This window comes from Rodentibacter caecimuris (assembly GCF_010587025.1).
Taxonomy (GTDB): Bacteria; Pseudomonadota; Gammaproteobacteria; order Enterobacterales; family Pasteurellaceae; genus Rodentibacter; species Rodentibacter caecimuris.
This window is the reverse complement of record NZ_CP040863.1, coordinates 2,012,312-2,242,997: the sequence shown is the minus strand read 5'-3', so window position 1 is coordinate 2,242,997 and position 230,686 is coordinate 2,012,312. Positions and strand designations below refer to the sequence as shown.

Annotated in this window: 216 protein-coding genes, 10 tRNA genes and 6 pseudogenes (2 of these 232 cut by a window edge); 80 read left to right on the top strand and 152 right to left on the bottom strand. The window is 40.4% G+C overall.

Annotated elements, in window-relative coordinates; translation table 11 throughout:
• The 6 genes from FEE42_RS10995 to argH all read right to left on the bottom strand — a co-directional run.
• Positions 1-390: the 5' end (the start) of an HlyD family type I secretion periplasmic adaptor subunit gene (locus tag FEE42_RS10995; RefSeq protein ID WP_059367466.1), read on the bottom strand. 834 nt of this gene lie to the left of the window's left edge; 390 of the gene's 1,224 nt are visible here — the first part of the coding sequence; its start codon is at positions 388-390; its stop codon lies off the left edge, out of view.
• Positions 383-2,608: a type I secretion system permease/ATPase gene (locus tag FEE42_RS10990; protein WP_164028571.1), complete on the bottom strand. Its 2,226-nt coding sequence runs from the start codon at positions 2,606-2,608 to the stop codon at positions 383-385. The genes FEE42_RS10995 and FEE42_RS10990 overlap by 8 nt, the downstream gene beginning before the upstream one ends.
• Before the next feature lie 191 nt (positions 2,609-2,799).
• Positions 2,800-4,062 carry a TolC family protein gene (locus FEE42_RS10985; protein WP_237184429.1) on the bottom strand — a complete coding sequence of 421 codons (1,263 nt, stop codon included), beginning with the start codon at positions 4,060-4,062 and terminating at the stop codon, positions 2,800-2,802.
• A gap of 126 nt (positions 4,063-4,188) precedes the next feature.
• Positions 4,189-11,682, bottom strand: a complete 7,494-nt coding sequence (locus FEE42_RS10980; protein ID WP_164028569.1) for a hypothetical protein — start codon at positions 11,680-11,682, stop codon at positions 4,189-4,191.
• A gap of 16 nt (positions 11,683-11,698) precedes the next feature.
• The gene (locus FEE42_RS10975) at positions 11,699-12,571 is read right to left on the bottom strand and encodes an OmpA family protein (protein WP_059367472.1); all 873 of its coding nucleotides are present in this window, start codon (positions 12,569-12,571) and stop codon (positions 11,699-11,701) included.
• A gap of 847 nt (positions 12,572-13,418) precedes the next feature.
• Positions 13,419-14,792: an argininosuccinate lyase gene (gene argH / locus FEE42_RS10970; protein ID WP_164028567.1), complete on the bottom strand. Its 1,374-nt coding sequence runs from the start codon at positions 14,790-14,792 to the stop codon at positions 13,419-13,421.
• A 236-nt stretch (positions 14,793-15,028) separates the two neighbouring features.
• On the opposite strand from argH, the gene FEE42_RS10965 reads away from it, so the two are divergent.
• The 3 genes from FEE42_RS10965 to rho all read left to right on the top strand — a co-directional run bounded on the left by FEE42_RS10965 (position 15,029) and on the right by rho (position 18,013).
• Complete coding sequence (locus FEE42_RS10965) at positions 15,029-15,661, top strand: DUF417 family protein (protein ID WP_077582293.1); 633 nt, start codon at positions 15,029-15,031, stop codon at positions 15,659-15,661.
• Positions 15,662-15,725: 64 nt separating this feature from the next.
• Positions 15,726-16,619: an AraC family transcriptional regulator gene (locus FEE42_RS10960; RefSeq protein ID WP_077582292.1), complete on the top strand. Its 894-nt coding sequence runs from the start codon at positions 15,726-15,728 to the stop codon at positions 16,617-16,619.
• A 131-nt stretch (positions 16,620-16,750) separates the two neighbouring features.
• Complete coding sequence (gene rho / locus FEE42_RS10955; RefSeq protein ID WP_018355393.1) at positions 16,751-18,013, top strand: transcription termination factor Rho; 1,263 nt, start codon at positions 16,751-16,753, stop codon at positions 18,011-18,013.
• A 106-nt stretch (positions 18,014-18,119) separates the two neighbouring features.
• Here rho and mreD read toward each other — a convergent pair whose 3' ends face one another.
• From mreD to FEE42_RS10935, 4 genes are all read right to left on the bottom strand, one after another.
• On the bottom strand, positions 18,120-18,605 hold the full coding sequence (gene mreD, locus FEE42_RS10950; protein WP_059367488.1) for a rod shape-determining protein MreD: 486 nt from the start codon (positions 18,603-18,605) through the stop codon (positions 18,120-18,122).
• Positions 18,605-19,657: a rod shape-determining protein MreC gene (mreC, locus tag FEE42_RS10945; protein WP_164028564.1), complete on the bottom strand. Its 1,053-nt coding sequence runs from the start codon at positions 19,655-19,657 to the stop codon at positions 18,605-18,607. Before mreC ends, mreD begins: the two co-directional genes overlap by 1 nt.
• 74 nt (positions 19,658-19,731) lie before the next feature.
• On the bottom strand, positions 19,732-20,787 hold the full coding sequence (locus FEE42_RS10940; protein WP_059367493.1) for a rod shape-determining protein: 1,056 nt from the start codon (positions 20,785-20,787) through the stop codon (positions 19,732-19,734).
• Positions 20,788-20,938: 151 nt separating this feature from the next.
• Positions 20,939-22,726 carry an ABC transporter ATP-binding protein/permease gene (locus FEE42_RS10935; RefSeq protein WP_135968760.1) on the bottom strand — a complete coding sequence of 596 codons (1,788 nt, stop codon included), beginning with the start codon at positions 22,724-22,726 and terminating at the stop codon, positions 20,939-20,941.
• A gap of 162 nt (positions 22,727-22,888) precedes the next feature.
• Here FEE42_RS10935 and FEE42_RS10930 point away from each other — a divergent pair, with 162 nt between their 5' ends.
• Positions 22,889-24,544: a putative transporter gene (locus FEE42_RS10930; protein ID WP_059367497.1), complete on the top strand. Its 1,656-nt coding sequence runs from the start codon at positions 22,889-22,891 to the stop codon at positions 24,542-24,544.
• A 77-nt stretch (positions 24,545-24,621) separates the two neighbouring features.
• Here FEE42_RS10930 and lipA read toward each other — a convergent pair whose 3' ends face one another.
• From lipA to FEE42_RS10880, 10 genes are all read right to left on the bottom strand, one after another.
• Positions 24,622-25,584, bottom strand: coding sequence for a lipoyl synthase (gene lipA, locus FEE42_RS10925; RefSeq protein WP_135968759.1), 963 nt, complete (start codon positions 25,582-25,584; stop codon positions 24,622-24,624).
• 45 nt (positions 25,585-25,629) lie between these two features.
• Complete coding sequence (gene lipB / locus FEE42_RS10920; RefSeq protein ID WP_059367501.1) at positions 25,630-26,271, bottom strand: lipoyl(octanoyl) transferase LipB; 642 nt, start codon at positions 26,269-26,271, stop codon at positions 25,630-25,632.
• A 1-nt stretch (position 26,272) separates the two neighbouring features.
• Positions 26,273-26,551: a DUF493 family protein YbeD gene (gene ybeD / locus FEE42_RS10915; RefSeq protein ID WP_059367510.1), complete on the bottom strand. Its 279-nt coding sequence runs from the start codon at positions 26,549-26,551 to the stop codon at positions 26,273-26,275.
• A 109-nt stretch (positions 26,552-26,660) separates the two neighbouring features.
• Positions 26,661-27,845: a serine hydrolase gene (locus FEE42_RS10910; RefSeq protein WP_059367514.1), complete on the bottom strand. Its 1,185-nt coding sequence runs from the start codon at positions 27,843-27,845 to the stop codon at positions 26,661-26,663.
• Between the two features lie 21 nt (positions 27,846-27,866).
• Positions 27,867-28,724 carry a septal ring lytic transglycosylase RlpA family protein gene (locus tag FEE42_RS10905; protein WP_059367520.1) on the bottom strand — a complete coding sequence of 286 codons (858 nt, stop codon included), beginning with the start codon at positions 28,722-28,724 and terminating at the stop codon, positions 27,867-27,869.
• A gap of 51 nt (positions 28,725-28,775) precedes the next feature.
• A complete protein-coding gene (gene rodA, locus FEE42_RS10900) occupies positions 28,776-29,891 on the bottom strand; it encodes a rod shape-determining protein RodA (RefSeq protein ID WP_059367525.1) in 1,116 nt (371 codons plus the stop codon).
• Positions 29,891-31,846 (bottom strand): penicillin-binding protein 2, encoded by a 1,956-nt coding sequence (mrdA, locus tag FEE42_RS10895; protein WP_164028563.1) that lies wholly within the window; start codon positions 31,844-31,846, stop codon positions 29,891-29,893. Before mrdA ends, rodA begins: the two co-directional genes overlap by 1 nt.
• Positions 31,847-31,864: 18 nt before the next feature.
• Positions 31,865-32,332 carry a 23S rRNA (pseudouridine(1915)-N(3))-methyltransferase RlmH gene (rlmH, locus tag FEE42_RS10890; RefSeq protein WP_077582284.1) on the bottom strand — a complete coding sequence of 156 codons (468 nt, stop codon included), beginning with the start codon at positions 32,330-32,332 and terminating at the stop codon, positions 31,865-31,867.
• A gap of 53 nt (positions 32,333-32,385) precedes the next feature.
• Positions 32,386-32,694: a ribosome silencing factor gene (rsfS, locus tag FEE42_RS10885; protein ID WP_018355407.1), complete on the bottom strand. Its 309-nt coding sequence runs from the start codon at positions 32,692-32,694 to the stop codon at positions 32,386-32,388.
• Between the two features lie 305 nt (positions 32,695-32,999).
• A complete protein-coding gene (locus tag FEE42_RS10880) occupies positions 33,000-34,316 on the bottom strand; it encodes an NCS2 family permease (RefSeq protein WP_077582283.1) in 1,317 nt (438 codons plus the stop codon).
• Between the two features lie 176 nt (positions 34,317-34,492).
• Between FEE42_RS10880 and FEE42_RS10875 the strand changes: the two genes are divergently transcribed.
• Positions 34,493-35,023, top strand: a complete 531-nt coding sequence (locus FEE42_RS10875) for an inorganic diphosphatase (protein ID WP_005695476.1) — start codon at positions 34,493-34,495, stop codon at positions 35,021-35,023.
• 105 nt (positions 35,024-35,128) lie between these two features.
• Here the strand turns inward: FEE42_RS10875 and FEE42_RS10870 are convergent, their stop codons facing one another.
• Together FEE42_RS10870 and dld are read right to left on the bottom strand one after the other, a co-directional pair.
• A complete protein-coding gene (locus tag FEE42_RS10870; RefSeq protein WP_164028560.1) occupies positions 35,129-36,607 on the bottom strand; it encodes an aldehyde dehydrogenase family protein in 1,479 nt (492 codons plus the stop codon).
• Positions 36,608-36,803: 196 nt separating this feature from the next.
• A complete protein-coding gene (gene dld, locus FEE42_RS10865; protein WP_164028840.1) occupies positions 36,804-38,498 on the bottom strand; it encodes a D-lactate dehydrogenase in 1,695 nt (564 codons plus the stop codon).
• Positions 38,499-38,680: 182 nt separating this feature from the next.
• On the opposite strand from dld, the gene galE reads away from it, so the two are divergent.
• Both galE and FEE42_RS10855 read left to right on the top strand, forming a co-directional pair.
• Positions 38,681-39,697 (top strand): UDP-glucose 4-epimerase GalE, encoded by a 1,017-nt coding sequence (galE, locus tag FEE42_RS10860; RefSeq protein ID WP_059367543.1) that lies wholly within the window; start codon positions 38,681-38,683, stop codon positions 39,695-39,697.
• An 85-nt stretch (positions 39,698-39,782) separates the two neighbouring features.
• On the top strand, positions 39,783-41,045 hold the full coding sequence (locus FEE42_RS10855) for an MFS transporter (protein ID WP_418067156.1): 1,263 nt from the start codon (positions 39,783-39,785) through the stop codon (positions 41,043-41,045).
• Between the two features lie 77 nt (positions 41,046-41,122).
• Here the strand turns inward: FEE42_RS10855 and FEE42_RS10850 are convergent, their stop codons facing one another.
• Both FEE42_RS10850 and FEE42_RS10845 read right to left on the bottom strand, forming a co-directional pair.
• On the bottom strand, positions 41,123-41,428 hold the full coding sequence (locus FEE42_RS10850; RefSeq protein WP_059367551.1) for a hypothetical protein: 306 nt from the start codon (positions 41,426-41,428) through the stop codon (positions 41,123-41,125).
• Complete coding sequence (locus tag FEE42_RS10845) at positions 41,412-41,846, bottom strand: hypothetical protein (protein ID WP_164028558.1); 435 nt, start codon at positions 41,844-41,846, stop codon at positions 41,412-41,414. Before FEE42_RS10845 ends, FEE42_RS10850 begins: the two co-directional genes overlap by 17 nt.
• A 203-nt stretch (positions 41,847-42,049) precedes the next feature.
• Here FEE42_RS10845 and adk point away from each other — a divergent pair, with 203 nt between their 5' ends.
• From adk to trhP, 3 genes are all read left to right on the top strand, one after another.
• Positions 42,050-42,694 (top strand): adenylate kinase, encoded by a 645-nt coding sequence (adk, locus tag FEE42_RS10840; protein WP_059367557.1) that lies wholly within the window; start codon positions 42,050-42,052, stop codon positions 42,692-42,694.
• 91 nt (positions 42,695-42,785) lie between these two features.
• A complete protein-coding gene (locus tag FEE42_RS10835; RefSeq protein ID WP_164028556.1) occupies positions 42,786-44,780 on the top strand; it encodes a hypothetical protein in 1,995 nt (664 codons plus the stop codon).
• Between the two features lie 175 nt (positions 44,781-44,955).
• On the top strand, positions 44,956-46,335 hold the full coding sequence (gene trhP / locus FEE42_RS10830) for a prephenate-dependent tRNA uridine(34) hydroxylase TrhP (RefSeq protein ID WP_164028554.1): 1,380 nt from the start codon (positions 44,956-44,958) through the stop codon (positions 46,333-46,335).
• A gap of 213 nt (positions 46,336-46,548) precedes the next feature.
• Here trhP and FEE42_RS10825 read toward each other — a convergent pair whose 3' ends face one another.
• The 12 genes from FEE42_RS10825 to dprA form a co-directional block, all read right to left on the bottom strand.
• Complete coding sequence (locus tag FEE42_RS10825; protein WP_164028552.1) at positions 46,549-48,219, bottom strand: anaerobic C4-dicarboxylate transporter; 1,671 nt, start codon at positions 48,217-48,219, stop codon at positions 46,549-46,551.
• 222 nt (positions 48,220-48,441) lie between these two features.
• Positions 48,442-48,672 (bottom strand): acyl carrier protein, encoded by a 231-nt coding sequence (gene acpP / locus FEE42_RS10820; protein ID WP_005544465.1) that lies wholly within the window; start codon positions 48,670-48,672, stop codon positions 48,442-48,444.
• Between the two features lie 259 nt (positions 48,673-48,931).
• Positions 48,932-49,660, bottom strand: a complete 729-nt coding sequence (fabG, locus tag FEE42_RS10815) for a 3-oxoacyl-ACP reductase FabG (RefSeq protein ID WP_059367564.1) — start codon at positions 49,658-49,660, stop codon at positions 48,932-48,934.
• A gap of 11 nt (positions 49,661-49,671) precedes the next feature.
• Positions 49,672-50,610 (bottom strand): ACP S-malonyltransferase, encoded by a 939-nt coding sequence (fabD, locus tag FEE42_RS10810; protein ID WP_059367569.1) that lies wholly within the window; start codon positions 50,608-50,610, stop codon positions 49,672-49,674.
• Positions 50,611-50,742: 132 nt separating this feature from the next.
• Positions 50,743-51,693: a beta-ketoacyl-ACP synthase III gene (locus FEE42_RS10805; RefSeq protein WP_059367572.1), complete on the bottom strand. Its 951-nt coding sequence runs from the start codon at positions 51,691-51,693 to the stop codon at positions 50,743-50,745.
• Positions 51,694-51,712: 19 nt separating this feature from the next.
• A complete protein-coding gene (plsX, locus tag FEE42_RS10800) occupies positions 51,713-52,732 on the bottom strand; it encodes a phosphate acyltransferase PlsX (RefSeq protein WP_164028550.1) in 1,020 nt (339 codons plus the stop codon).
• A 21-nt stretch (positions 52,733-52,753) separates the two neighbouring features.
• Positions 52,754-52,924, bottom strand: coding sequence for a 50S ribosomal protein L32 (rpmF, locus tag FEE42_RS10795; RefSeq protein WP_005544470.1), 171 nt, complete (start codon positions 52,922-52,924; stop codon positions 52,754-52,756).
• Between the two features lie 27 nt (positions 52,925-52,951).
• Positions 52,952-53,476: a 23S rRNA accumulation protein YceD gene (gene yceD, locus FEE42_RS10790; protein WP_164028548.1), complete on the bottom strand. Its 525-nt coding sequence runs from the start codon at positions 53,474-53,476 to the stop codon at positions 52,952-52,954.
• Positions 53,477-53,648: 172 nt separating this feature from the next.
• Entirely contained in the window at positions 53,649-54,614 is a 966-nt protein-coding gene (gene pfkA / locus FEE42_RS10785) for a 6-phosphofructokinase (protein ID WP_059367579.1), read from the bottom strand.
• Positions 54,615-54,739: 125 nt separating this feature from the next.
• Positions 54,740-55,321 carry a hypothetical protein gene (locus FEE42_RS10780; protein WP_164028546.1) on the bottom strand — a complete coding sequence of 194 codons (582 nt, stop codon included), beginning with the start codon at positions 55,319-55,321 and terminating at the stop codon, positions 54,740-54,742.
• Entirely contained in the window at positions 55,314-56,090 is a 777-nt protein-coding gene (yaaA, locus tag FEE42_RS10775) for a peroxide stress protein YaaA (RefSeq protein WP_164028544.1), read from the bottom strand. Before yaaA ends, FEE42_RS10780 begins: the two co-directional genes overlap by 8 nt.
• 42 nt (positions 56,091-56,132) lie before the next feature.
• Complete coding sequence (dprA, locus tag FEE42_RS10770; RefSeq protein ID WP_164028542.1) at positions 56,133-57,254, bottom strand: DNA-processing protein DprA; 1,122 nt, start codon at positions 57,252-57,254, stop codon at positions 56,133-56,135.
• Positions 57,255-57,783: 529 nt separating this feature from the next.
• Between dprA and leuA the strand changes: the two genes are divergently transcribed.
• From leuA to sodC, 6 genes are all read left to right on the top strand, one after another.
• Entirely contained in the window at positions 57,784-59,331 is a 1,548-nt protein-coding gene (gene leuA, locus FEE42_RS10765) for a 2-isopropylmalate synthase (RefSeq protein WP_164028540.1), read from the top strand.
• A 540-nt stretch (positions 59,332-59,871) separates the two neighbouring features.
• Positions 59,872-60,948 carry a 3-isopropylmalate dehydrogenase gene (gene leuB / locus FEE42_RS10760; protein ID WP_164028538.1) on the top strand — a complete coding sequence of 359 codons (1,077 nt, stop codon included), beginning with the start codon at positions 59,872-59,874 and terminating at the stop codon, positions 60,946-60,948.
• 72 nt (positions 60,949-61,020) lie between these two features.
• On the top strand, positions 61,021-62,430 hold the full coding sequence (leuC, locus tag FEE42_RS10755; RefSeq protein WP_164028536.1) for a 3-isopropylmalate dehydratase large subunit: 1,410 nt from the start codon (positions 61,021-61,023) through the stop codon (positions 62,428-62,430).
• A 12-nt stretch (positions 62,431-62,442) separates the two neighbouring features.
• A complete protein-coding gene (gene leuD, locus FEE42_RS10750; protein ID WP_059367596.1) occupies positions 62,443-63,045 on the top strand; it encodes a 3-isopropylmalate dehydratase small subunit in 603 nt (200 codons plus the stop codon).
• A 176-nt stretch (positions 63,046-63,221) separates the two neighbouring features.
• Positions 63,222-64,880: an LTA synthase family protein gene (locus tag FEE42_RS10745; protein WP_164028534.1), complete on the top strand. Its 1,659-nt coding sequence runs from the start codon at positions 63,222-63,224 to the stop codon at positions 64,878-64,880.
• 68 nt (positions 64,881-64,948) lie between these two features.
• Positions 64,949-65,497, top strand: a complete 549-nt coding sequence (sodC, locus tag FEE42_RS10740) for a superoxide dismutase family protein (protein ID WP_164028532.1) — start codon at positions 64,949-64,951, stop codon at positions 65,495-65,497.
• A gap of 152 nt (positions 65,498-65,649) precedes the next feature.
• Here sodC and plsB read toward each other — a convergent pair whose 3' ends face one another.
• Entirely contained in the window at positions 65,650-68,079 is a 2,430-nt protein-coding gene (gene plsB / locus FEE42_RS10735; RefSeq protein ID WP_164028530.1) for a glycerol-3-phosphate 1-O-acyltransferase PlsB, read from the bottom strand.
• A 161-nt stretch (positions 68,080-68,240) separates the two neighbouring features.
• On the opposite strand from plsB, the gene lexA reads away from it, so the two are divergent.
• Both lexA and dapF read left to right on the top strand, forming a co-directional pair.
• A complete protein-coding gene (lexA, locus tag FEE42_RS10730) occupies positions 68,241-68,864 on the top strand; it encodes a transcriptional repressor LexA (RefSeq protein ID WP_059367603.1) in 624 nt (207 codons plus the stop codon).
• Positions 68,865-68,994: 130 nt separating this feature from the next.
• Complete coding sequence (dapF, locus tag FEE42_RS10725) at positions 68,995-69,819, top strand: diaminopimelate epimerase (RefSeq protein ID WP_059367605.1); 825 nt, start codon at positions 68,995-68,997, stop codon at positions 69,817-69,819.
• Positions 69,820-69,862: 43 nt separating this feature from the next.
• Here dapF and FEE42_RS10720 read toward each other — a convergent pair whose 3' ends face one another.
• Positions 69,863-70,231 (bottom strand): helix-turn-helix domain-containing protein, encoded by a 369-nt coding sequence (locus FEE42_RS10720; protein WP_059367608.1) that lies wholly within the window; start codon positions 70,229-70,231, stop codon positions 69,863-69,865.
• Positions 70,232-70,355: 124 nt separating this feature from the next.
• Here FEE42_RS10720 and FEE42_RS10715 point away from each other — a divergent pair, with 124 nt between their 5' ends.
• Both FEE42_RS10715 and FEE42_RS10710 read left to right on the top strand, forming a co-directional pair.
• A complete protein-coding gene (locus FEE42_RS10715; protein ID WP_059367609.1) occupies positions 70,356-70,670 on the top strand; it encodes a hypothetical protein in 315 nt (104 codons plus the stop codon).
• Between the two features lie 91 nt (positions 70,671-70,761).
• Positions 70,762-71,175: a hypothetical protein gene (locus FEE42_RS10710; protein WP_059367615.1), complete on the top strand. Its 414-nt coding sequence runs from the start codon at positions 70,762-70,764 to the stop codon at positions 71,173-71,175.
• A gap of 79 nt (positions 71,176-71,254) precedes the next feature.
• On the opposite strand, the gene dusC is transcribed toward FEE42_RS10710, so the two are convergent.
• The 5 genes from dusC to dauA form a co-directional block, all read right to left on the bottom strand.
• Positions 71,255-72,187 carry a tRNA dihydrouridine(16) synthase DusC gene (gene dusC / locus FEE42_RS10705; protein WP_164028528.1) on the bottom strand — a complete coding sequence of 311 codons (933 nt, stop codon included), beginning with the start codon at positions 72,185-72,187 and terminating at the stop codon, positions 71,255-71,257.
• A gap of 3 nt (positions 72,188-72,190) precedes the next feature.
• Positions 72,191-73,057 (bottom strand): co-chaperone DjlA, encoded by an 867-nt coding sequence (gene djlA / locus FEE42_RS10700; RefSeq protein ID WP_059367619.1) that lies wholly within the window; start codon positions 73,055-73,057, stop codon positions 72,191-72,193.
• A gap of 74 nt (positions 73,058-73,131) precedes the next feature.
• On the bottom strand, positions 73,132-73,773 hold the full coding sequence (gene pyrE, locus FEE42_RS10695) for an orotate phosphoribosyltransferase (protein WP_164028526.1): 642 nt from the start codon (positions 73,771-73,773) through the stop codon (positions 73,132-73,134).
• A gap of 9 nt (positions 73,774-73,782) precedes the next feature.
• Positions 73,783-74,499 carry a ribonuclease PH gene (rph, locus tag FEE42_RS10690; protein ID WP_135968739.1) on the bottom strand — a complete coding sequence of 239 codons (717 nt, stop codon included), beginning with the start codon at positions 74,497-74,499 and terminating at the stop codon, positions 73,783-73,785.
• Between the two features lie 58 nt (positions 74,500-74,557).
• Positions 74,558-76,300: a C4-dicarboxylic acid transporter DauA gene (gene dauA, locus FEE42_RS10685; protein WP_059368858.1), complete on the bottom strand. Its 1,743-nt coding sequence runs from the start codon at positions 76,298-76,300 to the stop codon at positions 74,558-74,560.
• 125 nt (positions 76,301-76,425) lie between these two features.
• Here dauA and FEE42_RS10680 point away from each other — a divergent pair.
• A tRNA-Ser gene (locus FEE42_RS10680) sits at positions 76,426-76,515 on the top strand.
• 213 nt (positions 76,516-76,728) lie between these two features.
• On the opposite strand, the gene FEE42_RS10675 is transcribed toward FEE42_RS10680, so the two are convergent.
• Together FEE42_RS10675 and FEE42_RS10670 are read right to left on the bottom strand one after the other, a co-directional pair.
• Positions 76,729-76,805 (bottom strand) — tRNA-Arg (locus FEE42_RS10675).
• A gap of 52 nt (positions 76,806-76,857) precedes the next feature.
• A tRNA-Pro gene (locus FEE42_RS10670) sits at positions 76,858-76,934 on the bottom strand.
• A gap of 174 nt (positions 76,935-77,108) precedes the next feature.
• Between FEE42_RS10670 and folD the strand changes: the two genes are divergently transcribed.
• The gene (gene folD, locus FEE42_RS10665; protein WP_059367785.1) at positions 77,109-77,957 is read left to right on the top strand and encodes a bifunctional methylenetetrahydrofolate dehydrogenase/methenyltetrahydrofolate cyclohydrolase FolD; all 849 of its coding nucleotides are present in this window, start codon (positions 77,109-77,111) and stop codon (positions 77,955-77,957) included.
• A gap of 48 nt (positions 77,958-78,005) precedes the next feature.
• Here the strand turns inward: folD and FEE42_RS10660 are convergent, their stop codons facing one another.
• The 4 genes from FEE42_RS10660 to rsmA form a co-directional block, all read right to left on the bottom strand.
• Positions 78,006-79,340 carry an NAD(P)/FAD-dependent oxidoreductase gene (locus FEE42_RS10660; protein ID WP_059367789.1) on the bottom strand — a complete coding sequence of 445 codons (1,335 nt, stop codon included), beginning with the start codon at positions 79,338-79,340 and terminating at the stop codon, positions 78,006-78,008.
• Between the two features lie 100 nt (positions 79,341-79,440).
• Positions 79,441-80,064, bottom strand: coding sequence for an HI_0552 family protein (locus FEE42_RS10655; RefSeq protein WP_164028523.1), 624 nt, complete (start codon positions 80,062-80,064; stop codon positions 79,441-79,443).
• Between the two features lie 10 nt (positions 80,065-80,074).
• Positions 80,075-80,902, bottom strand: a complete 828-nt coding sequence (apaH, locus tag FEE42_RS10650) for a bis(5'-nucleosyl)-tetraphosphatase (symmetrical) ApaH (protein WP_059367797.1) — start codon at positions 80,900-80,902, stop codon at positions 80,075-80,077.
• Between the two features lie 17 nt (positions 80,903-80,919).
• Positions 80,920-81,783, bottom strand: a complete 864-nt coding sequence (gene rsmA, locus FEE42_RS10645; protein ID WP_164028521.1) for a 16S rRNA (adenine(1518)-N(6)/adenine(1519)-N(6))-dimethyltransferase RsmA — start codon at positions 81,781-81,783, stop codon at positions 80,920-80,922.
• A 217-nt stretch (positions 81,784-82,000) separates the two neighbouring features.
• On the opposite strand from rsmA, the gene infA reads away from it, so the two are divergent.
• The 5 genes from infA to rplI all read left to right on the top strand — a co-directional run bounded on the left by infA (position 82,001) and on the right by rplI (position 83,808).
• Complete coding sequence (gene infA / locus FEE42_RS10640; protein ID WP_013746899.1) at positions 82,001-82,219, top strand: translation initiation factor IF-1; 219 nt, start codon at positions 82,001-82,003, stop codon at positions 82,217-82,219.
• A gap of 191 nt (positions 82,220-82,410) precedes the next feature.
• Positions 82,411-82,788 (top strand): 30S ribosomal protein S6, encoded by a 378-nt coding sequence (gene rpsF / locus FEE42_RS10635; protein WP_059367800.1) that lies wholly within the window; start codon positions 82,411-82,413, stop codon positions 82,786-82,788.
• On the top strand, positions 82,775-83,101 hold the full coding sequence (gene priB, locus FEE42_RS10630; RefSeq protein ID WP_135968736.1) for a primosomal replication protein N: 327 nt from the start codon (positions 82,775-82,777) through the stop codon (positions 83,099-83,101). Before rpsF ends, priB begins: the two co-directional genes overlap by 14 nt.
• A gap of 11 nt (positions 83,102-83,112) precedes the next feature.
• A complete protein-coding gene (gene rpsR, locus FEE42_RS10625) occupies positions 83,113-83,343 on the top strand; it encodes a 30S ribosomal protein S18 (protein WP_018355466.1) in 231 nt (76 codons plus the stop codon).
• Between the two features lie 15 nt (positions 83,344-83,358).
• On the top strand, positions 83,359-83,808 hold the full coding sequence (rplI, locus tag FEE42_RS10620; RefSeq protein WP_077582250.1) for a 50S ribosomal protein L9: 450 nt from the start codon (positions 83,359-83,361) through the stop codon (positions 83,806-83,808).
• Positions 83,809-83,897: 89 nt separating this feature from the next.
• Here rplI and folB read toward each other — a convergent pair whose 3' ends face one another.
• Positions 83,898-84,266, bottom strand: coding sequence for a dihydroneopterin aldolase (folB, locus tag FEE42_RS10615; RefSeq protein ID WP_059367805.1), 369 nt, complete (start codon positions 84,264-84,266; stop codon positions 83,898-83,900).
• Between the two features lie 85 nt (positions 84,267-84,351).
• Between folB and plsY the strand changes: the two genes are divergently transcribed.
• Positions 84,352-84,972, top strand: coding sequence for a glycerol-3-phosphate 1-O-acyltransferase PlsY (gene plsY / locus FEE42_RS10610; RefSeq protein ID WP_164028519.1), 621 nt, complete (start codon positions 84,352-84,354; stop codon positions 84,970-84,972).
• Positions 84,973-85,019: 47 nt separating this feature from the next.
• Positions 85,020-85,273: pseudogene (locus tag FEE42_RS12915) on the top strand (IS1595 family transposase); the annotation flags it as partial.
• Positions 85,274-85,444: 171 nt separating this feature from the next.
• Here the strand turns inward: FEE42_RS12915 and FEE42_RS10605 are convergent.
• Positions 85,445-86,494, bottom strand: a complete 1,050-nt coding sequence (locus FEE42_RS10605) for an AI-2E family transporter (protein WP_077581955.1) — start codon at positions 86,492-86,494, stop codon at positions 85,445-85,447.
• Between the two features lie 78 nt (positions 86,495-86,572).
• Here FEE42_RS10605 and arsC point away from each other — a divergent pair, with 78 nt between their 5' ends.
• The 4 genes and pseudogenes from arsC to tnpA (FEE42_RS10585) form a co-directional block, all read left to right on the top strand.
• Positions 86,573-86,923: an arsenate reductase (glutaredoxin) gene (gene arsC, locus FEE42_RS10600; protein ID WP_164028517.1), complete on the top strand. Its 351-nt coding sequence runs from the start codon at positions 86,573-86,575 to the stop codon at positions 86,921-86,923.
• Positions 86,924-86,990: 67 nt separating this feature from the next.
• A complete protein-coding gene (locus tag FEE42_RS10595; protein ID WP_164028515.1) occupies positions 86,991-87,236 on the top strand; it encodes an alternative ribosome-rescue factor A in 246 nt (81 codons plus the stop codon).
• Between the two features lie 22 nt (positions 87,237-87,258).
• The gene (locus FEE42_RS10590; RefSeq protein ID WP_164028513.1) at positions 87,259-87,555 is read left to right on the top strand and encodes a DUF5377 family protein; all 297 of its coding nucleotides are present in this window, start codon (positions 87,259-87,261) and stop codon (positions 87,553-87,555) included.
• A gap of 239 nt (positions 87,556-87,794) precedes the next feature.
• Positions 87,795-87,982: pseudogene (tnpA, locus tag FEE42_RS10585) on the top strand (IS200/IS605 family transposase); the annotation flags it as partial.
• Between the two features lie 496 nt (positions 87,983-88,478).
• On the opposite strand, the pseudogene FEE42_RS10580 reads toward tnpA (FEE42_RS10585), so the two are convergent.
• Positions 88,479-90,313 (bottom strand): annotated as a pseudogene (locus tag FEE42_RS10580) (monovalent cation:proton antiporter-2 (CPA2) family protein).
• Positions 90,314-90,525: 212 nt separating this feature from the next.
• Positions 90,526-90,906 (bottom strand): pirin-like C-terminal cupin domain-containing protein, encoded by a 381-nt coding sequence (locus tag FEE42_RS10575; RefSeq protein WP_237184428.1) that lies wholly within the window; start codon positions 90,904-90,906, stop codon positions 90,526-90,528.
• A gap of 398 nt (positions 90,907-91,304) precedes the next feature.
• Here FEE42_RS10575 and yajC point away from each other — a divergent pair, with 398 nt between their 5' ends.
• From yajC to secF, 3 genes are read left to right on the top strand one after another with little or no spacing between them, the layout of a single operon-like run.
• The gene (yajC, locus tag FEE42_RS10570; RefSeq protein WP_059367816.1) at positions 91,305-91,598 is read left to right on the top strand and encodes a preprotein translocase subunit YajC; all 294 of its coding nucleotides are present in this window, start codon (positions 91,305-91,307) and stop codon (positions 91,596-91,598) included.
• Positions 91,599-91,622: 24 nt separating this feature from the next.
• On the top strand, positions 91,623-93,473 hold the full coding sequence (gene secD / locus FEE42_RS10565; RefSeq protein ID WP_164028511.1) for a protein translocase subunit SecD: 1,851 nt from the start codon (positions 91,623-91,625) through the stop codon (positions 93,471-93,473).
• Between the two features lie 11 nt (positions 93,474-93,484).
• Entirely contained in the window at positions 93,485-94,459 is a 975-nt protein-coding gene (gene secF / locus FEE42_RS10560; protein WP_059367818.1) for a protein translocase subunit SecF, read from the top strand.
• Between the two features lie 324 nt (positions 94,460-94,783).
• On the opposite strand, the gene glyA is transcribed toward secF, so the two are convergent.
• The 7 genes from glyA to FEE42_RS10525 all read right to left on the bottom strand — a co-directional run bounded on the left by glyA (position 94,784) and on the right by FEE42_RS10525 (position 103,406).
• Positions 94,784-96,049 carry a serine hydroxymethyltransferase gene (glyA, locus tag FEE42_RS10555; RefSeq protein WP_135968734.1) on the bottom strand — a complete coding sequence of 422 codons (1,266 nt, stop codon included), beginning with the start codon at positions 96,047-96,049 and terminating at the stop codon, positions 94,784-94,786.
• 145 nt (positions 96,050-96,194) lie between these two features.
• Positions 96,195-97,418, bottom strand: a complete 1,224-nt coding sequence (locus FEE42_RS10550) for a DUF711 family protein (RefSeq protein WP_164028510.1) — start codon at positions 97,416-97,418, stop codon at positions 96,195-96,197.
• A gap of 58 nt (positions 97,419-97,476) precedes the next feature.
• Positions 97,477-98,766, bottom strand: coding sequence for a phosphoribosylamine--glycine ligase (purD, locus tag FEE42_RS10545; RefSeq protein WP_164028509.1), 1,290 nt, complete (start codon positions 98,764-98,766; stop codon positions 97,477-97,479).
• Positions 98,767-98,841: 75 nt separating this feature from the next.
• On the bottom strand, positions 98,842-99,141 hold the full coding sequence (locus FEE42_RS10540; protein WP_157888089.1) for a hypothetical protein: 300 nt from the start codon (positions 99,139-99,141) through the stop codon (positions 98,842-98,844).
• Between the two features lie 225 nt (positions 99,142-99,366).
• Positions 99,367-100,965 (bottom strand): bifunctional phosphoribosylaminoimidazolecarboxamide formyltransferase/IMP cyclohydrolase, encoded by a 1,599-nt coding sequence (purH, locus tag FEE42_RS10535; RefSeq protein WP_164028508.1) that lies wholly within the window; start codon positions 100,963-100,965, stop codon positions 99,367-99,369.
• 185 nt (positions 100,966-101,150) lie between these two features.
• Complete coding sequence (locus FEE42_RS10530; protein WP_059367830.1) at positions 101,151-101,555, bottom strand: DoxX family protein; 405 nt, start codon at positions 101,553-101,555, stop codon at positions 101,151-101,153.
• A gap of 111 nt (positions 101,556-101,666) precedes the next feature.
• Positions 101,667-103,406: a protein-disulfide reductase DsbD gene (locus FEE42_RS10525; RefSeq protein ID WP_164028838.1), complete on the bottom strand. Its 1,740-nt coding sequence runs from the start codon at positions 103,404-103,406 to the stop codon at positions 101,667-101,669.
• A 184-nt stretch (positions 103,407-103,590) separates the two neighbouring features.
• On the opposite strand from FEE42_RS10525, the gene arcA reads away from it, so the two are divergent.
• Positions 103,591-104,304: a two-component system response regulator ArcA gene (arcA, locus tag FEE42_RS10520; RefSeq protein ID WP_077582883.1), complete on the top strand. Its 714-nt coding sequence runs from the start codon at positions 103,591-103,593 to the stop codon at positions 104,302-104,304.
• Between the two features lie 57 nt (positions 104,305-104,361).
• Here the strand turns inward: arcA and FEE42_RS10515 are convergent, their stop codons facing one another.
• Both FEE42_RS10515 and FEE42_RS10510 read right to left on the bottom strand, forming a co-directional pair.
• A complete protein-coding gene (locus FEE42_RS10515; protein WP_164028837.1) occupies positions 104,362-105,645 on the bottom strand; it encodes a surface lipoprotein assembly modifier in 1,284 nt (427 codons plus the stop codon).
• 54 nt (positions 105,646-105,699) lie between these two features.
• Positions 105,700-106,302 carry a factor H binding protein domain-containing protein gene (locus FEE42_RS10510; protein ID WP_164028507.1) on the bottom strand — a complete coding sequence of 201 codons (603 nt, stop codon included), beginning with the start codon at positions 106,300-106,302 and terminating at the stop codon, positions 105,700-105,702.
• 150 nt (positions 106,303-106,452) lie between these two features.
• Here FEE42_RS10510 and FEE42_RS10505 point away from each other — a divergent pair, with 150 nt between their 5' ends.
• Together FEE42_RS10505 and smpB are read left to right on the top strand one after the other, a co-directional pair.
• Entirely contained in the window at positions 106,453-106,734 is a 282-nt protein-coding gene (locus FEE42_RS10505; protein ID WP_164028506.1) for a helix-turn-helix domain-containing protein, read from the top strand.
• A 201-nt stretch (positions 106,735-106,935) separates the two neighbouring features.
• Complete coding sequence (smpB, locus tag FEE42_RS10500; RefSeq protein WP_059367850.1) at positions 106,936-107,418, top strand: SsrA-binding protein SmpB; 483 nt, start codon at positions 106,936-106,938, stop codon at positions 107,416-107,418.
• Positions 107,419-107,488: 70 nt separating this feature from the next.
• Here the strand turns inward: smpB and cgtA are convergent, their stop codons facing one another.
• The 4 genes from cgtA to rplU all read right to left on the bottom strand — a co-directional run bounded on the left by cgtA (position 107,489) and on the right by rplU (position 110,291).
• Complete coding sequence (gene cgtA / locus FEE42_RS10495; protein ID WP_059367853.1) at positions 107,489-108,661, bottom strand: Obg family GTPase CgtA; 1,173 nt, start codon at positions 108,659-108,661, stop codon at positions 107,489-107,491.
• A gap of 33 nt (positions 108,662-108,694) precedes the next feature.
• A complete protein-coding gene (locus tag FEE42_RS10490; RefSeq protein ID WP_059367856.1) occupies positions 108,695-109,618 on the bottom strand; it encodes a DMT family transporter in 924 nt (307 codons plus the stop codon).
• Between the two features lie 83 nt (positions 109,619-109,701).
• A complete protein-coding gene (rpmA, locus tag FEE42_RS10485; protein ID WP_005760959.1) occupies positions 109,702-109,959 on the bottom strand; it encodes a 50S ribosomal protein L27 in 258 nt (85 codons plus the stop codon).
• A 20-nt stretch (positions 109,960-109,979) separates the two neighbouring features.
• A complete protein-coding gene (gene rplU, locus FEE42_RS10480) occupies positions 109,980-110,291 on the bottom strand; it encodes a 50S ribosomal protein L21 (protein WP_005626416.1) in 312 nt (103 codons plus the stop codon).
• A gap of 214 nt (positions 110,292-110,505) precedes the next feature.
• Here rplU and ispB point away from each other — a divergent pair, with 214 nt between their 5' ends.
• The 3 genes from ispB to psiE all read left to right on the top strand — a co-directional run bounded on the left by ispB (position 110,506) and on the right by psiE (position 112,765).
• Complete coding sequence (gene ispB, locus FEE42_RS10475) at positions 110,506-111,495, top strand: octaprenyl diphosphate synthase (RefSeq protein WP_135968729.1); 990 nt, start codon at positions 110,506-110,508, stop codon at positions 111,493-111,495.
• Between the two features lie 46 nt (positions 111,496-111,541).
• The gene (locus FEE42_RS10470; RefSeq protein ID WP_164028505.1) at positions 111,542-112,264 is read left to right on the top strand and encodes an epoxyqueuosine reductase QueH; all 723 of its coding nucleotides are present in this window, start codon (positions 111,542-111,544) and stop codon (positions 112,262-112,264) included.
• Between the two features lie 84 nt (positions 112,265-112,348).
• A complete protein-coding gene (gene psiE, locus FEE42_RS10465) occupies positions 112,349-112,765 on the top strand; it encodes a phosphate-starvation-inducible protein PsiE (protein ID WP_059367866.1) in 417 nt (138 codons plus the stop codon).
• 198 nt (positions 112,766-112,963) lie between these two features.
• Here the strand turns inward: psiE and tnpA (FEE42_RS10460) are convergent.
• The 4 genes and pseudogenes from tnpA (FEE42_RS10460) to mutY all read right to left on the bottom strand — a co-directional run bounded on the left by tnpA (FEE42_RS10460) (position 112,964) and on the right by mutY (position 116,074).
• Positions 112,964-113,394: pseudogene (tnpA, locus tag FEE42_RS10460) on the bottom strand (IS200/IS605 family transposase).
• Between the two features lie 207 nt (positions 113,395-113,601).
• On the bottom strand, positions 113,602-114,681 hold the full coding sequence (mltC, locus tag FEE42_RS10455; RefSeq protein WP_164028504.1) for a membrane-bound lytic murein transglycosylase MltC: 1,080 nt from the start codon (positions 114,679-114,681) through the stop codon (positions 113,602-113,604).
• A 14-nt stretch (positions 114,682-114,695) separates the two neighbouring features.
• Positions 114,696-114,968 carry an oxidative damage protection protein gene (locus FEE42_RS10450; RefSeq protein ID WP_059367872.1) on the bottom strand — a complete coding sequence of 91 codons (273 nt, stop codon included), beginning with the start codon at positions 114,966-114,968 and terminating at the stop codon, positions 114,696-114,698.
• A pseudogene (gene mutY, locus FEE42_RS10445) lies at positions 114,946-116,074 on the bottom strand (A/G-specific adenine glycosylase). The gene FEE42_RS10450 and the pseudogene mutY overlap by 23 nt, the downstream one beginning before the upstream one ends.
• 225 nt (positions 116,075-116,299) lie before the next feature.
• Here mutY and rpmE point away from each other — a divergent pair.
• The 5 genes from rpmE to metJ all read left to right on the top strand — a co-directional run bounded on the left by rpmE (position 116,300) and on the right by metJ (position 119,659).
• On the top strand, positions 116,300-116,512 hold the full coding sequence (gene rpmE / locus FEE42_RS10440; RefSeq protein ID WP_005655540.1) for a 50S ribosomal protein L31: 213 nt from the start codon (positions 116,300-116,302) through the stop codon (positions 116,510-116,512).
• Between the two features lie 95 nt (positions 116,513-116,607).
• A complete protein-coding gene (locus FEE42_RS10435; protein WP_164028503.1) occupies positions 116,608-117,426 on the top strand; it encodes a glycosyltransferase family 25 protein in 819 nt (272 codons plus the stop codon).
• 4 nt (positions 117,427-117,430) lie between these two features.
• The gene (locus FEE42_RS10430) at positions 117,431-118,399 is read left to right on the top strand and encodes a glycosyltransferase family 8 protein (RefSeq protein WP_077545045.1); all 969 of its coding nucleotides are present in this window, start codon (positions 117,431-117,433) and stop codon (positions 118,397-118,399) included.
• Positions 118,396-119,136: a glycosyltransferase family 25 protein gene (locus FEE42_RS10425; RefSeq protein ID WP_164028502.1), complete on the top strand. Its 741-nt coding sequence runs from the start codon at positions 118,396-118,398 to the stop codon at positions 119,134-119,136. Before FEE42_RS10430 ends, FEE42_RS10425 begins: the two co-directional genes overlap by 4 nt.
• A gap of 205 nt (positions 119,137-119,341) precedes the next feature.
• Positions 119,342-119,659, top strand: coding sequence for a met regulon transcriptional regulator MetJ (gene metJ, locus FEE42_RS10420; protein WP_059367892.1), 318 nt, complete (start codon positions 119,342-119,344; stop codon positions 119,657-119,659).
• Here metJ and FEE42_RS10415 read toward each other — a convergent pair.
• A complete protein-coding gene (locus FEE42_RS10415; RefSeq protein ID WP_059367893.1) occupies positions 119,656-120,048 on the bottom strand; it encodes a Cu(I)-responsive transcriptional regulator in 393 nt (130 codons plus the stop codon). The genes metJ and FEE42_RS10415 overlap by 4 nt on opposite strands.
• A gap of 83 nt (positions 120,049-120,131) precedes the next feature.
• Between FEE42_RS10415 and FEE42_RS10410 the strand changes: the two genes are divergently transcribed.
• Both FEE42_RS10410 and FEE42_RS10405 read left to right on the top strand, forming a co-directional pair.
• The gene (locus FEE42_RS10410) at positions 120,132-120,338 is read left to right on the top strand and encodes a heavy-metal-associated domain-containing protein (protein ID WP_164028500.1); all 207 of its coding nucleotides are present in this window, start codon (positions 120,132-120,134) and stop codon (positions 120,336-120,338) included.
• The gene (locus FEE42_RS10405) at positions 120,322-122,496 is read left to right on the top strand and encodes a heavy metal translocating P-type ATPase (RefSeq protein ID WP_255204594.1); all 2,175 of its coding nucleotides are present in this window, start codon (positions 120,322-120,324) and stop codon (positions 122,494-122,496) included. Before FEE42_RS10410 ends, FEE42_RS10405 begins: the two co-directional genes overlap by 17 nt.
• A gap of 34 nt (positions 122,497-122,530) precedes the next feature.
• Here FEE42_RS10405 and cpxA read toward each other — a convergent pair whose 3' ends face one another.
• The 4 genes from cpxA to yejK all read right to left on the bottom strand — a co-directional run bounded on the left by cpxA (position 122,531) and on the right by yejK (position 126,175).
• Positions 122,531-123,925 carry an envelope stress sensor histidine kinase CpxA gene (cpxA, locus tag FEE42_RS10400; protein WP_059367898.1) on the bottom strand — a complete coding sequence of 465 codons (1,395 nt, stop codon included), beginning with the start codon at positions 123,923-123,925 and terminating at the stop codon, positions 122,531-122,533.
• 5 nt (positions 123,926-123,930) lie between these two features.
• A complete protein-coding gene (locus FEE42_RS10395) occupies positions 123,931-124,635 on the bottom strand; it encodes a response regulator (RefSeq protein ID WP_164028498.1) in 705 nt (234 codons plus the stop codon).
• 47 nt (positions 124,636-124,682) lie between these two features.
• Complete coding sequence (gene bamE / locus FEE42_RS10390; RefSeq protein ID WP_059367903.1) at positions 124,683-125,096, bottom strand: outer membrane protein assembly factor BamE; 414 nt, start codon at positions 125,094-125,096, stop codon at positions 124,683-124,685.
• A 62-nt stretch (positions 125,097-125,158) separates the two neighbouring features.
• Complete coding sequence (yejK, locus tag FEE42_RS10385; RefSeq protein ID WP_059367904.1) at positions 125,159-126,175, bottom strand: nucleoid-associated protein YejK; 1,017 nt, start codon at positions 126,173-126,175, stop codon at positions 125,159-125,161.
• A 136-nt stretch (positions 126,176-126,311) separates the two neighbouring features.
• On the opposite strand from yejK, the gene FEE42_RS10380 reads away from it, so the two are divergent.
• The 3 genes from FEE42_RS10380 (at position 126,312) to FEE42_RS10370 (ending at position 129,492) form a co-directional block, all read left to right on the top strand.
• Positions 126,312-126,530 (top strand): YejL family protein, encoded by a 219-nt coding sequence (locus tag FEE42_RS10380; protein ID WP_059367908.1) that lies wholly within the window; start codon positions 126,312-126,314, stop codon positions 126,528-126,530.
• A gap of 1 nt (position 126,531) precedes the next feature.
• Positions 126,532-128,280, top strand: a complete 1,749-nt coding sequence (locus FEE42_RS10375; RefSeq protein ID WP_059367914.1) for a DUF3413 domain-containing protein — start codon at positions 126,532-126,534, stop codon at positions 128,278-128,280.
• Between the two features lie 219 nt (positions 128,281-128,499).
• Complete coding sequence (locus FEE42_RS10370; RefSeq protein WP_059367915.1) at positions 128,500-129,492, top strand: amidohydrolase family protein; 993 nt, start codon at positions 128,500-128,502, stop codon at positions 129,490-129,492.
• Between the two features lie 101 nt (positions 129,493-129,593).
• On the opposite strand, the gene FEE42_RS10365 is transcribed toward FEE42_RS10370, so the two are convergent.
• From FEE42_RS10365 to FEE42_RS10345, 5 genes are all read right to left on the bottom strand, one after another.
• Positions 129,594-129,669, bottom strand: a tRNA-Val gene (locus tag FEE42_RS10365).
• Positions 129,670-129,723: 54 nt separating this feature from the next.
• Positions 129,724-129,799, bottom strand: a tRNA-Val gene (locus FEE42_RS10360).
• 64 nt (positions 129,800-129,863) lie between these two features.
• Positions 129,864-129,939 (bottom strand) — tRNA-Val (locus FEE42_RS10355).
• Positions 129,940-129,978: 39 nt separating this feature from the next.
• Positions 129,979-130,054: transfer RNA gene (locus tag FEE42_RS10350), tRNA-Val, on the bottom strand.
• A gap of 39 nt (positions 130,055-130,093) precedes the next feature.
• Positions 130,094-130,169 (bottom strand) — tRNA-Val (locus FEE42_RS10345).
• A 169-nt stretch (positions 130,170-130,338) separates the two neighbouring features.
• On the opposite strand from FEE42_RS10345, the gene gltX reads away from it, so the two are divergent.
• The 4 genes from gltX to FEE42_RS10325 all read left to right on the top strand — a co-directional run bounded on the left by gltX (position 130,339) and on the right by FEE42_RS10325 (position 136,032).
• Positions 130,339-131,781: a glutamate--tRNA ligase gene (gene gltX / locus FEE42_RS10340; RefSeq protein WP_059367919.1), complete on the top strand. Its 1,443-nt coding sequence runs from the start codon at positions 130,339-130,341 to the stop codon at positions 131,779-131,781.
• Positions 131,782-131,859: 78 nt separating this feature from the next.
• Positions 131,860-131,935: transfer RNA gene (locus tag FEE42_RS10335), tRNA-Ala, on the top strand.
• A gap of 907 nt (positions 131,936-132,842) precedes the next feature.
• Positions 132,843-134,420, top strand: coding sequence for a transferrin-binding protein-like solute binding protein (locus FEE42_RS10330; protein ID WP_059367923.1), 1,578 nt, complete (start codon positions 132,843-132,845; stop codon positions 134,418-134,420).
• 121 nt (positions 134,421-134,541) lie between these two features.
• Positions 134,542-136,032, top strand: a complete 1,491-nt coding sequence (locus FEE42_RS10325) for a surface lipoprotein assembly modifier (protein WP_059367925.1) — start codon at positions 134,542-134,544, stop codon at positions 136,030-136,032.
• 576 nt (positions 136,033-136,608) lie between these two features.
• Here FEE42_RS10325 and FEE42_RS10320 read toward each other — a convergent pair.
• The 20 genes and pseudogenes from FEE42_RS10320 to FEE42_RS10220 all read right to left on the bottom strand — a co-directional run bounded on the left by FEE42_RS10320 (position 136,609) and on the right by FEE42_RS10220 (position 147,987).
• Positions 136,609-137,103, bottom strand: a complete 495-nt coding sequence (locus tag FEE42_RS10320) for a tyrosine-type recombinase/integrase (RefSeq protein ID WP_077665787.1) — start codon at positions 137,101-137,103, stop codon at positions 136,609-136,611.
• Entirely contained in the window at positions 137,069-137,434 is a 366-nt protein-coding gene (locus tag FEE42_RS10315; protein WP_237184425.1) for an integrase arm-type DNA-binding domain-containing protein, read from the bottom strand. Before FEE42_RS10315 ends, FEE42_RS10320 begins: the two co-directional genes overlap by 35 nt.
• A gap of 812 nt (positions 137,435-138,246) precedes the next feature.
• Positions 138,247-140,445, bottom strand: coding sequence for a DUF927 domain-containing protein (locus FEE42_RS10310; protein ID WP_164028496.1), 2,199 nt, complete (start codon positions 140,443-140,445; stop codon positions 138,247-138,249).
• 8 nt (positions 140,446-140,453) lie between these two features.
• The gene (locus tag FEE42_RS10305) at positions 140,454-140,750 is read right to left on the bottom strand and encodes a hypothetical protein (protein ID WP_164028494.1); all 297 of its coding nucleotides are present in this window, start codon (positions 140,748-140,750) and stop codon (positions 140,454-140,456) included.
• Positions 140,751-140,767: 17 nt separating this feature from the next.
• On the bottom strand, positions 140,768-141,772 hold the full coding sequence (locus tag FEE42_RS10300; RefSeq protein ID WP_164028492.1) for a tyrosine-type recombinase/integrase: 1,005 nt from the start codon (positions 141,770-141,772) through the stop codon (positions 140,768-140,770).
• Positions 141,773-141,781: 9 nt separating this feature from the next.
• On the bottom strand, positions 141,782-141,979 hold the full coding sequence (locus FEE42_RS10295; protein ID WP_164027485.1) for a hypothetical protein: 198 nt from the start codon (positions 141,977-141,979) through the stop codon (positions 141,782-141,784).
• Positions 141,976-142,290, bottom strand: a complete 315-nt coding sequence (locus FEE42_RS10290; protein WP_164028490.1) for a hypothetical protein — start codon at positions 142,288-142,290, stop codon at positions 141,976-141,978. The genes FEE42_RS10295 and FEE42_RS10290 overlap by 4 nt, the downstream gene beginning before the upstream one ends.
• Positions 142,290-142,616 carry a hypothetical protein gene (locus tag FEE42_RS10285; protein ID WP_164028488.1) on the bottom strand — a complete coding sequence of 109 codons (327 nt, stop codon included), beginning with the start codon at positions 142,614-142,616 and terminating at the stop codon, positions 142,290-142,292. The genes FEE42_RS10290 and FEE42_RS10285 overlap by 1 nt, the downstream gene beginning before the upstream one ends.
• Positions 142,616-142,786 carry a hypothetical protein gene (locus tag FEE42_RS10280; RefSeq protein WP_164028487.1) on the bottom strand — a complete coding sequence of 57 codons (171 nt, stop codon included), beginning with the start codon at positions 142,784-142,786 and terminating at the stop codon, positions 142,616-142,618. Before FEE42_RS10280 ends, FEE42_RS10285 begins: the two co-directional genes overlap by 1 nt.
• The gene (locus FEE42_RS10275) at positions 142,779-143,327 is read right to left on the bottom strand and encodes an ash family protein (protein ID WP_164028485.1); all 549 of its coding nucleotides are present in this window, start codon (positions 143,325-143,327) and stop codon (positions 142,779-142,781) included. Before FEE42_RS10275 ends, FEE42_RS10280 begins: the two co-directional genes overlap by 8 nt.
• Before the next feature lie 94 nt (positions 143,328-143,421).
• The gene (locus FEE42_RS10270; RefSeq protein WP_164027396.1) at positions 143,422-143,847 is read right to left on the bottom strand and encodes an Ogr/Delta-like zinc finger protein; all 426 of its coding nucleotides are present in this window, start codon (positions 143,845-143,847) and stop codon (positions 143,422-143,424) included.
• An 11-nt stretch (positions 143,848-143,858) separates the two neighbouring features.
• Positions 143,859-144,074, bottom strand: coding sequence for a helix-turn-helix transcriptional regulator (locus tag FEE42_RS10265; RefSeq protein ID WP_164028483.1), 216 nt, complete (start codon positions 144,072-144,074; stop codon positions 143,859-143,861).
• A gap of 137 nt (positions 144,075-144,211) precedes the next feature.
• Entirely contained in the window at positions 144,212-144,481 is a 270-nt protein-coding gene (locus FEE42_RS10260; RefSeq protein WP_164028481.1) for a hypothetical protein, read from the bottom strand.
• Between the two features lie 117 nt (positions 144,482-144,598).
• Positions 144,599-145,078, bottom strand: coding sequence for a hypothetical protein (locus FEE42_RS12910; protein ID WP_237184424.1), 480 nt, complete (start codon positions 145,076-145,078; stop codon positions 144,599-144,601).
• A gap of 55 nt (positions 145,079-145,133) precedes the next feature.
• Positions 145,134-145,526 carry a helix-turn-helix domain-containing protein gene (locus FEE42_RS10250; RefSeq protein ID WP_164028479.1) on the bottom strand — a complete coding sequence of 131 codons (393 nt, stop codon included), beginning with the start codon at positions 145,524-145,526 and terminating at the stop codon, positions 145,134-145,136.
• An 11-nt stretch (positions 145,527-145,537) separates the two neighbouring features.
• The gene (locus FEE42_RS10245) at positions 145,538-145,801 is read right to left on the bottom strand and encodes a type II toxin-antitoxin system RelE family toxin (RefSeq protein ID WP_135969508.1); all 264 of its coding nucleotides are present in this window, start codon (positions 145,799-145,801) and stop codon (positions 145,538-145,540) included.
• A gap of 102 nt (positions 145,802-145,903) precedes the next feature.
• A complete protein-coding gene (locus tag FEE42_RS10240) occupies positions 145,904-146,125 on the bottom strand; it encodes a hypothetical protein (protein ID WP_164028477.1) in 222 nt (73 codons plus the stop codon).
• 5 nt (positions 146,126-146,130) lie between these two features.
• Positions 146,131-147,003 (bottom strand): annotated as a pseudogene (locus FEE42_RS12905) (P2 family phage major capsid protein).
• 70 nt (positions 147,004-147,073) lie between these two features.
• Positions 147,074-147,766, bottom strand: coding sequence for a hypothetical protein (locus FEE42_RS10225; RefSeq protein WP_164028474.1), 693 nt, complete (start codon positions 147,764-147,766; stop codon positions 147,074-147,076).
• A 2-nt stretch (positions 147,767-147,768) separates the two neighbouring features.
• Positions 147,769-147,987, bottom strand: a complete 219-nt coding sequence (locus tag FEE42_RS10220; RefSeq protein WP_164028472.1) for a helix-turn-helix transcriptional regulator — start codon at positions 147,985-147,987, stop codon at positions 147,769-147,771.
• A 584-nt stretch (positions 147,988-148,571) separates the two neighbouring features.
• Between FEE42_RS10220 and FEE42_RS10215 the strand changes: the two genes are divergently transcribed.
• Entirely contained in the window at positions 148,572-148,832 is a 261-nt protein-coding gene (locus FEE42_RS10215) for a hypothetical protein (protein ID WP_059367958.1), read from the top strand.
• 27 nt (positions 148,833-148,859) lie between these two features.
• Here the strand turns inward: FEE42_RS10215 and FEE42_RS10210 are convergent, their stop codons facing one another.
• The 25 genes from FEE42_RS10210 to glyQ all read right to left on the bottom strand — a co-directional run bounded on the left by FEE42_RS10210 (position 148,860) and on the right by glyQ (position 168,206).
• A complete protein-coding gene (locus FEE42_RS10210; RefSeq protein WP_164028470.1) occupies positions 148,860-150,083 on the bottom strand; it encodes a tyrosine-type recombinase/integrase in 1,224 nt (407 codons plus the stop codon).
• A 703-nt stretch (positions 150,084-150,786) separates the two neighbouring features.
• Positions 150,787-150,999, bottom strand: coding sequence for a BrnA antitoxin family protein (locus FEE42_RS10205; protein ID WP_077427175.1), 213 nt, complete (start codon positions 150,997-150,999; stop codon positions 150,787-150,789).
• Complete coding sequence (locus FEE42_RS10200) at positions 150,999-151,283, bottom strand: BrnT family toxin (RefSeq protein ID WP_164028468.1); 285 nt, start codon at positions 151,281-151,283, stop codon at positions 150,999-151,001. The genes FEE42_RS10205 and FEE42_RS10200 overlap by 1 nt, the downstream gene beginning before the upstream one ends.
• A gap of 537 nt (positions 151,284-151,820) precedes the next feature.
• On the bottom strand, positions 151,821-153,998 hold the full coding sequence (locus tag FEE42_RS10195; RefSeq protein ID WP_164028466.1) for a DUF927 domain-containing protein: 2,178 nt from the start codon (positions 153,996-153,998) through the stop codon (positions 151,821-151,823).
• Entirely contained in the window at positions 153,986-154,363 is a 378-nt protein-coding gene (locus FEE42_RS10190; RefSeq protein WP_164028464.1) for a hypothetical protein, read from the bottom strand. The genes FEE42_RS10195 and FEE42_RS10190 overlap by 13 nt, the downstream gene beginning before the upstream one ends.
• Positions 154,356-154,892, bottom strand: coding sequence for a hypothetical protein (locus FEE42_RS10185; RefSeq protein WP_164028462.1), 537 nt, complete (start codon positions 154,890-154,892; stop codon positions 154,356-154,358). Before FEE42_RS10185 ends, FEE42_RS10190 begins: the two co-directional genes overlap by 8 nt.
• Positions 154,879-155,238, bottom strand: a complete 360-nt coding sequence (locus FEE42_RS10180) for a hypothetical protein (RefSeq protein WP_164028460.1) — start codon at positions 155,236-155,238, stop codon at positions 154,879-154,881. Before FEE42_RS10180 ends, FEE42_RS10185 begins: the two co-directional genes overlap by 14 nt.
• Entirely contained in the window at positions 155,231-155,767 is a 537-nt protein-coding gene (locus FEE42_RS10175) for a host cell division inhibitor Icd-like protein (protein ID WP_237184423.1), read from the bottom strand. Before FEE42_RS10175 ends, FEE42_RS10180 begins: the two co-directional genes overlap by 8 nt.
• Complete coding sequence (locus FEE42_RS10170; protein WP_164028458.1) at positions 155,767-155,955, bottom strand: hypothetical protein; 189 nt, start codon at positions 155,953-155,955, stop codon at positions 155,767-155,769. The genes FEE42_RS10175 and FEE42_RS10170 overlap by 1 nt, the downstream gene beginning before the upstream one ends.
• Before the next feature lie 87 nt (positions 155,956-156,042).
• Positions 156,043-156,852 (bottom strand): antA/AntB antirepressor family protein, encoded by an 810-nt coding sequence (locus FEE42_RS10165; RefSeq protein ID WP_164028456.1) that lies wholly within the window; start codon positions 156,850-156,852, stop codon positions 156,043-156,045.
• Positions 156,853-156,863: 11 nt separating this feature from the next.
• Complete coding sequence (locus FEE42_RS10160) at positions 156,864-157,541, bottom strand: Rha family transcriptional regulator (protein WP_164028454.1); 678 nt, start codon at positions 157,539-157,541, stop codon at positions 156,864-156,866.
• On the bottom strand, positions 157,531-157,824 hold the full coding sequence (locus FEE42_RS10155; RefSeq protein ID WP_164028452.1) for a hypothetical protein: 294 nt from the start codon (positions 157,822-157,824) through the stop codon (positions 157,531-157,533). The genes FEE42_RS10160 and FEE42_RS10155 overlap by 11 nt, the downstream gene beginning before the upstream one ends.
• A gap of 120 nt (positions 157,825-157,944) precedes the next feature.
• Entirely contained in the window at positions 157,945-158,343 is a 399-nt protein-coding gene (locus FEE42_RS10150; protein WP_237184422.1) for a hypothetical protein, read from the bottom strand.
• 4 nt (positions 158,344-158,347) lie between these two features.
• The gene (locus FEE42_RS10145) at positions 158,348-158,578 is read right to left on the bottom strand and encodes a hypothetical protein (RefSeq protein WP_164028451.1); all 231 of its coding nucleotides are present in this window, start codon (positions 158,576-158,578) and stop codon (positions 158,348-158,350) included.
• Positions 158,575-158,895, bottom strand: coding sequence for a hypothetical protein (locus FEE42_RS10140; RefSeq protein ID WP_164028449.1), 321 nt, complete (start codon positions 158,893-158,895; stop codon positions 158,575-158,577). Before FEE42_RS10140 ends, FEE42_RS10145 begins: the two co-directional genes overlap by 4 nt.
• Positions 158,896-158,922: 27 nt before the next feature.
• Positions 158,923-159,174, bottom strand: a complete 252-nt coding sequence (locus tag FEE42_RS10135; protein WP_077664860.1) for a helix-turn-helix domain-containing protein — start codon at positions 159,172-159,174, stop codon at positions 158,923-158,925.
• A 9-nt stretch (positions 159,175-159,183) separates the two neighbouring features.
• Positions 159,184-159,396, bottom strand: a complete 213-nt coding sequence (locus tag FEE42_RS10130) for a helix-turn-helix transcriptional regulator (RefSeq protein ID WP_164028447.1) — start codon at positions 159,394-159,396, stop codon at positions 159,184-159,186.
• Positions 159,397-159,599: 203 nt separating this feature from the next.
• Positions 159,600-160,394, bottom strand: a complete 795-nt coding sequence (locus FEE42_RS10125; RefSeq protein WP_164028446.1) for a DUF6387 family protein — start codon at positions 160,392-160,394, stop codon at positions 159,600-159,602.
• A 198-nt stretch (positions 160,395-160,592) separates the two neighbouring features.
• On the bottom strand, positions 160,593-161,822 hold the full coding sequence (locus FEE42_RS10120; RefSeq protein WP_164028444.1) for a tyrosine-type recombinase/integrase: 1,230 nt from the start codon (positions 161,820-161,822) through the stop codon (positions 160,593-160,595).
• Between the two features lie 195 nt (positions 161,823-162,017).
• A tRNA-Ile gene (locus FEE42_RS10115) sits at positions 162,018-162,094 on the bottom strand.
• An 88-nt stretch (positions 162,095-162,182) separates the two neighbouring features.
• The gene (gene glyS, locus FEE42_RS10110) at positions 162,183-164,252 is read right to left on the bottom strand and encodes a glycine--tRNA ligase subunit beta (protein ID WP_164028442.1); all 2,070 of its coding nucleotides are present in this window, start codon (positions 164,250-164,252) and stop codon (positions 162,183-162,185) included.
• 12 nt (positions 164,253-164,264) lie between these two features.
• The gene (locus tag FEE42_RS10105; protein WP_164028440.1) at positions 164,265-165,179 is read right to left on the bottom strand and encodes a CfrBI family restriction endonuclease; all 915 of its coding nucleotides are present in this window, start codon (positions 165,177-165,179) and stop codon (positions 164,265-164,267) included.
• Entirely contained in the window at positions 165,166-166,557 is a 1,392-nt protein-coding gene (locus FEE42_RS10100; RefSeq protein WP_206023150.1) for a DNA methyltransferase, read from the bottom strand. The genes FEE42_RS10105 and FEE42_RS10100 overlap by 14 nt, the downstream gene beginning before the upstream one ends.
• Positions 166,558-166,604: 47 nt before the next feature.
• Positions 166,605-167,252, bottom strand: coding sequence for an FABP family protein (locus tag FEE42_RS10095; protein ID WP_164028438.1), 648 nt, complete (start codon positions 167,250-167,252; stop codon positions 166,605-166,607).
• Between the two features lie 45 nt (positions 167,253-167,297).
• A complete protein-coding gene (gene glyQ, locus FEE42_RS10090) occupies positions 167,298-168,206 on the bottom strand; it encodes a glycine--tRNA ligase subunit alpha (protein WP_077466004.1) in 909 nt (302 codons plus the stop codon).
• A gap of 192 nt (positions 168,207-168,398) precedes the next feature.
• Here glyQ and FEE42_RS10085 point away from each other — a divergent pair, with 192 nt between their 5' ends.
• Positions 168,399-170,324 carry a TonB-dependent receptor plug domain-containing protein gene (locus FEE42_RS10085; RefSeq protein WP_164028436.1) on the top strand — a complete coding sequence of 642 codons (1,926 nt, stop codon included), beginning with the start codon at positions 168,399-168,401 and terminating at the stop codon, positions 170,322-170,324.
• Positions 170,325-170,554: 230 nt separating this feature from the next.
• On the opposite strand, the gene FEE42_RS10080 is transcribed toward FEE42_RS10085, so the two are convergent.
• The 12 genes from FEE42_RS10080 to murJ form a co-directional block, all read right to left on the bottom strand.
• Positions 170,555-171,490, bottom strand: a complete 936-nt coding sequence (locus FEE42_RS10080; protein ID WP_059367974.1) for a phosphatidate cytidylyltransferase — start codon at positions 171,488-171,490, stop codon at positions 170,555-170,557.
• On the bottom strand, positions 171,490-172,143 hold the full coding sequence (locus tag FEE42_RS10075; RefSeq protein WP_164028434.1) for a lysophospholipid acyltransferase family protein: 654 nt from the start codon (positions 172,141-172,143) through the stop codon (positions 171,490-171,492). The genes FEE42_RS10080 and FEE42_RS10075 overlap by 1 nt, the downstream gene beginning before the upstream one ends.
• Before the next feature lie 8 nt (positions 172,144-172,151).
• Positions 172,152-172,511 (bottom strand): hypothetical protein, encoded by a 360-nt coding sequence (locus FEE42_RS10070; protein ID WP_164028433.1) that lies wholly within the window; start codon positions 172,509-172,511, stop codon positions 172,152-172,154.
• Positions 172,508-172,933, bottom strand: coding sequence for a dual specificity protein phosphatase family protein (locus FEE42_RS12900; RefSeq protein ID WP_237184421.1), 426 nt, complete (start codon positions 172,931-172,933; stop codon positions 172,508-172,510). Before FEE42_RS12900 ends, FEE42_RS10070 begins: the two co-directional genes overlap by 4 nt.
• Positions 172,934-173,800 (bottom strand): phosphatase PAP2 family protein, encoded by an 867-nt coding sequence (locus tag FEE42_RS10065; protein ID WP_237184420.1) that lies wholly within the window; start codon positions 173,798-173,800, stop codon positions 172,934-172,936.
• Complete coding sequence (locus FEE42_RS10060) at positions 173,797-175,542, bottom strand: bifunctional alpha/beta hydrolase/class I SAM-dependent methyltransferase (protein WP_164028432.1); 1,746 nt, start codon at positions 175,540-175,542, stop codon at positions 173,797-173,799. Before FEE42_RS10060 ends, FEE42_RS10065 begins: the two co-directional genes overlap by 4 nt.
• 84 nt (positions 175,543-175,626) lie before the next feature.
• Entirely contained in the window at positions 175,627-176,232 is a 606-nt protein-coding gene (locus FEE42_RS10055) for a CDP-alcohol phosphatidyltransferase family protein (RefSeq protein WP_164028430.1), read from the bottom strand.
• Positions 176,233-176,439: 207 nt separating this feature from the next.
• Positions 176,440-177,384: a 4-hydroxy-3-methylbut-2-enyl diphosphate reductase gene (gene ispH / locus FEE42_RS10050; protein ID WP_077586782.1), complete on the bottom strand. Its 945-nt coding sequence runs from the start codon at positions 177,382-177,384 to the stop codon at positions 176,440-176,442.
• On the bottom strand, positions 177,381-177,899 hold the full coding sequence (gene lspA, locus FEE42_RS10045) for a signal peptidase II (protein ID WP_077581977.1): 519 nt from the start codon (positions 177,897-177,899) through the stop codon (positions 177,381-177,383). The genes ispH and lspA overlap by 4 nt, the downstream gene beginning before the upstream one ends.
• Positions 177,900-177,964: 65 nt before the next feature.
• A complete protein-coding gene (gene ileS, locus FEE42_RS10040) occupies positions 177,965-180,790 on the bottom strand; it encodes an isoleucine--tRNA ligase (protein WP_164028429.1) in 2,826 nt (941 codons plus the stop codon).
• A gap of 15 nt (positions 180,791-180,805) precedes the next feature.
• The gene (gene ribF / locus FEE42_RS10035) at positions 180,806-181,744 is read right to left on the bottom strand and encodes a bifunctional riboflavin kinase/FAD synthetase (protein WP_135969493.1); all 939 of its coding nucleotides are present in this window, start codon (positions 181,742-181,744) and stop codon (positions 180,806-180,808) included.
• Between the two features lie 45 nt (positions 181,745-181,789).
• Complete coding sequence (murJ, locus tag FEE42_RS10030) at positions 181,790-183,364, bottom strand: murein biosynthesis integral membrane protein MurJ (RefSeq protein WP_135969492.1); 1,575 nt, start codon at positions 183,362-183,364, stop codon at positions 181,790-181,792.
• 266 nt (positions 183,365-183,630) lie between these two features.
• On the opposite strand from murJ, the gene rpsT reads away from it, so the two are divergent.
• Entirely contained in the window at positions 183,631-183,894 is a 264-nt protein-coding gene (gene rpsT, locus FEE42_RS10025; RefSeq protein ID WP_005548279.1) for a 30S ribosomal protein S20, read from the top strand.
• A 59-nt stretch (positions 183,895-183,953) separates the two neighbouring features.
• On the opposite strand, the gene FEE42_RS10020 is transcribed toward rpsT, so the two are convergent.
• Genes FEE42_RS10020 through srmB form a run of 3 tightly spaced genes read right to left on the bottom strand, consistent with a single transcriptional unit; the run spans position 183,954 to position 186,074 of the window.
• Entirely contained in the window at positions 183,954-184,319 is a 366-nt protein-coding gene (locus FEE42_RS10020) for a hypothetical protein (protein ID WP_077581981.1), read from the bottom strand.
• Positions 184,320-184,748 (bottom strand): hypothetical protein, encoded by a 429-nt coding sequence (locus FEE42_RS10015; protein WP_164028427.1) that lies wholly within the window; start codon positions 184,746-184,748, stop codon positions 184,320-184,322.
• A gap of 12 nt (positions 184,749-184,760) precedes the next feature.
• Entirely contained in the window at positions 184,761-186,074 is a 1,314-nt protein-coding gene (gene srmB, locus FEE42_RS10010) for an ATP-dependent RNA helicase SrmB (RefSeq protein ID WP_077583014.1), read from the bottom strand.
• Positions 186,075-186,174: 100 nt separating this feature from the next.
• Here srmB and FEE42_RS10005 point away from each other — a divergent pair, with 100 nt between their 5' ends.
• Complete coding sequence (locus tag FEE42_RS10005; protein ID WP_164028425.1) at positions 186,175-186,873, top strand: tRNA1(Val) (adenine(37)-N6)-methyltransferase; 699 nt, start codon at positions 186,175-186,177, stop codon at positions 186,871-186,873.
• A 44-nt stretch (positions 186,874-186,917) separates the two neighbouring features.
• On the opposite strand, the gene pnuC is transcribed toward FEE42_RS10005, so the two are convergent.
• On the bottom strand, positions 186,918-187,601 hold the full coding sequence (pnuC, locus tag FEE42_RS10000) for a nicotinamide riboside transporter PnuC (protein WP_077583011.1): 684 nt from the start codon (positions 187,599-187,601) through the stop codon (positions 186,918-186,920).
• Positions 187,602-187,780: 179 nt separating this feature from the next.
• Between pnuC and rapA the strand changes: the two genes are divergently transcribed.
• A complete protein-coding gene (gene rapA / locus FEE42_RS09995; protein WP_164028834.1) occupies positions 187,781-190,564 on the top strand; it encodes an RNA polymerase-associated protein RapA in 2,784 nt (927 codons plus the stop codon).
• 2 nt (positions 190,565-190,566) lie between these two features.
• The gene (rluA, locus tag FEE42_RS09990; RefSeq protein ID WP_164028423.1) at positions 190,567-191,226 is read left to right on the top strand and encodes a bifunctional tRNA pseudouridine(32) synthase/23S rRNA pseudouridine(746) synthase RluA; all 660 of its coding nucleotides are present in this window, start codon (positions 190,567-190,569) and stop codon (positions 191,224-191,226) included.
• A gap of 43 nt (positions 191,227-191,269) precedes the next feature.
• On the opposite strand, the gene FEE42_RS09985 is transcribed toward rluA, so the two are convergent.
• The 4 genes from FEE42_RS09985 to FEE42_RS09970 all read right to left on the bottom strand — a co-directional run bounded on the left by FEE42_RS09985 (position 191,270) and on the right by FEE42_RS09970 (position 198,999).
• Positions 191,270-192,763: a PTS transporter subunit EIIC gene (locus tag FEE42_RS09985; protein WP_164028421.1), complete on the bottom strand. Its 1,494-nt coding sequence runs from the start codon at positions 192,761-192,763 to the stop codon at positions 191,270-191,272.
• A gap of 486 nt (positions 192,764-193,249) precedes the next feature.
• Positions 193,250-194,416 (bottom strand): SEL1-like repeat protein, encoded by a 1,167-nt coding sequence (locus FEE42_RS09980; RefSeq protein ID WP_164028413.1) that lies wholly within the window; start codon positions 194,414-194,416, stop codon positions 193,250-193,252.
• Positions 194,416-196,572, bottom strand: coding sequence for a phospholipase D-like domain-containing protein (locus FEE42_RS09975; protein WP_164028411.1), 2,157 nt, complete (start codon positions 196,570-196,572; stop codon positions 194,416-194,418). Before FEE42_RS09975 ends, FEE42_RS09980 begins: the two co-directional genes overlap by 1 nt.
• 9 nt (positions 196,573-196,581) lie before the next feature.
• Complete coding sequence (locus FEE42_RS09970) at positions 196,582-198,999, bottom strand: type VI secretion system Vgr family protein (RefSeq protein WP_164028409.1); 2,418 nt, start codon at positions 198,997-198,999, stop codon at positions 196,582-196,584.
• 461 nt (positions 199,000-199,460) lie between these two features.
• Here FEE42_RS09970 and FEE42_RS09965 point away from each other — a divergent pair, with 461 nt between their 5' ends.
• The 3 genes from FEE42_RS09965 to FEE42_RS09955 all read left to right on the top strand — a co-directional run bounded on the left by FEE42_RS09965 (position 199,461) and on the right by FEE42_RS09955 (position 202,301).
• Positions 199,461-200,108, top strand: coding sequence for a PepSY domain-containing protein (locus FEE42_RS09965; RefSeq protein WP_164028407.1), 648 nt, complete (start codon positions 199,461-199,463; stop codon positions 200,106-200,108).
• A gap of 100 nt (positions 200,109-200,208) precedes the next feature.
• Positions 200,209-200,874 (top strand): response regulator, encoded by a 666-nt coding sequence (locus FEE42_RS09960; protein WP_164028405.1) that lies wholly within the window; start codon positions 200,209-200,211, stop codon positions 200,872-200,874.
• Positions 200,875-200,936: 62 nt separating this feature from the next.
• On the top strand, positions 200,937-202,301 hold the full coding sequence (locus tag FEE42_RS09955) for a sensor histidine kinase (RefSeq protein WP_164028404.1): 1,365 nt from the start codon (positions 200,937-200,939) through the stop codon (positions 202,299-202,301).
• A gap of 108 nt (positions 202,302-202,409) precedes the next feature.
• Here the strand turns inward: FEE42_RS09955 and iolG are convergent, their stop codons facing one another.
• Genes iolG through iolD form a run of 3 tightly spaced genes read right to left on the bottom strand, consistent with a single transcriptional unit; the run spans position 202,410 to position 206,300 of the window.
• Complete coding sequence (gene iolG, locus FEE42_RS09950; protein ID WP_164028402.1) at positions 202,410-203,420, bottom strand: inositol 2-dehydrogenase; 1,011 nt, start codon at positions 203,418-203,420, stop codon at positions 202,410-202,412.
• Positions 203,421-203,422: 2 nt separating this feature from the next.
• The gene (gene iolE, locus FEE42_RS09945; protein ID WP_059368038.1) at positions 203,423-204,319 is read right to left on the bottom strand and encodes a myo-inosose-2 dehydratase; all 897 of its coding nucleotides are present in this window, start codon (positions 204,317-204,319) and stop codon (positions 203,423-203,425) included.
• 43 nt (positions 204,320-204,362) lie between these two features.
• Positions 204,363-206,300: a 3D-(3,5/4)-trihydroxycyclohexane-1,2-dione acylhydrolase (decyclizing) gene (iolD, locus tag FEE42_RS09940; protein ID WP_164028401.1), complete on the bottom strand. Its 1,938-nt coding sequence runs from the start codon at positions 206,298-206,300 to the stop codon at positions 204,363-204,365.
• A gap of 308 nt (positions 206,301-206,608) precedes the next feature.
• Here iolD and FEE42_RS09935 point away from each other — a divergent pair, with 308 nt between their 5' ends.
• The gene (locus tag FEE42_RS09935; RefSeq protein WP_164028400.1) at positions 206,609-208,519 is read left to right on the top strand and encodes a bifunctional 5-dehydro-2-deoxygluconokinase/5-dehydro-2-deoxyphosphogluconate aldolase; all 1,911 of its coding nucleotides are present in this window, start codon (positions 206,609-206,611) and stop codon (positions 208,517-208,519) included.
• Positions 208,520-208,576: 57 nt separating this feature from the next.
• Here the strand turns inward: FEE42_RS09935 and FEE42_RS09930 are convergent, their stop codons facing one another.
• Positions 208,577-209,434, bottom strand: a complete 858-nt coding sequence (locus FEE42_RS09930) for a MurR/RpiR family transcriptional regulator (protein ID WP_135969533.1) — start codon at positions 209,432-209,434, stop codon at positions 208,577-208,579.
• 132 nt (positions 209,435-209,566) lie between these two features.
• Complete coding sequence (gene iolB, locus FEE42_RS09925; protein ID WP_164028399.1) at positions 209,567-210,394, bottom strand: 5-deoxy-glucuronate isomerase; 828 nt, start codon at positions 210,392-210,394, stop codon at positions 209,567-209,569.
• A 245-nt stretch (positions 210,395-210,639) separates the two neighbouring features.
• Between iolB and FEE42_RS09920 the strand changes: the two genes are divergently transcribed.
• The 7 genes from FEE42_RS09920 to rlmB all read left to right on the top strand — a co-directional run bounded on the left by FEE42_RS09920 (position 210,640) and on the right by rlmB (position 220,575).
• Positions 210,640-212,148, top strand: coding sequence for a CoA-acylating methylmalonate-semialdehyde dehydrogenase (locus tag FEE42_RS09920; RefSeq protein WP_164028398.1), 1,509 nt, complete (start codon positions 210,640-210,642; stop codon positions 212,146-212,148).
• An 84-nt stretch (positions 212,149-212,232) separates the two neighbouring features.
• Entirely contained in the window at positions 212,233-213,372 is a 1,140-nt protein-coding gene (locus FEE42_RS09915; RefSeq protein ID WP_164028396.1) for a Gfo/Idh/MocA family protein, read from the top strand.
• Between the two features lie 283 nt (positions 213,373-213,655).
• Positions 213,656-214,594, top strand: coding sequence for a substrate-binding domain-containing protein (locus FEE42_RS09910; RefSeq protein WP_164028395.1), 939 nt, complete (start codon positions 213,656-213,658; stop codon positions 214,592-214,594).
• 181 nt (positions 214,595-214,775) lie between these two features.
• Positions 214,776-216,281, top strand: coding sequence for a sugar ABC transporter ATP-binding protein (locus FEE42_RS09905; protein ID WP_164028394.1), 1,506 nt, complete (start codon positions 214,776-214,778; stop codon positions 216,279-216,281).
• Positions 216,282-216,329: 48 nt separating this feature from the next.
• Positions 216,330-217,283 (top strand): ABC transporter permease, encoded by a 954-nt coding sequence (locus FEE42_RS09900; protein ID WP_059368064.1) that lies wholly within the window; start codon positions 216,330-216,332, stop codon positions 217,281-217,283.
• Between the two features lie 142 nt (positions 217,284-217,425).
• Complete coding sequence (gene rnr / locus FEE42_RS09895; protein ID WP_164028392.1) at positions 217,426-219,780, top strand: ribonuclease R; 2,355 nt, start codon at positions 217,426-217,428, stop codon at positions 219,778-219,780.
• Between the two features lie 54 nt (positions 219,781-219,834).
• The gene (gene rlmB, locus FEE42_RS09890; RefSeq protein WP_077581606.1) at positions 219,835-220,575 is read left to right on the top strand and encodes a 23S rRNA (guanosine(2251)-2'-O)-methyltransferase RlmB; all 741 of its coding nucleotides are present in this window, start codon (positions 219,835-219,837) and stop codon (positions 220,573-220,575) included.
• A gap of 82 nt (positions 220,576-220,657) precedes the next feature.
• Here rlmB and brnQ read toward each other — a convergent pair whose 3' ends face one another.
• Entirely contained in the window at positions 220,658-221,953 is a 1,296-nt protein-coding gene (gene brnQ / locus FEE42_RS09885) for a branched-chain amino acid transport system II carrier protein (RefSeq protein ID WP_059368068.1), read from the bottom strand.
• A 227-nt stretch (positions 221,954-222,180) separates the two neighbouring features.
• Between brnQ and nhaA the strand changes: the two genes are divergently transcribed.
• Positions 222,181-223,344, top strand: coding sequence for a Na+/H+ antiporter NhaA (nhaA, locus tag FEE42_RS09880; protein WP_164028390.1), 1,164 nt, complete (start codon positions 222,181-222,183; stop codon positions 223,342-223,344).
• A 218-nt stretch (positions 223,345-223,562) separates the two neighbouring features.
• Here the strand turns inward: nhaA and FEE42_RS09875 are convergent, their stop codons facing one another.
• Positions 223,563-224,462, bottom strand: a complete 900-nt coding sequence (locus FEE42_RS09875; protein ID WP_059368071.1) for a LysR family transcriptional regulator — start codon at positions 224,460-224,462, stop codon at positions 223,563-223,565.
• Positions 224,463-224,775: 313 nt separating this feature from the next.
• On the opposite strand from FEE42_RS09875, the gene atoD reads away from it, so the two are divergent.
• The 6 genes from atoD to FEE42_RS09845 form a co-directional block, all read left to right on the top strand.
• A complete protein-coding gene (atoD, locus tag FEE42_RS09870; RefSeq protein ID WP_164028388.1) occupies positions 224,776-225,426 on the top strand; it encodes an acetate CoA-transferase subunit alpha in 651 nt (216 codons plus the stop codon).
• A gap of 11 nt (positions 225,427-225,437) precedes the next feature.
• Complete coding sequence (locus tag FEE42_RS09865; protein WP_059368075.1) at positions 225,438-226,109, top strand: 3-oxoacid CoA-transferase subunit B; 672 nt, start codon at positions 225,438-225,440, stop codon at positions 226,107-226,109.
• Complete coding sequence (locus FEE42_RS09860; protein WP_059368077.1) at positions 226,106-227,449, top strand: TIGR00366 family protein; 1,344 nt, start codon at positions 226,106-226,108, stop codon at positions 227,447-227,449. Before FEE42_RS09865 ends, FEE42_RS09860 begins: the two co-directional genes overlap by 4 nt.
• A 19-nt stretch (positions 227,450-227,468) precedes the next feature.
• The gene (locus FEE42_RS09855; RefSeq protein ID WP_164028386.1) at positions 227,469-228,650 is read left to right on the top strand and encodes an acetyl-CoA C-acetyltransferase; all 1,182 of its coding nucleotides are present in this window, start codon (positions 227,469-227,471) and stop codon (positions 228,648-228,650) included.
• 30 nt (positions 228,651-228,680) lie between these two features.
• Positions 228,681-229,442, top strand: a complete 762-nt coding sequence (locus FEE42_RS09850) for a 3-hydroxybutyrate dehydrogenase (RefSeq protein WP_164028384.1) — start codon at positions 228,681-228,683, stop codon at positions 229,440-229,442.
• A gap of 104 nt (positions 229,443-229,546) precedes the next feature.
• A protein-coding gene (locus FEE42_RS09845) for a GntP family permease (protein ID WP_164028382.1) crosses the window boundary here: on the top strand, positions 229,547-230,686 show its 5' portion. 186 nt of this gene lie beyond the right edge of the window; only the first 1,140 of its 1,326 coding nucleotides appear in the window; it begins with the start codon at positions 229,547-229,549; its stop codon lies beyond the right edge, outside the window.

Sequence of the window (230,686 nt, the reverse complement as noted above, 5' to 3'; positions counted from 1 at the left end):
ACTTTCGGCTTTCAAGCGGGCAACGATCCCCCTTAAACTCTGTACTTTGGCTTCGCTCTCACGCAAAATCGCCGAACTTCGGGTATCATCAAGTAGTAAAAGAACCTGCCCTTTTTCAACCACATCCCCTTCTTTCACTTTCATTTCCTGAATAATACCGGGATCTAAACTTTGTACGATCTGCTCACGGCTGCTTGGAATCACGCTACCTTGCCCACGTGTGACTTCCTCTAGCGGGCTAAAATATGCCCAAATAACAAATGTCACCAGAAATAAAGCAAACAAGATAATTACCGAGAAAATACCTCGATGTTTTTCCGTTTGTAATGCGGCATTTAAATCATTAATCAATGCTAAATCCGCTTTTTTTACTTCATCATTATTATGCATTTTCTGTTCCCTGTTCAGTCGCTTGCCCGTTTACTTTTTCCGAGGAACCGTTTTCCTGTTCGGTATGTTCAGTACTTTGGTTCCGATTTAGCGTTTTTGGCTGTTCATTTTTCTGTAAATGTGCCAAGACGGCATCCCGTGGGCCATCGATCACGACTTTTCCGTTTTCCATTACAATCACACGACTCACTAGTTTCAACACTTGCATGCGATGTGTTACAACAACCATTGTTCGATTACGCACCCAGTGCCCCAAAGCCTGCAATACCATTTCTTCCGATCCCTGATCCAAATCGCTGGTCGGTTCATCCAACAAAACAACTTGCGGATCTTTAATGGTTAAACGGGCTAATGCCACCAACTGTTTTTGCCCGCCTGACAAGCCCTGACCGTTTTCACCCAGAGGCATATCCAATCCGCGTGGATGGCTGTTAACCAAGGTTTCTAAACCGAAACGGCGTAATGCGTTGACCAGTTCCTGATCACTGGAGAAATTATCCGTACGGGCAATATCCAGATTCTCACGCAATGTTCCTAAAAATAAACGGGGAGCCTGCCCCAACAATGAAATCTGATTACGCACATAATTCGGATCAATTTGGCGAAGATCCACATTATCTAACGTAACTCCGCCGCTTTGCGGTTCATAAAGCCCCGATGCTAACTTTAACAAGGTACTCTTACCGCTACCGACCCGCCCTAAAATAGCTACTTTTTCACCGGGCTGAATCGTAATATTCACTTTGTTCAGCGCATTGGCACTTTCTTTATTGTATTGGAAATTGACATTGTTAAAATTCAGTTTGCCTTGTACCTGTTTTAAGGTGATATATTTCCGTTGTGCATCACGCTCAATCGGGCGATTGATAATATCATCAACACCTTTTAAGGCTAAACGCGCCTGCTGAAAGCGAGTAGCAAGACCGGCGATTTGTGATAATGGAGCCAAAGCCCGGCCGGATAAAATCACTGATGCGATTAATGCCCCCATAGTAATACGGCTGGCTTCGTCCTGACTATGAATTAAATATGTCCCTAAAATTACCAAAAACACCGTATTCAACTGCTGCAAAGCAACCGAGAAATTCACTACAAAGTTACTTAAATCTTTCACTTTTATCTGCGATGCCGAGGTTTTTGCCGTGTACATATCCCAGCGTTGTTGCGCCCAATTGGTCGCATTATTGGCTTTTAAGGTTTCGATTCCGTCCAATGCTTCAACAATCAGTCCTTGACGTTGTGATCCCTCCCGCATGGATTCATTAATTTTTGCCGCTAATTTCGGTTGTACGGCAATACCGACAATAATAACGGTCGGAATAATCACAAATGGCACAAGCGCCAATTTCCCACCGACCAAATAAATGACGAAAACAAATAACAGTAAGAACGGTAAATCGACCAATACTAACAAACTGGCGCTCGTCATAAACTCACGCACCGATTCAAAATCCCGTAGGTTATTCGCATAGGATCCCGAGGAAGCCGGTTTATCAATCAGACGTAATGCCATCACTCGTCTAAATAATGCCGCACTAATAATCAAATCGGCTTTTTTACCGGCAATATCGGTTAAATGTCCCCTAATCATTTTTGCCATAAATTCAAAACTAATGGCAAGCACAACCCCAATACTCAATGCCCATAAGGTCTCATAGGTTTTATTCGGAATAACCCGATCATACACATTCATCACGTATAACGAACTAACCAACGCCAGGAAATTAATAATAAAAGTCGCCAACACAACTTGACCGTAATAGGCTTTAAAACGCCAAATTACTTTCCAAAACCAGGCTTTCGGCATATGGTATTCCGGCAGTTCGGAACGAATATCAGACACGACTTTAGGCTTTACAAACCAACAATAGCCTAAATAAAGTCGGCTTAATTCCTCGTAGCTCAACACCTTTTCCACCGCATCGGATTGACGCACAGTAAACTCACGCATTCTGCCACTACCGGCAATTTTGGTAATCACCAATGCTTCTTCATTATGCAAAATAGCCATCACTGGTACGGCAAGGCTTGGTATATCTTCCAGTTTGCGTTCGGAAACTCGGTTATCAAACCCGTAAGTTCTTAACACTTCGCTTAATGAAGCGAAATTAATGTTTAAATCCCGATCCCGTACAACCTGTGCTGTTAAGGCTTCCTGCGCAACGGGATTACCATGCAATTGCGTGACCAATGCCAAATGTTCAATAATAGATTTCATAATATTAAATTTATTTTAAATACTTTCGATAAGATAGTTTTGGAGTAACTCCAACGATTCATAGCTTATTACTATCTTTAAACCGATTTCTGCGATGATATCACCACGGACAAATTAGGATGTTAAATTCAATGTGGAATGGAGATGCCTACACGATAGTTTTTTATCCCCAATGTTCAGGTCAAAACTTCTCAAAATTTGACCGCACTTTTATTGCCCGCCCACTGGCTGATACGTGCCTGTGAAGCGAGATATAGCAACGCCGCATCCCTGAAATCATTGCGTGCCGTCACTTCTGTGATTTGTACGCTGGTTAAATCTTGGTAAGAATCTAATAAATTAATCAGGCTCCGCGCCGCCACTTCAAACTGTAATTCATTATCTTTCACGACATTACGTTGCAGACCAATTTGCTTCCTCGTTACGGTCATCAACTGCTGGTTGCGCAACATATCCGCTTCGGAAGTTAATGCGCGTTCCTGTATGTTCAATTCAATTTCACGTAACTTGGCCTCTGCCGCTTTTTGGGAATAGTAACTTTGTTGTTCGCTGTATTTTGCCGCCGGATTATAAATATCCCATGACATATTAATATACACTTCATGATTATGACGGCTTGCCGTTCCCTCTAGATTTATTGCCGGTAATTGTCTGGCTTTCGCGGCTTTCACCGCTGCTCTGGCACTGGCTGATTCTTCCTGTTGAGCAAGATAGCTCGGGTTTTGTTCCATTTTCGGATTATGGAAACGATTAATAAACGCCGATACATTTATTTTCTCAAAGGGATCGACTAAATCCTTTTCGGTTAATTTCCCTTTGGTATAACGTCTTAACTGATTTAAGGCGGAATGCATGATACGTTGCTGAATTAAAATACTCGACTCAACTTGATTTTTACGCGACAGTGCCTCATTAACTTCAAAAGCACGTCCTTCATCATAACCGGCAATAACCGTTAAATCCTTCAGAATTTTATTATGCCGTTGCAGACTTTCCTGATAGACGGCAATCATATCTTTTGCACGCAATGCGGTTAAATATAACTGACCGATTTGTTGCCCCATCACTTCTCTGGTTTCGGTTAATTTATGCTGATAATAACCTTCTCTGTGTTTATCCCGTTCAATTTCGGCTTCAATACCGCCCCAGGCATATAAATTTAAACGGGCATTCACTCCCGGACCGGAACGGCGGTTACTGGTATCACGATGGTATTGGCTTGCCACCGAGGTATTCGTAACCGACACTATCGGCAAATGCCCCGCCTCGGAAACCTTAGTCTGACTTTTTGCCATTTCAATATTTGCTTTCGCCTCATCCAAAGTCGGATCCGCCACAAAAGCGTGTTGAAGAATTTCATTTAAGGTTGTCTTCGCCAATAATGCGGATGGAAAAAGCATGAGCGAACCGGCAAAAACAACCGATAACCGCTGCTTAAATAAAAAATTTTTCATAGTTTTCCCTTACATCTGTAGCTAAATCTTATCCATTTTGTATTTTACAAGAAAATCAAAAAGTTAGATAGATAAAATCCCCCGATAAGCATCAGGGGACTTATTTAGATTAAAGAATACAAATTATTAAATAATTTGGATACCTTGTTGGATGTAAATGGCTTCATCATTTACAGAACCATCTGCAGCACGGTAGGTATATTTATCATAAGTAACACCATCGTGAACCACATCGGATTCGGTTTTTTCCCAGAAATTCCAGTTAGCTTTGATTGCACCGCCACCATCTTTAAATTTGGTACCATTGATATATTTTCCGTTGTCACCAAAGTCAACGGTATCATTTGTACCACCCTTAATATAGATAGCTTTAGTCGTATCATTTGCCTGAGTAATATAGTCCTTACTGATACCGATAGTTTGGGCTGTTGGAACAGTTAAATCAATCACTTCAAAGTTCAATACATTCTGTAAGCTAACTTTACTATTGGACTTCGTTAAAACCAGCGTATCGTTTCCATCGCCACCGTCAAGTCTTCCATAATCAGCGCCTGTTTCGATACGATCACCCATAATAGCCACATCGTCACCGGCACCTAATTTAGCTTCTTGGCGTGCAAATAATCCGCTTACAGAGAAAGTATCATTGCCATCTCCCATGTCGATCACACCACTTGCAGGGGCTTTTGTGCCGACAGATTTAGCAATAAATACGTCATTGCCATTACCAAAGGTAATGGTATTGGCATCGTGCATTGCGCCAACTTCCATATAATTATCGCCGTTACCAAAACTAATTGTTTTACTTCCTGCGAAATCTTTATTGACATCAGCACGTAGTACGTCATTACCATCTCCGAAACTAATATCTGCTCCCAATGCTTGAACAGTTGTACCACTAAAGTTAATGACGTTATTACCTTCACCCATTCTGATATTATAGTTACCAATAATGAATGAACCACCAAAGGTTATCTTGTCATTTCCTTCACCCATATCAAAGTAACCATCTGCCGCGGCTCCCATTGACTGCATATTACCACGAACTTGAATGTGGTCGTCACCGGCTCCCATCTCAATTTTATTTGTCCAACCTACACCAATTGTACGAGATACAGAGCCATTGTAACTCCCCATTCCACCAAAATTATCTAAACCCACAATTAAGGTATCATTTCCATCTGTTGAAACAAACACGCCCTCATCCTTACTTCCTGTAGTTTGACCAGGAAGAGCATTATTCGCATCATCAAAGTTACGACCATTTGGATTCGGTCCTTTTTCTGCAGTGTAATCTGTAAACAGGTTTCTTACCGCATTAATTTTGGTCTCAGATACATTACCTGCAGCATCAATGACTTGAATTGTGATACTACCGGCAACTTTACGATTCCAGTTAGCCAAATTAAGGGTATAAGTACCATCACCATTATCTACGGCATCGCTCAATGCAGTTTCTCCCGTACCATTATGGTATTTATATTTAATAGTAGCACCGATTTCAGAGACACCATCAGCTTGAAGAATCATGGTATTGGTATCTGCATTTAACTCTTTGACATCCATTGCTTCAACAATAGTATCCAATCGATATGTAAATGCTTTCTCTGATAAATCCACTCCATTTTGGTCTTCAACCAACACTTTATAGCGATATAACGTATTTGTTGTTTCTGATTGTGGATTCGCCGGTGTAACGGTGTAATCAAGACCATTATTCGTCATTTGACCCGTTAAATCTTCAACCGTACTTTCACGACCATCAACAATGGTATAGCGTAGAACTTTAACCACCTGACCGGATTGAAGCGCTTTATCAAGGGTAAAGTGTAATGCCGCTTTTGGATCATTGGTTAAACCTGTTTGACGGCTAATCGCCTTCGTTGCATCAGTATCTGCCATTCCATCGATACGTCCGACATATCTATCTGTGTCCGTATAGAAGTCTGCTACATTCGGTGCATCGTCCGTTAACGTATCTTGAAGATAAATATCCGTAACAATTGGCGCACTTTCTGTTTTATCTTCATCAGTAACTTCAATACCGTTAGCATTTACGGTTGCAAGAACACGATATTCCGTATCAAATTTAGGATAGTGATAAACTGTTTGGGTTTCAGTTAATTCATCTTCACCTGAACCGGTAACAGTTGTTTTGGTCGTTTCCACAGGTACTTTAATTGACCAGGTACCGCCAGTAACCTCTACATGCGTGCTATAATAGCTAGCACCTTTACTATCAAGAATTGTTACAATAACAGGAGTTCCATCCGGAACATTCGTTGTTGTGCCACTAACAGTAAAGCCTTTAACAATAGTTGTTACGCCATTTTCTGTCGTGTTGCTGATTTCTTCAGTAGTTACATTCGAAGGTAAGAATTGTGCATAGCCGTCAGTACCTTCAGCAACTTGGGCTTGACCTGCGATATTGTTAATATCAATAGTTGGAGTAGCGTCTTGTTTAGAAGTGTCATTGACTGTTACTTCATTCCCTTCAACACCACCTACGCTAAACTTACCTTTTTCCGCACCTTCGGTTGTGTTATCCGCTTTCACCGGTGTTGTAATGGTAAACTCGGTTACTCCCGCCGGAACGTTTAATGTGCCGTCTGCGTTTTGTGTCACACCATTACTGAAAGTTGGTGCTTCAAAATCAGCCTCACCTAATTCACCCGGATTCGTGCCCTTCGGCAAGCTAAACGGTAAACTTTCGTTTCCGTTGTTATTAGTCAGTTTCACGGTAGTAACTACATTTTGACCTTCATCTGTCGGTGTTGTTGAGACTACGCCATCACCATTGGTGTTATCAACACCAGCGTCCTTCGGATCAGTGCCAGCATTTACCGAGTCCGCATCTGCTGAATTACCCGCGTCATTCGTACCTTTTGCATTTACCGGTTCGCCGTCTTTCACTTTATCTGCTGGAATAACAACCTTATCGCCAACAATGGTTGCACCTGTGCCATCATCATTGGTCACCGTCCAACCACCATCCGGTTGTTTTTCCGCAACCACAGTTTTCGGATTGCCGTCTTCGTCTTTAAACGTAACTTCAACTTTATTATTATCCGCACCCGGTTCAATCGTTACTTTACCATCATTATCCTGCGATGTGATGGTTGGTTTGTCTGCCGGATCTGCAGGTGTTTCCGATGTGTCGTTAACCGTAAATTCATTACCCTCAACACCGCCTACGGTAAATTTACCTTTCTCTGCACCTTCGGTTGTATTATCCGCTTTCACCGGTGTTGTAATGGTAAACTCGGTTACTCCCGCTGGAACATTTAATGTGCCATCCGGATTTTGTGTTACGCCATTACTGAAAGTTGGCGCTTCAAAATCCGCCTCACTTAATTCACCTGCATTCGAGCCCTTCGGCAAGCTAAACGGTAAACTTTCGTTTCCGTTGTTGTTAGTCAATTTCACTGTGGTAACCACATTTGAACCTTCATCTACCGGCGTGGTCGAGACTACACCTACGCTTGCACCGTTATCATCCGTACTTAGATCGACACCTGCATTCTTGCTATCCGTTCCTGCCGTGCCTTTACCTTCCGGACTTTCATTATTTGATGTATCCGTTGCTGTCGCTTTTACTTCCGAACCATCTTTTACGCCATCTTGAGGTATCGTCACCTCACCTGTTGCCGGATCGACTATTATACCCTTATCTTTCGCTGCTTGTGGGATGCCCCAAACTCCGTCATTACCTTTTGTGACGGTGACTGTTTGAGGTTGATCTCCTTCATCTGTATAAGTGATATCCACTTTTGATGTATCAGCATCAGTTGGCGGGGTCACTACTACCGAACCATCCGTTGTGCTTGCTGTAACAGTTGGGGCAGCCGGTGGCGTTGTGTCTGAAGGAGTTGCTGAAGTATCGTTAACCGTAAATTCATTACCCTCAACACCGCCTACGGTAAATTTACCTTTCTCTGCACCTTCGGTTGTATTATCCGCTTTCACCGGTGTTGTAATGGTAAACTCGGTTACTCCCGCCGGAACGTTTAATGTGCCGTCTGCGTTTTGTGTCACACCATTACTGAAAGTTGGTGCTTCAAAATCAGCCTCACCTAATTCACCCGGATTCGTGCCCTTCGGCAAGCTAAACGGTAAACTTTCGTTTCCGTTGTTATTAGTCAGTTTCACGGTAGTAACTACATTTTGACCTTCATCTGCCGATGTTGTTGAAACTACACCATCACCGTTGGTGTTATCAACGCCTGCATCTTTCGGATCTGTGCCTGCATTAACCGCCTCCGCATCCGCAGTATTACCTGAGGTATTTGTGCCTGTTGCATTCACCGGTTCACCATCTTTCACTTTATCTGATGGAATGACCACTTTACCATTTTCAACCGTCGCGCCTGTACCATCGTCATTAGTGACAGTCCAATTACCATCCTGACCTTTTTCCGCTACAACAGTTTTATCATTGCCATCTTCATCTTTGAATTTGATTTCAACTTTGTTGTTATCTGCACCTGGCTCAATTGTTACTTTACCATCATTATCTTGTGATGTGATGGTTGGTTTATCTGCCGGATCCACAGGTGTTTCCGAGGTATCGTTAACAGTAATTTCATTACCTTCAACACCCCCTACCGTAAATTTACCCTTTTCCGCTCCTTCAGTTGTATTATCCGCTTTCACCGGGGTCGTAATGGTAAACTCGGTTACTCCTGCCTGCACATTTAATGTACCATCTGCATTCATTGTTACCCCATTGCTGAAAGTGATCGCGTCTTTGTCAAAGTCTGCCTCGCTTAATTCACCTTGAGCCGCTCCGTTTGGTAAGCTAAACGCCAGTTTGTCGTTACCGTTGTTGTTAGTCAATTTTACGGTAGTAACTACATTTTGACCTTCATCTGCCGATGTTGTTGAAACTACACCATCACCGTTGGTGTTATCAACGCCTGCATCTTTCGGATCTGCACCTGCATTTACCGGATCTGCATCAGCCCGATTGTCGAGATCATCACGACCTATTGCATTAACTTCCCCACCGTCTTTTAATTTATCCGCAGGAATTGTAACGATGCCAGAATCCTTATCAACCGTCGCGTTATTGCCAGTAGTATCAAAGAATAAGATCCACTCACCATTTTCTTTCTTTATAGCAACAGTTTGGTCTTTATCATTTTCATCTTTGAACTTAACTCCCATTATGACATTATCATCACCCGCTTTTACTGTTACAGAACCGTCATTTTCAGCCGTGATAACAGGTTTATCCGCCGTTGTATCCGGATTATTGCCCGCCGTTGTTGCATCAGCAGCCGCCGCATTACCTTTATCATCCGTACCGATTGCCGTTACTTCAGAGCCGTCTTTCACTTTATCTGCCGGAATTGTAACGATGCCAGAATCCTTATCAACCGTCGCGTTATTGCCAGTAGTATCAAAGAATAAGATCCACTCACCATTTTCTTTCTTTATAGCAACAGTTTGGTCTTTATCATTTTCATCTTTGAACTTAACTCCCATTATGACATTATCATCACCCGCTTTTACTGTTACAGAACCGTCATTTTCAGCCGTGATAACAGGTTTATCCGCCGTTGTATCCGGATTATTGCCCGCCGTTGTTGCATCAGCAGCCGCCGTATTACCTTTATCATCCGTACCGATTGCCGTTACTTCAGAGCCGTCTTTCACTTTATCTGCCGGAATGGTAAATGTGCCATCATTTTTCGGCGTGACGTCCGGATTATCTGATGTCCAGTTACCGTCAGCGTCTTTAGTTAACGTTGCGGTTTTTTCCGTACCGTCTTCGTCGGTATATTTCACCACGACTTTAGTATTGTCTTCGCCCGGTTTCACGCTAACTGAACCGTCGGTTTCCGGGGTTAAGGTCGGTTTATCCGCCGTTGTATCCGGATTATTGCCCGCCGTTGTTGCATCAGCATCCGCCGTATTACCTTTATCATCCGTACCGATTGCCGTTACTTCAGAGCTGTCTTTCACTTTATCTGTCGGAATGGTAAATGTGCCATCATTTTTCGGCGTGACGTCCGGATTGTCTGATGTCCAGTTACCGTCAGCGTCTTTAGTTAACGTTGCGGTTTTTTCCGTACCGTCTTCGTCGGTATATTTCACCACGACTTTAGTATTGTCTTCGCCCGGTTTCACGCTAACTGAACCGTCGGTTTCCGGGGTTAAGGTCGGTTTATCCGCCGTTGTATCCGGATTATTGCCCGCCGTTGTTGCATCAGCATCCGCCGTATTACCTTTATCATCCGTACCGATTGCCGTTACTTCAGAGCTGTCTTTCACTTTATCTGTCGGAATGGTAAATGTGCCATCATTTTTCGGCGTGACGTCCGGATTGTCTGATGTCCAGTTACCGTCAGCGTCTTTAGTTAACGTTGCGGTTTTTTCCGTACCGTCTTCGTCGGTATATTTCACCACGACTTTAGTATTGTCTTCGCCCGGTTTCACGCTAACTGAACCGTCGGTTTCCGGGGTTAAGGTCGGTTTATCCGCCGTTGTATCCGGATTATTGCCCGCCGTTGTTGCATCAGCATCCGCCGTATTACCTTTATCATCCGTACCGATTGCCGTTACTTCAGAGCTGTCTTTCACTTTATCTGTCGGAATGGTAAATGTGCCATCATTTTTCGGCGTGACGTCCGGATTGTCTGATGTCCAGTTACCGTCAGCGTCTTTAGTTAACGTTGCGGTTTTTTCCGTACCGTCTTCGTCGGTATATTTCACCACGACTTTAGTATTGTCTTCGCCCGGTTTCACGCTAACTGAACCGTCGGTTTCCGGGGTTAAGGTCGGTTTATCCGCCGTTGTATCCGGATTATTGCCCGCCGTTGTTGCATCAGCATCCGCCGTATTACCTTTATCATCCGTACCGATTGCTGTTACTTTAGAACCGTCTTTTACTTTATCTGCTGGAATAGTGAATGAGCCGTCACCTTTTGGTGCTACGTCCGGATTGTCTGATGTCCAGTTGCCATTTGCATCTTTCGTCAAGGTTGCTGTTTTTTCATTGCCGTTTTCATCAGTATATTTCACCACAACTTTCGTGTTGTCTGCGCCAGGTTTTACGGTTACCGAACCATCAGTTTTAGCATCTAACGTTGGTTTATCTGCTGTATTGTCGGTATTCTCATTACCGCCGCCACTACTTCCGCCATTGCTTGCCGCAATCGCAATACCTGCTGCCAATGGAACTAACGCTAATAACCACCACGGGTTAAACGCCCAGAAGGCACTCGCTAGATCTTCACCTCCTAACGCTTGTGGTGCAGCCACTTCTTCTGCTAACATACTCACCGCATCCGATTTTAAGCCGGATTCCGGTACATAGGCATAAATGCCGCCATTTTCATGTTGACCAACAATTAAGTTGCTTACTTCTTCTGAATTTTCATCACCGTAGTAACCTTTAATCACTACATCTGCGCTCATATCGCCGTCTTCCAAAAAGAGTTTTAAATCCTTTCCTTCACGTTTAGCGATGATATTTTGTGGACCAAGACCGGTTTGGTTGTCAATTAATTGGTAATTTGATTTATCTCTTGCTTCAATAACCAACATTTCACCTTGAGTAATTTGGTGGCTGGCTATCACTTTTTTAGCACTTAATACTTTTAATGTGGTTGACATAAATACTCCTTAATCATTAGTTTCCATAAACTGCGATTTCTACACGGCGATTTGGTTGGTTGCACTGATTACGTTGTGCGCCTTTATAGGCATCGCAATTGCTTACCACCAGTTCCGCTTTACCGTAACCCACCGCATTAATCGGCGCGGTTACACCTGCTTTTTGTAATGCTAATTTCACGGTATTCGCCCGTTTTTGTGATAACGCTTGGTTATAGCTTGCCGAACCTATCGGGTCTGTATGACCGGAAACGGTTATTTTGCTAATTGATGGCATGGATTTGACTTTCTCGGCAAATTCTTCAATTTTTTCTTTGCCGTTCGGCAAAATGTCGTTGTAATTGGATTTGTTAAAATCGAATAATGCGCCCGCTTCCAATGACTCCACCGCTAATATGCCTGCACCGCAATTCCCTGCGGCAGGAACGCGTGAAAGGGTTTGATTTTCTTTAGCTAATTGAGAAACTTCCTGTTCTCCGACCGCACCTTCCACTTGGTTAAACACGAGTTTACCGTTTTGTTGACTTACTTTGATATACATTGTTTGGTTGACCGGTAGTGTATAGTTCACCCCCTGCGTACGATTGCCAAATTTGCCGTTACTGCTATAAGAGGCACTGAATAAATGTTTGTCCGCACAAACCACTACCGGTGTGTACGCATTTGGCAGTAATGAGGCTTGATAATTGCCGTCAACATACACATTGACCGCCGGGCCTTGTACATCATCCTGACGATAAAATACAGCCAAAGATTGGTTTTCCTCCAACTGCTGAGCATTAATTTTGCTTTGTTCAAAATTACTCCACGTTTCTAGTGGCTGATTCACATCTCGTGCGCAGCCAGTCAATGCAGCTACCACGCCGAGACAAAGCAATGTTTTGTTCATACTTAACCTCTTTAATAGTTAATAAAATTGTTGAGATTCAATAAATAAAATTACTTTTCCTTCACACTACACAACTCCATAGCAGATGGGGCATCCAATCCAAACAACCGAGGAAAAATAATATTGTCGAAAACGCTCGGGCGATGTTGAAAAATCACGCCTAACGCCATCAACACCTGAATTTTTTGAAGAGACTAAAATACAAAAAACTCAAGATTGAGGGTTCTTGATACAAGAACCCTCAATCTTGAGTTTTTTGTAAATAGAATTCCACCTAACCTTTTCCTGGCGGAAGGAGAAAGAAAAATTATGCTTTATGCTGTCTGCTGTCTGCTGTCTGCTGTCTGCTGTCTGCTGTCTGCTGTCTGCTGTCTGCTGTCTGCTGTCTGCTGTCTGCTGTTCATCAGTGTATGTCCTGAATTTGAAATTGGAAGAATCGTGCGCCTACTTTACATATATTTTATTGTAAATGCCAATTTTTTTTAAATGTTATGGTTTTATTACAGAAACTTGGGCTTTTTAATCTTAAAAGTGTTAATGATAACCTTACTTTAAGCTGTTAGAATGCTCCCTATTGGCTACTGCACCTATTGAAACCAAAAAAGCTAACCCATACTTATTAAATAACTTTCAACCGTACTTCCATAAAAAAATTCCCTTAGTTTTTTCGCTATAGAGGATTTTAATTCATACATTAGCGTATATTTTTATAAACCAAAGTGCGGTCATTTTTAGCCTGATTATGAATAGCGGTAGTAAACGTACAAAATAATCTTTTGCGCCTCTGCTGCATAATACCGAGAAATTCAACTATTTTTCCCACCGCACTTTCTATTTATTTTATTGCTTAGGCAAATCTTGCTTTCGCTTCTGCAATGGCTTCTGCTACTCGTAATGGAGAAACGCCGCCTTTTGCACAACGTTTATCCAAACAGGATTGCAGGGAAAGAATGTTGTACACATCATCTCCCACCACCTCGCTAAACTGACGAAATTCCGGAATAGTTAAATCTTCCAACCCTTTGCCTTTTTCAATCGCATACACCACTGTTTCCCCCACAATATGATGGGAATCACGGAAAGGTACACCTTTAGCAACAAGATAATCAGCCAATTCAGTCGCATTTGAATAGCCTTTTAAGGCGGCTTCACGGGTACGTTCAACGTTCACTTTTAACTCGTCCAATACGAAAGTGGCCATGTCCAAACAATCTTGCCAAGTATCCAAGGCATCGAAAATGCCCTCTTTATCTTCTTGCATATCTTTGTTGTAGGCGAGCGGTAACCCCTTTAAAGTCATCAACATTCCGGTTAACGCGCCCATTACGCGACCAGCTTTGCCACGAATTAATTCGCAGGCATCCGGATTTTTCTTTTGTGGCATTAAAGATGAACCTGAAGTTACACGATCCGATAATTCGACGAAATTTGCTTCTCCACTATTAAAAATAATCATATCTTCCGCAAAACGGGAAAGATGTGCCATACTCAGGGAGGCTGTAGAAAGTAATTCTACGATATGATCACGATCCGACACGCTGTCCAAACTATTACGGGTCGCAAAGTTAAACCCTAAATCTTGAGCAAGTGTGTCGCGATCCACCGCATAAGCCGTCCCCGCCAATGCACCACTACCAAGCGGGCAAGTATTCATGCGTTTATAAGCATCGCTCAAACGGGTGTAATCCCGATCAAACATTTCTACATAAGCCATACACCAATGGGCAAAAGTGATAGGTTGCGCACGTTGAAGATGGGTGTAGCCCGGCATCACGGCCTCTTGGGTATTTTCAGCGGTTTGCACTAAATGACGTTGTAAATTCCGAATTGAATCCTGTAATTCGATCACACGTTGTTTACACCACATTTTAATATCAAGTGCGACTTGATCGTTACGACTACGTCCGGTATGTAATTTTTTTCCAAGATTACCGACTTTATCAATCAGTTTACTTTCCACCCAACTGTGAATATCTTCTGCTTCATCTTGCAAAATTGCTTGTGGATTCGACCGCACTTCGATCAATAATTCATTTAATGCCTGCTCTAACCTTTGTTGTTCATCCGTCGTTAAGACATTCACTTTTACTAATGCTTTCGACCAACCGATTGATCCTTCGATATCCTGTTCGGCGAGACGATAATCAAAACGTAATGAATCATTAAAATCTTTAAAACGCTTATCTGCCGCTTGTGTAAAACGCCCACCCCAAAGTGCCATAATATCCTCTTTCTTATCATCAATGACCCCAAAGTGCGGTCAAAATATACGGAATTTTTGAAAGGGGCATTTTATCAATTCCCCCTAAATAAGTGAAATATTTTAAAGAAATCGCCAATATCTCCGATGATAAAATGAGACAATTTATGGATAAATTAAGACAAATCGTCTAATAACGCTGACTTAATTGTCTTAAAATTTAAAGCTGATTTATCATTAATAATTAGGAGTTATCTATGCAAGCTTTGATTGAATTTATTGCTAAAATTATTGCCCCTTGGCAACGTCAATTTATTAATTTTATTCGAATTGCCATTTTTATTGTTATGGCTTGGATTGGCGGCTTAAAAGCCTTCCAATACGAAGCAGACGGAATTGCACATTTCGTATCCAATAGCCCTTTTATGAGCTTTTTTTATAATAATAGCGATAAATACGCACCAAATGAAAAAGGCGAAATGGTTAAAGAATATGTGTTACACAAGAATCCTGAAGGAAAAATGGTACAAAAAAATATCGAATGGCATAAGCAAAACGGTACTTATACCTTCTCTTACGGATTAGGCGTGGTGATTGTGAGCATTGGTATTTTAACCCTGATGGGAATTTGGAATGCCAACCTCGGGTTGATTGGCGGACTCTTGACCTTCGGTATGTCAATTGTTACGCTTTCGTTCCTGATTACCACACCGGAAACCTGGGTACCAAATTTAGGCGGTGATTTACCTACACCAAATTATGGCTTCCCTTATTTATCTGCCGCCGGACGTTTGATCTTAAAAGACATTATTATGATGGCAGGCGGATTAACCGTAGCGGCAGAATGTGCAAATCGAGTTCTGCGCAAAAAAGCAGGTGGCTTGGCTTAATAAAATATATAATGCAAACGAAAATAGGGAGTCGGCTCCCTATTTTTATTTATAGAGGTAAATAATGGATATTCTCGATAAACTCATTAAATTTGCTCAAATATCCGGTAGCATTAACGTTCAATGTAAATTGCAGGACTCTTGGTATATCCGCCATGAGAGGCAAACCTGCCATGGAATTGTGCATATCGTTTCACAAGGAGAGGGATATTTACATATTGACGGGATGGTGAATGCAATAAAACTTAAGGCTAACGACGTGGTGTTTCTCCCTCATTCATTAGGTCACGCCTTAACACACCAGCCTAACTACAAGGGGCCGAGTAAAATAAATATTATTTCTAACGGTGCATTTACGTTGAAACAATGCGGCGGTGAATCGCCTGATTTCAGCTTATTTTGTGCCAATTTTACTTATGATAAACAATCGGAATTATTTAATAACCTACCTGAAGTTATTTTATTAAATTTACAAGATGCCACTTTAAACCCCTTACTTGACATACTGCAACGGGAAGCTGATGATTATCAAGCCGGCTCCGCAAATATTATTAATGCCTTACTCAGCGTATTGCTAACCTTACTAATTCGTGCCTATTTACAACAGGATAATGCCCAGCTTAACGGATTACTGAACGGATTACGCGATAAACGTCTTTACAATGTGATATCCAATATTATTGCAAAACCTGAGCAGGGGTGGAAAATTGAAACCCTTTGCCATATAGCAAATTTATCCAAAGCTCAACTTATACGATTATTTAATCGGCAACTCGGTGTCAGCCCATATAATTTTGTCAATCATATTAGATTACAAAAGGCGGCGGAATTACTTAAACACTCCCAACAATCCGTACTCAGCATTGCATTAAATTGCGGTTTTCAGTCGGAAAGTAATTTTGGGAAAGCATTTAAAAAATATTATCAATTAACTCCGGGGCAATATCGCAAAAAATAAAATAAATTTATAAAAGTTTGAGCTGACAACTAGACAGTATGCAGTTTTAGTGATACCTTACGCAAAAATTTTAGGATAGTACTCCACCATTCAATTAACTCAACTCTTAACAATCCCAACAATTATTCATTATGCATTTAACAGAACTTAAAAATACGCCTGTTTCGGATCTAGTGAAACTTGGCGAAGAGCAAATGGGCTTAGAAAATTTAGCTCGTTTGCGTAAACAAGATATTGTCTTTGCAATCTTAAAACAACATGCCAAAAGCGGTGAAGATATCTTTGGCGGCGGCGTGTTAGAAATTTTACCCGATGGTTTCGGTTTTTTACGTTCTGCCGACAGTTCTTATTTAGCGGGTCCTGACGATATTTATGTTTCACCAAGCCAAATTCGTCGTTTTAACTTACAAACCGGTGACAAGATTGAAGGTAAAATCCGACCGCCTAAAGAAGGTGAGCGCTATTTTGCTCTACTTAAAGTTGATCAAGTCAATGATGACAAGCCTGAAGTATCCCGTAGTAAAATTCTCTTTGAAAACTTAACACCGCTCCATGCCAACTCCCGTCTCAAAATGGAACGGGGTAACGGCTCAACCGAAGATTTAACCGCCCGTATTTTGGATTTAGCCTCACCGATTGGTAAAGGTCAACGGGGTTTAATTGTTGCGCCTCCAAAAGCCGGGAAAACCATGCTACTGCAAAATATTGCTCAAAGCATTACCCATAATTATCCGGAATGCGAGCTCATCGTTCTGTTAATTGATGAACGCCCGGAAGAGGTAACGGAAATGCAACGCTCGGTAAAAGGGGAAGTGATCGCTTCTACTTTTGATGAACCGGCTGCACGCCATGTTCAAGTGGCAGAAATGGTGATCGAAAAGGCTAAACGTTCCGTCGAACATAAAAAAGATGTGGTAATTTTACTTGATTCCATTACCCGTTTGGCCCGTGCTTATAATACGGTTACACCGGCTTCCGGTAAGATTTTATCAGGTGGTGTGGATGCCAACGCATTACACCGTCCTAAACGTTTCTTCGGTGCCGCCCGTAATGTAGAAGAAGGTGGTAGTTTAACGATTATTGCGACCGCACTTGTCGATACCGGCTCAAAAATGGATGAAGTAATTTTCGAAGAATTTAAAGGAACCGGTAATATGGAACTTCATCTTTCCCGTAAAATTGCCGAAAAACGCGTATTCCCAGCTATTGACTTCAATCGCTCGGGAACACGTAAAGAAGATTTACTCACCACACCTGACGAATTGCAAAAAATGTGGATTCTACGCAAAATCCTTAACCCAATGGGTGAAGTGGAAGCAATGGAATGGCTCATTGACAAACTCGGTGTTGCAAAAACCAATGAAGAGTTTTTTGAAATTATGAAACGTTCGTAATGGTCTGATAGAATCACAAAAATTAGATATAACAAAAGGGAAACAAATGTTTCCCTTTTATTTCTATCGTTATACAGTCTGCTGAATAAAAACTACTCTTCTGATTTCAACTTAGCCCGACTTTTCTGCGCATTTTTCGCATTAATAAAAATATCCATGGCCACAATATACCCGAGGCAATAGCGCCAAAAATTTCCTGCCAATTAAACACTGCACTGTGTAAAAATAATTCCACAAGAAAAATGGCAAAACGAATAAAAAACACAAAAATAATCACCAATAGGCTTTGAAACCACAAGGAAAGGTTACGAAGCACTAGATAATTTTTAGCAATAAAGTAAAAAGCGACTGAAAGCACTAGCGCATGAATACCGAGGGTTGAACCAAGTACAATATCCCAAATCACGCCAAGTAAAAAAGCAATGCCAATGCTGACTTTGTTAGGAATAGCTAATACCCAGTAGGTTAGCACCAAAATTAACCAAGCGGGTTTAAACGCTTGAAAGCCTATTGGCCAAGGTGCAAGTTCCATAACAAGGGCGACAATAAAGAAGGAGAGTATCGTTACCCATTGCAAAAAGCGCATTTGCATCAGCCTTCCTCCCGATATTCCCGTTGCTCCGGTGAAACAGGCTCGTCTTGCGGTGTTTCGGTCGGAATTTCAGGTTCAATTTCTTCTTTATTATTTTCGATTTTGGGTTCTTGTTCTTCGGTGATTTTCATTTTGCGCACTTTATTGTTCATCTCATTGGCTTGGCTTTCCAACCGCTTTTGAACCAGCTCGCGTACTTCTTCCGGCGACATTGATTTTACTTTTGATATATCTAGGGTGCTTGGCCAAAGTAAAAGTACGTAGCGTAAACGTTCTAAAGATGCTAACGGTTTGGCTTTTACCGTTGCGAAATAATTTGTTCCATCACGGGATACACTTTGCACCACTGCTACGGGATAGCCTTCAAGAAAGCGCCCCCCCAAACCTGATGTCACCAATAAATCGCCTTTTTCAATATCCACTGAACGTGGTACATTATCAAGCGTAAGTTCGTCGGTATGCCCGGTTCCACTCGCAATCACACGTACATCGTTACGCAGTACTTGAACAGGAATAGAATGGGTTACATCCGTCATCAACAATACACGACTGGTGTTAGCCCCTACTGAGATAATTTGCCCTATCACGCCTTTCTCATCAATGACCGGTTGCCCTACATAAGCCCCGTCTTTTTCGCCCTGATTAATAACAACCTGCTGGCGATATACATCCGTTTCAGCCGTCAACACTTCCGCAATTTTTTTATATTCATCGGTTCTTAACGGCGAATTGAGTAATAAACGTAAACGCTGATTTTCGACTTTAATTTGATCCAACAGCAACAAATCCGCATTTTTTTCACGAAGCTGTTCACGCAATACCTTATTTTCGATTTGTAATTTGTTAGTATCGACAAAATTATCCGATACGCCGTCTAATACGGTACGCGGGCTATTTGCCAAATAATACAAACCGCCGACAGCGGTTTCCATCATACTGCGAACCCTATTCATCGAATCCTGCCCATCCGCCAAAATAAGACCGGTAGAAGCAATCACCGCAAGAACCAAGCGGAATCCTAAAGGAGGAGATTTAGCAAAAATCGGTTTCATTAAACTACCTAATTCATTAATGGCTTAAAACAAAAGTGCGGTCAAAATCAACCGCACTTTTTATTGATAATACATTAGATTTCATCGCTAAAAATATCGCCACCATGCATATCGATCATTTCTAACGCTTCACCGCCTCCACGCGCCACACAAGTGAGCGGCTCTTCAGCAATAATCGTCGGAACACCGGATTCACGCGCAAGCAAAATATCAATATTGCGTAATAATGCACCGCCTCCGGTCAAAACCATACCACGCTCAAAAATATCCGCCGCATGTTCCGGCTGACATTCTTCAAGTGCCGTACGTACTGCCGCAACGATACCGTTTAGAGGCTGTTGAATGGCCTCCAATACGTCACGAGAGGTTAATTTAAAAGAACGAGGCGCACCTTCAGCGAGGTTATGACCATGCACTTCCATTTCTTTAATTTCATCACCCTCTTGAATGTAAGCCGTACCAATTTCTTGTTTAATACGCTCTGCCGTAGGTTCTCCAATGACTGAGCCAAAAGTACGACGCACATAAGAAATAATCGCTTCATCAAAGCGGTCACCGCCAATACGAACAGAAGAAGAATACACGATACCGTTTAAAGAAATCACGGCGACTTCGGTTGTTCCCCCACCAATATCAATGACCATTGATCCGACTGCGGTAGAAACCGGTAATTTTGCGCCGATTGCCGCCGCCATCGGTTCTTCAATTAAATACACTTCACGTGCCCCCGCACCAATCGCCGATTCTTTAATTGCACGGCGTTCAACCTGCGTAGCACCTGCCGGTACGCACACTAATACGCGAGGGCTTGGGCGCATAAAGTTGCCGCTGTGAACCTGTTTAATAAAATACTGCAACATTTTTTCGGTTACAAAAAAGTCTGCGATCACACCATCTTTCATCGGACGAATAGCCACAATGCTTTTTGGCGTACGCCCTAACATTTGTTTGGCTTCTTTACCTACCGCAGCAATACTTTTTAACGCCCCCATACGATCTTGGCGAATCGCCACGACAGAAGGCTCATCTAACACAATCCCCTGCCCTTTTACATAAATCAGCGTGTTTGCCGTACCTAAATCGATAGAGAGATCATTTGAAAATAAACCGCGTATTTTTTTAAATAACATAATAATTCCGTTAATTTGAATTGATTAAAAATTTGATCATATTTGAATACACAAAAATTGTGCTAAATGTACCAAAAAATCGCTATTGATAACAGTATTTTTATACTACGCAAGAAAAATGCGCTAAAAAAACGACCGCACTTTTACTGAGTTATCCATTGAGCTGACTTAACGACCATTCACCTTTAGACAAAAGATGAAGCTGCTGTTGATGGAAAGCCTTCAATGTAGAACGATGCCCCACGCTAATAATTGTCGTTGTCGGTAATTCATCTTTTAATAAACGATACATCTCATATTCCAATCCTTCATCCATACTCGCCGTTGCTTCATCTAAAAAGGCGACTTTCGGTTTATGCAGCAATAGTCGGGCAAAGGCTAGACGTTGTTGCTCGCCAGGGGAAAGAATACGAGTCCAATCTTGGTCTTGCTCAATACGTTCGAGTAAATGTCCAAGTTGAACTTTATGTAAGATTTGTTCCGCCAAAGTGCGGTCGATTTCTTCCACATTTTTTGGATATGCCAATGCTGTCAGTAGGCTACCCTGCGGCAAATAAGGTTTTTGTGAGAGAAAAAGTTTCGCTTTCGGACAATACACTTTTCCTAGAGAATAGGACCAAAGCCCCGCTGCGGTACGTAATAAAGTCGTTTTTCCTGCTCCGGAATCTCCTTGGATCAATAAACTTGCCCCCAGTGGTAAAACCAAGTTGAGATTCTCAATTAATGTCTGCCCAAAAGGGCTTTTAATGCTTAAATGTTCAAAAATCACATCCTTTTCACTGACTTGAATATCTGTTTTCGATTCGCGATTTGCCATATCAATGGCATAAGTAAAGCCGGTTAAACGGTCAAGTGTCGCTTTATAACCGGCAAAGTTATCATACGTGCTACGGAAGAAAGACAAATTAGAATGTAATTGACCAAACACTTGTAATGTTTGCATTAAATCTCCCAGCTTGATCTGTTTTTCAAAATAGCGACCTACTTGGATCAATAAGGGAAATACCACGGAAACTTGGGTCACTACTATATTGAAACCGGAAAATTTTAAGGTTCTAAATACAATATTCCACATATTTTTGATCACCGAACGAAATTGGTGATAAAGCTGATTTTGCTCGACCTTTTCTCCGGCATAAAACGCAATGCTCTCTGCGTATTCCTTAATACGGATTAGGGAATACCGATAGTTTGCATTGAGACGTTCATTAGCAAAATTTAGATCGATGAGCGGACGACCAAGTCTAAATGCGATCAGCGTAGTAAAAATCACATAAGCAAAGACCAAGAAAACCATCATATGCGGAATTTCTATACCGAAGAACATCATTGGTCCCGCCAATCCCCATAATAAAATAGTATAAGAAATCATGGAGGTAACCGCATCAATAACACCGGTGCTTAATGACAATGTAGTTTTGACATAAGATTGTATATCTTGTTGAATCCGTTGATCAGGGTTATCTAAATTAGCGGACAGATATTGGGTTTTATAGTAAGCGCGATTTGCCATCCATTTACTGGCTAGCTCATCATTGAGCCAAGTAATCCAATCAATCACAAAACGTTGTTCTACATAATAGCTTACTAGATAAGTGGAAACTGCACTGGTGGCAATGATACAAAACAGTACCATTTGTTGCCAAAAGGCAGGTTCATTAAATTCTTGTAGCGACGTGTACATACTATTGTTCCATTCGGAATACACTAAACTGACACGTACACTCACTAGAGTCAGTGCTACAATCAACAAGAAAAATAATAAGGGTTTAATGCTACGCTTTGGCGAAAGATAACCGCCGGCAAACATCCAAAATTGCTTTCCCCAATGCGTAAAACGCACTAGTAAAAAAATCCCTAAACTAAATACCACTGCTGTAATAGCAAGCGTTCTTAAAATCCAAAGGAGCGATGTGATCGCTTCTTGTCCGTAATCCATAAAAATATACCCGTAAAAAATAAAAGTGCGGTCATTTTAGGCAGAGTTTATGATTAAGCAAGAAAAATTGTGATGAAGTTATCATTTTTTGAGTTTAGTTACCGTTTTCAAAATTCAAATTGCTATAATCCATAATAGTTAGATTTAGTTAATGAGGTTAGCATGAGCGAGATTGCAATCACGATTAGTCTCCTAGCCCTTGCTGCAGTTATCGGGCTATGGATTGGACATTGGAAGATTAAAGGTGTCGGCTTAGGAATTGGCGGCGTATTATTTGGCGGAATTATTGTTTCGCATTTTACCAGCCAATATGGCTTACAACTGAATGTCGATATTCTGCATTTTGTGCAGGAATTCGGTTTAATTTTATTTGTTTATGCCATTGGGATTCAGGTGGGGCCAGGCTTTTTTTCCTCACTGAGGGAATCCGGTTTAAAACTCAATATACTCGCAATTTTAATCGTATTCATCGGTTCATTTTTTGTTTTCGTTTTACACAAAATCGCCAATGTGCCGTTGGATATTGTTTTAGGCATTTATTCCGGTGCAGTAACAAATACCCCTTCTCTAGGGGCGGGTCAGCTGGTTTTGAGCGAATTAGGTATGTCACAAGCTACCGCAACAATGGGTATGGCGTACGCCATGGCATATCCTTTCGGAATTTGTGGAATCTTGCTTGCTATGTGGTTGATTCGTCTATTCTTTAAAATAAAAATTGAAGACGAAGCAAATCGTTTTAACAAAGAAAATGGGCACGATAAAGAAAATTTACATACTATTTCGGTGAAAGTAAGCAATCAAAATTTACAGGGTATCACTTTAGTCGAGATTCCGGGATTTGATGATGAAGACGTCGTTTGTTCGCGATTAAAACGCGGAGACAGCGTGATCGTTCCCAAAGCCAATACTGAAATTCATCTTGACGATATATTACATTTAGTCGGTGAAGGAAAAGCACTGAAAAAAATGCGCTTAATTATTGGTGATGAAGTGGATATGCCTCCCCTTTCCAACAGTGGAGAAATTCGTGCCGAGCGTGTCGTTGTCACCAATGAAAAAGTATTGGGTAAGAAAATCCGCACGCTTCATGTGCACCAAAAATATGGTGTTGTCATTTCACGCTTAAACCGTGCAGGTGTGGAATTGGTGCCAAGTGGTAACAGCACACTGCAATTTGGCGATGTGCTACATATGGTCGGGCATGCCGATGTGCTAAATCAAGCCATTTCCGTTATCGGCAATGCACAACAAAAACTCCAACAAGTACAAATGCTACCCGTATTTATTGGGGTCGGCTTAGGGGTTTTACTCGGCTCTATCCCTTTTTATATCCCCGGTTTCCCTGTCGCTCTTAAACTCGGTTTGGCGGGAGGGCCGCTTGTTATCGCATTGATTCTTGCCCGAGTCGGTAGCATAGGGAAACTTTACTGGTTTATGCCGCCAAGTGCGAACCTTGCCTTACGTGAAATCGGTATTGTGCTTTTCCTTGCGGTTGTGGGTTTAAAATCCGGCAGTAATTTTGTCGATACGTTGGTCAATGGAGCTGGGCTTGAATGGATGGGATATGGCATGTTTATTACCTTCATCCCATTGATGATTGTTGGGATGATAGCTCGCATATATGCCAAACTTAATTATCTCAGTATTTGCGGGCTACTTGCCGGTTCGATGACGGATCCACCTGCTCTAGCCTTCGCCAATGAAATCAAAGAAGACAATGGTGCCGCTTCACTTTCTTACGCGACGGTTTATCCGTTAGTAATGTTCCTGAGGATTATTTCACCGCAGCTACTGGCGGTATTGCTTTGGGTGGCTTAGACCGATAAAAAAACGGGTTGCTTTTTAAAAGCAACCCGTTTTACTCAGTAAAAGTGCGGTCATTTTTGATGCCGTTTTTATTTTACTAAACCGCCACTGGCTTGGAGATCCGCATGATAAGAGGAACGAACAAAAGGGCCGCAAGCCGCGTGTTCAAAACCCATCTCATTAGCTTTGTCTCGGAACTCATCAAATTCTGCCGGCGGTACATAACGTGCAACCGGAAGATGATGACGGCTTGGCTGTAAATACTGCCCTAAAGTGAGCATTGTCACACCGTTATCACGTAGATCCTGCATAACCTCTAAAATTTCTTCGTTCGTTTCACCCAAACCAACCATCAAACCCGATTTTGTCGGGATATTCGGGAACATATCCTTAAATTCACGAAGTAGTTTTAGCGACCACTCATAATCCGCCCCCGGACGAATTTCTTTGTACAGACGCGGTACATTTTCTAAATTGTGATTAAATACATCCGGTGGATTCTCTTTCAGTTTTTCTAATGCTTGGGAGATACGACCACGAAAATCCGGTACTAAAATTTCAATTTTAATTCCCGGATTCAACGCTCTCACTTCTTTTACACAGTCTGCAAAATGCCCAGCACCGCGATCCGGCAAATCATCCCGATCCACGGATGTAATCACCACATATTTCAATTTCATATCTTGAATAGTTTCAGCGAGTTTACGCGGTTCTTCCGGATCAGGCGGTAAAGGTTTTCCGTGTGCAACATCACAAAACGGGCAACGACGGGTACAAATCGCCCCCAAAATCATAAAAGTAGCGGTACCATGATTAAAACACTCATGTAAATTCGGGCAAGAAGCCTCTTCACAAACCGAGTGCAATCCATGACGACGCATACCATTTTTAATATTTTCGATTTTCAGTGAACTTGCCGGTAATTTGATTTTCATCCATTCCGGTTTTTTCAGTAACTCTTGATTGGGATCAATATTTTTTACAGGAATAATGGAAGTTTTGGCTGCGTCACGATATTTGACACCCCGTTCCATTTTAAATGGCGTTGACATGATTCTTTCCTAAAGAAAAATGCCTAAATTAGGCATTTTTTATTGTTAAAAATTCGTTGCATTATAGCCCAAAAGTTCGGCAAAGTGTTTAATTAATTTGGGGGAGACGTTATCTAATGTCGCCTCTTCTTTCGCGATAAAATCGGCAAGTTGGCACATTTCTAAACCGGCATAGCCACAAGGGTTTATATAATTAAATGGCGTTAAATCCATATTGATATTAAATGCCAATCCGTGAAAAGAACAACCTTTACGAATACGCAATCCTAATGAACAAATTTTCTTACCGTCAATATAGACACCCGGTGCATCGGGTTTAGGGTATCCTTCAATACCGTAATCCGCTAAAGTTTTTACCACCGCCTGCTCAAGTGCGGTCACTAATTGACGAACATTTAGGTCTTGATGGCGACGAATATCAATCAACACATACATAATTTGCTGACCTGACCCATGATACGTAATTTGCCCGCCACGATCGGATTGCACAACGGGGATATTAGAACTTTGCAACAAATGTTCCGGTTTTCCCGCTTGCCCTTGGGTAAATACTGAAGGATGTTCTACCAACCAGATCTCATCTGTGGTTTCAGCATTGCGACTGTCCGTAAAACTTTGCATTTTATGCCAAGTCTCTTGATAATCCTGTAAACCAAGTTGGCGTACGATAAGTGGTAGTGTCGCCATACTAAATAACCATTTTCACGCCTTCAACTTTAGCGAGTTCTTTATAGAGAGTTTCGACTTGCTCAAAATTCTGTGCAATCACATCAATAGAAACAGAATTGTATGTTCCTTTACTACTGCGTTTTTCTTTAGGAATATAATCCCCCGGGATATATTTTTGTACGACAGAAATTAAATCCTGTGCTAAATCTTCACGGTTTATACCGGCGACTTTAAAAGTCATTGCAGCAGGAAATTCCATTAATTCTTTCAATTTTTCGTAATCTTGTTCCGTTGCCATAATTTTTCTCTATTTTGAGTGAGATAAAGGGCAGATCTTAAATCTGCCCGGTTTGAGGTAATAGGGTTCCCTTGTAAAATGGGGAAGTGCGGTTAAAATTCAAGAGATTTTAGAAAAGACTTTTTATCGTTAACACCAACCAATCCCAAGCATTGCCGAAAAATCCGCCTTCTTTAACGTCTTGCATTGCTTGTAAATTAACTACCGCAACATCTTTACCGTCAAGCTGATAAATCACTTTACCGACCACCTGACCTTTTGCCAAAGGAGCCTGTAAGTATTTATTATCCAACTCGTAACGGGCTTTTAATTCGGCTTGTTTGCCTTTTGGCACGGTAATAAAACTATCTTGCAACACGCCTAATTTCACGCTGCTTTCATCACCGTAATAAACCGGTTGCTCCGAAATTTCTTTATTCGCTTCAAGGGTTTTTAACGTTTCAAAATTTGCGAAACCCCATTGCAATAGCTTTCTACTCTCAACTTCACGTCCCTTATAAGTTGAAACGCCCATTACAACTGAGATCAAACGCATATTACTCGGATTCGTTGCTGAAGCCACGAGGTTATAACCGGCTTGGCTGGTATGGCCAGTTTTCATACCGTCCACCTTCATAGTTTTATCCCACAATAGACCGTTACGGTTAGGTTGTTTGATCTTATTAAAGGTGAATTCTTTTTCCGCGTAAATTTTATATTCTTCCGGCAGATCTCGAATAATATACGCGCCGATAAGCGCCATATCCCGCGCACTGGAGTATTGGTTTGGATCATCTAAACCGTGCGGTGTCGTGAAATTTGTATTTTTTAACCCGAATTGTTGGACATATTTATTCATGGTATCCACAAAATTTAATACCGTACCGGAAATATGTTCTGCCAATGCCACACAAGCATCGTTACCGGAAACAATAATCACGCCTTTATTTAGATCGGCAACGGAAACCTGCTGATTTAAGTTTAAAAACATTTTTGACGAATCAGGAAAATTACGTCCCCAGGCACTTTCACCAATGGTCACCATATCGGAATTATGGATTTTGCCCTGTTTTAACGCTTGCCCTACCACATAGCTCGTCATCATTTTCGTTAAGGAGGCGGGATATTGGCGTTGATCGGGATTTAACGACGCAAGTACCGCTCCCGAGTGATAATCCATCAAAATATAGGTTTGTGCATTCACTTCCGGTGGGCTAATACCGTATTGCATATCCTGAGCCGAAACAGCAGAAGATAGCGCTATAATCCCTGAAAAAAATACTGTCTTTGTTAATTTAGTACTTATCTTTAACATTGAATTTCCTTTAGTGACATCTTAATTTTTGTAAGTATAAACGATCAATGGATTTCCACTAGCCATTTTTTGTAATTTCATTTTTAATTGTGTAATCATTTGTTTGTCTTCTATCGGCCCAAAATGAATTTCGTACCGACCGTCTCGATGATTTACTTGTGAATTGATATTATCAAGTGCCAAACGATTAACAATAGCGGTGGCTTGATTTTCACTGTGGAAATCCAACATTTTTAGTTTATAGCGTTCTTTTGATAGATTTTGCCTATTTACGAGTTTTTTTTCAATATTAGCTATGGCAAGTCGCTCTGAAGCGGCTTGAGTCCTCGCATGTTTGGCAAGCGTTTTTGTTCCTGCACCAGAAATCTTGCCATTTGCCGCCACATGTAATGCCTCAACCTTCACCTGCCCGACACCACGGGCAATTAAACCGATTTCCTTCGCGGCAGTATAGGAAAGATCAATAATGCGCTCCCGACTAAAAGGGCCGCGATCGTTAATACGCACAATGGTTTTCCTATTATTGCGTAAATTAGTAACTAAGGCATAAGAATTGAGTGGCAAGGTTTTATGTGCTGCCGTGTAGAGATTGGCATTATAAGGCTCTCCACTAGAAGTACGGCGCCCATGAAATTTACTATGATAATAGCTTGCTATTCCATTTTTTGAATATTCTTTGGCACTATTAGCATTGTGCGTAGTATAAGTTTTCCCGTTCACCGTATAACTTTTTGGTGACTTAATCGATGTTGTACGAGTTAGATTTGCCCCTTTAATCCCATATTGTTTCAAGGGATCATTCTGCGCTTGAACCGGTAAAACGGTGAAAGCCGTAATAAGCATAAGTGCGGTCGCTTTTACAAGCATTTTGAATTTCATAACATGAAGTTTCCAATAAATAAGCTGTATGTAAGAAAACTAAAATGCCAATTAGTTCCCATTGATAAACCTTGTGCGGTGGGTGTGGATTGACATAATTAATCCAAAACTTGCCATAATCGCCACATAAGAAGTGCCGCCATAACTAAATAATGGCAATGGCACGCCCACCACCGGCAAAATACCGCTCACCATACCAATATTGACGAATAAATACACGAAAAAAATTAACGTCGTCGCTCCCGCTAAAATTCGCCCAAAAGAGGTTTGCGCATTAACGGCAATCATTAAACCACGAACGATGATAAACATATAAATCGCAATTAAAATGCCAAAACCCACCATGCCGTGTTCTTCACTCATCACGGCAAAAATAAAATCGGTATGAGGTTCTGGCAGAAATTCAAGTTGGGATTGGGTGCCTTGCATCCAACCTTTTCCCCAGATTCCCCCCGAACCGATGGCAATTTTCGATTGCAGAATATGATACCCTGCCCCGAGCGGGTCTTTTTCCGGATCGAGCAGGGTTAGAACCCGGGTGCGCTGATAATCGTGCATTAAGTAAAGCCACATAATCGGAATAAAGCCAGCCAATCCGACGACAGCGGCAAGAATCAACCACCAATTCATCCCCGCAAGAAAAACAACGAATAAGCCTGAGGCACTCACTAAAATTGAGGTGCCAAGATCAGGCTGGATTGCTACCAACAACGTCGGCACAATAATCATCGCTATTGCAATAAAGGTTTCGCTTAATTTTGGCGGAAGCGGGCGGTTGCCTAAATAAACCGCCACCATTAAAGGCACCGCCAGTTTCACAATCTCGGAAGGTTGGAAACGAATAAAACCAAGATCCAACCAGCGTTGTGCGCCTTTACTGGTTGTCCCAATCGCATCCACCAAAATTAGCAATATTAAACCGATTAAATAAAGATAAGGCGCTATCCGCTGATAAAATTTAGGCGGAAGTTGAGCCATCACTAACATCACCGTAAACCCAAGGAAGACCTGAATAATACGATTTCTAAACATGATTTCACTGCCGCCCGAGGCACTATAAAGCACCAACATACCGTAACCGCTAATAGCAATTAGCCCCAGTAATAACCAAAAATCCAAATGTAACGGCTTCCATAAACGAAGCCAAATTGGTGTTTTTTCTTCCATTATTCCGCTCCGTTTTCCATTAATGAGGTGTTATTAACCGCTTGAGGCTTATCCGCATTTTCTTTTCGTTCTATTTCCGGTAAACGTTTATTTAAGTAATAATCCATAATTTTACGCACAACCGGTGCGGCATTACTTGAACCGCCGCCGGCATTTTCTAAAATAATCGCTACTACCATTCTAGGGTTTTCATAAGGGGCATAAGCGGTAAACCAAGCGTGATCATGAAGCTCTTTTTTTAAATCCGCCGCATTATATTTTTGGTTTTCTTTTAAACTGAATACTTGCGCCGTACCGGATTTTCCGGCAACGTGATAGTTTGCGCCGCTAAAAGCCTTTCGCCCTGTTCCGGCTGCGGAATTCACTACATTAAACATGCCCCGTTTTACCGCGTCCCAATAGGCTTGTTTCGGCTCGGTAATATCTTCATAAAGCCGTGGATCTTGATAAGGTTCAACCGTTGCACCCTCAATAGATTTCATTAAATGAGGGGTATTTACTTTGCCGTTATTCACCAACACAGCGGTCGCTTTTGCCACTTGTAACGGCGTAGATGTCCAATACCCCTGACCAATCCCCACGGAGATCGTATCCCCTTGTACCCATTGACGTTTATAGCGTTTTTGTTTCCACTCCCGAGTCGGCATATTGGCTGAGGCCTCTTCGTTTATCTCAATTCCTGTCGGCATTCCGAAACCAAAACGTTTCATCCACGACGATAAACGATCTATCCCTAGGTTATAAGCCACTTGATAAAAGTAAGTATCGGAAGATTCTGTAATCGCCTTATTTAAGTCGGTATAGCCGTGCCCTGTTTTTTTCCAGTCACGAAAACGTTTTGTCGTATTTGGCAACATCCAATACCCCGGATCAAAAATTGTGGTGTTTTGATTAACCACATTTTCCGTTTGTGCCGCCACCGCAATAAACGGCTTCACTGTTGAGGCGGGCGGGTAAATCCCTTGTGTCGCTCGGCTATAAAGCGGGCGGGCGGGATCTTCCAATAACGCTTTATAATTGGCAGTGGAAATTCCGTCCACAAATAAATTATTGTCATAACTCGGCGTAGAAACCATTGCCAGCACGCTGCTATCTTTCGGATCAAGCACAACCACCGCACCGGTCTGTCCGGCAAGCAAATCCGTGATATAACGTTGAAAGGCAAGATCGATAGTGAGATGAATACTTTTACCGGCCACCGCAGGTTGTTCACGTAATTTGCGGATCACTTTCCCACGATTATTAATTTCCACTTCTTCAAAGCCTGTTGTGCCGTGTAATTGATCTTCGTAATAACGCTCAATGCCTAATTTTCCCATATCATGAGAGCCTGCATAATTGGCAAATTTCTCGTCTTTTTTTAGTTTTTCAACATCTTTATCGTTAATTTTCCCCACATAGCCGAGAATATGCGCCATCATATCGCCATATAAATAATTACGTTTAAAATAAGGACGTACCTCAAGGCTTGGGAATTGATATTGGTTCACCGCAAAACGGGCAATTTGCTCCTCCGTTAAATTAGGTTTGAGCATAACAGATGTATAACGAGTGCCACGTCGGCGTTCTTTTTTGAAATTCTCAATATCTTCATCGGTTAAACCGACAACATAACGGAGTGCCTCAAAAGTGCGGTCTAAATTTTCAGTTTTTTCAGGCACAATGTACAAACCGAAAAAAGTCAGATTTTCAGCCAGCAATTCACCGTAGCGATCATAAATTAATCCACGGGTTGGCGGGACAGGCAAGAGCTTAATTCGATTGCCATTAGAGCGTGTTTGATAAGTATCAAAATTGATCACTTGAAGATGATAGATATTGGTAAATAGCACACCGGTGAGCGCAAGAATACCAATAAACGCCACCAATGTTCGGCGGGCAAACAGATTCCGCTCCGCTTTTTTATCACGAATCGGTTCATGTGTCGGGACGGCAAAAAATTTCTTTAAATTCATCTAAAATTGACCGCACTTTTACTCACGATGGTAAGGATGATTCGTTGTCAGCGACCAAGCTCGATATAAACTTTCCGCCACCACAATACGTACTAACGGATGGGGCAAAGTGAGAGGCGAAAGCGACCAACTCTGCTCTGCTGCGGCTTTACATTCCGGTGAAAGTCCTTCCGGCCCGCCAATTAATAAACACACATCCCGTCCGTCATTTTTCCAAGCTTCTAATTGTTCGGCGAGTTGCGCTGTCGTCCAAGGTTTACCGGGAATATCAAGGGTAACGATTTTGCTTTTTCCACAAGCCGCTAACATTGCCTTTCCCTCTTGCTCTAAAATACGTTTAATATCCGCATTTTTCCCCCGCTTTCCGGCCGGAATTTCAATTAATTCAAAGGGCATTTCTTTAGGAAAACGGCGTTGGTATTCTTCAAATCCGTTAATCACCCAAGCGGGCATTTTTGTCCCTACTGCAATTAATGTGATTTTCACGAGTATTCCTCTTTAATCAAGCAAGATAAGTCTCACAGGAAAATGACCGCACTTTACGCCCAAAGTTTCTCTAATTGATACATCTCGCGTGCATCGCGTTGCATAATATGAACGATAGTTTGACCTAAATCCACCACGATCCAATCTGCCGTATTTTTACCCTCTTCACCAAAGGTTTCAACTCCGGCTTTCTTACATTCTGCAATTAAATTATCTGCCATTGCAGAAACCTGACGACTTGACGTACCGGTGCAAATTACCATGTTTTCTGTGATGGAAGATTTTCCCCGTACATCAAAATGTACAATATCCGTACCTTTTAAATCGTCCAATTTATCCATTACAAATTCAACTAATGTCATTATTTTTCCTTACTAATAAAAGCGTAAAATTCTACCATTGAATGAGAGGAAGGACTAGGCAAAGGGAAGAAAAAATCGGATAAAGATAAAAACAGTATTATCCGACAAGTACTTAAAATAAAAAAATTAATACAAAATGCAGGCACGTACCGCGTGTATCTTAGCGCTTATTACATGTGTCCTTACACTCACACTGAAATGTCGGTTTTGCGCCACTGCGACATAATGTCGAGTGAAAACACATAAAAAAATAACCGCACTTTACCAAGTGCGGTCATAAAATTCGTTATTTTTAGATAAGAAAGTTAAATTGCCCATCCGCCGGCATAGAAAACAACCAACGCAATAGCAATAAGTACCGTACCGAGATTTAAACGTTTAATATCGCCACTTACGATTCGACCAATTACTAATGCGGCAAAACCAAGCATAATGCCGGTAACAATGTTGGCAGTGAGTACAATGAATACGGCACAAATTAACCCGCTCATCGCCCCGACAAAATCATCAAAATCCAATTTGCTTACATTGCTTAGCATTAATAATCCGACATACATTAGTGCCGGGGCGGTGGCATAAGTGGGAACCAAGAAAGCGAGAGGTTGGAAGAAAAGCATTAATAAAAATAACACCCCGACCACAATAGCAGTGATCCCGGTTTTACCACCTGCTGCGGTACCGGCTGCCGATTCAATATAGACGGCTGCCGGTGCCGTACCAAATAGCCCTGAGAACAAACTGCTGACGGAATCGGAAGTTAAGGCTTTCCCTCCATTGATGATTTGCCCGTCTTTATCTAATAAATCGGCTTGTCCTGCAACAGCACGGATTGTACCGGTCGCATCAAATACAGCGGTCATCACTAAAGCAAAAACAACAGGTAAAATAGCCGGTTGTAATGCCCCCTGTAAATCTAATTGTAAAAATAAAGAATTTTCACCAAAAGTAGGCATTTTGAAGACTTCACCGTTAAATTTTACGTTTGGATCAAAAATTAAACCAATGATAGTAATGGCAATGATCACCCATAAGATCCCACCTTTCACTTGCATTTTTTCTAAGCCAACGATAAATGCCAAACCAATTAATGACATCATGACCGGAAATGAGGTGAAATTGCCTAATTTCACCGGTAAACCTGCCTGATTACTCACGACCAATTCTACGCCATTTGCCGCAATTAAAAGTAAGAATAAACCGATACCGATCCCTGCACCATGAGCGATACTGGCAGGAAGATTACGTAGAATCCAAGCACGAATCCCCGTCGCTGAAATGAGAGTAAAGGCTCCCCCCATTAGGAATACCGCCCCCAAAGCAACCGGAATAGAAACACCTTGACCAATCACCAAACTAAATGCGGTAAAGGCTGTGAGTGAAATAGCACAGCCAATCGCCATCGGTGCATTTGCCCATAAGCCGATTAAAATCGATCCTAAACCCGCCACTAAGCAAGTGGCAATAAATACGGATTCAGCGGGAAAACCGGCGGCACCGAGCATATTGGGTACCACAATCACAGAATACACCATAGCAAGAAATGTGGTTAAACCCGCAATAATTTCTTGGCGAATAGTTGAACCACGTTTTTGCAGTTCAAAGATTTTTTCTAAATTAGACATGTTGCCTCTAAAAAATAAGTCAGGATGAAAGGGCGCTATTCTACCGAAAGAATATAATATGTAAACGTTTGCGTGAGTAAAGTGCGGTCGTTTTTGAATGAAAATTTAGAGCGACAAAATCATCTAAAAACTGCTATACTTCCGCCGTTTTTAATTCTATTAAATAAGGAAAGACAATGGCTGATTTTAATCAAATCTTAACTCCGGGTGATGTTGATGCAGGGATTATCAACGTTGTAAATGAAATTCCAGAAGGCAGTTGCCACAAAATCGAGTGGAACCGTAAAGTCGCGGCATTCCAATTAGATCGTGTCGAACCGGCAATTTTTGCAAAACCGACCAACTATGGTTTTATTCCACAAACATTAGATGAAGACGGCGACGAACTGGATGTGTTATTACTGACCCGCCAACCGCTTGCAACCGGTGTATTCCTTGAAGCTAAAGTGATTGGCGTGATGAAATTCGTGGATGACGGTGAAGTGGACGATAAAATTGTCTGTGTACCGGCAGATGATCGCGATACGGGCAATGCTTACAATAGCCTTGCGGACGTGCCGGCTCAATTAATCAAACAAATTGAATTCCATTTCAACAATTATAAAGCGTTGAAAAAACCGGGTAGTACAAAAGTGACACACTGGGGTGATGTTGAAGAGGCGAAAGAAGTAATTCGCGAATCAATCAAACGTTGGAATGAACGCTAATTTCCCATAGTCATATTAAAGGACTAACGCCAAGAGATTATTGGAATCAGTCCTTAAATTACTATCTGTTGAGGCAGCTTATCGGCTGCCTCTTCTTTATGGCGATTAATACATCCCTTCACGCTCTTCACGCGTGCTGATATAAATATTTTTTACTTGAGTATAAGCATCAAGCATCATTTTATGGGTTTCTCGACCGATACCGGATTGTTTATATCCCCCGAACGGTGTGCCTGCCGGTAAGCGGTTATAACAGTTCACCCAAACCCGTCCTGTTTCAAGTGCACGAGAAACACGCAAACAACGATTGATATTTTGACTCCATATACCGCCACCTAAACCGTATTCGCTGTCATTTGCCATTTTTATAACCTCTTCTTCGGTTTTAAATTTAATGACGGTTGCAACAGGTCCAAAAATTTCTTCCTGTGCAATTTGCGCTTGATTATTCGGAGCTTCAATCAATGTTGGGGCTACAAATTCGCCTTTATCTAAACCGGCCTCCTGTAAGCGTTTCCCTCCGGTAATAATGCGGCAGCCTTCCTGTTCTCCAATTTTGACATAGTTTAAAATCGTCTCTAATTGACCGCCATTGACTTGCGCGCCCATCTGGGTATCGTCTTCCCAAGGCAAACCAACTTTTACTTTTTTAAATTCTTCGGCTAATGCGGCGACGAACTTATCATAAATGCCTTCTTGAACAAAAATTCTAGAACCGGCACAACAAACTTGGCCTTGATTAAATAAAATACCTTTTTGCGCACCCTCTAATGCTTTATCAAACGGCATATCATCAAAGAAAATATTGGCGGATTTACCACCTAACTCAAGAGTTGCAGGGATTAACATTTCTGCTGCGGCAACAGCAACATTACGTCCAATAGCAGTGGAACCTGTGAACGCTAATTTATTAAATCCTTTGTGATGCAACATATATTCTCCAGATTTACTGCCTCGTCCGGTAATGATATTTAGCACGCCTTTTGGTAACAAATAATTAATTTTTTGAGCGAGAGATAACAGACTCAATGAAGTTGCGCTAGACGGATGAATAACGATAGTACAACCTGCTGCCAATGCAGGTGCGATTTTCCACGCAGCCATTAAAAATGGAAAATTCCATGGAATAATTTGTCCGACCACACCAATCGGTTCACGTAATACCAACGATAAATCTTCACTATCCAGTTGATTTGCCGAACCTTCTTCCGCACGAATCACACCGGCAAAATAACGGAAATGATCCGCCGCTAAGGGAATATCTGCGGCTCTCGTTTCTCTAATTGGTTTGCCGTTATCCAAAGTTTCTTGTAAAGCGAATAACTCGGCATTTTCATCAATAACATCGGCAATTTTATTTAATATCGCCGCCCGTTCGGTGACTGTCGTGTTTCGCCAAGTTTTAAACGCTTGTTGTGCCGCCATAACGGCCGCATCAACATCTGCATCCGTAGCATCAACAAATTTCGCAAGCGCTTCCCCGTTTGCAGGATTATAAGAGGCAAGTAGTGTGCCACCCATTTTCCATTCACCGTTAATTAATAAACCATATTCTTGATCAAAAACATTTAGATTTTTTGCCATATGCTACTCCTTTAATTGTCATTGCCAACAGGCTGTTTTTCAGCTCTTTTTATTAAGCCGAACGTATTACCGATATACACCGATAAAATTGAATAAAAAAGAATAACCCACTGCTAAACATTAAATGGTTATCTGAAGCACCGAAGCCAACATCATCTCATCGTGTTTAATACGATAAAACGGATAAATTAAAATATTATTCAGCCCAATATTTTTTCTTTGAGGTTTGTCCAATGCCTGGATTAAAACTATTGGTAGGATCTAATGCTTTATAGAATTTACGTAACTCCGGTTTCGCTTCATATAAATGCCCGACATTATGTTCGGCTGGGTACTGAGCCCCTCGCTGATCAAGTAATTTCAACATTTCATGTTCCAATTTTACGCAATCAACCCCTTTTTTGACGATGTAGTCTTGATGGAAAACATGACACATAAAATGTCCGTAATACAGTTTATGGCTGATTTGCTTATCTATCTCGACCGGAAGCTGTTCAAACCACGATTGATCATTACGACGTAATGCAACATCAAGGGCGACAATATCTTCAACTTCTTTCTCATGAATTGCACGATAGCGTACGGCGGCTGAAGCAACGGCAAAACGGTGTAGCATGGCAGCCTGTGTTTCTACCGCATTGCATTCAAAATATCCGCCTTTTTGACTATCGCGAAAATAATCTTTTAAGAAGATACGGGCTTCATTCACGCCCTGCCCTCCCATTTTAATAATTAAATGATGTTCGTAACGCTCCCGATACTGCCATAAACTTTTCGGTAAGTGTTCCGGTAACACTTTTGAAATCAACTGTAAAAATTTATCGCTTAAATGGTGTGGTAAAAACGAAACTTTCTTAGTTAGGCGATCAACATTCGCTTTTAAGGCAAATAACTTAGGCAGCCAATGCGTGCCAAATTTTTTGATAACCCAAAACGTATCTTTTCCATAACGGGCAGCAACATCAAAGGCATCTCTATGAATATATTCACCCGAAATCGGTAACTGTTCAAAATTTGCTAACATTTGACGGCGAATATCATTAAGAACATCGGTTTGATTAGTGCCAATGTAAAAAACCGCTGTTTCACTTTCTAGTGGGAAAGTATCTAAACGGACAGCAAAAATCGCTAATTTACCCGCACTACCAGAGGCTTCATAATGACGGGCAGGGTCTGCGTTAAAACGGGCCGGTGAGTTTTCATCAATCTGACGAACATGATCGCAATAGCGGTGATCATGTCCTTTTCCACAATCCTGAGTAATATCTTTCTGTTGATAATGATGCCCTTGCAAATTAGTTAAAATTTCTTCCGGTGTACTACCTAAATCAATGCCAAGATGATTTTTTAGTTCCAATTCACCCTGTTCATTTAACTGAGCGTAAAGTGCCATCTCCGTATAAGCCGGCCCACGTTGAACCAATGCACCGCCCGAATTATTACAAATGCCTCCGATAACGGAAGCGCCAATGCAAGAAGAACCAATCACCGAATGAGGTTCACGCCCGTGAGGTTTCAATTTATTTTCTAAGTCATTTAAAGTCGAACCCGGCAAACAAACTACCTGAGAGGCATTATTAATCAATTGAATACCATCAATTCTCATGGCATTGATGATGACGATTTCACGATCATAATCATTGCCGTTTGGCGTTGAACCGCCGGTTAATCCCGTATTGGCAGCTTGGTTAATAATAATCACATCCTGCGCGACACAAACTTTCAACACCTGCCAAAATTCAAGTAAGGTTGCAGGTTTAACGACGGCGACTGCATTTCCCGAACCAAAACGGTAGCCGCTACGATAAGCTTCCGTTTTTGAAGGATCGGTGATGATATATTGACTTCCTACAATTTTTGTCAGTTGAGAAATAAGTTGATTCATAGCTATTTGTAACACTCATGTTAAAGAATTATTTCTATTTTATATACTTCAACAAGAAATTATGCCAGTGCCAAAAGGTCGTTTTGTGACAAATATCACATAAAAGTGCGGTCAAAATAGATCCGTTTTTTGAGATGAAATAGTGCTATAATCGGCAACAATTCCAAGTCTATGAAAAGGAGTCAAAGATGGCAATTTTAGTCACCGGCGGTGCCGGCTATATCGGTTCGCATACGGTTGTCGAATTATTAAATGCAGGCAAAGAAGTGGTCGTATTAGACAATCTTTGTAATTCATCACCTAAATCCCTTGAGCGTGTAAAACAAATCACAGGTAAAACAGCCAAGTTTTATGAAGGCGATATTTTAGATCGAGCATTGCTGCAAAAAATCTTTGCCGAAAACACCATTCATTCAGTGATTCACTTTGCCGGCTTAAAGGCAGTGGGTGAAAGCGTACAAAAACCGGCAGAGTACTACATGAACAATGTGGCCGGTACGGTTGTATTGCTGCAAGAAATGAAAAAAGCGGGAGTATGGAATTTTGTGTTTAGTTCTTCCGCTACCGTGTATGGCGATCCCCAAATTATTCCCATTACCGAAGATTGTGAAGTGGGCGGCACAACCAATCCTTACGGCACGTCAAAATATATGGTTGAGCAAATTTTACGTGATGTAGTCAAAGCAGAACCTCAGTTTAGTATGACGATTTTGCGTTATTTCAATCCCGTAGGGGCACATTCAAGCGGTTTAATCGGCGAAGATCCGAATGGCATTCCAAATAACCTATTACCTTATATCAGCCAAGTGGCGATCGGTAAACTCGCACAGCTTTCCGTTTTCGGTAGCGACTACGATACTCACGACGGCACGGGGGTACGTGATTACATTCACGTGGTTGATTTAGCGATTGGGCATTTAAAAGCGCTTCAACGCCACGAAGATGATGCAGGTTTACATATTTATAATCTCGGAACGGGGCACGGCTATTCCGTATTGGATATGGTGAAAGCCTTTGAAAGTGCCAACAATATTAAAATTCCTTACCAATTAGCGGAGCGTCGTCCTGGTGATATTGCCACTTGTTATTCAGATCCAAATTTAGCGCAGAAAGAATTAGGCTGGACTGCCGAACGTGGGCTTGAACAAATGATGAAAGATACGTGGAATTGGCAGAAAAATAATCCGCAAGGGTACAAAGACTAATTTTCCGTTTTTAAATATCATCTTATGGTGACACGGGTAAAGAAACTCGTGTCGCCAAAATTATTACCAAAATGAACCGCACTTTATGCCGAATTCTCTGCTTTCACAAATCTTCACACGTAAAATGTTAATTTGCGTGTTCACCGGTTTCAGTTCCGGTTTGCCTTTATTTGTCTTATTGCAAATGTTACCCGTATGGCTAACGGACAAGCAGCTTTCTGTCGAATTAATCGGAGCGGTAACCGGTGTCATGCTACCTTATGGGCTAAAATTTTTATGGGCTCCCTTGTTAGATCGCTATTTCCCAAGTTTTTTAGGTCGCCGCCGCAGTTGGCTTCTTATTTCGCAAGTTATCTTACTTGTCTTACTTTATGCTATCAGCCTTTTTGATCCTATCTCTCAGTTAAGTATTGTTGCCAACATTGCTTTATTAATTGCATTTTTTTCTGCTACACAGGATATCGTACTCGATGCCTATCGCCGTGAGATTTTAAGCGATCACGAGCTTGGTTTGGGCAATACCCTTCACCTTAACGCCTATCGAATTGCAGGTTTAATTCCCGGTGGACTTTCCCTTTATCTTGCCACTATTTACCCATGGGAAACCGTCTTTTTATGGACCGCACTTTGTATGTTAGCGGGGATTTTTATGACATTATTTCTCACCAAAGAACCCCAACAGAACGCCCCTAAAAATAATAGCCAACCATTCTATCAAGCATTTTGGATTCCTCTACAAGAATTTTTCCAACGTAAAGGAATTGCACAAGCCATCGGTTTTTTACTGTTTTTATTTCTATACAAATTTGGCGATTCTTTTGCCACCACACTGCAAACCAAATTTATCTACGATATGGGATTCAGCAAAAAAGATATTGCTCTAGTGGTTAAAACAACCTCTCTTTGGGCTAGCGTCTTATCGGGGCTTGTCGGCGGTATAATAATGTTGAAACTAGGAATTAATCGGGCATTATGGTTATTCGGTTTCGTGCAAATGATCACTATCAGCGGATTTATTTGGTTAGCCAACTTCGGGCATTTTGACTACATCACATCCGCCGAATTATGGAAATTAGGTGTCGTCATTGCCGCAGAATATGTCGGTGTCGGTCTTGGCACCGCTGCCTTTGTTGCGTTTATGGCTCGTGAAACCAATCCGCTTTATACAGCGACCCAACTTGCCCTTTTCACTAGTCTTTCAGCCTTACCAAGTAAAGGATTAGGAATGCTTTCGGGCTATGCTGTCAGCGCGGTAGGATATTATCATTATTTTTGGATTTGCTTATTTTTGGCAATACCGGGCATGATTTGTTTGTTTTGGGTTGCACCTTGGAATGCAAAGCAATAAAAAGTTTGTATTGTTTTAAAAAATGTAATTAAATCTCTCATCAATACGCATGGCTTTCACCATGCGTAAATTAATTGTTAATCAATACCTGCCATTTTCTTATTAAGGGCAGACATTGTTTTTGACACGCCCCAAATCCCCAAGAAACCAATAGGAATAAAGGGAATAAAACTAATAATTAGGACAATCAACTGCCATTTTTTCTGTGTCATAGTAAATGCGATTGCGCAGAAAATACCGACTAACCAAGGGATAACGATAAAGGCAATAATTACTTCAATATCAAAATATTGGGAGTATTCATCAATAGTAAGAAGATTTAGAGCAATATTGATAAAAAGGCTTATCCATACGGCAGCGTGTAATTTAATGGCTGAGTTCATCTGTTTTTTCCTCTTTAATGTGGTGATTGATTGACATTAACTCTTTTACCAGTTCCTCCTGTTGTTCTTTTTGTACCATATTTAGCACCAACCTTTCCTTTTTATTGGTTTTCAGATGAAAGATTAGATTGCCTTTTTTATTTTCAACGGACTGAATATCATCGTATTTGATGTATTTGGTTGAGCTTAGCGGGGAGGATTTTATTTGAATATGGTTGTTCATTAGTGAAATGATCGGTTTATTGACGATACTAAGCTGTAAAATACCCAAAATAGTATTTATCAATCCAAAGAATAAAAACATCGGTTGATTTATCAATCCGAAGAAAATTAACAATATTCCACTAGCAAATGTTATCCACATATTTAATTTAACTAGTGAAGAACGAGAGAAATGTTTTTCCGATAAATTCTGCATAAAACTCCAAAGGTGAAAGTGACTTGAATGTGATGAAGTATAGCACGATAAAATGTAAAAATATTGTATCAAATCAACGGATTAATTCTTGATAATAACTTTAATCAAAAATTGTTGATTTTTTCATTAAATGTTACAAAAAATTTGACCTCACTTCGCTTTATCAGTATCTTAATCGGGTTTATTTAGTCACGGAGATTTCTATGAAAATTATTCTTTTAGGCGCACCGGGTGCAGGCAAAGGCACACAAGCGCAATTTATTATGAAAAAATTTGGCATTCCACAAATTTCAACGGGCGATATGTTTCGCGCGGCAATCAAAGCCGGAACAGAATTAGGTAAACAAGCAAAAGCGCTAATGGATGAAGGAAAATTAGTACCCGATGAATTAACCGTAGCATTAGTAAAAGATCGCATTGCCCAGCCCGATTGCGCAAACGGTTTCTTATTAGACGGTTTCCCTCGCACCATTCCACAAGCCGATGCGTTAAAAGAATCAGGTGTGAAAATTGATTATGTTTTAGAATTTGATGTACCTGATGAAGTGATTGTGGAACGTATGAGCGGTCGTCGCGTACACCAAGCCTCCGGTCGTTCTTACCACATTGTTTATAATCCGCCGAAAGTGGAAGGCAAAGATGATATTACCGGTGAAGATCTCATCATCCGTGCAGATGATAAACCGGAAACCGTATTGGATCGCTTAGCGGTTTATCACAAACAGACCCAACCATTAGTGGATTATTATCAAGCAGAAGCGAAAGCGGGTAACACACAATATTTCCGCTTAGACGGCACACAAAAAGTAGAAGCCGTCAGCCAAGAATTAGATCAAATCTTAGGCTAAAACAAATGCAAAATCGACCGCACTTTTTCGACAAAGTGCGGTCTTTTTTAACAATATTTTTGCCTCGTTATTTTTCCGTTTTGGAGACAACATGATTAAAAAAACAAAAATTACACTTTCCCTTTCCGCTTTGATTGTGGTATCGGGCATCGGTGCACAGATTTATACTAATCACAAAGTGGATCAAGTCTTACAAAACTTTCCCTATTCCCTTGATAATCAAGCGAAATTACTAGTCTCTCAAACAAGTAAAAACATTTTTACCCGCCACTTAACGTTTAGTCTGCAAAATAACGATAACGAAAAAACCGATCTCATTACCAGCAAACTGACAACGCTGCCTTTTTTCATCACGGCTGAATCGAATTTATCGGAGAAATTCGTTCGACAATTAAACAAAACTTTAAATATCACCATTGATAAAAATACGATTAACACAAAATTTTCACCGATCGGTGATTATTTTTCGTCTGATATTTTGACGGAGTTTCGAGACTTCGCCAATAAATCGCAACAAAGCACGATCTCATTAAATTTCCGAGAAAATAAAGAAATTGATTTAAATGCCAATTTGACCGGTTTTAACTATGACAACGACAGCAAATTAAAAAAACTTGAGGGGAAATTTCATCTTATTCCTGTAACGCCAAGTCAATATGATTTAACACATATCGAATTAACCGCTGAAAATGCCGAGCTAGCACTATTAAATGGTGAAAATACACGCTTACAATTAAAAAATACCACCTATAAATTTAATAAAAACAAAGAGAATAATACAGAAAAACGTGATTTAACCACAAAGCTAAGTAGTGATATTTTACGTATCTCTAATAAAAACCGTACCACAGAAGAAAGCCAAACAACATTTGGGGGTTTAAATATCAGTTTGAATCAACAAGGCGTCCCAAGTGCGGTCAATTTTTATAATGAATTTAAAAAACTTAGTACGGGCGATCAAAATATTAGAAATGGGGTGGATTTATTAATCGCTATATTAACTAAAAATGATTATTTTGACAGTAAGGTTTCTGTTATTTCAGTTAATGCACCGAAAAAGCAAAAACCTTATTTTAATTTACAAAATGGTAATATAGCATTGAAATTAGATAATACGGATCTCACTAAAAGCAACGCCAATTTTGAACTCTTAGTGGGGAGTGTTAAACAAACACCGGAAGATAATGCCCAAAAATGGGATGCTAAAGATGGAAAACTTAGTGTTCAATTAAAAGACTATAATATTGCAAATGAGTTGAGTCTTATTCCATTCTTTTTGGAAACGCTTACTGTAAAGTCTCCGCCATCTAAAGATAATAAAGATTTCCTTCATTTAAAAGACAAATGGGTGAGAGAGTTTAAGGAAAATTCGAACATTGATTTTTCACTGCATAGTTTAAATCTATTTGAAAATAAAATAACTGCTCTTACATTTAATAATAAATCTAGGTCAGAAAGTGATCAATATAGTACAAGTTTTACACTAAATACAAAAAAAATCAGTGTACCGGAACAAAGTATGCAAATTGAGGATTTGTCGATTTCAATTCCACTAAAGCTTAATGACCCTCGTTCGTATTGGTCTTCAGCATTTTGTTTAGGAGCTTATGAGACGCTTTGTCAGACTTATTTAACAACAGCGACACAAGAAAAATATTTGAATAACGCATGGTCGGATCTAAATTTTATTTTAGATCATACCAATGTTACCTTTAATCTCAACACATCGCCCGAAACGAAAGCCTATCCGGTAAAATTTGAAGCCAATGGTATGATGACTAAAGCACCGGAAGATGCGAAATCATCTCAGGGTTGGTCTTTCCTAGATAGAACAGAAGGTTTATTAAGGATTTCCTTTGATAAAAGGTTAGTTGAAATTCAGGATGAAAAAACAAGTAAGATTAAAGAACAAAGCTTATTTTGGAATATGATTCAAAGTGAAATTAAACCATATGATACTATTCTTCCTGCTTTTGTAGCAGAAGGTGAGAATTATGTGGCTAAGTTTGAAAAAAATGACAATGGCTATTTCATTAACGGCAAATCTTTTGAGGAGATAGAAGAAGAAAGTTCATCAGAGAAATAATAAAAAAATGCCCACGGACGGTATGGTGGGTATTTTTTTATCGTTAATGAAAAACACTCCAAAATCTGACCGCACTTTATCCTTTACAAATAGTGAAATAAACCTAAAATACGGGCTTTTAACACGACTTGCCTACGGGTAGGTTACTGACTTGAAATCAGAAAAAGAGTAGATTATGACCACCTCATTTAAGCCCGAATTACTTTCTCCCGCCGGTTCTCTAAAAAATATGCGCTATGCCTTTGCCTACGGTGCAGATGCCGTCTATGCCGGTCAGCCCCGTTATAGCTTACGAGTGCGTAACAATGAATTTAATCATGCAAATTTAAAAATCGGTATTGATGAAGCGCACGCCCTTGGTAAAAAATTCTATGTCGTTGTGAATATTGCACCGCATAATTCTAAACTCAAAACCTTTATTAAAGATTTACAACCCGTTATAAATATGGGACCGGATGCGTTGATTATGTCCGATCCTGGTTTGATTATGCTGGTGCGTGAGCATTTCCCCGATATTGATATTCATCTTTCCGTACAAGCCAATGCGGTAAACTGGGCAACGGTGAAATTTTGGAAACAAATGGGGCTAACCCGCGTGATTTTGTCCCGAGAACTTTCCTTAGATGAAATTACTGAAATTCGCCAACAGGTGCCGGATATTGAACTTGAGATTTTCGTACATGGCGCATTATGTATGGCATATTCTGGTCGTTGCTTGCTTTCCGGCTACATTAATAAACGCGATCCAAACCAAGGCACTTGCACTAATGCCTGCCGTTGGGAATATAAAATGGAAGAAGGTACGGTTGATGAAGTGGGCAATATTGTGCCGAAAATTGATCCGGCACAACAAATCGAAGTCAAAAATGTTGCACCGACACTGGGTGAAGGAACGGTGACGGACAAAGTATTTCTTTATACGGAATCACAAAAGCCGGATGAACAAATGACCGCCTTTGAGGATGAACACGGCACTTATTTTATGAATTCAAAAGATTTGCGTGCCGTACAACATGTAGAAAAACTCACCGCACTTGGTGTACATTCCTTAAAAATTGAAGGTCGAACCAAGTCTTTCTATTATTGTGCCCGCACGGCGCAGGTCTATCGAAAAGCTATTGATGATGCCGTGGCAGGTAAGCCTTTCGATGAGAGCTTGATGAATACCTTAGAATCTCTCGCACACCGAGGTTATACCGAAGGATTTTTACGTCGCCATACACATGATGAGTATCAAAATTATGAATACGGCTATTCTATTTCCGATCGCCAACAATTTGTCGGAGAATTTACCGGAAAACGCAATGAACAAGGTATGGCGGAAGTCGCTGTAAAAAATAAATTTTTACTTGGCGATGAAGTAGAAATGATGACACCTCAAGGTAATATCAATTTTAAAATTGAAAAAATGCTAAATCGAAAAAATGAACAAGTAGAAGCTGCATTAGGTGACGGACATTTCGTGTTCTTAGATGTCCCGCAAGATATCAATTTAGAATACTCACTCTTGATGCGTAATTTAGTGAACAGCAATACCCGTAATCCACACAATTAATTTTGTTAATAAAATGTTGCATTTATTTTAAATGTTATTATAATGCGTACGCATACCTGATTTGTTTATTCAACAACTCATAGTATGACTCCAAATACTTTGCCCTTTCAAATTTTGAAAGGGCTTTTTTATGCATTTTGATTGAGAAATTTCGCTGATAGATAAAGCATAAAGGCTATTCTTTCGAATAGCCTTTGTTAATTTAAGTCACGATTATAAATAACCAAATAAACCGATGAAAACATAACCAAAAATACAGGAAGTAATGACCCCGATTAACCCCGGTAAAATAAAACTATGATTAATCACAAATTTACCAATTCGGGTAGTGCCGGAACGGTCAAATTGAATCGCAGCAAGATCACTCGGATAAGTCGGTAAAATATAGTAACCATAACATGCCGAAGCAAAGGCAAGGATAATTGCAGGATCAACGCCGATATCTAATGATAACGGAACAAACGCTACTAATGCCGCAGCTTGAGAATTTACAAATTTAGAAATCAATAACAACATTACCGCATAAGTCCAAGGATAGGCCTTTACCACATCGCCTAATGTTGCTTTCATCATTGGGGTATGAACGGTAAACATCGTTTCAGCCATCCAAGAGATACCAAATACTGCGACTAATGCAATCATACCGGAACGGAAAATTTCATTTTTACTAATTTTACTTGGCTCCGTTTTGGTAAAGATAATAATTAATGCACCGGCTAATAGCATAAAAATTTGAATTACATGAACCATACTAATGTTCACTTTTTTATTTATACTATCCTTTAAAATAATCTTTGCATTATCAATCGTTTCAATCTCATCGCCCGACTGGATCACAACAGAATTGTTATCTTTTACAGATATAGTTTGAGCAAGTTCCCCTTTTTTATTATAAATTTCGACATGACTATAAGTGGTTTTCGGTTTTGCCTTATTGTCTTTCACATCAAGAGACACTACACCGTCTTTTGCTACAGCAACAATTTTACCCTCTTTTACATTAAAACTTTTTACCGTTTCAGCATAGGAAACGACTTCAAGCATTTGTGCCGGTACTGATTTCTCAAACGCCGGGCGTAATTCTTTAAAATAACCCAGTGATGCAACAATTAAGATCGCACCAAAGAAGATCCACATTGCATTCCAACTGGATTGCGGCAATTTTTTATCAAGTAATGACGTACCCTCGCCATAGACATACTCTTTAAAACTAGGATCTTGTAGTTTCGTTTGAAATTCAATATCTTTATCCAAATCTTTACCACGAAACCAGCTAAAAATACCGATAGCCAATACACCACAAAGAGTCGATGGAACAGTAATTTTTAATAAATCCAGATAACCATCAAAACCTGCTAGCGGTGTTTTTGCATTAACCAAGAACGCCGTTAATGTTACAACCGCAACAGAAACCGGTGAGGCAATAATCCCCATTTGAGAAGCGATAGAACTCGCCGCCATCGGACGCTCAGGGCGAATACCATTTTTAATAGCAATATCATAAATGATTGGTAGCATGGTATAAACCACATGACCTGTACCACAAAGAATTGTTAAGAAACAAGTAACAAACGGTGCAAGAATACTGACATATTTTGGATTTTTACGAAGCATTTTCTCTGCAATTTGTAACATCACATCCAAGCCGCCGCTCGCTTGTAATGTTGCAGAGGTAACGACCACTGCAAGAATTGTTAACATGACATCAATTGCAGGTTTACCCGGCTCAATACCAAAACCAAAGACTAAGACAATCAACCCTACACCGCCTAACATCCCTAATGCTATGCCTCCTTTTCTTGCACCATAAAACAAGCAGATGAGTACAATAGCAAGTTGAATAACAAATTGGGAAACTTCACTTAAGTTAGTTAGAAAATCCATAGATACTCCAATAAATTTAAAATTTAAAATATAAACTAGAAAAACTAATAAATGCTAACACAAAGAATTAACACAAATTAAGTAGTATTCGATAACTTATTGTTCTATATCAATTTCAGAAAGCAGCAACGAAATAACTCATTAAAAATAAAGTGCGGTCTATTTTAAAGAGGGAATTAGGTAAAAAAATTAGGCGACCTAAAAAGGTCGCCCAACTTGAAATTATTGATTATTTTGAACGTAGTCAATCGCAGATTGAACAGTTGTGATTTTTTCCGCTTCTTCATCCGGAATTTCAATATCAAATTCCTCTTCCAAAGCCATAACCAATTCAACTGTATCTAAAGAGTCCGCACCTAAATCTTCAACGAAAGAAGCTTCAGGTTTCACATCTTCTTCTTTAACACCTAATTGTTCAACGATGATTTTTTTTACGCGTTCTTCAATGCTCATTTGTTTTTCCTATGTTGTTATAACTCATTGCTGAGCGGTTAGTGTATGAATTTTTAATATTCTTGCAATCTTTTCATAAGTGGTCGCACCACAAAAGCACAAGCAAAATACATACAGAGAAAATAACGATATACCTTTTACACATTCAAGGCATAACCAAATTATGTTGCGAGGCTGATTTTAACATTATCTAAAATCTTTGGCTATGATTTTATAAGGAGAAATCGCCTAACAACAAATAACCAGCTCCATCAAGGAGTTAGCTCATATGTAGCCCACCATTCACATGTAAGGTCGTGCCAGTGATATAGGCCGCCTCATCAGATGCCAAGAACGCAACGGCTTTCGCAATATCTTTCGCATCTCCCAAACGTCCTGCCGGTACGTTAGAAAGAATACTTGATTTCTGTTCATCCGTTAAAACTTCTGTCATATCCGTTGCGATAAAACCCGGTGCTACAACATTTACAGTAATCCCACGGGATGCGACTTCTTTTGCTAATGCTTTTGAGAATCCAATCACTCCTGCTTTCGCCGCACAATAGTTACTTTGTCCCGGATTTCCCGTTGAGCCAACCACAGAACCAATGTTAATAATACGGCCAAAACGCTTTTTCATCATTGAACGCAACATGGATTTAGAAAGATGATATATAGAAGTTAAATTAGTTTGCATAATATCAAACCATTCATCATCTTTCATACGCATGAGTAAATTATCACGTGTAATACCCGCATTATTCACCAAAATATCAATGTCGCCAAAATCATTTTTAATTTGTTCCAACATCGTTTCGATAGAGGCTTTATCCGCCACGTTTAATACTAGACCTTTACCTTTTTCACCCAAGTATGCAGAAATTGTTTCTGCGCCTTTTTCAGAAGTCGCCGTACCAATTACAAATGCGCCCTTTAAAACCAATTCTTCGGCAATCGCACGACCAATACCACGCGTTGCCCCCGTTACTAACGCAATTTTACCTTGCATTTTTCTCTCCTCTATACTAATAGTTCTTCAACTGAATTAAGTGATGCAAGATCATTCACCGATATTGCCTGAAAATCACTCACAATACGTTTTGTTAATCCGTTTAATACCTTACCGGGACCTATTTCCAGCAATACCTGTACACCGTCTTGCGCCATTTTTTCTACGGTTTCCGTCCAACGTACAGGACTGTAAAGTTGACGAATAAGAGCCATACGAATAGCGGCACTTTCAGATTCTGTTGCAACATCAACATTATTAATTACTGCGATCTCCGGAATATTCACTGCTATTGTTTCTAATGTAGTTGCTAATTTATCCGCAGCCGGTTTCATCAATGCACAATGTGATGGTACGCTCACTGCTAACGGCAATGCGCGCTTCGCCCCCGCCTCTTTACACAATGCAGCAGCGCGCTCTACTGCTGCTTTTGCTCCTGCAATCACCACTTGTCCCGGTGAGTTAAAATTCACAGCTGACACCACTTCACCTTGTTCTGCCTGTTTACAAGCATTAATAATAGACTCATTGTCTAAGCCGATGATCGCATACATCGCACCAGTGCCCTCAGGTACTGCTTGTTGCATTAATTTACCACGTAATTCCACCAATTTAATGGCATCTTGAAAATTCAGTACGCCTGCGCAAACTAATGCGGAATACTCGCCTAAACTATGACCTGCCATCACTTCCGGCTTAAATTGCGGATATTTTTCTTGCCATACACGATAAATAGCAACAGAGGCTGCCAACAATGCAGGCTGGGTTTGCCATGTTTTATTAAGCTCTTCTACCGGACCTTGTTGAGCAAGTTGCCATAAATCATAGCCAAGCACATCAGAGGCTTGTTTAAAGGTTTCAATAACAATTGGATATTCGTCGGCAAGCTCAGCAAGCATACCAATACTCTGAGATCCCTGCCCTGGGAAGACCATTGCAAATTTTTTCATTCTTTTTTCCTATTTATTCTAAATTGAAATATTTCTTTGATAAAAATCGGTATTCATGATTGCATATATCAAAAAGTGCGGTCAAATTTAACCGCACTTTCCAACAATTTCACTGCGATTCTAACAAAATTATTAGAAACGCACCAATGCTGAACCCCAAGTCCAACCACCGCCAAAGGCTTCTAATAGTAACAACTGCCCTCGTTGAATACGACCATCACGCACTGCTTCATCCAATGCTACCGGTACTGTTGCCGCACTATTATTCGCATATTTATCTAACGTAACAACCACTTGCGACATATTCATTTCCAGTTTTTTCGCCGTTGCGCTGATAATGCGTAAATTTGCTTGATGTGGCACAAGCCAATCTAAATCTTCTTTATCTAAATTATTTGCGGCTAAGGTTTCCTCAACTACATTGGAAAGTTCACGCACTGCAAGTTTAAAGGTTTCATTACCCTGCATTTCAATATAACCGGATTTTTCCACACCACGCTCAGGTTGAGACAAAACCAACCCATTGTGTTTATCTGCGGAAGCGTGTAGATGAGTAGAGATAATCCCCTCTTGTTCGCTTGCCTCTAAAATTACAGCACCGGCGCCATCACCAAATAATACAACCGTGCTACGATCTGTTTCATCTAATTTACGAGAATTAAGATCAGATCCCACGACTAAAGCTGTTTTTACTTTACCCGTACGAATAAATTGGTCAGCAACACTTAACGCATAAACAAAACCGGTACAAGCAGCGGCTAAATCGAAAGAAATAGCGTCATCAATTTCCAACAACCCTTGGATTTGACAAGCAGCACTCGGGTAAGCATGAGAGCTGCTAGTGGTAGCAACAATAATTAAATCAATATGTTGAGGGCTAATTTTGGCATATTCAATTGCTTTTTTTGCTGCCTCAAAACCCATTGTTGCCACAGTTTCATTTTCATCGGCAATACGACGTTCACGAATACCTGAACGAGTAACAATCCATTCGTCCGAAGTATCAACCATTTTCTCAAGATCCGCATTAGTGCGAATACGACTCGGTAAATAGCTACCGGTAGATAAAATTCTGCTATTCATAATCAAATAAATTAAGTCATTAATAACGTGCTAAGCCCGCCAATATTTTTTCAGGGAATTGTAGGCGGGCTTGAAAAGCCGCATCAGCAATGGCCTGAGCAAACGCATTCACATTTGCGCTACCGTGACTCTTTACCACCACTGAGTTTAAGCCAATAAGTGAGGCACCATTATATTCATCGGGATTAATATGTTTCAAACGCTGATAGCCTCTCTGAAACAAGTGACGAACCGTCCACGAAAAAACGGGTTTTAAATAACGGTGTTTGGGTTGTTCGTTAAATAGGGACAACACATTTTTCGCGGCCCCCTCTAAAGTTTTCAGTGCAATATTTCCTGAAAAACCGTCGCTGACAATCACATCCGCTTTGCCGTTCAGTAATAAATCGCCCTCAATAAACCCAATATAATTAAGTGCGGTCGATTTTTCTAATAGATTTGCTGCATCACGAATAAATTGATGACCTTTAATTTCTTCAACACCAATATTTAATAATCCAATTCGGGGATAAACTAAATTCAGTCTATGCTCTGCGAAAATGCTTCCCATTATAGCAAATTGATAAAGATTTTCTGCATCACATTCAATGTTAGCCCCCAAATCCAACATGACAGATTTCCCCCTCCCCATAGTTGGGATCATTGAAACTAAAGCCGGGCGGGCAATACCTTTAAGGGGCTGCAATAAAATCTTCGACAATCCCATTAATGCACCGGTATTTCCCGCACTGACACAACCTTGTGCCAAACCATCTTTAACCGCTTCAAGAGCCAAACGCATGGAAGTACCTTTGCTATGACGTAAAGCGTAAGAAATACCCTGGTGGTTATCAATAATCCTTGTGCAATGTCGAATTTGTACTCGCTCTAAAAGTGCTTTAGAGCAATCTTTTAACAAAGGAGAAATCTGTTGGTAATCACCAAACAGAAGTAAAGAAAGCCTTGGATTTTTTTCCAATGCAAGAAGAGATGCGGGGATAGTAGTACGGGGACCAATGTCCCCGCCCATCAGATCTAACGCTAAGGTTAGACGAGTCAAGTGAATACCTGTAAGTAAAAATTACTTATTGATCACTTTACGACCACGGTAGTAACCGTCTGCAGTTACGTGGTGGCGTAAATGAGTTTCACCGCTTGCTTTATCCACTGATACTGCAGCGGTAGTTAACGCATCGTGTGAACGACGCATATCACGACGTGAACGAGATTTTTTGTTTTGTTGAACAGCCATTGGCTATACTCCTAAATTAAATTTAATTTACTTTTGCTTTAAATTAGCTAATACAGCGAACGGGTTCGGTTTTTTTGCCAATTCTTCCGGCAATTTGCCAAAAACCTGTTCCTGCGCGGACACTTCACAGTGTTCAGATGAATGCTTCGGTACAAGTGGTAGAGCTAAAATTAACTCATCCTCCACCGTGCCAAGTAAATCTATTTCACCAAACTCATTTAATTCGATTGGTTCATAAATTTCAGGCAATACATCAGCTTGATCCCAATTAACTACCGGACTGTATGTGAATTCACATTCCAATTTCTGTTTGAAAGGCTCTCCACAACGCTGACATTCCAATTCAACCTCAACCTGTGCTTTACCTTTCATCACCGCTAATTTTTGCGGATCAATATAAAACGATAATGTTACCTGTGCATCGCTAAGCACATTTACCACAGATTCAGCCAAACGCACCAATTGATTAATCGAATAATAGCCCTCATAATCAATTCTTTGTTGCGCATCTTTAACCGGATCAATGGTTAAGGGTAGTTTTACCTTTTGCATAGGGCGTGAATATTACCTGTTGTAACGAAAATAGTCAAAGGGAAATCACATTTTTATATTATAAAAACGCATGAATTTATCAATTGCAAGTCTTATCTTTAAAAGCGCTTTTTAAAACTTTACTTGTCGATTAAAAATACGGTTGTAAAAACAACCGCACTCTTATTTTTTATTACTCTAGGCGTTTCGCCATTTGTAACCAATCTTGTTTAAATTCACGCCGCATATTATTAATTGCATCAATAATATCGTGGTGAACAAGTTGCTCATTTTGAATGCCTACACAATAACCGCCTTTACCTTGAAGAAGAAGGTCTACTGCATACACTCCCATACGTGAAGCCAAAATACGGTCAAAAGCACAAGGTGCTCCGCCACGTTGAATGTGTCCTAATACGGTTGCCCGGGTTTCCTGGTTAACTCTCGCTTCAATCTCTTTTGCAAGAGAATGAACATCCGTAATTAACTCTGTGATCGCAACAATCGCATGGCGTTTACCCCGCATAATACTACTTTCAATTTGCTGAATAAGCTCTTCGCGATTAAACTCCACCTCAGAAGCTACGATATATTCACAGCCCCCAGCAATACCGGCAGAAATAGTTAAATCACTACAGTGACGTCCCATAATTTCTACGATCGAAATCCGTTGGTGAGAACTTGACGTATCACGCAAACGGTCAATAGCATCGACTGCTGTTTGTAGTGCGGTTTGATAGCCAATCGTGTAATCGGTTCCCGCAACGTCATTATCTATCGTACCGGGAATCCCTACACAAGGAAAACCATGCTCTTCCGTTAAAAGTTTTGCCCCCATGTAAGAACCATCCCCACCAATAACCACTAATGCATCAATACCGTGTGAACGTAAAATCTTAGCACATTTCGTACGAACTGACTCATCCTTAAACTCAGGGAACCGCGCAGAACCTAAAAATGTACCGCCTCGATTAATAATATCGGACACGCTAAAGCGATTTAATTGCTTAATTTTGTTGTTATACAAGCCTTGGTAGCCGTCATAAATACCGAATACTTCCAAGCCTTCCGATAACGCTGAACGCACGACACCACGGATCGCGGCATTCATGCCGGGCGCATCACCACCACTGGTCAATACTGCAATTTTTTTAATCATATACCACCTGTTTAAGTTAAATTTAATCAAATCGGAAATGTCGTTAAGATTACACCATTCACATATACTGCTCTATAAAAATTTGGAAATCTTATCCCTTGTTCTAAATATACTTTGATTCTAGGTTACTTTAGATTTTGGCAATACCATTGCCAATCCAGTTTTCCTAAAGTTTTCATTTCTTTATCAATCAAATATTTCTTTAAATGCTGTAACGCTTTTTTATTATTTAAGCGTCGGCTATTTTTTACTTTTTGTGAATACTGAAATTGAACAAAACCGCATTGAGGAATATCTTTTCCCATCATGATATTCACTTGCCAAGAAGGTTCTTTATCCGTAGGTGCATAAACAACATAGCCCTTCAAGCCTTCATCTTTCTTTGTTTTTTCATTTCTAATCGGAAGCAATTTGAATGATACAACATCTGTATTACGATAAATTCGTTCGCGTAATGTAATACGTTCTTTAATATCACGATGTTGTTTATTACGATCCAACAACAATTCTATCTGGGATTGCCATTTTTCTAAGGTATCGGGCTTACTCAAATAAATGTAACGTACTACCGAGTCTAAATCTTGTCCACTCGCCATTTGGTAAATTTTACCGTGATATTTAACTTGATTCGGTGCATCCAATTGAGAAGGAGTGCCTACGCAAGCTGAAAGTAAAAGTGCGCTCAAAATAACAAGAATTTTATTCATTATGGTCTCGCTTAAATACCAATTCATTTTCAGTAGAAGCCGTTGCATCAAACCAATATCCCCCCAAATCAAAGTCTTTTAATTGTTCAACACGGGTTAAACGGTTTTGAATCATATAACGACACATTAATCCACGAGCTTTCTTCGCATAAAAACTAACAACTTTATAACGACCATTTTTATTATCCAAAAAAATCGGTTTTACAATATAAGCCTGAAGTCCGTTTTCTTTTACGGACTTATAATATTCATCGGAAGCAAGATTTACCAACACATTGTCGCCCTGCTCATCAAGCGCCTGTTGCACGGCTTGGGTGATTACATTACCCCAAAATGCATAAAGATCCTTGCCTTTGGCGTTCACTAATTTTGTCCCCATTTCCAAGCGATAAGGCTGCATCAAATCAAGAGGTCGAAGTAAACCATATAAACCCGATAACATACGAAGATGGGATTGTGCAAAACTAATATCCTCATCAGATAAGGTTTCGGCATCCAATCCTGTGTAAACATCGCCTTTAAAAGCCAAAATAGCCGCGCGGGAATTTTGTTCATTGTGTTCTTTTGTCCACGCGGTAAAACGTGCTGCATTTAAACCGGCAAGTTTATCACTAATGGACATTAGTGAAGCAATATCTTGTGGAGAAAGTTGACGGCAAATTTCAATTAATTGCTCGCTATAATCGGTTAAGTGCGGTTGAAAAACAGGGAATTTTCTGACCGCACTTTCAAAATCTAAGGTCTTTGCCGGGGAAATAATAGCTAACATAGTTTATCCTCAATAAAACTGAGGTGCTATCTTAACATATTTCTACACTCGTTTATAAAGTCCATTTTCATTGAGAATCAAATCCTGTAATTCCAAATCTAAAAGTTGCACCAACAATACCTCTACACTAAAACCAAACTCTTGAGCAAGATCATCAATACTCACCGGAGTATAACCAATTCTCGCATAAAGTTTCGGATGGCTTGGTGCTTCAATTAACCGATGAGAATACAAAGGTGGCTTATAATTTTCGCTTTCAATCTGACTAAAATCAATCTCTGTTTGGCTATGGAGAGAATGTTGATGCAAGGCTTCTAAAATATCTTTCACATTTTCTACCAACATAGCCCCTTGCTTAATCAAACGATTACACCCTTGACTAAACTCACTTTGAATATTGCCGGGTATGGCGAAAATTTCCCGATTTTGTTCCAACGCATAACGTGCTGTAATTAACGAACCGCTTTTTTCAGTGGCTTCAACTATCAACGTCCCCACAGAAAGACCGCTAATAATACGATTACGACGGGGAAAATTTGTTGCAATCGGAGGCTGGTTTGGCATAAATTCCGAAACCAACGCCCCATTGTTTTCTAAAATTTGTTCAGCAAGCCGTCGATTATTTGCCGGATAAACTTCCTCTAATCCGCTCCCTAAAACAGCAATGGTCTGTCCTTTTACATCCACCACCGCTTGATGACAATATCCGTCAATACCTAATGCCAATCCGCTTGTAATGGTAAAACCGGCAAAAGAGAGTTCTGTAGCAAAATACTTTGCCCAATATTCTCCGTAAGACGAACAATAGCGACTGCCTACCACAGCCATTTGGCGCTGAGAAATTGCCGTTACATTTCCCTTAACAAACAAGATAGGGGGAAAACTTCCAATTTGTTTTAACAAAAAAGGATAAAAGGGAGAAAAATAGTTCACCAAATGATTTCCTTCTTTTTCCGCCCAAAGGAGAGCCGATTCCATAAATTTTTTTTCTGGTTTAAACCAACGACGAATCTGAATCGCCCCCCATCCCATTTGGCGAAAAACGTTTTCATCTGCGTTTACCAAGTCATCTAATGTCATGGCTGACAGAATTTTATTAATCGCCACACCGCCTAATTTAGGTATTTGCATCAAACGAAGTAAAGTTTCATTAATATGTTCCATTATTTTCCTCATCCTTCCTGCAATAAATCCCTAATTATTCAAACAACTTAAAAAGTTGCGAGTGTTTCAGCGTATTTTTGCGAGAAAGATCGTAAAAATAAAAAAACTGATGATTTTTTTACACTCTTAGAAATAAATAAAAGACAGAGAAAAAACAGCCCGCCCCCAAAAACAACAGAATATTATTCTAAAAATAAAATAATAAAAAGATAATTTAACTATCAATGTATTATCAATAACACAACAAGAGAGATAAAACGCTAAAAAATTATTTGACAGTTTTTTATTTATTCGTAACATAACAAGCGTTTTACAACAAATTTTGATAGGATTTTTATGTTTTCTTCTGTTTCTTTATCCCTCAACCTGCTGCTCACACATTCTTTGTGCGGCTAAGTTGTGGATGAAAAACAATTAAATATAAATCCCCTTTTTTGATAAACCCGCACTTCATAGAATTGCGGGTTTTTGTTTAAAAAATTTTGCAAAAATAACCGCACTTTCGGAGTGATTTTAGAAGGATATTATTATGACAGATCGCGTAATTATTTTTGATACCACCTTGCGTGACGGAGAACAAGCATTAAAAGCGAGCTTGACTGTAAAAGAAAAATTGCAAATTGCCTTGGCTTTGGAGCGCTTAGGGGTGGATGTGATGGAAGTCGGTTTTCCGGTATCCTCTCAGGGAGATTTTGAATCGGTACAAACTATTGCCCGTCATATTAAACGTTCCCGCGTGGCTGCCTTATCCCGTGCGGTTGATAAAGATATTGATGCCGCCTACGAAGCATTAAAAGTCGCGGAGGTCTTTCGTATTCACACCTTCATTGCTAGTTCCGCATTACACGTGGAAGCCAAATTAAAACGCACTTTTGATGATGTCGTGGCAATGGCGGTCGCGGCGGTAAAACGTGCCCGCAATTACACTGATGATGTAGAATTTTCCTGCGAAGATGCCGGGCGCACCGGCATTGACAATATTTGTCGTATTGTGGAAGCTGCCATTAATGCAGGTGCGACAACAGTCAATATCCCCGATACCGTAGGTTACTGCTTGCCAACAGAATACGGCAATATTATTGCCCAAGTTCGTAATCGCGTACCGAATATTGATAAAGCCGTTATTTCCGTGCATTGCCACAATGACTTAGGTATGGCAACCGCCAATTCCTTAACTGCCGTACAAAATGGTGCGCGCCAAATTGAGTGTACCGTCAATGGTATCGGTGAACGTGCCGGTAATACCGCGCTTGAAGAAGTCGTTATGGCGATTAAAACCCGCCAAGCATTGTTTGGCGTGGATACCCGCATTAATACGCAAGAAATCCACCGTGTTAGCCAAATGGTCAGCCAATTATGCAATATGCCAATTCAGCCAAATAAAGCCATCGTAGGTTCGAATGCCTTTGCCCATTCCTCCGGCATTCACCAAGACGGTATGTTGAAAAACAAAAATACTTACGAAATTATGTCACCGGAAAGTATTGGTTTGAAAAAAGAAAAATTAAACCTCACCGCCCGCTCCGGTCGTGCCGCAGTGAAAGGTCACATGAGCGATATGGGCTACACCGAGCAAGATTATGATTTGGATAAATTATATGACGCCTTCTTAAAATTGGCGGATAAAAAAGGGCAAGTATTCGACTATGACTTGGAAGCCTTAGCCTTTATCGATATGCAGCAAGGTGACGAAGATCGCTTAGTGTTGGATAAACTTTCCGCCCATTCTACCAAGGAATATCCGGCAACAGCATTCGTTCAATTACAATTAGACGGCGAAAAATTAAGCACCTCCTCTATTGGTGGTAACGGTCCTGTGGATGCAGTATATAACGCCATCTTAAACTTAACCGGCTTAGAGATCAAAATGTCCCACTATAATTTAACCGCTAAGGGAGAGGGGGCGGAAGCCTTAGGGCAAGTGGATATTGTAGTGGAGCATGAAGGCAGAAAATTCCACGGTGTCGGTTTGGCAACGGATATTGTGGAGTCCTCTGCGTTGGCCTTGGTTCATGCGATTAATGCGATTTATCGATCTCAGAAAGTTGCGGATATTAAGAGTCATAAACATCATTAACTTTAGTTTCGGATTTCGCCCGAAAGGGTGACCTTCTTTCTTTTGCTTGCCCAAAAGAAAGAAGGCAAAGAAAAAGGCCCCCTACTTTTCCTTGTTTCCTTTGTTCCATTGAATTTGCTTAACGGAAATTTTCTGAACTCGCTACGCTCAAACAGACGAAAATTTCCTACAAACTCAATTCCACAAAGGCGGAAAAGAAGGGAACCCGATAAAGTGCGGTTAAAATTCCAGATATTCTTATATCTTAAAAATATTGTTAAAACCAACCACACTTTTCAAATAATGTGCCGATTAATTCGGGGCCCCATATAAATCGCCTTTGCGACTTGGCATTTTTAGCTAAATTTGTACTGTTTGAGCGTAGCGAGTTTACAAATTTAGCATTAAGAAAATGACAATAAAGCAAAGATTAGCGATTTAACTGGGGCGTGTTTTCTTTGCCTACTTTCTTTTACACGAGTAAAAGAAAGTAGGTCGCCATCGGCGAAACCCGATACTAATTTACTAAATAAAAATTTAAACAAAATAGGAAAACCCAAAATGAAATCATACAACATCGCAGTCCTCCCCGGTGATGGAATCGGCCCTGAAGTGATGGCAGAGGCGATTAAAGTCCTCAATAAAATCCAAGAAAAATTCGCCATTAAATTCAACTTTAATGAATTTTATGTAGGAGGCGCCGCCATTGATCACTGTGGCACGCCGTTACCTAGCGAAACGTTAAAAGGTTGTGAAAACGCAGATGCGATTTTATTCGGTTCTGTAGGCGGCCCTAAATGGACAAATTTACCGCCAGACCAACAGCCGGAACGAGGTGCATTATTGCCATTGCGCAAACATTTCAAATTATTCTGCAACTTACGTCCGGCAACCCTTTACAAAGGGTTAGAAAAATTCTGTCCGTTACGTGCAGATATTGCCGCGAAAGGCTTTGATATGGTCGTGGTGCGAGAACTAACAGGGGGAATTTATTTCGGGCAGCCGAAAGGTCGTGAAGGAGAAGGCACACAAACCAAAGCATTCGATACGGAAGTGTATTACAAATATGAAATCGAACGCATTGCCCGTGCCGCTTTTGAGGCGGCAATGAAACGCCGTAAACATATCACCTCCGTAGATAAAGCCAATGTGTTGCAATCTTCTATCTTATGGCGCGAAACCGTGGCGGAAATTGCAAAGGAGTATCCTGAAGTCGCCGTTGAGAATATGTATATCGACAATGCCACTATGCAGCTAATTAAAGCGCCGGAATCGTTTGACGTCCTGCTCTGCTCCAACATTTTCGGCGATATTATTTCTGACGAAGCGGCGATGATCACGGGGTCAATGGGAATGTTACCTTCCGCCAGTTTAAATGAAGAGGGATTTGGGTTATACGAACCTGCCGGTGGTTCTGCACCGGATATCGCCGGCAAAGGCATTGCCAACCCGATTGCACAAATTTTGTCGGCGGCAATGATGTTACGTTATAGTTTCAACTTAAACGACGCGGCGGATGCCATTGAAAATGTGGTACAAAAAGTACTGTCGGCAGGTTATCGCACCGCGGATTTAGCCGATGATTCCACACCGATTTCCACGGCGAAAATGGGCACCTTGATTGCAGAAGCGATTTAATCCATAAAGTGCGGTCAAAATTTAACTTGTTTTTCAACCGCACTTTCATCCTAATTAAATAGAGAAAATCTTATGGCAAAAACACTTTATGAAAAATTATTCGATGCACACGTTGTGTACGAAGCGGAAGGCGAAACGCCGATTTTGTATATTAACCGTCATTTGATCCACGAGGTCACCAGCCCGCAAGCCTTTGACGGCTTACGTGTTGCCGGCCGCCAAGTTCGTCAGGTAGGCAAAACATTCGGAACCATGGATCATAGTATTTCAACCCAAGTACGTGATGTGAATAAATTAGAAGGGCAAGCAAAAATTCAGGTATTAGAGCTTGAAAAAAATACCAAAGCCACCGGTATTCAGCTATTCGATATGAATACCAAAGAACAAGGCATTGTACACGTGATGGGGCCCGAACAAGGTTTAACCCTACCGGGTATGACTATCGTTTGCGGTGACTCACACACCGCAACCCACGGCGCATTCGGCGCATTGGCATTCGGTATCGGCACATCAGAAGTCGAACACGTTTTAGCCACACAAACCTTAAAGCAAGCCCGTGCCAAAAGCATGAAAATTGAAGTCCGTGGCAAAGTTGCACCGGGCATTACCGCCAAAGATATTATCCTTGCCATCATCGGCAAAACCACCATGGCGGGCGGGACAGGACACGTTGTAGAATTTTGTGGTGAGGCGATTCGTGATCTTTCGATGGAAGGCAGAATGACCGTTTGCAATATGGCGATTGAAATGGGGGCAAAAGCAGGCTTAATCGCCCCGGATGAAACCACTTTTGAATACTTGAAAGGGCGTCCTCACGCACCTAAGGGCAAAGATTGGGATGATGCCGTTGAATACTGGAAAACCTTAAAATCCGATGAAAATGCACAATTTGATACCGTGGTTACATTGGAAGCAAAAGATATTGCACCACAGGTTACTTGGGGAACCAATCCCGGTCAGGTGATCGGCATCAATCAGCTCGTGCCAAATCCAACGGAAATGGACGATCCCGTTACCCGTGCTTCAGCAGAAAAAGCCTTACAATATATTGGTTTGGCAGCCAATACTAATTTAAAGGATATTTCCGTCGATCAAGTCTTTATCGGTTCTTGCACTAATGCCCGTATTGAAGATTTACGTGCCGCAGCAGCCGTGATGAAAGGGCGTAAAAAAGCAGATAACGTGAAACGTATTTTAGTCGTGCCGGGCTCCGGCTTGGTAAAAGAACAAGCGGAAAAAGAAGGCTTAGATAAAATCTTTATCGCAGCCGGTGCGGAATGGCGTAACCCGGGTTGCTCCATGTGTTTAGGTATGAACGATGACCGTTTAGGCGAATGGGAACGCTGCGCCTCTACCAGCAATCGTAACTTTGAAGGCCGCCAAGGTCGCAACGGACGCACACACTTAGTCAGCCCGGCAATGGCAGCAGCAGCAGGAATGTTCGGTAAATTTGTCGATATTCGTGATGTGGTATTAAATTAAGAGGAAACAAAAATGGCAGGATTTAAACAACTTTCAGGCTTAGTAGTCCCCTTGGATGCCGCCAATGTGGACACCGATGCCATCATTCCAAAACAATTTTTACAAGCCATTACACGTGTAGGTTTTGGCAAACATTTATTCCATGAATGGCGTTATTTAGATGTAGAAGGCACACAGCCTAATCCGGAATTTGTACTGAATTTCCCACAATATCAAGGCGCAACAATTTTGCTCGCCCGTAAAAACCTCGGTTGCGGTTCGTCCCGTGAACACGCGCCATGGGCACTTGCCGATTATGGTTTTAAAGTGATGATTGCCCCGAGTTTTGCGGATATTTTCTACAACAATAGCTTGAACAATCACATGCTACCGATTCGTTTGAGCGAACAAGAAGTAGAAGAAATTTTCCAATGGGTATGGGCAAATGAAGGCAAACCAATTCATGTAGATTTGGAAGCCATGACGGTTACCACAGGCGACACAGTTTATCACTTTGAATTGGACGAATTCCGCCGTCATTGCTTATTAAACGGCTTAGATAATATCGGCTTAACCCTTCAACACGAAGATAAAATCGCAGAATACGAAAAAAATATTCCGGCATTTTTGCGTTAATTTTTACTCGGAAAGTAAAATCGGCGGGCTTGCTATTCAGGCTCGCCATTTTTTTATCAAAAACCTCTCGAAAATCAACCGCACTTTTCCCCAACAAATATTCCATCGTAGTGTTTGACACGCCCAACCCTTGTCTCTATCATCTCCAACGATATTTTTTAAGAATTAGGAATGACATGATTGCTTACATTTTTTTAGCCTTATTCACAATCGCCGCAGTGATTTTTATCATCAACTCCCATTACCGCTGGACGTACTTTTTCGCTATTTCGCTCTTTGTGTTTTTCTTCGGCGGTATGCTTGCGCTTTCCGGACAATGGCAACGCGCACTAAATTTTACTTCAGTGCTTTTTGTGATACTGATGTTATTCCATCGCCTAAAAATTCATTATTACAAACAACCTTTGCTTATTTCTGATTTCTTTCTTGTTGTGGATTGGCGAAACTGGGAAACCTTAATGCACTATAAAGGAGCGCTTGGTGGTGTTATTAGCCTACTTGCTTTACTCGGTTTTGCAATTTTCGCTTGGTCTGATGTGGCATCCCTTGGCGCAATCGGGCATATTTTCGGTGCAATTTTATTTACAGTTAGCTTCGGCTTAATGTGGCATTACTCAAAAAATCCAAATGCGCTTCAAGTTTGGCTTGATTCGTTACCGGATGATGGTCGTGATGTGTTCTTGAATCTGCCGATGTCTTGCCGTGGTATTTTCTTTAAAGTACCGCAAGTTAGCGGAAATGGTGAAAATTTTGCCGCCAAAATGACCGCACTTTCAGATAATAAATCTCACAGCAATACTGAAACCAAACCGGATATTGTGGTTGCATTATTAGAATCCACGCTTAATCCGCACCGGTTTGCTTTCACCAAACAAAACATTCCGCCATTACCTATGTTTGAACGCCAATCAGATACGGTGTTTATGTCGCCACTTCGCGTCCACACCTTTGCCGGAGCAACCTGGAAATCTGAATTTGCTTTCCTTGCCGGTGTACCTTCTACGGATTTTGGCGCCCTTGCCAGCGGTGTGTTTTATTCCGTTGTACCGCATATGCAATCCGGTTTAGTAAAAAATTTACGTGAGCAAGGTTATTTCTGTGTGGTGCTTTCACCCTTTACCAAGGGAAACTACAATGCAAAATCAGCCTATGATCATTTCGGTTTCGATTTAATGTTACAGCCGCAAGATCTCGGCTATCCCGCGCCATTTAGCAAAAATTTGTGGACAATCAGTAGCGAAGAAATGATGGATTACACGCGTATGATTTTGGAGAAAAAACATCCGGCACTTGAAAAGGTTACTCAGCCGATGTTTGTTTATATGCTCACTATGCGTGAACACGGTCCCTATGATCTTGAGATGGAAAATATCTACAACCTTGAAATGCCAAATATTGGGGCAAAAAGCATTTCGTCATTAAACGACTATACGCAACGCATCGTTGCGCTTAATGAAGCCATTGAAAAAATGGATGAATATTTACATCAACGCAACAAGCCCTTTGTTTTTGGCTATTTCGGTGATCATCAAGTGGCATTCGATAACGCTATTCCGGCAAAAGAAGGCGATTTTCCTTTCCCTGATTACATCACTCAATTTGTCGTTAGAAGTAACGTAACAACACCATTCAAACAAGAACAAGATTTCCTCGATCTTGCCTTTGCAGGAGGTCTATTGTTGGATGTTGCCGGATTAGCAGCACAAGATGATTTTATGAAAGCCAATAAAGCGATGCGTCGATTAAGTGAAGGAAAACTGGAAGATAGTCCGAATAACCAGTTCGTCAATGACTATCGCCACTATCTCTATCAAACATTAAAAATTGCGCAATAAATCTTATCGGATAATTGTCCAATATTTCATTATAATAACGGAGAATCTTCAACAACAAAGGAGTCTATATGAATCTCAAAACCCTCTTAGCATTAACATTAACTGCCGTGTGCACATCAGCCTTAGCAAATGCACAACAAGCAACCGATAAATCAATTGAAGTCAAAGTACACCAACTTGATCCGATCAACGGTAATAAACCTATAGGAACAGTCACGATCACCGAATCTGCTTACGGTTTAGTTTTCACACCAAACTTACAAGGTTTAACGGCAGGTTTACACGGTTTCCATCTCCACCAGAATCCAAGCTGTGAACCGAAAGAAAAAGACGGCAAACTCACTGCCGGTTTGGCTGCCGGTGGTCACTGGGATCCAAAAGAAACCAAACAACACGGCTATCCTTGGCAAGATAATGCCCATTTAGGGGATTTACCGGCATTAACCGTATTACACGATGGCACAGCAACCAATCCAGTTTTAGCGCCACGTATTAGACATTTAGATGAGGTTCGTGGACATTCCATTATGATTCATGCTGGCGGCGATAATCACTCAGATCACCCTGCCCCACTTGGCGGTGGCGGTGCTCGTATGGCCTGTGGTGTGATTAAATAGTCTATTGCTAAAAATAAAAAAGCGAGCTAAGTCATTTAGCCCGCTTTTTTATAGAAAATATCCCTTAATGCTCAGTGAAACAAAAGATATTGCTTCATCGTTATCAATCAATTTTACTTGATAATACAATAAATTCTAACCGCACTTTTGTGCTATTTCATCTCTTCAGCCTTTTCAACTGTACCTTTGATAGTCAAACTGATCTCTGTTGAAATGAGATGTTCAAGGATAGAAGAAAGCTCATCTAAATAAGCAAGATTTCCGTTACCTTGTTCATCAAAATAGTTTTCGTTTTTCAGGCTGGCAATAAAGGTGGAGAACACGGCTTTATCAAAAAACTCCGGCGCATTAATACCATGTAACACCGAAAGACGTTGTGCGACCAATTGGCTCTCTTTTTCTAGTGTGGCACGGGCGATTTTTGGATCTTTTTGCAAAATGGTGACCGTAATATAATAGCGCTGCAAAATTTCCCGCACTCCTGCAGCCCAAAGCTGCAAGATACGCACTTTCGGCCGATTAATTGAAAGTAGGTTTTCGCTAGAATAAATCACTTCCTGACGGGTAAATTCAGCAATGATTTTACTAATTTGCACTCGTAGCTCGTCTTGATTGAAATGCAAGAATAATTCCCCTTGTAAGAACGGGTAAATTTTACTCACCGCATCCAACAATAAGTCTTTTTGAATCGTTTCGTAATGCAAAACAATACTTGCGACTAAAGAAGGGAGTACAAAAGCATGCTGAATATTGTTGCGATAGTAAGTCATTAACACGGCAGAAGTGCGCTCAAGGCGAACAATCTCACCAAAATTATCTTTTTCAACCAGTACGCCGACACGATCAAGGCTCAATACATGCTCCAACATTGTTTCAGATGAATCTTTTGGGATCACCATATCTTCCGAATAAGGCGCATGTTGTAACATTTGTTGATAACTATTGAGTTGTTCTACTAATTGTTCACGGGAAAGTGCTCTCTGACGGGAAGAAAGTAACGCCATTCCAACCAAATTCATCGCATTAACTGCCGCCGCTTTGTTAATATTTACCATCACTTGGTTGGAAATTTTATCCACTGCATGGTTAAACCATTGCGGTTTTTCCTCATGGTGATTTTCTTTCCAATCGGGAAAATGCTGATTCAAATAATTTGATAATGTAATGGGTTCGCCAAAATTAACAAAACCTTGCCCTAAATTCCGCAATTTTTTAATCACACGTAACACTAAACCAGCGTTTTCTTTCTCTTTTTCCGCTCCACGTAATTCTTTGGCGTAAGTATCGACTTCTAACACGTGTTCATAACCGACATACACCGGCACAACGGAAATAGGTCTGGTTTGATGATGTTGCAGAGCTTGTAATGTCATCGACATCATACCGGTTTTCGGTGCAAGCAAACGACCGGTACGCGAGCGTCCACCTTCAATAAAATATTCCACAGAATAGCCACGATGGAATAATTCCGCTAAATACTCACGGAAAATTGCCGAATAGAGACGATTTCCTTTGAAAGTACGGCGAATAAAAAATGCCCCCCAGCTTCGGAACAGACGCCCAACCGGCCAGAAATTCAGATTAATCCCTGCCGCAATATGAGGCGGAACCAATCCTTGATGATAAAGTACATAGGAAAGCAATAAGTAGTCGATATGGCTACGATGACAAGGCACATAAACAATTTCATGGCCTTCAAGAGCAAGTTTACGAACGCGATCCGCGTTTTGTACATCAATACCGGAATATAATTTATTCCATAACCAACGTAAAAAACGATCCGCCGCACGCAAGCTAGAATGGCTAACATCCGCCGCAATTTCATCTAAAATTTTATACGCTTCTTTCTCGGCTTTTTCACGGCTGATATTTTTACTTTTTGCTTCATCATCAATCGCTGCTTGAATCGTCGCTGATTGCAATAATTTATTAAACATTGCCTCACGGTTTGGCAAGCGCGGACCTGTTGCGGAAATCCGCTGGCGTGCGAAGTGCATTTTGGCAACCCGTGCGAGTTTTTGCGCCATTTTTTCATCAGATCCATGCATATTTGCCATATCACGCAATGAAACCGCTTGAGAAAAACGCACAAAAGTATCGCGCCCAAACCAAATTGCCGCAAACGTTTTTTGTATGCCATTTAGTAAACGCAAATTAGGTAAGCCCGTTTTATCCTCATGCCCCGGAGAACGCCCCCAAAGTACCGAAACCGGCACAATTTGCACATCTAAATCTTCAAAAGTGCGGTGTAATTCCAAGTATTTATTAAAAATTTGAATGGTTTCATCTTTCGCTCCTTTGGATTTAAAAAAGCGACGACCTTCGTCCAGATACACATAGCGGGGCAACGTCATCCCTTGTATTTCATTTTTTTCTGCCGGATCAGGTAAACCGACACTCAGACAATTACGGCGAAAAATAACAAAATCGGTTTGTGAAGTGTAAGGCAGAACATAGACAATAGGTTGCGAAAGATTAAGTTGAAGTTCTTCGGTAGGATTAGCAGGAATAGGATTATTTTTTACCAAGAATGACAGTGGAAATTCTAATAATTTACGATAAGCACTCACGATACTCGACATAATTAGGTTCTCTTTTAGTTATTCAATTATCGTCGCAATGATACCACATAAGCCTGTTTAATCACGCCTTAAAATTTTTCTATGGAATAGAAATAACAGTTGCAATAGCTTGCCCTCTGTATATAATATCAAAAAATCTGTATATAAGGACAGGAGTGGATATGAAACCATTAACCAATAGACAACAGGAAGTGTTGGATTTATTAAAGCGACACTTAGAAACTACCGGTATGCCCCCAACCCGTGCAGAAATTTCTCGTGAACTGGGGTTTAAATCCCCTAATGCGGCTGAAGAACATTTAAAAGCGCTCGCCCGAAAAGGTGCAATTGAAATTGTCGCCGGTGCATCACGCGGTATCCGTATCTTAAGCGATAGTGCTAATGATGAAATGGAAGGTTTACCATTAATTGGTCGGGTTGCAGCAGGCGAACCGATTCTTGCCGAACAACATATTGAAGCAACTTACAGCGTAGATGCCAGTATGTTCAAACCGCAAGCGGATTTTTTATTGAAAGTTTACGGTCAATCAATGAAAGATATCGGTATTTTAGACGGCGATTTACTTGCGGTACATAGCACAAAAGATGTACGAAATGGGCAAGTCGTTGTTGCGCGTATTGAAGATGAAGTCACCGTAAAACGTTTTGAACGCAAAGGATCGATCGTTTACCTTCATGCCGAAAACGAAGAATTCCAGCCTATTGTCGTCAATTTGGCGGAACAACCCAACTTTGAAATTGAAGGCATTGCTGTTGGGATTATCCGTAACAATGCCTGGATGTAAATCCTAACTAATAAAGTGCGGTTAAAATCAACCGCACTTTTATTTTATCTCTTATTTTCATAATTTTGCCATTCAATTCATTGCTTACTATAATGCCGAAGTATCGTTTTAAAAGAATTGAGGATCGGAAATGCAGTTTTCCAAAATGCATGGTTTAGGCAATGATTTTGTCGTGGTCGATGCCATTACACAAAATGTTTATTTCACCCCCGAAACCATTAAACGTCTTGCGGATCGCCATCGTGGAATTGGTTTTGATCAACTATTAATCGTAGAACCGCCTTACGATCCCGATTTAGATTTTCATTACCGTATTTTTAATGCCGATGGTAGCGAGGTATCACAGTGCGGTAATGGTGCTCGCTGTTTTGCACGCTTTGTCACACTTAAAGGTTTAACCAATAAAAAAGACATATCCGTCAGCACGCAAAAAGGCAAAATGATTTTAACCGTAAAAGACTACGGGCAAATTCGGGTAAATATGGGAGAACCTATTTGGGAGCCGGCAAAGATCCCTTTTATAGCCAATAAATTCGAAAAAAATTATATTTTACGTACAGATATTCAAACGGTTTTATGCGGTGCGGTTTCTATGGGAAATCCCCATTGTGTAGTGCAAGTAGAGGATATTCATACGGCAAATGTCGAACAACTTGGGTCGCTATTAGAAAATCACGAACGTTTCCCAGAAAGGGTTAATGTCGGATTTATGCAAGTAATCAACCGTCAGCATATTAAATTACGTGTTTATGAACGCGGTGCCGGTGAAACCCAAGCCTGCGGTAGCGGAGCCTGTGCAGCAGCAGCAGTAGGAATAATGCAAGGCTTACTTGATAATAAAGTCCAAGTGGATTTACCGGGAGGCAGCCTTACCATTGAATGGCAAGGGGAAAATCATCCGCTTTATATGACAGGAGATGCTACACATATTTATGATGGGAGCATTCAGCTTTGAACCCCAAAAGTGCGGTTAAAATCAACCGCACTTTTTTGTCCGATTATTCTTTATTTTCTAATAGTGAGATCACTTTTTTTAACGCTTCAATCTCATTATCTTTGGCTGTAAGCAATTCCTTTAATTTATCATTTTCAATGGCAAGTTTCTCATTCGTGCCAAAATAATTGCTATAGTTAGAATGGTTATCACCAATAGAACAAATCACAAAGCGTTCATCGTCATCTAATAACTGTGCGACATTAACATTAAACACTTGCTCGATTTGCTTTAATTTCTCAACGCTCACATTCGTTTGTCCCCGTTCGATTTTGGCATAACCGGTTGTGGACATACCTAATTTTTCTGCGACCTCCTCCTGCGTCCACTGATTCATTTCACGCATGATTTTAATTTTTTCTGATGATTCCATAACTTACCTTACTAGTCACTTTTTAACTCTTTCAGCCTTTTAAATAACTCTTAGAGCTACTGGATTAACTTTGGGCTAAATATAACATAGCAAGTGTTTTTTAACTAACCTTTGGAGCAATATAATGAAAATCTCTAAATTAATTATTTTAACGACGATTTGTGCTACTTTAACGGCTTGCGCCAATATGCAACCAATGCCGAAAAAACCGACTGAGAGATGGTTCAAAGACGGCGTGACTGCAAATCAAGCAAAGAACAAATATCATAAATGCGTTTATGATGTGGGAATGAATAAAGTTGAAGTGACGGAGAAAGATACCCTTATAATAAGCTGTATGGCAGCTGACGGCTATCGTTATGGCGTTCCCACAAAAGAGTTGGAGGAATGGGAGCATAAAGTAAATTCATTGCAAAAACAGGGATACATACTTTACTAAACTTATTATTGCTCTTAACGCAATAGGATTAAATTTAGGCTAAAAATAACATAACTATCCCCTAAAACTAATTTTCATTAAGGAAATTACTATGAAAAAACTATGCACAATAATCCTCTCTCTTACATTACTTTCTGCATGTAGCACAACCCTAGAAGGGAGTTCAAAATTAAGAGAACAAAACCTGACATCAATCGAAAATAAAATTATTGCTAATGTTACGACCAAAAATGAAGTAAGAGAATTTATGGGTGAACCCACACAAATTCATCAGCAGTCTAATTTAGATGAAATTTGGTATTATGAATCTTACGAAAAACATAGCAATTATACTCCAGTAGCACTCTTTCCAATCACACTACCATTAAGTATTGTTTTCGGACACAATTTCATGAAACCAAGTGTTGAAAAGAAAAATGAAAAACAGCTAAGGGTAAAAATTGATACAGGTACAAATAAAGTCACCAACGTATCAACCGCAGTAACCAATAAATCTTGGTATTAATCTCTGGCTCTTTGAGCGATAGGAATATTCAACTCTAAAAAAACAAAAGTGCGGTTAAAATTAACCGCACTTTTTTGTTTTATATCTGGCTCAACCTTTCCCGCAAATCCTCTGCGGTTTGGCAAGTTCTAATCTTTTCAAACATCGCATTGGCTTCCTCATATTCCTTATTCAAGTAACGCAGCCATTGTTTAATTCGTGCGACATGATAAAAGCCCGAGTCGTGAGAATTCTCCATTTCGGCATATTTTTGTAACATTGTTTGAATTTCTGACCAGGGCATTTTTGGCACGTTTAATTTTAAGACATGGCTTAAATTGGGTATGTTTAATGCGCCACGTCCCACCATAAGATCATGACAACCTGTTTTGGCAAGACAATTTTGTCCGTCTTGCCAATGCCAAATTTCGCCGTTCGCAATGACAGGAATAGATAGGCGTTCGCAAATTTCACCTATTTTTTCCCAGTTAATCCGATCAGCCCGGTAGCCATCAGCCTTAGTTCGACCATGAACGGCGATTTCTGTCGCCCCGCCTTGTTCCACCGCATCGGCAATCTCAATGGCTTGAGAAATATCATCCCAACCCAATCGTACTTTTACGCTAACGGGCTGATGATGAGGAACAGCTTTTCGCAAAGCCTGAGTGGCACGATAAATTAGTTCTGGTTGTTTGAGCAATGCGGCGCCGCCATGGCTACCGTTCACGGTTTTGGAGGGGCAACCACAATTTAAATCAATCCCGTGCGAACCGAGTTCAATTGCTCGAACGGCATTTTCGGCTAAATAATCGGGATGTTGGCCGAGTAATTGAACCCGCACAGGTGTGCTTGAAAGCGTTAAGCCCTGATTTTTCAGTTCAGGGCATAAACGATAGAACACTTTATTAGGAAGAAGTTGATCAACTACGCGAACAAATTCCGTCACGCACAAGTCGTAGTCGTTCACCTCAGTAAGAAGTTGGCGTACAAGGGGATCCAGTACGCCTTGCATGGGTGCGAGAATCACACGCACAATTTATTTCCAACCCTTTGCTTTGCAAATCAAGTCGTAAGCCGATTGGATCTGTTGTGCTTTTTCTTTTGCCATTTCCATCATCTCCGGCGGTAAACCTTTTGCTACCAGTTTATCCGGATGATGTTCATTCATTAAACGACGATAGGCCCGTTTTACCGTACTTTGATCATCAGTCTCCGTTACCCCTAATACTTTATAAGCATCGCTTAAAGTCGGCCCTGAAGATTGCTGATACCCACCACCGTTTTGTTGGTATTGGTAATTCCCTTGTTGATAAGCTCCCTGTTGATATTGCTGATAAAACCCGCCTTGTGTGAAAGCTCGGGCTGCCATTTCCATGGCTATCATTTGCTCAAATTGCATACGGGAAAGCCCAAGTTCTTCCGCTATCACATAAAGTACCTCTTTTTCACCTTCATGTAATTGAGAATCCGAGAACGCCGCCTGCACTTGTACATGTAAGAACATCCGCAATAAATCTGCCCGTTGCCCACAACCGATACGAAATTCACGAATAACCTGACGAATCGGAAAATCCGCTTCTTTACCACGTCGGAAAGCCTCTTGAGCGAGGCGGCGACCGTTATCATCCAATTTCATCTGAGTCATTAACTGATTAGCAATTTGGATATCTTCTTCCGTCACCCGCCCTTTCGCTTTACTCAAATGCCCCAACACAGCAAAAGTCGTTTGCATAAAAAGTTCTTGGCGTGTGGTTTTACGTTTGAAAAAACTTGAATTCACGGCACCAAGTTCATATAACTTTTTATCGGCAATAGAACCCAAAATAAGACCGGCTATTGCACCAAAAAATCCGCCCATTTTCCAGCCAATAAACACACCTAAAATTTTTCCAATAAAATTCATTCTTTTCCTCTTAAAGTGCGGTTGATTTTTACCATGTTTCTCTAAAATGGCGACAAAGATTGATTTATCAAGTTTTATACACCGAATTCAGATCGGTAGGCACGCATTGTCGGCAAATGATCGTGATATTGCGGATCTTGTTCAATAAATTGCATTAAATCATCTAAATCAATGATAGATAACACTCGACATTGATAATCGCGTTCAACTTCTTGAATCGCAGAAAGTGTACCTTTGCCACGTTCTTTACGATTTAAAGCAATCAAGACGGCTGCCAATTCAGCATTATTTGCCTGAATAAGTTGCATGGATTCACGAATAGCCGTTCCCGCGGTGATCACGTCATCCACTAATAAAATTTTTCCTTGTAGCGGACTGCCGATTAAATTACCGCCCTCACCGTGATCTTTGGTTTCTTTACGGTTAAAACATACCGGTTTATCAATGTTGTAACGGTTGAATAATGCCACAGACACTGTCGTGCCAATCGGAATCCCTTTATAGGCAGGCCCAAAAATAACGTCAAAATCAATCGCACTTGCTTGAACAGCAGCAGCGTAAAATTCACCTAAACGCGCTAAATCCGCCCCTGTATTAAATAAACCGGCATTAAAAAAATACGGACTTTTACGTCCAGATTTTAATGTGAACTCACCAAATTTTAATACATTACGGCTGAGTGCAAATTCAATAAAATCACGTTTATATTGTTCCATTGTTTATCCTTATAAACCGAGCGCTTCATGTTGCGCAGCAAAAATTTGCCGGCAGCCTTGTTTGGCTAAATCCAATAAAGTGAGTAATTCTTCATGGCTGAACGGCTCACCTTCTGCCGTACCTTGCACTTCAATCATACGGCCATCTTCCATCATCACGACATTCATATCCGTTTCTGCCGACGAATCCTCTACATACTCTAAATCACAAACGGCTTGCCCTTCAACAATGCCTACCGAAACTGCCGCGACCAGCCCTTTAATCGGGTTCGTTTTTAGCGTGCCATTTTCAATTAAACCATTGATTGCATCACATAATGCAACCGCTGCACCGGTAATCGAAGCGGTGCGAGTGCCGCCATCAGCCTGAATCACATCACAATCTAAGGTAATTGCCCGTTCGCCTAAGGCTTTTAAATCAATCATCGCACGTAAAGAGCGGGCAATTAAACGCTGAATTTCCATTGTACGTCCGCCTTGTTTACCCTTTGCCGCTTCACGTTGCATACGGCTATGCGTAGAGCGTGGCAACATACCGTATTCAGCGGTAACCCAACCTTGGTTTTGACCTTTTAAAAAACGCGGTACGGTCTCTTCCACCGTGGCAGTACAAAGAACTTTCGTATCACCAAACTCGACAAGAACCGAACCCTCGGCATGTTTGGTGTAATGGCGGGTAATTTTAATTGGGCGGGATTGATGATTTTCTCGATTATTCGGGCGCATTGAAAATTCCTTAATATGTTATAAAAAAGCGCACTATTCTAGCACGCTTTTGTTTTTATTATGGATTAGATTGCTCAAAATCACGAATTTTATCAAAAGTTTCCTTTAAATCAGAAGCAAAATTAATTTTTTGTATTTCAGGCATCGTATTTGATTTCACCAACATTCTGAGCGGTTGGAACTGCATATTACATAAGTAAAGCTGCTGATGCGGTAACATATGTTGCACAAATCTCGTAAGCGCATGAATCCCCCCTGCATCCAGTACGGTCACCGCATCACACTGCAATACGATATGCTTGATTTCATGATCGGTATGTACCGTTTTATCATGCAAATCAGAAAATAATTTATCTGCCGCGGCAAAAAATAAAGGGCCGCTAATCCGATAGGCTAAAACGTCATTGAGATCATCCGGTACATTGTGTTCAATGGCTTTTGTCATTTCCGCAATGGTACGAATAAACAAGAGGCTCGCTAACAATACGCCTACACTGATCGCAATAACCATATCAAACAATACGGTCAAAATTAAGCAGGTAAGTAGTACAGTAAGCTCATTTTTGCTAGAACGGCGGGCAAGATTTATGATTTCATGTACGCTTGCCATATTCCATGCCACGATCAAAAGTAACGCCGCCATAGAAGAAAGGGGCAAATAAGAAAGCGCTTTTGCGAAAAACAGCAACGCAAACAGCACAAGCAATGCATGCACTACACTGGCGATAGGTGAAACCGCGCCGGATTTGACGTTCGCAGCAGATCGCGCAATAGCTGCCGTTGCGGTGATTCCGCCGAAAAACGGGGAAACAATATTGCCTAATCCTTGTGCTAACAATTCATTATTAGAATGATGTTTAGTATCCGTCATATTATCAAGCACGACTGCACAGAGTAGCGACTCAATCGCTCCTAACATCGCCATAGAAAATGCCGCCGGCAATAGGGCTTGCAAACTATTAAAATCCCATTGAATCAACTCGCCTTGTGCGTTAGGGATATTCCACGGCAAGGCAAAATCAGGCAATACGCTCGGAATGCCTGAGCCGATTGAGCCGTCTGACAGAGTATATTGGAATGCCGAACCAATAGTCGCAACATGAAACCCCAAATATTGTAAAACGAGCGCCAACATTGTGCCGATAATCACTGCCGGTAAATGTCCCGGTATCGCAAGGCGTAATTTATGCCATTGGGTTAATACCAACAACGTCGCCACTCCTACCAGAGTATCCGCCCAATTAATCGTCGGAAGTGCGGTAAAAATTGCATGAATTTTTTCTAAATAATTCGACGGCATTTGCTCAATGCTCAAACCTAAAAAATCCTTAATTTGCAAAGTGCCGATGGTAATCCCAATCCCACAGGTAAAACCTAAGGTTACCGGCAGCGGAATATATTCAATCAATCGACCAAGACGAAATAACGCCATTAGAATGAGGATCACTCCGGAAAGCACCGTTGCCATTAATAAACCGCTTAACCCAAATTGTTGGGTTACCGGATACAAAATCACTACAAAAGCGGCAGTGGGGCCTGAAATATTAAAGCGAGAGCCACCCGTAATTGCAATCACTGCCCCAGCGATAATTGCTGTATAAAGCCCATGCTGAGGCGGCACGCCACTGGCGATCGCCAGCGCCATAGACAGTGGAATAGCAATCACGCCTACGGTTAAACCTGCAATAATATCCCGAAGAAATGATTTTTTTGTGTAACCCGCCCGAAAAGAATCTTTCAAAGCACTGAAAGGTTTTACGGATAAAAACACATTTTTAGAAAACAATGATTTGAGATGCATAAAAAAACAACAAGACATGAATAAAATATCGCTATTTTAGCGAAAATTTAAGAAGATTTTTATATTCTAGCTCAAAAAACTTGACTAAATTTATGCAAGTCTTTATAGTTTGCGCACCTCAACACGGTGAGATGTCCGAGTGGTTGAAGGAGCACGCCTGGAAAGCGTGTATGTGGGAAACTGCATCGGGGGTTCGAATCCCCCTCTCACCGCCATTATTCATTCTGTTTATACACAAAAATCTTTCTCCAAAAATGGGTAAGTATCCCGTACCAACAATCTCCGATTACTGCAAAATCATATAAATGCCCCTTAGGCTTTGTTAAGTATATAATTGGGGAAAAGAAACCTTTGCTTATACAAAATAAGAAATTTCTTGGAATAAAGACAATAACCGACTAAGAATAATGAATGAATAAAAAAGCAAATGGCACGCCCTAAAGGATTCGAACCTTTGACCCACGCCTTAGAAGGGCGTTGCTCTATCCAGCTGAGCTAAGGGCGCATGTTAAGGATGATATCTTTTTTATGAAGTTCCAAGAGAAATATAAAAGAAATGGTCGGCGAGATAGGATTTGAACCTACGACCCACTGGTCCCAAACCAGTTGCGCTACCAAGCTGCGCTACTCGCCGATAAGTGCGCCTAATTATAGTGAGGTTTCTTATTCAGTCAATCAATTTTTATTATTTTTGTATTTGACTGCTCAAAATTATTTCAATTTCCCCATGCAGCATATTTGATTTTGTAAATTTCCCATTGTTAGATAAAATAGCAAACGTTTACGTTTCCATTATTAAGGACTTTTAATGACAGCACAAATTATCTCGGGAACTCAGCTTTCTAAGCAGATAAAATCTGAAATTTCAAAAAAAATTACCCACTATCGCAATGAAGATAAACGCGTTCCCGGACTTGCCGTTATTCTCGTTGGCTCAGATCCCGCCTCTCAAGTTTATGTGGAAAGTAAACGTCGCAGTTGTGAGGAAGTCGGGATTAATTCTAAATCTTATGATTTGCCGGAAACCACAACCGAACAGGATTTGCTTGATTTAATCGACCAATTAAATACCGATGAAACCATTGATGGTATTTTGGTACAGCTTCCCCTTCCAAAACAAATCAATCCAGAAGCCATTATTGAACGTATTGATCCGAGAAAAGATGTGGATGGTTTTCATCCTTATAATGTCGGGCGTTTATGCCAGCGAATCCCAACCCTACGTGCTTGTACACCCTATGGCGTAATGAAATTGTTAGAAACAACCGGCGTTGATTTACACGGTAAACATGCGGTTATCGTTGGTGCCTCAAATATTGTGGGTCGCCCAATGTCTTTGGAATTACTACTTGCCGGTGCAACGGTTACGGTTACTCACCGTTTTACAAAAGATCTGGAAAGCCATGTACGCCAAGCCGATATTTTGGTTGTCGCGGTTGGTAAACCTAACCTTGTACCGGGTGAATGGGTAAAAGAAGGGGCTGTTGTCATTGATGTCGGTATTAACCGAATTGAAGGAAAATTAGTGGGTGATATTGGATTTGAAGCCGCAGCCCAAAAGGCAAGCTACATTACACCGGTTCCTGGGGGCGTAGGTCCAATGACAGTCGCAATGTTGATGTATAACACACTATACGCTTACGAGCATAATAATTGAGTGTAATAAAAAAGTGCGGTTATTTTTGACCGCACTTTTGCTTTGGGATCAATGTAATTTCAATCTCGGTTTTAAATAGCGATTAATTTTATCCACCAAAATAATCAATCCAATTTTAGTACAGCCATGTAATGCGTGTTGGTGCATACGATAAAGTGATACATAAGCAAATTGGGCAAATTTACCGTGCACGGTTAATGGATTCTTACCAAATTTATTGGTTAAACTCCCCAACGCCGTAAAACTGGAAAGCGATACTAAAGTGCCTTTATCATTGTATTTAAACGCTTTCATCGGTTTATTATCAAAGATGGCAAAAATATTTTTTGCACAAGCCTTTGCCATTTGGTGGGCGGCTTGAGCACGTGGGGGAACTAACGTGCCGTTGCTCTGAGTCAATGCCGCACAGTCTCCAATAGCAAAAATACTCTCGTCCACTGTGGTTTGTAGCGTATCTTTCACCACTAATTGATTAGTGCGGTTAATCTCTAAACCGTCAAAATTGTGGGTTACTTTTGAAGTACGCACCCCTGCCGCCCAAACAATTAAATCGGCTTTGATTTCCTCGCCGTCTTTTGTAATTAAAGTATTAGGTCGCGCTTCAGTGATCATCGTGCCGAGTTTGACATTCGCCCCCATATCCTTTAATTCGTCTAAAACGGCCACAGACAAATCTTCCGGTAATGCCGGTAATAAACGAGGGCCGGCTTCAACTAAGGTTACCTGCAAACAAGAATTATCAATTTTGCCATAGCCGTAAGAAGATAAATCTTCAGTAGCATGATAAAGCTCCGCCGTCAATTCCACACCTGTCGCCCCACCACCGACAATGGCAATATTGACTTTATGTTCATCAACCAATTTTTGTTTAAATTCTGCCTCGCCAATATCATCCAATGCACGGTTTTCAGAGAATTTCAAAAAGAGTTCCAACACTTTTCGCTGGAAGCGTAATGCTTGCTCGGAACTATCCAAGAAAATACAGTTTTCCGCCACGCCTTTAGTGTTAAAATCATTGGATTTACTGCCAATAGCCAAAACTAAATAATCATAAGGAATGCGGCGTGCAATCACCAATATATCCCCTTCTTGACCATAAATAGGTGCCAGTTCCACATACTTTTGTTCACGGTTAATACGGGTAATCGAGCCTTGTTCAAAGCTGAAATGATGATTTTTACCATGCGCACGGTAGCTTAAAGAATCAATACCGTCATCCATCACGCCAGTTGCAATTTCGTGTAATAAGGGTTTCCAAAGGTGGGTGGCATTGCGATCCACAAGCGTTATTTTGGCTTTTCCTTTGCGACCAAGTTTATTCCCCAAAAAAGTCGCCAGTTCAACACCGCCGGCACCGCCGCCAACGACTACGACGTTCTTCATATTGCTCTCCTAAATAAAATATTGTTAAAAATGTTAAATCTTTGTAATGATAACATAACTAAATAAATGATAAGAAAAACTTTCACGAAAATGACCGCACTTACCGATGGCAACGTTCATAAAGAGGTTGTAATCCCCGAATGGTATTTACAATAAAAGTCACAGTATCCATATTTTGCAATGCGTTTTTTTCAATATTGTGACCGATACACCAAAAATCCTTACCGGAATGTAGCAATAAATCTTTTGTCTCTAGTTGATTAACCTGACGAAAATCGTTGTACTCACTTTCATCGCCACGCCATACATCCCAATGGGAAAAAGCGTTAAAATCAAACTCATCCAGCCATTGATTGTATTGTTGCAAGTTAATTTGCGAACGATCCGCACGGTAGCAATGCCAGTCTAAGCTCACCGATAAACGGCGCCGATTTAACAAAACCGAAAAAATTGCCGCCGAATTTTGATTGAATTCATATTTAAAATAGGCAAAAAAATGCGCTCTGACCTGCCAACCGTTTGTCCAACTTTCGATATGGGGTTTTGCAAAAGGCGTACCAAGTTGTTTCGCCACCTCTTGAATAATGGCTTTCCAATTATCCCAATGGCGTTTGTAATTAGCTTTAATTGAGGGAATGTCTTCTGGACAGAATTTTTTCATTTGTGCAAATTGATAAAAAGGAATATCAAAAAGCTCGCACGATTCGGCTGTGAGAGAAAGCATTTATTGCTCCTTAAAAAATACGGTAATTTTTAACCGCACTTTGTGTAAAGCATTGTTTGTCTTCCCAACGTATCATCGTCATTCTATTGTTCCACACACAGCCTGTATCCAACGCATAAATACCGTTTGGTGTCGGCTCGTCCACTAAACTTGCCCAATGGCCGAAAATAATCGGAATTTCTTGATAAATAGGATTATTTAAGTTAAACCAAGGTGTGAGTTCCGGCGGTGCATCTTTCAGTGGCAATTTACAGGCAAAATCAAGTCGATGATCCCAATAGCAAAAACGCATACGGGTAAAAACATTAATGATATAGCGAAGGCGATCGAGCCCTTGTAATTCGGGCGACCAACGATCCGGTTGTTCTGCATACATATTTTCCAGTAAATAACGAATATCACCTTGTCTTAAGACACTTTCCACTTCCTTTGCACAAGCTTTCGCCGTCGCCAGATCCCAATCAGGTGAAATACCGGCGTGGCACATCACAAAATGTTGTTTTTCATTGTGTACAAGCAAAGGTTGATGACATAGCCAGTCAATCAGCTCATCAAAATCAGCAGCTTGAAAGAGCGCCTCTAACCGATCCTTTGATTTCACTTTTTTAATGCCAAGAGCGGTGGAAATTAAATGTAAATCATGATTACCCAACACTGTTTGTGCGGCACTGCCCAAGGATTTCACAAAACGCAAACATTCCAGCGATTTATCTCCCCTCGCCACTAAATCTCCGACAAGATATAATTTATCCTGCGTAGGCTCAAACGCCACTTTTTCCAGCAAAAGTTGCAATTCATCATAACAGCCGTGCAGATCGCCTACAAAATATGTCGCCATTTTTAACCGCTCTTTAATTAATCATCCCTATCAATAATTTCCGGCTTATTCGTTTCTTCCGGTGGATTATCCGCCAACCAATTCGCTAACCGAGCATAATCGGCAATAGAAAGATTTTCCGCACGTGCATTTACATCAATCCCAAGTGCGGTCAAATTTTCTGCCGAAAATAAGGTGGATAACGCATTACGCAAGGTTTTGCGGCGTTGATTAAAAGCTTGTGAACATACACTATTCAACCAATATAAATCTTTCACCGGATGTGGCAACACTTGATGAGGAATTAAACGCACTACGGCCGAATCCACTTTTGGTGCAGGTTTAAAAGCTGTAGGTGGCACTTCCAACACCGGCATCACTTGACAAAAATACTGTGCCATAATGGTTAAACGCCCGTAAGCCTTGCTATTCGGTGCAGCACATAAACGTTTTACCACCTCTTTTTGCAACATAAAGTGCATGTCTTGAATAATGTGATGATATTTAAAAAGGTGGAACATCAAAGGCGTAGAAATGTTATAGGGTAAGTTTCCAAAGATACGTAATTTCCGCCCAGCCTCGGCTAAATTTTCTTGACGATAAAGTTCGCCAAAATCAAATTGCATCGCATCATTTTCGATTACAGTGATTTTATGATGTAGAAACGGGTGGTGGCGCAGACGTTCCGCCAGATCGCGATCCAACTCCACTACGGTTAAATGCTCGATTTGTTCGGCGACCGGCTCGGTTAATGCCCCAAGTCCAGGCCCGATCTCCAATAAAAATTGATCCTTTTGCGGATAAATCGCCGCAACAATATTCTGAATGACATTGCTATCGTGCAAAAAGTTTTGCCCGAAACGTTTGCGGGCGGTATGCCCTAAGTGTTTTTTGGAACTCATAGTCTTCTATCTTTTATCAAATTGCGGTTATTATAGAGCGTGATTTGGGTTTGTAAATCATTGAACTATTGAATCCTCCCCTACACAAAGAGATTATTTTTTCAACACAATTTGATTTTCCCTTTCACCTCAACGCAAAAACGGCTATAATCCGCCCGTTTTTCTTAAATTCCCGCAGAAAGTGCGGTTAAAAATTAGTTATTTTTTAGAGGATACAATGGCAAAAGAAGATAGTATCGAAATGCAAGGTACCATTTTAGAAACGTTACCGAATACCATGTTTCGTGTAGAATTAGAAAACGGTCATGTGGTGACTGCTCACATTTCCGGCAAAATGCGTAAAAACTATATTCGTATTTTAACCGGTGATAAAGTTACGGTAGAAATGACTCCCTATGATCTCAGTAAAGGTCGTATCGTTTTCCGTAGTCGATAATTTTAGACAAAAGAAGAAAGCCGATATAAATTATCGGTTTTTTATTGCCTAAAAAAACTGCAAATCAGTTGCAAAAAACAAAAATTTCGATATAATCCGCAACCCTTAGTCACATTCAATTTTTCGTTCCTTGCCTTTGCAGATTGGTGACTAATCTACGTCAAAGGCTGATTAACCCGTAAGGAGCAGTAATGCGTCACTACGAAATCGTGTTTATGGTTCATCCGGACCAAAGCGAGCAAGTACCAGGTATGATTGAACGTTACACAGGTTCTGTTAAAGAAGCCGGTGGTCAGGTTCATCGCCTAGAAGATTGGGGTCGCCGTCAATTAGCATACCCAATCAACAAATTACACAAAGCACATTATGTGCTTATGAATGTAGAAGCGCCTCAACAAGTCATCGACGAGCTAGAAACGACTTTCCGTTATAACGATGCTGTATTACGCAGTCTTGTTATTCACACTAAGCACGCCGTAACAGAAGCGTCCCCAATGGTTAAGGCAAAAGATGATCGTAAAGCTTTAGCTGAAGTTGAAAACAACGATTTTGAGGATGCTGAAGAGTAATTCAAACATTGATAATCGCTTTTCGTTGACTGGCACTGTGTGCCAACTACCAAAGCGACATAAAAGCCCTAATGGTATTGAGCATTGCCGATTTTGGTTGGAACATCGTTCCGAACAAATTGAAAGCGGTTTATCTCGCCAAGCGTGGTTAAAAATGCCCATTCAAATTAGTGGTAATCAATTAGTAGAAAAAACTCAAAGCATTACGGTCGGCAATCAACTATTGGTTGTGGGTTTCATCACCTCACATAAAACCGTAAACGGTTTAAACCAGCTAGTTTTACATGCCGAGCAAATCGAATTTATAGATTAGGAGACAGCCAAATGGCACGTTATTTCCGTCGTCGTAAGTTCTGCCGTTTCACTGCGGAAAATGTTGTGGAAATCGATTACAAAGATATCGCTACATTAAAGAACTACATTTCTGAAAGCGGCAAAATTGTACCAAGCCGTATTACCGGTACTCGTGCGAAGTACCAACGTCAATTAGCCCGTGCAATCAAACGCGCGCGTTATTTAGCGTTACTACCTTACTCTGATGCACATCATCACTAAGAAGGAGAAGGTCAAATGCAAGTTATTCTTTTAGATAAAATTGCTCACCTAGGTAACGTAGGTGATCAAGTAGATGTTAAGTCAGGTTTTGCGCGTAACTTCTTAATCCCACAAGGTAAAGCGGTTATGGCAACTAAAGCAAACATCGAACACTTTGAAGCACGTCGTGCTGAATTAGAAGAAAAAGCAGCTAAGTCATTAGCAGCGGCAATCGACCGCGCAGAGCGTTTAGAAGCGTTAGAAAAAGTCACTATCGCATCTAAAGCCGGTGATGAAGGTCGTTTATTCGGTTCTATCACTACTCGTGATGTAGCCGAAGCAGTTACTTCTGCTGGCGTTGAAGTGGCGAAAAGCGAAGTTCGTTTACCAAACGGTCCAATTCGTACCCTTGGTGAGCACGATGTTCGTTTCCAACTTCACGGTGAAGTGTTTGCATCATTAAACATCGTTATTGTTGCGGAATAATTTATCCGTAAACAAAAAACCCGACTTCTGTCGGGTTTTTTATTGCGAAGTTCAGTAAAAGTGCGGTCAAAAATTTCGCATTTTTCCATTTATTTTATTGCTGAAGGCAAAGTACCTCGTTCGACAATGACTCCTACACCATGAGCCTGTGCCACAGCTTTAGGCTTACTTAATTTCAAACGCAGCCATGGAATAGAAAAACGTTTTTGTAATTGTTCGGCAACCTCATAGGCAACACGCTCAACAAGTAAAAAGGGCTTTGCCTGCACATAATCCAAAACAAATCGGCTAACTTCCGCATAATTAAGACAATATTGCACATCATCGGTTTCTGCTGCCTTTTTACAATCCCAGGCCATTTCAATATCAAACACTAATTTTTGTTGAATTTGCTGTTCCCAATCATAGACACCAATTTGGGCAAATGCCGTTAATTCTTCAATAAAAATACGATCCATATCAGATTCCTCTAAAATTATAGTAGGCGTATGCTAGCAAGTTTAGGTAAAATAGCGAGGAAATTTTATCATTCCGGGGGATTAAATGAGCCTATTCGCTATTATTTACATGATTTTTGCCTATCTCTTAGGATCGATTTCCAGTGCAATTTTAATTTGTAAAGTAGCGGGCTTACCCGATCCCCGTCAATACGGTTCTCACAATCCTGGGGCAACAAATGTATTTCGTATTGGTGGGCGCTGGACCGCACTTGCCGTACTTATTTTTGATATTTTAAAAGGTATGTTACCGGTTTGGGTAGGTTATTACCTAGGATTAACTCAATTTGAATTGGGTATGGTCGCTCTCGGGGCTTGTTTAGGACATATTTTTCCTATTTTTTTTCGATTTAAAGGCGGAAAAGGGGTTGCTACGGCATTTGGCGCAATTGCACCAATTGCATGGGCAGTGGCAGGATCGATTTTTGGTACTTGGTTTATCGTTTTCTTAGTCAGTGGTTATTCTTCTTTAAGTGCAGTTGTTACTGCATTACTGGCACCTTTTTATGTCTGGTGGTTTAAACCTGAATTTACTTTCCCTGTGGCATTGGTGAGCTGTTTATTGATTTACCGCCATCATGATAACATTCAACGCTTATGGCGTGGGCAAGAAGACAAAATATGGTCAAAATTAAAGAAAAATAAAGGGACTATTCCAGATAACTAACAAATTTCCCATTTAGGATAAAACGTTCTAATGAGGAAAAGTTATAGATGTCTTATAGTGAAACTGAAGCCGATGAAAGCTACATTTCGGTAACACTAGCAAAGGCCAACAAGGGCGAGTAGGTAAAGTTGCGATGTTTGTGCTTATCAAACGTAATGATAAGATTTAGACCGTTACCGTACCGAATACACAAGCAGTAACATTATTACCGATTATTCGAGAGAAAGTAGAACCCGACTGTATTTTTTACACCAATACTTATCGTAATAATGATATCTTTGATGCAAACGAATTTAATCACAGAGACATAAAGTCCCAGATTTCAATTTTAAAACTGTTAATTAAGAATGACTTATCCTAGCTATCTAGGACAGACGCACAATAAAGTAGGATATATTTTTGACGATTAATAGCCCCATCTCCCGCTTATTTTATATATTGAGACAACCCCAATGAAGTCTGCACATCGGATTTAATCTTCCGGTAGCGCATTGAGTACGGCTTTGACTAATGTTGCCAACGGAATGGCAAAAAATACGCCCCAAAATCCCCATAGACCGCCAAAAATGAGGACGGAAATAATGATAATTAAAGGGTGTAAATTCACTGCTTCAGAGAATAAATAAGGGACTAATAAATTTCCGTCCAATAACTGGCTCACAGCAAAGGCAATAATGATATACCAGAAAGTCGGGCTAATGCCGAATTGGAATAATGCAACAAGTGCCACGGGAATAGTCACTAATACGGCGCCAATGTAAGGTACTAATACGGAAAGCCCTACGGCAAAGGCCAATAAGAGCGGATAATTTAAGCCGAAAATTAGGAAAATAACGTAAGTTACCAAAGTGACAATTAAAATTTCTAATAATTTTCCGTGAATATAATTGGCAATTTGTTGTTGCATTTCTGTCCATACTTTGAAGGCAAGGTGGCGATTACGTGGTAGAAAACGGCTCACTCCTTGTAAAAGTTCACTTTTATCCTTCAACATAAAAAACATCATTAATGGTACTAAGAACGCATAAATACCGAGTGAAACCAAGTTCATTATAGAGGCAAGCGAAAGTTTGACGGCTGACTCACCAAAACCGAGGATTTTTTCCCGTACAGAATTAAAAATGGCATCTACCATGGAATAATCGATCAGTTCCGGATAATGCTCCGGCAGGCTAAGTAGCCATTCATTCAGTTTATTGAACATTGCCGGTAAATCGCTTAATAAAGAAACGGTTTGATTCCATAACATCGGCACTAACACAAGGAAAAAAATGGTTGCTACGCCAATGAAACTGCCAAAGATAATCACCGTTGCTAACATTCGTGGAAATTTCAAATGATTTGTCAAAAAGTGAATTGGCATTTCTAACAAATAGGCAAGTACAACCGCAATGAGAAATGGTGCAATTAAATTTCCGAAAAAATAAATCGCAACAAAACCAAAAAGCAAAATAGCCAATAGCCCCATTGCTTGCGGATCGCCTAAACGGCGTGCATACCAGCTTTTCAACATTTCTAACATTATCAACATCCAAAGTGAGCATTTTCCAGCATTATAAGTTAAAATTTCTTTCAATTATAGCCAGCTAAAGGAAATTCTATGTCAGTTATTATTTATCACAATCCTCGTTGCTCCAAAAGCCGGGAAACGTTAGCGTTAATAGAAGAAAAAGGTATTCAGCCAAACATTGAACTTTATTTACAAAAACAATATTCCGTTGCCGAACTGCAACAACTTGCGAATAAATTAAACATCACGGATATTCGCCAAATGATGCGGGTGAAAGATGAGCTTTATCAATCCTTAAATCTTGCTAATTCGGCATTGACGAATGCCGATTTATTGACGGCGATAAGTGAGCATTCCGCTTTGCTTGAACGCCCGATAGTGGTGAATGGTGACAAAGCAAAAATCGGGCGACCACCGGAAAGTGTTCTTGATATTTTGTAATTTTAAGGTTTACCCGTATAATACAGCAGCCGTGAAAATGTCTTCACGGCTTTTTTAAGGAAAAATGATGGCAAAGAAACAAAAAAGTGCGGTTGAAAATCAAACCGTTTATCGGCACACAAGAGGTGTCGTAAAAGATAATGCGATCATGGCATTATTACATGACAAATTATTCCGTCAGCGTATTGAGAAAAAACCTAAAGGAAAAGGCAGTTACCAACGCAAAGCAAAGCACGTAGGGAAACGTTTTGAAAAACCCGATTATAAATTTTTTGATTTCAGAAACTTTATAATCGGGTTTTTCTTAAAGTAATCGGCGTAACGAGAGGTAAAATATGTCAAATAAAACAGAAACATTATTCAATACAACATGGAATGTGCGCATTAGTGATCCGGGTGAAGAAGGTGCGCGCAGCCATTTTTTTGAAACCGTTTATTTAACCCTTACTGCACACTTTGAAGAAAATGGGATTCGCTATGAATTTGTTCGCAGAGTAGAAGATCAAGTCAAAGTACAACGTTCATTTACAGAATTAAACGAATTGTTCAAATTTCTTGGCGATTATTTAGATGCGGTTTCTCTCGGCGTGCTAGGAGTGAAAATTGGTAATTTAGGGGTGAAAGCCGAATAATTTAAAAGTAAAAGTGCGGTTGAAATTAACCGCACTTTTAATTATCAGGTAACATCTGAGCATAAAAATATACGCTATACATATGTAATCAAAAAGATTAAGCAGTGAGCAAAATAAAATCCACCTATAATGAATAAGGCTGACAAGCAAAAATTCAACATATAGAAGGATAAGTCATGGCCAGTAAATCCAATGACGATTCAGGTCTATCACACACAAGATAGAATTGTAAGTATCATATAATCTTTATCCCGAAGTATCGAAGACAGGTAATTTATGGAAAATTGCGAGTAGATATTGGAGGAATATTAAGACAGTTGTGTAGTTATAAAGAAGTCAAAATTCTAGAGGTTCACGCAATAAAAGAGAATATTCATATGTTTTTGAAGATTCCCCCCCCAAATTGGCAGTATCAAGTTTTATGGGATAGTTTGCGGCTAAGAGACAGTCTTTATGGTAAAAACGACGGATTTTTAAGATAGTTTCCATGCAAAGCATACTAGGTTATTCTCTGTTTAAGTAGCAAGGCATTTATAAAAAGACACAGTGGTTTACTTTTCGATGATCTTCCAGCGTCAGCCTGGTTCATTTTTGCATTGATCATAACACTAGTTTAAGTCTCTCTTCCTAATCTGTTAAATTTGCTATTTAGGGAAAGTTTTTCCTGCTATAAAAATAGGATTTGCATTACGTAGAGCCTCATTTCATAATGGTCTTGGACAAATTAATCCCATTTAATTCAACCTACGTCCTAGTTTCTCATTTTTGTCAAAATTTTTAGTTTTCTTCCGATATTGTGTAACAGTTGCACAAAACTGATATTTTCATGTGATAGTGGGGATACAGTACACGTAATATCAATAGCTGCGGAGCATACGTAGTATGCTCCTACATTTTGTATAAATTTTTATCTTCTACATTTGCTACATAATACTATTTTCTTCTTGTTCTTGTTCTTTTTCTTTTGCTCTTATCAAGATTTCTTGAATATCTGCCGCCATTTTTTGGTCGCCTTCCCTCGCAATATCTTGCAATACCGGGCTTTTAAAGAATTCTGATTTTGGTTCATAAACTTGAGACATTAATTTCACTTCATGACGATCAGCATGGAAATAATATTCCGAAATTTCTTTTGCCACTTCAGATTCCATACCTAACCCTTCTAACGCGGTACGTCCGGTACGCACTGCAGAATCGAATGTTTCACGTATAACGTCATTCGCACCGGAATTATATAAATCAAATGTATGAAAACGGTCATAAGAACGAGCAATAATTTTAATATTCGGATTTACTTCACGGGCAAAATGTACGATAGCGGATGCCTGTTCTTTGTTATCAATAGCAACCACGAGCATTTCCGCTTGTTCCAATCCCGCGGCAATTAAAAACTCACGGCGGGAAGCGTCGCCAAAATAAGATTTAATGCCATATTCATTAAAACCTTTAATCATCGTTGGATTAAGATCTACCACTGTTGTGGCATAACCACTTAAACGGAGCAAGTCATTTACGATTTGTCCAAAACGTCCCATACCGATAATAAGTATCGGATGCTGTTCATCAATTTCATCAGGTTCAATTTCTTCTGCAATTTCTTTCGATCCATATTTTTCATAAAGCACAAGAATGAGCGGCGTCATCACCATAGAAAGCACAACAATTGCCGTCATATTGGCATTTACCGTTTCATCAATCACTCCTTTTGACAGGGCTGCCGCAAAAAGCACAAAAGCAAATTCCCCACCTTGTGCCATTAAGAGCGCTCGTTCTAATGCTGTTTTATGAGTACTTTTAGCAACACGTGCTACAACATAAATACAGACACCTTTGGTGAGCATTAATACAATCACGCCTAAAAGGATTAATTGCCAGTTTTCTGCAACGACTTTTAAATCTAACGCCATTCCCACGTCAAGGAAGAAAAGCCCCAGCAATAAACCACGGAAAGGCTCAATATCCGCCTCCAATTGATGGCGGAAGGCAGATTCGGAAAGCATTACACCTGCTACAAAAGCGCCCATTGCCATAGATAAACCGGCTTCTTCCATTAATAATGCGGCCCCCAATACCACAAAAAGTGCAGCAGCAGTCATGACTTCACGGGCTTTAGCATTCGCCAAAATACGGAAAACCGGATTTAAAATGAAACGGCCAATAAACACTAATACCGCTAAGGCGAGCATAGCAATGCCCGCAGATTGCCACCAAGGCATGGAAGCTTCAGTTTTTTCAAAAGGAGAGAGGGAAGCAACAATAGCAAGTAATGGGACAATCAGAAGATCTTCAAATAATAAAATTGAGACGATTTTTTGACCGCGTTTGTAGAAAGTTCTTTGCGTTCACCTAATACTTGCATCACAATTGCGGTGGATGTCAATACAAAACCTGCGTAAGAGACAAACGCCACTTCCCAAGATACACCAAATTGCGCTCCCACGATCGTCATTAAAATAGCAGAAATGATCACTTGCATACTGCCTAGTCCAAAAATCTGACGACGTAATCCCCAAAGGTGTGAAGGCTTCATTTCAAGTCCAATCACAAATAAGAACATCACGACACCAAATTCAGCCAGATGAATAATTGCGTGAGGATCACCAATCACCTGTAAACCATAGGGGCCAATAGCCAATCCGGCAGCGAGATACCCCAACACCGATCCCAATCCTATGCGTTTAAATAATGGCACCGCCACCACTGCGGCACCCAGCAATGCCACCACTCGAATTAAATCACCTGAACTTTCCGCTGCCATAGTCACTCCTAAAAAAATTAAACAAGTAAAAAACAGGGGCATTTTACTTGCTTTCAGTTAAGATTTGTAGGAATAAACCGAGTATTTTTTAAATAACCAATAGCATTGGTGAACATTCATTATGTGATTTTTTACAAGAAAAGTTTCGTGCTGTAAAAAATCCTTGTTCGTAATGAAACGTAACAAGGATTCCTGTTTTGCTATTTATGTGTCTAACGTAATTTATTGGGAACTTGAGGTGCCGGTAAACGTTTTAATACGCTACCATCAAGATTAATATCACTAAAACGAGGGGGACCGTTATTCCAATCTTCAACGGCCTGCTCCAATGCCTCTTTACTGCCCGCCACAAAGTTCCACCACATCACTGTTGAGTGTGGCAATGGCTCACCGACTAACAACATAATATTTGTTCCTGCCTCTTCCCATAGGTTTAATGCCATATTTGCATGTTGGCAATCAAATAAAACCGCCAGTTCATCGGCTTTATAACTCACCCCATTTACTTTTATTTCGCCTTTTAAGACTAAAATGCCGTATTCAAAACTTGGTACACGATCAATCTCAAATGCCTGTGCGTGTTTAAATTGCATATCGCTCCCAACTAATGGGCTAAATTGCTTTGTGGTTCCGGCAACAAACGTTCAATGGGAATACCACCTATATTTTGGGGTTCGACTAAAATTTTATCAACACTCATTTTTTTATTACTTATATTTACTATGTTTTGTGTGATCATTAACGCATAGATAATGATAGTGCGTATTTTTATATGGATAGCCGTGTACCTTTAAAATTCATGAGGTAGTTTGCCCGATTTAATCCAATAAGAAATTTCCCCTTTCTGGTATAGACGCATCATAAGTAAAGCAGTTGAGAAACTTGGGTTGCAATAAATTCTGCGATCAATCAATATGCTTTTCACATTTTGTGCGATTTATGGTATTTTATCGCCCAATTTTCAACTTAAGTTTAATAAGGAAAACATCAAATGGAAGCTCAAAGCCCAATGTCCACATTAGTTATTTTCGTGATTTTCGGTTTAATTTTTTACTTTATGATTTATCGCCCTCAAGCGAAGCGTAACAAAGAACACAAAAAATTAATGTCTGAATTAGCCAAAGGCACTGAAGTGCTCACTGCCGGCGGTATGATGGGCAAAATCACCAAAGTAATTGAAGATAATAACAGTGTGGTGATTGCATTAAATGAAACGACGGAAATCACAATCAACCGTAACTATATTGTGACTATTCTTCCAAAAGGTTCTGTAAAGACTCTTTAATCCTCCATTCATAAAGAGACAACCATGTTAAATCGTTACCCATTATGGAAGAATCTAATGGTGATCCTCGTGGTCGCCATTGGTGTTTTATACTCTCTTCCAAATATTTATGGTGAAGATCCCGCCGTGCAAATTTCAGGTACTCGCGGGCTACAAGCCAATACGACTACATTAGGACAAGTTCAAGAGGTGTTAAAAGCCAATAATCTTTCAACAAAATCGATTGTTCTTGAACAAGGCTCTATTTTAGCCCGCTTCAATAATACGGACGATCAGTTACTTGCTAAGGATAAAATTGCCGAAAAACTCGGTACGAACTATAGCACGGCTTTAAACCTTGCACCGGCAACCCCTACTTGGTTAAGCAGTATCGGAGCAAACCCTATGAAATGGGGCTTAGATCTACGCGGTGGGGTTCGTTTCTTGATGGAAGTGGATATGAACTCCGCACTGGCAAAACGTCAAGAGCAATTACAGGACACATTGCGTAACGATCTTCGTAAAGAAAAAATTCAATACACGGGGATTAAGAATGCCGATCATTTCGGTACAACCATTACGCTTGCCAATCCCGAACAACTCTCAAAAGCGACCCGTATTATTCGCCAAGCTCACCCAACCTTAGAAGTGAGCGATTCAGGCAACGATACGCTAAATTTATCCCTATCTACGACCGCACTTAATGAAGCACGCGATTTAGCGATTGAGCAAAACTTAACAATTTTGCGTAAACGTGTTTCAGAATTAGGCGTAGCAGAAGCGGTAATACAGCGTCAAGGTGCAGAACGTATCGTCATTGAATTGCCGGGTGTACAGGATACTGCACGTGCGAAAGAAATTCTTGGCGCAACAGCAACCCTTGAATTCCGAATGGTGAACTCTACGGTAAATTCGGAAGCGGCAGCTCGCGGTATTATCCCGTCTGATTCAGAAGTGAAATATAATCGTGAAGGTCGTCCCATTGTCTTGTTAAAACGCCCGTCTTTAGGCGGTGAACATATCATCAACTCAAGTGCAGCACTCGATCATCAATCTGGAACGCCACAGGTAAGTGTCACTCTAGATAGTGAAGGTGGGGAGCAAATGCTTCAACTCACCAAAAAATACTATAAAAAACCAATGGCAACCCTTTATGTTGAATATAAAGACAACGGCAAGAAAGATGAGAACGGTAAAACCATTCTTGAGAAAAGCGAAGAGGTTATCAACGTAGCCACGATTCAGGCTCGCTTTGGCGCAAACTTTCAAATTACCGGTGTTGGCAGCCTGGCGGAAGCCAATAATCTTTCCACTTTATTAAAATCAGGTGCGTTAATCGCTCCGATACAAATTGTGGAAGAGCGCACGATCGGTCCATCACTTGGTGCACAAAATGTTGAGCAAGGTATGAACGCCAGCTTTTGGGGATTAATCTCTGTTATCGTATTTATGCTTATCTACTATAAGCTTTTCGGTATTATCGCAAGCCTTGCAATGGTTATTAATATTGTCTTGTTAGTCGGTTTAATGTCTATTCTTCCGGGGGCAACATTGTCTATGCCGGGGATTGCAGGTATCGTGTTAACCCTTGGGATGTCGGTGGATGCCAACGTATTGATCTTTGAGCGAATTAAAGAAGAGATTCGTAACGGACGCCCTATCCAACAGGCTATTAATGAAGGTTACAACGGAGCATTTACCTCTATTTTCGATGCAAACCTAACCACTATCTTAACGGCCATTATTCTCTACGCAGTGGGAACCGGCCCGATTCAAGGTTTTGCAATTACCCTTTCACTGGGTGTGGCAATTTCCATGTTTACCGCTATTACCGGAACTCGCGCTCTGGTAAATGCAATCTATGGTGGTAAACGTGTTGAAAAACTTTCTATTTAATTGAGGTGACTATGGCACTTTTCGCAAGAGATAAAAACGGACATCTCATCAAAGAAATTAACGGAATTAAACTTCCGTTCCCGTTAGCCGAATTTATGAAAATACGTAAATGGGGCTACGTTGTTTCAGCACTTTTTATGGCGATTTCAATGTTTTTTATCGTCACAAAGGGCTTTAACTGGGGGTTAGATTTTACCGGCGGTGTAGTATTCGATACTCACTTTTCTCAAACGGCAAATCTTGAGCAGATCCGCAACAAACTGAAACAACACGGTATTGAAAGCCCTGTTGTGCAGACTACCGGCTCCGTTCAGGATGTGATGATTCGCTTACCGGCCTCTGATAATGATTCAGGTATTGGTGATCGGGTAAAATCAATGTTAGTAGAACTCGACTCCGGTATTAAAATTAAAAGTATCGAATTCGTTGGACCTAACGTAGGGGAAGAATTGGCACAAGGAGCGGTTTATGCCACTTTAGCCACACTGGCTATGATGCTAATTTATATCGGCTCACGTTTTGAATGGCGTTTAGGCTTAGGGGGAATCGCTTCTCTCGCCCACGACGTTGTGATTACTCTTGGTGTATTCTCAGCTTTACAAGTGGAAATGGACTTAACTTTCGTAGCGGCAATTCTTTCCGTAGTGGGCTATTCCATCAATGATAGTATCGTCGTGTTTGACCGGGTTCGTGAAAATTTCCGCAAAATCAGACGATTGGATACAATTGATATTATTGATATTTCCCTGACCCAAACTTTATCAAGAACAATTATGACTTCTGCAACTACGCTTATTGTCGTTATTGCACTGTTCTTCTTCGGCGGCCCGTCTATTCATAACTTCTCCCTCGCATTGCTTGTCGGGATTGGATTCGGTACTTATTCCTCCATCTTTATTGCAATTGCCATTGCTTATGATGTCGGATTGAGACGTGAACATATGATTCCGCCAAAAGTAGATAAAGAAGTGGATGAACTCCCTTAATCAATGAAAGTGCGGTCAAAATTAACCGCACTTTTTCAAGTAAGCGGTATTATGTAGCAGTTACACAAACAAGCTTTTGAAATCATTTAATTTTTACGGACGCCAGTGGCACCCCTACATTTTCCTTTAAATGGTGCATTCGCTACATAATGCCGTAAATAAGAGGCAGTTATCCTGCCTTTTCTTCTTTCTAAAAGTTAAAATACAAAGAACATACTCTCTAAAACAGAAAGTTATATGTTGTACAACTTTTACCCTTTTATATAAAAAAATAAGCGGCGATATCCACCGCCACTAACACACAATCCGCTTCCTAAATATATATTATGCAGGGTAAACAGGAAGACGTTTACAAATTGCTAATACTTTTTCTTTGGTCGCTTCAATAACTTGTTCTTCGTTTTCTTTGCCAAGTACATCTAAAATATCACACATCCAACCGGCTAAATCACGACAATCTTGTTCATTAAAACCACGACGGGTTACTGATGGAGTGCCTATTCGAATACCTGAAGTCACAAATGGCTTTTGCGGATCATTTGGTACCGAGTTTTTATTCACGGTAATGTTTGCTTTACCTAATGCCGCATCGGCAGCTTTACCGGTTAAGCCTTGTTTGATGAAACTCACCAAGAACAAGTGATTTTCCGTACCGTTTGATACTACATCAAAACCATGTTGTTTAAATACTTCTACCATCGCTTTCGCATTTTTCAATACGTTGGCTTGATATACTTTGTATTCCGGCTCTAAGGCTTCTTTAAAACATACCGCTTTTGCTGCAATAATGTGAACTAACGGGCCACCTTGATTCGCAGGGAATACGGAGGATTGTAATTTTTTATAGATCTCTTCATCACCACAAGAGGAAAGAATTAAACCGCCACGTGGACCGCCTAGAGTCTTATGGGTCGTTGTTGTCACTACGTGGGCGTGCGGTAATGGATTTGGATATAATCCCGCAGCAATTAATCCTGCGACGTGTGCCATATCCACAAATAAATATGCCCCAACTTCATCGGCAATTTCACGCATCTTCGCCCAATCAACTACCTGAGAGTAAGCAGAGAAACCGGCTACAATCATCTTTGGTTTAGATTCCAATGCTTTTTGGCGCACATCTTCATAATCAATCAAACCGTCCGCTGTGATACCATAAAGCACCGAATTATAAATTTTACCGGAGAAACTTACTTTTGCACCGTGTGTTAAGTGGCCGCCGTGCGCTAGATCCATTCCTAAAATAGTATCACCGGCATTAATCAATGCGCCATACACTGCCGCATTGGCTTGAGAGCCAGAGTGCGGTTGAACATTCACATAATCGGCACCGAATAACTCTTTTGCACGATCAATAGCGAGTTGTTCCACAATGTCCGCATATTCACAGCCGCCATAATAACGCTTACCCGGATAGCCTTCAGCATATTTATTGGTAAACTGCGAACCCTGTGCTTCCATCACACGCGGGCTGGCATAGTTTTCAGAAGCGATTAATTCGATATGTTCTTCCTGACGGCGGTTTTCATCCTGAATCGCTTGCCATAATACCGGATCGTAGTCAGCGATATTCATATTTTTAGTAAACATTGTGTTCTCCTGTTATGTGATTGCGATCTATAGTGTAACCGCTTATTGGTTTAAATTTAATTAAAATTTAGTACATATTTTTTCATCTAAGGAATGAAAAAGATTCATAGGAAAAGTGCGGTCATTTTCTCAATATTTTCTACTCTTAGTATGGAATGCCCAGAATGCGACAATTACAAAGATCATCGCTTTCAAACTCAGATATTTCACCAGCAATTTTGTTCGGAATAGGGAATAAACGCACGGTCAATGGCTTATTTAAACGAAATGCCATCGTCCCTGTATCACGCATAATCGCAGCAATACTTGCTGCACTAGCGTTACCAGCCACAGGTACCGTATCTAAGCCTATACCGCATACAGCACTATAAGTAAGCAATGAGCGAATATCAAACTGTTCCTGTTGTGTAGCTTGTGCTAAACCGAGATCTTCCGTTACTGCCAACATTAGACCTGAGAATCCCACCAACGGCACGTTTTGCACAGATTTAAATACTTTGGTTAGTAATGCCGATACTTCAATCGTACCGGCAGCCCCCAAATATGGTACTCCCATAAGCTCATACAATTCCGTTATAGAAGCACAGTTTTTCGATGGTGCCGCCGAGCTATCAATACCGACAAATTCAAAATTGCCGGATAATTTAACCGCACTTAACGTGGTAAGAATTTCATCTACATGATGTTGTAGTGCTTTCAGCATAGACTGATAACAATCGGCATAAAACTGATTATGAGAGGATTTTGAAACTGATTTTAACGCAGCGACCAACAAATCCGGTGTTTCCAAACCAATAACAAAACTATTCGGCAAATGGCTCAAATGATAACCTGCGGGAAAATAGGGAATAAAGGGTTTGCAGTTAAAATTTACAGTAAAGTTGAAATTACCTTCAGCACGTGGGGTTATTTGAGCAATACGTTGCACCGCACTAACGGATTGCTCAATTAAATGATTATCTAAAATACCATTTTCATCTAACGGTACATTTACGCAAACATTACATAAATCACCATAATCAGCAATAAGTTCAGGCAGCAATGCAATTTCGTGTACATTGCTTGCGGCGCCAATCGCAAATCGGATACGTACGCCACTTTCATTTAATTTATTGAGTAACCCCGTTAAATACTGTAAATCCGCTTTTGCATTGTTCACATCAGTTAAATCTAAATATTCACCGAAAGGATTGGTAATAATCCGAATGGATTGCAAAACATAACCGGATTTTTGTATCGCCGGCAACAACAAATCGACTTCATGTTTCACTGAACGGAGTGCGGCTTCCCATTGTGTTTTATCCTTACGTAATGTTAAGAAAAAACTAATGGTACGAATGCGACAGAGTGATTTGTTCTTGTAATCCATGTCATTTTCCTATTTAGGTGAATGAAAAAAATTAACGCCAAGTGCGGTTATTTTTCCATTATTTTTGTGTTTCACGAGCAACCGCACGATAACCAATATCACGACGATAAAAACGACCGTTCCATCGGATTTGTTCTGCTAGTTTCAACGCTTTTTGTTGTGCTTCAAATACGCTGTCGCCTAAGGCTGTGGCACATAATACGCGACCGCCATTGGTAAGCAATTTCCCCTCTTTGGCTTCTACGCCCGCTAAGAAAACTTTTTCATTTTCAACCGCACTTTGCGGCAAACCGATAATTTCATCGCCTTTGCGATAATCCCCCGGATAGCCTTCCGCCGCTAATACAATGCCCAATGAAGCTTTTGGATTCCATTGGGATTGAATTTCATCTAACTTACCCTCACAGGCTTTAAGACAAAGTTCAACTAGATCTGACTCCAAACGCAACATAATTGGTTGGGTTTCCGGATCACCAAAACGGCAGTTAAATTCGATCACTTTCGGTTGACCGTTCGGCATAATCATCAAACCGGCATATAAGAAACCGGTGTAAACATTACCTTCCGCCGCCATGCCGTTTACAGTCGGATAAATGACTTCCTGCATAATGCGATCGTGAATCTCAGCTGTAACCACCGGTGCAGGTGAATAAGCGCCCATTCCCCCTGTATTCAACCCGGTATCGTTCTCACCCACGCGTTTATGATCTTGACTGGTTGCCATCGGTTCAACATTTTTGCCATCCACCATCACAATAAAACTGGCTTCTTCACCATCTAAAAACTCTTCGATCACCACTCGGCTACCCGCCTCACCAAAGGCATTGCCCGATAACATATCACGTACCGCCTCTTCCGCTTCCTGTAGTGTCATCGCTACAATCACGCCTTTACCGGCAGCCAAACCATCTGCTTTCACGACAATTGGCGCACCTTTTTCCCGCAAATATGCTAATGCCGGTTCTACCTCTGTGAAATTTTGATATTCCGCTGTTGGAATTTTGTGGCGAGCTAAGAAATCTTTAGTAAAAGCTTTCGAACCCTCTAATTGGGCTGCCGCTTGTGTTGGCCCGAAAATTTTTAATCCTGCCGTACGGAATGCATCCACCACACCGATAACTAACGGAGCTTCAGGCCCAACAATGGTTAAGCCGATTTGATTATTTTGCGCGAATTTAACAAGTGCCGGAATATCAGTAACTGCAATATTAACGTTTTCAATGTTGCTTTCCAGTGCCGTTCCTGCGTTGCCGGGTGCGACAAAAACTTTTTTGGCTAGTGGAGATTGAGCCGCTTTCCAAGCAAGCGCGTGTTCACGACCGCCGTTTCCGATGATTAAAATATTCATGATGATCCTTATAATGTTTATGTTGTGGTTGTCAAAAGTGTTTTTTGATTTTATTCGGGTTTCGCCAATGACGACTTACTTTTTCTTTGCTTTGCCAAAGAAAAAGTAAGCAAAAAGAAAGGCAACCCTGCTTTTCCTTATTTCCTTTGTTTCATTGAATTTGCTTAACGGAAATTTTCTGAACTCGCTATGCTCAAACAGACGAAAATTTCCTACAAATTCAACTCCACAAAGGCGGAAAAGAAGGGAACCCGACTTGTTCCTTCTATAAACCTTCAAAGTGCGGTCAGAATTCGTTATATTTTCCATGGAATAAAACCATTTTAAAATTAACCGCACTTTTACATTAAATGCACTGACAAACTTAGTCCCCATATAAATCGCCTTTGCGACTTTCAATTTTTAGGCAATTTTCGTCTGTTTGAGCAACATAGTTGCGAGTTCAGAAAATTGCCGTTAAGAAAATTGAAACCAAGCAAAGAATAGCGATTTAACTGGGGGTGTGTTTCTTTTGCTTACTTTGCTTTGCACAAGCAAAGAAAAGTAAGTCGCCCAATCGGGCGAAATCCGATTTCAATTAACTAATAAACACGACTATTCCTAGTGTCTAAAATGCCTCATCCCCGTCAACACCATCACCATCCCATGCTCGTCCGCCGCATCAATCACTTCCTGATCACGCATAGAGCCACCCGGATGGATCACGCATTGGATTCCCACTTTCGCCGCAGCATCAATGCCGTCACGGAATGGAAAGAACGCATCGGAAGCCATTACACAACCTGAAACTTCTAACCCTTCGTCTTGCGCTTTAATACCGGCAATTTTAGCGGAATAAACTCGACTCATTTGACCTGCGCCAATGCCGATGGTTTGGTTATTTTTGGCGTAAACGATCGCATTGGATTTCACGAACTTCGCCACTTTCCAGCAGAATAATAAATCTTTGAGTTCCTGTTCGGTCGGTTGACGTTTGCTCACTACTTTTAAATCGTCCAAACCGACCATGCCTAAGTCTGCATCTTGTACCAATAAACCGCCATTTACACGTTTGAAGTCTAAACGCTGAGTACGTTCTTGCCATTCTCCGCATTCAAGCAGTCGGACATTTTTCTTGCGCTTAACCACCTCGACAGCTTCTGCTGATACTTTCGGTGCAATAATCACTTCCACAAATTGGCGTTCTACAATTTCAGTCGCGGTTTTTTCGTCCAGTTCACGGTTAAAGGCGATGATTCCACCAAAAGCGGAAGTCGGATCGGTTTGATAAGCACGGTTGTAGGCTTCTAAAATATCTTTTCCTAATGCCACGCCACACGGATTAGCGTGTTTCACGATAACACAAGCGGGCTCATCAAATTCTTTCACACATTCAAGGGCGGCATCAGTGTCAGCAATATTGTTATAAGAAAGCGCTTTACCTTGTAATTGTGTCGCCGTTGCCACGCTCGCTTCTTTCACGTTAAGATCCACATAAAACGCCGCATTTTGATGAGCATTTTCACCATAACGCATGGTTTGTTTTCGCACAAAATTCAGATTTAATGTGCGAGGAAATTGACCGCACTTAGCATTAGTATCTTCTTCCGCCGCCACATGATAAGGTTTAACGAGCTGACCAAAATAGTTTGCAATCATTGAATCGTATTGCGCTGTATGTTCAAAGGCCTTGATGGCAAGATCAAAGCGGGTTTCCAATGTAAGGCGATTTTGATGTTGATCCATTTCTGCAAGAATGGCATTAAAATCATGATTATTGACAATAATCGCTACATCTTTATGATTTTTTGCCGCCGAACGTACCATGGTCGGCCCGCCGATATCAATATTTTCCACGGCATCTTCCAACGTGCAATTGAGTTTCGCGACAGTTTGTGCAAAGGGATATAAATTGACCACCACCATATCAATGCCTTCAATATCATGCTGTTGCATGATGGCGTCATCCGTTCCACGACGCCCCAGAATCCCACCATGTACTTTTGGATGCAACGTTTTCACACGACCATCCATCATCTCAGGAAATCCCGTATAGTCAGACACTTCGGTCACAGGCAAACCATTTTGTTCTAAGAGTTTTGCCGTGCCGCCGGTAGAAAGCAATTTTACTCCACGTTGAATAAGCCCTTGGGCAAATTCCACAATACCGGTTTTATCTGAAACACTTAACAAAGCCTGACGAATAGGGCGATCTATCATTATATTTTCCTTTCATAGATGGGTTAAAAAAATAAGCGCGCAGATTATAACGCAAACGGTTGCGTAAATATAGAAAAGATTCAACAAAAATAAGCGGCAAGTAAAGTGCGGAGAAGTGAAATCGTTTTAAAGAAAGCCCACATTACGTGGGCTATTTGAGAGGTATAAAGTGTTAAACCTAAAAGTTAGTTTTTCTTAAATTTATTGTCTAATGACAATGCTCCGGCACCTGCAAAAACAAAATAGAAGAAAACAACAGAATAAAGTAATGCCAGTTCGCCGCCATTTGCAATTGGGAAGAATAAGTTCCCTTTGCCTGCTACGTGCATAAAGAAATAGGCATACGCCATTTGACCGGATAAAATAAAGGCTGCGGCTCTGGTAAACAAGCCTAACAACACTAAAATACCGCCGACAATTTCAATCACCCCACCGACAATCATTAATGGGTCGGTAACGGCGCCATTGCCACCGGTCATAGAGATTGGAAATTCCCAAAATTTAGCAGTGCCGTGCAAGATAAACATATAAGCAACAACAATGCGTAGTAAGGCTAAAACATAAGGACGAAATTTTTCAAGATTGTTCATAAAGTTTCCTTGTTAAAAGATAAATTAAAAAGCCTGTAGATCATATCTATTCGCATTTTGTTAAACAAGCGCAAAGTTTGAAAAAGACTTTTTACTCTACGTCAAAAATAGTTAATGGATGACGAATTTATTTAGCCAATTTAAAAATACTTCCGCCTCCATAAAACCGGTTACACGGCTACCTTGTATTTCCTTGCCTGTTTGATCCAAAAATAAAATCGTTGGTAAACCTAACACCTGATAGCGTTCCATTATGGCTTTATTTTCAGGGCTGTTTTTTGTCATATCCACTTGGAGCAAAAGTACATTTTCAAACGCATTTTGAACCTGTTTGTTACTGAATGTATATTGCTCAAATTCTTTACAAGCTACACACCAATCGGCATACAGATCCAGCAATGCAATCCGATGAGGATTGTTTGCCAGAGCCTCATTTAATTCCTGCAGATTTTGAACGCGCTGAAATTTAACATGAGAAATGTCCGTATTATTAACCGCACTTTGAGTAACAGATTGGTGTTGCCAAAGCAGATTTTGTAGAGGCTGTACAGTGACCATTGCACAAACAAAAGCCAGCACTTTTACACCATAACCTAAGCCGTTTTTAGGCATTTGTAAGGCAAACCAAACAAAAAAAGTACTTGCTAATAACGCCCATAAACGCGGTTCCCAAGTTTCGGGCAAAATACGGGACAGCAAAAATACCGGCAATGCCAGCATAACAAAACCAAAGCTGTGTTTAACCGTATTCATCCATTCGCCTGATTTTGGCAAAATTTTATTGCCGAATAACGTGATAAGCATTAACGGAATGCCCATCCCTAATGCCAACAAATAGAGCGTCATTGCCCCTGTAACAAGATCGCCGCTTTGTGCGACATAAAGCAATGCACCGGAAAGTGGCGCCGAAGTGCAAGGCGAGGCAACCAGCCCGGCGATCATCCCCATTAAAAAGGCACCACCAAAAGCACCCGATGTTTGTTTTTGGCTCCATGTATTGAGTTTAGTTTGTAAGGCGCTTGGCAACTGTAAGGTAAATACGCCAAACATCGATAATGCAAGCAGCGTAAACAGCACGGAAAGCCCAATCATCACATAAGGGTGTTGTAATGCAATTTGAAATGGCAAGCCTATTGCCGCAACAGTGAGCCCTAGCAAGGTATAAGTGAGCGCCATCCCTTGAACATAAAGAAAACTTAAGGAAAAAGCTCGCAGCATATTCGGACGTTGTTGCTGGCCAATTACGATAGAGGAAAGCAATGGCAGCATAGGTAATACACAAGGTGTAAAAGTTAATCCCAGCCCAAGTAAGAAAAAGCCGAATACCGCATATTTACTTTGGAACAAGCCCGCCGCTAAACGATCTTGTTCCGCTAAAAGTGCGGTTGAATTTTGCTGTGTTTTTTCTTCCGACGAGGCAATAGGCAAATCGCTGACTTTCAACGTTCTGACTTCCGGCGGATAACAAAATCCTTCCGTGCATCCCTGATAGGAAACCTCAATACTCTGGTTATCCCCAAAGGCTTCACCGGAAAAATAAGCCACCAAAGGTTTTGTAAAAACGGCGACGCGTCCGAAATAGGGATCGTCGTGTATTTCAGCATTTTGGTTGAAATTCACCGAAAGTTGTTGAGGAGCGGAACTCGCCTTAGCTGTGATTTTTTCTTGGTAAAGATAGTACTCTTCGGCAATATCCCAACGAATAGATAACTGTTTTTTATCCGATGAAATTTGAGCTGAAATAGGAAAGGCCTCATCAATACTCAAAAAAGCGGATTTACTATTGAATAACCCTGCTTGACTTGCAAACACGGTAAAAATCAGTGTAAAAAAAAGAACGTATTTTTTCATAGGCGAAAGCATAAATTGAGAGGGGAAAAATTCTAACATAAAGACATTCTAAAAACTAAAAAAGTATGATTTAGATCATAAAAATGAAAAGATCATAAAAAATAACCGCACTTTTCCGTTGTTACAACAATGTTACAAAGATAAAATAGGGCATCACTCAAAGTAAGTAAAAAGAGGGCGAAATATGGCGATACCACAGATTCTCATTGTTGAAGATGAAATCGTTACCCGCAATACATTGAAAGGAATTTTTGAAGCGGAAGGCTATACCGTTCTTGAAGCGCAAGATGGCGTACAAATGCACGAAATTTTAAAAAATAGCAAAGTTAATTTAATCGTGATGGATATTAATCTACCGGGTAAAAATGGTCTCCTATTAGCTCGGGAATTGCGTGAATATGATAATCTGCCTCTTATGTTCTTAACCGGTCGGGATAATGAAGTAGATAAAATTTTAGGACTGGAAATCGGTGCGGATGATTACCTTACTAAGCCTTTCAATCCTCGTGAATTAACTATTCGCGCCCGCAATTTATTACATCGTGTGATGTTACAGCATGAAAAAGAGAACAATAGTGAACGTGAGTTTTATCGTTTCAACGGTTGGACATTAGATTTAAACGGTCACAATCTTATCAATCCGGAAGGAGAAATATTTAAATTACCCCGTAGTGAATTCCGTGCGATGTTACACTTCTGTGAAAATCCAGGTAAATTACAAACCCGTGAAGAACTATTAAGAAAAATGACCGGGCGTGAGCTTAAACCCCAAGATCGTACCGTAGATGTAACGATTCGCCGTATTCGTAAACATTTTGAAGATCATCCTGAGACTCCTGAAATTATTGCGACAATTCATGGTGAGGGGTATCGATTCTGTGGCGAAATTGAATCGTAAAAACAGTGCTTTCTCTTCCTTTTTATGGGCGAATCCGGTTCGCCCTCAACCTCAATATTAAAATGTCTTTTCAAAAATAATGATAAGATTCTGCGTTTTATAATGATAAAGGGTCTTCAAATTACTCTGCTGTTTTCGCCATTCAAAAGTTAATTTAGGCGTAATGCCATAAAGATGCCAGTCCCGTTTCCATACTTGAGCAAGAAATGTATAAATTTTATCTTTTCGAGTCTTACCAAGAGGAATTATGCCGCCAAGTACGGCATCCGCTTTAAATTGGCGTTGGATAAACCCAATGTTGAGTTTTGTTGAAATTCCCCATTGATATTCTTGCAGCCAGCCTAGTCTGATATTTTTAATCATTGAACTATATTGGCGTTCTAGCAGTTTTTCTTCTGCTAACGCCGTACCGATATACAAAATTTGTTTGGGATTGCGATACCAAATAAAGGTTGTGGAAATAGTATTAATTCGGCCGGCTTGGGGATTATCTTTAAAAAAATGCCTTTTCTCGCTAGAAAGTGATGTTTGATTTTGCCAATTTTGTGATAACCACAGGCTATAGCTTAATTCAATGCCATTTGACCAATGAAATACCTCACCACCATACCAACGCTTTTCAAAAAAGGGTTGGATTCGGAAGATAAAATCATTCTTTTTGTAAGCATAACCAAGTAAAGTACGGTTAAAAAGATCATCAAATTGATGATTATCCCAGTAGGTTTTACCGAGAATATCGTTACTTACACTCAAATAATGGGAATTGACTAAATTAAAATCACGATTCACGCCGAAAGAATATGCTACACCTGTGGCTTTTTGAGGTAACATTTTTGAATTTTTGACAAACCCTGTATTTTCAATGGCCGGTGAAGAGGAAACATTGTCAACATTATTTGTTTTAAGAAACGCAATACTGCCCTCAACTTGCCAGGCGTTACGCTCATTAATCGCGTCAATATAACGATTAATCCGTTCATAAGCGGAAGCGGGTAAATCTTTAACGCTTTTCACTTTATCCAGTTGCAATCTCGCCGCCCAGTCTTGACGATCAACAAATAACGCAATGGCTAGTTCCATACGGATAGAATGAAGCTCAGGACGTTCGCTAATGATTTGTCTATAAATTTTAATAGCTTGCCCATAATCTTGGCGTAAAAACGCTAACTTAGCTTGGCTGTAATCAAGTAACGTTTTATCCGTGTGTGGCTGAGCTTGATACTGCACAAGCAAATTTTGAATATGGGTGGTATCTCCTTGATAAATAGCTTGCTTGAGCGATTCTTCAAGCTCACTTGAATAAACAACGGAACTGACTAAACAGAAAAAAGAATAAAATATCGCATAATAAAAAACTGCCTATTAATTTCTAAAAATCATAGGCAGCCAAACTGGTTAGTAACGGATACCGCCAAAAGAGGTATCATAGCTATCATTGTTAAAATCAACGATACCCGCAGCTTCTTTTGCCCCATTACCGAATAATCCGCCTTGATAAGTGCCTTTTTCTAACAAGGTAGACGCTTCTCCCTTAAATTCCGTTCCATTGAGTTGGGTTCTGTGTAGCGTAATATCTTGACTACGTCCGTCATTTAACAAACTAAATTCAATTTTTCCATCGACAGATTTTTGATCAAAATCTACATTTAAGGTTGTTTTTCCGCCTCGACTTGGATTGCCTGTCATTCCACTTACCCAATAGGCATCCCCCACATAAGTTGCCGAACCGGAAGGTAAATTGGTTGCTTTCGTACCTTGAAAGCGGGTTTCTTTTACTGTTTTGGCGTCATTTATCCAAAGACCGTAGAAGGAGTCATTATTATTTTTGCCATAAAACTCGCCATCAGCGGTTTTTGCTGACACGTGTCCTTTTGGACTATTCGTCAAATCAATTTTGGTGCCATCGGGTGTCGTTGCAGTACCAGTACCAGCACCACCGCCGCTACCACAAGCAGTCAAAAATCCGGCAAGAATAATAGAAAGCAAATATTTTTTCATAGGAAACCTCTTAAATGAGTGAAATATAGAAATTTTACGGGTTACCTATCTATAGATAAGTAAACAAATTTAATTTCACTTATCTATAGCTCTGTTTTCAAGCCTAAAAAACGACAAAATGTGAATAAATGAGTATTTTGAAGATTAATAATGGCACAGTTATTGGCAGCAGCGGCAGATAAATCAATTGGGCAGCGCATTCAACAAAAAAGAAAAGAATTTGGCTACTCTGCAGAGAGGTTATCGGAATGTATCAATTTATCTCAGCAGCAACTTTCTCGTTATGAACGTGGCGTAAGTAAAATCAATGTAAATCATTTGATTGATATTGCGATCTTTTTTAACACCCCTATCAGTTGGTTTTTTCAAGATTGTATGCCCGCGGCATTAATGCAAGAAGAATTAAAAGAAGTGGAAATCAATCAAAAATAGGATAACTTATCCAATCTGCAAAAACGAGCCTTTGTGGCCTTTTTGGATACGCTGAATAAGGGGTAATAAAGTCAGTTTTTTAGCTTGGTTTCCTTATTTTCAGTTTAAATTCTCTCCATTCCTCTCTCTTTTAATTACCCGACTTTGCGATCAAGAAACATATTCGGTAAAATCAGCAAAAATTTAAACACATAATGAGTTATGACAAAAAAGAAAGTAAAACCGGGTTCAAATACTATCGCCCTTAATAAACGAGCCCGCCATGATTATTTCATTGAAGATGAAATTGAGGCAGGGCTGGAATTACAAGGCTGGGAAGTCAAATCCATGCGTGCGGGTAAGGCAAATATTAGCGACAGCTACATTATTTTCAAAAATGGAGAAGCCTATTTATTTGGGGCGACTATCCAGCCACTCAGTTTGGCTTCAACCCATGTCGTATGTGATCCTACTCGAACCCGAAAACTCCTACTCAACAAGCGGGAATTAGAATCGCTTTTTGGTAAAGCCGGTCGTGACGGATTCACCATTGTTGCTCTTTCTCTTTACTGGAAAGGTGCTTGGGCAAAAATTAAAATCGGTTTGGCTAAAGGGAAAAAACAACATGATAAACGCGATGACATTAAAGATCGCGAATGGCGAGTAGCAAAAGAGCGAATTATGAAAAATGCCAATCGTGGATAATTTTTCTATCTAAAAAAATAAAGTGCGGTCGATTTTAACAATGAAATCAACCGCACTTTTGTTAGACGGATTAAGGTTTGTAAATAAACTCTATACCTTCGTCATCTTCTTCTGTCCAATCATCATCCCAATCGTCCTCATCTTCTAATTGATGCTCCGCCAATTGTTCTTGATGATAATCTTCCCATTTAAATTTGACCTCTTCCGGTGCGAGCTGCTGTTCTTCCGTTTCTCGTGGATGAGCTTCAATAAAATCCATAATATCACGACAGAGCGAAGAAACATTCTTACCTGTCGCCGCTGAGATTAAGTAATACTCTTCATCCCATCCCAAGCGTTCGGCAATGTCTTTTGCACACTCATGAGCTTCTTCATCAGTCATCGTATCAATTTTATTGAACACCAACCAACGCGGTTTTTCAGCTAATTTTTCACTGTATTGGAACAATTCAGATTCAATAATAGCGACATTATCCGCCGGATCAGAACCATCAATCGGACGGATATCCACAAGATGAATAAGCACTCGACAGCGTTCCAAGTGTTTTAGGAAACGAATCCCTAAGCCGGCACCTTCTGCCGCCCCCTCAATCAATCCCGGAATATCAGCAACGACAAAGCTACGGGCTTCATCCATTTTTACCACACCAAGACTTGGTACCAACGTTGTAAACGGATAATCCGCTACTTTAGGTTTTGCCGCCGATACAGCCCGAATAAAGGTTGATTTGCCCGCATTAGGTAAACCCAACATCCCTACATCGGCAAGTAGCATAAGCTCTAGTAGTAGATCACGCTTTTCTCCCGGTGTTCCCATTGTTTTTTGACGGGGTGCACGATTGACGGAAGATTTAAAGCGGGTGTTCCCCAAGCCATGATACCCCCCTTTTGCCACCAACATTTTTTGACCATGTTTGGTTAAATCGCCTAAGGTTTCTTTTGTATCATTATCAATGGCACGGGTTCCTACAGGTACAGGTAACGTAATATCTTTACCACGGCGACCGGTACAATCGGAGCTGCGACCATTTTCACCACGTTCTGCAGCAAAACGTTTGTTAAAGCGATAATCGATTAACGTATTAAGGTTTTCGTCGGCAATTAGATAGACATCACCACCATCACCGCCATCACCGCCATCCGGCCCGCCTTTGGGGATAAATTTCTCACGGCGAAAACTAACACAGCCGTTTCCACCGTCTCCCGCTTCCACTCGAATTAGGGATTCATCTATAAACTTCATTAAAACTCTCCAAAATTTGACCGCACTTTTATATTATTTCGCATTGTGCGGTGATAGTAATTTATGTCCGATTGCAGATAAAATTGCTCCGCATACTACAACAAATGCCCCGATATAGCTAATGCTATTTAATTCCGGCGCCGCAAAATGATTTGGACTTATATTATGGCTGATATGAGAAAATAAAATCGTGAAAAGCGGCACTAACATCACCACAACACTCACTTTCGAAACATCCCAGCGATTTAATGCTTCTGCGTAAGAGCCATAACCGATTAATGTATTGAGACAGCAATAAATAAAACAAATCAGGGTAAAAGGAGTTAAGTCTTGTACCTGTGAAAACTCAGCCATAGGCGTAAACACAATCACACAGCCAAAATACATCATTAATAAAATTTGTTGCGAACTAAATTTACGTAACATTAACTTTTGTGCCATTCCGTACGCAACCCATACCAACGAAGCCGTAACACTTAAAATAACGCCAATTGAATACTGATTAAGTTCGGTAAAAATATTAAGACGATCATTAAAAAATAACCCAAGACCGATTAGTAAAAGCAAGATTCCAACTTTTTGGTGTAACCCTAGCTTTTCCTTAAAAATAATCACACTACTGATTAACATCCCAAAAGAGGATAGATGAATGAAAATTTGTGCAACTGAGGGGTCAATATAATTTAATGAATGGCTAAAGAGCAAAAAATTACCGGCGAGTCCAAGTACTCCGATGATTGCAAGCCAAGCATATCGCCCAATTTTCCTAAATTCGGGCAATTTCTTTTTATAAGCCAGCAAAATAAAGAGAGCAATCGTAGCAACAACAAAACGATACCACACAATAGTTTGCGCATTCATTGCCGATAATACTTGTTTCAATGCGATAGGTAATGATCCCCAAGCCATTGCTGTAATCAATGCAAAAGTAAAGCCTAATAGCGGTTGTTGTTTCATAGTTACTCGCTTTGTTAGAAGTTAAAAAGACAAAAACGCCCCACAAAAGTTTTGCAGGGCGCTTCAATCAAATAAGTTTTAAATTATTCAGTAACAATACTTACATATTTACGGCTTTTTTCGCCTTTTACTTCAAATTTAACTTTACCATCTGCAGTTGCAAATAGGGTGTGATCTCTCCCCATACCTACATTGCTACCGGCATGGAATTTCGTGCCACGTTGACGAACGATAATGCTGCCTGCTAATACAGATTCGCCACCGAAACGTTTAACACCAAGGCGTTTAGCTTCAGAATCGCGACCGTTACGGGTTGAACCACCAGCTTTTTTAGTTGCCATCTATTTGATCTCCTCTGAAATTATGCTTGAATCCCAGTGATTTTCACTTCAGTGAACCACTGGCGATGACCTTGTTGTTTACGGCTGTGTTTGCGACGACGGAATTTAACGATTTTAACTTTCTCGCCACGACCTTGTGCAACTACTTCAGCCACTACTTTTGCACCCGCAACTACCGGTGCACCAATTTTAACATCTTCACCGTTAACGACCATCAACACTGAATCGAACTCAACTGTTGCACCAGTTGCAAGTTCAAGTTTTTCTAAACGAACAACCTGACCTTCGCTCACACGGTGTTGTTTACCGCCACTTTGGAAAACTGCGTACATAAATACTCCGCTTAATTGTGTTTCTCTGCCCTTGGCAGCCCACACTTCAAAATTCATATAAAATAGGTCGCAAATTCTATGAGAAAAACGATCTCATAGCAAGAATTTATTTACAATAAAATAAAAAAATTCCCTTTTCTAACGGATTAATTTTAGAAAAAATAAAAACTCAGGTAAAATGTACCGCACTTTTATTTGGGAACAAGCGTAAAAGATGAAAAAACAAGATTTAATGGATATGCGCGCCATTCAACAATTAGCTGAGCCTGATATGCAAAAAGTCAATCAGAATATTCTTACTCAGCTTGATTCCGACGTCGCACTGGTTAACCAGCTCGGCTTTTACATCGTTCAAGCCGGCGGAAAAAGGATCCGGCCGTTGATCGCCGTGCTTGCGGCACGATCTTTAGGTTTCCAAGGGGATAACGCTATTACTTGTGCCACTTTCGTGGAATTTATCCATACCGCTTCCCTATTACACGATGATGTCGTTGATGAATCGGATATGCGCCGTGGTCGTGCTACCGCAAATGCCGAATTCGGGAATGCCGCAAGCGTGTTGGTCGGTGATTTTATTTATACACGCGCATTCCAACTTGTTGCTCAATTGGAATCCTTAAAAATTCTTCGTATCATGGCTGATGCCACCAATGTCCTTGCGGAGGGTGAAGTGCAACAGTTAATGAACGTGAACGATCCGGAGACCAGTGAAGCCAATTATATGCGTGTGATCTACAGCAAAACCGCACGTTTATTTGAGGTCGCAGGCCAAGCTGCGGCAATTGTTGCAAATGCAACGGAAAGCCAAGAAAAAGCCTTACAAGATTATGGTCGTTATCTTGGTACAGCATTTCAGCTTGTTGATGATGTGCTAGATTATAGTGCAAGCGCACAAGATTTGGGTAAAAACATCGGTGATGACTTGATGGAAGGAAAACCGACCCTACCTTTATTGCACGCCATGCGCCACGGCAATACCGAACAGTCTGCCTTGATTCGTGAAGCGATTGAACAGGGCGGTAAACGTGAGTGTATTGATGAAATATTGGCAATTATGGCGGAGCACAAATCACTGGATTATGCAATGGAACGGGCAAAGCAAGAAGCACAAAAAGCCGTTGATGCGATTTCAGTTCTACCGGAAAACCAATACACACAAGCATTAATATCCTTGGCATATTTATCCGTAGATAGAACTTACTAACAATTGGAATATTTTATTCCTTTTTCTACTTTTAGATGATCACTTTATGAATAACGTGAAAACACAGAATACAACTCATTTTCAACCTACACGATCTAAGAAGGTTCGCAAAGATCCTAATGCACCTTTTATTCGCGAAAAGTTAGAATTACCGAACGGACACAATAAGCTTCTTCTTCATTCTTGTTGCGCCCCTTGTTCCGGTGAAGTTATGGAGGCAATTCTAGCTTCCGGTATTGAATTTACGATTTATTTTTACAACCCAAATATTCACCCATTAAAAGAATATTTAATCCGTAAAGAAGAAAATATTCGTTTTGCCAAAAAATTCGGTATTCCGTTTATTGATGCGGATTACGATCGCCAAAATTGGTTTGACCGTGCCAAAGGTATGGAATGGGAACCGGAGCGCGGTATTCGCTGTACCATGTGTTTTGATATGCGTTTTGAAAAGGCGGCTGAATATGCTCATAAACACGGTTTTCCTATTTTTACCAGTTGTCTTGGCATATCCCGTTGGAAAGATATGAACCAAATTAATGGTTGCGGTCACCGGGCGGCTGAAAAATATGATGATGTCATTTACTGGGATTACAACTGGCGTAAAGAAGGCGGTTCGCAGCGAATGATCGAAATCAGTAAACGTGAACGTTTTTATCAACAAGAATATTGTGGCTGTGTCTATTCGTTACGCGATAGCAATAAATGGCGTGAAGAAACCGGTCGTCATAAAATTGAAATAGGAAAACTCTATTACTCACCAGATTAAAATACGAGAAAAAATGACCGCACTTTCGCCAAATACCGATTAGCCTGTAAATATTTTTTACTGAAAAATAAACGAAAGAAAAAAATGGAAGAGAACCAATTAGAAAAATTACCGGCATTTGTTATTAACATACTTAAATATGTATTAAGTACGGCACTTATCGCACTTTCTATTGTTTTGATCATTGCCTTAGCCAAAATCACTTATTCTCTTGCCTTAATGGTGATAAATCCTTCTACAGTGGTGCCTTATGCTTTGGCAGAACAAGCTGTAATGTTTTTCTTGTATTTCGGTTTTATCGGCTTAATTGTTCAATATTTTAAAAGCGGCTATCATTTTCCATTACGTTATTTTATTTATGCCGGTATAACGGCAATGCTCCGATTAATAATTGTGAGTCATGAAAATGCAGTAGATACTCTTCTATTTGCCGGTGCAATTTTAATTATGGTACTTGCACTCTGTTTAGTGCTTTATTCCAATAAATTAAAAAATTTCTAGAAAGAAAATACACAACAATATAGTGTATTTCAGGTTGATAAGATGGTTAAAATAACAATCCGCCCTAAAACGAGCGATTTTTAGGCTACTCTATAAGTGCCTAGTACTTCACATGCCCCTGAGGGGCATGTGAAAAGACCGACAACCACACTATAACTTTATGGCTTACCCCTTAAAGGGGTCTACATGTTCTTTCTTCTATAAATTATCCTGAATCATATCTTCTTTTTCTTGATTCCTTATATATTCTTCGACTACTTTTGTATTTACCCCTACCGTACTTACATAGCACCCCTTTGACCAAAAGTGTCTATTTCCATATTGATATTTCAGATTCACATGCCTTTCAAATATCATCAGCGAAGATTTACCTTTCAAGTATCCCATAAAACTTGATACTGCCAACTTTGGGGGAATCTTCAAAAGCATATGAATGTGAGATATTTCATTGCATGAGCTTCCAGAATTTCGACTTCTTTATAACTACACAGCTGTCTTAATATTCTTCCTAATATCTACTCGCAATTTTCCATAAATTGCCTTTCTTCAATACTTCGGGATAAAGACTATATGATACTTACAGTTCCATCTTGTGTGTGACTTGAATCGTCATTGGATTTACTTGCCATGACTTGTCCTACTATATGCTGAATTTTGTTTGTCAGCCTTATTCATTATAGGAGGATTTTATTTGCTCACCGCTTAAGCTTTTTGATTACATATGTATAGCGTATATTTTTATGCTCAGACCTTGCCTGAGTATAACAACACCTAAAGGCAATCGTTGAAACGATTGCCTTTAAGTTAAGAAAGACAGTGGAATTTTTGATGATAGATTATCGTCTTACACGGAATTTTTTCTGTGCTTGATCGACTTTCAAAAGATAGTTCCGGGCTTGTGATGACGGATGCATTGTTGTAAGAATACGATAAATCTGCTCCGGATACATTTGATTGATTTTGTAAATAGCTTCATCTTTATCGTTATCAAACACACGTAATACCGCACCCGCACCGCTATTATAAGCGGAAATCATTGCAAATCGTTTGGATGCAGGGTTCGTAATACCATCCAAGTATCGATTTTGTAGAAGCCATAAGTAGGATACACCGGCATCAATATTATTCGCCGGATCGTACAGATAACGTGCGGAAGGCTGACCGCCTCGCCCTTTCATGGCAAAAACATCACGTCCTGCTGTGTGTGGTACGACTTGCATTAAGCCGATAGCATTAGCATAGCTAATCGCATAAGGATTGAAACTGGATTCGGTTTGCATAATCCCTAAAATCAAACTTTCATCAATACCATAGCGTTGTGCTGCTTTTCGTATTAATGGTAAGTATTTTTGTGCACGAACTTCAACGTGGTTAGCAATCATTGGAATCGCAACAAACTGTACCATATTACCGTTTTGTAGGTGGCGGGTTTGTAGTTTGTTTTGAATTAAATAGGTAGCAAAATTGCCGGCAATAAATTGGTTTGAAATTTGTTGTCCGTTGTTATCGACTACTTGCCCTAAAAGGAAGGGTCTAGAACTAATCGGCACATCTCCTGAGGCAAATAAATCAATCCCTTTTGCATCAGACCCCATTAATAAAGTGTGTACAATGGCATTATGTAATCGATTGAGGTCTCTTTGTGTCTCAATCACTATGTTGCCTTCATCAAAACTCACATGGCTACGAGTATAGAAAGAATCTGTATATTTCACGTAGTCTTTACGGCTGGCGACGAGTAATTCGTTTACCCCCCAAATGCGGTCAATATTGTGAGAGAACTGTCCGATGAGAATATCTAAGCCTTGCGTATCTTTCGCAAACACTTCATCGTAATTAATACCTCGATGACGGTTAGAAGAATCACCACAGGCATACAAAAATGGCAGTAATGCCAATAACAAATACTTTTTCATTATCTTATTGCCGATTAATTTGATGGAGGAGTATAACCTTCAATATGGACTTCTTTACCTTCAAACAAAAAATTTATCATCTCTTGTTCGAGTAGTTTACGGTGTTCCGTATTCATCATATTGAGTTTTTTCTCATTGACGAGCATCGTTTGTTTTTTTATCCATTCTCCCCAAGCCTGTTTACTGATTGAATCGAAAATTCGTTTACCCAATTCCCCCGGATAAAGCTGGAAATCTAAACCTTCGGCTTCTTTTTTGAGATATTCACAAAATACTATCCTCGCCATCATTACTCCTTACAAATTGTGTTAATAAATTTTTTACAGGTTGGGCTAACCCGATATGTTCGGGATTTTTCGGATCATACCAATATTTGACCGTACTTGATAGATTTGGTTTATATTCTTTTGTTTTTTCCATCAATTTATGCCAATCTCGATTTTCCTGTTCGGCTCGAATATTGTTGACTTCAGCGTAAATCGGGTGAATATCTAAATGAAAATGGCTGAATGTGTGGCGAAAACTCGGCCAAGCTTGATAGTGAGAAATACCTTCGCTTGATAAATAAGTCAGCAAATCTTCTTGTGATTCAAATTGCGGAAAACAAAATAATCCCCCCCATATCCCCGAGTTTTCCCGTTGTTCTAGCCATACTTTGCCATTTTTCGACAAAATCAAAAAATAAGTCTCTTTTTCCGGTAACGTTTTTTTAGGCTTTTTACCGGGAAATTGTGCCCAACTTTCATCTTTATGGGCTAAGCAATTTTTTTTCAGAGGACAAAGATCACATTTGGGTTTTGTTCGCGTACAAACCATCGCACCAATATCCATCATTGCCTGATTAAAATCTGCCACACGCGCTGTCGGGGTGACTTGCTCCGTTAAATGCCACAAATGATTTTCTACCTTTTTTTCGCCCGGCCAACCATTCACTGCAAAATAACGTGAGAGTACGCGTTTTACATTACCGTCTAATATCGGGTATGGTTGATCCAATACGGAAGATAAAATAGCACCGGCAGTAGAACGCCCAATCCCTGGTAATGCCCAAACTTGTTCAAAGTCTGTTGGAAAAACTCCATTAAATTCATCCCGAATTTTTTGTGCCGTCTTATGTAAGTTTCGTGCCCGTGCGTAGTAGCCTAGCCCTGTCCATAAATGAAGCACTTCATCTTGTGAAGCATTTGCAAGTGCGCTCAAATTTGGAAAGGTTTTAATAAATCGTTCGAAATAGGGAATAACTGTTGTAACTTGAGTTTGTTGTAGCATAACTTCCGAAAGCCAAACGCCATACAGTGTTTTGTTGCCAAGGCAAATGTTTACGTCCGAATTTGTCGTACCATCGTAGTACGACTTTAGTAAAAGGTGAATTAGGGGGAGATTGAGCTATCATAACTTTCCTAAATTACTAGATTAAAAGTGCGGTCAAAAATTAAATGAATTTTTATTATTTCTTTAAAGAAAACAGAGGCTGATTTTACCATTTAGCCCCTCTTGATCAATCTCATTTTTCCAGTATAATCTGCGGTCTATTTGGTGCCGGATAACGGCGATTATTAACTCACGCGGTGTAGGAAGAGAGTTCCTATAGCGGCGTGGCTTCATTTTGAGGTTTTCTATGAAACAAGGTATTCACCCAGAATATAAAGAAATTACAGCGACTTGCTCATGTGGTAACGTGATTAAAACCCGTTCAACTTTGGGCAAAGACATCAATCTTGATGTGTGTGGTAACTGCCACCCATTCTACACCGGTAAACAGCGTGTTGTAGATACAGGCGGTCGTGTTGAACGTTTCAACAGCCGTTTCAAAATCCCAAGTTCAAAATAATTTGGATTTTTCAGAACCCCGTCTTTTGGCGGGGTTTTGTTTTTTCATCATTCAAGGTAGAATGGTAAAAACACAAACCAATGTTATGGTTTTCTATGCATACCAATTATGTAATTAGCCTTACTACAGCTACTCAACGGCGTGAGCATATCAAAAAGGAATTTGGTCGTCATAATATTTCTTTTGAATTTTATGATGCACTTGTTCCGTCAGAATATCTTAACCAACTTATTCAAATGCATTTGCCCAATTTAGCTCAAGCAAAACTTTCGGAAGGTGAAAAAGCTTGTTTTATGAGCCATTATATGCTTTGGAAAAAGTGTATTGATGAAAATTTACCTTATATTTATATTTTTGAAGATGATGTATTGCTTGGTGAAGATGCCCATTTGTTTTTAGAGGAAGATAAGTGGCTGGATGAGCGATTTAATCTCAATGATAAATTTGTTTTAAGGTTTGAGACTTTTTTGAAACCAGCAAAATGTGAAGATATTAAAATAATTTCATATAAGTCAAGGGAAATTTTAAAGTTATTGGGAGAGCAATATGGTCTAGCTTCTTATGTTATCTCGTATAAGGCTATAAAAGAATTGTGTCTTTTAATATCAAATTTACCTTCTAAAAAACTGGATGCGATTGATATATTAGTTTTTAGAGATTTTCTTAACACTAGCAATGTTATTAGTTATCAACTTATACCGGCTATTGTTGTACAAGAACTACAATGGAACAAGAATAAGAGTTTATTATATAGTCAGCTTGAAGATGAAAGATTTAAATTATTGAAGCACCAAAATAGAGAAAAAAAACCTATTAAAAGAACTTTAAAGGAAAAGATAATAAGAGCTATTAATAAACCTAAAAGATTAATGGATAAGAGAAAACAAAAAAAATATATAATTTTATTTAAGTGATTGTATGTTAAGTAAAGATAAATTGGTTAATAAATATCTTGATATCAAAGTTGGTAATTTAACTAAGGGTAATAATATTGTTTTTTGCTCTGACTTAAAATATTCAAGATATGTTGGTGTTGCTATCTTCTCTATTTTGGAAAATAACCAAGATGATTATTATTGTTTTCATGTGTTTATAACAGATATAACCCAAAAAGATATCGATAAGCTAAAACAATTACCGTTCCAAAATTGTAATATTAGACTGTACTGGTTAAATGATGATGCAGTAAGAGATTTTCAGATAAAAGAGCACTTTTCTTCTGCGATGTACTATCGTGTACTTATTCCTTATATTCTTTACGATGAGATAGATAATTTTCTTTACTTAGATTCTGATGTTTTATGTGTAGGTAATATCAAAGAATTATTTTTTCATAATCTATCTGATAAAGTTGTTGGAGTCGTGCCTGATACGGTTGAGAGTGACCATATAAAAAATTTATATGATTTAGGTTTTACCAAAGAAGGTATTTATTTTAATTCCGGGGTAATGCTAATTAATACTAGAAAATGGATTGAATATAATGTTACAGAAGATTTTTTTAAGCTTATTAATCAGAGAGACTATATTTATCCAGATCAAGATGTGTTAAATATTTTATTAAATAAACATATTTTGATTATATCAGAAAAATATAATTATCAGAGGTGGATAAAAGTATCAAGAAGTGAGTTTTACAAAGAGGCTAACAGTGTAAAAATCATTCATTTTATTGGCCCATTTAAACCTTGGCAGATTGCAGGGTACAATAAGATATATAACAGGTATTATAAAAATTCACCATGGAAAAAGGAGAAACTTGAATATACAAGCTCAACTCTAGGCTTGAAAAAGGCATCTAAATATTTATGGCAAGATGGTAATATTGTAAAGTCAATATATTATCATATAAAGTATTTAGTAAGAAAATTGAAAGGTATTAAATGAATATTCCTATTTATGTAATAAACCTAGAAAAATCAACAGATCGAAAAGCCTATATGCAGGCACAGTTTGATAGTCTATTTGAGCATAATTCAAAGCAAGAAATCTATTTTTTTAAAGGTATTAACGGAAAAGAAAATCCCAATCATCCATTATTTCAACATTATAATGAGAAAAAGAGATTAAGTGTAAAAGGTTATCCATTAACCTTGAACCAATTAGGTTGTTATGCTAGTCACTATTCTATGTGGAAAAAATGTGTAGAACTCAATCGACCTATTATTATTTTAGAGGATGATGCCAAATTTAAAGAGAATTTTTTAGATGTACTTGCTTTTATTAATAGCGATAAAAACATTTTTGAATTTTTTTGGCTACAGCCCGATAGATTAAAAAATAAAAGAAAATTAGTAGCAGATTTTGGCGATTTCTCAATTCAACAATTTAGCAAAGGCTTTATTGGTGCAACAGGGTATTATTTAACTCCAAAAGCAGCAAAAAACTTTTTAGTACAAAGCAAAGAATGGTATTTAACCGTAGATGTAACAATGGATCGTTTCTTTGAAAATAAAGTCCCTCCTTATGCTATTGTTCCGTTTTGTTTAGAGGCCGATTATGAGATTGAATCAACAATCTTTGAAAAACAAAAGAAAGTAAAATCATTTAAAATTATTATAGCAAGAGAGTTATTTAATATAAAAACAATAATTAAGAGACTCATTTATAATATATTGAATTAAAAATTCTACTCAATTAATTTCTCTTTTTAAGAGAGAAGAATTGTATAGGTATATTATTGAATAAATTAAAATGATAGCAAAACGTATCGCTATGATAGTACCAAAAACTTATCATTTAGCCATCTAGATTGTTATTTGGTTCTTTTTTCATTAGAATAACCACATATGATTTAGTTTTAATTTTCTTATTGATTGCAAGGTATTTATGGCAGATTGGAATGGTAAGTATATTAGCCCTTATGCGGAACACGGAAAGAAAAGCGAGCAGGTTAAAAAAATTACAGTGTCAATTCCCATTAAGGTATTGGAAATTTTAACCAATGAACGTACCCGTCGCCAATTAAAAAGCCTACGCCACGCCACCAATAGTGAGTTGCTTTGTGAGGCTTTTCTTCATGCTTTTACCGGTCAACCGTTGCCGACAGATGCTGATTTGATAAAAGATCGTCATGATGAAATTCCGGAAGAAGCAAAAGAAATTATGCGTCAATTAGGCATCGATCCGGAGAGTTGGGATTATTAATTTTCCTTTTTTAATCCGTCCAAAATTGAACATTCGGGGCAATCATTGCCTTGGCATATGTCGTACCAACGTTGTAGTTTGCCTACCATTTCTTCTAATTGTTTAATTTGTTGATTTAATGTAGTGATATGTTTTGCCGTTAATGCTTTCACTTCACCGCTGCTACGGGCAGGGTTATCTTGAAGGGCGAGTAATTGCCCGATTTGCTGTAAGGAAAACCCTACATCTCTTGAATGACGAATAAAATGTAATCGTTCAATATCTTTTTCTTCATAATGACGATAGCCGGAGAAGTTTCTCTGTGCAGGTTTAATTAAACCTAATTTCTCGTAATCCCGAATTTGTTTTGCGGTAAGACCGCTTAATTTTGCAGCTTCACTGATATTCATAAAAACACCTTGACCTTTACCTTAAGTTAAAGTTTATAGTAGCCAGTATTAATTTTTATTCAATAGAAAACAAGGAGAAAATGATGAAAAATGTTCGTTTAACCGTAACAGGGATGCATTGTGGCGGCTGTGTAAAAAGTGTAACGCACGTATTAAAAGAATTAGATGGCGTAGCGCAAGTGAATGTTGCCCTTGAGGGGTATGCAGATATTCAATTTGATGAAAGTAAAGTTTCTGTCACCCGGTTAATTGATGCTATAGAGGAGGCAGGGTTTGACGCAACAGAGTAAAAAAATTGCTCTCCAAATTGAAGGTATGACTTGCCAATCTTGTGCCAGCAGAATTGAAAAAGTTCTCAATAAAAAAACTTTTGTGGAGCAGGCAAATGTGAATTTTGCGGTAGAAGAGGCGCAAGTGGTATTTGATTCGACACAAGCAACCACAGAAGATATTCTTGATATTCTTCATAAAACGGGGTTTAAAGGGATTTTAAAAAACGACCGACAACCTCTGCTACGGGAGAACAAAAAAACGCCTTGGCGACTTTGGCTATTATTGTTAATTAATATTCCTTTTTTAGTTGGGATGATTGGAATGTTGATTGGCAATCATCACTTGATGTTACCCCCTATGTGGCAATTTGTGTTGGCAACCATTGTACAATTTGGTCTCGCTATTCCGTTTTATCAAGGTGCGATTGGGAGTATCCGTGGTGGGTTAGCAAATATGGATGTACTCGTTAGTAGCGGTACACTAACTATTTATTTGTATTCCTCTTATATGCTGTTTTATCACACTGCACAAGGGCATGATGCATTGCATCACATCTATTTTGAAGCCGCTGTTATGGTGATTGGCTTTGTTACTCTTGGTAAGTTTTTGGAAGATCGAACCAAAAAACATAGCTTAAACAGTCTGGATTTATTATTACAACTTACCCCGAAAAAAGTGAATGTTTGGAATGGTGAAACATGGCAAGCGATTCCGCTTGATCAAGTGAAGGTAGGTGATGTATTACTTGCCAATTATGGGGAGCGTATTGCTGCGGATGGCGTTGTTGAAGTCGGTTCAGGGTGGTGTGATGAAAGCCATTTAACCGGTGAATCCATGTCTGAAATGAAGCAAGTTCAAAGTACGGTATTGGCCGGCTCAATGGTGACTGAAGGCAGTTTAACTTATCGTGCCAATCAACTTGGTTCGCAAACGTTGCTTGGCGATATGATGAAGGCGCTTTCCGAAGCACAGGGCACAAAAGCACCGATCGCCCGTTTTGCAGATAAAGTTGCTAGTGTTTTTGTCCCTACAGTTCTCATTATTGCGGCGATAACGTTCGGTCTAACTTGGTGGAGTACGGCAGATATTGGTATGGCAATTATTCATTCGGTCGCGGTGTTAGTGATCGCCTGTCCTTGTGCCTTGGGGCTTGCCACGCCGGCCGCTATTATGGCGGGAATAGGAAAAGCAGTGAATACCGGTGTTTGGTTTAAAGACGCTGCAGCCATGGAAGAAACTGCCTATGTAGATACTGTTGTGTTAGATAAAACAGGCACATTAACGACTGGTAAACTGACAGTCGCGACAGTGTGGCAACCTGAAAGTGCGGTTATTTCCGAAAAAGATTTGTATCGTGTAGCTGCTGCGGTAGAACAACACGCTACGCATCCTATATCAAGAGCAATAGTGCGTTCAGCATTAGAAAAAATATCGACAATACCGACCGCACTTTCTGTAAAAACGGAAGTTGGTGAGGGCGTTTCAGCGGAGGTTGGGGGGATTGGTTTTATTAAAGTGGGTACACCGGAGTTTTGTGGCTTTTATTTACCGAGTCAACTTGATGGTATATGGGATATTGCAAGTATTGTGGCAGTTTCTATTAATGACGAAATCGCCGGTGCGTTTGCCTTAACCGATACATTACGCGAGGATAGTAAACAGGCAATTGAAAGATTACAGAAAAATAATATTGATGTGATTATTATGAGCGGTGATCGCCAACCTGTTGTGGATTATGTCGCACAACAGCTTAATATTGCGACCGCATTCGGTAAACTCAGCCCGCGTGATAAAGCAGCAAAAATTCAGACCTTACAACAAGAAGGACATGTTGTTGCCATGGTGGGCGATGGTATTAATGATGCTGCGGCATTAGTAATGGCAAATGTGAGTTTTGCGATGAAATCAGGTTCTGATTTGGCTGAGCAAGCGGCTTCCGTGACACTAATACGTCAATCGGTAAACCAGCTTGTCGATGGAATTTTTATTGCACAATCAACATTAAAAAATATCAAACAAAATCTCTTTTTTGCGTTAGTTTATAATGTTCTTGGGATTCCTCTTGCCGCCTTGGGTTATTTAAACCCGGTCATTGCTGGAGCCGCGATGGCATTAAGTTCCGTTTCCGTGTTAATGAATGCATTAAGATTAAAACGATTGAAAATTGAACAATAAAATAAAGCGGAATTATCCGCTTTATTTTTTACTACTACTTATTCAACCAAAGCGGTAGCTCAATCGTAACGGCAAGTCCCCCAAGCTCACTTTTTTCAGCCCATACCTTACCTTGATGTTCTTTAATAATATTTAAAACAATAGTTAAGCCTAATCCTGTACCGCCTGTTGAGCGGGTACGAGCTTCATCAACGCGATAAAATGGTTGGAATATTTTTTCAAATTCGTCAGGGGATACCCCAAAGCCATTATCATCAATTCTGATCTTTAGGGTTTCTTCTTGAACAAAAATATTGAGTTTGATCTTACTCTTGGTATATTTCAGAGCATTTCTAACAATATTTTCTACCGCACTTTGCAATAACTCCGGATCTCCGTTCAAAAATGGTTCGGAATCTGATAATTGAAAGCATTGTTCAAATTCAATATGGCCTTGTTTGGCTTCAAACATTGCATCTTGTACGACATCACGCCAAATTTTTTCAGCCGGAAAGATAGCGCTTTTTGTTTGTGTATTCATTTGTTGCCGAGAGAGAAGTAGTAGCTCATTAATCATTTTATCCATACGCGTAATTTCTTTCTCAATTCGTTGAACGGCACTATTACTACCTGTTTTATGACGGACAAGTGCTACAGCAAGTTGGAGACGGGTCAATGGCGTTTTCATTTCATGAGAAATGGAAGATAACAAATTTTGTTGATTTGAGACTAAACTATTAATCGCTGTTGCCATTCGGTTAAAACTTTGACCTACCTGGCGCAATTCCCACGGTCCGTCTTTACTTAATTGAGGATCAATTTTAAAATTTCCTAATGCTACATTGTTCGCTGCTTTTTGTAGGCGATAAATGGGTTTTACAATGGTATAGGTAAACCACCATAGTAATGGTGTGGTAGTCAATAAAGTTAATATTAATAATACTAATGGGTTGTCGATCATGTAACGAAGTATTTCTTGAGAAGGACTGGCATGAGAAATAAAGAAAAGTGAAAAGGGCTCATCAAAGCTGTCTACATACACTTGAAAAGGACCTGCAATCTGAATATTTACAAAGGCTTTTCTCATAGGGTGAGAGAAATTATTTGCCGTTTCGGCAAAGCGTTCTATAAAGATTTTTTCTTCACTAAATGCGCCCAAAAATTCTTTGCGCTGAGGGTTGTAAATAACCGGGCGGGTTTCACTGAATCGATCAATAGGAAGTAAGGGAACTTCAGAAAGAAGTGACTTAATTTTGTGATTACGAATAGATTCTACTAATTTTTTTTGATAACTGGCAATTTCAGGCTCCTGAAGCGTTGAGTAAAAGCGATTATCTAAATAGGGTAAGAGAAATAACGATACCATCATAGCAAAAAATGCGAGCCAAAAAGCTATAAAGGTACGGATAGTTAAATAATTTAAACTAAACTTTTTTTTTCGATTCGGCATAGAGACTATTTACTAATTAAAAGATAACCACGTCCACGTAAAGTTCTGAACCATGACAATCCGTCTTCTCTAGAGGGCAATTTTTTACGTAGGTTTGACATATGCATATCAATCGAACGATCAAACGGTGCAAGAGGTTTCCCCAATACACTCATACTTAATTCCTCGCGAGTGATGGGCTTACCTTGAGAACGAATCAGCGCTTCAAGTAATGCAAATTCTGAGGCTGTAAGGAAAAGATCTTGTGTTTTATAGAATACTTGTTGATGACCTGAATGGAGTTTTAGCTCGCGGAAATAAGTCCAACCGCTTTCTTCCGGTTTGCTTTTTACATCTTCTAAATCTTCGGATCTTGTACTTCTACGTAAAATTGCTTTAATGCGGGCAATCAGTTCACGATCATTAAACGGTTTTGGTAAATAGTCGTCTGCACCCAGTTCTAATCCTAATACACGATCAATTTCTTCGCCTCGGGCGGTTAACATCATCACGGGAACATTAGACTGTTGGCGGATACGTTTAAGCGTTTCGATACCGTTTAATACCGGCATCATGACATCTAACAAGATCAGTGAATAATCCTGGTTGAGCTTATCCAATGCCTCTTGCCCGTTATTAGCAACATCAATATCAAAACCCGATAGAGAGAGAACTTCCGCAAGCAAGTCAGTTAATTCGGTATCATCATCAACTAATAAAATCTTTGACATTATTAAACCTTTTTGTATGACTTATTGTTTAGTAAAACAAAAGGAAATTACCAGAATCTCCACCAAGATTTTTTGTTGGTGTCAGCATTACGCTCAATAATCGTGTTGTTTTCATTTTGTGAGGTCACTTCAGGTAATGGTTTATCCAGATTTGTTTCCGTCACAACACCACGTTGGTCAAATTTTACGGTAAAAGTATGTTGTTCCGGGGCTTGGTAGGCGCGTTGTTGTAAAAACACATAATACCAAGTTAAGTTGCTATAAGGATCAATTAAGACAGGCGTTCCGAGTAAATATTGTACTTGTTGAACTGTCATACCCTGTTTAACTTGTGCTACGCTTGCTGCTTCTAAATAGTTGCCTTGTGGCACATCAATACGATAAACGACTTTTTCAACTGTCGAACAAGCAGAAAGGCTAAGAGCCAATACTGTTGCACCAAAAAGAGTTTTGAATTGCATTTTCTTTACCTATTATTCACAATTTTTTTCAAATAATACCCAAAGTTAATTCTCTTGCCAAACTAATTCTTTGATTTTAGGGCTTTTTGTAACTGATCTCTCAAGTTTGGCGGCAACCCTTTAATAACAAGTTCATCGTTCATTGAATCCCAATGAATTCGCGTATTGAGCAAATCCGCATCAAAACTTAATGTAATTCCCTTACCCGAACCGGAGAATTTTGTCAGGGATTTTAATGTGGAACGCACCGGCGGAATACTTTCCTCTAAACCATAATCCTGATTTTCTACAAAGGAAACAAAAGGGTGCTCGCTTAGAGTCGGCAGGGTGGCTGAAAGTTCCGCTAATTCAATTTCTTCGCCGGTGGCAAGTTGCCCTTTACAATAGTCAAAAACTTGTTTTTTTACCGCTTGGGTTTGTTCTTTATTGAGCTCACCCTGTTCACAATAATCACTGACAGCCTGCAATAAGCATTGATTTTGCAGCTGTGGGTTCAATCCTTCTTCTGCGCCTAAGAAATCCATAAAAAAGTCACTGATTTTTCTCCCAACCCGTCCTTTAATAAAAGTTAAATAACGATTGGAATTAGCGTTAATTTGTAAATCGGTTAGGTTCACCCTAGCGGCAATATCAAATTGTGTAATATCAAGATATTCTGTGCGTTGAATATCTAAATGTTCGTCCACCAGCATACTGTGTCGGCTGTCGAGCAAGGCGATAAATAGATAGTCTGTCGCTAAAAAATTATAGTGGCATAGAATGAGTGTGCCGCTGTCGGCAAAACTGTATTTGTTTAATTCGTTAGCGAGAAGTTTAGTTGCATATTGACTAAAGCCCAAAAATTCGATTTCTTGTTCCAACAAACGATTCAAATTCTGTGCAAATACCGAATTTTCTTGGAAGATACCGAAGGCTTTGGCTTTATTTTGATAAGCTTGGTGTAGTTGCAACATCATTTGCTCTACTTCCGGCGTAATTGGTAGGAGTTTCTCACGAAGAATACTTTCCATTTTAGTATTCTCACCGTCAATTTGTTTGATAAGTTGATGTAGCACGATTTGATTCACAGTAATGCTCATTTTATGTCCCTCTTTCAAAAACGTGGCAAATTATAACCGCACTTTCTCTGTATTTCTGCAAGAAAAAAGAAATTATTTATGATCTGTAAAATAATCGGGTATCATAGAGCAAACTCTTTCTTTTATTTTTAATAAAATGGCGCAACATTCTAAATATTCTGATGCACAGCTGAGCGCAATTGTAAATGATATGATTGCCGTACTAGAAAAACATAAGGCTCCGGTGGATTTATCCCTGATTGCACTTGGTAATATGACAAGTAATTTACTCATAACCAGTGTGCCTCAAACGCAGCGGGAAGCCTTAGCACAAGTCTTTTCCAATTCTTTAATTAACGCAGTAAAAAACCCTTAGTATGATTCGATTCAAAAAAGGCATGTTTAGCGGGAAACAGTACCGTGATGAAACCTCACGAAAAATATCGTGGGGGCATTGGTTTGCCTTTTTTAATATCATTATCGCTATATTAATTGGTGCGCGTTACGCTTTTCTAATTGATTGGCCGGACACTCTTGGCGGAAAACTTTACTTTTTCGTTAGTTTGCTCGGGCATTTTAGTTTTAGTGTTTTTGCTATTTATTTATTGGTGATATTCCCGTTAAGTTTTATGGTTAAAAATCACCGCACTTTTCGTGGGTTAACGGTAATTCTGTCCACTATTGGTACAACGCTGTTGTTATTTGATACGGAAGTATTCCATCGTTTCAATTTACACTTATCTTCCGTTGTGTGGAACTTATTGGTGAATCCGGAAAATGGGGAAATATCACGGGATTGGCAAATATTTTTTGCACCTATGCCGGTTATTCTCTTGGTGCAAATGCTGTTTTCCCGTTGGAGTTGGGAAAAACTTCGCAGTTTGGAACGCCAAAAATGGCTGAAATCGGTGGGAATTTTCTTCACTTCGGCCTTTATCGCGACTCATCTTATTTATGCTTGGGCGGATGCTTATTTATATCGCCCAATCACAATGCAACGCGCTAATTTCCCACTTTCTTACCCAATGACGGCTCGCTCGTTTTTAGAAAAACACGGGTTATTGGATGGTGAGCAATATACACAAACATTAGCGAAGGAAGGGCGGCTAGATGCGCTAAAAATTGCTTATCCAAAACATTCTTTGGTTTTCACACCAATGGAACAAAAACCGAATATTTTGCTCATTACGGTTTCGGGATTACGTTATGATTCTGTTTCCATTGAAACAATGCCAAAATTAGCGGAGTTTGCCGCTCATTCGACACAATTCACCAATCATTACAGTAGCGGTAATACGAAAAGTGCCGGTTTGGTGGGGATATTTTACGGTTTGAACGCGAACTATACGGATAGCATTTTAAGTAATCACACCCCATCGGTATTGGTTGAAAAATTACAAGCGGAAAAATATCAATTCGGTTTATTTTCAGCAACGAATTTTAAAGAGAGTTTATTCCGCCAAGCGCTATTCCGCGGTATGAAACTGTCAAAAGGCAAATTCGGAAACGAAAGTGCGGTCAAAAATTTCAATGAATTTATCACAACAAGAAAAGCGAATAACCCTTGGTTTGCTTATCTCGATCTTGATTTAAACATTAGCAATATCTCGGAATACGCGCAGCATTTAATGCGTATGGATAAATTGATTGAGCAAGCATTAATGAATGTTCCATTGGAAAATACAATGGTTATTCTAACCACAGAACATGGTTTAGCTTTCAATGCGTTAAATGAAAAAGAACGGGAGAATTATTTTGGGCGTGATCAAATTCAGGTTCCGTTATTGGTCTATTGGAAAGATTTACCAGTGGGGATCGAAAAAGGCTTGACAAGCCATACGGATTTACTGCCTGCGTTGATGAGAAATGTGTTTAATGTTCAGAATCCTTCCAAGGATTATTCGCAAGGGCATAATTTGTTTGAGCGAAACGGTGACGACTGGGTGCTTGTTTCTAATTATCGTTGGAATGTGTTGGTTCAGCCCGATGGCACGCAATATCATATCGATCGCAAAGGAAACTACAAAAAATTTGACCGCACTTATCAAGAGCAGTCTTCCGAACGTCCGCCTTTAGGTTTGTTCTTGGAAATGTTTAAGCGGGAAAATTCATTTTTTGATAAATAAATGATAACAGCATTTTCATTCTGTTTTCTGATAAAAATGAATAGCTTTTTGGGGTTTAACCCTTTATACTCTCGCCTCAGTTTAAGACTGAAAAGATGTTATTAATGAAAATCCGTGAGTTTTTCATAACATTATTACAATGCTTCTCGCCACGTTTGTCGTGCCTTTCAATTAATACGCTTCTCGTCTTTTTGTCCTCATCCTTTTTATGGAGTTTGTATGAAAAGCCATGTTCGTAGTTTTAAAACTTTTATTCGTGATGAAATCATTAAAAAAGGCGGTTGGGTCAATGCGCACGCTCACGCCGATCGTGCCTTTACGATGACACCGGAAAAAATCGGGATTTATCATAGCAGTAATTTACAACAAAAGTGGGATTTGGTAGATGAAGTAAAACGTACTTCCAGTGTTGATGATTATTACGCACGCTTTTGTCAATCTATTGAATTAATGATTTCTCAGGGGGTAACGGCGTTCGGTACATTTGTTGATATTGATCCGATTTGTGAGGATCGCGCAATTATCGCTGCGCATAAAGCCCGTGAAGTTTATAAACACGATATTATTCTTAAATTTGCGAATCAAACCTTAAAAGGCGTTATTGAACCGACGGCACGGAAATGGTTTGACATTGGTTCGGAAATGGTCGATATGATTGGCGGCTTGCCTTATCGTGATGAATTGGATTATGGGCGTGGACTTGAAGCGATGGATATTTTACTCGATAAAGCCAAATCGCTCGGTATTATGTGCCATGTTCACGTAGATCAGTTTAATAATCCAAGTGAAAAAGAAACCGAACAACTTTGTGATAAAACTATCGAACATGGAATGGAAGGGCGAGTTGTGGGGATTCATGGCATTTCAATTGGCTCTCATTCAAAAGAATATCGTTATAAACTTTACGAAAAAATGCGTAAGGCAAAAATGATGATGATTGCCTGCCCAATGGCATGGATTGATAGTAACCGTAAAGAAGATCTTATGCCGTTTCATAATGCCTTAACCCCCGCAGATGAAATGATCCCGGAAGGTATTACCGTTGCACTGGGAACGGATAATATTTGTGATTATATGGTGCCACTTTGTGAAGGTGATCTATGGCAAGAATTAAGTCTGCTTGCGGCAGGCTGCCGCTTTCCACATCTAGATGCGATGGTTGATATTGCAAGTATGAATGGACGTAAAGTATTGGGATTAGAGCCTATTTGATTGACTTTTTTAACCGGACGGTCATAAATAAAAAGTTTATGATCGTTCTTCATCTTGTTAGATAATGTAAAAATAAGAAAAAAGTATTTAGATAAGTAAATTGGTGGGCGATACCGGTCTCGAACCAGTGACCCCCTCCTTGTAAGGGAGGTGCTCTCCCAACTGAGCTAATCGCCCGATAATATTAAGACTTAAGTCTTATATTTCGGTTTATTTAAACACTTGATTAAGTGGTGGGCGATACCGGTCTCGAACCAGTGACCCCCTCCTTGTAAGGGAGGTGCTCTCCCAACTGAGCTAATCGCCCACATAAGACAGCGTTTAAATAACAGGGAAAGTTTGAGCGGAAAGAATACTTAATCTAAATTAAGTGGTGGGCGATACCGGTCTCGAACCAGTGACCCCCTCCTTGTAAGGGAGGTGCTCTCCCAACTGAGCTAATCGCCCGCTTGGTCAAACTCTACAACACTAAGATACTTTTAAAAGTGGTGGGCGATACCGGTCTCGAACCAGTGACCCCCTCCTTGTAAGGGAGGTGCTCTCCCAACTGAGCTAATCGCCCGCTTGGTCAAACTCTACAACACTAAGATACTTTTAAAAGTGGTGGGCGATACCGGTCTCGAACCAGTGACCCCCTCCTTGTAAGGGAGGTGCTCTCCCAACTGAGCTAATCGCCCTTAATGTTGTGGATTGGCATTATAGGGATAATGCATTTTCAGTCAATCATTTTTTATAAAATTTAACTTAATTGTTGTAAAAATAAACATAAAAATGGCTTTTTTATTTAGAACTGTGTCTAGTCGTAGTAGAATAGCGAGTAATTTTTTATTGAATATAGGTTATAAAATGAAATTAGATGCCCCTTTTGATTTAGATCCAAATGTAAAAGTACGCACACGTTTTGCCCCAAGCCCAACAGGCTATTTACACGTAGGCGGTGCACGTACAGCGCTCTATTCTTGGTTATTTGCAAAACATAATCAAGGTGAGTTTGTATTGCGTATTGAAGATACGGATTTAGAACGCTCAACACCGGAAGCAACCGCGGCGATTTTAGAAGGAATGGAATGGCTTAATCTTGCATGGGAACACGGCCCTTATTATCAAACCAAACGTTTTGATCGTTATAACCAAGTGATTGATGAAATGCTTGAGCAGGGCTTGGCTTATCGTTGTTATTGTTCTAAAGAACGTCTGGAAGAGTTGCGCCATACGCAAGAACAAAATAAAGAAAAGCCGCGTTATGATCGTCATTGTTTGCATGATCACAGTCATTCACCAGAGGCGCCTCATGTTGTGCGTTTTAAAAATCCAACAGAAGGTTCGGTCGTATTTGATGATGCGGTACGTGGTCGTATTGAAATCAGCAACAGTGAATTAGATGATTTAATTATTCGCCGCACCGATGGTTCACCGACCTATAATTTCTGTGTAGTGGTGGATGATTGGGATATGGGAATCACTCATGTGATACGTGGTGAGGATCATATTAATAATACTCCACGTCAAATTAACATCTTAAAAGCCCTTGGTGCACCGATTCCAGTGTATGCCCACGTTTCTATGATTAATGGTGATGACGGACAAAAACTTTCTAAACGGCATGGCGCAGTAAGTGTGATGCAATATCGGGATGAAGGTTATCTACCGGAAGCGTTAGTCAATTATCTTGTGCGTTTAGGTTGGGGACATGGTGATCAAGAGATTTTTAGTCGCGAAGAGATGACTAAATATTTTGAATTGGATCATGTGAGTAAATCTGCCAGCGCATTTAATACCGATAAACTTTTATGGTTAAACCATCATTATATTCGTGAGTTACCACCGGAATATGTAGCAAAACATCTCGAATGGCAATATCAAGATCTTGGCATTGATACTACCAATGGACCTGCTTTGGCGGATATTGTTACGATGTTGGCGGATCGTTGTAAAACATTACGGGAAATGGCGCTGGCCAGCCGTTATTTCTTTGAAGAATTTGAGATTTTTGATGAAGCAGCAGTGAAAAAACATTTCAAAGCGGGGGCCGTCGAAGCACTTGAAAAAGTAAAAGAAAAATTGACCGCACTTTCTGCTTGGGATCTACATTCGACTCATGAAGCGATTGAACAAACAGCGACAGAGCTTGAAGTCGGAATGGGGAAAGTCGGTATGCCGTTACGTGTTGCAGTGACAGGTTCAGGACAATCGCCATCAATGGATGTGACTTTAGTAGGAATAGGTCGTGAACGTGTGATTGCGCGTATTCAACGTGCGATTGATTTTATTAAATCTCAAAATGCTTAATATTTAATCGTCTGATTTTTTCGAGACAATTTCATATTGACAGCGGTGGCGGTAAAATTTAAGATACCGCCATCTTTTGGGGATATAGCTCAGTTGGGAGAGCGCTTGAATGGCATTCAAGAGGTCGTCGGTTCGATCCCGATTATCTCCACCAAGTTAATTAATCAGCGTAAATCATAGTAATACAAACGATTTAAAATGCCTTGCCTAGCAAGGCATTTTGGTTTCTAAGTAGTGGATAGTGATTCAAGATAAATCATATAACCGCAAATAATAATTCCTATAGTAGATAAGACAAAAGTATAGCCAAAGATGAAGAAAAGAGTTCAATGACGGCTTGGGCTATTTTTAGATTCTTATAATTCTGCCTATAAGACTTGGTAGTCTCTCTATAAACCCCCTTTCACAACTGAGAGAACACAACTCACAATAGGAAATTTTCCTAGCATTTCTTTATCCCAAGCATGCCAAAACGAGAAGAATTCAGGACATACTAACACAAACCATCAGCAATAAATCAGATAGAGAAAGCCCGGAGAAATTGAGGAAAAAACATTAAAAAAAAAAGGGACTATCCCGATAACCGACAAATTTCTCATTTAAGATAAAATATTCTAATGAGAAAAATCGCCTAAATCAGCATAAACAACGTAAACTCATCAAGCTATTGTGAACTCGTGAATGTAAAAAAATACCTCCACATTTTATTTCCATCGTTTACATTCGCCCGCCAGCTTATGATGATAAATTTTTTGTTAGATTGTACTTAACTTAAAACAATAGTAAAACATTAATCTGTTTATTTTTTACTCATCACAAGGTGTTTTTTTAATCTCTTTCGCCTGTTTATTTTTTTTCCTCACAAAGTGTTTGATTTCTATACTTATATTTGATATAAATTTGCCCGAAAGGCTGCCAGCCAGCCTTTTGTATACAAAAGGGCGGATCTTTTTCTTGCGAAAAAGATCCGCCCTTTTGTATACAAAAGGGCGGATCTTTTTCTTGCGAAAAAGATCCAAGACTGGATGTTCAAAATTTTAAATATTAAAAGGTATTTCGAAATGAAAAATTCTAAACTAGTTAAATTTAGCTTAACGCTTGTGTGTGCTGCTATTTTATCTGCCTGTGGGTCAAGTGGTGGCTCAGATAATTCAGCCGCTGAAGCAGAAGCTAAAGCTAAAGCTGAACAAGCCCAACAAGCAGAAGCTGCAAAAAAAGCTGCTGAAGAGGCTGCAAAAAAAGCTGCTGAAGAAGCTGAGAATAAAGTTAAAAACTCAGCTGTCTTTGGTCACAAATTAGTTAAGAAAACAGATTCTAATTTCATTCTTAACATTGAAGGCGAAAATAGAGCTGCAAAATCTTCTGAATCTACTGGTCGTTCAGATACTATGGATGTTAAATTACACCCAAGCCTAGATACAGTTGTTGTATCTATTCCTTTAGATGAAAACGGTAACCCAGTCAAAGGTGCACCAATCGGTTATGTAGAAGATTTTGATTTCCGTGGTAACACAAACAACACTACTGGTGAATTTACTTTAGGTCACATCTATAAAACTGCTAACGGTGCAACAACAAGTGGTCAAGTTCGTGGTGTTGAAACAGATACTAAAACAGCAACCGCAGGAACTGATACTGGTTCAGCTTTAGTTTACCAAGATGGTCGTACAAACTACATCCCAACTGATGATGCGGTAAAAGGTTCTAACTCTGAAGTTGTAGCTAGAAATGATTTCCGTGATCGCACAGATACAGTGGCTGAAGTTTATGGTCACAGAACTTTTGTTGATGGAGATTCATTAACAGGTACAGAAGCTGGTGAAACTACATTAGCAAACGCTCCATTCTTAGCTAAAGATAAAAATAATGCTTATGCGTATAAAGATGGTAAACTTAACCATGTTCAATACGGTCGCGTAACATCAAGATTAGATGATGTTGAGTTAGCACAAGTTAAAACAGGTGTGAATGCGGGCGAAAACGGTACTAAAGTAGTTAGCTATGGTGAGTACAATGAAAAAGGTACTGAGAACAGCTACTTCTATCGCGGTACAGATGAAAGAAACGGCGTAGTTTACAACGCTAACTTAACTAGTGATCTAGCTAAAGTTTATCATGGTGCGGATAAAGCATCAGGTGAGTTGAACTACCAAGGTCATGCTGTAACTTACGGCTTTACACACGTAGCACCAAATGCAAACAAACCTGATGTAAGCAAAGTACCTAATGCTATCGGTGCAAATCCAGAATTTGATTTACCTCAATTAGTGAGTGGTACTCACGTTTCAGCTAAAATTGATTTAGCAACTAAAGGTGTAACTGGTCAATTATATGACGTGTGGTCTGTTGACAATGTTAAATCTAACCAACAAATCGCAAACTTTACCGGTACTTTAGTAAATAACGGTTCTATCACTGGTTCTTCTACCCGTACTTTAGATAACGCTGCCGGTACATTTAACGGTAACTTATTCGGCAAACAAGCTGAAGAGTTAGGTGGTGCGTTAGCAAGTAAAGCAACTGACTCAGAAAACAGCTGGGGTGCGGTATTCGGTGCTAAAGTTCAAGAAACTCCATATCAAGCACCTGAACAAGGTAAAACCTCTGTATGGGGTGTTAAAACTGACGGTAATAACTAATTTAGGTTAATTGATAGTTCTTATGTAAAAGCAGCTCTTAATATGGGCTGCTTTTGTTTTATATTTAATGTTTTACCCTAAATTAAATAATTTTTTGAAAGAATACTATAGGATATTTTATATGAAAAAATCAACCTTATTTATTTTAACCCTTTGTAGTGTATCTTCTATTACCTACGCAAATAATTTTCATGAAAGAGATCCTGAACAAACAAAAATTAAGACAACAAGTGATTTAGATATTAATACTCTCCAAACAGATTTATTAAGACAGGAAAAATTATCAACTGAAGTAGAGAAAAATACAAATAAACAAGAATATCTACGTTATACGGGAAGACAACTTGTTGAAAATCCTGAAATCTTAGAAAAGCTTATTGTAGATGCATTAGTAACACCCAATAAATCTATATTGCCCGGATATATTAAGTTATACAGAAATGTACCAAATGCGGATCAGTCTTTAATTGATTGGGCTAATGCTATTTTATTGAGAGACTCCGACTTAAATAAATCAATAGATGTTTATAGAAAATTAATTTCTCACTTTCCTGATAATCATTTTATTCGTTATCAATTAGCAGAAACATTATTTTATAATCAAGAATTTGAAGCCGCTAAATCTCAATTTGAAAAATTAAGAGTAATCAAAACGATTAGTCCAAAGGATATTGAAGTTTTTGATAGATTTATTAATGCGATAAATAATAAAGAAGAATGGAATTTCTCTTTTGGCGCAACTTTCTTAAACGATAAAAATTTAGCTAATTCAGCCAAAGAAGGAACGGAAGTCATTTTACCAAATGGTGCGACCGTTGTTTACAATACGAAAAGACAGAGCGGACAAGGGATAATGTCTTGGTTCTCCGCCAATAAGCAATGGAATATCAATAGCGGAAAATATATCGCCTTTGAATCCAGTTTTTCTAATAAATATTACTGGGATAATAAATCTTATAACGACTTAAATGCTTATGTTGGTTTAGGCATTGGTTATTCTGACGCAAGATTTAATATTCAATTAACACCATATACCAGTAAACGTTGGTATGCTGGAGGACTTAATTATGGTGGTTCATTAAAACGCTATTCAAGCACCTATGGAGCAAATCTGTCAACGAGTTATTGGTTGACGCAAAAGCTAAAATATTCATTTAGCTATAATTATGGTTATGATACATATGATCGAGATGTTTACGATAACCAGTATAGAGGCAGTTCTCATTTTTTAACAAATTCTATTATGTATCTTCCCAGCACGACACAATTTTGGTCTTTAGCGATAGATTTATCGGATAAAGAGGCGAAAGATCGTACAAATGCCTATAAACGTATAGGAACTCGTTTAACTTGGGGAAAAGAATGGCCTTTAGGCATCGCTACTTCTGCAACTTTAGGTTTAGGAAAACGTAATTATAAAGAAATAAGCTTCTTTGGTAGTAAACAGAAAGATAAAGAATATTCTGCATCCGTTACGTTATGGCATAAAGCCGTACATTTTGCCGGTTTTACACCTCGATTAACCTATACTTATACCAAAACAGATAGTAATATTCCTATTTATAGTTACTATAAAAACCAACTTCTATTTGATGTTAGTAAAAGTTTCTAAAAACCGTTTTTTAAGATTATTTACAATAATATAGGGGTATAATTAACCCTATATTATTTGCTTATACAAAAATAAATAGCGATTGAGTTAAATATACTGTCAATGAGCTTCAAAAATTGAACCATAAAGACTATCCAAAAGTGCTCCATTTATCATTCAATATTAATTGTGTTGTTTAAAATGATAAAATTCTTTACCTGTTTCTAATATATGACAATGATGAAACACCTAAGCCCCTTTTTTAACTAAAAAGGTAAATAGCCTTTCGTTTAAACTATCGTTTTAAGGTGTAAAGCTGGGGCTCTAAGGCTTCCTTCTTTCGCCCCAACTATCACTATGAGGTTAATTCCTACTCTCGTATCAATCAAAGAGCCTTGTCCTCTTATCTCCTTCAGGTAATAAATCCCTTCAGCTCTTAATTCGCACATACCATGCACTTTATTGCGTAAGCACTATAGAATAAAGAAACCGTTATTCGTAGATGTCGGTAGTATTGATTGCACTATTCAATAAAGCGGTTATCTTTTCCATTTTATTGAGTGGATAATAGGACAATATGCCCACGCTTGCCCCCTTTCATCTTTTCAGCAGGAATAGCCCATAGTTTTTGATTAAAATCAATTTCCGCCCATTCTGCGCTAAGCGATTCTTTGGACGTACCATCGTTAATAATTGCCATTTGATTAATAACTTTACTTGCATTGAGCTATTGCTATCCCTTAAATCGGAAAGAAACTCCGGTAATAATTCAGGGCGGATAGTAGGATTGTTTTCGGTGGTGGGCGCACTAAAACTTGAGGCAACATTTACGCACTGGTTAAACTCAATCAAGCCACCATTTACGGCAAAATTTAATATCTCATTCAATAACCGAACCACCCTTTGAAGAGTATCGTTTATGCCACGTTCCTTGAGTGGGGTTAATGTCTCAATCACTAATTTGGGCGTGATAGCGGATATGGGCATTGCGCCCAGCTTTGGGAATAAGTACTTTTCAAGCCGTCCCCAATTCTTCTCAAGTGTTTTAGCTTGAACTTCATCTGCTTTCTTTTCTTTCCACTTTTCCGCCACGGCAAGTAAGGTATTTATTAAGCGTTCCTGCTCCTCTGCGCTTTGCTGTTGCCGGTATTGTTGCGGATCGATATTTTGGTGCAAGCAATGACAAAAATCCGTCTCTAACCTTGCGTGCTTGCGATAAAGAAACTTCGGGATATTTCCCTACGCCTAATAAAACCCGCTTTCTAGGATTGCTAAAAGGCTGATAGTAATTAAATCGCCATAGTTTCGCACCAGTTGATTTAATCAATAAATAAAGCCCTTGACCGTCTGATAGCGTGTAGTCTTTGTCTTTAGGCTTGGCTTTATCTATCTCTGTATTTGTGAGCGGTTTAGTTATACGCAATTTGTTTCGCATTGTTGCGTATAACTAAGCATATAACTAAAATCTGTGGCTGTAAACGTATAAACCCGTAAGAAAACGTATGAGAAAATAAAATGACGTTGAGGTCAGTATTTATAAGGATTTAGTTTATGAAAACGTAAGAAGAAATAAGAAGAGAAAAGTCCGTTTGGTCCCTACCGTCTTCAATATTTTTCATTAAAGCCTTTTTCTATCTGCTTTTTCTTAACTTAGCCAATCAGAAAAGGGAACAATCAAGGGAACATTAAACGAATTTTTTGACCTATTTGTCATCTTTTGCGGATTATGCTCAAAAATTGATTACAGGGTCAATCTTTAAATTTCGTTTAATCTCATTTATTGTTGTTTTTATCAGATAGCGAGTTACTTGGAAAAAATCACTATCAGTCAAACAAGCATTTTTTCATAAAAATAATTTTTTTCTGTGAGTGTGTTTTTTTATAGGAATTATAGGAATTTAGGAACGCCTAAAGTTTTTCCCTTATTTATCAAATTGTTAAGCGCTAAAAATCGTTCCTATTTTTAGTTTTCAAAATAGGAACGCAACAGGAATTTTTTAGGAACAGAAAAAATGCACTTTTTCAAAATAGGTACAAAAAGGCAATAAATAGGAATTTTTAACCTTAAAATAGGAATATTTAGACATAGAATAGGAATGATTTATTTATATAATATATTGATTTATAAATAATTATTTTCTTTATTCCTATAATTCCTACTAAAAAATCACCTATTGGCTAGAAAATTAATATTATGCACATAAAAAAAGCAAGGCGTTCACCTTGCTTTGTTTTTTATTCGGTTTCGTTTTCATCATCTGAAAACGGCATGATTTTATAGGCTCTTGCCGTTTTGCCGATCATCTTTTTGGGTATCTTGAAAATAAACTCATTATAGCCTTGTTCCGGTTTGTTTGGCTTTTTGAGTAGCCCCGCTGTAAATAAAATACCAAATGCCGTTTTTTTGGGGAATCCGTCTATCACTTCATCAAAGATTTTGGGATAAATGAAATAATGTTCTTCCTCTTTTTTAGCTTCATTTGCCAGTACACGAACGCCCGCAATTTTTAACGGTGTTTTGGCGTTTGGGTCTGCCGGATATTCAATAAAAGCGGCTTCATTAATTAATAACCAATCAGTCACGGCTCTAATAAGTGCGGTTTCCTCTCGGCTGTTTTCACCAAACTCATCCTTCCAGTTGAGAAAATTTTTCATTATGGCGTGCGCGCTTTCTTCCTCCGTCCATTGGGTTAAATGGCGGGCTAGGTGTAAAGCGGTTTCCAGAACGGCGAATCGGTCGCCTGCGACGCGTTGAACTTGTCCGCTCATATTGCTTGATAAATCCAACCATTTTTGCCGGATTGCCTTGTAAGTGGTTTTTACGGTGGCAGCATTGTTGGCAAGAAAAGCGATCCATTCACGACCAATTACGCCAAAACATTCTTTCGCTTTTTCGTTCAAGTGATCCGCATGGGCTTTTTTGCTTGCGAATTGGTGCAAGTGTTGCGGTTCTTCCAACGGTACATTTAAAAGCCTTACTAATTGCCCTGCGTGCACTTTCACGCCTTTTAATCTTAATTGGGTTTCTAAATCCTTTTCGCCCGTTGAAAGTGCGGTCACTTTCCAACGTTTTATTTGTTGGTTTCCGCCCTCTTTTTTACCTCGGTTTTTATCCGTGCCGTTAAATAACGCATAAGCGATATTTTCAAGCGCGTAACCGTCTTTGGCTTCGCCCATTTCGTCCAACGTCAAAAAGCCGTCATTTCGCGCAGCTGCCTCGTTTTTTATCGCGTTGTCGGTGGAACTCCAGCTTAATTTGATTTTGTCGGGATCGCCGTAAATGCTATTGGCTATATTTAACGTGGTGCTTTTCCCTTTTGAACTTTCCGCAAATAAATGTACGCCAAAAGAATCGAGCCCCAAAAGCGAAAGCATAGGTGCAGCCAGTGCAGTAGCTACGCCGATCATCATCGAGGTGTTACCTCGTACATTTTCGGCGATTTCGCGCTGCCAATCGGCAAGGGTTCTGCTTGTAACATAGCCTAGGCTTGAACTGCTTTTATCAGTGAAATAAATCGGTTTTGAAGGCGTGCCAATAATTTCACCATTCGGCAATAAATAAGCCCCATTTAGCCAACCTGTTATGTTTGTGATCGTCCATTGTGTAAAATGGTTTCCATTAAAGTGAAAATGCTCGGTGAGTTTCTGAGTTAATCCTGCTCCCTGTGTCATTTTAAGTCCTTGTGCTTTTAGCATTTTCCAGCCGGAATCCGTGCCAAAGTCTTCACGTGCGATCGCAACTGTGCGAGGAGTGTTTTCGTCTCGGTTTTGCCATTGGAATAAGTAATAATATTCGCCGCTTTGGGTTTTACCCTCTCCGACTAAGTCCAATTTATCGCAAATCCATATTTCTTTCTCGGCTAATATTTCCCCCGTGCTTTTATCGATTTCCGGTTTAATATAATGCAAGCCTTTAATCTTGCCGTTCTCTCTATAATCAACGTAAGGAACGCGGGACGGCTCCGGCGACAAGTCCATAGAATCAACAATCAAGCCCGCTAAGTCTTGCGCCTGTTGGTCTTCGCGTAAATTAGCGATATAGGCGGTTAACTCTTCCGAATTTTCGCCTAAGCTATCGGCAAAAAAGATTTTTTGGGCGTTTGTGTTGTTTGCAACGGCTAATAAAAGGGCGGTTTTCTCTTCTTCTGTCACGTTGCCCATTTGGCAAAATGTAACGGTGTGAATATCGTCTTTAAATAATTGATAACCGCTAATTCTTGCCAGTTTTTCAGAATCGAGAATAATCGGTTTGTAATCTTGTTCTAAGCCTAATTTATCGCGCAACAAGCCCCATTCTAAACCGTTTCCCTTATTTTTGCCTTTGCCCCACGCTTGCCATACATTCGAACCGATTAACGCGTAAATATGCTCATAAGCTACACGCCCTTGTTCGTCAAAGTGCGGTACTTTTGGCCGTTGTTTTTTATATGCCATAATTCCCCCTAACCTTGATTTCTATGTTTAAAAAACGCAATCACATCGCCGGCGCGGTATTTTTTCGGGGCGTTTTTCTTTGGTGTGCCTACGCTTGCCGGAAAATGCGGATCGTGGATAAGTGTTTGCATTAAATAGCCGTATGAAATTTTGGCATAGTCTGCCACTTGTCGCGCCGTCCAGATTTCATCAGGGCTGAATGCTGCCTTGTCATTTTCAAGCCGGTTTAGGCGTTCACCATAATCGGCGAGAATGCGTTTCAGGCTTGCCAGCGTTAATTTTGGTTCTTGTTGAATTTCTTGCATTTTTTGTTCCTTAATGATTAGCCCAAAAGGCTGACTACATTTTCCATTTTTGGCGAATAGTAAGTATTCAGTAAAATTTTAATGTCTCGATGGCCGCTGATTTTTGCCAATGTCATCACGTCCACTTTTTCCGCAAGGCGGGTTAAGGCTTCCCGTCTTGTGTCGTGAAAATGTAAATCTGCCTCTGCAAGCCCCGCCCGCTCTTTCAATTTTCTGAAATTTGCATCGAGGTTTTTGGCAGTTAATTGAAAAATGGGTTCTTCTTCTCCAAAACTTAAACGTTCCATTGTGTCGAGAATCGCTACGGCTTTTGTTGAAAGCGGAACATTGCGCGGGTGTCCGTTTTTACTGGTCGGAATATGTAAAATTTTCGTTTGCCGGTTGTAATTTTTCCATTTTGCATTGCAAATTTCACCGGCGCGCATGGCGGTTTCAAGGGCAAATAACATCGCCGCCCCCGCTCGGCTTAATGCGGTGAGCGGGGTGCGGTTAAGTGAAAAGCCGGAAACAAATTTCAAGCGTTCGATTTCCTCATGGCTATAACGGCGTGTGCGTGCATGCGGGGTTTTCGGTTTGCGCACGTTTTTAAGGGGATTTTCTTTCAGGAATTTCCATTCACCGCATGCCATTGTCATAATATGGGAAAGGGTGTTCCATTCCCGTAAAACGCTGGCTACACTGACTTTAGAAAGGCGTTCATCACGCCATAATCTAAAATCATCTTCCTTTAAATCCACTAAATAAACGCGCCCTAGCGGCATATCCATTAAGCGGAAGAGGCGCAAGCGTTCCTCACGGTAACTTTTCTTATAGCGGCTGACTTCTTTGATGTATTTATCAATCACATCCGCAAAGGTGATATAAGGGATCCCCGTGTGATAAGTGCCATTAATGATTTTATCCTCTAACGCTTTAGCCCATGCGATAGCCTCGGCTTTAGTGCGGAATTGTTCTGACTTTGAAACCCCTTTACGGCGCACTTGTGCGCGCCATCCTTTATTTCTTTTGATAATGGTTGCCATAAATCCCCCTTATTTCCGATTTTTCCGGCGTGCGATGCGCTGGGCTTTGCGTTTATTCTTAATTTTATTCATTCGTCTTTCGTAAAAATTGAGTTGCTCATTTTTAGGAAATTCAAGCCCAAAGAAAGCTTCATTAAATAGCGCGCTATCACTGGCGAAAAATTCCAATTCTGCGCCGTTGGGAAAGTGTAAAGAATAGGTGTTCATGCTGTCGCTCCTTGTGGGTGTGGGTTTCTTCCGCCCATGATTTTGAATAAATCGTTAAAGACTTTTGCGTGGCTGTTTTGTTGTAAAGCAGCTTGATGTTGATATTTTGCTTTTTCGGTTTGGCTCACCTTTTCGCCATTTTCTAATTTCAGCCTTGTTTCTTCACTTTTTGCCCATTGGCGGGCCGTGGCTTTGTCTGATTCAAAATAGCGGCTTGAAATGAGTTTCTTCCGATTAATTTGAATTTTCACCACGGCATAGTAAGCGGTTAAATGATTGTCATCAGTGAGTGAATAAATAGAAATAGCCATTATTTGCCCCCTTGTGCTTTCATTTCTGCATAACGCAATAAACACTGTTCAAGCGGATACATGCCATTGTTTGAATAAACATCGCATAGGTTATGATCAATCCACTTGCGAACCTGTGTGCCTTTTAGTTCTTTCATTAAGGCTAAATAGCAAACGCCAAAAAAGGCGAGAGAGTCCGTTAAATCGCGTTCTTCCGGTAGTTCAGGAATATTGAAATGAGCCTTTAAATCTTTAATCAATAACAAGGAAGGATTTGTTTTTTTCTCTTTTTCGGTGTCGCGATAAACTAAAATGCCTTCGTGAGTTTGAATTAATTTTCCATTCATTATTTTGCCCCTCTTGATATTTCTATATCACGTCCGGCCATATTGTTCACATTGCCGGTGACGTGTTGATTGATACCGTTGTCGATATAATTAATCGTGATATAAATCCGGTTTATTCGATGACGGCAGATAAGCGAGTGTAAAAGGGCTTTAAGGGAAAAATTACGCATAACAAGCCCCCTTAATTCTTGCAATAAAAAGGGCGTTTTCGGGCGTGAGATTTAATCGTTGGCGGGCTTCCGCTTCGGTTTTGGCGTAAATAAATAGACGTAGGCGTTTATCGCCTAGTAAAAGGAATTTAAAAAGCATTGTTGATAGTCCTTGTATAAATTTTTCAGGAACTACCGCTAGACTTCTGACGATCGGGCGGTAGAACGTAACAGGGTCAGAAACCGTCATACAAGGAAAACGGCAAAGGGCGAAACCTTTCCTATTACGCTCTACCATTGGGAATAGTCTATCAAAAGATAGATTATTTTGGATAGGTGCGTAAACGCTACGAACAAAAAAAGCACGTGTAAAAATTGGCGTGCTGTTCGCCTTGTATATATTCAGCTTCTGACGACTGGCTTTAGATTTTGCTAAAGCGGATTTAATATAGTTTAATTTCGTTTTAACTGTCAAGGCTGAATTTGACAAAATACGGCTTTTTTTGTGCGGTTGGTGATAAATACTTGATTTTTGGCTATAATATGCCTGTTCATTTTTCATAAATGAATCCTTATTTATGGCTAGTTTTTGGTTAATCGGTGTTAAGCCTCCGTTGCGCGGGGGCTTTTCTTTTGGCTGCGTTTCGGCGGCAAGGCTAGAAATTGAGCTTTCCTTGTGTATTGCCGGATTCTTTAAGCCGTGCTAAGCGTTCTTCGTTGGTCATGGGTTTAATCCCCGCCTCTTTCAAAAGTTCTTTTTCGCTTTTCTCCCAGCCGTTTGCCTCCGGACAATCCACAAAAACCGCGCGGCGAATGTTGGTGAAGCGTTCTTCGTTGGTCATGGGTTTAATCCCCGCCTCTTTCAAAAGTTCTTTTTCGCTTTTCTCCCAGCCGTTTGCCTCCGGACAATCCACAAAAACCGCGCGTCGAATGTTGGTGATTTGCCCGACAAATTCCGCTTGTAATTGGTTGCATTGTGGGCAATAAAGGCGCGCACTGGTAACCAGTAAAGAAAGTTTGTTACTGGTGCGAATGCCTACTTTATGCCCGCAAAACGGGCAATAAATCGTTAATCCGCTCATCTTCCCCCCCCTTAGTGCGCATTGGGGTTTTCTGCGGTGTGGTTTTGCTGCGCTAAATAACGCTCCACGGCTTCCACCGGATAACGGGCCAAGCGCCCAAATTTAACCGGTTTTGGAAATTTACCGGCTTTGGATTGTTCCCATAGCCAGCTGCGAGAAACATCGAGCATTTTGCAAAGCGTGGCGGTTGAATAATAGCGTTGTTGTGAATCTGTGTTTTTTTCCATACGTTCCCCTCTGATTTGTTGGTGTTGTCAAATAACGTGCTTTTTTGTCTTGTTTGTCGGGGTGGTATGGTAGGGAAAGGATTTTTTGAAGAATGGAAATTTCCAAAAATAGTTTAGAAATTTCCAAAAAATGAAAGTTATTTTTCAGTTTTAAGCCAGTTTCTAAGAGTTTCCGGCGTGATGTTGATCGCTATGCCAGCACTAGCAAATTTTTTAGCTAATTCTCCGTTTAAAAGGCCTCTCGCTTTCTCCGGTTCATCTATGCCATAGTGCAATTTGAGTAAGGCTTTAATAAATTCGGCTTGGTTGGTTTGTTTGCGTGGTGAAATATTGCTTTGTTCTTCTATTATTTTCGTGAATGAGCCTATGCTTTTCCCCTCTATAAATTCATTTAAATCATTATCCAATATGTAAATATTATTTATTGATAAATAAATAAATAGGTTTATCACTTGATACACTAAAGTAAATAATCGCTCTCACATTATCACCGTGAGAAGGGGAAATTAAATAATTTAAATTATTTAATAAAATCCCCTCTTTTTTAAGCTTTCTATGTTAAAAGGTGAAAAGCCAATATTTGAATAGATATTCATAAATCCATCTATAGTTAAAGTTTTATTTTTTTCTTCAGGCGTAATGCGTATTTTTAATATCTGACTATCTGAAATAATACTATCTATTTCTTTTTCTTCCTTTGCTAGTTCTATATATAGGATTTTCTCTATAATGAGATCCTTTGGTTTACTTAATATATTGAAATTAAGAGTATTCATAGGAATAACATTTTCCCGTTTTTGGGAGGATGAAAATATTAGATCGCTAATACATGTTTCTATCGGGTAATGTTTTATGTAAACAGAAAGAGGCAATAAATCAATTTGATAATAATGCAATAAATCGTCAATCGTTATTGGTTCGTTAAATTCTCTTGTTAATTTATCTGCTGCTTGTTGCAAGCTATACCATTTTCTAGGCGGTAAAGTAGGTTTATTTTTTGTCATTTTGATGAATCCTTAAATAAAAAGAAAAGCCCGACTATGGGGCTTTTTATATAGTTTAAATTTCTAATTGTTCGGGGTTGCATTGATAAATTTTCGCCAGTTTTTCACGGGTCTTTTTTTGTGGTTTGCTTTCTTTGCGTTCAGCTTGAGAAATAGCGGATTGAGTTAATCCGGTGCGTTCTGCCACCTCTGCTTGCGAAAGATTGCGATAAATGCGCCACGCTGCCAACAAGCTCACATCTTGATTAAACATAATATTCACTACATCATTCGGAATTAATTCCGCCCCGTCTTCGGTGGATTCAAGGGGAATATCTTCCCATTCTGCGGAATTTTCATCATCAAAAGGGCTTGCTTTCATTAATAAATCTTCATATTCCTCAATAGGTAAAATGACAAATTCCGGTTTCCCTTGTGGGTCGTTAATATATCGATGATTTAGATTCATTTTGCTTTCTCCTAGCTATAAGTGCGTTCACTACGGCGTTTTATGGCTTGAATGTTGATGATTTTCGGCTGTCCGTTGATCACCTCAAAAATAATGCGGTAATTGCCAACTCTTAGCCGCCATTTCCCTTCTTCACCTTTTAATTTTTTGGTATCTAGCGCCTCATTTGGAAAAGTTTCAAGTGCATTTGCTTTTTCTCTAATCGCTTTTTGATACCTGCTATCTATTTTTAAAAGTTGCCGTAACGCGTCTTTTGTCCAGTTTACGCGATTCATGGTGATCCTTTAGGTATAATTGAATAATTAGATTATAAGCCATTTCTAGTTTTCATCAATAAGAAAATTAGAAAAATAAAAAGCCCCTTTCGGGGCGGTGGGTTAATAACTAAAAATAACTGAATGGGCTTGAGTTTCGCTTGAAGTGCGGTCAGATTTGCGGGTTTGTTCTGCCATAAGCCTTGAATATTCACGCATAAGCGCATTTCTTTCACCGGGCTGAATAGCGCCTTGTTTGACTAAACATTGCACGCTGTGATTCAAAAATAGGTTCGTGGCGTGGAGTAAATCCGCCGCATGGGCTTCAATGGTTTTTTCTTCCATTATGCTCACCCCTCAATGCCCTCAATTAAAACCGCATGGCGGTAATTTTCAAATAAATAATCGAGCTGCACGGAAAAATAAACATTTAGGCTATCTTCGCGCACTTCTTGCTTGAAGAATAGGCGCGCTGTGTTTTGTTTTAGGTAAATGGCAAGGTTTGAAAGCGTGGTAATTAAAATGCCATTTGCCGGAAAGAAAGGCGCATTGATTGCACGCAAGCCCCCGATAAGATTTTGTGCCGTTAATAGCACGCCATTTTGTGCATTGAGTTGTTTCGGTTCAAGGTGAATAAATGCACCGTCTAAAACATTTCGTCCACAAATTGCGATTAAATCGCCACTTTCACGGAGTTTTGCCGGTAATTTTTAAAGGGCTGTTTTAATAAGTTGGGCGGTAGTTTGTCCGCTTAATTCAGCGGCGTGAATCACTTGCGCTTTTTCTTTTAACTGTGCATGCCAACCTTTCGCCACATCTTCGCCCAATGGGTGGGCTTGTGGGTCGGAATCTTCCGCGCGGTGTGTACCGTGAAAGCCAACCATAGCAAGATTCTGCGCCAGTTCACCGCCTAGCCGTGCATTGAGTTCTTTTTCAAAATCAATATCAGTGAACAAATCCAAATCGCTATGCGGTAGGCGAACATCGAGATTAATTTGGGCGCACTCAAAAGGGGTTAGATCTTGCACGACATTGCGCGGTTCTCGGGCGTGCTTGTCGGTGTCTGTGTTGCTGACAATCGGCAAAGAGAGCGCATAGGCTTTATTTGGTGAATCTTCCACAAATTTTGTGGTGATTAAGCCTAAAAAAGCGTGATTTTTAATGCCTTGTTTAATGATTTTTTCTACTTTGGCGTGGTCGTTGAAATGGCTGTATTCTTGCATTTCTACGCCTTCAAATTCGCTTTTGTAGGCGGTAAATTTTTCTTGGGTGAGTTTTTGCATCTTGTCATCCTTACATTTCAGTTAATAAACGTTTTAAGCCTTTTTCTTCTTGCGCTTGAAAACGCTCAACGTGCTTTTGTGTTGGGGTTTTCGGCTTCCAGTCGGCAGCCAGTGCCAACGGTGGGAGTTTTAATTCTTCCGGCGTGGTAAGTGCTACGTTGAATTCTTTGATAATGAAGTCGTTAAATTCATCGTGGGCGCTTCTTCCCGTTTGCGGGTTATATTCACCGGATTGAACAAATAAGCCCTTAAATAGCGCGATTTTCGCCTTATTCTGTGTCATAAATTCATCAATCAAGGCTTCGGCGGTGAATCGGTAAATCTGCTTGCGGAAGGTGAGAAAATCTTGTTTGGCGGTGTAAACTTCTTCGCGCTTGTCGTAAAGTTTTTGTTCTAAGTCTTCATTCAGTGCAGTGAAGAAATCTATGCGTGATTTTAATTCCGCTTTTTGTTTTTGTGTTTCGCTGTAATCATCAAGCGTGAGTTCGTTTTCTGTCTCAAATTTCGCCTTGATTTTGGCAATGTCCGTTTCAAATTCATGGCGTACTGCCGCAATCGTGGCGTTATTTTTTGCCTGTTTGCGCTCAAGTGTACTCAATTCATCAGAAAGGGCGATGAGTGCCGCTTTTTTGTCGTTAAATTCGCCTAAAAGTGCGGTCAATTTCGCTTGTTTTTCGGGGTGTTGTAGGGTGAGTTGGGTCATGTTTAGTTACCTGCTTTTGCTTTGTTGTTGCGTTGTTTGATTCGGTCATTCATCCATTGCTTTACTTCGCTTTCAATCCATGCGCGTTTATTTCCACCTAAATCCACGGCCTCAGGGAATCGTCCGCACCGTGAATAGTCATAGATTGTCGAGCGGGAAAGCTCTGTCATTTGAATAACTTCATCAATTCGTAAAAATCGGTCGTTTGTCGTGTCAGCCATAATTTTTCCTATTACGTATGAACGCGACTGCATAAGCGAATGCGTGAGAGTGCTAAAACTTGGGTTTGAATGTTCGCTTAGTTGCATTTTGTCGCCTTAAAAATTTTGTTACTTGTCGTCTCCGGCTGTTACGCCTTGGAACGGTGAAAATCATAAATAAAATCGATTTAGTGTGCATTCGGTTGAGATTGTGGAAGGGGTTTTCACTAAACAGGGGAGAAAATAAGGGGGATTTTGACCGCACTTTTTAAAAGGCGGGATGAGCTGTCCGATTTTGTCCGGTAAAAATTGGCGGAAATTGGCATTTTTACGTGTGAATTTTGCGTTTTTCTGCGTTGGTTTGCGTTGATGAACGAATATTTAAAACATCAAGGCGCGCCAGTATTGGCAAGGCTTGAAAGGCTTTTAAAATTTGCGTTGAAATCACTACAAAAAGCGTGCCGGCGTGGCGAGGGTTTGCTAGCGATTTTTCGCGCGTGGTTTTTGTTGAAAAATCGTAGAGAAAATAGGGTTTTAGGTATTGTAGGGATTATAGTTTTGATATAATAAATGCATGTAAAGCCAGTAACGGCAAGGGTTCATCAATGATTAAAAAGGCTTTCACTTTCGCACTTGCAATAGCTATTTCACTCGGTGCGACAAATTCAGCTATAGCACGAGAAAAGAAAAAGAGTAGTGGCATAATTAAAAAAGCCGTTGTTGCTTATGTCGCATACAAAGTCTATAAACATTACAAAGACAAGAAAGAGGAACAAAAGGCGAAAAGCAAACAAAAAGAAACCTATGTTGAGCCGGTTTATTATGATGAAGACTGCGAAAGTGAAGACGAATGCGAGGAAGAATAAAGGGCGGAACGCTCCGCCCTGTGACGGTTAGGCTTTCATCGCCTCTAGCTTACATTGCTCGACATAATCGCCCCACGTTTGCATAATAGCTTGACGTGACTTCCATTTTTTTGATTTATCGTAGGCTTTCCTAACATCGCTTTTTGTTTCATGGGATAAACACCACTCAACCGCTTCATATGAAAATTGATCCAATTCATGCAAGTAAGTGCTTGCGATACTTCTAAAACCATGCCCCACTAATTCCCCTTTAAATCCCAAATCTATTAGGGCTTTATTAACGGTTTGGCTATTTATCGGCTTATTCCATGGTGCTTGATAACCTGTAAAGACAAAACGCCTATGCCCGTTAATTTCTTTCATAGTTTCTAAAACTCGCAAAGCTTGACGCGAAAGTGGAACACTATGCGCACGTTTTCCCCCTTTCATGCGTTCCGCCGGAATATGTAAAACTTTCTCATGCCAATCTACATCACCCCACTCAATATTTACCGCTTCACTAGCCCTTAGAATCGTAAGTAATTGAAATTCGATTAGGCATTTTGTCCCTATTTTTGAATTAGACGTATTGAGCTTATAAAAAACACGCGGCAGTTCTTCCGGTGGAATAGTTGGCAAATGTTGAGCTATTGGCTTTTTAAAACGCCTTGAAAGCCTTGCAAATGGGTTATTATTGATAATCCCGTCATCAATTGCATTATCAAAAATCTGTCTAATTGCCGTGCATAATTTATCGCAAGTATCTGATCCATCAAGAGGCAATAAAGCAGAATCAAATGATTTGATATGAAGATTTTCAATAGGTAAATCATCAAACTTAAATTTATCAAACAAATGTAACTCAACTCGGCGGTAGGCTTTCTCAATACTTTTTTTCTTTAATTCACCTTTCTGTTCTCGTTTATTACGCCATAAAGCCGCCAATTCGCCAAAAGTTATTGATTTTTTTTCATCCTGTAGCCGTTGAATATTTTCTTGCTCTGAAGGATCAATTCCTAGTGCGAGTAAATCGCACCATTTACGCGCTTTTTCACGCGCTAAAGTTAAAGAAAAATAAGGATAAGCCCCAAAAGATTTTTTTACGCGTTTTTTGTTTATGGGGTGAGTATAAATAAACCGCCAGAATTTAGCCCCGTTTGGTTTAACCAATAAATAAAGATTATCCCTATCGGCAAATAATTGTTCTTTATCTGTCGGTTTAATGGATTGAATATATGAATCAGTAAATTTTTTTAGAAAGTTTCTAGCCATCGTTTAAGCCCTAATGAACAAAAGACAACCGCTTTTGTTCCCTCGATTTAGCCCCTTTATTAAGAGGGAACAGAAAAGGGAACAATAAAAGCGAACAATGACAAACACTAACGAACGAAAACAACAAAAGAAAAGTTTTTAATATGCTGTTTTTACTATGTTTTTGACAAAAAAGACGTTATTTGACGGGTTAAATGGTCCCTACCGGACTTGAATTGATAATATAACTAATTGATTTAATTAACACTCAATTAGCCTATATTGATTTCATATAACTAAAATCAAAAGTCATCTACCAAAATGACTATTCTTTGAACAATTATTCGGATCGTAAAGAGAGGGTATCAGCCAACAGCGATCACCCCAATTTAGCCGCTCAAATTGAGCCACTAAAATTTACCCTTTTCAGGTAAGTTAGATTTCCCTTTTTGGGTAATATTTCCCGTTTTGGTAAAACTGGCTTTACTCTTTCAGTAAAATCTAGGTGAGTGCAAAAGTGCGTTCACCTTTAACCGGTCCATTTTTGGTTTCGTTGTTTATCCTCAAGTTGAGGCTAAGCCGCCGTTGGTGGATGTTGGTTATTTAATTAGGTTCACATCTCCTCAAATTTGAGGGCGTTAAATTACCCCTCGCGCGCGTACTGCTCCCGAAATTCCAATAAAAAAGGCTAAATGCGCTGCACTAAGCCTTTCAATCCCTTTCCCTACCAAGTCATTTTTAATTTACGCCCTTGTTCAACACAATCTTTTAAATAAAGGTTAATCAATGTTTGATAGGGTAATTTCATTTCTTCTGCCAAGCCTTTGAAATAATCTATGGTTTCATCTTCAATGCGAATGGTAACCACTTTTTTAGATTTTAGATTATTGGCATAAGGATTTTTAACTCCCTTGCTGAAGTCATATTCTTCTCTCATTATTGCCCCCTGTATTGGTTAATTTCTCGTTTGGTTGCTTTTCTTGCTGAAATAATCCGGATATTGTTATCTCTTTCACAATGCACCACTACAAGCACGTTGCTTTTTTCACTACGCCCTAACAATAAAAAGCGATCTTCTAAGAATGAGTGATCGGGGTCAGGAATTAATAATGCATCGTCATCATAAAAAACGCTGACTGCCTCGTTAAAATTAATTCCGTGCTTTCTTTCGTTAATCTCTGCTTTGTGTTTATCCCACTCAAAGCCATCAATAGAAAACATAACTGCCCTTTATCGGTTGATAGTAAATACATTATATTTACATCAACATAAAAAGCAACGTTAATTTAGAAAAGTTTCACCTATGGATCAACCTAAGACTTTCCACCACCTAAAAAATAAAAAAGTGTATATATAATAGAAAAATGCCGGGATAACCGGGATAGCGGGATAAACCACAAAATATCTTTATTTTTCAATTGGTTAATTTTTCAATTTTATCCCAAAGCCCCGGGATAAACTGGGATAAAACCGGGATAGAAAATAATTGATTAAAAAATAAGCGGGATAAAATAGGCTAAAATCGGGATAAAATAGGCTAAAATCGGGATAAAAAAGGTCAAAATCGGGATAACTTTTTTTCTTATATATCATTGTTTTTATTAATCATTTAACTCTATTTCTGTGTTTTATCCCGGTTATCCCGGTAAAAAAATCCTTCTTATACACAAATTTTTTCGTTGGTGGATAAAAAAAGAGCAAATCATTTGTGATCTGCTCTTTGTTATTTGATAGTCTGTACCTTTCAAAATAGGTTTCTTATTCCTTTTCTTCCTCCGGTTCTGAGATTGGAATTAATACATAACATCGAGTCTGCTTTTTATCTACACTTGCCGGAACACGAACCCTAAATCTTGGTGGTGTTTCATTAGAACGCTCTAACATTCCGGCATTGAATAAGATTTCATTTGCCTGTTTCTCATTAAATCCCTTGATCACATCTCCTAAATAAACTTGCGGATAAATAAAAAACTTCTCTTTGTCATTCCGTTCATTGACTAATAACCGATAACCTGCCGTATCATTCGGCTCTTTCTGATTCGGATTAAGGGGAATTTCAATAAAGCGTGATCCATATCTTAAAAGCCAGCCGTTCACCTGTTCGATAATCTGCTTTTCTTCCCGGGAATGTAGCCCATATTCATTCACCCATTCATTAAAGCTGTGTAAAAGTGCGGTCTGATTTTCTATCGTTTTCCAGCCGGTGAAAGGGCTTGCCAGTTGTAGGGCGGTTTCTAATAGGGCGAATCTACCCGCCACCCGTTTAACCTGTGGGCTTGCATCACTCGGTAACATCGCTTGCCATTGTGCGGCATAACGTTGATATTCAGCCACCACCGCTTGTTTATTTTCCAATAGCCACATAATCCACGCTTTGCCCATTGTGCCGTAGTATTGGCGCGTCATGGCGTTTAAATGGTCGGCGTGGGCTTTGCCATTGCCAAAATGATAAAACGTGCTGGCGGGCGTGATAGGGATATTCAACAAGCGCACTAATTGTCCTGCATTGGTTCTGATGTTGTCCTGCTTGAGATATAACTCTAAATCTTGTTCACCGGTGGAAAAGGCTAAAATCCGCCAGCGGTTTAGCTCTCGGTTTCCGCCTTCCTTTGCCCCTTGTATTTTCCCCACACCGTTAAATAAGGCGTAAGCCGTCTGTTCTACGTGCTTTTTACTTGCCCCTTGCCCGATTTCATCAAGGGGAATAAAACCATCATTACGCGCAGCAGCTTCGTTAATTAAGCCTAGGCTGGTGCCGTTCCACGATAACCGGATTAAATCAGGCTCACCATAAATTGAACTGGCAATATTGGCTATCGTGGTTTTCCCCGCACTGGATTTACCGAACAAATGCACGCCAAAACTTTCCGCACCAATTAAGCCAATCAAAGGAGCGGCTAAAGCACAAGCCACGCCCAACATCATGGAGTGATTGCCCTCGATATATTGTCCGATTTCCCTTTGCCAGTCGCTTAACGTGCCTTTAGATTGATAACCTGCGGTGGTGGCTGATTTGTTGTTGAAGTAAACGGGCTGATTCGGTTTCCCCAATACTTCACCATTCGGCAAAATATACGCGTTAAAATCCGCCTGCCAGCCTGTTTCATTCACAATCTGATAAATGGGCTTGTCTTGTGTATCTTGGAGATAATCCGCGAGGTGCGGTTTCAAGCGTTGGCTATTGGTGAGCCTAACGCCCTTTTGCTTGAGCAGTTGCCACCCCGCACGCTCACCAATTTCCGCCCACGGGAGAGCGATTAAAGTCGGTTCGGTTTTGCCCTGCGCTTGGAAAGAGAGCATAGAAAAGTAATCACTCTCGGAAATGCCCACGCCCACCACGTCCACACAATCCGCCAGCCATTCGCATTTATCGACCATTTCGCCTGTGTCCTTGTCTAACTTCGGAATCACCCTAAAAAGCCCCGCTATGCCGTTTTCCTTGCGTTTTTCGGTGTAAGGTTGATGATTATCTCGGGTTGATTCGCAAATGAGCTGAATTTCACCGTGATAGGTTTCGCCCTTGCGTAACCGTTGGATATATTGGCTCACATTTTCCAATAGTTCCCCCGCCTCATTGCAATAAATCACATTCTCGGCGGTGGTGGTCTTAGCAAGGTGTAAATAAATCCGTTCCATCGTATCAGCCGGGAATGATTGCCCGTTATTGGCTTGAATTAAACGGATTGATTGGGCGTTTTTTGGCGCAAGGCGATATTCTTCGACCTGTTCCAATATTTCACTATCTGCCACCACGCAAGGGAATTTACCTGCAGTTTCGCCTAAGGCATTTTCAAGGGCGATTTCATCCGCACTTTTGCCTAATTCGTTAAAATGCTCGGCAATTCTCCACGCTTGCGAACCTAAGCAGATAGTAACTGGACTTTCCCCGGTGGCGTCTTGTTGTTTCAAATAAGGGGCGTTTTTTAGTTTAGCCATTGTTTCACCCCCTCTAAACCGATTGCGGTGCGTTGTTTATATAAAAACACGTCTTTGAATTGAATAATGCGAAAATTAGCTGCCGGAAAAAGTACCTTAAATTTATCAATCGCCCATTCTGCTAATTTAGGTTTCTTCATTCCATTGGCGAGAATCATCGGCGGGGTGGTATTGCCTAGTCTGATTTCTAAGGTGTAAAAATCCACATTTACCGATTTTATATTGACCGGTTTTCCCTGTGTTAAATATGCTTGATAAAGTGCCTCAATCTCGGCTTTAGGTTCACGCATGGCGACAATAATCGGCATGTGAGCGTTATCAAAAATCGGATAATCTGCCGTTAAAACAAAAATACGTTTATTCATCATTCACCCCCTGTAACTTCTCATTCTCCACACGCTCAACATTAAGCCGGTCGATTTGTTCGATCACCTCATTGAATTTATAAATCAAGTAACCGCTGGCTTGATTAAAGTCTTTCAGCGTGCCGGCATTGTCTTTCGTGAGGGTGTTTCCTTGGGATTTCGCCAACGCATTAAATAACTTTCCACCCGCCTTTAACCGTTCGACTAAATCAGCCATTTCTGCACGCATTTTTAACTTGTGGTGGAAGTCATCGGGGTAAAGTTCAAAACAACGCTTGTTACTCTCTGAAATCAGTCTAAATTGCCGTGTAATTTGAGCATAGGAGAACGCTAGGGGATTAAGTGATAATTTCCCTTTGTGTTTCCCTTTAATCGCTCCTTGCGTTTCCTGTTGCGTTTTTGGGGTGTCCGATAATTTTGGAGACCGGCTATCAGTCTGATTCATTTCACGGACAAAACGATTGATTTTGTCTTGCTGGTGATTTACTTTCCATTGCTTAAGCTGTGCCATTGGGTTAGTTGGTTTCATCGTTGCCCCCTGTGTGCATTGCTAAGGCTTTCATGTTGCTAAGGTGAAATTCTGCATTGCCTGCACTATCCCGTAGTGCATTGAGAAGATAAGCATTTGCCTGAATTAATCCGCCCAGTTGTCTCACGGTGGCATTGTCTAAGGCTTGGTCGTTGAAATCCTGTTTTTCTTCATCAGCAAAATATCCTAAATGCTCCATCATCTTGCCTACGGCAAATAACCCATATTCAATCGATTCGCATAGATATTCGCTTTCATTGCGTAAGGCTTCTAGGCTTTCTTTGGTGGTGTCGTCTCTATCGACTTTTTCGAAAAGGGCGTTTCGGATGGCGCAGTGTTTAAGCATGGTTCACCTCCGAAAAAGTGCGGTCGTTTTTGAGGTTGATTTTGCCGGCAAGGATTAATACGAACTCTCGTGCTAATATCGCACGGGCTTGCTGTTCACTGTCGGCATTAATGCGGATTTTTTGGATATGATTGGTTAAATCGGTGCGACGTATAGCCGCAAAAATGAATTGATACATTTGCGTAACTCCGTTGATGATAGATTTAAGAGTTACCGCTCGGAAGTTTCGAGGCTTTGGGCGGTAACGTGTAACGGGCTCGAAAACTGCGATCAACGGAACACAGCAAAGGGCGGAACCTTTCCCATTACACGCTACCATAGATAGACGCGCTTGAAGTTCAAGACTTTCTCGGCGTTCTTTAGGTGTGTGTAAACCACGCATAAAAAAACACGCTTGAGGCGTGCTATGCGCCGTTGATTTATCGTTCGAGTTTCGAGGCTCGGCGGTCGTTTTTTGCGACTGCGTGGGAATAATGCCAAAATTGACCGCACTTTGTAAAGCGTTTTTGTTGGATTTTTCAAAAGTCATTAGTTTGTCTCATAAATAATTAGGGTGGTTTTGGTAATGGTGATCGATTGATAACGTTCAAAATCTAGCCCTTGTTGCCTCAAGCCTTTGAGGATTTTCGCCTTATTGTCAAACTGGGCAATATTCTCTTGGCTGCCTGTATGGGTTATGCCGGTAACGTTATAAACGGGTTTTAATTTGCGTTTCATTGGTGTTTATCCCGTAAGACTGAAAGCGATGATCAAAAGGCTGATAAACATTAAAAATTGGATGATTTCTTCTAGCATTTTTGCCCCCTATGCCACCAACTGCTCGCTTAAATAACGCTGGCTTAATTTCTGCAACTGCGCCTTGCGTTCTTGATACGGCATATCTAAATTGATAAGGCTCGCATTGGTTTTTAATAAGAGTTTGAGCAACGTCATCTGATTCACATTAAAACTATCTCGTACTCTGCCTAAAATTCCGTGCTTAGCTTTCCACTGTCGCACGTTCTCACCTAAGACAAGGCTATCTACCAGTTCGTGATTAATGCTGAAATGGTGCGGTTTTAGGGCTTTTCCTTGGCGTTGATAATAGGCTTGGATTGCGTCTGTCATTTCTCGATTATGGTCGATAGCTTCTAACCTTGCTTGGGTTTTGGCTAAAGTGTTTTTATAAACCTTTGGCGCAACCTGTTTGAGCTGTTTTTCTGCCTCGATAAAGTGCTGGCGAATTGCCCGCCCGATTTCGTTTTTCTCCATTAAGCAAAGGTGTTTAGCCATATCAATTGTTATGATGATATGCGCTTCCGGTCTTCCTACTTTTGGCTTATAGCCCCCTGATTTTTCATCAATCGAACTCACAATAGTTTCCGCCAATTTTGGCGTAAACTGTTTATTTTCTAAGCTGTTTGATTTTGGTAAATCTATATCTGCAAAAGCAAAATCTTGATTTTCAACAAAGCCAGCTTGTTTAATTCTGGCTTTAATCCAGTTTGAATAATCACGACCGACTTTCAAAAGTCTATGCACATCTCGGGCATTAATTCCTTCTACTCCTTCAAATAAATTCAAAGGGTGAGCCAGTAGGGCGGTGATTTCGGTTTTGGCTTGATTAATGTTCATTTCCGGTTCTCCTATGCTGCTAACGCCCATTTACGCAAGGAATAAAGGGCGGATTGCTCTAACTTGGCTTTGCGTTCGTGATAGTTCATGCCTAACTTAATCATCACTGCATTTTCAGAAAGCAAATCATCAATGAGCTTTAACTGGCTTTCGGTTAAATGGTCTCGGATTTCATCATTAGGGGAATAGCCGTTATCTTTAAGCCATTTCTTACGGGTTGAACCTAACGCCACCACATAAACAAGGTTATTTTCTCGGCTGTAAATGTGTTCATCTTGCTTTCCTGTGCTTTCAAGGTGAAATTTAATTGCCTCATTCATTCGGTGTTGGTCGTGTGAGAGTTTGGATTTAGTCGTTATCCAATCTTTCATCTTGTTAAACTGGGTGATGTATGCTTCTTTGAATTGCATTGCCTTTTTACCGGTAAAGCCCATTGTTAAGAGGGTAAAGCCATCGTGGGTCATTAGGTACATTGGGCGTTTTTCGCCTTTATCATCGGTATATTTAACCGCCTTAAAATTCAGGGCGTTAAATTCTTCTGAACAACCTAAATTTTTAATGCTCTGCAATAGGTTGTCGTGTCGTTTACCAAAGTATTGAGCGACTTTTAATGAATCGGTCATTGCCACGGTCTCTTTATGAAAGACTTTTGGAAAGACTGCCTCTAGTAGTTCTTGATTAGTGTTCATTGGTTATTTCTCCTTGTCGTTGTTCCATTCGTTTTAGCTGTTTTTTCAAGGCGTAAAGCTGGGTTTCTAGGGTTTCATGCTCTCGGCCCAATTTTCGCCACGGCTCTAATTCGTCCTCTAAGTCGTGTATTTTGAGTTTCAGCACGTCCACCACCTCACTTATCGGATAAGGCTCAAAGTCGCTGTATAGGCTCAAAAACGTGAATATCGTTGATGATTTCCGGTAGTGGTTAATGGCTTGTTTCAGCAGTAAATCATTGTGTTTGGCTATGGCGCATTTCATTTTTTTATCCTTAAAAAGTCAGCTTTTATTGGTGGATCTTCCTTAAAAATACGTTGGTTTTGTGATCGGTTTGGTATCAATTCGATCTCATTCCTTACCGTTTTTGTAGTGGATCTTTATTTACCTTTTCCCCCGTAAAGCACGCCGTATTTTCTTACTCACTCGGCTTAGTAACTGCTGGTGTAATGCCCTAATCTCTGCCAGTGGGTCATAGCCTTGAGAACGTTCATTTGAAATAACCGCTTGCCTCTCGGTATTGCTCATTAAATCCGTTCTTACTGTGGGTTTGCGATAACGTGGCAATCTTTCCCGCCGTGATAGCATTTCCGCTTTCTCAAACTCAATCAAAGCCTGTGTGCGGTAATCGTTAAATAATTCGCTGGCTTTGGCTCGTAACGTGTGAGGTTTCATTTTGTCGGCTCGTTCTTCCCCTAAAACCTGTTTTAATGCGTGGGTAGCATTGCCAATTCGTGCATAGCTTTTCGCAAACTCTTCCCGTATGGCTCGCCCGTAACTCATTGCCTTAAATCTCCCTTAACTGCTCTTGAGCAATTTCAATCAGGCGATCTACATTGCCTAAATGTCGGTGGATAGTTGCCCACATTTCCTTGTCTGTGATGTCGTTTTTTAACGGTGTGCCTTTCGCCATCTTGCCGGCAATGGAAATAATCCGTTCTAAATATTCCCTCGCCTGTTGCAATGTTGGCTTTTCTTGGCTGTCGTTTTCTTGAGTGCTGTTTACTTGTTCGGTCATTGGATTAAATCTCCTTTAACGTCCACCACAGGCAAATAAACTAATTCACCTCGTTTTTTATTGATGGTGGTAAGTCGTTCAAATTCTTGGCGTAAGGTTTGAATATCCATTAGGGCAAGATTTGCCATTTCATTAATCAGGTCAAAAGACTCATTCGGTTTCATCGGTGTTTTTGTGCCGTCAGGGTTGATAATTGATGCCTTGCCGGTAACGGCTGAACTTGAAAATGCCTCGATACGGCTAATCATCTCCTCAATGCCCGCCAGCGTTACACTGTGTTGTTTTCTCTCTTGGGTTGGTGTCATTGCATTGTTCATTGTTAAAATCGCTCTATGCTCGTTAAATTAAGGATTTTGGCTTACTTCATTTTGGTGTAATACATAAACGCCTACCCGGTGAGTTAAGCCTGTGCTGTCGGTTTCATCTCGATAAAAGGTATCAATCAAATAGCCTTTATCCCGTAGCTCCTTGATTCGTGCCGGTGGGTAATAAATCCCTTTGGCTCTTAATTCGTGGGTGCTATGAGGTCGTTCCTCTAAACATCGCAGAATAAATATCTGCTGTTCATAAGTGCTGGTGGTGTTGATGGTTTCCATAATGCCGCCTTATGAGTTTATATAGGCTTGAATGTCGGCTAATCGCCAACGGGTAGAACGACCGCACTTTTTCGGCTGCGGAAAAATACCGTCTTTAACGTGCTTGTAAATGGTGGTGGTAGAAAAGCCGGTAATGGCCCGCACATCTTCAAGGTTGAGTAATTGCTTGTGTGGAGGGGTAGATTGATGAGTTTGCGTTGATAGGGTTTGTGATCTGTTCATTTCTTCAATCCTCTTGTTTTTTCGTTGTTTAACTTGCGGATTGAATTTTCTTTAAATGTAGAGGAATATTCGAGAAGTAAAAATAAGAAATATTTGTATTAGAAAAATATAGAAATAATATTTTAGCAATAATAATTTTGTTTCATCTTATAGTGAGATAAAAAAGGCGTAAAATTCTATTAGTAGAAGATTACGCCTAAATTTTATATAAACTTTGGTCTAACTTGTTTTAGAAGATTTAATGCCTTTGGTATAGTGGTTTGCCTAAGTTTTGCTACTACATCAATATCGGTGAGTTCAGGAAATAGTAAATTTGCTATTTGAGCTTGTGTTAAATTCTCACCAGTAAGCATTCCCCATAACATTAAATCAATGTAGGGGACTACTCTATGCTCAATTAAGCTATTTATTTCAAAATCTGAAATGCGTTTTCCTTTTATTTGTTTTTTAGATCTTAATTTGGCTAATTTCTCTTTAAACGTTGCTAATAAAACTTCATCTGAGTAAGCTAAATTTACACTAAAAATGTGATCATCAAAATTATCTAAACGATTTATATTTTCTGGAAACTCTAAATAGTTCATAGGCATAACGCTTTCTATATATTCTTGAGTAATTTCATCACTAAATTTAGGAGAAAAAGATAAACATTCCCCCCTTAGCTCTTCTAAAAAATCTTTCTGTTCCTGATTATTTGATAGCAAGATATCTTGATATTTAAAAACAAAGTCTTGAAAATCTACTTCCGTAATAATATCTAAATCTTCCTTTTCATCATTGCAGAGCTGTTGCCCGTTCTCAAATGTATATGTAATCATTCCGGCATCTAAACTTTTATTATACTCTGGCAAATAATTATTGCCTTCTTTTAAAGATTTAAAAACCAATCTTTTGTAAAAAACAAAAACGGACCAGCTAGAACGGTGAAAATACTTTAAAAATTCATAGTTAGTTAGATCGAACCATTCAGGACAATAATCAGGTCTTAATTTATTCATAAAACGCCCCTTAACGTTACCCTTATTTGAGGAAGTGCGACAAATAGCAATAAGGGTTACTATCTTTCAGCGTGGTTAATTACGCCCCGCCTAGTCGCACCTGTTCGGCTTGTTATCTCTTATTATTTCATACGTTCTTATACGTTTCAATGTATTTTTATACAGTAAATCAAAGTGGTAAATATCAACCGCACTTTTCTAAATATCCACCAGCGACAAAGAGCAACGTTCTACATAATCGCCCCATAGCTGCATAACCTCTATGCGCTGTTCAAGGTAATCGGAGCGGTTATAGGCTTTTCGGGTTTGATCAGCGATGATATGGGATAAACAAGCCTCCACAACATCATAATTAATCAGTTGTTCATTTAGATAAGTGCTAGCAATACTGCGTAAACCGTGGGCGGTTAGTTTGCCGGTATATTTGCCACCAGCAATCAATTTAATTGCCCTATTTGCGGTTTGTGGGTTCATTGCTTGGTTGGGTTTCATCTCACTTTGAAAGATATATTGCTCGCCAGCGGTGAGTTTTTTCATCTTGTCTAATAGCCGAATAGCTTGAGTAGATAACGGGACAATATGCCCACGTTTGCCCCCTTTCATCTTCTCGGCAGGAATAGCCCATAGCTTTTGATTAAAATCAATTTCCGACCATTCAGCACTCACCGCTTCTTTAGGGCGCACCATGGTTAATAGTTGCCATTTGATTAATAGCTTAACTTGCATTGAGCTGTTGCTATCTCGTAAATCAGAAAGAAATTCAGGCAATAATTCAGGGCGAATAGTGGGATTATTCTCGCTGGTGGGCGCACTAAAACTTGATGCCACATTTACGCACTTATTAAACTCAATCAAGCCACCATTCACGGCAAAGTTTAGAATTTCATTGAGTAAACGGATCACCCGTTGAAGAGTGTCATTTATGCCACGCTCCTTGAGTTGGGCTAATGTTTCAATGACTAATTTAGGTGTGATAGCAGATATAGGCATATTGCCCAGCTTTGGGAATAGGTGCTTTTCAAGTCGCCCCCAATTCTTCTCAAGTGTCTTGGGTTGAACTTCATCCGCTTTCTTTTCCTTCCACTTCTCCGCTACGGCAAGCAAGGTATTTATTAGCCGTTCTTGCTCCTCTGCACTTTGCTGTTGCCGATATTGTTGCGGATCGATATTTTGTGCAAGCAATGATAAAAACTCGTCTCTGACTTTGCGGGCTTGTGATAAAGAAATATCGGGGTATTTCCCCACGCCTAGCAAAACTCGCTTTCTAGGGCTGCTAAAAGGCTGATAGTAATTAAATCGCCATAGCTTCGCCCCTGAGGGTTTAATCAATAAATAAAGCCCTTGCCCGTCTGATAACGTGTAGTCTTTATCTTTCGGTTTGGCTCGTTCGATTTCTGTATTTGTGAGAGGCTTGGTTATACGTGGCATTTTTGAATTTTAGTTATACGGTTTTTTGTATTATTGCTAGCGTATAACTAAGCATATAACTAAAATCTGTGGCTGTAAACGTATAAACCCGTAAGAAAACGTATGAAGAGATAAAGCAAAATGGCGTTGAGGCTAGTATTTATAAGGGTTTAGTTTATGAAAACGTAAGAGGAAATAAGAAGAGAAAAGTCCGTTTGGTCCCCCCTACCGGACTTGAACCAGTGACCAAGCGATTATGAGTCGCCTGCTCTAACCAACTGAGCTAAGGGGGGAAACGCGGACGATTATAGAGAAATAATGACGCTAAGTCTATAAGTAAAAGGATGGTCGCTTGAAAAATAACCATCCTTGCACTTGTACTTATTGAAGTAACGAAATATCCGCCACTTGTAGGAATAAATTACGTAAATTATTTAAAATTGCTAAACGATTTTGGCGTAATTTTGGATCTTCCGCATTGACCATTACTTTATCAAAGAAGTTATCAACTGCCTCACGCAAGCCGGCTAAACGATCTAACGCCGCTTGATATTTGCCTTGTTCAAAGAGCGGTGAGAGTTCTGATTGTAGCGCAAGCACTTGCTCTGCAAGCACTTTTTCTTCCTCTTCGAGCAATAAAGTGCGGTCAATTTGTGATGAGATTTCCCCTTCCACTTTCGCTAAAATATTACTCACACGCTTATTGGCGGCAGCGAGTGCTTCTGCACTGTCGAGGGTTCGGAAATGAGACACGGCACGTACTCGTGCATCAAAATCAGCCGGTTTAGTCGGACGACGGGCCAACACCGCTTGAATCACATCAACGGCAATGCCTTCGTCTTGATACCACGCACGGAAACGTCCGAGCATAAAGTCCACTACATCGGCAACCACATTTTCATTAGTCAATTTATCGCCGAAAAGTGCGGTCGATTTTTGCACTAAATCTTCAAGATCAAGGGGTAAATTTTTCTCTACGATAATGCGTAACGCCCCCAATGCCGCACGGCGTAAGGCAAACGGGTCGGCACTGCCTTTTGGTGCTTGTCCGATACCGAAAATCCCTGTGAGGGTATCAAATTTATCTGCCAAAGCAACCGCACTTGCCACTAAAGATTTTGGCAATGAATCGCCGGAGAAACGAGGCATATATTGTTCGTTTAACGCCACTGCCACTTCTTCATCTTCGCCGTCGTAACGGGCATAATGCATCCCCATTACCCCCTGCGTGTCGGTAAATTCAAACACCATATTGGTCATTAAATCACACTTGGAGAGCAAGCCTGCGCGTTTCGCTTTGACTTCGTCTGCCCCGATTTGTTTGGCAATTTCGCCAGCTAACTGTTCAATACGAGCGGTTTTATCCCGCAATGTGCCGAGTTGTTGTTGGAACAACACTGTTTCCAAACGAGGTAAGCGATCCACCAATTTTTGTTTTAAGTCGGTTTTGAAGAAGAATTCTGCGTCCGTTAAACGTGGGCGCACAACTTTTTCATTTCCCTCAATAATCGCTGTCGGATCATCAGGATTGATATTGGAAACAAAAATAAAGTGCGGTAATAATTTACCCTCTTTGTCGTAAATTGGGAAATATTTTTGGTCGCCTTTCATCGTGTAAACCAAGGCTTCTGCCGGCACGGCAAGGAAACGCTCTTCAAATTTTGCCGTCAGTACATTTGGATATTCCACTAACGACGTTACTTCATCAAGCAAATCTTCTTCAATATCCGCTACGCCACCAAGTGCGGTCGCTTTTTCTTGAGATTTTGCCAAAATCTCCGCTTTACGTTCATTGAAATCGGCAATGACCGAACCTTTTTCGCGTAGTAATTGTGGATATTGATCGGCATGTTGAATTTCAAATTCACGTTCACCTAAAAAACGGTGGCCACGAATAGTACGGCCGCTTGCTACACCTAAAATTTCACCCTCGATGAGTTCATCACCAAGTAACATGGTGACAGTATGAACAGGGCGAATGAATTGCACGGTTTTATCCGCCCAACGCATTGGTTTTGGGATAGGCAATTTTGCTAAAGCGTTCGCCACAATGTCGCTAAGTAAATTTTTGGTCGGCTGACCTTCGATTTTCGCACGATGAACTAACCATTCACCTTTATCCGTAACAAGGCGTTCTGCTTGCGCCACGCCAATACCACAGCCTCTCGCCCAGCCTTCAGCGGCTTTAGTCGGCTTGCCTTCGGCATCAAACGCTGCGGATATTGCAGGGCCTCGTTTTTCAATTTCTTTGCTCGGTTGTTGCATCGCAAGCGCCAACACTTTCACAGCCAAACGGCGTGGGCTGGCAAACCATTCTACCTTGTCAAAAGCTAAACCTGCTTGGTTTAATGCCTGTTCTACATTCTCTGCAAACGCAGTACCTAATTTTTTGAGAGCCTTCGGCGGCAGCTCTTCTGTGCCGATCTCGGCGAGGAAAGTTTGTATTACCATTTTGTTAAATACCTAGTCTAGCAATTCATTCAAAATTTCATTCAAATCGTTATCTAAATCTCCGTTATATGGTATATATGGGATAGATATCGCCTCTAATATCTCTCCAAATTTTAAATAACCTTTTTCATCTCTAAGTGCAACCCAGTAAATACCTAGTTGATTACACTGATGCTTATTTTGTTCAGATAGCGTATCAGCTATGAAAATATTACTATCACGTGCAATTATTGCATCGGCACTCTCAGGATTTCCCTTACCCATCAGTTTAACCTCACAACGATACTGATTATTGCTATTAAATAAATAAAAATCTACTTCTCTATCTACATCTTTATTTCTATTTCTAGAAAATGTAGATGAATTATAGTTGGAATTAGGAACATTATACAATTTACATAAAGTTAACATTAGATATTTTTCTACACTTTTCCCTGCTGTACTCCATAACCCACCTCTTAGTTGGGATCTTTTTACAGCTAATGTATTAATAACAATTAAACTCTCACTGATAGATAAGTCAATACTTACACCATTAAATTTAATGGTTAATTTAATATCGATCCCATCTTGCTCGGAATCTACCAAATAATTTATATTATTATACAATGAGTCAAAATGTTCTATTGATGCATCTAAAACAATCTTTCTACTAGCACTACCATACATGTTACTGATAGTTTTTTTGTTTAGTCCAGAATTAATTATAATGTCATCAGAGGAAAGTGATTCTGATAAAAAATAATCTTTGTACCAATCTATATTTATATCATTTGAGTTAATTTTAGCATCGACAACTCTTTTGAAGAAATCAATTGAAAATTGTAAAAATTCAGCGTTTAATAGATTTATAATTTCAATTCTATAATCATTAGACTGAATAACTCGTTTTATTATATTTTTTACTACTTGATTAGTTATTTTCATAAGCTAAACCTTTAAATTGTATTAATGTTAGAAACTTTGTTTGTTTATCGATAGAGAGCATATCTTTTTGTTGTAACATCTTCATATATTTGAAATATTTTTCATCTTTTTCTGTTAAAAAGAAATATCTATCTAAGTATTTAGCGGTTCTTCCTAAAGTCCCACTTCCTGCAAAAGGATCAAATATAACATCCCCTTTATAAGAGTAATATTCTATGACTCTTTTGCATAGTTCAGCAGGGAATACTGCAGAATGAACCTTATCTGATTTTGGGTTAATTTGCCAAACATTTGTTGTTTCAAACCCATCAACAACTTTACTTTTATTAATTATATCAGCTGAATATTGTTTCATGTTCCAATCTAATAATTTATCAGTAGACTTTCTATAAACCATTAGATATTCCGTTACTGAGTTCGGTTTATATGCTAAGGGCTTTCGATGCTGTTGAAATCCACCAATACGATTTTTTACACTGTATTCGGGCTTCATCCAAACTATATCATCAACAAATTCCCATCCAATTTTTGTTAATCTATTATGAAGATCAAATGGAATTGGATAACGCTTACTTGAGTGAGATCTGCTAATTCTAGGTATAATTATTGGGGATGTATTTACAATTAAAAATCGCCCCTCTTTTGTTGTTCTATATGTTTCTAAAAATACATTCTCTAAAAAATCTAAATAATCATCGTAACTTGAATAAATTGAATAATCTCTAGCGTTGTAATATGGTGGAGATGTAAAAGTAAGGTGAAAACTTTCATCTTTAATAAGCTTAAATACCTCTAGAACATCTGAATTAACTATAACATTTTTTAAATAATTATGTACATGGGAGTGGGAGAGGAAATTTTTTTTATCTTTATTTTCACTTGAAAAGTATTCTTTATTAATTATTTTTTTTATCATTTCATTTTTATGTAGCTTTAATCTTTTAAGTTCCATATCTACAGTGTAATCTCCTTTAAAAACTAATAAGCCTCTAATAGCCTGACTAGCAATTTTAGGATCTTCATCTTGTAATATACTAATCAAAAAAGGGATATGCTCTTTTTTTCTCATTCTTCCTATAGCAGAAATACATTCCCTTCTTACTAGTGAACTAATATCAGATAAAAAATAATTCTTTATTTTTAAAAATAAATCAGTATTATTTATCTTACTTAAATTTTTAATAACCAGACTTCTAACTTTTTCGCTATCACTATTCATTAAATATTCTATAGATTCATAGTTAAATGATGAACTCAAATAACCTAAATTTTCTAAAATAAAAGAAATATTCTTTATATTATCCATATTTTTATGAATTAAAGTATCTATATTTCCATCTTTTTTACATAGTTGAATATACTCTTTTGTTAAAATCATTGTTATTCCTTTCTGTCGCTAAATGTAACCATTGTTCTAATACTGCTTTATTCAGCAATAGCCGCAAGTGCGGTCGGATTTGGCGTCGGTTCTACAATTTTGGTTAAACGGTTGCGATCCGTATGATGGAAAGGTTCATCATAGTTTGGAATCAGCATAACCGTATCCTGCTCGTAAGACCAAGTACCGTCATCATTGATTTTTACCTTGATTGTATAACTTTCTGTGGTGAAATTTTGCTCGATAAACGGATTAGAAATAATGCCATTGGTGAGTGAACCCCGCACTGCTTTCACGGTAAATTCTTTTGCATCCGCCGGAGCATTGCCGGTTGCCATGAGCGTTTGTCCACGCGGGATACTTAAAGTAAAGAGAATATTGCCCGTTGCCGGCTCCCATAACCAATACCCCACTTGATCGTGAAAGGTTTCCACTTCATTTGGCTGAACAATACGGGTGTGATAACGCAAACCATAGAAAAGTTGAGGCCCGTTCGTTTGTGCGTCAATCGGTTGTAACTCTACCCGTTCGATATAAGGATCTTTTTCCGCGCCTTCCGCTTTAGGGTTAATATCTAAGCCGCGCTTACCTTCCCAAATGCCCGCCAGTCCGGTTAATGGACCAAGATTAGCCAGCGTATTCACATCCGGCTCGGCTTCGGTATAAATATCTTTTGGGTATTGAAAATCGCTCATCCTCTCTCCTATTTCATCAATTTCTAAAGTGCGGTTATTTTCAGGTTATTTTTTACAACCGGGGAAACCGAGGGCTTCACGGCTGGCGTAGTAAGCTTCAGCAACGCCTTTGGTTAAGGCTCGGATACGCAAAATGTAGCGTTGGCGTTCGGTAACGGAAATCGCTTTGCGGGCATCAAGCAAATTGAAACTATGTGCTGCTTTTAAAATGCGTTCGTACGCTGGTAACGGCAGTGGTTTTTCTAACGCTAATAATTGTTGGGCTTCTTTTTCATATTGATCGAAACAGTAGAATAAGAAATCCGTGTTGGCATATTCAAAATTGTAGGTGGATTGTTCCACTTCGTTTTGATGGAACACATCGCCGTAGGTGGTTTTACCAAGCGGGCCGTCCGACCAAACCAGATCATACACGCTGTCCACGCCTTGAATGTACATCGCCAAACGTTCTAAACCGTAGGTAATTTCACCTGTAACAGGCTTACATTCTAAGCCGCCCACTTGTTGGAAATAGGTGAATTGGGTCACTTCCATTCCGTTCAACCACACTTCCCAGCCTAAGCCCCACGCGCCAAGGGTTGGGTTTTCCCAGTTATCTTCGACAAAACGGATATCGTTTTGGGTAGGATCGAAACCGAGCATTTTCAGGCTGTCGAGATACAGTTCTTGAATATTGTCCGGTGAGGGTTTAATCACCACTTGGAATTGATAATAGTGCTGTAAACGGTTTGGGTTTTCGCCGTAACGACCGTCGGTCGGGCGACGGGATGGCTGTACATAGGCGAACGCCATTGGCTCCGGGCCTAACGCACGCAATGCCGTCATCGGGTGAGACGTTCCCGCCCCCACTTCCATATCAAATGGCTGAACAATAGTGCAACCCTGTTTTGCCCAGTAATCTTGTAGGGCGAGAATCATACCTTGGAAGGTTTTTACATTGAATTGATTGCTCATAATCTTGAATCTAAATGTGATAAAAATACGGGCATTATACTTGAAACAGCAGGGCGGATAAAAGCAAAAAGTGCGGTTAAAAGCGCGCGATTTTTTATGAATAGAATTTGAGTTTGTAATGAAAAATCTCAATTAGAAAAGTGATTTTCCTTGTGTCAGAATATAGTGATTTCAAACCAAAGGAACAAAATGATGAAAACAAACCTAATTACAACCGCACTTTTGCTCGGTTCCTCCGCTTTTGTATATGCGGAATCTTCCCACACAGAACTGCCTTCCATTAACGTTTATTCCGCTTATGCAACACCGGTAAATCAAGATCAAACTGCGTCATCAGTTACAGTATTGACCGAACAAGATTTCGCCGCCCGTAACGCGACTTATGTGAGTGATGCCTTGAAAACCGTACCGGGTGTGGCAATAAGTGCAAGTGGCGGACGTGGCGCCTTAACGAATTTCCATTTACGTGGTGCAGATGCAAATCACACGGTAGTCGTGATTGATGGCGTAAAAGCCAATCCTGTTAGCGGATACGGTTTTGATTTCGGTGGCTTATCATTAAGCAATATTGATCGCATTGAAGTACTACGCGGTGAACAATCCGCCCTTTGGGGAAGCGAGGCTATGGGTGGGGTGATTTATATCACAACCAAAAGTGGCCTCTATAAAGAAAAACCATTTAATATTGATTTTGACTTAGGTATCGGCTCACACCGTACACGTGACGGCTCGGTTACTGTTTCAGGCTACAATAACGGATTTTATTACTCGCTTCATGGCGATAGCCATCGCACGAGCGGTATTTCCGCATTAAGCAAAGATCGCTTTAATTACACCGCAGAAGACAATGCCACAGTCGCAACTGGTGGCGCAAATGAAAAAGATAAATTTCACCGCGACAACACCTCTTTCCGTTTCGGTTATGATGACGACAACAAAGGGTTAGAATTATTGGGTTCACACTTTTCTCAAAACATCCACTTTGACAATGGATTAACTGACGAAAAAGGACATTACACCCATACTCGTGAAACATTATTTAAATTAGGTGGTTACTGGGGTAATGATAAAGATCTATTCAAACACAAAGTCTCCGTCAGCCATATTAAAACGGATAGCGATACTTTTGGTTTTAGAAGTGCTTATAACGGCAAAAAATTAAACGCTAACTATCAACTCGATATTAATTTTGATCAGGAAGGTTCAATTACCCAAGGACTAAGCCTATTAGGCGAATATCAACGCTCAAACTATCATTCCAGTTATTTCAATGATATTGGTGAGAAAAAACTGACAGAAAAAAGCATTGCGGCGGAATATCGTTTGTTCAGCGAAAAAGATCACAGTTTGAGCTTGAGCGGTCGTTACACTGACAGTTCCGAATACGACAATTCCTTTACAGGACGAATTTCCGCTACTTATCGCCTCACATCAAACGTAAAAGCACACGCCAGTTTTGGCACCGCTATTCAAAACCCAACCATTACCGAATATTATGGCTATAACGGCCGTTATATCGGTAATCCAAATTTAAAACCGGAAAAAAGTCGCGGAGGTGATGTAGGCATCTTGTTGGAAAGCCACAATAAACAGCACAGTTTAGACATCACTTATTTTAATCGCCGTGTTGAGCATTTTATCAGTAGCGAAATCATTGATTTCACGAGCTACACCTCTCATGCAATAAACCTTGACGGCAAAACCAAAATTAAAGGGGTAGAAATTGCTTACAACGGCAAATTAACCAATGATTTAACCGCCTATGCAAACTATACCTATACGAATAGTAAAGACAATAATGGTAACGAATTGCTACGCCGTCCTAAACACACGGCAAATGCGGGATTATCCTATCAAATCACGGAGAAATTTGGCTCAAGTGTGAATGTATCTTATGTTGGAAAACGAATGGACAACTATTTCTCACCAACTTATTCCACCCACCGTACCAAATTACCGTCTTATACTTTGGTAAATTTGGGCGCAAATTATCAAGTCATTCCAAACTTAACGATATATGCCAACCTAAACAACCTATTCGACAAAAAATATGAAAACCTTCTTGGCTACGGTCAAGACGGTCGTAATATCTATGTTGGTTTAAGAGGGTCGTTCTAACAAAAAGTGCGGTCAATTTTGACCGCATTTTACCGTATATTATGTAGCCTACGCACAAATAAAAAATTGATACAACATGTAGGGGCATACGTAGTACGCCCCTGTCGATAAGTGATTGAAATTATTAACGTTAGACTACAGCACAGCCCTACGCTCACAGTAACATATACAATTTTGTATAACTGCTACATAATACCGAAAACTCGTATAACCGCTCTGCCCGCTTGTCTTTAACCATTCCAAAAATATCGAATAATATGGAAGAAAATAGGGGCTGAGAAACAAACTGAGTCCATTCGATCGAGCATTCCTCCGTGTCCGTTTATCATCTTGCCCCAGTCTTTTACACCGTGATCGCGTTTAATCGCAGACATCACCAAACCGCCTAAAAAGCCCATTATGCAGACAATAAAGCCAATTAGCCCTGCTTGCCAATAAGTAAATGGCGTAATTGGCGCCATTAACATAGCTACTACCGTGGCAGAGATAATACCACCGACAGTGCCTGAAATAGTTTTAGAAGGTGAAAGGCTCGGCATAATTTTGGGGCCGCCAAGCAGTTTCCCCCAAATATATTGCAGTACATCGCTGGACTGTACAGTGGCAATCATAAAAATCACTAGCAATATATTGTTTTCGTTGCTGAAATCGTCCAAATTTAAAAAGAGCAAGGCGGGAACATGAGAAATACAGAAAATACAGATCATTGTCATCCATTGGGTTTTGGCTGTACGGGCGAGGAATTGCTCGGTATTCCCACTGAGACTCCCTATAATCGGTAGCAACAAAAAGCCATAAACAGGAATGAAGATGGAAAACATACCATACCATTGCACTAACACAAGGTAGTATTGGATCGGCAACAATAAATAGAAACATGCCACCATACTGTAATAATCGCAACGTTTACGATAAATCACCGTCATAAATTCACGCAGAGCAATGAAGGAAATCAGAAAAAAGAGAATTGTCGCCCCAATACGCCCGAACAAAAAAGCGATAAATAATACCCCTGTCATCACCCACCACGCATTAATACGGGCGACTAAGTTAGCAACGGTGCTGTTTTCTTCGCCATATTTGCTCATGAGTAGCCGTCCGATAGCACTCGCTATAATCAGCAAACCAAACACTACGATAAAAATAAAAGTCGTTTGCGCCAGCATCACAGTTTCTCCTCTGTTTGGTTTGGATTTAAGGCTAACAAAGCGTTCATTGTACGATCTAGAAAAGCCTGTTTGGGTTCATTTTCAGCTAACTTCAACGGCTCGCCAATATAGACATCACACAAAAGCGGAATAGGCAGCCATTTGCCTTTTGGCAACACATGACTGATGTTATCAATCCAAATCGGGACAAATTCTATATCGGGATTTTGTTGAGCAAGGTGGTAAATACCGGATTTAAACGGCAAAAGCGGCTGATTTTCATCGGTATTTCGCGTACCTTCCGGAAAAATAATCAATGAATGATGCTGTAAAGCTTCACTCATCAATGTGATAGCGGTTTCAGGGCTCTCGCTTTGACGGGCAATCAATACACCATTAAACACTTGTTGAATGATAAAACGGCGTAAACGGTTTTTTTGCCAATACTCAGCGGCGGCAACGGGACGGGTTTCCATTCTCCACGTTTGAGGGAGCGATACCCACACCAACATAAAATCGCCGTGACTACTATGATTGGCATAATAAACTTTTTGTTTCGGACTGAAAGTAAATTGCTTTTCCGATTGTGGGCGAATGCCTGTAACAAAAGAGACAAAATAACATAAACAGCTATCAATAAAACGCGCTAATAAGCGGGAAAAAAATTGCATAATACCTCCTAAATCAGCCATAACGCCAATTGTACCAAAGTAGCGAATAATGCTGCATACCACAGACGAATAGCACCTTTTGCCCGCTGAAAAATATCTCGTTCGGTAGTTTGTTTCACTAAGCCTAACGCCAATAAAGTGCGGTCAAAATCGGCAAAGTTTTTCGTGTGCATAAAAATGCGTTGATCAAATTCAAGTCGAATATGTAGATAGAGTAAGCCCATCGCCAATATCACATTCAGCCCGATGTGATGTTCTGTTGCGAGACTTATAGCTAATAAAACGGCATTCAATACCGCCAAATAGCGGGCGCTAATAAGAAAATGAGCGGTGGTTTTGGCTGCGGTGTCTGCTAGTTCATTTGTCATTTGGTTTTCTCTTGATACAGTTTCTCTGCTTGCAAAATTGTTTGACGAAGTGCATTTGATACGACTATTTGTGGACGGGCTTGTTTTACAAGCGTAATAGCTTGGCTTAAATCCGCTATTTTCCGGGTGGCAAGTAACCAAGTTAACACTACGGCGACACTGCGTCCGTAGCCCAAGGCACAACACACCAATACCGAGGAATGAGTTTGTTGTAAGCGATCTAATTTTTCTACCGCTTTGCAAAGTTCCTTGGCACTTGGCGATACCAAATCAAGCATTAACGCTTGCTCGTAAGCATCGGGCGGATTTGGGCAAGGTAGTTCGGCGCAACAATCAAGCACCGCTTCAAATTTACCGCTAACAATGATCGAACCGACGGAAATATTCTCAAAAATGACCGCACTTTTCGGTTTTCTCCACAATCAATAGGCAATGTTAAGCCGTGCGCCGAGAAGATAAGGAAATCCCAATGCACAGGTCGCAACAGAAAGTTTACCGTTTGTTTGCTTTTGGAAAATTGCCACTCCCCATCCGTAAGCAAGCACAACCAAACAAAGTGCAACGGCTCCCCATATAAGCCATAACCACCCACCGCCCAAGTATGCCAACAGTACACAAACCATTGCGCCTAAGCCATAATAACGCATTAAACGATGATGGGAGACAGTCCGATTTTGGGAGAAGAGTACAAAAATCGGGGAAATGCCTTGTTCGGATAACAGCCACAATACTAAAAAGCCGACTAATGCGCCTGTGGGTAAATCTAAAAAATGATGTTGGTAGGTGGTGAGAATTGAAACCGCAATAAGCCCAAACCAAAAGCCTAGCAATAACCGCCATTTCGGGAACATTCGCCAATAAAATGCACCGACAACAATAGTCAGAATAATATGCAAAGAAGGAGCTTGGTTATACGGCTGATCAAAACCGGCTAGAGATTCAAACAAAAAGCCGGCTATCCCCGTCGTTTCAGGTTTTTGCCAACTGATTTGGAGCGGAAAACACAAAAAGCCGAAAACCGCAATACCTTGAGCGAGTAGCAAACGTGCCACATAACGACGCAATTGAGTCAGATCTTGGCAGAGGAAAAACACTAAAGCATAAAGCAGATTGAGTGACCAATACGGCACAATTGTCCAGGTAAGAAAAGGAATCCGGTGTTCCCAATCAAACACAATTTCAGGCACATTTTCTCGCTGTGCAGTCAGAAAATTAGTGAAACCATAGCTGGCGTAGAAAATTGCACCTACGCCGAGCAAATAACCCAAACGGGTGTTGAAATTGATCATTTGGTTTTAATCGCAAGACTCACGGTGAAAATGCCGTCTTCATCAATCCATTGATGAATTTTTTGGAACCCCGCTTGCTCCACAAGTTGATCCATTTCTTGCTGACTACGGCGACGCATCACCCAATTTGGGCTACCGTCCTTATGACTGGTTAAACAACGGGCGATTAATTCCAATTGCGGATGCCATGGTTGCCCCGTATAAATCAAATAACCGCCTTGTTCAATTGCTTCACCAAAACCGTTGAGCGAATGCATAATCAAATCGTTATCGGCAAAAAGTTCATGTAAACCTGAAACGATACCCAAGGTTGGACGAGGACTGAGATCTTGATAATTTGTAGGATCAAAGGCATTTACTTCATTAAACGTGGCAATATCTTGCAAGCCCCGTTCAGCAATTAACTGACGCCCGGCCTCCACATTAATCAGGCTGTAATCACGCAAACGCACAGAATCAGGCTGATTTTGTGCGGTTAATGCATCCAGCACGTAACGCCCATGCCCTGAAGCAATATCTAACACGTGAACAGGTTTACCCGCTTCCCGCAATTTTTGCATTGCAAGACTGATCGCTTTGGCAATATTCGCTTTACGTTGGCGAATACCGCGCCAACCAATCGCATTCAGATAATTTTTATCGACCAAACGTCCGAAAGCATTAGAACCTTGCGGCTGATTTTGATAAACATAATCCAATGTGCTCCCTGAATCGTAGCCGGTTTCTTTTCCGATACGTAAACCTTCGCTCCAACGTGCACCAAGTTTCATTAAAGCTCGATAACCAGCCCAAAATAAACCACGGATGGAATAAGGCGATAACGGTGTAGCGAGTACATCAGCCTCTACACGACTTGGGCTAGCGATGTGCGCTTGAGTACAATCCACCCTTTGCACAGGTTCATCAAAACGGGCACGAATAAAACGACGCATTGGAGTGAAAACCAGATGGTTGTTTTCTTCGCCTAAGGTGTCGTGATAAAACCCATTCATCACATAGCGTTCTTTAATACGGCTGCCTAAATGATTATAGAAATCGTGCTGCGGTTTGTGATGTACCACCCAATCCGCCCCGGAGATAAAAAGCTGAATTGGTGTGGTGATGGCTTGTGCATCTGCCACAACCCTGTCTGCCGCCTCATACAAACCAAGCAAAATACGGGCAGAAATGGCACGGGTAATGAGCGGATCTTGATTAAAACTGTTTTGGCGGGCTTTATTGTGGGTCAAATAATGGGCTTTCACATAGCTATTTACAAAGAAATTACCACGTAATTTTGACCACAACGCCAAGCCCGTACGGGCAAACGGAACATAAAGTTTTACCTTAAATGCAGGCGATGCCAACACGGCACAACGAATTTTAGGCGCATAATCATGTAACCAAGCGGAAACTAAAACAGCTCCCACGCTTTGAGCAATCACACAAATATTTTCAGGGGCAATCTGATATTCTCGTTCGATATGCTGCATAAATGCTTGAATATCTGACACTGAGGTAGCAAAGCTTGGGCTATCTCCACGCTCACCAGGGCTATTGCCGTGTCCACGGGCATCCCAAGCAAAATAGGCAAAATCATCAAAACCCAACTCATCAGCCACAAACATTATTCGTCCGGAGTGTTCGTGCCCTCGGTGAAATAACACAATCGCTTTATCTTGGCTACCGTTTTTGGCGGGACGGTAACGATAAAACAACTCGGTATTGTCTGCCGTTTTGAAAAATTTTTCTTGTTCTTTCATTGTTTTTTCCTTGTAGAGTGGGCAAAGTTGCCCGCCGATCCCAATATTATCTCAGGCTGGAGGCTGTCTTTATCCAACCATTTTTTACGAAGTAGTCGCTAATCCACGTTTTACTCGGTTATAAGCAGTTAAAATTAAGGCGAGATTTGCAAGCCAAAATAAACTGCTCAAGTAAAGAGGCAGTTCGCCAAAATAAGCGTATGCCAAGCCGAGCGTACCTATCAAAAAAGCACGATCACTTTTCCCCAAAGGCCCATCATAACGCCGCCCATTATTGCCATGAACTTGCCCTAAAACGCCACAAAACTCAGTCATCATTGCTAAGAAAATAAAGCCCATCACGGATTCTGCTGAAAATGGTGTAATAAAGGCAAAAGGTAAATAGAGTGTGGTATCGGCAACAACATCCGTTATTTCATTCAAATAGCCGCCTAAATCAGATTTTTGGTTAAACTCGCGAGCCAACATACCATCAATGGCATTCAATGCCATTCGTAAAAAAAGCCAAATCGGCAATAGATAAAACAAGCCGGAAATAGCAGAGAAGAGGGTGAGAACCATCCCAAAAAAGAGGGAAAGACCACAAGCAAATAAGGTTACTTGATTGGCAGTGATTCCCCATTGCTCAAGACGTTTCACCAATGGGCGTAATAAGTTTTGAAAGGCTGGTTTGAGTTGATAAATACTCATAATCGTCCCCGAAGGAAGAATTTTCAATAATATAACCGAGACATTTAGGAAAGGCAAACAAAGGAATCAAACTGATTTGATAAAAGTTTTAGTGTTACAACAAAAATAAACAGAACTATTGTATGGCTTATTGAAATATGAAGTTTGCACAAGTGCTACATCATCTAGCCACTTTGTGCAAACCGATTGGTATTTAATCTTTTTTCCTTAACCCACTTCTTTAATTCGCAATTCTTTAGGTACTTCAAAGAACATATTTTCTTCCAGCCCTTGGAGCTCTTCTAATTCATTTGCACCAAATTCTTTTAAACGGGTAATAATAGATTGCACCAATTCTTCTGGTGCAGAAGCGCCCGCCGTAATCCCAATAGTTTGTACCTTATCAAACCAATCTGCTTGAATATCGGCGGGATCATCAAGGAGCTGAGACTGCACGCCCATACGGGAGGCTAATTCTGCCAAGCGATTAGAATTTGAGGAATTTTTCGATCCTACCACCAAGACTAGATCCGATAATTTTGCCAACTCACGCACAGCTTCTTGGCGGTTTGTTGTGGCATAACAAATATCATTTTTGTGCGGGCCTTGGATTGACGGATATTTTTCTTTTAATGCATGAATTGTTTCAGCCGTATCATCTAAAGACAGGGTGGTTTGGGTCATAAATGTCAATTCATCGCTTTCTTGCACAGGTAAACGGGCTATATCCTCCACACTTTCAATCAGATAAATACCGCCTTCACCATTACTGTATTGCCCCATCGTGCCTTCTACTTCAGGATGGCCTTTATGTCCGATAAGAATGGCTTTTGTACCTTTTCTACTTGCTCGAGCCACTTGCATATGTACTTTAGTCACTAACGGGCAAGTAGCGTCAAACACTTTTAATTGGCGATCTTTGGCTTCTTGACGTACTGCTTGAGAAACCCCATGAGCAGAGAAAATCACAATGGCACCGTCCGGCACTTCGCTCAATTCCTCCACAAAAATGGCGCCACGTTCACGTAGCCCATTCACCACAAAGCGGTTATGCACCACTTCGTGACGAACATAAATCGGAGCGCCGTGAATTTCAAGGGCGAGTTCTACAATACTGATGGCTCGATCAACACCGGCACAAAATCCACGTGGATTGGCTAAAATTATTTTCATTTTTGACCGCTCTTTTCTGTTTGTTTATCTTGTACTTTTTTCTTTTCGCTTTTAAATGCGTCCAGCATAAGCAATCCCGCACCAATACAAATTGCCACATCCGCGATATTAAACACCGGATAATGATAAATATCCCAATAAAAATCGAGGAAATCGACCACAAAACCGTGATAGGTACGATCCACCATATTTGCCAATGCGCCGCCAATAATCAGCGCATAGGCGCTATTTTGTAATTTTTGACCTGCTGTGTTTTTCTTCAAAAAATACATCAACATCAAAGAAATACCGATAGCCAATACAATGAAAAAGTATTTTTGCCAGCCGTCGTGATCGGCTAAAAAACTGAATGCAGCACCGTAGTTACGCACATAAGTGAGATTAAATACCGGTAAAATATTCACACTTTCGTATAAATCAAATTTTTGTACCACAAGATATTTTGTGAATAAATCAAGCACAAAAGCCACCGCACTTAGCCAAAGAAAAGAGAGACCGGATTTTGTTTTAGCCATAAGAAATTCCTAATAAATGAAAAGTGCGGTCAAAATCAACCGCACTTTGAATATGAAAATTTACACTATGCAAAATGGCGAATTTCACCACTACCTGCCACGTTTTCTACACAACGAGGACACAATGCCGGATGTTGCGGGTTGATTCCGATTTTATCGGAATAGTGCCAACAACGCGGGCATTTTTCACCGTTGGAACGGGAAACGCTCACGGCAATGCCTTCCAATTCTCCCTCCGCAATATCCGCCGGTTTTTCCGCCAACGGTCTCACTTCCGCTTTGGAGGTAATTAATACAAAACGCAACTCGTTGCCCAATTTTTCAAGCAAGGCACGATATTCATCGTTAGCATAAAGGATAACCTCCGCTTCTAAACCACCACCGATTACTTTGTCATTACGGGCGATTTCTAAGACACGATTCACTTCGGAACGAACTTTAATCAGCTCTTGCCAGTAAGTATCGTCTAATTTTTCGTTTTCGCCTAACCCGAATAAACCGGTGTAAAATTCTTCGGTGAAAACAAACTCAGAACGTGGGTTTTCGCCTTGTGGCAAGTAGCCCCAAATTTCATCCGCGGTAAAGGAAAGAATTGGTGCCATCCAACGAACCAATGCTTCAGCGATATGCCATAATGCCGTTTGACAGCTGCGACGGGCAAGGCTATCCGCTTTGGTGGTGTATTGGCGATCCTTGATAATATCCAAATAGAACGATCCCATTTCCACGGAACAGAAACGCATCAATCGTTGTACCACGGCATGGAATTGATAATTATCATAAGCCTCTTTAATTTCGTTTTGTGCTTCAAGCGCACAAGCCACCGCCCAGCGGTCAAGACTAATCATTTGTTCCGGTTTTACCGCATCCCGTTTCGGGTCAAAACCGTTTAAATTCGCTAATAAGAAACGTGCCGTGTTGCGAATACGACGATAGCTATCCGCCGCACGTTTTAGGATTTCGTCTGAAACCGTCATTTCACCGGTGTAGTCCGTTGAGGCAACCCATAAACGTAAAATATCACCGCCAAATTTATCCATAACTTCTTGTGGGGTCACGATATTGCCGATCGATTTCGACATTTTGCGACCTTGACCATCCACCGTGAACCCGTGGGTCAATACTTGTTTATAAGGCGCTTGATTATCCGTTGCGGTAGAAAGCATTAATGACGACATAAACCAGCCGCGGTGCTGGTCGGAACCTTCCAAATACATATCAATCGCTTGACCGCTAAATTCGGGACGATTCGCCACCACAGAGGAATAGGTTGATCCGGAATCGAACCACACGTCTAAAGTATCCGGCACTTTACGATAATGTTCAGCATCTGTGCCAAGCAATTCTTTTTCGTCCAGATCCCACCATGCTTGAATGCCTGATTGTTCGACACGTTTTGCCACTTCTTCCAATAATTCTAAGGTACGAGGATGTAATTCTTCCGTTTCTTTGTGCACAAACATCGTCATCGGCACGCCCCAAGTACGTTGGCGGGAAATACACCAGTCAGGACGATTTTCCACCATTTTTTCGATTCGAGCCTGTCCCCAATCCGGAATCCAACGCACGCCCTTAATTTCGCCTAAAGCGTTGGCACGTAGCCCTTGGGTTTCCATACCAATAAACCATTGTGGTGTAGCACGGAAAATAATCGGGGTTTTATGACGCCAACAGTGCGGATAACTATGCGTGATTTTTTCTACTTTCAGCAAATTACCCATTTCTTGCAATTTTTCCACCACAAGCGGATTTGCCTCAAATACAGCTTTGCCGGCAAAAAATGTCGTAGTTGAAATAAATTTGCCGTCATTTGCCACAAGGCACGCCATTGGCAAATCATATTTTTGCCCCACAATAAAGTCGTCTAAACCGTGATCCGGAGCTGTGTGAACCAAACCGGTACCGCCATCTGTGGTAACGTGATCACCTAAAATCATCGGCACGGTAAAATCATAGAACGGATGATGGAAACGGCTTAACTCAAGCTCCACGCCTTTCGCCGTCCCTAAAATTTCCACATTTTCAATGCCAACCGCTTTCGCTACGGATTCCACAAGCTCTGTCGCTAAAATGACGCGTTCGTCACCAAATTGAACAAGCTGATATTCCAATTCCGGATTAATTGCAATCGCACGGTTTGACGGAATTGTCCAAGGCGTGGTCGTCCAAATGACCGCAGATAGTTTGCCACTGCCTTTACCTTGCGCATTAAATTTAGCTTCAATTTCATCCGCACTTTCTGCCGGAAAACGAACATAGATAGACGGTGAAACTTTATCTTCGTATTCGACTTCCGCTTCGGCTAAAGAAGAGGCACAGTCTAAGCACCAATGTACCGGTTTCGATCCTTTGTATAAATGCCCGTTTGCAATCACTTTTCCAAGGGTACGAATAATATTGGCTTCCGTCTCAAAATTCATGGTTAAATACGGATTATCCCAATCGCCCAGCACACCTAAACGGATAAAATCTTTTTTCTGCCCTTCCACCTGCTCTGCCGCATATTCACGGCATTTTGCACGAAACTCCGCCGCAGAGATTTTTTCATTCGGTTTTCCCACCAAACCTTCTACTTTTAATTCAATCGGCAAACCGTGACAGTCCCAGCCCGGGATATAAGGGGAATCAAAACCCTGTGCCGTTTTAGATTTAACAATAATATCTTTTAAAATTTTGTTTACCGCATGACCGATATGAATGCTACCGTTTGCATAAGGAGGGCCATCGTGCAAAATAAAGGATTTTTTACCTTTTGCAGCTTTACGAATTTTTTGGTAAAGATTTTTGTCATACCAATTTTGCAACATCACAGGTTCGCGCTTGGCTAAATCACCGCGCATTGGAAAACCTGTTTCCGGTAAATTAAGCGTGTTTTTGTAATCGACTGTCATTTTATTTTCCAATTTTTACTTTTTAAAATTCTTGCTAAAAAACGCTTTTGCGGTTTCAACATCCCGTTTAATTTGTGCTTTTAAATCATCAAAGGAGGGAAATTTTATTTCTTCTCTTATTTTATGGCAAAACTCAACCTCAACCGGTTCACCATAAATTATCTTTGCAAAATCAAATAAGTGCACTTCTAATAATTGAATCACGCCATTAATCGTCGGGCGTTTCCCAATATTGGCGACGCCGTTAAAAATTTCGCCTGATTTTAACCGCACTTTTACTGCATACACGCCTTTAATCGGATTCACTTGGCGATGCAAACGGATATTTGCCGTAGGAAAACCCAATGTTCTGCCTAATTTATTACCGTGAATCACCCGCCCAAAAATACGATAAGGTTTGCCTAACAAACTTTCCGCAAGGGATAAATTGTCTCTTGCTAGGGCTTCCCGAACAGTTGTGCTGCTAATGCGTTGTTCATCCAAACAGAAACTATGATTATCTTCCACGGTAAAACCGAAACGCTCACCCGCTTGTTTTAACATCGCAAAATTTCCTTGCCGGTTTGCACCGAATTGAAAATCATCGCCAATGCTTAAAAATTTTACATGGAGCCGATTCACTAGTGTTTGTTCGATGAATTGTTCTGCCGATTGTTCTGCCAAAGTACGATCAAATTTCGCCACAATAACGACATCGACCTTGGCTTGCCGTAAATAGTGAAGCTTATCACGTAAACGCATCAAACGAGCCGGCGCATTATCGCCCATAAAATATTCACGGGGTTGCGGCTCGAACAATAATACCGCCATGGGTAAATTTAATTCGTCCGCTTTTTCGCGAAGGTGGCGTAATACCGCCTGATGCCCTAAATGCACGCCATCAAAGTTGCCAATTGTCAATGCACAACCTTGTAAAATCCGGCCTGCATTATGCAAGCCACGAATTAATCGCATGTCCTATCCACAAAAATTACAGAATTTCGGTATTATAGCGACAAGTTAGTTTTTTGTCAGCAAATGGTGCTGACGAATACCTAATAAAATCAACATCAAACCATAAACGATCGCGGCTAATCCAATCAACCAAATCAACCAATAAACGCGAATGGTAAAACTCATTGCCGCCCATTCACCAATATCCGGCACGTAGTACCACACTGCCGTGCCCATTGTCAGTGCGGAAAGCAAAACTTTCATAAAAAAGACCGCACTTTGGCGTGAAAAACGGTACACATCCGACTTCGCCAAACCACGATAAAGCAAGTAAGCATTCAGTGTAGCAGACATGGCAGAAGCCATTGCTAACCCGACATAGCTAAATGGAATCGCTAACACATTGAATCCCATATTACTCACCATCGCGATAATGCCGATTTTCACCGGTGTTTTGGTATCTTGGCGGGCATAATAACCGTTGGCTAGAATTTTAATCAACATAAAACTCAGTAAACCGGCATTGAATGCCCATAAGGAATACGAGGCAGCATGCACATCATGTAAGGTAAAACTACCCCGCATAAAAAGCGTCAGCAGCATAGGTTGGGCAAGCACGGCAATACCGACTGCCGCGGGTACGCCAAGTAATAGAATCATGCGTACTCCCCAATCCATCGTGTGACGAAAATCCACTGCACTTTGAGCCGAATTATCCTCACGATTAACGTGATGACGTGCGAGGGTGGGTAAAATTACCGTAGAAATCGCAATGCCGAACAAGCCAAGGGGAAACTCTAACAAACGGTCGGAATAATAAAGCCAACTGATCGAGCCGGTCATTAAAAAACTGGCAATAATCGTATCTAGTAATAAATTGATTTGGCTGACAGACACACCAAACAAAGCGGGAATCATCAATTTGCGAATTTTTACCACACCTTCATCGTGCCACGCCCATTTCGGTTTCACCAACAGTCCGGCTTTTTTCATAAAAGGAATTTGGAATAAAAATTGGAATAAACCGCCAAGAAAAATACCGATGGCTAATGCAAGATCGGGATTATTCATTTGTGGAGCTAAAAAAAGTGCGGTCGCAATCATTGCAATATTTAATAACACCGGTGAGAAAGACATCACACCAAACTTTCCTAACGTATTCAACACCGCACCGGAAAGCGCAACAAAAGTAACAAACCACAAATAAGGAAAGGTAATTTTCAACAGCAAAGAAGCTTGTTCAAACTTATGCGCATCAGGGCCGTCATTCAGCCAATCGGTGAACCAGCCCATGCCAAATAATGCGGCAACGATAGGCGAGCCCACCATCGCCAACAAAGTCACAATACTCACCAAACCGCCTAATGTACCAGACACTTTACCGATAAATTCACGGGTTTTATCCGTATCGCCTGCCTTACGATATTCTGCCAATACGGGAACAAAGGCTTGGGAAAACGCCCCTTCCGCAAATAAACGACGAAGAAAATTCGGAATACGGTTGGCGAATAAAAATACATCAGCCGCCGCCCCTGCACCAATCAGGTGAGCGATCACGACATCACGCACCAACCCTAACACGCGTGATAATAGCGTCATACTGCTGACAATCACGCCTGATTTTAAAAGTCGTTTACTCAAAATATTTCTCTCTCGGCTAAAAATTTTGCTTAATTGTATAGAAATTTTGTTTTTACGCTATATTCCACGCAAAAAAACTGATAAAATCCGCCCACATCGTTTGTGTGAGCCCCTATTGAAAGCGCTTGTAAAAATAACGATGCTTACTTTCGGTTGTGTCTCACCGAAACCAACACAAATTTTCCATTGACAAACGTATAAAAAATCGTCATATTGGCGCCCTTTATTTTGTCACACTAATTAACAGAAATTTTAGGAGTTTGACCTTGGCTAATATCAAGTCAGCAAAAAAACGCGCGGTACAATCTGAAAAACGCCGCCAACACAACGCAAGCCAACGCTCTATGATGCGTACTTACATCAAAAAAGTTTATGCTCAAGTAGCAGCAGGTGAGAAAGCAGCAGCTGAAGCAGCATTCGTTGAAATGCAAAAAGTTGTTGACCGTATGGCCTCAAAAGGCTTAATCCACGCTAACAAAGCAGCAAATCACAAATCTAAATTAGCTGCACAAATCAAAAAATTAGCGTAATTAAAACAGCATAAAAAAAGACCGCACTTTGATGTGCGGTTTTTTATTGCCCTCCTGAATTAACCATTGAGAATATTCTTGTAAAAGTTCTGTAATGCCCTATTCTGATAGCGAATAGATGAAAGTAATTCATCTGCATTTGGTGTATTAGGTAATCGGTTAAGCAAGACTCCTTCTGTATTCAATAATTCAATGATAACATCATCATCCCAAGAATACTCAGTTTCATCATAATAATAACGATACTTTCTGTTATAAACATTAATATAAACATCTTGATAATAGGCTTGATATATTACATCGACATTTTCAGTTGTTGATGACATATATCGACTAGGGGGAGTTTCTTCCCATTTTAATTGCCCATGTTGAGTTAATTCAATTAACTTATCAATAACTCTAATTGATTCAGCTCTACTATACATTTAATTTACTCCAATCAAATATTTTCGTTTTTGCATTTCTAATTCATCTACAATTATGGTCAATTTAGTTTTGATTTCTCTGACTTTACTTTCCTGTGTAGCACGATTATGAATATTCTTGTATTTAATAATATTTTCTTTCGCTTCATTGATATGCTCCTTCAATTTTGATTTAGCCCCACTTTCCAAATGACCTAATTTGGCTTCAACACGCATAACTAATTCATAAATTTCATCTAAATTAGACTCATAATTAGAAAGCAACGAAGTAATTTCTTTTGAAATATTATCAATATCTTTTATGTATTGAATAACATTTGAACGAAACGAAATACTTTTTTTAACCTGCAAAATAAACCACCAGGAAATCATAGTAAACAAAAAACCAATAATGGATAAAATATCCGCTAGAACTGAAAGTTTTTCCATGTTAAATCCAAATTATTTTCTACTCGGTTTACGTCGCTTCCCGATATTTTTCGTATCCTTGTGGCGTAGCTTCACTTTTTTCTTCGCCTCTGTTTTTTTCTTTTCTTCCCGTTTTGTTTTGATACGGGCTTTTTGTTTTTTACTCACCGATTTAATTTCGCCGTCTTTCGGTGGTTTGGTGCGGGGTTCTAAGCCTTCTAGAATACGAGCTTTTAGAATTTCCTCCGTATAACGCTTAATTTTGCCTAGCAATTTATAATCGTGAGCTTCCACAAAAGATACCGCCGTCCCTTTTTTGCCCGCTCGAGCGGTACGCCCAATACGATGTAGGTAAGTATCCGCACTATATGGCAAGTCAAAATTCATCACATGGCTAACATCATCAATATCAATACCACGTGCCGCTACATCCGTTGCCACTAACACCGTGACCACATCTGATTTCAATTTATCAATGGCATTGTTACGTTGGGTTTGTGCCATTTCACCTTCCAAGTAAGCGGAACGAATACCCCGTTTACGCAAGGTTTCGGAAAGTTCTCGGGCATTTTCACGGCGACGCACAAAAATAATGCCTCGGCTTACTTTTTCTGTTTCAATAAAACGAGCCAATAATTTTACTTTGTGTTCATAACTATCGGCGTGATAATACCATTGATTGATTTTTTTACGTTCACGGCGACTTGGTTCGGCATCCACTTGCACTGGATCATTAAGCAGACGTTCGGCAAAATCGACCAATAATTCGCCCTCTAAGGTTGCTGAAAATAATAACGTTTGTTTGCGCCAACGGGTTTCCGCCGCAATTTTTTCCGCATCCTGCCCAAAACCCATTTGCAACATTCTGTCCGCTTCATCAAAAATTAATATTTCCACGGAACGGCAATCAAAATTTTCTTCTTGAATGTATTGCAATAAGCGCCCCGGTGTCGCCACAACCAAATCTTGATTGGTATTGAAAACTTCACCATGATTTTGATATGCCACACCGCCGGTGATAGTGGCGATATTTAAATGGGTAAATTGTGCCAATTCCTCCGCTTGTTGCGCCACCTGCATTGCCAACTCACGGGTTGGGGTTAATACAAGAATACGTGGCGGGCCGGGTTTACGGCGTGGATAATCAAGCAGATGTTGCAATGCCGGTAATAAAAAAGCAACGGTTTTGCCCGTGCCGGTTGGTGCTGAGCCTAGCACATCACGCTCTTCCATCGCAGCAGGAATGGCTTCCATTTGGATCGCAGTTGGACGCTTGTAGCCTTTTTTCTCAAGCGCTTTTAAGAGCTCAGAGGAAAGATCAAATTGCTCAAATTGGGGAAAATTCATTATTGTATGGTTCTTTGTTAAAATTGGCGCAAATTATACCTGAAAAGCCTCGAAACGCCTAAAAATAAACAGGAAAGTGCGGTCAATTTAAGCAATATTTATGAGTAGTTTTACCTTTAAACAATTTCACATTAATCAACAACATTGTGCGATGAAAGTAGGCACGGACGGCATTTTGCTGGGTGCGTGGGCGGATGTGAATCATTGTAAAAATGTACTTGATATGGGAAGCGGAACGGGTTTGCTGGCATTAATGCTTGCACAACGCACAAAGGAAGATAGTCAAATTTATGCTGTAGAATTAGATCCTGCTGCGGCACAACAAGCACAAGAAAATATTACGCTTTCACCTTGGAAAGCACGTATCAGTTTGGTTCAGGGAGATGTTCAACATTTTTTATCCGATACGAAAGAAGCCTTTGATCTCATTGTTGCCAACCCGCCCTATTTTGAACAAGGCGTGGAATGTAAAAACGAAGAAAGAGAGTTAGCCCGTTATACCAAACAAAGTCATTCAGACTGGCTAACATGGGCGGCTAAACGCTTATCCGCAAAGGGAAAAATCAGTTTTGTGTTACCCTATGAGGCGGCAAAAACGCTCGAAAAACTGACCGCACTTTATTGTGTCAAACAAACGGAAATCATCACAAAAATCGGAAAATCACCGCAAAGAATGTTAATCACTTTTGCCAAACAACCGCAAGAATTAGAGCACAATCAAATCATGATCTACAATGAGAAAAACTGCTATACAGACGAATTTATTGCACTAACAAAGGATTTTTATTTGAAGTTTTAACAAAAAAGCGAACTCTACGGTTCGCCTTTCTGTGAAAAGTGCGGTCAATTTTGCGTTTGTTTTGTCAATTTCGTCCAGTTGTAATAACCATAAAGCGAGTTCAGCAAATAGGCACTATACATTAAATACATCGCCGGTGTTTCTGCCCATAACTTAATGGAAAGGATATTAAGGACAATCCATATCAGCCATTGTTCACGATAACGCAAAATCATCAGCAACTGCGCCGCTACCACAATAATGGTTGTTAGACCGTCTAAATCGGTTGAACTTCCGCCTGCCGCTTTCAAGGCTTGCACAAATAAAAGTGTGCCAATGCCGATAAACAGCATAAGGGCAATCCAACCTCGTAGGGTGAGCGATTTTGCCACCACGCTTTCACCGCCATTGTCATTTTGCATATTGTTTTTCCACATAAAATAGCCAATGTACTGTGCCGGCAAATAGACATAAAGCACGGTATTCATTTCCCCTAAGAAATTTTGCCCCCATGCCACATAAAAATAGGTATAAGCATAAATCAAGCCGAAGAAATAGTTACTGATTTTCCCTTTACTCACCAATACCACACATAAAATGCCAGAAATACCGGAAATCATTGCCAGCCAAGAATCCGGCGTTTGCACATATGCCCAAATTTGCGCAATGATAAACACCGCCAGCCAAATAACTTCAAACGGTTTCCAACCGGATAAAAACTCACGCTTAAGACGTTCGGACCAATCCATTTTTTACTCCATAACGATGAAAAAACTCTGCCATTTTCACACCGCACTTTAGCAAAGTAAAGCACAGAATCGTGGTAATCATGGCAATTGTGATTAAGCTCACGGTTTTCATTGCTTTCCCTTTTAATCGGGCTACAATAGCCGCCCGAATTTTAATGAATAAAAAAATAGAGAGTTGTATGACACCTTTTGCCCTTGGTCAGCGTTGGTTAAGCGGAAGTGAGAATAATCTTGGATTAGGCATTGTTACCGCTTTTGATGCCCGCACCGTGAGTTTGCATTTCCCCGCTTCCGACGAAACACGCATTTATTCTATCGCCCAAGCACCACTTACCCGCATTCAATTCACCAAAGGTGAAACCTTAAGCCATAAAGAGGGTTGGCAAGGTAAAATTGTGGATATTCAAACCATGAACGGCTTGAATTTTTATTTGGTAGAAAATCCGCAAGGTGAACAAGTCATTGTTCAAGAAAGCGATATTTCACCGCTGATTTCCTTTAGTTCGGCGAAAGAGCGGCTCTTTTCCGCACAATTAGATCGCAGTCATCATTTTGCTTTACGTTATCGCACGCTAAAGCATCAACAAGCGCAATTTCAATCGCCATTACGTGGTTTACGCGGGATTCGTGCCGGCTTAATTCCCCACCAGTTGCATATTGCCGCTGAAGTTGGTAACCGTGTGAATCCGCGTGTATTGCTCGCCGATGAAGTGGGCTTAGGTAAAACCATTGAAGCCGGTATGATTTTGCAAAATCAACTTTTTGCAGAAAAAGTACAGCGTGTCTTGGTTGTGGTTCCCGAAACCTTGCAACATCAATGGCTGGTTGAGATGTTGCGCCGCTTTAATTTGCACTTTTCGTTATTTGATGAAGAACGCTGTGAGGATTTTGCGATCAGTGGCGAGAATCCTTTTAGCTCGGAATCGCTGATTATTTGTGCATTAGATTGGCTGGTTAATTCTCCGAAACGTACGGAACAAATCTTGGCAGCCGGTTTTGACTGCTTAATTGTGGATGAAGCCCATCATTTGGTTTGGACTGAAAACGCCCCAAGTCAGGCTTATTTGTCTATTGAACAATTGGCAAACGGCATTCCTTCCGTTTTACTGCTGACTGCCACTCCCGAACAATTAGGGCAAGAAAGCCATTTTGCCCGATTGCGATTACTCGATCCAGAACGCTTTTTTGACTATGCTACTTTTCAAAAAGAGCAACAAAATTACCAACCGGTGGCGCAAGCGGTGCAATCTTTACTGGAAGATAAACCACTAAGTGCGGTCGAAAAAAATCATATTTCTCAATTGCTGGGAGAACAAAATACGGCGCAACTTTTTCAAGACATTAATAATTCTAATGAAGAAGAACAATCAGCACGCCAAACCTTAATCCAAAATTTGATTGATCGTCATGGCACAAGCCGTGTGCTATTCCGCAATACCCGCCAAGGCGTGAAAGGTTTTCCTCGGCGTATTTATCACCCGATCAGGTTAACCGTTGAAAATATCGATCAAGTAGAAGAGGTGAAAGCACAATGGTTGTTAGATTTTGTAAAAACACAACGTGATAAAAAAATCTTTGTGATTTGCCAACATGCGCAAACGGCGATTCATCTTGAACAGCATTTACGGGAGAAAGAAGGGATTCGTGCCGCAGTTTTCCACGAAAAAATGTCTATTATTGAACGCGATCGTGCCGCCGCCTATTTTGCCGATATGGAAAATGGCGCACAGGTATTACTCAGTTCAGGTATTGGCTCTGAGGGGAGAAATTTTCAGTTTGCAGACACCTTAGTATTATTTGATTTGCCACAAAACCCCGATTTACTTGAACAATGTATCGGGCGTTTAGACCGTATCGGTCAGCAAAATGATGTGCAAATTTATGTGCCTTGTGTGGAAAAATCCGCCGATGATGCATTAGCACGCTGGTATCACGAAGGATTAAATGGCTTTGAACAAACCACGCCAATGGGAATGACATTATTTGAACAGTTCGCCGAAGCACTACAAAAGGTGCGGTCAAATTCAACCGCACTTTCAGACTTAAATATTCTCATTGCAGACACCAAACAAGCACGCGAAAAACTCAAAATCGCATTGGAACAAGGGCGTGATCGCCTATTAGAACTGAACTCCAACGGCGGAGAACAAGCAAAGCAGTTAGCCCATGCTATCGCCGCACAAGATAACGAGGTGGAATTAGTCAATTTTGCCCTGAATTTATTTGATATTATCGGGGTAGAACAAGAGGATCTTGGCGAAAACAGCATTGTGATCACCCCTACCGGTACAATGCTTGTGCCGGATTTCCCGGGCTTAAAAGAAGAAGGCGTGACGGTAACCTTTGATCGCAATCTTGCCCTTGCCCGTGAAGAATTGGAATTTTTAACCTGGGATCATCCAATGATTCGCCAAGGTATTGATCTTATCGCCTCCAGTGATATCGGAAAAGCAGCAATGGCGTTCCTGATTAACAAACAGTTACCAACCGGTACGCTTTTGTTAGAATTAATTTATGTGGTGGAATCACAATCACCGAAAGGATTACAGCTCACTCGTTTCCTACCGCCTACGCCAATCCGGTTATTGCTTGATAACAAAGGCAATAATATTGCCGAACAGGTTGAATTTGAAAATCTGCACAGCAAATTGAAACCGCTTGGCAAAGATGTGGCGAATAAGATGATCAAAATGGTACGCCCAACGTTAGAACAATTATTTGCACTTGGCGAAAAGAAAATTCAACCGCTTGCCCAAACTTGTATTAGCCAAGCCCAAAAATTGGCGGAGCAAACGTTGAGTGTGGAAATTGATCGATTACAAGCCTTACAAAAGGTGAACCAAAATATTCGCCAAAGTGAAATTGAGATTTTAACGGCACAGCGTGATCAATCGTTAGAAGCATTGGCAAAAGCAACCTGGCGATTGGATAGTTTAAGAGTTATCGTCACCAATAAGGAATAATAATGGCACTGATTGAATATCATCCCCCAATGGAACCTTATTTAGATATTGTTTATCAAGATAACTATATTTGCGTGGTGAATAAACCGAGCGGGCTGCTTTCCGTACCGGGCAACCAACCGCAATATTACGACAGTGCGATGAACCGAGTGAAGGAAAAATTTGGTTTCTGCGAACCGGCACACCGTCTTGATATGGCAACCAGCGGTATTATTTTGTTTGCGTTAAGCAAAGCGGCTGATAAAGAACTCAAACGCCAATTCCGCGAGCGAGAACCGAAAAAACATTATCAAGCCTTAGTATGGGGACATCTTGCACAAGACTGTGGCGAAGTTAATTTGCCGATGATTTGTGATTGGGAGAACCGCCCACGCCAACGTTTAGATTTTGTACTTGGCAAAAGAGCGGTCACAAAATTTGAGGTTTTAGCACGACTCCCCAATAATAGCACTCGGGTAAAACTGACACCGATTACCGGCCGTTCCCACCAATTACGCCTGCATATGCTGGCATTGGGTCACCCGATTTTAGGGGATAAATTCTATGCGCATCCACAAGCGAAAAGTATGTCGCCACGCCTCTGCCTTCACGCAGAAAGCCTAAGCATCTCTCACCCCATCAGCGGTGAACCCATGACTTTTTGTGCAAAAGTCGATTTTTAACGAAAAACAACCTCCCCAAAAACATGGGGAGGATAGCGATTATCTAATCTTCTTTTCCTAAAATCTGATTGACTTCGCTTTTATATAGTACCGCTTTCGCCCCAAAAACGGCTTGAATCCCTCCGCCGACTTCCAACACATCAATCGCGCCAAGGGATTTTAATCGTGCTTTATCGACTAATTTCACATCTTTAACCGATACCCGTAAACGGGTAATGCAGGCATCTACATTTTCAATATTTTCCGCCCCACCAAGACCCGCAATAACATAGTGGGCATTTTCGGTGAGAGAAGTCGTTTGTAATTCCGCACTTTCTTCAGTGTCTTCCGCTCTTCCCGGTGTCATGACATTGAATCGGGTAATTAGGAAGCGAAATGAGAAATAATAGAGTAACGCCCAAGGCCCCCCCACTAAAACCACACGAATCCAATGCGTATTCTCATTGCCTTGTAAAATACCGAAGAGTAAAAAATCAATCAGTCCGCCGGAGAAAGTATTCCCAATGGAAATATTGAGTAAGTCGGCAATATAAAAAGAAACACCGTCCAAAAATGCATGAAATACATAAAGCCAAGGTGCAACGAATAAGAACATAAACTCGATAGGTTCAGTAATGCCGGTGATAAATGAGGTTAACGCCGCGCCTAAAAACAATCCGCCAATTTTTACCCGACGGGATTTTGGCACGCAATGATACATCGCTAAGCAAGCAGCCGGCAAACCAAACATCATGGTATCAAAACGACCGGCAAAAAAACGCGTACCTTCGGTGAATAAACCTTGATGGTTAGGATCGGCTAATTGAGCAAAGAAAATTTTTTGTGCCCCAATGATAGTTTCTCCATTTACGATTTCCGTCCCGCCTAATTCTGTGTACCAAAATAGCGGATAGATCATATGGTGTAATCCCACTGCGCCACTTAACCGCATAAGAAAACCGTAGAAAAATGTTCCGATCTCGCCCATTGAAGCGATACCTTCACCGGCAGAGACTAACCAGCCTTGAAAGGTCGGCCAAATTAAAAAGAAAACTGCGCCGATAAAAATCGCCGCAAATGCCGTAACGATCGGCACAAATCGAGAGCCGCCAAAAAAGCCCAAGATTTGCGGTAATTGGATATTATGGTAACGATTATGTAGTTTTACTGTTACCAAGCCCATAACTAATGATCCGATCACACCGGTATCAATACTTTTTACCTCAGGAGAAAAGAGAGGAATTAAAGCAGAAATCGTCCCGCTCATAATTAAATAACCGACTACTGCTGCAAGTGCGGCAACGCCTTTATCCCGTTTTGCCAGACCAATACCTAAACCGATACAAAGAAACAATGCCAAATTCGCAAATACGACCGAACCCGCAGAAGACATAATTTGGAAAATACCTTGCAGCAACGAATTATCCAGTACCGGATAGGCTTGCAGTGTGGCTTTATTGGATAGTGCGCCGCCAATACCCAGTAATAGACCGACGGCGGGTAAAATAGCAATCGGCAACATAAAGGCTTTGCCGATTTGTTGTAGTTGTTTAAACATAGGCTCCTCACATTAAGTTAAAATTTGCGGTTTCTATTATAAAGCTTGTTAATGATCCCATGAACATATATTACATTACCAGTTCCAAAAATTTGACTGCTCTCTCGCTTGCTCATAAACATCTGCAATCCAACATTTCGTATTTTCACTCACTTCCCCTAAGTAGTTTGGATTCGCACAGTCAAGATTTCCATCAACGATAGATTTTTCTCAGTTAGATCTATTTCTTAGATGTTCAATTACACCTTCCTTTACTTTTAAGCTAACTCTATTCGAGTCAAAGCTTGAATAACATCAGCTTTAAACGAAAGTTTTTCACCATTCCGTAGTCCTCTTCTAGTTGTAAAGAATTAGAAGTAACTACACTTTTAAACCCTTTAGCCTAAAAGTGCGGTCACAAAATCCGAAGGATTTTGAACGTTGGCTTTGCCAACGGCTCTGTAATAGCGAATAAATCAACTCAGTAATTTATGAGTCATTTTTCCGTTATTTTTTCGGTTTTTTCGGCAGACCCGTTTCTAAATCTAACCCGTTATCCACTCGAACGCCCGCCTGATTTGCCAGTTTCATCATTAATGCCTCACTTGGTTTTGGCGGAGCTTCCCCCTCATACCAACGCTGAAAGGCGATTTTGCCGTCCCATTCCGGCAAGGGGGCTGGCGGTAATGGTACAATATCGTCGAGATCGGGAACTTTGGGTTGGAGGTAGTCTTTTTCATAAAGGTAATCACCGATAATTTTATAACGACGAGATCGTTCACTATCTTCTTTAAGATTTAAATCATCTAAATACTTATTTTTTCTTTTATTATTAAAAACTTCTGATAAAACATTACCAGAAAGCTCACTACCATTCTTTACACCTTGATGAAATACTTCCAGTGCTTTTTGATATTCTTTCTTTCTTTCAAGCCCAATACCTAACATAACTGACGCTTTACCTAATCCTTGTTCCGAAGCGCAAGCTAACAGCTGGTCATAAATTTTTAAACGTAGCGGTCTTGTTTCTTCATCGTTAATATCTGTCAGAATATCTCCAACAACATACTGAGCTTCCCGACTGCCTAAATCCGCCGCCTTTCTTAAATAAGCATACTTGCCGTCTTTTTCGGTACGCACGCCATACCCCACATCTAAATAACCGTACAGATTATAATACGCTGTTGCAGGTAGCTGTTTTGCCAACTCTTCATTGAGATTATGCACTTCTGTTTGCGGCATATCGGCACTGATACGCCCGCTTTTGAGTAGATATTGCAAGCGGATATTGGCTTTATAATCGCCGTTTAGTGCTGCAATACGATAATAACGTGCCAAGCCATTCCATACCGCATCGCCCCGTTTGCCCGTCCACATATTGTGCAGGTCGTGGTACAACGCATAGTTATACAGTTGTTGAGTTTCTGCCGAGAGTTCGGGTTTCTCTTCGTGTTTGCAGACAAATTCCAGACTTGCCTGTAATTGTTCCATTTTTTCCATTTTGTTTTTTTCCGCTTGATATTTATTCATATAGTCTTCAATAAAATTGCTTGAAGGTGTATGCCCCGCACCACCCAAATCAATCCCGTTGAAGAAACGATTGCCTGCCCAAATCGCGATTGCAATTAAGGCGATTATGCTAATCACTAACCATTTAAAAATTCGTGCCATCATTAATCACTCCGACTAACCGTTGGATCCGCCCGATAAAATTCCCGTAATGCACATTCCGGAGAAGTTCCATCTTTTTGCGATCTCTTATTTCTTTCAATTAATTCTCCCCATTTTCTAAATGCCTCTTTCGCCACCGCATAATCATGCAGATTATCCGGATTGGCTGCCCCGTTTTTATTGGTGTGCAAATCCCATAAGCGTTTGCGTAACCCTTCCGCTACTTCGCCACATTCCATAATAATGCCTAGCTCCGTGTCCACCTGCATACTCCGCGTGTTCAGATTGGCCGAGCTGATAACGGTAAACACATCGTCCATAATGGTGACTTTGGAATGTACATAAACTTCTGTTAATGTCTCGTTGCCTTTGCTGTCTTTGTAGCTATGCACATATTTGCCGTGCTCATCTTTTGGCATTAATGTGCAAATATGCGCTTTAATGCCCGGCGTATCGCTGATTTCATAGCCTAGTTCTTTGGTGAGATTACTCTCTTCTTGGCTTAATTCTTGATTTTCAATCGTTTGAGCATTTTCTTTATGCTTTGCTTTCTGTTCCGCTTGTTTTTTCTCAGCTTCACGCTGTTTGGCTTTGAAATCGGCAAGCTCTTTTTCAAGACGTTGAATTTCTTGTTCGTTGGCTTGATACTCCGCCTGCGCCGCTGCTTTTCCCTCCGGGGTAGGCATTTGCCTTGCCTTATTATACAAAATCGCTTGATTAACTTTGCGTTTGCCTAATTCCAGTTCCAGCTCTTGACGTTTAATCGCTCTCGCCACGCCCGGCATCACCTCTTGTTTGCCCAATAATTTAAACATTTCATTGGTGGTGTACGTGCCCTTGCCAATGCCTTCATCGGAAGAATTCGTTACGGTAAACCAGTGTATCGGCCCTTCAGCCCGTCCGCCGCTTTTCAGGTTTTCCCAGTGGGCAATAAATTCCCGTACTAACGGTGGAAAACGAAAATATTGATTTTCGGTGTAAAGATAGCTGGTAGTCTGTTTAATATTTTTTAAATAGACTTTCATAATGTCTTCGACATCCGGTTGGTCATAGGTGCGTAGGATTTGTGCCATCAACAGTTTACTCCCCTCAACCAGTGATGGATTAGGCGGATAATGTTCACGGGTCAATCCATTACGCTGTGCCGTTAAATTGGTCTCAACAGCATCACTATCCCATTGCGTATTGTTTTTTCTATCCCAAGATTGACAAAAATTGTGGTTAATATCCCATAAGACTTGTCCTGTTACGATACTGGAGACATCTTGAAGTGGTGTCTTGCTGTTTTTGCCTTGATTCGGTGCGGTAGTTTTTAGCGAATGCTCACCGGTATCCCAATAGTTATCTACCATGTTATGTTCTAATACAAAACCTACGGCAACGTCAGGTTTGTCATAATCAATTAATACCGTTTTCTGATGGTGGGAAGGGGCGTATTTTAAGGCAACGTTGTAAGAACCGTCCGGCAAGGTCGTATCCTTAAAGTTATGTTTTTGCCGGCGTTGAGCTTCTTCGGGTAATGTTTTGTCCTTATAATTATTTTCCTGTTTTGCTACCTTTCGATTTTTATAGATGAGATTTGTCCGTTGCGGTGATTTAGTAAATTCCATCAATGTTTTATGTTTCTCTATTTCATCAATCATCCAATCATGATTGCTACTTTTAAAATTAACCAGTTCTTCATCTAACGCCCCCTCAATTGCATCATACCACCAACGATCATAATCCTTTTGTTCCTTAGTTACGCCTTGGACGCTTTTTTTAACGGCATCCGGTCGATACCCTAAATTGGCTTCCATTACCGTTTGTAGGTTTAAAGGCATACTCCACACCAAAATCCGCACTTTCACCCCTTCAAGGGCTTTTTGAATCAATAAATCACCAATACAAGGCGAGTGACCGTCCCGTTTAAAATGCATAGACGGCTGAAAGCCCCAAATCGCAATATCAATAGAGGATTTGGCATTTTCAATTCTGTTATGCAACTCTTCAAAGGCTTCTTTGCCGTTGACTAAGGCTTTAAAGGTCGCCGGCACCGGTTGGCTACGGGTTCCATTGTCAAATTTTTCTGCATTCTCTAAAAACCAACTAAAATTGATGGTCGAACACAATTTATATTTCGTTGTGGGGACACGAATGATTTTACCGTTATCTGACATATTCTTTCCTTACTTGATTAGTCCTTTTACTAACGCATCATAAACTTTTGCAATATCTAAAACAGATTGGTGGTTGGTCTCGTCATATTGATAGAATCCCTCATTCATTAGTTCATCATTATTGCTCTCTTTTTCAAATGACTCAATCATGGGAATTTCATAATTCAAACCGTTAACAAATCGAATTTCATATTTTTCAATATGCTCTTCATGAACAATTTCGATTTCCCCTTTATCATCTGTCACGCCTCGACCTAACTCCCGACCGTCTGCATAAAGCGTGTAAGGCATGCCAATCAGCGGACGTTTAGTATGCGGCGATTGGAAAAACGTCAATCGCATTGGCGGTAATGTGGCTGAATTCACTTCCGTATTAAAACGCGTCACATGTTCCAACTCGGTACTTTCCTGACAAAGCTCGCCCTCAATATACACATTCCCGATCAGCTCAATTCCCTCTCGGTTGATAACTATCGAACCGCCCGGGCCGCTGATTTCTACCGTTTCGTAACCCTCTAAGTCAAACTGTTCGCAGATTTGCTCAAACAGTTCGCCCGCCTGCCAACTGCCGTGTTGGGCGATGTCGATGTTGAGTTCATTGCCGACGTGAATGATGGTGTCGCCGTGTACATTGACGTAGCGGTTGTTATTGATGTTGAGGAGGTCATCTTGTTCCACTTTGGTGAGGCGGTTGCGACCAATAGTTTTGATTTGGTCGCGGTTAATTGTTAGGGCTTCGTCTTGGTTGACCGTTTCCGTGCGGTTGTTGCCGATGTGGACGGTTTCGTTTCGGCTGACTTGTTCGGTGCGGTTATGCCCGATTTGGGTGGTTTCGTCGTGTTTGACAATGTGGTTGAGGTCTTTTTCGGCGTGGAGAAAAATCTCTTCTTGTCCGTTTTCGTCTTCAAAACGCAGTTCGTTAAAGCCGTTACCTTTGTGGCTTTTGGATTTTATTGTGGTGCGGGTTTTATGTTCCGGTAGTTTATAGGGCGGTTCGGTGGTGCTGTGATAGGTGCGCCCCACTACAATCGGTTGGTCGGGGTCGCCATTGAGGTATTTGACCAGTACTTCATCGCCGATTCGCGGTATCATCATGTTGCCGTATTGCGCACCTGCCCAGCCTTGAATCACCCGTATCCAGCAAGAGCTATGTTCGTCTCCGTTGCTCCGTCTGTCCCACGGGAATTGGAGTTTGACCCGTCCCCATTCGTCACAGTAGATTTCTTCGCCTTCAGGGCCGACGACATGCGCCACTTGGGTGCCGCGAATAATCGGGCGGGGCTTTGGCGGGCTGCGCCAAGGTTTATGGTGGGGGATGAGGAATAGGGTGTTTTCGTAATGGTTGCCACTTTTTGAGGTTTCGTCTTCAACCGTTGCCTGTTCTATCGCTTCTTCCTCTAATACGCCGATTTGAGTTCCCCTATGTTCGACACGTACGACTAACCATGCTTGGTTGAATGCCGCTGAGTGGTGTCCTGATAAGTTGAAACCATAACCGGGGATGACGCGCATATCGTCCCCCATAGCCTGTGCCGTTTCTGACTGCGCCAGTTCGGCTTCCAGCCGATAACGGCTAAAGGGATTACCTTGTTCGTCCCGTTTGTATCGGCCGGGGTAATCGTAATGTTCATAAACACTCGGCGAATTGACCGCACTTTTAGGCGATTGAGATAAGGAAGAATCCCTTGAGGCAGCAGGTTGGGCGGTATGTTGATGTTCTAGGTGGTAGTTAGGATTTAAGAAGGTGTAATCACGTAAAGTTTGCCGATTTGTGGTCAGTCTGTGGCGGTATTCAAACTGCCAAAGACAAGCAAAAGGGCGGTCGCCTGCCGGATTGGCGTTATAGGTGAGGGTGCCTAAAATGGGCGAAGACCGACTTTGATGGGCAAAGCATAATTCGTGGCTGCCGACATCATGCTTGAAATAATAATACCAGCCTTCTTCTGCCGCTAAGCGTTCAATAAAGGCGAAATCCGTTTCCCGATATTGTACGCAATAGTCCCGCTCCCAATCCGACGGTAAGGGTTCAAAGGTGACTTTTTCTACCCGATTTTTTTGTAACAACGTGCGGATGATTTTTTCGCTGTTTTGATGTTGGAAAATACGGCTGTCCGATTGCAACCCTGCCCGCACTAATGCCGGCTCCACCACCATGTTATAATGCGTGCGCACAAAGCCCGTTTTACCCAATCCGAAACCTGTGACAATCCCATTGACATAGCGTACCGCTTTATCCCCCAGCCAAAACGTGAACGTAACCGCTTTATCCATCAATGCCGAAAAGGGAATATTGGGGTCAAAACTGGATAACTTCAATTCCAATTTAAACGGCTCGGAAAGCCCTTCGATTAACTGAAAACTCACTACATCAAAAGGGTATTTATCGCCTGCATTCAGGGTATAGCGGTAGTCGGATTGGGTTGCCATAAATCATCCTTTATTTAACACATATAAAAATAGCGTTAGTATAATGCAGTTTTATATATCTCTAAATGAAACAATTAACTGAATTTAAATTTTTTCGGAAATACTATGTAGCCTAAAGTGCCATTCATGCTATATCTAAGCAATAAATTAATGGGATTACGGTTATTTTTACAAAAATCTCATTAACCTGACGAGAAAACAAAGTAATTAATTGAAAATAAACCCGCTTTAAATTTACAAAAAATAAACAGAGAGTTGTTATCAATTCAAATTCCATTTATTGATAATAGTAATTTCGCATGTTAATGATCAACAAACAAACGTTGATTTTGTGATAGCGTTAACATTTTTATAGAAATTTTATTTGCTAATTTTTCCCTAATTCTTACTCCTTAGAATACACACCATCGAAAGGCAGTATTTCACTGCTTCAAAATTCAATCTCAAACAAGGAGAAACGTATGAAAAAAGCAAGTAAAACCTTATTAACCACTTTATTAGCCAGAAGCGTGACATTTGGTGTGGTAAATATCGCTCAAGCAATGTCGTCGGACGCACAAGCAGCCTTGGCGAAAACATCCATTACTGCAATCCAAGCATTGCGTGCTGCACAAAATAAAATCGGGGCGGATGCCAAAGTGAAAGAAGTGGAATTTCACCACACCAAATACGGTAAAGATTATTTTGAGGTGGATTTATTCGCCAATAATCAGCACCACAAAGTAGATGTCGATGCAGTAAACGGTGAAATTTTAGGTATCACCGACAAAACGCCAAAAGAGGTGAAAATTCGCTCGGAGCAAGCTACACCGAAAATTTCCTTTGAGCAGGCAATGAATATCGCCATAGACAAAACAAAAGGCAAAGTGGCTGAAGCCGATTTCATATTTCGAGACGGGCAAGGATTTTATAAAATTGAAACTCTTGCTAACGGACAACGTTTCCATGTTATCGTAAATGGCGAAAACGGGCAGATTATGGATATGCCAATGAAACACCAAGGTGTGCATAAAGGCGAACACAAAGACAGACACGGTAAAGGTAAACATCATCATAAAGCAGGAGACAAAGGTGGTTTCCACGCTGAACGTCCGCTACAAATAAATTAATTGAAAACTGACCGCACTTTTTCGTAACGTGCGGTTTTCCTTTTTCGAATTTTCGGTATGATGAGCCGGCTCTGCGGAGATTTTAGTTTGGTGAAAAATAATGCGAATTTTATTAGTTGAAGACGATCAGATGATCGCAGAAGCGGTTTCGGACGGCTTAAAAAACGCTTGTTATGCAGTGGATTGGGTTAATAACGGTAATATGGCGGAACAGGCATTGGCAGCACAACCTTATGATTTAGTGTTATTGGATCTAGGCTTACCCGAGAGAGACGGATTGCAAGTGTTACGCCATTTACGCCAAAGCCAAAATCATACGCCCGTCTTAATCGTTACAGCCCGCGATGATCTGGAGAGCCGCCTTGCAGGCTTAGATGGTGGCGCAGACGATTATATTATTAAACCTTTTGATCTTGCCGAATTGCTCGCCCGTATTCGTGCAGTGTTACGCCGACAAGGTGGGCAGAACACTCCATTATTGACGAACGGTTCACTCACCCTCAACCCGACTAATTATCAAGTTTCCGTTGCTGATCAATCCGAGCCGATTATTTTAAGCAATAAAGAATTTGCGATTTTACAAGCCTTGATGAACCGACCAGGGATTATTCATTCCCGTACAGAATTAGAAGATAAAATTTACGCTTGGGGCGACGAAGTGGAAAGTAACGCCATTGATTTTTTAATTCATAGCCTACGGAAAAAAATTGGTAAAGAACATATTAAAAATGTACGTGGTGTGGGCTGGCTTGTCACCAAAAATTAACCAGGCGGGATAGTTTGGCTTAATTCATCTCACAAAACACATATGAAATTTGGAATATTAGGATGAAAAACTCTCTTCAACTGCGCTTAACTTTAGCCTTCACCGCCCTATTCACTCTCGTGGCGCTAAGCGCAGGCGGTATGTCGTTTTATAACACCTACCGAGAAACCAATAAACTGCAAGATGAAATGTTGGAACGATTTTCAGGGTCAGTCAATTTATCGGAAAATCCGACCGCACTTTTACCGCCCAAAATGCTTGACGGGCGTGTTCGGGTCTATTTTGACCGCAATCGCCCCGATGTCCCTTCAACAGATTTTCCTCCACAAATGGCGGAGGGATTTCACAATTTAAAAAAAGAGGGGAAAAAATATCGCCGTATGCTCGCCGAGAATATGCCACGAAAAATTCGCCCTTATCAACATGAAAAAAACGCCGACCAACTATACCGCACTTATGTACGCAACACGCCGCAAGGCAGAATTATCGTGATTCAAGATAACAGCTATCGCGAAGCCTTGGCATTTCGTCAGGCGTGGACAAGTGTATTACCGCTACTTGTATTATTTCCGCTTGTGATTTTACTCACCATGGTGATTGTGAGACTCGCCATGAAACCGGTGCAACGCCTATCAAAAAAAGTGGAACAGCGACACGAACAAAATTTGCAACCCTTGCCAACGGATTATCTTCCAACTGAAATCCGTGGATTTGTGGTGGAAATTAATCGTTTATTATCACGCATAAACGGCTTTATTCAGCAACAAAAACGTTTCATTGCCGATGCCTCACACGAATTACGTAGCCCGATGACCGCACTTTCTTTACAAGTAGAACGGCTTACCACACAAAATTTACCAACAGAGGTAAACAACCAAATTAGGGGCGTCAAGCAAGGTATTCAGCGTAGCCGTCATTTATTGGAACAATTACTTTCCCTTGCCCGTTTGCAAAATCAAGTAGAAAAAATCGATACCGAAGTCAAAATACAAACCATTTTCCGCCAAGTTATTGAAGATTTGCTCCCCCTCGCGTTAGAAAAACAGCAAGATTTAGGAGTGGAGGGTGAACAAGACATAACATTTTATGGTAATGACACGGATCTCTATTTACTCATCAAAACCCTGACCGACAATGCCATTCGCTATACGCCAAACGGCAGCCAAATAGACCTAAGTACGCAAGCTGTTCCCGAAGGGCTCATATTGAAAGTGGAGGATAACGGTAAGGGAATTCCAAAAGAAGAACGGCAACGTGTGTTGGATCCTTTCTATCGCATTCTAGGCTCGGAACAACAGGGATCAGGACTTGGTTTAGCAATAGCGACGGAAATTGTGAAACATTACAACGGCACATTGAAGTTAAAAGACAGCGAAAAGTTTAAAACGGGTCTATTGATTGAGATATGGCTACCATATAGAAGCTGATTCAGTGGGATTAACGTAGAGCGTAAATATTTGATATTTTAACAAGTGCTTCATCCTGTCTTTTATAGGAAGAAAGCATTCCATTATGCGGAATGCTTTCTTACAGTATTAAACAATTTCGCTTATTTTAACCGGTCGCCCTTCATCAAGAGAACGTTTCGCCGCCAGAGCAATAATAACCGGCTGTAATCCGTCATTTCCCGTCACTAACGTAGGTTTATCACTCATAATAGCTTCAACAAAACAAGCCATTTCCTCTGCAAAAGATTGCATATAACGTTCTAAAAAGAAATATTTTGGTTTTTCCGCAATAACCCCCGTTTCACAGGAATAAACCGCCGTTGAATCGACATCATTTTTGGTTTGAACCGAACCTTTTGAACCGAATACTTCGGCGCGTTGATCATAACCATAAACCGCTTTACGGCTATTATCGATCACCGCGATAGCACCATTTGCAAGCGTTAACGTAATCACCGCCGTATCAATATCGCTGGCTTTCCCAATTTCCGGATTAACCAACACGGCTCCGACCGCATAGACTTCAACCACCTCGCTACCCGATAAATATCGAACCATATCAAAATCATGGATTGTCATATCGAAGAACATTCCTCCGGACACTTTTACATACTCAATAGGAGGAGCATCCGGATCTCGGGATGTAATGCGAATTAAATGGGGTTCACCAATATCTCCATTTTCTACTCGCATTTTAATTGCTTTAAAATTATGGTCGAAACGACGGTTAAACCCCACTTGGAATTTTACCCCTGCTTTTTCTACTTCATATAACACATCTTTAATTCTGTTAATATCGGCATCTATCGGTTTTTCACAAAAAATATGCTTTCCGGCTTGAGCCGCTTCAATTGAAATAGGAGCATGAGTGTTAGTTGAAGAGCAAACCAATACGGCATCAATTTCCGGGTCTTGAAGAATTTGTTTGTAATCCTCATAGATATTTGGAATGCCCATTTCTTTCGCCCAATTAATTAGTTCCTCTGTTATTTTTACATCTGAAATGGCTTTAACTTCCGCCCCTTTGACATACTTTGCAATACTCTCAGAATGCACACGACCGATACGCCCGGCCCCAATAATACCAACCTTAATCATATTTATATCCCCGCTGTTTCTTTAATGTATTGACGACCTTTCACCGCATACTCAAACGGATTGGCTATCGCCGGATCCTGTTCGGCTTCTACCACCATCCAACCTTTGTAATTGTGTTTATCCAGAATGTCAAAAATCGGTTTGAAATCTATAACGCCGTCTCCCGGAACGGTAAATGTCCCTTTACGAACCCCCTCTAAGAAACTTAAGTTCTTTTCTTTTACTTCCGCAACAACCTCATCACGGACATCTTTTAGGTGGACATGACAAATGCGATCGATATATTTTTCTAATACTTTAATCATCGCTTGCTGAGAACCCTCAGAGTAGTAAATGTGACCGGAATCAAAGAGTAAATAAACATTATCATCAACCATTGACATATATTGATCAATTTCAGCCGGAGTTTGAATCCCTGTGCCCATATGATGATGCAAGCAAACTTTCATCCCTTTTTCTTCTGCGAGTTTGGCAAGTTCCTTATAACCCTCAGCAAGTTTTTGCCATTCTTCTTCAGTAAAGATCGGTTTTTCTTTAAAAACGGATTTTGTCGTACCTTGAATGCTGCGACTCTGTTCCGAACAACCGATAACCATCGCCCCCATTTCATGTAAAAAGTCACGATGCTTAATAAATTCTTGTATCGTTTCCTCTTTTTTACCGTCAACAAAAAATGTACTAAACCAAGCATTACAGATTTGAATACCACGGGCATTTAATTTACGCTTCAAGAGTGCTACATCACGTGGATATTTATTACCCACTTCACAGCCGGTAAAGCCGGCGAGCGCCATTTCGCTAATGCATTGTTCAAAGGTATTTTCCTTACCCAGATCCGGCATATCATCATTAGTCCAACCAATCGGGGCAATACCTAATTTTACATTTTCAGCTTTCATCGTTTTTTCCTTACTCATAAGAGAATTAAATGTAAATACGGCGCTAGTAGCGTCTTGCTTTGCGAATATTTTTCAAGCTATGTTGATATGCTTCCTGAATACTCTCTTTTTCCGAGACTTCTGCCACGCCCACATGCCACCAACTTCCATAACCGTGAATCATTGTTTTTGGTAAAACTTTAACATCAATTAAAGTTGAAACAGATTGCTGTTTTGCATCCGCAAGTGCAAACCGTAGTTCTTCTTCATTTGTAACCTTATAGGTTTTACAGCCATAAGAAGCGGCATTCATCGCAAAATCAATCGGTATAAACTTGCCATCCAGTTGGTTCGTTGCCGGATTTCTGAATCGAAATTCTGTTACAAAGCTCCCCATCCCATGACCGATTTGTAAATTGTTAATACAGCCGTTAGTCATATTGTCAAATACAACTACATTGATTTTTTTACCCTCTTGAATAGAAGTCACAAGCTCCGAATGCAACATCATGTAGGAACCGTCTCCCAATAGGCCATAAACTTCTTTTTCAGGTTGTGCCAATTTAACGCCTAAAGCCGCATTTATCTCATACCCCATACAAGAATAGCCATATTCCAGATGGTAAGTGTTTTCGCCTTTTGATTGCCAAGCCCGTTGTAAGTCACCGGGGAGACTGCCGGCTGCACCGACTATCACACTATTTTCATCTAACACTTCATTTAAAATTCCGAGTACCCGACTTTGAGGTAAACAAGATTTCGTAAGGTTAATAAATTCCTCATAGACTTTCTCTCTCTCTAATGCGTCATCCACTTCCGGAATAAAATAATCAGAATAGGTAATATGATAGAGACGCTGTAATTCTTCATTAAAACGTTGCTTCGCCTCTGATATTTGATTTCCCCAGTTCGCTAAGTAGTGAGCCGATTGTAAAAGTGCGGTCAGTTTTTCCAATGTTTTTTTCGCATCCGCAACAACTTGTATTCCATCAAGTTTATAAGCATCAAATCGGGCAATATTAATATTTAAATATTTTGCATTTGGATTTTGGAAAAGCCATTTTGAAGAGGTGGTAAAATCGGTGTACCTCGTTCCTATCCCAATAATGAGATCCGCATCTTTTGCAAGTAAATTAGCGGATAAACAGCCAGTTTCACCAATACCGCCTACATTAAATTCATGAGAAGAAATGACCGCACTTTTTCCTGCCTGCGTTTCCGCAAACGGAATATGGAATACTTCCGCAAAAGTTTTTAATTGATCTGCCGCTTCAGAATAACGAACACCACCACCGCAAATGATGAGAGGCTTCTGACTTTTCATAATGAGATCAAATGCCGAAGAAAGCATCGGTTCGGTTGGTAACGTTCGTTCAATTCGATGAATCCGTTTTTGTAAGAAATAGTCAGGGAAATCATAGGCTTCAGACTGAACGTCTTGTGGGAGTGCGATAGTCACGGCCCCCGTTTCCGCCGGATCCGTTAAGACACGCATCGCATTTATGCAAGCCGTCATCAGTTGCTCTGGACGGCTTACTCTATCCCAATACTTGCTCACTGCTTTAAAAGCATCATTGGTACTAATACTCAAATCGTAGGACTGTTCAATTTGTTGTAACACCGGATCCGGTTGACGGGTGGCAAAAACATCTCCCGGCAACAAAAGAAGTGGAATTCGGTTTGCCGTAGCTACTGCTGCAGCCGTAATCATATTCGCCGCACCGGGTCCAACGGAGGAAGTACAAGCGTAAATTTTTCTACGTAAATTTTGTTTTGCAAATCCCGTAGCCACATGTGCCATACCTTGTTCGTTACGCCCTTGTCTGACAATCAGTGATCCGCTTTCTTGTTCAAGTGCTTGGCCAATTCCCAAAACGTTGCCATGACCAAAAATACCAAATACTCCTTCAATAAATTTTGTGACTTTGCCATCAAATTCTACATATTGATTATCAAGAAATTTTATCAATGCCTGTGCAACAGTTAATCTTGTCGTTTTCATTGCGCCCTCTTCAAGATCATTTGATATGAGTTGTAGTATATTTATGCTTTTTTTAAATTGGAATATTTTTGAAATAAAAATTTCACTTTTGAGACATAGATCAAATTTTTAACCTAAATACTCAACCTTTAGCTTACTTTACTCATATTCTCATAAAAAGTAAGTGTAGATAACCGAGCCAATTTACAAAATTTTAGCCGGATATGTGATCGACATCTCAAAACTATTTTTTTAAAGTTGATTTTTTATGAAAAAAATATTTCAATTAATCTAGAATGAAATTTATAGAAAACAGAAGAGGTCACACTATGAAAGAGATTGAAAAAAAATTAGATCTTATTTGCCTAGGACGTGTTGCAGTTGATTTTTATGCTCAGCAAATTGGAGCCAGATTAGAAGATGCGTCGTCATTTTCTAAATACCTTGGCGGTTCTTCGGGTAACGTAGCTTACGGCACGGCGGTTCAAGGTGTGAAATCCTCCATGTTGGCACGTGTCGGTAATGAACATATGGGACGTTTTCTCCGTGAAGAACTCCAACGTGTCGGAGTGGATACCAGCCACCTTATCACCGATAAAGAGCGGTTAACTGCCCTTGTTATTTTAGGAATTAAAGATCAAGATACCTTTCCCCTCATTTTTTATCGTGAAAATTGCGCGGATATGGCGATTACTAAAAATGATTTTGACGAAGCGTATATTGCCTCGGCAAAAGCATTAGCAATTACAGGAACTCATTTATCCCACCCTAAAACACGTGAAGCCGTATTAACCGCCTTAGAATATGCGGGAAGAAATAACACAAAACGTTTACTTGATATCGATTATCGCCCTGTTTTATGGGGGCTGACGTCATTAGGTGACGGTGAAACACGCTTTATTGATTCGGAAGCCGTCACAAAATCATTGCAAGAAGTATTACATCATTTTGATGTTTTGGTCGGAACGGAAGAAGAGTTCCATATTGCCGGAGGTTCCACAGATACCTTAACGGCATTAAAAAATATTCGCCGATTCACTCAAGCAGTTTTAGTCTGTAAACGCGGTTCGTTAGGTTGTTCGGTTTTTGAAGGCGATATACCGAATGACCTTGACGGTGGTCTCAATGTATATGGGGTACGCGTTGAAGTCCTTAATGTTCTCGGTGCAGGTGATGCCTTTATGTCAGGATTAATTCGAGGCTATATTAACAATGAGGGTTGGGAACAATCTTGTCGTTATGCAAATGCTTGCGGTGCTTTGGTCGTTTCCCGCCATGGCTGCGCTCCTGCTATGCCGACAAAAGTCGAATTAGATAATTATTTAGCACGTGAGAAATTTGTTCCCCGTCCGGATCTTGATGAAGAACTTAATCATTTACACCGAGTGACGACTCGAAAAACGCAATGGGATGATTTATGTATCTTTGCTTTTGATCACCGTAAACAACTTGTCGATATGGCAAAAAAAGTTGGCGCCGATATTACGCTAATACCGAAATTAAAGCAGCTTCTCTTAAAGGCGGCAGAAAAAGCAGCAAATGAAGAAAATATTATCCACGGAAATGCCGGTATCTTAGCAGATACCACTTTCGGGCAAGCAGCACTTAATGAAATTACAGGTAGAAAATGGTGGATTGGCCGCCCAATTGAGCTCCCTTCTTCTCGTCCTTTACGTTTAGAGCATGGTGATCTTGGTAGCCAATTAATCAGTTGGCCACAAGAACATGTGGTTAAGTGTTTAGTATTTTATCACCCAAAAGATGAGCCGGGAATGAAGTCTGAACAAGACGAAAGTTTGAAACAAATTTATCAAACCTGTTGTAGAACCGGACATGAATTTCTACTTGAGGTCATTTTGCCCCATGACATGGCACAAGATGTAAAATATTATGCTGAAATAATTGCTCATTTTTATCAATTAGGTATTAAACCGGATTGGTGGAAATTACCCGGTTTATCTTCATCAGAATGGGATAAAATCAGTGGATTAATCCAAAAAAATGATGCCTATTGCAGAGGTATTTTAATTTTAGGTTTAGATGCACCGGAAGAACAATTTGAAGCCATTTTCAATGCCGCAGCCAATAAACCGTTGGTTAAAGGATTTGCCGTAGGAAGAACCATCTTCGGGCAACCCTCAATAGAATGGTTGGCAGGTAAATTAAATGATGAGGAATTGATCCTACAAGTTTCCGAACGTTATCAACGCCTGATCAAACTTTGGAAATCGCGTAATTAACCTTATTTTATATCTAAGAAAAATGCCCCTTGATGTTAAAAATCGGGGGCATTTTTATCATTCTTTTTCTTTTTCTTTTTCTTTTTCTTTTTCTTTTTCTTTTTCTAAACCGAGTGTAATCGCAAGAGTTTGAACAAGGCTCATTGTTGCGCACTGAGAGCGAAATCCTAATACTTGGGCTTCTTTTATGATAAAAGAAACATCACTAAAAGCTAATAACGGACTAATTTGGCTATCGGTAATCGCAATTTGTTGAATACCTTTTTTCGCAGTCGTCTGAGTAATATTAAGCGTTTCATTAGCATAGGGTGAAAAACTAATAGAAACCACCACGTCTCCGGCTTTTACTTGATTAAGTTGTTCATCAAACATACCGCCTAATCCGTTAATTAAGAAAGAGCGACAATCTAAATGATGTAACGCATAATTTAAGTAACAAGCAATACTAAAAGAACGTTTTAATCCAATAATGAAAATATTATTGGCTTCTTTTAGTATTTTCACTGCCGCATAAATTTGCTCATTTTCAGTGTTATTCGCTAATTGTTGTAATGCCTGACTATTCGCATGTGCAAATATTGCTAAAATATTTTCCGGAGATTCACTTCCTTCTACTTGGTTAATTTTATGCGACAATTGTAAACGCTCGGTGTAATTTGTCGTTTTCTCCATTAAATTCTCGCGGAAAATCTGTTTCATTTCGTTGAAACCGGAAAAACCAAACTCAGCGGCAAACCGAATCAATGTAGAAGGAGGAACATTTGCTTTTTCTGCTATTGTTGCAACGGTATCAAAGGCAACACTATCACTGTTATCTAGAATATATTGAGCAACTTGTTTTAATCTTTTACTTAAACCGTCGTAACCTGTTTGAATTTCAGTTTTCAACATTGTTAATTGAGATTGCTCTTTCATATATGTTTACACCTTAATTGTTCAAATATTTTTAGTATCCTATCCGGTTAAATAAATATTTCAAGAAAAACGGCCATTTTATTAGAAAAATGACCGCACTTTTAAATAATAGTATTTTGATTCTAGAGTAAATTAAAACTTCTTCTCATATTCTTCCGTATTAATCCAGCTATGATCTTGTTCCCAAGTGAATTTCCATTTTCTTACGGGGCCCGCCATAACATTTAAATAATAATTATCATACCCTGCAATTGTCGCAACAGGGTGATAACCACGGGGAACTTGAACCACATCACCATCATAAACCGCCATACATTCGTCTAAGGATCGATCCTCCGTGTACACACGTTGTAGGGCAAAGCCTTGAGACGGAGAGAAACGATGATAATAGGTTTCTTCCAAATAGGTTTCAGTTAATGAATTTTTATCGTCATGCTTATGGCTTGGGAAAGAACTCGTATTACCTTCATCGGTAAAGACTTCAACAACCAACAAGGCATCGGCGCTTTCTGTTTCAGGTAAAATATTATGAACAAGACGTTTATTATTGCCATATCCCCTTTTTTCTATGCCAATGTCCTCAGGTTTAATCAATCTTATTGGCAGGCAGCCTTGACTTGGCGCTCGACAGACCGCTAATTCTAAATAACTATCCGCTTGAATAATGACAGATTGTGAGTGAGGAACATAAAATGCATAGGGTGGAATTCGTTCAAAAGGCGTACTACGATTACCTATCTGAATAAAAGTTTCTGTTGCAGTTTTAAATGTCGCTTTCCCCGCAACAATCACAAAACAAACCTCCGTATTTTGTGTATCAAATTCAAGTGTTTGTTGTGCCTGTAAATGATACATTTCGAATCCTACATAATCCCACCCTGCCGTTTTAGGTGTGATTTTTTGGACTTCACCATTTTTTTCCGGATGATTTTTTCTTGATTTAGACAGTAAATTCGCCATATTTTCTCCTTTAAATTCCCTAGAAATCACATTTTAGTCTCCATCATACTCCATTTATTTATGCAATCTATGATGACTTTTCCAAAACTAGACACAGATCACAAAAATGAAATAAATATTTCATTTTAACCTTTGACTGATTGAAAAAAGCATATTAATTTCATAATCTGTATTGACTAACTCTAATCACTATACTGCGTTTAGGATTAAAAATAGCTTACTTGATACGATATGAGGAGTTCAACATGGAAACTGTCTATAACTTTATTAACGGTAAACAAGTTCCAAGTAGAGGAACAGAAGCATTCCCGATTTACAATCCGGCAACAGGTGAACAAATTCGCCAAGTCATCATGAGTACATCGGACGATGTGTATGAGGCTATTGATGTGGCTCATCATGCCTTTGCGGAATGGTCTGCAACATCTCCGCTCCGCCGCTCACGCATTATGTTTAAATTTAAAGAATTATTACAAAGAGATTGGGATGCACTAGCTAAAATCATTGTTGAAGAACATGGTAAAGTTTACTCTGATGCTTGTGGCGAATTAACCCGTGGTCTGGAAGTGGTTGAGTTTGCATGCGGTATTCCTCATTTACTTAAAGGAGAATTTTCTGAACAAGCCGGACGGGGAATTGATATTCACTCTTCACTTCAATCGTTAGGCGTAACGGCAGGCATTACCCCGTTTAACTTTCCCGCTATGGTACCGATGTGGATGTTCCCAGTCGCCCTTACTTGCGGTAATACCTTTATTTTAAAACCAGCAAAAGCAGATCCTTCACTTTCTATTAAGCTCGCAGAATTATTAAAAGAAGCCGGTTTGCCGGATGGTGTTTTCAATGTTGTTCATGGCGATCGCCACGATAATGAAATTTTATTACGAGATCCAAGAGTACACGCTATCAGCTTTGTAGGCTCTACTCCTGCCGCTGCACATGTATATAAAATGGGTGCTGAATTCGGTAAACGGGTTCAAGCTTTTGGTGCAGCGAAAAATCATGCCTTGGTTATGCCTGACGCAGATATTGAATCAACAGCCAATGCGCTATTGGGCGCCGCATTTGGTGCCGCCGGTGAACGCTGTATGGCAATTTCTCTGGCGGTTACAATGGATGACGAAACAGCAGATAAATTAATCGCTACGTTAAAACCTAAAGTTGAAGCACTTCGTTACGGGCCTGGAATACCAAAAGAAGGTGAAAAAGAAATGGATTTTGGCCCTCTTATCAGTCAACAACATCTTAATAATGTTACCAATTACATAACAAAAGGTGTGGAGGAAGGTGCAACGTTGCTTGTGGACGGACGTGGTAAAAAACCGATTGGACATGAAAACGGTTTCTTTATTGGCGGCAGTTTGTTTGATAACGTAACCCCTGATATGGTGATTTATAAAGAAGAGATCTTTGGCCCGGTTCTTGGCATTGTTCGGGCGAAAAACTTTGAGGAAGCCATGCGATTGATTAATGAACATCCTTACGGTAATGGTACGGCAATTTTTACTGCTGACGGTGGTGCGGCACGTGAATTTGCCTATCATGTTCAAGCCGGTATGGTTGGAATTAATGTTCCGATTCCGGTTCCCATGTCCTTTCATAGCTTTGGCGGTTGGAAGCATTCGGCCTATACCACATTAAATATTTATGGGCCTGACGGAGTACGTTTCTACACCAAAATGAAAACCGTCACAACCCGCTGGCCGAATAAATACGTTATTGAAAATGCCGCATTCAGTATGCCGACATTATAATTAAATAATTCAACTCAGGAGATAGCGAACTCAGAAGCTATCTCCTTTACTTTATGTTGTTGATATTTAAAAAAGGAAAACATCATGAAACAAGTAAGAATTGGTTTAATCGGTACGGGATATATTGGGCGTTGTCATGCTATTGCATATTCGCAAGTCGCGACTGTTTTTCCGCTCGAAGCGCAGCCCGTGTTAGATTATTTGGCGGAAATTACCCCGGAATTAGCCGAACAAAAAGCCAAAGAGTTTGGCTTTCAGCGTTCTACCGGAAACTGGCGCGATGTTGTAGAAGATCCAAATATTGATGTAGTTGATATTTGTACACCAAACTTTCTACATAAGGAAATTGCCTTGGCAGCCATTGCAAACGGCAAACATGTCTATTCTGAAAAACCACTCGCATTGACAGCGACAGATGCCAAATTAATGTATCAAGCATCAAAACAAGCCGGAGTGAAAACCCTAGTGGGATTTAACTATATCAAAAATCCGACAACCCAATTAGCAAGGGAAATCATTGCAAAAGGGGAAATCGGTGAGGTTATCCACTTCTATGGTACGCATAATGAAGATTATCTTGCCAATGAAAATACACCATTAGATTGGCATTGTATAAAAGAAAAAGCCGGTTTAGGTGCTTTAGGAGATCTTGCCGCACACATTGTTCAAATGTCTCAATATTTATTAGGACAAGAAATTCATTCGGTTATTAGTGATATGCAAACCGTCATTAAAACAAGACCCAATCCCCAAAATTTACAAGAGCGTTTACCAGTGGAAAATGAAGATCAAGCAACGGCACTAGTTCGTTTTAGCAATGGATGTATGGGTACGATTGAAACCTCCCGTATTGCTTGCGGGCGAAAAATGGGGTTAAGTTATGTGATTACCGGTACGAAAGGATCAATTATCTACACGCAGGAACGAATGGCGGAATTAAAACTGTATTTACATGATGAAAATCCGGCCAGACAAGGCTTTAAAACGATTTTAACCGGGCCGCTTCATCCTGATTATAGAAATTTTTGTGTCAGTGCCGGACATGGAATAGGTTTTAACGATCAAAAAACGGTGGAAATAAGAGATTTGATCAACGGAATTTCTAAAAATTCGACCGCACTTTATCCCAATTTTGAGGAAGGCTATAAAGTCTCAAGGGTATTGGATGCTATCGCATTATCTTATGAACAAAAACGCTGGGTTAATGTAGAAGAAATCGTATAACCACAACTTCTTTCACCTCATAAATAGGTGCTGTAACGCACCTATTTTCATTTCACAAAATGGATTAAAACTTCTACTATTTTTTAATAAAAAAATTTAGTTCTAAAATAAGATCTAGCTCACACTTTTGAAATTTGATTATTGCACGTGATATAAGCTAAATGATATACATACAAATAGATTATTTATTTTATATTTTTAATTTGTGAAATTTAAATTTCTTAAAATATTTCAATAAAGTATGTTTTTTGCTATTCGTCAACTCAATCAAAGGAGTAATCTTATGAAAAAAATACTATTGGCATTGCTATGCGGTAGCGCTCTACTCACCTCACAAGCCAGCGTGGCTAAAAATATCGTCATCGGTGCGCCAATGGTTGCCTTCTCAGATAAATGGCAAACCTATCTTCAGGATGCTATCCGTGAATTCGATAATGCTCACGATGATGTTGAAATAAAACTTGCCGATGCTAACGGAGATCCCGCCCGATTACTAAATGACGCAGAAACATTTATTGATCAAAAAGTCGATGCCTTATTGGTTGTTCCAACCGATCCGAATATCGTTAAAGTTATTGGTAGAAAAGCTAAACGAGCCGGTATTCCCCTTATCGTTATTAATCGCAAACCATTAGATGAAGATATGCAGTACGTCACCAGTTATGTGGGCTCCGATGAAATTGAGGGCGGACGTATTCAAGCAGACTTTATTGTCAATACGTTACAAGGAAAATCCGCTGAAGCCGCTATTTTAATGGGCCCTTTAGGTCAGGATGCACAAATTAAACGGACACAGGGTAATAAAGAAATTTTTGCCCAAAATAAAAATATAAAAATCTTCACCGAGCAAGAAGGAAAATGGGATAGAGCTAAGGGCTTAGAAATCGCAGAAAACTTACTTGCCGCAAATAAAAATCTAAATGTTGTCGTCAGTAATAATGACGAAATGGCGATTGGTGCCGTCTTAGCTGGGCGAAAATTAGGTCTTAAAGATGAAGATCTCCTGATTATCGGTCTGGATGCGACTCCGGATGCATTGGATTATCTTGGCAAAGGGTTAGATGCAACCGTGTTTCAATCTGCTGCCGGCCAAGGTATGACAGGAGCTGAAATCGCATATTTAGCCGCGAAAGGAGAAAAAGTACCGGCGGTGAAATGGGTTCCCTTTGAACTGGTAACGCCGGACAAAAAAGAAGAATATCAAGCAAAATACAAAAAATAATTTCCTTATCGACTATAACGGAAAGGATAACATTGTCCTTTCCCATTAAAAGAACAAATCAAAAATGTGAGACACCCCATATCAAAGGAATCATATTAATAAAATATAAGGCGTAAATTGACCGCACTTTCTAACAATGACGCCGGGAATATCCGTTCTTAATCGATTTAAGGAGTTAAAAATGGCTAATAATCCTCACTCTCCCTACATTTTAGAAATGAGAAATGTATCAAAAACATTTCCGGGGGTAAAAGCACTTGATGCAATTAATCTTCGTGTCAGACGTGGCAGTATTCATGCATTAATGGGTGAAAATGGCGCTGGGAAATCTACTTTAATGAAAATACTATACGGGATCTATATCCCTGATGAGGGAGGAGAATTAATTTTAGACGAAAAACCCTTTAAACCAAGCCGCCCCATTGACGCGATTCGTCGCGGATTGACGATGGTGCCACAGGAAATTTCCCCAGCTGCCAATTTAACGATTGCCGATAATTTTTATTTAGGTCGTGAAATCACGCAAGGCAAGTTTTTCCTTGATCAAAAAGCAATGAATGAGCAAGCGTCAGCCATTTTAAAAGATCTCGGCGTTCCAATGGATGTTACGCTCAAAATGTCCGAAGTATCGGTGGCAAAAGCACAGTTAGTGGCTATTGCCACCGCAGTTTCCAATGATGCAAAAATCATCATTATGGATGAACCGACAACCTCATTAACCGAAAATGAAGTGGAGCAACTTTACCGTATTATTGAAACCGTGAAAGCGAGAGGGATCGCGATTATTTTTATTTCCCATAAACTCGATGAAGTTTTCCGTGTATCCGATGAGATTACAGTCATTCGTGACGGTCAATATGTCGATACCAAACCAACCAAAGAGGTCACCAAAGAGCAACTTATCTCCATGATGGTTGGGCGTGATATGTCCGAGATGTTTCAACGTGAACGTTTTGAACCTTCCAATGAAACGATACTTGAAATAAAAAATTTTACTCGGGCGGGGCATTATCAAGATATTAACTTTTCTGTACGCAAAGGTGAAATTTTTGGTATTGCCGGGTTAGTCGGCGCAGGACGCTCAGAGATCGTAGAGGGATTATTCGGTTATAAGCCGGCAGACAGTGGAGAAATCTATATTAAAGGCAAGAAGGCACACATCAACAATCCGCTTGATGCGATGAAATATAAAATTGGTTTTGTGACAGAAGATAGAAAGCTAACCGGACTCTTTCTAAATCTTAGTGTGACCGACAACATGATTATGCCGAAAATGTCACCATATCTTGATAATCTCTTAGTTTCAGCCACAAGAGCTCAAAAGACAGCAAACGAACAAAAAGTAAAATTAAAAATTAAAACGCCAAATGTCGAAGTTATTACCAATAACCTTTCCGGCGGAAATCAACAGAAAGTATTACTTGCCCGATGGCTGCTATTAGAACCGGATATTCTAATTTTAGATGAGCCAACAAAAGGAATTGATGTGGGAGCAAAAGCGGAATTATATAAACTGATGGTTGAACTATCAAAACAAGGTAAAACCATCATTATGATTACCTCAGATATGTTGGAACTTTTATCCATGAGCGACCGTGTCATGGTCATGCACGAAGGACACCAAGTGGGCATAATTCCTCATTCGGAGCTAACACAAGAACGGGTTCTTGAATTAGCTTCAGGCTAGTTTTTGATCCATCACCATCGGTTTTTAACAAAAAATAAGAGGTTTAATATGGAAAACGTGACATTGAAGAAAATCATCAATGCTTATGGAATGGTCTTAATTTTAATTCTTCTGTTTTTAGGATTATCGATTTCAATTGATGGTTTTTTCTCGGCAAGAACCATTTGGAGTATTATTGAACAGGTCTCTATGTTTGGTATTATCGCCATTGGTGTGACATTTATCATTATCACAACCGGCATTGATTTATCATCAGGGTCGGTTGTGGCATTAACCGCCGTGGTTTCTGCTTCAGTCGTAACGGGCGGAGATACGGTATCCGCCGCCCTGCTTGCTTTTTCCGTATCAATTCTAATTGGTGCTGGATTGGGATTAGTTAACGGCGGACTAACCGCTATCGGCGGTATTCCACCGTTTATCGCCACATTGGGAATGATGATTATTGCTCGTGGTGCAGCGCAACTTTATTCCGACGGTCGTCCGATTGATGCCTCTTCCGAAGCTTTTACTTGGATTGCCGATGTGAATATTTTCGGATTACCGGGCTTGGTATTGCTATATATTTTAATTGTTATCTTCAGTCATATTTTACTTAGCCGTTCAACATTTGGTCGCCATGTTTATGCTGTCGGGGGAAATTTAAATGCGGCAAAAATTTGTGGTATCAATACGAATCGAACCCTCATCTGGGTTTACATTCTTGGCGGAGCGCTATCCGGTTTAGCCGGTGCCTTATTGGCAGCCCGAACTTATGCCGGAAACCCGTCTTACGGTTTAGCTTGGGAGCTGGATGCCATCGCCGCTGCCGTGATCGGCGGAGTATCCTTAAGCGGTGGCTTCGGTACGATTCCAATGTGCGTTGTCGGTGCATTAATTATTGGTACAACCAATAAAGGACTGAATATGCTTGGTGTTGATCCATACTGGCAACAAATTGTAAAAGGTGCGATTATCGTTATTGCCGTGTTACTCGACACATTAAAACGTCGTAAAAAAGGTTAATCAATATCAACAAATTTTTGATATAAAAGGCTTATGTCCCAACGGGAAATAAGCCTTTATATCGTTCAATCGTCCTATTTCCTTGCATTATTTCCTTTACAGTGTCAAACTCACTGCAATTTTTAATACCTATCAAAAAGCCATGGCAAAAAAACAGAAAAAACGCACACTCCAAGATCCTCATTATCAACGGGAGTTAGCTAAATACGGCAATCCGATTCCAAGCCGGGAACTTATTTTACGCGTAATTAGCGAAAATAACGCACCAATGAATAGGGAAGAAATTTTGACCGCACTTTCCATTCGTGACGAGGAACAAATGGAGGCTATGCGTCGCCGTTTGCGTGCGATGGAAAATGACGGACAACTTGTTTTCACCAAACGTAAACGCTATGCCTTACCGGAAAAATTAGACCTGGTTAAGGGTTTGGTAATAGGTCATCGGGAAGGCTATGGTTTCTTGCAAGTCGAGGGTAAAAAAGAGGACTTTTTCATTCCAAATCCTCAAATGCAACGGGTTATGCACGGTGATTTCGTACTGGCTCAACCGGAGGGTCTGGATCATCGCGGTCGCCGTGAAGTTCGCATTGTACGTGTGCTAGAAAGCCGTAAAAAACAAATTGTCGGTCGTTTCTTTTTGGAAAACGGTTTTAGTTATGTGGTACCGGACGATAGCCGTATCGGGCGTGATATTCTTGTACCAAACGAACATCGTAACGGTGCGCGTATGGGGCAAGTGGTGGTAGTCGAATTACAAGAACGTTCCGCCGCCTTCAATCAGCCGATAGGGATGATTACGGAAATTTTAGGCGACAATATGGCAAAAGGAATGGAAGTGGAAATTGCTTTGCGTAATCACGATATTCCTCATAAATTCCCAAGTGCGGTAGAAAAATACGTCAAAAAATTTACCGAAGAGGTGCCTGAAGAAGCCAAAAAAGGTCGTGTTGATTTACGCAATTTACCGTTAGTTACCATTGATGGCGAAGATGCCCGCGATTTTGATGATGCGGTCTATTGTGAAAAACAGGGTAAAGGCTGGAAACTTTGGGTGGCGATCGCCGATGTGAGCTATTATGTGCGTTTACGTTCCGCCTTGGATACGGAGGCTCACAACCGAGGGAACTCGGTCTATTTCCCAAATCGTGTAGTACCGATGTTACCGGAGATTTTATCTAACGGTTTGTGTTCGCTCAATCCGCAGGTCGATCGTCTCTGTATGGTATGTGAAATGCAAGTTTCAGCCAAAGGTAAACTCACCGCCTATCGTTTTTATGAAGCGGTAATGAATTCCCACGCACGCTTAACCTACACAAAAGTAGCAAAAATATTGGAAGGTGATGCAGAATTACAGGAACGTTATGTCTCCCTCGTGCCGAATTTGGAAGAACTTCATCATCTCTATCAAGCCTTGCTTTCCTCCCGACACCAACGCGGTGCGATTGATTTTGAAACGATTGAAAGCAAATTTATTTTCAATGCCATGGGACGTATTGAGCGGATTGAACCGGTAATTCGTAACGATGCTCATAAAATCATTGAAGAATGTATGATCCTTGCCAATATTGCTGCCGCTAATTTTATGGAAAAACACAATGAACCGGCACTATATCGTATTCACGCAATGCCAAGTGAAGAAAAACTCACGTCATTCCGTACTTTTTTGAGTGAGTTCGGTTTAACGTTGGAGGGCGGGAGAAAACCGACACCGAAAGATTATGCCGCTCTGCTAGAAAAAATAAAAACACGACCGGATCACGAGCTGATTCAAATTATGTTGCTACGTTCTTTAAGCCAAGCAGTGTACAATGCAGACAATATCGGGCATTTTGGCTTAGCACTGGAAGAATATGCCCATTTTACTTCCCCTATCCGCCGTTATCCGGATTTAACACTCCATCGCAGCATTAAATATTTACTTGCCAAAGAACAGGGGATAAAACGTAAAACCACTAACAGTGGCGGCTATCATTATTCCCTTGATGAAATGGATCTATTGGGCGATCATTGTTCAATGACGGAGCGCCGCGCCGACGACGCGACTCGCGAAGTTGCGGATTGGTTGAAATGCGAGTATATGCAAGATCACATTAGCAGTGAATTTAACGGGGTGATTTCTTCCGTAACCGGTTTTGGATTGTTTGTACGTTTGGACGATTTATTCATTGACGGCTTAGTGCATATTTCTACCTTAGAAAATGACTACTATCAATTTGACGCTGCCAAACAGCGTTTAATTGGCGAAAATAGCGGCATACAATACCGATTGGGCGATAAAGTGCGTATTCGGGTGGAAGCCGTTCATTTAGAACAAAAAATGATAGATTTTTCACTGGTCAGTAGCGAACACAAACCACGTCGCGTCGGTAAAACGGCAAAAGAAAAAACTAAAAAAGTATTCAAAGAGTTGCCTGAAAAGGTGACGAGAAAACGCAAAAGTGCGGTCAAAAATAAAAAAGTATCTAAAAAACCGAGAAAATCGAAAATACAATCCTAGATTTTCCTATTTTCTTGAAAAGAAAAATAAATAACAAAATATAAAAGAGAGCCTATGTCAGAACAAATCTATGGCATTCACGCCGTAAACAGTATTTTAACCCATACACCGGAACGCCTTATTGAAGTGTTTGTACTAAAAGGACGTGAAGATAAACGCCTACAATCATTACTAAACGAATTGCACTCAATCGGCATTGGCGTGCAATTTGTGAATCGTCAAACGTTAGATAAAAAAGCCAACGGTGAAGTACATCAAGGTATTATTGCACGCGTGCAAGCCATGAAAGAACTGGGTGAAAACGATCTTGATAACATTCTACAAAATAGCCAAAATCCACTTTTATTAGTGCTTGACGGCGTAACCGATCCCCACAATCTCGGTGCTTGTTTGCGTACCGCAGATGCGGCGGGCGTAGCAGCAGTCATCGTACCGAAAGATAAATCGGCACAACTCACTTCCGTTGCGCGTAAAGTGGCGTGCGGAGCGGCGGAAACCGTCCCGCTCATTCGTGTTACTAATCTTTCCCGTACCCTTCGTGACTTACAGCAAAATCACAATATTTGGGTTGTAGGAACAGCCGGCGAGGCAACCGAAACGATTTATCAAAGCAAGCTCACCGGCGCACTTGCACTGGTCATGGGGGCGGAAGGCGAAGGAATGCGCCGTTTAACCAGAGAACATTGCGATCAACTGATAAGTATCCCAATGGCAGGATCGGTTTCGTCCTTAAATGTCTCTGTAGCAACAGGCGTATGTTTGTTTGAGATTGTGCGTCAACGTTTAAGCATATAAAAACATTTTAAAAAGTAACCGCACTTTTATAAAAATACCGAGTATTTTTATACTCGGTATTTTTTATTATGCGGCTATTTTTTTAAGCTTTTTTCCGTCCTAATAATAACGATAACGCCAAGGCAATAAATGCCGGAATCAACCATGCCATGCCGTCGGAATAAAGCGGTAAATGGCCCAGTAAATTCTCAACGGATTGCGGTAGTAAATCAACGTTTTTCAAACTATCACAAGCACTAAAGCACACCGTAACCAGTAAAGTGAGGTAATAACTGAGTTTAATATTCGGCAATTTACTACGGATAATTTGCAGTAATACCAACATAATTGCTACCGGATAAATCAATAATAATGCCGGAATAGTAATTCTTAATAATTCCGTTAAACCGGTTTGTGCCACCGTTGTAGTTAAAATCGTAAATACGACGACCCAAAACGGATAAGATAAACGAACATGGAATTTAGAGAAATAATCCGCACAGGCGCTGGTAACCCCTACAAGTGTCGTGATATTCGCTAAAATAATAATGCCTGACATAATCCAAGTACCGGAAATCCCAAATAAAGCATTAACATAACGGGAGAAAATTTGCCCGCCATTGGTTGCGCCCTCTGCCACTTGCGCACTGGTCGCCCCCAGATAGAACAAGGCAAAATACAGCATTGCCAATAAAAACACGGAAATCAACCCTGCGGAAATAGTATATTTCATAACCTTTTGCGGAGCAGTCACATTCCGTACAGCCAATGCACGGGCAACAATCCCACCAAAGGCAATAGCCGCCAACACATCCATGGTTTGGTAGCCGCTGATTAATCCGGAAGTAATTGCAGGATTTGTGGCATAAGCCTTGCTTGGCTCAACAATGTCGGAAAGTGGGGAGATAATAACGCTCACAGCTACCACAACCAATAACACGAGCAATGCCGGTGTCATAAATTTTCCTACGGTTGAAACAATCGTATTAGGGCGTAACATAAAAAACATCCCGATAACATTGAAAACCAGGGAAAAAATAAAATGGGCGTTATCGGTGTCATTCACAATATTCAGCGGTAACCATGCCATTTCATAGGCGACATTAGTCACACGCGGCATGGCGAACAGAGAACCAATTACTAAATATAATATGGTTAAAAATATCATCTCCGCCCACTTCGGCAAATCGCGGGAAAGTTCCTCCCCTCTCCCAAGCATCGCAACAACAACCAACGTAATAAATGGCATGAATACACCGGTTAATATAAAGCCAAAAGATGCCGTAGCCCAATATGAGCCTGCCGTAAACCCTTCCATTGGCGGAAAAATAATATTTCCTGCACCTAAAAAAAGCGCAAAAATCATCATTCCTAAAACAATAATATCTTTACGAGTCATAGTATTCTCAGTTAATAAAAAGGAGCTTATTCTACTACAAAGTACTTGATAACCCTAATCTTCAAATAAAAAAATGTGAGCTCGAGCATTCAATCAATATTAACGCAAAAACTATCAAAAAAATGACCGCACTTTCAGACCGATATTTTTCGTAGATAATAAAAATGTGATAGTATCGGGGCTTCTTTGAGTTTTTTTATTGTATTTATTTTTGGGGAGATCTTTTTATGTTGCAACTGATACAACAATTTTTCAAACTCGAATCATCCGGCGGAATTTTATTGCTCTTCGCCGCATTTATCGCAATTTTATTTGCCAACTCACCTTTCAATACTTTTTATCATGACTTTTTAAATCTACCGGTAAGTATCCAAATCGGTAGTTTCGCAATTAGTAAAACCCTCATTCATTGGATTAATGACGGCTTTATGGCGGTGTTTTTCGTTCTAGTAGGATTGGAAGTCAAGCGTGAACTGTTAGAGGGGTCGCTTTCCAGCTATCAACAAGCCGTTTTTCCGGCAATTGCCGCAGTAGGCGGTATGCTAATCCCTGCATTGGTTTATATTTTGATTGCGCACGACGATCCAACCTTAGCCAACGGTTGGGCAATTCCAATGGCAACGGATATCGCTTTTGCACTAGGGGTTATGGCACTGTTAAGCAAACAGGTTCCTCTGCCGTTAAAAGTTTTTTTATTAGCGCTTGCGATCATTGATGATTTGGGCGCTATTGTCGTCATTGCGTTATTCTTCTCCCATGGCTTAAGTATTCAAGCGCTCATTTTCTCGGCAATCGCAATCATTCTACTCATTGTATTAAACCGCTTTAAAGTCACCGCACTTTGCGCTTATATGGTGGTCGGCACAATCTTATGGGCATCTGTCTTAAAATCCGGCGTACATGCTACACTCGCCGGTGTTATTATCGGTTTCTGTATCCCTCTCAAAGGTGAAAAAGGCGAAACACCATTAGAAGATTTTGAGCATTTACTTGCGCCTTGGACTGCATTCCTTATTTTACCGTTATTTGCCTTTGCCAATGCAGGGGTAAGTTTTGAAGGGTTGGATTTTTCTATGCTGACCTCACCGTTATTACTCGCCATTGCCTTAGGCTTGATTATCGGCAAACCGGTCGGTGTATTTGCTTTCAGTTATCTTTCGGTGAAGTTAGGCATCGCGAAGTTACCGGAAGAAATTAATTTTAAACAAATTTTTGCCGTCGCCATTCTGTGCGGTATCGGATTCACGATGTCCATGTTTCTGGCAAGCCTTGCTTTTGAGGCGAATGCCGGTGAAAGTGTCAATACGCTTTCCCGTTTGGGTATTCTGATCGGTTCGACAATCTCTGCTATTGTCGGGTATATCTTCTTAAAACAAACCACAAAAGCATAACATTTCCTAAAAAGTGCGGTTAATTTTGACCGCACTTTTGCTTTATTACTACGGTATTATGTAGTTGCACAATTTAAAGAAAATGTAGGGACACCATACTGGCGTCCGCCACACAACTTTTTGAAATTATTTAATTTTTTTGGGGTGCCAGCGTGGCGTCCCTACCTATGAGATAAAATCAAAGTTTGTACAACTGCTACATAATGCCGCTTTACTGATTATTTAACTTTAAATAATTTCAACAACAAATCAAAAATATAATTTTCCACCGTTGAATAATTATTTTTCTTCAATCGGCAAAGTGTGACCCGCCATAAAATCGGTTCGTTAATTTTACGACAGACAAATTCCGGCGATTGATATTGCTCAGCGATGGGATAAGGTAAGATTGTTAATAGATCGTGATTGAGTTTTACCGCATTGAGCATAAAGTCCCAAGAGCCGGATTCAATCACAATATTCGGATAAATGTTATGTCGTTCGAAATGTTCTTTTAATTGATGGGAGATCATAAAATTCTTATCAAAGATGGCCATTTTTTGTTTATTTAAATCCCGCCATTCAATTTTTTCTTTATTTGCCAGCGGATGATTCGGCGATAAAAAGAGAGAAAGTTCCGAATGATGAATGGCAAAAGAATCAATGATATTTTTAGAGATCCCCTCCGGATAAAGCAAAACGGCAAGATCCACTTGTTCCAGTAATAATTCACTTTTTAATGCAAAAGCGCCTTGCTCCTTTACAGTAATATTGATAGTAGGGTTATTTAAAATAAGTGAAGGAATCACATCGGAAAAGACAACGGATAAGATTAAAGGCGGAATACCAATCGTGATATTACCAATCAGCTCCGTGTTCTCATTATGTAAATTGCGGTGCATATCGTTATATTTAGCAATAATTTCCTTCGCATCATGGTAATAATTTTCACCGATATAAGTCAGCCCCATTATTTTTCCGTTTGAACGTTTAAATAATTGAATTTCCTCTCTTTGTTCAAAATCAGAAATCATCATACTGAGCGTAGGTTGAGAAATATATAAATTTTGAGCCGTTTTACTCAAATTAAAGTTATTTTCAACAATCGCAATGAAATAGCGTAAATGCCGAATATCCATTTGATGTCCTCTGTAAGGGTGACAAACTTTATAAACCGATTCTATATTTTGTATAAATTAAATTTATAGCATTCTAAAAAATCTGTATTTCTCCTGCTAAATACCTTCTGATATTCTGCTTTGCAAGTTTTGTAAACAGCAGGAAAAAATACCTTAGTGTAACAATTAGTTCCTACTTTATACCTGAAGTTAGGCTGTATTTCCAGTATTTATGCCGTCACTAAATAGAAAGTTATATTGTTTGTTTTATTTTAAACGAACGGCGTCTTTATTATAAAAATTTTTGATTAAAACATTAATTTGGAGAAAAGCTATGTCAAAAATTATCCCCATTACTGAATTAAAGAAACATTTCTTTGACGGTATGACGTTGATGTCAGGCGGTTTTATGGGCGTCGGTACGCCTGAAAAAATCGTACACGCTCTTTTAGAGAGTGAGATTCGCAATATTCACCTGATTTGTAGCGATACCGCCCAAATGCATAATGGAGTTGGGCCGTTGATTGTGAATAATCGGGTAAAGAAAGTATCGGCTTCTCATATCGGCACTAATCCTGAAACGGGCAAAAAAATGATTGCCGGCGAAATTGAGGTTGAATTGATCCCACAAGGCACATTTGCCGAGCGGGTGAGAGCCGGTGGTGCGGAATTAGGCGGTTTTTTAACACCGACCGGGGTCGGCACGGTGGTGGAAGAAGGTAAACAAAAAATAGAGCTTGATGGCGTGGCTTATTTGTTAGAGCGTCCGTTAAAAGCGGATATTGCCATTCTGAAAGCCGATATTGCCGATGAAGCGGGCAATCTGATTTATAACGGTGCGGCACGCAATTTTAATCCGCTAATGGCATTGGCAGCGAAAACCGTGATTGTCGAAGCGGAGCAAATCGTCAAAGCAGGTACACTCGATCCAAATCAGATAATGACGCCTGCAACGTTGGTTGATTACCTTGTTTCTAGCCATTAAAGGAGAAGATTATGAACGCAAAAGAATTAATTGCCCGCCGCATTGCAATGGAACTAAAAGACGGTGATATCGTGAATTTGGGTATCGGCTTACCGACCTTAGTGGCAAATTATTTACCGGATAACGTTGATATTACCCTGCAATCGGAAAACGGTTTTTTAGGTTTAACCGCTTACGATCCGCAAAACGATAATCCGAATATCGTGAATGCCGGCGGACAACCTTGTGGTATTAAGGCGGGAGGAGCGTTTTTCGACAGTGCCTTTTCCTTTGCACTGATTCGTGGCGGTCACGTTGATGCCTGCGTGCTTGGCGGATTAGAGGTGGATCAACAGGCAAATCTAGCAAACTGGATGGTACCGGAAAAAATGGTGCCGGGTATGGGCGGCGCAATGGATTTAGTGACCGGTGCGAAAAAGGTCATTATCGGAATGGAACATTGTGCAAAATCCGGCAGTTCAAAAATCCTCAAACAATGCACCCTACCTTTAACTGCGGTAAACAAAGTCAAAATGATTGTCACCGAATTGGCGGTGTTTGAATTTGAACAAGGCAAACTCGTGTTAAAAGAACACGCACCAGATGTGGATTTAGACACTATCAGACAGAAAACTGAGGCGGATTTTATCGTTGCCGATGATTTCAAACCAATGGTGATCAGCCAAAAAGGATTATCCCTATGATTAACCGTATCGCCCGTGGTATGACAACATTAGTCAGCCGATATATGCCGGAACCGCTTGTTTTAGCGGTTCTACTCAGCATTGTGATTTTTTTCTGTGCGTGGGGTTTGACCGATCATACTCCCGTGCAGTTAGTCAATATGTGGGGCGACGGTTTTTGGAATTTGCTCTCATTCAGTATGCAAATGGCAATGGTGGTGGTGACGGGCAATGCCCTTGCCTCCGCCCCACAAATTCGCCGCTTTCTTGGCGTAACGGCATCTATCGCTAAAACACCCGTACAAGGTGTAATGTTAGTAACGTTTATGAGTGCTGCTGCTTGTGCAATCAATTGGGGGTTCGGACTGGTAGTCGGGGCGATGTTTGCCAAAGAGGTTGCCAGACGTATTCAAGGCACGGATTACGCCCTCTTAATTGCCTGTGCTTATATCGGCTTTATGACCTGGGGCGGCGGATTTTCCGGCTCAATGCCACTCCAAGCCGCCACCCCGAATAATCCTATTGCCCATCTTATCACTTCCGAATCCAATCCTTTAGGTATCGTACCTGTCAGTCAAACCTTATTCACCGGCTATAACATTTTTATCATCTTAATGTTATTAGTCGGTTTGCCTGTAATTACCCGAATGATGAATCCTAAAGGGGAAGACGTTCGTCACGTTGATCCAAAATTATTACAACCGGATCCGGATTTCAGTAAAACCTTAGACCAAAACGCCACCTTTGCCGAACGTATTGAAGAAAGCCGTTTGTTAGCCTATGTGATTGCCGGTACCGGATTTAGTTATCTCGCACTCACTTTTTTCAAAAACGGATTTAGTTTGACGATTAATTCGGTCAATTTAATTTTCTTGATGACAGGGATTTTATTACACGGTTCCCCCGCCGCCTACGTTCGAGCAATCACTAATGCCGCCCGTAGTACCGCAGGCATTTTAATTCAATTCCCGTTTTACGCCGGTATGCAATTAATGATGGAACATTCCGGATTAGGCGGAATGATTACCGAGTTTTTTGTCAATATTTCCAACAAAGACACCTTTCCGCTTTTAACTTTCTTTAGTTCCGCTTTAGTGAATTTTGCCGTGCCGTCGGGCGGCGGACATTGGGTTGTGCAAGGGCCGTTTGTTATCCCCGCCGCACTTTCGCTTGAAGCGGATTTAGGTAAATCGGTGATGGCGATTGCTTATGGCGATATGTGGGCAAATATGGCACAGCCGTTTTGGGCATTGCCTGCTCTTGGTATAGCGGGGCTCGGGGTAAGGGATATTATGGGCTATTGTATGACTGCCCTGATTTTTACCACCCCAATTTTTGTCATCGGACTCTATTTCTTATAAATCAACAAGGAGAAAAATAATGGAAAATATTGTGATTGTGAGTGCGGCTCGAACCGCTATCGGACGGTTTGGCGGCGGTTTAGCAAGTACAAGTGCGGTCGATTTGGGCGCGATTGTGATTAATGAGGTGTTAAAGCGTGCCAACCTCGATGCCGCAAAAGTTGATGAAGTCATTATGGGCAATGTGCTGCAAGCGGGTCTCGGACAGAATCCGGCTCGTCAAGCGGCACTGAAAGCCGGTATTGGTGAAGATATTTCGTCATTTACGATTAATAAAGTGTGCGGTTCAGGCCTAAAAGCTGTTGTGCTTGGGGCTCAAGCCATTGCAGCAGGTGATGCGGACGTTATCGTAGTGGGCGGAATGGAAAATATGAGCCAAGCCCCCTATGTACTCGACAGCAAGGTTCGTTTCGGTGCCAAAATGGGCAACCTAACCCTAAGAGATACAATGGTAGAAGACGGTTTAACCTGTGCAATCAACCATTACCATATGGGTATTACGGCGGAAAACATTGCGGAACAATATCAACTCAGTCGAGAAGAGCAGGATCAATTTGCCCTTCGTTCGCAAACCTTGGCAAAACAAGCGATTGAATCCGGTGCGTTTTCTGCAGAAATTGTGCCGGTGAGTGTAAAAACCCGTAAAGGTGAAACCCTGTTTAGCCAAGATGAGCACCCAATCTTTGACACTACCGCCGAAACCCTCGCCAAACTTCGCCCGGCATTTATTAAAGATGGTACGGTTACTGCTGGCAATGCGTCCGGTTTAAATGACGGGGCGGCAGCCTTGCTATTAATGAGTGAAAGCAAAGCAAAATCGCTGGGATTAACGCCATTAGCCCGTATTCGCAGCTACGCCGCAGCCGGCAATGATCCGAAAGTAATGGGTATGGGGCCTGTTCCTGCAGTCAAAAAAGCCTTGAAAAAAGCAAACTTAGCATTAGACCAAATTGATTTAATTGAAGCGAATGAAGCCTTTGCCGCTCAAGCACTGGGCGTTGCCAAAGAGCTTAATTTGGATTTAACCAAAACCAATTTGAATGGCGGTGCAATCGCATTAGGACACCCAATTGGAGCAAGTGGTGCGAGAATTCTCGTGACCTTGCTGTACGGCTTGCAAGCCAGAAACAAAACATTGGGCTTGGCAACTTTATGTATCGGCGGCGGGCAAGGCATTGCAATGATTGTTGAACGCCTTTAACCCCCAATTTTTATTAAACAGGAGCAAATTATGCTAAATGAAAAAATTGCGATTATAACCGGTGCGGCAAGCGGTATCGGTTTAGCGGTCAGCCAAAGCCTCGCCCAAGCAGGTGTAAAACTGGTGATGGCGGATATCAATCAAGCCCTTTTAGAACAAGAAGCCCAAAAGCTACAAGCGGCACATATTGTGGCGGATTTATCCAAACGGACGGAATGTAAAGCCGTTGTCGATTATGCGGTTGCCGAGTTTGGCGGGGTGGATATTCTGGTGAATGTTGCCGGTATCCAAACCGTTTCACCGATAGCGGACTTCCCCGAAGATCGTTGGGATTTTATGCTGAATGTGATGCTAACTGCGCCGTTTTTACTCACCAAATACAGCTGGCCTTATATGCAAAACAAAGGTTGGGGGCGGGTTATTCACTTAAATTCCATTCACGGTTTAGTCGCTTCGGAATTTAAATCCGCCTATGTGTCTGCAAAACACGGGCTATCCGGTTTGACCAAAACGGCGGCATTAGAGGGCGGGGCATACGGTATTACGGTGAATTCTATTTGCCCTGCCTATGTGAGAACCCCGTTAGTCGATAAACAAATTGCCGATCAAGCCAAACATCACGGCATTTCCGAGCAAGAAGTGGTAAGCCAAATTATGCTGCAAAAAGCAGCGGTTAAACGGCTCATTGAACCGGCGGAGATCGGTGAATTTGTTAAATTCCTCTGCTCCGATGCTGCCGCTTCTATTTCAGGTGCTTGCTTACCGATGGATGGCGGCTGGACTGCCGGCTAATACCTCATAGTACAACTCACTACAAGCGGTGAGTTGTACTGTCTTTTTTCAATCAAGAACGAGTAGTACTCAACGTTCATTATAAAAATAATTGGGAGAACCCTATGCTCAGTTTAATCGGCATTTTTGTAGGATTAGTTTTGCTCATGTTTTTAGCCTTTCGAGGCTATTCGATTGTTTGGATTGCCCCGTTGTGTGCGGCAATTGTTGCCTTCACGGGCGGGCTGGATATTTTAGATGCCTATTTAGGCAGTTATATGAACGGTTTGGTCGGTTTTGTTAAAGCCTGGTTCCCCGCTTTTCTACTCAGTGCCGTATTCGGCAACTTAATGGATGTCACAGGCGGTGCCAAATCCATTGCGGTTTGGCTGACCAAAGTGATGGGATCGAAAAGTGCGATCGCTTCTATTGTATTAGGCTGTGCATTATTGACCTACGGCGGCGTCAGTTTATTTGTGGTGGTGTTTGCCGTTTATCCCCTTGCGTTAGCGGTCTTTAAGGAAGCCAATATCAGCCGCCGACTAATTCCCGGCACCATTGCTTGCGGGGCATTTACCTTTACGATGACGGCATTGCCCGGCTCACCGCAAATTCAAAACTTAATTCCGACCCAATATTTTGGTACGGACGCAATGGCGGCACCGATAATGGGCTTAACCGCCTCTGCCATTTTATTTTTCGGTGGGGTAGCATACCTTGAGTATCGCCGTAAAAAATACGCATCAAACGGCGAGTATTTTATCGAACCGGATAATGCGATAGCGACAGAACAGCAGGAACGGCTGCCTAGCCCGTTACTCGCAATTCTGCCGTTAGTGAGTGTGATTGTAGTACTGAACTTTGTGCCGCCGTTAATCGGCTTGAAAAACGGCGATCCGAAAAATATCGTGCTGGCGTTATTAGCGGGCATCAGTTTAGTGATTTTGCTCAATTTGAAACAACGCAACCGCTTTATTCCGGCTATCGGCAAAGGAGCAAATGGTGCGGTAGGGGCAATTATCAATACCGCTGCGGCGGTCGGCTTTGGTAGTGTGGTGAGAATGGCACCGGGCTTTGAACATCTAACGGCAATGATCTTAAACATTCCGGGCAGTCCATTGATTTCATTGTCGGTTGCCGTCAATATTTTAGCCGGTGCAACAGGATCGGCTTCCGGCGGAATGGGCATTGCGTTAGAGGCTTTAGGGGAAAAATACCTTGCGATAGCCAAACAGGCAAGTATTTCGCCTGAGGCGTTTCACCGT

Bases quoted from the DNA above. Each gene is read 5' to 3' on its own strand.
- FEE42_RS10990 (WP_164028571.1), bottom strand. From the start codon at position 2,608: ATGAAATCTATTATTGAACATTTGGCATTGGTCACGCAATTGCATGGT.
- FEE42_RS10985 (WP_237184429.1), bottom strand. From the start codon at position 4,062: ATGAAAAATTTTTTATTTAAGCAGCGGTTATCGGTTGTTTTTGCCGGT.
- FEE42_RS10980 (WP_164028569.1), bottom strand. From the start codon at position 11,682: ATGTCAACCACATTAAAAGTATTAAGTGCTAAAAAAGTGATAGCCAGC.
- FEE42_RS10975 (WP_059367472.1), bottom strand. From the start codon at position 12,571: ATGAACAAAACATTGCTTTGTCTCGGCGTGGTAGCTGCATTGACTGGC.
- argH (WP_164028567.1), bottom strand. From the start codon at position 14,792: ATGGCACTTTGGGGTGGGCGTTTTACACAAGCGGCAGATAAGCGTTTT.
- FEE42_RS10965 (WP_077582293.1), top strand. From the start codon at position 15,029: ATGCAAGCTTTGATTGAATTTATTGCTAAAATTATTGCCCCTTGGCAA.
- FEE42_RS10960 (WP_077582292.1), top strand. From the start codon at position 15,726: ATGGATATTCTCGATAAACTCATTAAATTTGCTCAAATATCCGGTAGC.
- rho (WP_018355393.1), top strand. From the start codon at position 16,751: ATGCATTTAACAGAACTTAAAAATACGCCTGTTTCGGATCTAGTGAAA.
- mreD (WP_059367488.1), bottom strand. From the start codon at position 18,605: ATGCAAATGCGCTTTTTGCAATGGGTAACGATACTCTCCTTCTTTATT.
- mreC (WP_164028564.1), bottom strand. From the start codon at position 19,657: ATGAAACCGATTTTTGCTAAATCTCCTCCTTTAGGATTCCGCTTGGTT.
- FEE42_RS10940 (WP_059367493.1), bottom strand. From the start codon at position 20,787: ATGTTATTTAAAAAAATACGCGGTTTATTTTCAAATGATCTCTCTATC.
- FEE42_RS10935 (WP_135968760.1), bottom strand. From the start codon at position 22,726: ATGGATTACGGACAAGAAGCGATCACATCGCTCCTTTGGATTTTAAGA.
- FEE42_RS10930 (WP_059367497.1), top strand. From the start codon at position 22,889: ATGAGCGAGATTGCAATCACGATTAGTCTCCTAGCCCTTGCTGCAGTT.
- lipA (WP_135968759.1), bottom strand. From the start codon at position 25,584: ATGTCAACGCCATTTAAAATGGAACGGGGTGTCAAATATCGTGACGCA.
- lipB (WP_059367501.1), bottom strand. From the start codon at position 26,271: ATGGCGACACTACCACTTATCGTACGCCAACTTGGTTTACAGGATTAT.
- ybeD (WP_059367510.1), bottom strand. From the start codon at position 26,551: ATGGCAACGGAACAAGATTACGAAAAATTGAAAGAATTAATGGAATTT.
- FEE42_RS10910 (WP_059367514.1), bottom strand. From the start codon at position 27,845: ATGTTAAAGATAAGTACTAAATTAACAAAGACAGTATTTTTTTCAGGG.
- FEE42_RS10905 (WP_059367520.1), bottom strand. From the start codon at position 28,724: ATGAAATTCAAAATGCTTGTAAAAGCGACCGCACTTATGCTTATTACG.
- rodA (WP_059367525.1), bottom strand. From the start codon at position 29,891: ATGGAAGAAAAAACACCAATTTGGCTTCGTTTATGGAAGCCGTTACAT.
- mrdA (WP_164028563.1), bottom strand. From the start codon at position 31,846: ATGAATTTAAAGAAATTTTTTGCCGTCCCGACACATGAACCGATTCGT.
- rsfS (WP_018355407.1), bottom strand. From the start codon at position 32,694: ATGACATTAGTTGAATTTGTAATGGATAAATTGGACGATTTAAAAGGT.
- FEE42_RS10880 (WP_077582283.1), bottom strand. From the start codon at position 34,316: ATGTCTAATTTAGAAAAAATCTTTGAACTGCAAAAACGTGGTTCAACT.
- FEE42_RS10875 (WP_005695476.1), top strand. From the start codon at position 34,493: ATGGCTGATTTTAATCAAATCTTAACTCCGGGTGATGTTGATGCAGGG.
- FEE42_RS10870 (WP_164028560.1), bottom strand. From the start codon at position 36,607: ATGGCAAAAAATCTAAATGTTTTTGATCAAGAATATGGTTTATTAATT.
- galE (WP_059367543.1), top strand. From the start codon at position 38,681: ATGGCAATTTTAGTCACCGGCGGTGCCGGCTATATCGGTTCGCATACG.
- FEE42_RS10855 (WP_418067156.1), top strand. From the start codon at position 39,783: ATGCCGAATTCTCTGCTTTCACAAATCTTCACACGTAAAATGTTAATT.
- FEE42_RS10850 (WP_059367551.1), bottom strand. From the start codon at position 41,428: ATGAACTCAGCCATTAAATTACACGCTGCCGTATGGATAAGCCTTTTT.
- FEE42_RS10845 (WP_164028558.1), bottom strand. From the start codon at position 41,846: ATGCAGAATTTATCGGAAAAACATTTCTCTCGTTCTTCACTAGTTAAA.
- adk (WP_059367557.1), top strand. From the start codon at position 42,050: ATGAAAATTATTCTTTTAGGCGCACCGGGTGCAGGCAAAGGCACACAA.
- FEE42_RS10835 (WP_164028556.1), top strand. From the start codon at position 42,786: ATGATTAAAAAAACAAAAATTACACTTTCCCTTTCCGCTTTGATTGTG.
- trhP (WP_164028554.1), top strand. From the start codon at position 44,956: ATGACCACCTCATTTAAGCCCGAATTACTTTCTCCCGCCGGTTCTCTA.
- FEE42_RS10825 (WP_164028552.1), bottom strand. From the start codon at position 48,219: ATGGATTTTCTAACTAACTTAAGTGAAGTTTCCCAATTTGTTATTCAA.
- acpP (WP_005544465.1), bottom strand. From the start codon at position 48,672: ATGAGCATTGAAGAACGCGTAAAAAAAATCATCGTTGAACAATTAGGT.
- fabG (WP_059367564.1), bottom strand. From the start codon at position 49,660: ATGCAAGGTAAAATTGCGTTAGTAACGGGGGCAACGCGTGGTATTGGT.
- fabD (WP_059367569.1), bottom strand. From the start codon at position 50,610: ATGAAAAAATTTGCAATGGTCTTCCCAGGGCAGGGATCTCAGAGTATT.
- FEE42_RS10805 (WP_059367572.1), bottom strand. From the start codon at position 51,693: ATGAATAGCAGAATTTTATCTACCGGTAGCTATTTACCGAGTCGTATT.
- rpmF (WP_005544470.1), bottom strand. From the start codon at position 52,924: ATGGCTGTTCAACAAAACAAAAAATCTCGTTCACGTCGTGATATGCGT.
- yceD (WP_164028548.1), bottom strand. From the start codon at position 53,476: ATGCAAAAGGTAAAACTACCCTTAACCATTGATCCGGTTAAAGATGCG.
- pfkA (WP_059367579.1), bottom strand. From the start codon at position 54,614: ATGATTAAAAAAATTGCAGTATTGACCAGTGGTGGTGATGCGCCCGGC.
- FEE42_RS10780 (WP_164028546.1), bottom strand. From the start codon at position 55,321: ATGAATAAAATTCTTGTTATTTTGAGCGCACTTTTACTTTCAGCTTGC.
- yaaA (WP_164028544.1), bottom strand. From the start codon at position 56,090: ATGTTAGCTATTATTTCCCCGGCAAAGACCTTAGATTTTGAAAGTGCG.
- dprA (WP_164028542.1), bottom strand. From the start codon at position 57,254: ATGGAACATATTAATGAAACTTTACTTCGTTTGATGCAAATACCTAAA.
- leuA (WP_164028540.1), top strand. From the start codon at position 57,784: ATGACAGATCGCGTAATTATTTTTGATACCACCTTGCGTGACGGAGAA.
- leuB (WP_164028538.1), top strand. From the start codon at position 59,872: ATGAAATCATACAACATCGCAGTCCTCCCCGGTGATGGAATCGGCCCT.
- leuC (WP_164028536.1), top strand. From the start codon at position 61,021: ATGGCAAAAACACTTTATGAAAAATTATTCGATGCACACGTTGTGTAC.
- leuD (WP_059367596.1), top strand. From the start codon at position 62,443: ATGGCAGGATTTAAACAACTTTCAGGCTTAGTAGTCCCCTTGGATGCC.
- FEE42_RS10745 (WP_164028534.1), top strand. From the start codon at position 63,222: ATGATTGCTTACATTTTTTTAGCCTTATTCACAATCGCCGCAGTGATT.
- sodC (WP_164028532.1), top strand. From the start codon at position 64,949: ATGAATCTCAAAACCCTCTTAGCATTAACATTAACTGCCGTGTGCACA.
- plsB (WP_164028530.1), bottom strand. From the start codon at position 68,079: ATGTCGAGTATCGTGAGTGCTTATCGTAAATTATTAGAATTTCCACTG.
- lexA (WP_059367603.1), top strand. From the start codon at position 68,241: ATGAAACCATTAACCAATAGACAACAGGAAGTGTTGGATTTATTAAAG.
- dapF (WP_059367605.1), top strand. From the start codon at position 68,995: ATGCAGTTTTCCAAAATGCATGGTTTAGGCAATGATTTTGTCGTGGTC.
- FEE42_RS10720 (WP_059367608.1), bottom strand. From the start codon at position 70,231: ATGGAATCATCAGAAAAAATTAAAATCATGCGTGAAATGAATCAGTGG.
- FEE42_RS10715 (WP_059367609.1), top strand. From the start codon at position 70,356: ATGAAAATCTCTAAATTAATTATTTTAACGACGATTTGTGCTACTTTA.
- FEE42_RS10710 (WP_059367615.1), top strand. From the start codon at position 70,762: ATGAAAAAACTATGCACAATAATCCTCTCTCTTACATTACTTTCTGCA.
- djlA (WP_059367619.1), bottom strand. From the start codon at position 73,057: ATGAATTTTATTGGAAAAATTTTAGGTGTGTTTATTGGCTGGAAAATG.
- pyrE (WP_164028526.1), bottom strand. From the start codon at position 73,773: ATGGAACAATATAAACGTGATTTTATTGAATTTGCACTCAGCCGTAAT.
- rph (WP_135968739.1), bottom strand. From the start codon at position 74,499: ATGCGCCCGAATAATCGAGAAAATCATCAATCCCGCCCAATTAAAATT.
- dauA (WP_059368858.1), bottom strand. From the start codon at position 76,300: ATGCATCTCAAATCATTGTTTTCTAAAAATGTGTTTTTATCCGTAAAA.
- folD (WP_059367785.1), top strand. From the start codon at position 77,109: ATGACAGCACAAATTATCTCGGGAACTCAGCTTTCTAAGCAGATAAAA.
- FEE42_RS10660 (WP_059367789.1), bottom strand. From the start codon at position 79,340: ATGAAGAACGTCGTAGTCGTTGGCGGCGGTGCCGGCGGTGTTGAACTG.
- FEE42_RS10655 (WP_164028523.1), bottom strand. From the start codon at position 80,064: ATGCTTTCTCTCACAGCCGAATCGTGCGAGCTTTTTGATATTCCTTTT.
- apaH (WP_059367797.1), bottom strand. From the start codon at position 80,902: ATGGCGACATATTTTGTAGGCGATCTGCACGGCTGTTATGATGAATTG.
- rsmA (WP_164028521.1), bottom strand. From the start codon at position 81,783: ATGAGTTCCAAAAAACACTTAGGGCATACCGCCCGCAAACGTTTCGGG.
- infA (WP_013746899.1), top strand. From the start codon at position 82,001: ATGGCAAAAGAAGATAGTATCGAAATGCAAGGTACCATTTTAGAAACG.
- rpsF (WP_059367800.1), top strand. From the start codon at position 82,411: ATGCGTCACTACGAAATCGTGTTTATGGTTCATCCGGACCAAAGCGAG.
- priB (WP_135968736.1), top strand. From the start codon at position 82,775: ATGCTGAAGAGTAATTCAAACATTGATAATCGCTTTTCGTTGACTGGC.
- rpsR (WP_018355466.1), top strand. From the start codon at position 83,113: ATGGCACGTTATTTCCGTCGTCGTAAGTTCTGCCGTTTCACTGCGGAA.
- rplI (WP_077582250.1), top strand. From the start codon at position 83,359: ATGCAAGTTATTCTTTTAGATAAAATTGCTCACCTAGGTAACGTAGGT.
- folB (WP_059367805.1), bottom strand. From the start codon at position 84,266: ATGGATCGTATTTTTATTGAAGAATTAACGGCATTTGCCCAAATTGGT.
- plsY (WP_164028519.1), top strand. From the start codon at position 84,352: ATGAGCCTATTCGCTATTATTTACATGATTTTTGCCTATCTCTTAGGA.
- FEE42_RS10605 (WP_077581955.1), bottom strand. From the start codon at position 86,494: ATGTTAGAAATGTTGAAAAGCTGGTATGCACGCCGTTTAGGCGATCCG.
- arsC (WP_164028517.1), top strand. From the start codon at position 86,573: ATGTCAGTTATTATTTATCACAATCCTCGTTGCTCCAAAAGCCGGGAA.
- FEE42_RS10595 (WP_164028515.1), top strand. From the start codon at position 86,991: ATGGCAAAGAAACAAAAAAGTGCGGTTGAAAATCAAACCGTTTATCGG.
- FEE42_RS10590 (WP_164028513.1), top strand. From the start codon at position 87,259: ATGTCAAATAAAACAGAAACATTATTCAATACAACATGGAATGTGCGC.
- FEE42_RS10575 (WP_237184428.1), bottom strand. From the start codon at position 90,906: ATGCAATTTAAACACGCACAGGCATTTGAGATTGATCGTGTACCAAGT.
- yajC (WP_059367816.1), top strand. From the start codon at position 91,305: ATGGAAGCTCAAAGCCCAATGTCCACATTAGTTATTTTCGTGATTTTC.
- secD (WP_164028511.1), top strand. From the start codon at position 91,623: ATGTTAAATCGTTACCCATTATGGAAGAATCTAATGGTGATCCTCGTG.
- secF (WP_059367818.1), top strand. From the start codon at position 93,485: ATGGCACTTTTCGCAAGAGATAAAAACGGACATCTCATCAAAGAAATT.
- glyA (WP_135968734.1), bottom strand. From the start codon at position 96,049: ATGTTTACTAAAAATATGAATATCGCTGACTACGATCCGGTATTATGG.
- FEE42_RS10550 (WP_164028510.1), bottom strand. From the start codon at position 97,418: ATGGATTACAAGAACAAATCACTCTGTCGCATTCGTACCATTAGTTTT.
- purD (WP_164028509.1), bottom strand. From the start codon at position 98,766: ATGAATATTTTAATCATCGGAAACGGCGGTCGTGAACACGCGCTTGCT.
- FEE42_RS10540 (WP_157888089.1), bottom strand. From the start codon at position 99,141: ATGGGGACTAAGTTTGTCAGTGCATTTAATGTAAAAGTGCGGTTAATT.
- purH (WP_164028508.1), bottom strand. From the start codon at position 100,965: ATGATAGATCGCCCTATTCGTCAGGCTTTGTTAAGTGTTTCAGATAAA.
- FEE42_RS10530 (WP_059367830.1), bottom strand. From the start codon at position 101,555: ATGAACAATCTTGAAAAATTTCGTCCTTATGTTTTAGCCTTACTACGC.
- FEE42_RS10525 (WP_164028838.1), bottom strand. From the start codon at position 103,406: ATGAAAAAATACGTTCTTTTTTTTACACTGATTTTTACCGTGTTTGCA.
- arcA (WP_077582883.1), top strand. From the start codon at position 103,591: ATGGCGATACCACAGATTCTCATTGTTGAAGATGAAATCGTTACCCGC.
- FEE42_RS10510 (WP_164028507.1), bottom strand. From the start codon at position 106,302: ATGAAAAAATATTTGCTTTCTATTATTCTTGCCGGATTTTTGACTGCT.
- FEE42_RS10505 (WP_164028506.1), top strand. From the start codon at position 106,453: ATGGCACAGTTATTGGCAGCAGCGGCAGATAAATCAATTGGGCAGCGC.
- smpB (WP_059367850.1), top strand. From the start codon at position 106,936: ATGACAAAAAAGAAAGTAAAACCGGGTTCAAATACTATCGCCCTTAAT.
- cgtA (WP_059367853.1), bottom strand. From the start codon at position 108,661: ATGAAGTTTATAGATGAATCCCTAATTCGAGTGGAAGCGGGAGACGGT.
- FEE42_RS10490 (WP_059367856.1), bottom strand. From the start codon at position 109,618: ATGAAACAACAACCGCTATTAGGCTTTACTTTTGCATTGATTACAGCA.
- rpmA (WP_005760959.1), bottom strand. From the start codon at position 109,959: ATGGCAACTAAAAAAGCTGGTGGTTCAACCCGTAACGGTCGCGATTCT.
- rplU (WP_005626416.1), bottom strand. From the start codon at position 110,291: ATGTACGCAGTTTTCCAAAGTGGCGGTAAACAACACCGTGTGAGCGAA.
- ispB (WP_135968729.1), top strand. From the start codon at position 110,506: ATGAAAAAACAAGATTTAATGGATATGCGCGCCATTCAACAATTAGCT.
- FEE42_RS10470 (WP_164028505.1), top strand. From the start codon at position 111,542: ATGAATAACGTGAAAACACAGAATACAACTCATTTTCAACCTACACGA.
- psiE (WP_059367866.1), top strand. From the start codon at position 112,349: ATGGAAGAGAACCAATTAGAAAAATTACCGGCATTTGTTATTAACATA.
- mltC (WP_164028504.1), bottom strand. From the start codon at position 114,681: ATGAAAAAGTATTTGTTATTGGCATTACTGCCATTTTTGTATGCCTGT.
- FEE42_RS10450 (WP_059367872.1), bottom strand. From the start codon at position 114,968: ATGGCGAGGATAGTATTTTGTGAATATCTCAAAAAAGAAGCCGAAGGT.
- rpmE (WP_005655540.1), top strand. From the start codon at position 116,300: ATGAAACAAGGTATTCACCCAGAATATAAAGAAATTACAGCGACTTGC.
- FEE42_RS10435 (WP_164028503.1), top strand. From the start codon at position 116,608: ATGCATACCAATTATGTAATTAGCCTTACTACAGCTACTCAACGGCGT.
- FEE42_RS10430 (WP_077545045.1), top strand. From the start codon at position 117,431: ATGTTAAGTAAAGATAAATTGGTTAATAAATATCTTGATATCAAAGTT.
- FEE42_RS10425 (WP_164028502.1), top strand. From the start codon at position 118,396: ATGAATATTCCTATTTATGTAATAAACCTAGAAAAATCAACAGATCGA.
- metJ (WP_059367892.1), top strand. From the start codon at position 119,342: ATGGCAGATTGGAATGGTAAGTATATTAGCCCTTATGCGGAACACGGA.
- FEE42_RS10415 (WP_059367893.1), bottom strand. From the start codon at position 120,048: ATGAATATCAGTGAAGCTGCAAAATTAAGCGGTCTTACCGCAAAACAA.
- FEE42_RS10410 (WP_164028500.1), top strand. From the start codon at position 120,132: ATGAAAAATGTTCGTTTAACCGTAACAGGGATGCATTGTGGCGGCTGT.
- cpxA (WP_059367898.1), bottom strand. From the start codon at position 123,925: ATGCCGAATCGAAAAAAAAAGTTTAGTTTAAATTATTTAACTATCCGT.
- FEE42_RS10395 (WP_164028498.1), bottom strand. From the start codon at position 124,635: ATGTCAAAGATTTTATTAGTTGATGATGATACCGAATTAACTGACTTG.
- bamE (WP_059367903.1), bottom strand. From the start codon at position 125,096: ATGCAATTCAAAACTCTTTTTGGTGCAACAGTATTGGCTCTTAGCCTT.
- yejK (WP_059367904.1), bottom strand. From the start codon at position 126,175: ATGAGCATTACTGTGAATCAAATCGTGCTACATCAACTTATCAAACAA.
- FEE42_RS10380 (WP_059367908.1), top strand. From the start codon at position 126,312: ATGGCGCAACATTCTAAATATTCTGATGCACAGCTGAGCGCAATTGTA.
- FEE42_RS10375 (WP_059367914.1), top strand. From the start codon at position 126,532: ATGATTCGATTCAAAAAAGGCATGTTTAGCGGGAAACAGTACCGTGAT.
- FEE42_RS10370 (WP_059367915.1), top strand. From the start codon at position 128,500: ATGAAAAGCCATGTTCGTAGTTTTAAAACTTTTATTCGTGATGAAATC.
- gltX (WP_059367919.1), top strand. From the start codon at position 130,339: ATGAAATTAGATGCCCCTTTTGATTTAGATCCAAATGTAAAAGTACGC.
- FEE42_RS10330 (WP_059367923.1), top strand. From the start codon at position 132,843: ATGAAAAATTCTAAACTAGTTAAATTTAGCTTAACGCTTGTGTGTGCT.
- FEE42_RS10325 (WP_059367925.1), top strand. From the start codon at position 134,542: ATGAAAAAATCAACCTTATTTATTTTAACCCTTTGTAGTGTATCTTCT.
- FEE42_RS10310 (WP_164028496.1), bottom strand. From the start codon at position 140,445: ATGGCATATAAAAAACAACGGCCAAAAGTACCGCACTTTGACGAACAA.
- FEE42_RS10305 (WP_164028494.1), bottom strand. From the start codon at position 140,750: ATGCAAGAAATTCAACAAGAACCAAAATTAACGCTGGCAAGCCTGAAA.
- FEE42_RS10300 (WP_164028492.1), bottom strand. From the start codon at position 141,772: ATGGCAACCATTATCAAAAGAAATAAAGGATGGCGCGCACAAGTGCGC.
- FEE42_RS10295 (WP_164027485.1), bottom strand. From the start codon at position 141,979: ATGAACACCTATTCTTTACACTTTCCCAACGGCGCAGAATTGGAATTT.
- FEE42_RS10290 (WP_164028490.1), bottom strand. From the start codon at position 142,290: ATGGCTATTTCTATTTATTCACTCACTGATGACAATCATTTAACCGCT.
- FEE42_RS10285 (WP_164028488.1), bottom strand. From the start codon at position 142,616: ATGAATGGAAAATTAATTCAAACTCACGAAGGCATTTTAGTTTATCGC.
- FEE42_RS10280 (WP_164028487.1), bottom strand. From the start codon at position 142,786: ATGCGTAATTTTTCCCTTAAAGCCCTTTTACACTCGCTTATCTGCCGT.
- FEE42_RS10275 (WP_164028485.1), bottom strand. From the start codon at position 143,327: ATGAAAAATGAACAGGCATATTATAGCCAAAAATCAAGTATTTATCAC.
- FEE42_RS10270 (WP_164027396.1), bottom strand. From the start codon at position 143,847: ATGAGCGGATTAACGATTTATTGCCCGTTTTGCGGGCATAAAGTAGGC.
- FEE42_RS10265 (WP_164028483.1), bottom strand. From the start codon at position 144,074: ATGGAAAAAAACACAGATTCACAACAACGCTATTATTCAACCGCCACG.
- FEE42_RS12910 (WP_237184424.1), bottom strand. From the start codon at position 145,078: ATGACAAAAAATAAACCTACTTTACCGCCTAGAAAATGGTATAGCTTG.
- FEE42_RS10250 (WP_164028479.1), bottom strand. From the start codon at position 145,526: ATGAATCTAAATCATCGATATATTAACGACCCACAAGGGAAACCGGAA.
- FEE42_RS10245 (WP_135969508.1), bottom strand. From the start codon at position 145,801: ATGAATCGCGTAAACTGGACAAAAGACGCGTTACGGCAACTTTTAAAA.
- FEE42_RS10240 (WP_164028477.1), bottom strand. From the start codon at position 146,125: ATGGAAGAAAAAACCATTGAAGCCCATGCGGCGGATTTACTCCACGCC.
- FEE42_RS10225 (WP_164028474.1), bottom strand. From the start codon at position 147,766: ATGACCCAACTCACCCTACAACACCCCGAAAAACAAGCGAAATTGACC.
- FEE42_RS10220 (WP_164028472.1), bottom strand. From the start codon at position 147,987: ATGGCTGACACGACAAACGACCGATTTTTACGAATTGATGAAGTTATT.
- FEE42_RS10215 (WP_059367958.1), top strand. From the start codon at position 148,572: ATGATTAAAAAGGCTTTCACTTTCGCACTTGCAATAGCTATTTCACTC.
- FEE42_RS10210 (WP_164028470.1), bottom strand. From the start codon at position 150,083: ATGGCTAGAAACTTTCTAAAAAAATTTACTGATTCATATATTCAATCC.
- FEE42_RS10205 (WP_077427175.1), bottom strand. From the start codon at position 150,999: ATGAGAGAAGAATATGACTTCAGCAAGGGAGTTAAAAATCCTTATGCC.
- FEE42_RS10200 (WP_164028468.1), bottom strand. From the start codon at position 151,283: ATGTTTTCTATTGATGGCTTTGAGTGGGATAAACACAAAGCAGAGATT.
- FEE42_RS10195 (WP_164028466.1), bottom strand. From the start codon at position 153,998: ATGGCTAAACTAAAAAACGCCCCTTATTTGAAACAACAAGACGCCACC.
- FEE42_RS10190 (WP_164028464.1), bottom strand. From the start codon at position 154,363: ATGAATAAACGTATTTTTGTTTTAACGGCAGATTATCCGATTTTTGAT.
- FEE42_RS10185 (WP_164028462.1), bottom strand. From the start codon at position 154,892: ATGAAACCAACTAACCCAATGGCACAGCTTAAGCAATGGAAAGTAAAT.
- FEE42_RS10180 (WP_164028460.1), bottom strand. From the start codon at position 155,238: ATGCTTAAACACTGCGCCATCCGAAACGCCCTTTTCGAAAAAGTCGAT.
- FEE42_RS10175 (WP_237184423.1), bottom strand. From the start codon at position 155,767: ATGACTTTTGAAAAATCCAACAAAAACGCTTTACAAAGTGCGGTCAAT.
- FEE42_RS10170 (WP_164028458.1), bottom strand. From the start codon at position 155,955: ATGAAACGCAAATTAAAACCCGTTTATAACGTTACCGGCATAACCCAT.
- FEE42_RS10165 (WP_164028456.1), bottom strand. From the start codon at position 156,852: ATGAACATTAATCAAGCCAAAACCGAAATCACCGCCCTACTGGCTCAC.
- FEE42_RS10160 (WP_164028454.1), bottom strand. From the start codon at position 157,541: ATGAACACTAATCAAGAACTACTAGAGGCAGTCTTTCCAAAAGTCTTT.
- FEE42_RS10155 (WP_164028452.1), bottom strand. From the start codon at position 157,824: ATGAAATGCGCCATAGCCAAACACAATGATTTACTGCTGAAACAAGCC.
- FEE42_RS10150 (WP_237184422.1), bottom strand. From the start codon at position 158,343: ATGAGTTACGGGCGAGCCATACGGGAAGAGTTTGCGAAAAGCTATGCA.
- FEE42_RS10145 (WP_164028451.1), bottom strand. From the start codon at position 158,578: ATGACCGAACAAGTAAACAGCACTCAAGAAAACGACAGCCAAGAAAAG.
- FEE42_RS10140 (WP_164028449.1), bottom strand. From the start codon at position 158,895: ATGAACAATGCAATGACACCAACCCAAGAGAGAAAACAACACAGTGTA.
- FEE42_RS10135 (WP_077664860.1), bottom strand. From the start codon at position 159,174: ATGGAAACCATCAACACCACCAGCACTTATGAACAGCAGATATTTATT.
- FEE42_RS10130 (WP_164028447.1), bottom strand. From the start codon at position 159,396: ATGAACAGATCACAAACCCTATCAACGCAAACTCATCAATCTACCCCT.
- FEE42_RS10125 (WP_164028446.1), bottom strand. From the start codon at position 160,394: ATGAATAAATTAAGACCTGATTATTGTCCTGAATGGTTCGATCTAACT.
- FEE42_RS10120 (WP_164028444.1), bottom strand. From the start codon at position 161,822: ATGCCACGTATAACCAAGCCTCTCACAAATACAGAAATCGAACGAGCC.
- glyS (WP_164028442.1), bottom strand. From the start codon at position 164,252: ATGGTAATACAAACTTTCCTCGCCGAGATCGGCACAGAAGAGCTGCCG.
- FEE42_RS10105 (WP_164028440.1), bottom strand. From the start codon at position 165,179: ATGAAAATAACTAATCAAGTAGTAAAAAATATAATAAAACGAGTTATT.
- FEE42_RS10100 (WP_206023150.1), bottom strand. From the start codon at position 166,557: ATGATTTTAACAAAAGAGTATATTCAACTATGTAAAAAAGATGGAAAT.
- FEE42_RS10095 (WP_164028438.1), bottom strand. From the start codon at position 167,252: ATGAGCGATTTTCAATACCCAAAAGATATTTATACCGAAGCCGAGCCG.
- glyQ (WP_077466004.1), bottom strand. From the start codon at position 168,206: ATGAGCAATCAATTCAATGTAAAAACCTTCCAAGGTATGATTCTCGCC.
- FEE42_RS10085 (WP_164028436.1), top strand. From the start codon at position 168,399: ATGAAAACAAACCTAATTACAACCGCACTTTTGCTCGGTTCCTCCGCT.
- FEE42_RS10080 (WP_059367974.1), bottom strand. From the start codon at position 171,490: ATGCTGGCGCAAACGACTTTTATTTTTATCGTAGTGTTTGGTTTGCTG.
- FEE42_RS10075 (WP_164028434.1), bottom strand. From the start codon at position 172,143: ATGCAATTTTTTTCCCGCTTATTAGCGCGTTTTATTGATAGCTGTTTA.
- FEE42_RS10070 (WP_164028433.1), bottom strand. From the start codon at position 172,511: ATGACAAATGAACTAGCAGACACCGCAGCCAAAACCACCGCTCATTTT.
- FEE42_RS10065 (WP_237184420.1), bottom strand. From the start codon at position 173,800: ATGATCAATTTCAACACCCGTTTGGGTTATTTGCTCGGCGTAGGTGCA.
- FEE42_RS10060 (WP_164028432.1), bottom strand. From the start codon at position 175,542: ATGAAAGAACAAGAAAAATTTTTCAAAACGGCAGACAATACCGAGTTG.
- FEE42_RS10055 (WP_164028430.1), bottom strand. From the start codon at position 176,232: ATGAGTATTTATCAACTCAAACCAGCCTTTCAAAACTTATTACGCCCA.
- ispH (WP_077586782.1), bottom strand. From the start codon at position 177,384: ATGAAAATAATTTTAGCCAATCCACGTGGATTTTGTGCCGGTGTTGAT.
- lspA (WP_077581977.1), bottom strand. From the start codon at position 177,899: ATGGCTAAAACAAAATCCGGTCTCTCTTTTCTTTGGCTAAGTGCGGTG.
- ileS (WP_164028429.1), bottom strand. From the start codon at position 180,790: ATGACAGTCGATTACAAAAACACGCTTAATTTACCGGAAACAGGTTTT.
- ribF (WP_135969493.1), bottom strand. From the start codon at position 181,744: ATGCGATTAATTCGTGGCTTGCATAATGCAGGCCGGATTTTACAAGGT.
- FEE42_RS10020 (WP_077581981.1), bottom strand. From the start codon at position 184,319: ATGTATAGTAGAGCTGAATCAATTAGAGTTATTGATAAGTTAATTGAA.
- FEE42_RS10015 (WP_164028427.1), bottom strand. From the start codon at position 184,748: ATGGAAAAACTTTCAGTTCTAGCGGATATTTTATCCATTATTGGTTTT.
- srmB (WP_077583014.1), bottom strand. From the start codon at position 186,074: ATGAATTTTCCCCAATTTGAGCAATTTGATCTTTCCTCTGAGCTCTTA.
- FEE42_RS10005 (WP_164028425.1), top strand. From the start codon at position 186,175: ATGAGTAGTTTTACCTTTAAACAATTTCACATTAATCAACAACATTGT.
- pnuC (WP_077583011.1), bottom strand. From the start codon at position 187,601: ATGGATTGGTCCGAACGTCTTAAGCGTGAGTTTTTATCCGGTTGGAAA.
- rapA (WP_164028834.1), top strand. From the start codon at position 187,781: ATGACACCTTTTGCCCTTGGTCAGCGTTGGTTAAGCGGAAGTGAGAAT.
- rluA (WP_164028423.1), top strand. From the start codon at position 190,567: ATGGCACTGATTGAATATCATCCCCCAATGGAACCTTATTTAGATATT.
- FEE42_RS09985 (WP_164028421.1), bottom strand. From the start codon at position 192,763: ATGTTTAAACAACTACAACAAATCGGCAAAGCCTTTATGTTGCCGATT.
- FEE42_RS09980 (WP_164028413.1), bottom strand. From the start codon at position 194,416: ATGATGGCACGAATTTTTAAATGGTTAGTGATTAGCATAATCGCCTTA.
- FEE42_RS09975 (WP_164028411.1), bottom strand. From the start codon at position 196,572: ATGTCAGATAACGGTAAAATCATTCGTGTCCCCACAACGAAATATAAA.
- FEE42_RS09970 (WP_164028409.1), bottom strand. From the start codon at position 198,999: ATGGCAACCCAATCCGACTACCGCTATACCCTGAATGCAGGCGATAAA.
- FEE42_RS09965 (WP_164028407.1), top strand. From the start codon at position 199,461: ATGAAAAAAGCAAGTAAAACCTTATTAACCACTTTATTAGCCAGAAGC.
- FEE42_RS09960 (WP_164028405.1), top strand. From the start codon at position 200,209: ATGCGAATTTTATTAGTTGAAGACGATCAGATGATCGCAGAAGCGGTT.
- FEE42_RS09955 (WP_164028404.1), top strand. From the start codon at position 200,937: ATGAAAAACTCTCTTCAACTGCGCTTAACTTTAGCCTTCACCGCCCTA.
- iolG (WP_164028402.1), bottom strand. From the start codon at position 203,420: ATGATTAAGGTTGGTATTATTGGGGCCGGGCGTATCGGTCGTGTGCAT.
- iolE (WP_059368038.1), bottom strand. From the start codon at position 204,319: ATGAAAGCTGAAAATGTAAAATTAGGTATTGCCCCGATTGGTTGGACT.
- iolD (WP_164028401.1), bottom strand. From the start codon at position 206,300: ATGAAAACGACAAGATTAACTGTTGCACAGGCATTGATAAAATTTCTT.
- FEE42_RS09935 (WP_164028400.1), top strand. From the start codon at position 206,609: ATGAAAGAGATTGAAAAAAAATTAGATCTTATTTGCCTAGGACGTGTT.
- FEE42_RS09930 (WP_135969533.1), bottom strand. From the start codon at position 209,434: ATGAAAGAGCAATCTCAATTAACAATGTTGAAAACTGAAATTCAAACA.
- iolB (WP_164028399.1), bottom strand. From the start codon at position 210,394: ATGGCGAATTTACTGTCTAAATCAAGAAAAAATCATCCGGAAAAAAAT.
- FEE42_RS09920 (WP_164028398.1), top strand. From the start codon at position 210,640: ATGGAAACTGTCTATAACTTTATTAACGGTAAACAAGTTCCAAGTAGA.
- FEE42_RS09915 (WP_164028396.1), top strand. From the start codon at position 212,233: ATGAAACAAGTAAGAATTGGTTTAATCGGTACGGGATATATTGGGCGT.
- FEE42_RS09910 (WP_164028395.1), top strand. From the start codon at position 213,656: ATGAAAAAAATACTATTGGCATTGCTATGCGGTAGCGCTCTACTCACC.
- FEE42_RS09905 (WP_164028394.1), top strand. From the start codon at position 214,776: ATGGCTAATAATCCTCACTCTCCCTACATTTTAGAAATGAGAAATGTA.
- FEE42_RS09900 (WP_059368064.1), top strand. From the start codon at position 216,330: ATGGAAAACGTGACATTGAAGAAAATCATCAATGCTTATGGAATGGTC.
- rnr (WP_164028392.1), top strand. From the start codon at position 217,426: ATGGCAAAAAAACAGAAAAAACGCACACTCCAAGATCCTCATTATCAA.
- rlmB (WP_077581606.1), top strand. From the start codon at position 219,835: ATGTCAGAACAAATCTATGGCATTCACGCCGTAAACAGTATTTTAACC.
- brnQ (WP_059368068.1), bottom strand. From the start codon at position 221,953: ATGACTCGTAAAGATATTATTGTTTTAGGAATGATGATTTTTGCGCTT.
- nhaA (WP_164028390.1), top strand. From the start codon at position 222,181: ATGTTGCAACTGATACAACAATTTTTCAAACTCGAATCATCCGGCGGA.
- FEE42_RS09875 (WP_059368071.1), bottom strand. From the start codon at position 224,462: ATGGATATTCGGCATTTACGCTATTTCATTGCGATTGTTGAAAATAAC.
- atoD (WP_164028388.1), top strand. From the start codon at position 224,776: ATGTCAAAAATTATCCCCATTACTGAATTAAAGAAACATTTCTTTGAC.
- FEE42_RS09865 (WP_059368075.1), top strand. From the start codon at position 225,438: ATGAACGCAAAAGAATTAATTGCCCGCCGCATTGCAATGGAACTAAAA.
- FEE42_RS09860 (WP_059368077.1), top strand. From the start codon at position 226,106: ATGATTAACCGTATCGCCCGTGGTATGACAACATTAGTCAGCCGATAT.
- FEE42_RS09855 (WP_164028386.1), top strand. From the start codon at position 227,469: ATGGAAAATATTGTGATTGTGAGTGCGGCTCGAACCGCTATCGGACGG.
- FEE42_RS09850 (WP_164028384.1), top strand. From the start codon at position 228,681: ATGCTAAATGAAAAAATTGCGATTATAACCGGTGCGGCAAGCGGTATC.